The organism is Klebsiella sp. 2680 (genome assembly GCF_900198535.1).
GTDB classification, from domain to species: Bacteria; Pseudomonadota; Gammaproteobacteria; order Enterobacterales; family Enterobacteriaceae; genus Klebsiella; species Klebsiella indica.
In genome coordinates, this window is the sequence record NZ_FZNJ01000001.1 from 51,315 (window position 1) to 282,000 (window position 230,686).

The following is a 230,686-nucleotide window of genomic DNA, read 5'->3' on the forward strand; positions in this document are numbered from 1 at the left end:
ATGCAAACAGTTTGCGCCAATCATTAATGAATGGGATTCGCTGATATCTCTGCTGAAAAAGGAAATGAATTCCGGAACGGGTAAAGCGCCTGAGACGTATAAGCGAATGAAAGAATTGCTGGGCCATTCCAGCGGCGTTCGCATTGTTTTTGGTCAATAACCCGCCAAGTGAGGCGGTTTTTTATTGTCGGAGAAAAGAATGACCGAGAATTCATTAATGCCTATTTCAGCGGTATGCGCTGCCACAGGATACAAAAAGCCAACCATATATGAATGGATGCGAAAAGGTAAATTTCCGCGCCCTGTGAAGAACGGGCGCAGCGTCAGGTGGCCTTCAAGTGAGATTGATGCGTGGATTAAGGATAAAATCACTTCATGTCCACGTTCAGGCCAGCGATAAAATCCCCCCACCACTGCATCATCTCGCGCCTCTCCTTCATATACTCGGCATGGTTATAGGCGGCCGCGACTCTGTTCTTCTGCTGATGAGCCAGTTGCGCCTCTATAACTTCCGGCCTGAATCCTTCCTCGTGCAATATCGTAGATGCCGTGGCGCGGAAATCGTGCCCGGTTATCTCACCACTCGCAAACCCCTGATACTCTATAGCGCGGTTAATCGACGTTTTAGCAATGACCTGACCGGGTTTTGATGGGCTCGGGAAAAGGAACTGGTTTTGACCGGTAAGGTCTTTGAGTTCCTCAAGTAATGCGATAACATGCGAGCTGAGAGGAACGCGATGATCGCGTCTTTTCTTCATTATCTCCGCAGGGATGTTCCACTCGGATTTTTCAAAGTTGATATCTTCCCAGCGCGCAGTCCTGAGTTCCTGCTGACGAACGAATGTCATAATCAACATTTTGATTGCAATGACCATTACTGGGCTTCTGTAATGCCTGAGTGATGCAAAGAGTTGTTTTATCTCATCTGTCGTGACAAGCCGAGCGTGAGTCGTTGGCTTTTGTATCACCGCCCCCTTCAACGCCGATGCCGGGTCAACTTCCGCCCTTAGCGTAGCGACGGCATAGCAGAAGACTGATGAGCAAATCTGCCTTACCTTCCCCGCCGAATATGCATTACCTTCCTTCTCAAGCGTTCGCATTATCGAAAGAATATGCGCAGCCTTAACATCCTTGACAGGTATCTTCCCGATGTATGGCAGTATGTGCTTGTCGAGGTAACCACGATTAACCTCCATCGTTTTTTCAGCCCACGAAATGCACTTTCTTTCATACCAGTCATTGGCGACCGATGAAAACGTATTGGCAGCATCGCCAAAGACAATCATCTTCTCAGTGTCTTTTACAACAGTGGGATTTCTCCCCTGCTTAACCTGCTCTCTCGCCCACTCTCTTTCTCTCCTGGCATCTGCCAGAGATACCACAGGGTACTCACCAATGGTATAGCGACCGTCTTTTTTCGGGGTCAGCCAGAAACGATAGCGCCAGATTTTTGCACCAGACGGACGAACGTCAAGATAAAGACCCTGCCCGTCCTGTAGTTGATATGGCTTCTCTTGAGGTTTCGCGCTTCTGATTTTTGTGTCGGTAAGTGGCATGGTTACAGGACAATGGCTGATCGTTGTCCGGTAGGTTATCCGGTTTTTACATGACTCTCAACATAACTCAATATAACTCAGCATAACAATTATTGCTTTGATGCGGAGCTACCAAGACATAGCGCATAATTCGACATAACTCCACATAATTCAATGAAGATATGCTAATAAGAGACGCATATCACATCCTGTAAAGTTTCTGCCCCATTGAAAGGGAATTGAAAGGTTATTGTTTTAACAATCACGCAACCGTACTGCTACATGTCGGTTCACATAATCACAAAAATCTTCTTCCGTACCTGAAAATTCGGACATCCGCGTGAGGATAAACAATGAAAAAACAATTACTTAGCACCCTTACTGCAAGCATTTTACTGATGAGTACCGCTGTACTGGCGCAGGACGCACCGTCGCGCACCGAATGCATCGCCCCGGCCAAACCCGGCGGCGGATTCGACCTTACCTGTAAGCTGATTCAGGTGAGCATGATGGAAACCGGCGCAATCGATAAACCGATGCGCGTCACTTATATGCCGGGCGGCGTCGGCGCGGTGGCCTATAACGCGATTGTCGCCCAGCGTCCTGGCGAACCGGGAACGCTGGTCGCCTTCTCCGGTGGATCGCTGCTCAATTTGTCGCAGGGGAAATTTGGTCGTTACGGTGTGGATGATGTGCGCTGGCTGGCGAGTGTGGGGACCGACTACGGGATGATCGCCGTGCGCGCCGACTCCCCGTGGAAGTCGCTGAAGGATCTGCTGAGCGCCATGGAAAAAAAACCTGAGAGCGTGGTCATTGGCGCAGGCGCGTCAATCGGCAGCCAGGACTGGATGAAGGCGGCGCTACTGGCGCAGAAGGCCAATGTTGATCCGCACAAGATGCGCTACGTGGCGTTTGAAGGCGGCGGCGAACCGGTTACGGCGCTGATGGGCAACCATGTGCAGGTGGTTTCCGGCGACCTCAGTGAAATGGTGCCTTACCTGAGCGGCGATAAAATTCGCGTGCTGGCGGTATTTGCTGAACAACGCCTGCCGGGTCAGTTAGCCAACGTCCCGACCGCCAAAGAGCAAGGATACGACCTGGTCTGGCCGATCATTCGTGGCTTTTACGTGGGGCCGAAAGTCAGCGATGCCGACTACCAGTGGTGGGTGGAGACCTTCAAAAAACTCCAGCAGACCGACGAGTTTAAAAAGCAGCGCGATCTGCGCGGTCTGTTTGCATTCGATATGACCGGCAAACAGCTTGACGACTACGTCAAAAAACAGGTCACCGATTACCGCGAACAGGCGAAAGCCTTCGGCCTCGCGAAATAGCTCAGGAGGCACTCATGAGCGATCGTATTTTTGCCGGGATCTGGCTGTTGCTCTGCATTGCCGGGCTGTTTATCGCCTGGCAGATTCACAGTGAATACAGCTACGAACCGGTGGGCCCTCGCCCGTTTCCGCTGGGTATTCTCGGTCTGATGGCGTTCTGCGCGCTGGCGCTGTTATTGCGCCATCCCGATACCGTTAACTGGCCTCACCGCCATGTGTTGCAAAAGCTGCTGACGATGGTCATCGTCCTGCTGATGTATGCCTGGGGTTTTGAATGGCTGGGCTTTCCGATTGCCACCGCCATTCTCACCCTGGTCATCGGCATTCTGTTCGGCGCAACGATCCCGGCAGCGGGTATTTCCGGCGCGGTTCTCGGCACCCTGCTGTGGTATGCCTTCGACCGCCTGCTTGATGTCACCTTACCTCTCGGCGCCTGGCTGAGTTAACGGAGAAACGATGGATACCTGGATATATCTTTCTCAGGGTTTTGCGGTGGCCATGACGCCGGAGAATCTGATAATTGCCCTGATCGGCTGCTTCGTCGGCACCATTGTCGGCCTGCTGCCGGGGCTTGGGCCGATTAACGGCGTGGCGATTTTACTGCCGCTGGCTTTCGCCCTGCATCTGCCTGCGGAATCCGCGCTGATCCTGCTGGCGACGGTTTATATCGGCTGTGAATATGGTGGGCGTATTTCGTCGATTCTGCTCAACGTGCCCGGCGATGCGGCGGCGATCATGACCGCGCTCGACGGGTATCCGATGGCGCAACAGGGTCGAGGCGGTATCGCCCTCTCCATCTCAGCGGTCAGCTCGTTTTTTGGTTCGATCATTGCCATCGGCGGGATCATCCTGTTCGCACCGCTGCTGGCGCAATGGTCGCTGGCGTTTGGTCCGGCGGAATACTTTGCGCTAATGGTCTTTGCCATCGCCTGCCTCGGCAGCATGATGGCGCAAAACCCGCTGAAATCATTTCTGGCCGCGCTGATCGGTCTGGGTCTGGCGACCGTCGGCGTGGACGCCAACACCGGGGTTTATCGCTTTACCTTTGACAGCGTTCATCTCTCCGACGGTGTGCAGTTCATCGTGGTGGTGATCGGCTTGTTCTCGGTCTCAGAAATACTCTTAATGCTCGAACATACCAGCAGCGGCCAGAAGCTGGTACGCAAAACCGGGCGTATGTTGTTTAACGCCAGAGAAGGGGCGCAGTGCGTGGGCGCGACGTTACGCTCATCGGTGATCGGCTTCTTCGTCGGCGTGCTGCCGGGCGCAGGCGCCACCATCGCCAGCGCCATCACCTACATGACCGAGAAAAAGCTCAGCGGCAACAGCGACAGCTTCGGCAAGGGCGATATCCGTGGCGTGGCGGCACCGGAAGCCGCCAACAACGCCTCAGCCTGCGGCTCGTTTATCCCGATGCTGACCCTTGGCGTGCCAGGTTCCGGCACCACGGCGGTAATGATGGGCGCGCTGACGCTGTATAACATCACGCCAGGACCGGCGATGTTCACCGAACAACCGGATATCGTCTGGGGGCTGATCGCCGCGCTGCTGATCGCCAACGTGATGCTGCTGGTGATGAACATCCCGCTGATTGGCCTGTTCACCCGCATGCTGACCATCCCGCTGTGGTTCCTTGTCCCGGCGATTGCCGCCGTGTCCGCGGTCGGCGTGTACGCGGTACACAGCACCACGTTCGATCTGGTGCTGATGGTGGCGCTCGGCATACTGGGCTACATTCTGCGTAAAATGCATTTCCCCATGTCGCCGCTGATCCTCGGCTTTGTGCTGGGCGAGATGCTGGAGCAAAACCTGCGCCGGGCGCTCTCTATCAGCAACGGCAATATGGCGATTCTGTGGGAGAGCGGCGTGACGAAAGCGCTGCTGACGATGGCGATAGCGGTAATTGTCATCCCGCCGCTGCTGCGCCTTATTCGCAAACGCAACAATAAGCCACAGGTGGATATCGGTTAATGGATTGCCGGATGGCATTACGCCATCCGGCGGAAATAGCGGCACAATAACTTACTCTGCATAACACAAAACAATTGCCCGGCGGCGCATCCGCTTGCACGGGCCTACAGGTGATGTATAATCTGTTGATATTGTAGAAAATTAAGGCAAAATAAGGCGCGGCCGTCATCAGCCAGAAATCCTGCCCCATATCTAAACAGATTCGTCAGTATATTTTACTCCTGCTTGTGTACAGGGCCCGTTGCTCAATCAACTGCGCCGCGATGCTGACGGCAATTTCGGCCGGAGTTTCGCTTTTAATCTTAATCCCGATTGGCGCGGTAATCCGCGCGATATCATGCTCATTAAACCCGTCTGCTTTTATGGCGGCGGTGAGCGTCGCAATTTTTGTCCGGCTACCGGCAACGCCGATATAGTAAGCCGATGTTCTTAATGCGAACCGCAAAACTTCGTAATCACACTTGTGTCCGCGCGTAATGATAACGATACAATCCTGCGGCTGGATCGTAATCTCGTCAGCAAGGTTAACATAATCCAATGTATGCACCTCTTCGGCACAGGGGAAAAGCTCACGGGTGGAGTATTCCGCTCTGTCGTCGGTCACGGTGCAACGAAAATTCAACTGTTCGAGTAAAGGAATAAGCGCCTGAGCAATATGCCCGCCGCCAAAGACATAAATACGGCCCGAATTCATCAGCTTTTGTATATAGCACGTTCCTGCTGGCGTTTCTGTCTTGCCCGCCGGGTAGTCTTGCTCGCCCCTCCGTTCAGGAACGAATGCCGGGGAGAGGCCGAAAAGTCCCTCTTCGCGACTGTAAAACCCAAATTCAACACCGGTATAAGGAAGCATAAGCCATCCTGTTTTATGCTTTTCCGAATGGTCACAGGCGACCGTCAGGGTCGATTGATTCACCTCGGAGGGGTAAATATACGTGAAAAGCAGATCCACGTTGCCCCCGCAAACCATGCCGATCCGGGTCAGCTGATACTTTCTTAACCCTCCCTGCCCGGTAGCCAGAAGGCTTTGCGCCGACTGAACTGCGCTATACTCCAGCACACCGCCGCCAATAGTACCGCCCAGTCGGCCATCTTCGCCAACAACCATGCTGGCGCCTGCGTGGCGCGGGGCGCTGCCCATTTCCGCTACCACCGTGACAAGCTGGGTCGCTTGCCCCCTCTTGCAGCGTTCCAGCAAGAGTGCGAAAAGTGTTTTCATCGTCCGCTCCTTCAGCAAAGATACAATGCTCACTTAACTCTGTTAGTGATTGCCTTTTCGATAGCCAAAGCCTGTTGCCATCTGTCGTCATGGGCCAACACCGCGTCTTTCGTCAGACATTTCCCCATACTGGCGGTAAAGCGTTCCTGAAGAGTGACCTTTTTCGTGCCGTACATCCTTTTATCAGCGAGAAAAAGCACATGCGCTTCGCTAATGGGCTCGCTCAAAGTTATGTCGTGGTGCAGTTCAACAATACGGGCAACCTGCAAATACCCCCTCGCCCTCAGTATTGCTGCGGCTTTGTGCGGATGGCTTTTCCCTTCTCGCCGGGCCATATCATGAAGAAGCGCGGCGGCCCGTAACCGCCCGGGGGATAAAATTATCCCGTCACGCTGCAAACTCGTGCTAATCCTGAGCGCCTCTTCGCAGACGGCCAGGCTGTGCGCGCGCACGGGTTCCGGCGTTGCGCATAAACGCCAGAGTTCCCGAATCTCTTCATCTGACGGGATATCGTCAGGACTTTTACCTGTGGCCGTCACGGCAAATGCGCCGTTGGCATAGCGCAAAACCGTAATACTGCCGTAGGGCAGACGTATTAGCGCATCATGTCGGGGGTCGAGATGCATAAGCTTCCACAGCAGTGCGCGAATGGCGCCCTCGTGGGTTATCGCCACAATATCGGAGCCCTCTCTTTCCGCGATCTCCCTGAGCGTCGTTTCCATACGCGTCGCCCCGCTATCCAGGCTTTCGCCGCCGGGAGGCATCAGCGCCCAGTTCCGCCCCCGCCTGGCATACAGCTCAGGATATCTGGCGCGTATCGCCTCAAAACGCATCCCTTCCCACTCGCCGACGGCAATTTCATCGAGACCGGGCGATACGGATATTTTCCGTTTCCCTGTAGCAAGCCGCTCAGCCGTTTCGCGACTGCGCCTGAGACGGCTGCAATACAGCGCGTATTCCATCCCGGAGAAACACGGGATCAACGCCGAGGATTGCGTGAGGCCTTCAGGCGCCAGGGGAAAATCGCTCCCGTTTCCCAGACAATAACGCCTGTTATCCGGCGTTTGCGGACGGCCGTGACGGACGAGAAAAATGCCGGGCATAAAAATCGCCTCAATTCCTGACGATCAACACGCTACCGTGCAGATCGCAAAGTGGGACCAGACAAAGCCGACCGGCCTGGTTTTCAAAATCAGACATCGCCTGTTTCACCCCCGGAAAACGCGCGTTGTGGTAATCATGCAGCAGGATGCAGCCATTTGGGACAAGCCGGGGATAGAACCATTCAAGGCCGCTCAGCGTCGGCGCGTATAGGTCAGCGTCCAGACTCACAAAGGCGAAGCGTTCTTCAATACCGGTGGCCGTGCCCGGGAAGTGACCTTCCCGAATGATCACCCGCGCCTGATGGGGCATCCTCGCCATCACCGCCTCCACGCTGGTGGCACAGAACTCATCCCGGCGCACCGGCGGAAAACCGTGCGCCTTTTCTGTATCTATGTCTGATTCAGCAAACCCACGGAACGTATCAAACAGGTACAGCGATTTGTCCGGGAAAACCGCGTTCAGAAGACGGGCGAAATTGCCCTGGTAGACGCCAAGTTCGGCTACTGCGCCTTCGGTGTGAAGCTCATTGAGCCGCCCGGCAATCCTCCTGGTCATCGCGCCGCGTATATCGATCGCCGGTTGTAAAGTATCCAGCCGGAAGATTGGCCCGTGGTAGCCTACCGCTCTGGCCTGTTGTTCCAGTTCCAGCCCACGTTCTTTTGCCGCAACGCTGACAAAAACAACATCAGGCCGGAGCGCGAGCGCTGCAGCAACCGACAGTACAGGCGGATAATGCGCCGTTGACTGCCGCGTCGCCGCGTTGTCGCCAAAGGCCAGGAGTTGCAACGCCTGTTCATTAAGCAACAACGCAGCATTTCTGCCCATCTGCCCCGCGCCCAGCAATACCACGGTTTTCATAATCCCCTTCCCGTCTGGTTCATACCTGGCGCGCCCTGGGCATATAGCCGGGCGGCGCGATCACATACGATAGTGAAGTCGTCATCCGTATCCATATCCAGAAGGATCGCGCTGTCCCCGACAGCCACCGGCCTGCGCGGCAACGTCATCAGGGCGCCCCGCAGGCCATCCCGCCCCGCCATCGCACATATACCAGCAAAGTAAGCTGCCGGGATCACCGGCGGGTGTCCCTGCCTATTTTCAAACTCAGGAATGAGTACGTCCCCCGGATGATGCCGCGCGGCCGCAAGCAGAAGGCGCACCGTATCCCGCTGTACCAGGGGAATATCCACGGGATGTACGAAACATCCCGAACAGGCTGGCGCAAGCGCGATAAGATGCTGCAGGCCGATACGGACCGTGGAAAACATGCCCCGCCGCGCATCGGGATTTTGCACGTAATCCAGACCGAGACGTTGCGCTTCGGCAGCCAGCGCCGCCTGATTGACCTGCCCGCCAACCAGCAGAACGGGAGAAACGCCCGCCGCCGAATATATCCTGGCCAGGTTTTCGAGCGCGCTGCGGCTGCCATCCATAAAAGGAATGGGCAGCAGCGGTTTAAAGCCCTGACGCATGCGTGTAGAAAATCCTGCCGCCAGGATGAGCGAGGCATACTTTCCGGCGAACATGTCAACCTCCGCGTTTACACGTAGACCTACTCGCGCGCGTTCTGCAGCCGCAGTACCGCAGTTTTGATAAGACTCTTTATCTCATTGATTTTATATCTGTTTTTATCAAGCGGAATCGCGCCATTTACGGCCAGTTCCGCGACGGCTTTCGCAATCTGCGCATCAGGCTTTTTGTTCAGCAGATAGCGCTCCCCCGCGTGACAGCGTAACGGAACCGGCGCAACGCCCCCCATGACTAACCGGGCTTTGGTAATTTTGCCGTCCTGAACGGTAAAAAGGCTGGCCAGGCTGACAATGGCGAAGTCTATGGCGTCGCGCAGACGAAACTTGTCATAATGGCCGATACTTTCCTTCGGCAAAGGGATCTCGATACTTTCGACAAGCTCTCCGGGCGCAAGACAATCCGTTACTTTCAGCGTCGATCCGCAAAATGCATCTGCCGGGACAATGCGCTGCGTCGTGTGGATACGCGCGTCCAGGACCATTAATACCGGTGCCAAATCAGAAGGGTTGACCGCATAGCAGCCGCAATTCAGACAGCGCGCCGCTTCCGCGAGCGCCTGTTCCATCGGCAGGCTGAAGGCGTCCTCTTTTTTGATATTACGCGCAGCCACGGGCAACTCTGTGAGTCTGGCTTGCTGGTATTTTTTGATGCCTGAAGGCTCAAGAGAGAGGAACTGAATGCCTGTGGCCTCGTTCGCTTTATCGACATTTCCCTCATAGTTTTCCGGGCAGCCCAGATACCTGTTTATGCTGCGGCTCGCGCTATGCCCCGTTGCAACCGCATTGATGACCGTGGATGGCCCGGTAACGATGTCGCCTCCCGCGAATACGCCGCGACGGCTGGTCATCTGCGAACCAGCATCCACGCCTATCAGGCCTCTGCGCGTCAGTTGCATGTCATACTTCTCGTCAAGGAAAGAGAGGTCGCCCGCCTGTCCGACGGCCATCAGGATATTGTCGGCTGCAATGTCCTTTTTCTCGCTGTCATCATAGTGCGGGTTGAAAGCGCCTTTCGCATCGCGAACCGCAACACAGCGTTTGAGCCGCATGCCCGTGACGACGCCGTTATCAGCCAGGACTTTATCGAGCCCCCATTGCGGCATAATGATGATGCCTTCTTCTCTGGCACGGGCCACCTCGTCGCGGCCCGCAGGCATCTCTTCTTCGGATTCAAGACAGGCGAGAATTACCGTCTGCGCGCCCAGACGTCGGGCGGTGATCGCAACGTCCATCGCGACGTTGCCTCCCCCGGCCACGAGAACGCGGTTGCCGATCTTGCCTTCCATCCGGGTATTGATATCCACCAGAAAATCCAGCCCGTACATAGTCAGTTCTTCGCCGGGAATACCGAGGGTGGGACGTTTCCAGGTTCCCGGCGCGTAATAGACGCTGTCGTACTGTTTTTCCAGGTCGGCGGGAGTGACACCCTGGCCAATTGTGGTGTCGAGGACAAAAGAAATCCCCATATGTTGCAGCAGTTCAGTGAATGTTCTGACAAGTTGTTTGGGCAAGCGGTAATTGGGAATGGCATACATCAGCATTCCGCCCGCTTTCGGTCTGGCATCGTAAACCGTTACGCGATGCCCGGCTTTACGGAGGTAAAAAGCGGCGGCGAGGCCCGAAGGACCGGCCCCGACAATGGCAATTGCCTTACCGGTATCCCACTGCGGAGGGGCATAAAATTCACGGCCATTTTCCAGAATATAGTCGCCAACGCTGCGCTCCACCTCGCGTATCGCCACGCTGTCATCGGTATGCCCGCGGTTACAGCCAGACTGGCAAAAATGCGCGCAGACCCTGCTGGTCAGCATCGGCATGGGGTTAGCCTGCATAAGGATGCGCGCGGCGGCTTTTTTATTCCCTTTACGCAACTGCTCCATATAGGCAGGGATATCCGTGCTGGCGGGACAGTGCTGGCTACAGGGCGTGGCGTGGGTTTTCATGCCGCCAAAGATGGAATGATACCGGTTGTCTCCCTGGATAGCGTAGCAGGTGTCGCCCCCTTTTCTGGCGCATACCATCCGCCCGCCGCCCTCATGTGGGTAACGATAAAACCAACAGCGCACGTCCTGGCAGAGATTTCCCCCAATAGTGCCCCGGTTTCGAATGTTGGGAGACGCGACGGAATGGGCCGCTTCGGCGAGTATCGGGACCGCGTCAAGAATCGTCTTGTCTTCCGCGATATCGCTTAGTTTCGCTGTTGCGCCGATATACAGACTATTCCCGTTGATGTAGATGCCATCGGCCCCCGGGATCCACAACAGGCTGACCAGCGAATCCGGGTATTCCGGTAAAATGGCTGTTTTCATGCCGCCCAGGAGATCGGTTCCCCCGGCAAGAGGACGTGAGCCATGTTTTACGTAATCGGCAGCGTCGGCAAAACTTTCGGCGCGATAATAGTAAAAATTTTTCATGGTGACCTCTCCTATGCGACTTTACCAAGGGCCTGCAAAATAACGTCCGGGGTTGCGGGATACTGAGCAACCTGAATGCCGATGGCGTTGGAAATGGCTTGCATGGTCGCGCTGGCCGCCGAAGCGCCTGCGATTTCCCCTACCCCGACGGCCTTAAACTGGAAGGTATCGAATTGCGACTGCAATATTGATGTTTCGTATACCGGGAACTCATTGAACGGACGCCATTTGTATTCAAGCATGTTAAATGTCAGCGTCCGGTGAGTGACGGGATCGATAATGTGTTCTTCGTAAATGGCGGTATCAAGAGATGCGGCCCCGATACCTCCCTGGCACTGCATTTCCAGCATCGACGGGTCGATTGTCTGGCCGGAGTCCGTCCCGCCCACCATGCGAACGACATCCACTTTTCCGGTTTCTTTGTTTACCTCAACTTCGATAAGCACCATAAAAAAGTTGGGGGTGGAAAAGTTTTCCAGATGCTGGCCGTAGCCTGTCAGGGTCAGATCCGGCGGAATCAGTTTCTTCCAGCTAACAAACTGGTCAGGCCGCGCTTTACTGCTCACGCCAAAATCGCGTAATTCCATAGCGTCCATCGATATATCAAGATGGTGGACAGCCAATTCGCACAATTTCTTTTTCGCGTTTTCCGCGGCATTACTGACGGCATGGCCATATGTAATGGTGCCGCGGCTACCGCAAAGGCCGAAACCGGTCGGGTTGATTTTCGTGGACGGCGGCGTCAGCTCAACGCGCTCATAGGGGACGTTAAGTATTTCGGCCACCATTTTCGCTATATTGCTGCGCTGCCCCATGCCGGACTCGGTGATGTCCGTTTGCAGAATGACCCGAGCCTTATCGCCAACCATATCGGGCACGATGCGTACATAAGCTTCGGTGTTATCTTCGCCAACGTCGGCATTACCGATAATGCTGCATCCTACGCCCCGCACCCGAGTCCCGTCTTCGCTGGTCCAGGTCGGCACGCCCCATCCTTTCCACTTGTCTTTCCAGCCAAATTTCGCGGCGGCCGCTTCAATGGCCGGAACATAATTAATGGAATGGGCGATCCACAATCTGCCATCGCGCCAGATATAGGGGTCGCCGTCTGAAACGTAGTTTTTCTTATAGCACTCGACAGGATCAAAATTGCCCGCCTGCATGGCTCTGGCCATCAGGAGCGAGAGACAACTGTTCAGCTCCTGGCCGCCATATCCGCGCACAATACCAGCCGGCTGTTTATTGGTGACAATGCAATAGGTGTCCAGATCCCAGTTGGCGCATTTAGCCATCACTAACTGCGCCTCGCCAATGCCCACGCTGATCTGGCCTTGCGTCGTATTGCAAAAGGCGCCGGTATCGACAAACCACTGGGCTTTGACAGCCCGCACAACGCCCTCTTCGTCCATACCGATTTTCGCTTTAACCTGGCTGCCAAGACGGGTTTCGGAGCAGATCAACTGTTCTGCCTTAGTCTGGTAGAACTTGACCGGACGCCCCGTGTGCCGGGAAAGAAGGGCCGCCGAAATCACCGGCACCACCATACTTTGCTTGTTGCCATAGCTGCCGCCGACGTTGAAGCTGCGGACATGAAGATTACAGTCCGGGATGACGCTGACGCCGAATACCTCCAGAATGCGGCAACTTTGCGTGGTGGCCCAAATGCTGTAATCGTTGCCCCCATCCCAACTGACGATTGCGCCGGGCGGTTCCGGTGCAAGCGGCGCGGCCATTTTCGCAAACTCGACGGTGTCTTCAGCGCAAATCGCGCACTCGTCAAACCCTTTTTCCACATCCCCACGGATGAGATGCCAGAACGGCCCGTCCTTCTGGAAGGGAGGATAGCCGGGCGTCACAATGTTATTTTTAAACTCTTTGTATAACTGCGTAACCCCCTCTTTCACCGCATCAATGCCGTTGGTGATAACCGGGAGTTGCTCGTACTCAACCTCGATCAGGTCGATCGCTTCCATCGCTATTTCTGCGCTTTCCGCAGCAACCAGGGCCACCGTATCGCCGATATACTGCATTTCTTGCCCGAGAATAGGTTTTGACGGCGGGTATCCCAGCAGCCAGGTCGGATCGGCCTCTTTATATGTCAATACCGCCGCAACGCCTTTCAACGCTTTGGCCTTTTCCGTATTAATAGAAATAATGCGGGCGTGCGCATAGGGAGACTTCAGGGATTTTCCTGTCAGCATTCTCGGCAGGCTGAAATCGTCGAGGAAGGTCGTCTTCCCGGTGACGATGCCCTGCGCATCTTTACGAGGAACATTGACTTTGCCGATGTAGCGGTAATTTTCAGGCTTGTAATCGTCAGAATACATTTACTGTTCCTCGCTTTTTCTGGTGAAGGCGTCCATGGCCTCAAGCACGTGGTACTGGCTGATACAACGGCAGAAATTACCGCTAAGCGCGTCTTTCACCTGATCCGGCGTAGGAGCCGCTTCCTTATCCAACAACGCCCTGGCGGACATGATGATCCCCGGCGTACAGAAACCGCACTGGAAGGCGTAATGGTCGATAAATGCTTGTTGCACAGGGTCAAGAACCCCTGTCCGGGGGTCAGCCAGTCCCTCAATGGTGGTAATGTCTTTCCCGTCCGCTTCGACCGTCAGCAACATGCAGGACAGGACGGCCCGACCGTCCATGATGACGGTACAGCAGCCGCAGGAGCCTTCCCCACATGCCGCCTTTGTGCCCGTTAAGGCCAGTCGCGTGCGTAACGTTTCCGATAAGGTTTCTCCACAAGGGATCTGCCCGAGTTTATCTCCTACTGAAAAGTCATATTCCAGTCCATTAACATGTAAGGAAATCGATTCGGTTTTCATATAAATGCGTCCTTGATTGAATACAAGGGAATAAGGTAAGGCTGTGTATTGAATTCAATACACAAGATGCGCCTGGAGAATTATCCCTTTATATGACCACAATAAGACACGATATTCACTGGCTGAGCGTCTGCCCCATTAGGGCTATTTCACCTGTTATTTGTCCCTGGGCAGTGTTCACACTAATTCGAGCAGCAGGACAAACAGTTAGCCGATTTGAACAGCGCTGACTCCAAAGGCTGATCTCTGGTGAGGGTCATGGGTATCCCTCATCAATCCCCAGACGTTACTGAAATATGACGGGTATAAACGTGTAGTTAATATATACCCGTCATACTTCAAGTTGCATGTGCGTTGGCTTTCCTCGTTCACCCCAGTCACGTACTGGAGTACGCTCCCGGGGATTCACTGCGTCGCCGCCTTCCTGCAACTCGAATAATTTAGGGCATAATCCAATAAAAATGACAATTAAAAACAAGCGACAGGAATACTTATCTGTTGAGGCAGCAATTACCCAACATTTTTTAGATAATGCGCAACATATATTTATTTTTCTTACCCTTAGCCGTGACGCCGTCAGCCCTGAATAAATAACCATGAAAACGCAATCGGTCATTATCTGGATGAATGGAATTTAACACTACTCTGAATATGGATACAGAGGAAAAATGGAAAGTTACATTCAAAAAATGGAATGAAAGAGGCGAAAAACGCTTTGCACATTGATACTACACGGTTGTCCATGCATCAATGTACGGGTTGATCGTCCCTGTGTCGACGTGCTGGACCAATAAGCAGGCTGAATCAGTAAGGATGCATCAGCCTTGACGCCTGTCGTGTTCTGAGAGGGTCAAAGCATGCGGTTCATTTTTTTACAGTGCTCCACCAGAAAGTCGACAAACAGCCTGACGCGTTTCGGTAACTGGCTATTTACCATGACTACACTGAGATCCACACTGGGAAATACCCACCCCGCCAACACCGGAACAAGCGTCCCTGCGGCTAAATATCCGGCGACCATCGGCGGGTCCGCCCAGGTTACTCCGCTCCCCGCCAGCGCAATCTCCAGCGCCAGATTGGGGTTATTAACGGTGTGAGCCGGGTGGATGAGCGTACTTTCTTTTTTGTCACCGTTACTCATCACCCATACATTACCCTGCTGGGAAACGGCGATGCAGGGCAAACCGGCAAGATCCGCCGGGCGTTGCGGGGTGGGATAACGTTTCAGTAACGAAGGGGAACAATAAAGCGAAGGTTGCAGCGATGCCAGTGTATGCACTCTCAGCCCGGAATCAGGCAGGATGCCAGCCCTGATGTCCAAATCATAGGGTTCTAACAGCAAATCGACCCAGCGAGAAGAAAACGTAACATGCAAACATATATCGGGCCATCGCGCGGTGAAATTCCCCACCACGCCCTGAAGATAGCTGTGGTAGATATCCCCGGCGACAGCGAAACGCACGCACCCGGCAGCAACGTTAGCCTCGCGGGCGAGATTTTCACAGGCATCGTCGGCTTCGGCAACGATCGTCTCGCATCGCTTGAAAAAGATCTTCCCGCTTTCCGTCATCTCAACATTCCGTGAGTTCCGCACCAACAAGGGGATTCCCAGCCGTTTTTCCATAGAACTTATTCTGCTCGAAAGCGTGGAAACGGGCATACCGAGGGTATCTGCGGCTCTGGTGAAGCTTTTATGCCGGGCGACAGCAATAAATAATGGCATGTCCCGCAGTACTTTATTCACGATTATTCACTCCATTGGCCGAATGAACAGGATATTGCAGCTAAGCAACAAGCGCAGTCATCCCGGAATACCAGGATAATTGACGGTAGGAGGGAGAATACGGTCAATGCTGCTGCAATCAATATTAACCATACAGTTAGTAATGTCTATGCGGCGTGCTATATTTTGTCTGATCTTTGCTTTTTAACGTCAAAACGTCAGAGTTAATCCTTTAAAAACAAAATGATAAATAACATCATAAAAGGAAAATTTCGACTAAAAGTGACACGCCTTCTGTCACTGCTAACAGTAGCACCGATACCAACGCACACGTCCAGACGGCTCTGATAGCCTGTGATTTTCTCAGAATTTAAAATTTATTTGGGGAAGTGATTCCACCCTCTGGGCCGCCGTGCTGGCGGCCACTCCTTGATGCCCCCACCCCCATCGGTGATGCCGCACTCAGTCAGCGGCCAGCCGGGGGCTGAATGTCATGAAAAAACAGGCGATATCCATCAGCCCTCGCACTGCATCGGAGCAGTAAACAAAACAGCATAAAACGCCGATGGCTCGCTTAACTGACCGGCATTGGGTATCAAGTCCGGTTTCCTTTGACTCGACAAAACGCGCTACTCGCTGAGCCCGCGATTTTCCAGCATCGGGCCAATTTCAGGATCGTGCCCGCGCCACTGGCGGTAAAGTTCCGCTAAATCAGTGCTATTCCCGCGTGACAGAATTGCTTCACGGAAACGCTGGCCATTTTCACGGGTTAAACCGCCCTGTTCGACAAACCACTGATAGCCGTCATCCGCCAGCATCTGCGTCCACAGGTAAGCGTAATAGCCTGCCGCATAACCGCCGCCGAAGATATGGGAGAAATAGCTGCTGCGATAACGTGGCGGGACGGCAGGCAAATCCATCTTTTCCGCATGCAAGGATGCGGCTTCAAAAGTATCAACATCCAGAGGCAGCGTGTCTGCCTTCACGCTGTGCCAGTGCATATCCAGCAGCGCGGCTGCCAGCAGTTCACTCATGTCGTAGCCTTTATTAAACTTCGCCGCGCGGAACATGCCGTCGCGCAGCGCTTCAGGCATCGGCTCGCCAGTCTGGTGATGCCGCGCATAATGGGCAAACACCTGCGGCTCGCTGGCCCAGTGTTCATAAATCTGCGAAGGAAACTCGACAAAATCCCGCGGCGTATTCGTCCCTGACAAACTGGCGTACCGCTGGCTGGCAAACAGGCCGTGCAGCGTATGGCCAAATTCATGGAATAACGTGATAACCTCATCCCAGGAAAGCAATGCGCTGTGACCTGCTTTAGGTTTCTGGTAGTTGCAGACGTTGTAAATAACCGGCCGCTGCGCACGGAGCGTGGATTGCTCGACAAAAACGCCCATCCACGCCCCACCACTTTTGCTGTCACGCGAAAAATAGTCACCGTAGAACAGCGCAATTCCTTCCCCGTTAGCGTCAAAAATTTCCCAAACCCGTACGTCCGGGTGATAAACCGGAATATCAAAGCGCTCAACGAAGCGAATGCCGAAGAGCTGGGTTGCAGCCCAGAACACGCCATCGCGCAGGACACGGTCAAGAGCAAAATAGGGTTTTAGCTGCGCCTCGTCGATAGTAAATCTCGCCCGACGCACCTGCTCTGCATAATAGAGCCAGTCCCAGGCCGCCGCGCGGAAATCACCGCCTTCATCATCAATCACCTGCTGAATATCGGCCAGTTCCCTCTCTGCTCTGGCTCGCGCCGCCGGCGCGATTCGCCGCATAAAAGCAAAGGCCGCTGCCGGCGTGCCCGCCATCTGATCCGCCATCGACCAACTGGCAAAATCGTCAGCGCCCAGCAATTGCGCTTTACGTGCACGGAGCCCCGCCAGCCGCAGAACCAGTTCCCGCGTATCATTGGCATCGCCTTTCTGATTTCGCGTCCAGCCCGTTGCAAACAGATTTTCCCGCGTCTGCCTGTCCTGTAATGCGAGCAGCGCAGGCTGTTGCGTGGTATTGAGTAAAGAAAGAAACCAGCCCCCTAGCCCTTTTTCCTGTGCCGCTTCTGCCGCGGCGAGAATCTCATCTTCACGAAGTCCCGTAAGCTGGTGTGCATATTCGACCACCAGCCCGCCCGACTTCGCCGCCGCCAGCAAACGCTGCTGAAACTGGCTTTGCAGCCCGGCCGCTTCGGTATTCAGCCCCCTCAGCATCGTTTTTTGCGCGTCGTCCAGCGTCGCGCCCGCGAGAGTAAAACGCTGCCAGGTTACCTCCAGCAGACGGCGGGACTCGGCATCCAGAGAGAGCGTCTCTCGCCTTTCCCATACTGTTTTCACTCGCTGAAACAGCGCATCATTAAGCCAGATGTCATTGCTCAACTCAGCCAGTTCAGCGGAGAACTGTTCATCCAGCGCCTGAATTGTCGGGTTGGTGTTCGCACCTGCCATGGCGAAAAAGACATTCGTCACCCTCGCCAGCATCTGCCCGCTCTGCTCAAGCGCCACCAGCGTATTAGAAAAATCCGCCGCTGCCGGATTATTAACAATTGAGGTAATCTCTTCCCGCTGACGCCGCACACCTTCGTCAAAGGCCGGACGGTAATGGCTCACGTCGATCAGATCGAAAGGCGGGGCCTGATAAGGCAGCAGGCTGACGTTTAAAAAAGGATTGTTTTCCAACATCATCATCTCCTGGACACGATTATTCTGTAAGATTAGGCAACTCGTTGATTGACAGCAATGATTACGCCACGCCCCGCCGCAAATATCCCGTTTTAGCAGATGATTTCCATTACCCGTCGCCGGGATCGCGTGCTATGGTATGAAGACACAAAAAGCGTTGAGGAACAGTAAGATGATTATCCTGGTTACCGGTGCAACTGCAGGTTTTGGTGAAAGTATTACTCGCCGTTTTATCGCTAACGGCCACAAAGTGATTGCCACCGGGCGTCGCGAAGAACGCCTGAAAACGCTGAAGGATGAGTTGGGCGGTAACGTTTATACCGCGCAACTGGATGTGCGTAATCGTGCGGCTATCGAAGAGATGATCGCCGGGCTACCTACGGAATGGCAATCGATTGACATTCTTGTCAATAATGCCGGCCTGGCTCTGGGCCTCGAACCAGCGCACAAAGCCAGCGTGGAAGACTGGGAAGACATGATCGATACCAACAATAAAGGACTGGTCTATATGACGCGCGCCGTTCTGCCGGGTATGGTTGAGCGCAATCGCGGCCATATTATAAATATCGGCTCAACGGCCGGTAACTGGCCTTATGCTGGCGGTAATGTCTATGGTGCGACCAAAGCGTTTGTGCGCCAGTTCACTCTGAATCTGCGTACCGACCTTCATGGCACCGCCGTGCGCGTCACTGACATCGAACCGGGACTGGTCGGTGGAACCGAGTTTTCCAACGTACGCTTTAAGGGCGATGATACCAAAGCCAGTAAGGCCTATGAAAATACCCAGGCGCTGACGCCGGAAGATGTGACCGAAGCGGTCTGGTGGGTGGCCACGCTGCCAGAACACGTTAACATCAACACCCTGGAGATGATGCCGGTCAGCCAAAGCTTCGGCGGGCTGAGCGTATACCGTCAGGGTTAAGTCCTGTTACCCGGCCTCATGGCCGGGTCTGGGCTGGAAAGCAAAAAACGCGTAAAATAGCGCATATTTCTCATAAAAAAGTAATCATCAATGGCCGCAGAATCCCAACTGAATCCGACACAGCCTGTAAACCAGCAAATTTACCGTATCCTTCGTCGGGATATCGTCCATTGTCTGATTCCGCCAGGCACCCCATTATCTGAAAAGGAAGTCTCCGTGCGTTTTGACGTTTCTCGTCAACCGGTACGTGAAGCCTTTATTAAACTGGCGGAAAACGGCCTGATTCAAATTCGGCCACAGCGCGGCAGTTATGTGAATAAGATTTCCCTCGCCCAGGTACGTAACGGCTGCTTTGTCCGCCAGGCCATTGAATGTGCCGTCGCTCGCCGCGCCGCCGGAATGATAAATGATAAACAACTGTATCAACTGGAACAAAATCTTAATCAGCAACGTACTGCAGTCGAACGTCAACAGTTAAATGATTTTTTCCTCCTCGATGACGAATTTCACCAGAAGCTGTCCGTCATTGCTGAGTGTCAATTGGCCTGGGATACTGTTGAAAATATTAAAGCGACGATTGACCGGGTTCGTTATATGAGCCTCGATCATATTTCTTCCCCGGAAATGTTGCTGCGCCAGCATTATGATATTTTCCAGCCGCTGCAGGTCCACGATGCGGAGGCGGTGGAAAAAGCGATGAGTTTGCATTTGCAGGAAATCAGCGAATCGGTTTTACTTATTCGTCAGGAAAATAGCGACTGGTTCAGCGATGATTAAAAGCCAGGACTAAAAACAGCGGCAGATTTTATCTCTGCCGCCACAGGTTTATGGTACCGATATTATCTCACCACCAGCACCGGAATGCTGGCGTGACGCAAAACAGACTCAGCGTTAGAGCCCAACAGATGGGTAGAAATACCGGGTTTACGCGAGCCAATCACGATGACGTCAAAGTTTCCGGCGTTACTCATCGCTAAAATTTCATCACGTACGTTGCCAAACACCACCCGGGAGTGAATTCGCTCCGCAGGAATGGAAAACAGACGGACCAGCGTCTGCATTTTTTTCTCTGACTCTTCACGCATATAAACTTCAAACTTACGAATATCGGCCGCAAAGCCCCGCAGAATAGAACGACTGCTGTTCGGCAGAACGTTAAGCAAGGTTATCTCCCCGTCATCCGCTGAGGCCAAAAACTGTGCATGACGAACGGCTTTATCGCTTAAATCCATTTCAAAAACATCTACGGGTAACAATATTTTTTTGTACATTGCCCGTTCTCCTTTTCTGAACAAACTTAGTGAGTTAGCTCATCATGACATATCTATTTCAGTAAGAGAACGATTAATCAGCAAAATAAATATTTAATCCATTAAAATAAATATCAATTATTTATATTTAGTTATTGTTAGCTAAAGTTATGTATTTTCAACGATCTGGATCAATATTTACCATTAATAACAACAGACTTGACTGATACTGGCGGCAATACTGGCAAGAGAGCCTAAATGATAACAATGCCGCCGAAACCGGCGGCACCAGATCGACAGTTAGTTAGCCTGCGCCCAGGCCGCCACTGTCGCTTTTGCGCCATACTTTTGCAGTGACATATAGGCGCCGATGACCTCATCAACGAAGCGAGGCGACTGGCTCAGGCGTTGGCCAAAAATAGCGTCTATTGCCAGCAGGGCCTTTACCCGGTCTTCACCGTCTGTACTGTGTTGTACCGCATGCTGAATGACCGGTAAGAGTGGGTCAGAAATCTCAATCGCCTGTCCCTGGTCGTCAACGCCACTAACATAGCGCATCCAGCCAGCAACTCCCATCGCCAGCAGTCTAAAGTCACTGCCCCGCTCCAGATGCCAGCGAACCGAATCCAGCATACGCTGCGGTAGCTTCTGGCTGCCGTCCATCGCGATCTGCCAGGTACGGTGCTTCAGCGCGGGATTACTATAGCGGTCAATAAGTAATCCGGCATAACGCGCCAGATCAACGCCCTGCACTTTCAGGGTCGGTGCCTGTTCATCCAGCATCAGCGCATGGGCAGCCCGGCGATAGTTATCGTCAAGCATACAGTCATTGATGTGCTGATACCCGGCCAGATACCCCAGATAAGCGAGGAAGGAGTGGCTGCCGTTTAACATACGCAGTTTCATCTCTTCAAACGGCAGGACATCAGAAACCAGCTCAGCACCCGCTTTTTCCCATTCAGGACGACCCGCGACAAAATTATCTTCAATGACCCACTGACGGAACGGCTCGCAGGCGACGGCAGCCGGATCGCGAACACCGGTAAGCTGCTCAATTTTATCCAGCGTCTCTGCGGTCACCGCCGGGACGATACGGTCAACCATTGTCGATGGAAAGGTGACGTTATGCACAATCCACTCGGCCAGATCGGCGTCAATCGCCCGGGCGTAGGCGCAGACCACATTACGCATCACATGACCATTCTCGGGCATATTGTCGCAGGACATCACGCTGAACCCCGCCAGCCCTGCCGCTTTGCGTCGCGCCAGCGCTTCAACCACTACCCCCGGCGCCGATTTTGGCTGATGAGGATGTTGTAAGTCAGCGGCAATCAGCGGGTGATCCAGCTGTAGCTCTCCGCTGGCCGGCGAGTGACAGTAACCTTTTTCGGTGATGGTCAATGAGACAATAGCAACCTGTGGCTCACACATTTTCGCCAGCACGCTTTCCAGACCATCAACCTGGACGTGTATTGCCTGTTTAACGACGCCAACAACTCGGGCGGTCCAGGCATCCGCTGACATTTCAGCGACGGTGTAGAGTAAATCCTGCTGTTGCAGGTCGGCGATCTGCTGTTCGCCGCCAATCAGATTGACCTCTGTATAGCCCCAGTCGCTGTTGTGCTCAGTTGCGAGAATATCGGCATAGACGGCCTGATGGGCGCGATGAAATGCCCCAAAGCCCAGATGAACGATACGCGGAACCAGGCGGCTCCGGTCGTAAGACGGCAGCGTGGCGTTAGCTGTTAAAAGCATGTTTTCCATGGTGACTCTCATATTATGATTTCAGGATTTTTCATTCTCAGTGAGAAGGCCTTTGTGATGTAAAACCATCTCACGCAATTGGTATAACAACTTTGATTTTCATCAACTACCATACAAGAAGATGTGAATGATGATAGTTTCAGCACACAGGGATTCAGAGATAGAAAAACGCCGGGCTCAAAGCCCGGCTGAGACTAATTCTTACAACGCAGAGATAGGGACTTTAGCGACTATTTTTCTGACTTTACTACTGCTATTTTTGTGACATAAAGGTGAATGTATATCCCATGGGAAGAAGATAATAAAATCACCATCAGTCAGTTTTACGTCATTCAGCTTAAGCGTTGCGCGGTCATAGAAATAGTTATCGTCTTCTGGTTTTTCCACACAGGGCTTCGTATCGCCAAGACAACCGAATTCAATCCATTCGTCACCAGAAATAACAAACTGCACATCAATAAAGTTTTTATGAGTTTCAGGAGTACGGTTCTCAGGAAGATCGGTATCAACTGTAAACGTCTTAAAAATAACGCCGTTTATTTCATTCTGGCCATTCAAATGTACTGAAAAATCCAGTGCTTTAATTGCACTGAGCACCTCATAAATAACACAAGGTAGTTCGACCTGAGATTTATTTATCTGTTCAATATTACCTGTAATCATAATAATTACCGTTTCGCGAGTTGTTGTACTTCAGCCCAGACACCATCATCAGCCGGGATACCATTTGCGCTAAAATTAGCACGATTAGCCAGTTCCATTTCGCCAGGGTAGAACACATCTCGCTGACCTTCAGCTGGTGTAGAAGTCTTCACATATTCAGCGACGCTCGTTGCCATATTTTCACTGAACTCTTTACCGCCGAAGTGTTTAGGATCAAACACCATAAATACCTGGCTGGCCCCGGTACAACTACCTTCCTGGATTTTGTCGATCTCGTTAGTCGGAGCACCTGCGGTAAGGAAGGCAGCCATTGCATCCAGCAGAACTGCCATGCCAGAACCTTTCCAGTATCCAGTTGGCAGAATACGCATAGATTCTTCGATTGGCCCCGGTTCATCTGTCAGGTTGCCATCTTTATCAAATCCACCAGGGAACGGTAATTTCTCACCTTTAAGGCGAGTCACCTGTAACTTGCCATAAGCGTACTGGGACATTGCCATATCAAGAACAAGCGAGCCTTCTTTCATCGGCACTGCCATGACATAGGGGTTATTACCCAGGCGCGGATTTCTGGCACCCCATGCTGGCATACAGGATTCTGTATTTGTCCAGCAAATAGCAGCATAACCTTTCTCGGCTGCTTTCCACCCGTAGGTACCACCACGCATCCAATGGGTGGTATTGCGCATACCAACGATACCGATACCAAATTCGCTGGCAAGCTCCATCGCTCTGTCAATCGCAAACAGTGCGTTGGTAATACCAATACCTCTCTGACCATCGTAAACAGCCATACTGCCCAGGGCTTTTACCTGTTTAGGCTCGGCTTTTACATCAACCCAGCCTTTTTTAACGTAATCAACGAAACGAGCAACACGATTCAGACCATGAGAAAAAATACCATCACAACTCGCTTCAGTATGAATCTGAGCACAAACATCTGCTTGTTTTTCATTTAAACCAGCATTCAGAAATGCTTGCTTAACAGTTTGTTTCATCTCATCAAATTTTACTAATGACATAATATATCCTTTATATATTCAGTATTAACTTTCTGATGCTCTGGATAAAGCATTACCCTCACGAGAAACTTTGTTGTTCCCCCACAGGTATTCGTAGTCCCAGCCGGTCAATAATTCGGCCACTTCTTTTGCTTCTGGTGTTACATTTTTCTTACTACCACTATTTTTTAGTCGACTGATTTCAGCAACAAGTACAGAATGGTTTTTCTGAGTGAGTTTGAACTTCAATGAACAAAGGATTCCGAAGATGAGGAATGCAACAGACCCGATACCAAAGACCATTACAATACCATGAATTGTTTCAGGGCTTTGTGTAGCGCTCTTTGCGACAAACCCATACTCTTGTAGAATCACACCAACCAGAAATAGTGCCAGAGCCTGAACAGCCTTACGAACAAATGTCATTACACCAGCAAAAATACCTTCCCGCCGTTTTCCAGTAAGCATTTCATCAACATCAGGAATAAAACTATAAATATTCCAGCAAACATAATAGGTTCCAGAGCGACCCACTCCCATCAGTAATGCCGCGACATATACCAGCCACGAACTATATGGCAGAGAAAACAAATGAATGCATAAAAACAAGGCTACGCTTAACAACATAAAACCTTGAGCGATTTTATATGACTTACCGTTACCAAACTTAATACAAAGGGTAATAAACAACGCTACACACAAGAATTGAACGATAGTCATAAACGTTAACGCATTTGAAGCATTAACTGCGTTCTCACCAAGAACAAAAATAATGTAGTAGGCTAGAATAGCTCCGAGGACATCAAGTGCCACATAGGCGCCAAGGTACATACCGACATGCTGCCTGAATGTTCTTAAGTGGAATGTAGACACCAGCGAGCGAAACAACTGCTTCATATCCTCAGTGAAATTCTTTTTCGGAGAATCAGGGTCAAAAGCTATAGCTCGTTCCCATGTAAACAGGTACAAGCATATGATAACTACAGCGAACAATACGCCAAAGATAACCCCCATATACAGGAATGAGGATGGGTTGCTATCCCCTAGAAAGCCGATGATCCGCCCAGGAAGCCACGCAGCGAGAATCCCTGCACCGGTAGAAAAGAACATCCTAACCCCGGTCAACTTAGAGCGCTCTTTGAAATCATTAGTCATCTCTGCGGCTAATGTTTCATAAGGAACAATCACTAAAGTATAAGCAGCATAAAAAAGAATATATGTGGAAAGATAATAGAAGAACCCCATCCCGTCAATCCACATGATAATGTAGGTAAACATTACCAGTGGCCCGCCAAACAAAAAGAAAAAACCTCTTCGTCCAAATTTCTGGCCAACCTTTGTTCTGTAAAAATTATCAGTAACATAACCCATTAACGGGTCAAAGAATGCGTCAAGAAGACGAGCAATAGCAATAACCGCGCCAGCCTGAGCTGGGCTTAAACCGGCATAGGTTGTATAAAAGAACATTAACCATAAGCCAAGTACTGCAAAACTACCACCGCCAAAGAAATCACCACCACCATAAGCCAGCATATTTTTTAGCTTTATTGGCTTATCCATTTCACGATTAATCATTTTACATCCTCATGAATGTATTTTTTAGAGGTAAGATGTAACACTTTCGCCCTAACAACGGATACTACTCGTTGAATTTCAAAAGCACCTTGCAGCAATGCTTTTGATCCTTTTCAAAAAGCTCAATTGCATCTGCAACGTGCTGGTAATCAAACTTATGTGTAACTAATTTATTTGGGTCAATTAACCCTTTAGCAAGCCAATCAATAACAACCGGGAATTTATTCGCATTCAATCGTGTAGAAAAAATTGAAATCTCCTTACCAGTAATTCCTTGTTGAATGATTTGGCTGGGCGTAGAGGAGAACCCCATAATCACAATTCGAGCAGCCGGTGATGCCAGTTCAATCGCCTCCTGTAAAATAGTCGGATGGCATGCGGCATCTACAATCAAAGTAGGCTTTATTCTTTTCTCCATGAGAATCTCTTTCAGACTACGGTCAGTATTGTTGAGCACAATATCGGCGCCGCTGCGTTTAGCCATATCAAGACGCTCATCAATACGATCAGCAACAATCACCTGACTTACTTTATATACTCCTTTAAGCGCCTGAACGGTGGTTAGTCCCATCGGACCGGCACCATAGATCAACGCAATATCATCTTCACGTGGATTTAGCTGCCCGGTAGCGTTGGCCGCTATAGTAAACGGTTCTACCATTACAGCATGTTCATCATTTATAGCGTCCGGAATTTTCCATGCATTGTGCGCGGGAACGGCCACGTATTCGCTAAATCCGCCGTCCCGATGCACGCCAAGCACCACCAAAGAGGTACAAACATTCGGCTTTCCCACTGAGCACGGATAGCAATGCCCACAACTGATCACCGGATCAACAGAAACGCGCTCCCCCACACGTGACGGTTCTACCCCCTCACCCACAGCGTCAATCACGCCAAAAAACTCATGACCAATCACCCGCGGATATTTGGCAAACGGATTATGCCCACGAAATATATGGCTATCGGAACCACATATTCCTGCCAGTTTCACTTTTACCCGCACCTCCCCCGCAGCCGGTTGCGCAAGAGGACGCTCCTCAATCACCAACTCATTAGGCTGACGAATCACGATACTTTTCATTTCTTCTCCCCTTACCAGTTCCACAGCGTGCCATCTTCCAGGCGGGCGACCGGTAAATAAGCCGGTTCATAGGGATATTTCGCCGCCAGCTTTTCATCGAACTCAATACCCAGGCCCGGTTTTTCGCCCGGATGCATATAACCGTTATCAAACGTCCAGCTATGTGGGAAGACTTCCAGCATTTGTGCCGAATAGCCCATATACTCCTGAACGCCAAAATTCGGCACCGACAAGTCGAAATGCAGCGCGGCGGCCATGCAAATTGGTGACAGATCGGACGGACCATGTGAACCGGTACGCACCTGATAAAGCGACGCAAAATCGGCGATGCGGCGCATCCCCGTGATCCCGCCCGCGTGAGTGATGGTCGTACGAATGTAGTCAATCAGTTGCTCTTCAATCAGCTGCTTACAATCCCAGATGCTGTTAAACACTTCCCCTACCGCAATTGGCGTGATGGTGTGCTGACGAATTAAGCGGAAACATGCCTGATTCTCCGCCGGAGTGGGATCTTCCATCCAGAACAGACGGTAATCTTCGATGCTCTTACCAAAACGGGCCGCTTCAATCGGCGTCAGGCGGTGATGCATGTCATGAAGTAAGTGCTCGTTGAAGCCAAATTTTTCCCGCACGGCGGCAAACAACTGCGGCGTAAAATCAAGGTATTTTTCTGTTGACCATAGCTGTTCTTCCGGCCACTGGCCTTTGGTCGCAGGTTCGTAGGCCTGGCCTTTACCTTTCGCCATCCCGTAGGTGGTTTTCATACCCGGCACCCCGCACTGTACGCGAATGGCCTTGAACCCCATCTCTTTATGACGCGCATAATCATCAAGCACTTCATCAATCGAATGACCGGTGGTATGGCAGTAAACCATCACGCCTTCCCGCGATGCTCCCCCCAGCAATTGATACAACGGCATGCCCGCCGCTTTGGCCTTAATATCCCACAGCGCCATATCGATGGCGGAAATCGCCGACACCGTTACCGGCCCACGACGCCAGTAAGCGCCCTTGTAGAAAAACTGCCAGATATCTTCAATACGGTGCGCATCACGCCCCACCAGTTGCGGACAAAGGTGATCCCGTAAATACGATGCAACGGACAGCTCGCGGCCGTTCAGCGTGGCGTCACCTAAGCCGACGATGCCATCATCCGTGGTGATCTTAAGAGTGACAAAGTTACGTCCCGGACAGGTGACGAAAACTTCAGCGGCAACGATCTTCATTTCTTATTCCTTACTTCTGTGCGGTTAGTAGAGAAAATTAAATCATCAGACCTACTACCATACAAGTATAACGATCAAAAAACATGCTGCCGATCACGTTATCTCGTAAGGCAAAAAAAGAAGAAAAAAGAAAAAATCAAGCAGCCCGTTGAGGAAAAACATAACAATAAAAGCAACCGGGACAGTATCTTCTGCCCCTCGTCTTAACCGCGAAAACGCACTATGCGCGCCCCCAGCCCGCGACAATGATCAGCATCCCGCACAGCGCAATCAGCGCGCCAGCCCAGTCATAATGGCTGAGTTTTACGCCATCGACGAAACGCAACCACAGCAGCGCGGTGCAAACATAAACCCCGCCGTAAGCAGCATATACACGGCCGCTGGCTTCCGGGTGAAGCGTGAGAAGCCAGACAAACAGCGTCAGCGCCACGCCGGTCGGCAGCAGCAACCAGGGGGTCGCCCCGCGTTTTAACCATAACCAGGGGAGATAACAACCAATGATTTCACACAGCGCAGTAGCAAAGAAAAGCAGCGTCGTTTTTAACATTCAAAGATTCATGAGTTTAATAATCGTTAACACATTCTACGCAATAATAACCGCAGGTTACTCTGTTTTGTCGGATATGCTGCCGAAAAGAGATATAGTAAACTGAGTCGAAGGGGATCACTTAAAGGAAATCGTGATGAATATGACACTGAACAAACGCTGGTGCCTGACCGCCCTGCTGGCAATGAGCGCGATGGTCTTTACCGCATCGTCATTTGCCAAAACCGACACGCTGGTGATTGAGTCCGGCGATAGCGCCCAAAGCCGCCAGCAGGCCGCAATGGAAAAAGAACAGTGGAACGATACCCGTTCTTTACGCCAGAAGGTCAACAAACGCGTAGAGAAAGAGTGGGACAAAGCCGACGTGGCTTTTGATGCCCAGGACAATTGCCAGAAGAGCGCGAACGTTAACGCCTACTGGGAACCTAATACCCTGCGCTGCCTTGATCGTCGTACTGGCCGCGTTATCACGCCGTAATATCTGGCGCCTGCGGGCGCCATCATTCATCCCCGCACAAACGCACAGGAATTCCCATGACTGACGCTTATCACGTCAAACTCCGCCCGCTCGAACGCGAAGACCTGCGTTTCGTCCATCAGCTCGACAACAACGCCAGCGTCATGCGCTACTGGTTTGAAGAACCCTATGAAGCCTTTGTAGAGCTTTCTGACCTGTATGATAAACATATCCACGATCAAAGTGAGCGCCGCTTTGTTATTGAATGCGACGAACAGAAGGCTGGTCTGGTTGAACTGGTGGAAATTAACCATGTTCACCGCCGCGCTGAATTCCAGATAATTATCTCCCCGGATTATCAGGGAAAAGGCCTGGCCACCCGCGCGGCGAAACTGGCGATGGACTACGGTTTTATGGTGCTCAACCTCTATAAGCTGTACCTCATCGTGGATAAAGAGAATGAAAAAGCGATCCATATCTACCGCAAACTCGGTTTTATGGTGGAAGGCGAACTGATTCACGAATTCTTTATTAACGGTGAATACCGCAACACCATCCGCATGTGCCTGTTCCAGCACCAGTACCTGGCAGAGCATAAAACGCCGGGCCAGACGCTGCTGAAGCCAACGGCTCAGTAATACTCAATGCTATTTTTGATGGTATAACGGCGTGTTACCGACGGCTGTACGCTGTCATCGATGACCTGAAGCTCGCAGCTGACCGGGTTGTCATGGCTATCGTAATCACAGGTCTGATTCACGTGGCCCAACGTGCGATGGTTGAACATGCTTACTGCGGTATAGTCCAGTTTTTTCCGCGGATCGGCGGATGGGGTTGAGCTCACCGTCAAACGATCATCGTTAGCAACCGTCGTTTTACCTAACGGATAGCCTTCGCTATCGTAGCGGTATGTCGTGACGCTCGCCCCGGCACGGGCGGTGGCGACGAACCCGTTATCATCGGTTTCCCACAACACGCCCGCCGATGGCATCTCCGCCAGTTGGCATTTCCCCTGCAAACGCAGGCGCTTTTCATGACTTTGCGCATCAAGATAGTAGTTAGCGTCAAGGACTAAAACCGCGCCGGTGCGATTCTCCCGATCCTGAAACGCCAGCAGATCGAAACAGCCTTCACGGGACAGGCGCCCTTTCACCCACTTCACTTCTTCATCGTGTTGATTATACAGTTTCTGGCTAAACGCTTTCACTGGCCCGCGTAGCGGATCGAATTCAAACTCATTGGAAAAGCTGGCCATTTCCGGCGTAAACGCCTGCGGCGGCGCTTTTTCATCACAGCCGCTGAGTGCCCATATTGCCATTAGCAGAAAAAATCGTATTTTCACCTGCGATTCCTTTTTTGCATCATACAATCATATTAGCAAATACAATTGTTTACCTGACTTCTGCTATGCTTAAAATCTGGATAATATCAATCAGGAGTTTGTGATGAAACGTTCCCCCTGGCTATGCGCGGCACTGCTGCTGGGTTCGGCATCCGCTTTGGCTGCGCCGAACTCATGCGAACGGGTTAAAAACGAGATTCAGCAAAAAATCATCAATAACGGCGTTCCCGCCTCTGGCTTCAGCCTGACGATTGTGCCGAGCGATCAACCCGATCAGCCCGGGGCGCAAGTTGTTGGCCATTGCGCCAATGATACCTTTAAAATCATCTACACTCGCGACAGCGACGCGCAGTAACCCCGCCGTTTTGTTGTATACCCAAAATAATTTGAGTTGCGTGAAGGCGGCAAGTGAGAGAATCCCCAGGAGCTTACAGGAGTAAGTGACTGGGGTGTACGAACGTAGCCAACGCACAAGCAACTTGACGTATGACGGGTATAAAGGTCTTATCCCTCGGTTGACCGGGGATAAGATCTGCCTGACCCCTTTTAAGTATGATTTCTCACTCTACATGCTGAACAGCAGCAGTGTCGTTGCATGCGCATTATAACAAGATCATGGAGTGAGAAATGTCTAATCATGAAAATCACGGCGGGGTTAGCCGTCGAACGCTAATTAAATCATCGGCTCTTGGTTCCCTGGCCCTTGCGGCTGGCGGCCTGTCGTTGCCTTTCAGTTTGCGCAACGCCGCCGCTGCCGTACAGGACGCCACGCGCGGCGAGGAACGCATTGTCTGGGGCGCCTGTTCGGTCAACTGCGGTAGCCGCTGCGCCCTGCGTTCGCATGTGCGTGATGACGAAGTTATCTGGGTCGAAACGGATAACACCGGCACGGATATTTATGGCGATCATCAGGTGCGCGCCTGTCTGCGTGGCCGCTCTATTCGCCGACGCATCAACCACCCGGACCGTCTCAATTACCCAATGAAACGCATTGGCAAACGCGGCGAAGGCAAGTTTGCGCGTATCAGTTGGGATGAGGCGCTGGATACGATTGCCGACAATCTCAAAAGAATCGTTCAGGATTACGGTAACGAAGCGGTCTATATTAACTACACCTCCGGGATCGTTGGCGGCAATATAACCCGTTCCTCACCATCGGCCTCCACCGTAAGACGCCTGATGAACTGCTATGGCGGTTCGCTAAATCAGTATGGTACCTATAGCACCGCGCAAATTGCCTGCGCCATGCCCTACACTTACGGCAGCAACCTTGGCAACAGCACCTCCGATATTGAAAACAGCAAACTGGTGGTGATGTTTGGCAATAACCCGGCGGAAACCCGCATGAGCGGCGGTGGTATCACTTATTACTTAGAACAGGCGCGCGCGCGTTCAAACGCGCGAATGATTGTTATCGATCCCCGTTATACCGACACCGCCGCCGGGCGGGAGGATGAGTGGCTGCCAATCCGTCCCGGCACCGACGCCGCGCTGGTAGCGGGGCTCGCCTGGGTTCTGATTAATGAAAACCTGGTTGATCAGCCGTTCCTCGACCACTATTGCATCGGTTACGATGAAAAAACACTGCCGGCTGATGCCCCGGCGAACGGGCATTACAAGGCATATATCCTTGGCGACGGTGATGATGGCATTGCCAAAACCCCGCAATGGGCCTCACGCATCACCGGCATCCCTGCCGACCGCATTGTCAAACTGGCCCGGGAAATCGGCAGCGCTAAGCCTGCCTATATTTGCCAGGGATGGGGGCCTCAGCGCCAGGCTAACGGTGAGCTGACCGCCCGCGCCATCGCCATGTTACCCATACTCACCGGCAACGTTGGCATTAGCGGCGGCAACAGCGGCGCGCGCGAATCCACGTATACCATCACCATTGAACGGCTACCGGTGCTGGAAAATCCGGTGAAAACCGCTATCTCCTGCTTTAGCTGGACCGACGCCATCGCGCGCGGCCCGGAAATGACCGCCACCCGCGACGGCGTGCGCGGTAAGGATAAGCTGGATGTGCCGATTAAATTCCTCTGGAACTACGCCGGTAACACCATCACCAACCAGCACTCCGATATTAATAAGACTCACACGATCCTGCAGGATGAGAGCAAATGCGAGATGATCGTGGTTATCGAAAACTTTATGACCTCATCGGCAAAATACGCCGACATCCTGCTGCCGGACCTGATGACCGTGGAGCAAGAAGATATCATCCCTAACGATTATGCCGGTAACATGGGCTATCTTATTTTCAGTCAACCGGTCACCTCTGCCAAATTCGAACGCAAGCCAATCTACTGGATCCTCAGCGAAGTGGCGAAACGTCTTGGCGATGATATCTATCAGAAATTTACCGAAGGCCGCACCCAGGAGCAGTGGCTACGCTATCTGTATGCAAAAATGCTGGCCAGAGATCCCGCGCTGCCGGGCTATGACGAACTGAAAAAAATGGGGATTTACAAACGTAAAGATCCCAACGGTCATTTTGTTGCCTATCGTGATTTCCGCGAAGACCCCATTGCCAACCCGTTAAAAACCCCCTCGGGTAAAATCGAAATTTACGCCAGCCGCCTGGCGGACATTGCCGCGACATGGCAACTGGAAAAGGACGAGACCATCAGCCCGCTGCCGATCTACGCCGCCACCTTCGAAGGCTGGGATGACCCGTTGCGCGATAAGTTTCCGCTGCAACTGTTTGGCTTCCACTATAAAGCACGCACCCACTCCAGCTATGGCAACGTTGATGTGCTCCAGGCCGCCTGCCGCCAGGAAGTGTGGATTAACCCGCTGGATGCTGAAAAACGCGGGATCCAAAACGGCGATATGGTGCGCGTATTCAACACCCGCGGCGAGTTACGTATCCCGGCTAAAGTCACCCCGCGGATCATGCCCGGCGTGTCGGCAATGGGCCAGGGAGCCTGGCATGACGCCAATATGAACGGCGATCGCGTCGATTACGGCTCCTGTATCAATACGCTGACCACTCAGCGTCCTTCACCGCTGGCGAAAGGCAATCCGCAGCACACCAATCTGGTCGAAATCGAGAAGGTTTAAGGAGTAAACCATGAGCGTTCAATATGGATTTTTTATCGATTCCGCCCGCTGTACCGGTTGTAAAACCTGCGAGCTGGCCTGTAAGGATTATAAAAACTTAACCCCTGACGTCAGCTTTCGCCGCATCTATGAGTATGCCGGCGGCGACTGGCTGGAAGATAACGGCGTCTGGAATCAAAACGTCTTCGCCTATTACCTCTCCATCGCCTGTAACCACTGCGAAGACCCGGCCTGCACGAAAGTGTGTCCCAGCGGAGCAATGCATAAACGCGATGACGGTTTTGTGGTGGTGGATGAAGCGGTCTGTATCGGCTGCCGCTACTGCCATATGGCCTGTCCGTACGGCGCACCGCAGTACAATGCGACAAAAGGCCATATGACAAAATGCGACGGCTGCTACGACAGAGTCGCCGAAGGTAAAAAGCCGATTTGCGTCGAGTCCTGCCCGCTGCGGGCGCTCGACTTTGGCCCGATCGATGCGCTACGTGAAAAATACGGCCCGCTTTCCGCCGTCGCGCCGCTGCCATCTGCGCACTTCACCAGGCCGAGTATTGTCATCAGGCCAAACGTTAATGCGCGCCCTTGCGGCGATACCACCGGCTATCTGGCCAATCCAGAGGAGGTTTAAAATGGGAAATGGATGGCATGAATGGCCGCTGGTGCTCTTTACGGTACTGGGGCAAAGCGTTGCCGGCGTAATGATCGTGGCCGGGCCTGGCTGGCTATCGCTGAATAATAACACCGACGCCCGCCAGCGCCTGGTGCGCAGCATGTTTTTTATCTGGCTGTTGATGGGAGTGGGTTTTCTGGCGTCAGTCCTTCATCTCGGTTCACCGTTCCGGGCATTTAATTCCCTTAACCGCATCGGGTCATCGGCATTAAGTAATGAAATTGCCGCTGGGGCGCTCTTCTTCGCGGCAGGCGGAATCTGGTGGCTACTCAGCTTTCTCGGAAAAATGCCGCGGATGTTGGCAAAAACCTGGCTCCTGATCACCATGCTGCTCGGCTGCCTGTTCGTCCTTGCAATGACCCTGGTGTACCAAATCGATACCGTTCCCACCTGGTATAATGGCTATACCACCGCCGCATTCTTCCTGACGATGCTACTCTGCGGGCCGCTGTTTGCCGCCCTGCTGTTGCGCATGGCCAACGTGACGTTCAACGGTACAGTGTTCGCCTCCATCAGCACTTTCGCACTGCTGGCAAGCCTCGCGGTTGTCATTTTGCAAAGTAGCGAACTGGCGAGCATTCACAGTTCCGTGCAACAGGCCAGCAAGCTGTTGCCAGATTATGGCTGGCTGCAAACATTACGCTTCGTCCTGTTGACGCTGGGTCTTGGCTGCTGGATCTGCCCGCTGGCAAGGCGGAAAACGCCACAGATAGTCAGCTTACTGTCCGGCCTGATACTGGTATTACTCGGCGAGTTTATCGGCCGCGGCCTGTTTTATGGCCTGCATATGACGGTCGGCACAGCCATTGCCGGTTAAGCAACTGAGTCACCTGATAAGGAACAATAGAACCATGCAATCCGATGACCGTAACGCAATCTCTTTAAGCGCCCGTACGCTGGGCGCGTTGTTTACTTTTGCTCCGGATAGCGAGCAGGCGGCCCCCTTAGTGGCCGCCCTGCGCGATGGCAGTTGGCGAAGTCAGTGGCCCTGGTCGGTCCCGGACATTCTGGCGGCGCAGTTCGCTGTTGTCGACGAGGAACCGTTGCCCGAGGCCTGGCAACGGTTGTTTATCGGCCCGTGGGCTTTGCCCGCGCCGCCGTGGGGCTCGGTCTGGCTGGATAAAGAGAGCGTGTTGTTCGGCGACTCAACGCTGGAGTTGCGTGAGTGGATGCGGGCGAACGGCATCAGTCTGGCGGCGCAACGCACAGAACCTGAAGACCACTTCGGGACGCTGCTGCTGCTGGCCGCCTGGCTCTGCGAGTCCGGTCAGGATGAAACCTTCTCCCAGCTTCTTGCCTGGCACCTGCTTCCGTGGTCAGGCCGCTTTTTAAGCGTATTTGTCGCCGACGCGGGAAACGCTTTTTATCAGGCGCTGGGCATGTTGGCGCAAGAAACGCTGGCACACTGGCAGACGCAACTGTCCTGCGCGGTGGCTGAAAAACCCCTCTACCGTTAAACCGTGCATCATGCCTGTCAGGCAGGCATGATGTTTTTGTGACAATGTCACGTATTCACATTTATACACGTTTATCCATGCTTATAGCTTTTGCGTATATTCTTATTTCCCAGCACAATAAGCCTCTGTTTCCTGTTAATCGTATCCACTGATGCAACGTCTCCATAGCTATCCTGATCTTCAGGTGATGTTCCGTCGCTTATTGTTTGCCATGTTAGTCGGCGCCTTTGCCGCGCTGGCGGTCGCCCTGTTTCGCCATGCGATGGTCGGACTGGAAGACCTGTTTCTGGACAATGACAGCGGCAGCCTGGTCAATGCCGCAAAGGCGCTTCCCTGGTGGCGTCGGCTGTTAACTCCGGCGCTTGGCGGCCTGGGCGCAGGCATTCTGCTTTGGCTCTGGCAACGCCGGACGGTCGATCGGCCGCATGCGCCGACCGATTATATGGAAGCCCTTGAGACAGGTGACGGCGTGTTTGATACGCCAGCCAGCCTGGTGAAGTCGCTGGCCTCCCTGCTGGTGGTGACCACCGGCAGCGCCATTGGCCGCGAGGGGGCGATGATCCTGCTGGCGGCCCTGGCGGCCTCGCTGTTCGCGCGCCGTTTTACCCCCAAAGAAGAATGGAAACTGTGGGTCGCCTGTGGTGCCGCCGCCGGGATGGCCAGCGCTTATCACGCGCCGTTAGCTGGCAGCCTGTTTATCGCTGAGATCTTATTTGGCACGCTGATGCTGGCGTCGCTGGGCCCGGTGGTGATTGCCGCCGTGATCGCCCTGCTACTGACGAATCTGATGAACGGTAGCGCGGCGCCGTTGTATCAGGTTGAATTCCATCAAAACATGGGGGCGACACAATATGCACTGATGCTGGCTACCGGGTTGCTGGCCGGACTGTGCGGCCCTCTGTTCATCAGGCTGATGGGGTTTAGCCATCACTGTTTCGTCCGGCTACGCCTTTCACCGCCGTGGCAACTGGCGCTGGGCGGCATTATCGTCGGCCTGTTGTCGCTGGTCGCGCCCGCCGTCTGGGGCAACGGCTACAGTGTGGTGCAGCGCTATCTCCTGGCGCCACCGCTCTTCGGCGTGATGCTGATGGTATTCGTCTGCAAGCTATTTGCGGTGCTGGCCAGCAGCGGTTCCGGCGCGCCGGGCGGGATTTTTACGCCGACACTCTTTGTCGGCCTGGGCATTGGTATGTTGTTTGCCAGCCTGACAGGGATCTGGCTACAGGGCGGCGCCGAAATGGCGATCATGATGGGTTTAACCGGCATGGCGGCGTTCCTGGCGGCCACTACTCACGCGCCGATTATGTCAACGCTGATGATATGCGAAATGACCGGACAATACGTTTTACTGCCCGGTTTATTGATTGCCAGCGTACTGGCATCAGTGCTGTCGCGGACGCTATGCCGAGATTCTATCTATCGCCATCACCTCGCCGAGCATCGATAGATCAATATACCGGCCCAGTTCGCGCTGTTCGGCTCGTGGCAAATAAGGCAGTTCGCCGATCAGCGGCGCAGGCAGTTTCTTGCTCAGCACGTCGATAATTTCGGCATAATGCGCCAGACCGGGATTGATGCGGTTAGCGACCCAGCCAATCAGCGGCAAACCGTCATTGGCAATAGCCTGCGCAGTCAGTAAGGCATGATTAATACACCCTTCCTGAATCCCCACCACCATTAATACCGGCAGTTGCTCCTGTACTACCCATTCCGAGAGCGGACGCAGATCGTTCATCAGGCTGCGCCAGCCGCCGGTCCCTTCGACGACCACGTGCTCGACCTGACTGCTCAGACGCTGCAGCCCATCCGACAGCAGGCCGTAGTTGATCGGGAAACTATGCGCCACGCTGCTTTCATCTTCGCTTAATGCGATGGGATTGACAGCATCATACGGTAACGTCAACGACGACACACTCTGTAACACCAGCGCGTCTTTGTTGCGCAATCCGTCCGGCGTCTCTTTGCTACTCTTCGCCACAGGCTTGTACCCGGCGACGCTTTTGCCGCTGGCCGCCAGTGCCTGCAACAGCGCACGAGAAACCACTGTCTTCCCGACAGCGGTGTCAGTACCTGTTATGAAGAAACGCTTAAACATCACTAACCCCACAGTTATGTTGATGAAATATACAGGAGAGAAATAATCAACGGTGGAAAAAGTCTACGCGATGCCATATGAGGTCAGCTTGAGATAGCGCAATTTTTGGTGTGAATATGAAAAAATGTTAACCCTGTAACAGTCGTATCAATAACGATCCGTTATAGAGGGCGTCCTTGACCAGCGCCGCGCCAGCCATCGTACCCCGGTTAGAGAACTGGGTGCTTTCTACCGCGATATGGCGACTGTACGCCGGTAACGACTGCTGCCGAATACAATCAGATATCGCCGGAAACAGGATATCTGACGCCTGGTTAAAGGGGGAACCAATAAGGATTTTTTGCGGATTAAAGAGATTGACCATAATCGCCAGGATCCGTCCGACATGGTTCCCGACGCCGCTGATAATGTCCCGCGCCAGTAGATCCCCCTGCAATGCCGCCTGACATAGCCACTCCACGCTTAACGGCTGCTGATGCAGCATCGAACTCATCGATTTCGCCATTCTCACCCGGGCTAACTCCAGCACGCTCTCCACGCTGGCGATGGTTTCCAGACAGCCGTGGTTGCCGCAATAGCAGCGCTTACCGTAAGGATCGACCTGGGTATGACCGATTTCCACCAGGCTGCTGCTGCCTGCATGCAGCAGGCGACCGTCGGTGATCACGCCTGCGCCGACATTATGATCGATAACCACCTGAATCACATCCCGCGCCCCTCGCGATGCGCCAAACAGCGATTCCGCCATCGTCCAGGCGCTGATATCGTGCTGAATGTAGACCGACACCCCGGTATGATTAGCCAGTATTTCCCCAAGCGGCATATCCTTAACGTCATCATAAAAAGGCATCCGGTGGATGATGCCATTCTCGGTGTCAATAATTCCCGGCATGGTGATGGCGATAGCGGTTAAACGCTCCAGTTTTTTCTGATGGCGTATAAAAAACTGGTCAACATGATCAAGTAATCGCGTCGCAAAAGGTTGCACGTGTTGCAATGCCAGTTCCAGTTGTTCTTCCACCACCAGCGCACTGCTTAAATCCCGCAGCGCAAGGTGGATTTCACCGCGATTAATACGGATGGAAAGATAGTGCCAGGCCTCCGTTTCCACCATCAGCCCCACCGCAGGGCGCCCCCGGCTTCCCGGCTCCTGGATTTCCGTCTCCTGCACCAGGTGCGCTTCCAGCATTTCGCGCACGATTTTCGTGATACTGGCAGGCGCCAGTTGCGCAAAGCGCGAAAGATCGATACGCGAAACCGGGCCAAGCTGATCAATCAGGCGGTAAACAGCGCCCGCATTGGTCTGCTTAATTTGATCGATATGCCCTGGCTGACTGTCCGCTACCACCGTTGACTCCCTTTATTTTCGCGCTTCGAAATAAAATCTGGGCTATGGTGAAGCACTTCAACGTCACTCGTCAAATTTTTGCTTAGCCTTGTGATTTACTGCACATTTTTAAGCGATTTTTGTCTTAAAAAAATCATTCGGCGCTGGCAAGAAGCGATTCACGTAAGCGCTGAGCCGCCAGCCCCTGTTCGTGATGTTTCGACCAGACTAGCCACATTTCCGAGACCGCATCCTGTTCTTTAATCGGCAACCAGCGCATTTCCGGCAACTGAACTCGCTTAAACGAAGCAGGTAAAATGGACACCCCAAGCCCGGCGGCAACCAGTCCGATAATGGTCATCGCCTCCCCCACCTCCTGGGTAATAACCGGCGACAGGCCATAGCGGCGCATTAACCCCAGAATATCGTCGTACAGCCCGGTGCCTACATGGGGATCGAAAAACACGAACGGTTCCCGCGCCAGCTCCCGCAAACTCACGCCGGGCTGGCTGGCCAGCGGATGATCGCAAGGGACCATTGCCAGGAGCGGTTCACGCAAAATTCGTTCCCAGACCAGCGTATCCGGCAGTTGCGTATTACGCATCAGCCCGAGATCGAGCCCGCCTTCGTTAAGCGGCACAATTTGTTCGCGGGTATTGGTTTCCCGGGTCTGGATATGAACATCAGGGTAGCGGCGGCGGAAAGTCGACAGGGTGTCGGATACCGTCTTAATCAACGGCGCTGAAGAGGTAAAACCAATGCGCAATTCGCCGGTTTCGCCATGATGCAGACGGGCGGCCCGCGCGGCGGCATCATCTACCTGAGAGAGGATTTGTCGGCTGTCGGCCAGAAACTGTTTTCCGGCCTCCGTCAGGCTCACGCTACGGTTAGTGCGGGCAAAAAGACGTGCGCCAATTTGCTGTTCGAGAATTTGAATCTGCTGGCTAAGGGGCGGCTGGGAAATGTTTAACCGCGCGGCGGCATGGCCAAAATGCAGCTCTTCAGCCACCGCGATAAAGTAACGCAAATGACGCAGCTCGATATTCATATTTAAAACGTCTTATTTGAGATTATTAATATATTAGACAGAATATTTTGCTTTTCATACCCTTAAATACGTGCAGCGTCTGGCACTTAACACACTGTTTATCACCAAGGATTTTTCCGTGAGTCGTACAACTACCGTTGACACCGTCCCGGCAAGCGATGTCAGCGACATTATCGTTCCTCAGCCAAATCAGTTTATTAAACGCGGTACCCCCCAATTTATTCGTGTCACCCTCGCTCTCTTTTCCGCCGGACTGGCAACCTTTGCGCTGCTCTATTGCGTACAGCCGATCCTGCCGGTGCTCTCCCGCGAATTCGGTATCTCACCGGCCAGCAGCAGTATCTCGCTGTCGATTTCCACCGCCATGCTGGCGATTGGGCTGCTGTTTACCGGCCCGCTTTCCGACGCCATTGGCCGCAAGCAGGTGATGGTGACCGCGCTGGTGCTGGCCTCCTGCTGCTCCCTGCTGTCCACAATGATGTCCGGCTGGCATGGGATCCTGATAATGCGCGCGCTAATTGGCCTGTCGCTGAGCGGCGTCGCGGCGGTCGGTATGACCTATCTGAGTGAAGAGATTCACCCCAGCGTCGTCGCCTTCTCGATGGGGCTTTATATCAGCGGTAACTCTATTGGCGGTATGAGCGGGCGTCTGTTGACCGGGGTGTTTACCGATTTCTTTGGCTGGCGCATTGCGCTGGCGGTAATCAGCGGTTTCGCCCTGGCGGCGGCAATTATGTTCTGGCGTATCCTGCCGGAGTCGCGTCACTTCCGCCCGACCTCGCTGCGGCCTAAATCGTTGCTAATCAACTTTCGCCTGCACTGGCGCGATCGCGGATTGCCGTTGTTGTTCCTCGAAGGTTTTCTGTTAATGGGGTCGTTTGTCACCCTGTTTAACTATATCGGTTATCGACTGATGCTCTCGCCGTGGTCGCTGAGCCAGGCCGTTGTCGGCCTGTTATCAGTGGTCTATTTGACCGGCACCTGGAGTTCGCCAAAAGCCGGCGCCATGTCGGTCCGCTACGGTCGCGGCCCGGTGATGCTGTTCTTTATCGCGGTGATGCTCATCGGCCTGCTGCTCACGTTGTTCTCTTCACTCTGGCTGATTTTTATCGGTATGCTGCTGTTCTCGGCCGGTTTTTTCGCTGCTCACTCGGTAGCCAGTAGCTGGATTGGCCCGCGTGCGCGCCGCGCCCGCGGTCAGGCATCATCGCTCTATTTATTCAGCTACTATGTAGGTTCCAGCGTCGCGGGCACGCTGGGCGGCATCTTCTGGCATAACTACGGCTGGAATGGCGTGGGAGGGTTTATCACCCTGATGCTGATGGTGGCCCTGCTGACCGGCTGGTGTTTGCACAATCGTCTGAAATAGCATTTGTTCACGTGGCCTGAACTGGTCACGTGACTCACCTCTCGCCTCAGTGCTCTACGGCGTAAAAGCGCTGAGGGTAAACCATCAGCCACGCGCCTCCCACCTCGTTATGGGCTGCTGCCGCAGCACCGGCCCGTTATTGCTCATACTCTTCTCTGATTGTCCGCAAGATTTAGGCAGGAAGTTCTCGCATCCCTCGACCTGACGATGGTATCAGGATAGTGTAGAAGCCAACGAATCATTTACTTTTCATTAGCAACATCCCAGAGTGTAACTATGACAAAAAACGAAAACTATCATCTGCTTACTCACACCTTCCAGCGCCTTTCACGCTTTTCGCACCTCTCCGCCATTGCCGGCTGGGATATGTTCACGATGATGCCGCCTGGCGGCAGCGCGGCCCGCAGCGAAGCGTTAGCGGAACTCGGCGTTTTGCAGCATCAGATTCTGACAGATAAAAAAGTAGGGGAATGGCTGAACAACGCGCTTCAGGAAGATCTGAACGATGTCGAACAGGCCAATCTGCGCGAAATGACCCGCCAGTATGAGCAGGCGGCGCTGCTGCCGGAAAGTCTGGTTGAAGCCAGATCGCTGGCGGGAAGCCGCTGCGAGCACGCCTGGCGCAGCCAGCGCCCGGCCAATGACTGGTCAGGGTTTGCCGAAAACCTGCGTGAAGTGGTCAGGCTCAGCCGCGAAGAGGCGCAAATCCGGGCCGCAGCAAAAGGCTGTTCCCGCTATGATGCGCTGCTGGATATCTTTGAGCCAGATATGACCAGCGCGCGGCTTGACGTCCTGTTCGCCGATCTTAAATCCTGGCTTCCCTCGCTGCTGGCACAGGTTGTGGAGAAGCAGGCGCATACGCCGCTCATCGCGCCAGAGGGGCCGTTCCCGATTGCCGACCAGCGTGAACTGGGGCTGGAAACGATGCGCGTACTGGGGTTTGATTTTGACAGCGGGCGCCTGGATATCAGCGCCCATCCGTTCTGCGGCGGCGTGCCGCAGGATGTCCGCATCACCACCCGTTACAATGAAAATGACCTGCTCAGCGCCCTGTTTGGCGTGATTCATGAAACCGGCCACGCGCGCTATGAACAAAATCTGCCGCGTAACTGGCTCGGTCAGCCCATCGCCCATGCCCGTTCGACGGCAATCCACGAGTCGCAAAGCCTGTTTTTTGAAATGCAACTTGGCCGCAGCACCCCCTTCCTGCAGCGCCTGCTGCCTACGGTACGCCAGTACTTCGGCGATCAACCGGCCTTTAATCAGCAGAACTTCATTGCCTGGAATCAGCGCGTCAAACCAGGCTTTATCCGCGTCGATGCCGATGAAGTGAGCTACCCGGCACATATTATTCTGCGTTACGAAATCGAACGCCCATTGATTGATGGCGAAATCGAGGTCGATGATATTCCGGCTTTATGGGATGAAAAAATGCAGCACTGGCTCGGGCTGTCCACCAACGGCAACTACCGCGATGGTTGTATGCAGGATATCCACTGGACTGACGGCGGCTTTGGCTACTTCCCGTCTTATACCTTAGGGGCAATGTACGCCGCTCAACTGATGGCATCGGCCAAACGCGCCCTGCCGAAGTTAGAAAGCGACATCGCCAGCGGCAACCTTAGCGCCCTTTTCGACTGGCTGCGGCAGAATATCTGGCAGCACGGTAGCCGTTTCAGCACCTCACAGTTGATTCAACATGCTACCGGGGAAGACCTTAACAGCGACTTTTTCCGCCAGCACCTCATCGCGCGCTATCTTTAATTTCTCCGGCGTCGGGCTCAGCCTGACGCCGTGTCTCTCTTTGTCGCACGAGATTGTACATACCGTTACACGCCGATACCAAACACTCACGGAAACCCCGAAAAGACAAGCATATAGTTATTTCAACGGCCCCGCAGTGGGGTTGAAATGAAGAAACCTTTTCGAGGATATCAGAATGAATAAAGTATTAGCTCTGGTCGTTGCCGCTGCTATGGGTCTGTCATCTGCTGCTTTCGCTGCCGACGCGGCCACCACCACCACCACGGCTCCGGCTGCTGCAACTCACAGCACCACCGCTAAAGTGGTTCACCACAAGAAACACAAAAAAGCGGTTAAACCGGCAGCAGAGCAGAAAGCACAGGCTGCTAAAAAACACAAAAAAGTAAAAGCTAAACCTGCTGCAACCCAGAAAGCGCAGGCTGCTAAAAAACACAAAAAAATCACCAAGCATCACGCCGCTAAACCGGCGACACAACCGGCTGCTTAATCTCCACGGTTAGGTTGTTAGGTTGGTTGACATCAGATCGGCGCTGTCTCCTTCAGCGCCGTTTTTTCTGGAGAGCACCCATGCTGCAGCGCTATCGTTTTGAGCTCATCCTGATCCTGCTGATTATCTGCGCGCTGGTCGCCAGCCGTTTTTTTCTCGACTAAATACTGATACCTGCCAGAAGCAACCAGAAAATCCCCGGTCGCTGTTAAACGTTCGGGTTGCATCCGCAACGGTCACATGTCCTCAACGTCCCCTCCCTCGCGGATCAAAGCCTGATTACAGAACGTGAACGGCCTTAACCAGTAGATAACCGGTAGCGCCCCAGATCATCGCAGACGCCAGCGAAACATAGACTAATGCGCGAATACCTTGTTTAGACATCGATCCTCCCGTACAACGGATATAAGAAATTGCCGGTATCATCGCCGGGCTAACATCACTGTTTGCTCAACAAGGTCGTCGCAATCACACTGTTTACGGTGAGAAAATGTTTCGCTTTTAACGTCATTCATAAACACGTAAAGAAATGCTCTTTTCCGCTAAAGTTATCTCTTTTTTCGCAATGGTTACACTAACCGGCGCTCAGAGAACGCGCATATTGATATTGCGTTATTTCTCACGGACTCTCGTACGTTCGGATACACGATTTATATTGCTTCCACTTCCTTTTTCTGCGGAAATAGCGCTAACGGAAATCGACGTTAAACTATTGAAATCACGCCATTCGCCTGATTGTCACCGGCGACTTTTGCTGATTTTTCCTGCCGTTCGGCTTGATTGGAATTATTCTTAACTTTCATAAACTTAAATCTGCTGCTACTTTCAATATACAGAATTATCTCCCCTGAGAGTGATATGCGTAGAGACGTACTGTTATTACTGTGTTCAATTTGCCTGCTGCCTTCGTGGGTCCTGGCTGACGACGATGGCATGAGTGCAAAAGATATTAAAACGTTATTTTTCGGTCACGATAACCGTAAACCGGTAAGCACGCCGGCTGATGATCCCTGGGATGCCATTGGGCAACTGGAAACCGCCAGCGGCAATCTCTGCACCGCCACGCTTATCTCTCCTCATCTGGCCCTCACCGCCGGACACTGCCTGCTTACGCCACCCAACGGTAAACCGGATAAACCTGTCGCGTTGCGCTTTATCTCACACAAGGGGCGCTGGGTTTACGAAATTCACGGGATTGAAGGCCGCGTTACGCCATCACTGGCAAAGCGGCTTAAAGCCGATGGCGACGGCTGGATAGTGCCAACGACAGCGGCGCCCTGGGACTTCGGCCTTATCATGATCCGCTATGCGCCGTCCGGGATTACGCCGGTGCCGATTTTTAGCGGCACGAAAGCCGAGCTGACCGCCGCGCTGAAAACCGCAGAACGTAAAGTGACTCAGGCAGGCTATCCGGAAGATCATCTGGATAACCTTTACGCGCATGAGGATTGCGTGGTGACCGGCTGGGCACAGAGTTCGGTCCTCTCCCATCAATGCGATACCCTGCCGGGGGACAGTGGCTCGCCGCTGTTGCTAAAAACGGCTAACGGCTGGCAGGTCATTGCGGTACAGAGCTCAGCGCCTGGCGCAAAAGATCGATGGCGAGCCGATAACCGCGCCATCGCCGTTACCGGTTTTCGCGACAAACTGGAAGCGCTGGCCGCCCAATAAGTGGCCAGCCCTGCCGTTGATTTATCTGCAATAACAGAGTGAAATCGTGCTTCTGAGCCAAAGCCCGGTATTTCACCAGATTCAGGCAAGTTTAATTAAGACCATGCCCGCCACCAGCAGGATTAAACCGATCCAGCCTTTCCTGTTCAGACGCTGACCAAACAGTATCCACCCGGCGGCAATGGTTACTGCGATACCAAAACCGCCCCACAGCGCGTAGGCTACCGACAAATCAATCCCTTTGACCGCCTGCGAAAGTGCGCTAAAGGCGCCGAGGACTGCCGCCAGCGACATCATGCCGTACAATTTGCGGCGAAAGCCATCAGAAAACTTCAGAAACACGTTGGCAATAATTTCCAGTACAATAGCCAGCGCCAGCCAGGCGGCGTGAACCCACTCAAACTGTTGTGGCATGACGGCCCTCCTTACACGGACTCACGGCTTTCTGCGTCCCGGATTTAATCAATACAATTCCGGCAATCAGCGTGATCAAACCGGCGATTTTTATTGTTGACAGTGCCTCATCAAACAGCAGAACGCTGAAAATAGTGATCAGTAAAATACCTGTCCCTTCCCATAAGGCATAAGCCACGCCGAGGGCGATTTTTTTCACCGCGAAAGCCAGAAAAATATAAGAGAGCGTGATCATCACCAGCATTAAAATAAATCCCGAATGACCACCGCTGACACCCGCCCATTTCATCGACAAGGTGCCGGTAATTTCAGCAACGATGGCAAGCGCTAATAAAAGCCAATAAAACATGATCCCTTCTCCTGCTTGAGAATATAATTCGTTGCGGTTTACGGCGTCGTAAACCGGAAAAATATCGACGTTATTTTAGCCGTGCGCGAAGCGCCAGCTCAGGCAGAAAGAAGAAGACTAAAGCGCCGAGCGCCAGTGCTGTTCGCCAGAAAAACAGGCGTTAAAGAGGGAAACTACAGGGTGATGGGAAATATACATCCTGAACTGATTGTCCATAAAATTACAATTATCCGCGGGATTGCTTCTCGTCATTTGCGGATGGAAATTGTCCTCAGTCGTTATACACCCGGAGATTTGTACCATAATGTCACATTTAACTCAAAGTCTTTGCAGTTCTTTACTGCGGATATTTGATTTTGATTAGTTTTTCTCTTGTCGCCTGCCATTATGATGGCGCCCCATCGATTATTTATTACAGGCGGCTTTTTGAGGGAGCACAGGCGAATTAGGTAGCAAAAGCATTGAGACACTGACTTTAGTAACGTCTACAATGGCTCATATTAAACTCCATTTTTCTCGCGCAGGGAACGGTATGGCGAAACCCATCATCACGCTTAACGGCTTAAAAATAGTCATCATGCTCGGCATGCTGGTTATCATCCTCACCGGCATTCGCTTCGCGGCGGATATCATCGTGCCCTTCGTCCTGGCGCTCTTTCTGGCGGTGGTGATTAATCCCCTGGTCCAGTTGATGGTGCGCTGCCGGGTGCCGCGGGTGCTGGCTATTTCGCTGCTGGTGGGCGTGATTGTCCTGCTGGCGGTGGTGCTGCTGGCTTCGCTCGGCACGTCGCTAAATGAACTGGCGCGTACCCTGCCGCAATATCGCAATTATCTCTATGAACCGATGCAGACCGTTGCGCCGTGGTTACAGCGTTTCGGTTTTACTGTTTCTGTGGTTGAGCTTAATAAGTATATTGACCCGAATGCGGTCATGACGCTGGTTACCAGTCTGCTTACCCAGCTTTCCAATGCCATGTCCTCTATCTTTCTGCTGCTGCTGACGGTGGTGTTTATGCTGCTGGAAGTGCCACAGCTTCCCGCCAAGCTGCAACAGCTGATGTCGCGACCGGTGGAAGGTATGGGGGCGATTCAGCGCGCGCTGGATAGCGTCTCCCACTATCTGGTATTAAAAACGGCCATCAGCCTGGTCACCGGTCTGGTGGTCTGGGGAATGCTGGTGCTGCTGGACGTCCGTTTCGCCTTTATGTGGGGGCTGCTGGCTTTTGCGCTCAACTATATTCCCAATATTGGTTCCGTTCTCGCGGCGATCCCGCCAATTTTACAGGTACTGGTGTTTGGCGGCCTGTACGACGCGCTGGTGGTGCTGGCGGGCTACCTCGTCATTAACCTGGTGTTCGGCAACATCCTCGAACCGAGAATTATGGGACGCGGGCTGGGACTGTCGACGCTGGTGGTCTTCCTGTCATTGATCTTCTGGGGCTGGCTGTTAGGCCCTGTTGGTATGCTGCTCTCAGTACCGCTAACGATTATCGTCAAAATCGCCCTCGAACAGACGGTAGCCGGGCAAGGCATCGCCTACCTGCTAAGCGATTTGAGCAAAGATTAATTCGAAAACAAATGGTTAACACCTGGCGCATATTCCGCCGGATGACGGCTAATGCTGTCCGGCCTGCGTGAGCTACGCAAAAATTCCCTCTCCATTTTCTCTCTACGGGCCGCCCGGCCCGTAGAGCAACGCTTCTCCCTCATTATTGATCTCCCTCACATCTTTCGCCTGCTAATTATTACTCTCAGGCTAATAATTTGCTGCGAGCCTTAATTGATGCGTGCCGCGCCGGGACGCACACTAACTTCCACAGCAGGCAATCAAAACGATTTGTCGAATCAGGAGGTTAATAATGAATGCCGAACAAACGACGGGGCGAGTCTGGAACCGCCGCCGTACGGAAAAACAGCGGCGACTGACCGAGGCCGGGATCTCAGGCAAGGTGATCCCCGGCGATCGGCTGGTTGCCGTACTGGAACATCTGCTGGCCCCCGGGGATCGGGTGGTGCTGGAAGGCAACAACCAGAAACAAGCGGATTTCCTCTCCCGGATGCTGGCGGAAGTCAACCCGCAAAAAATCCATGACCTGCATATGATTATGCCAAGCGTCGGGCGCAGCGAGCACCTGGATCTCTTTGAAAAAGGTATCGCCCGTAAGCTCGATTTCTCCTTCTCCGGTACCCAGAGTCTGCGGATTTCACAACTGCTGGAAGATGGCTTACTGGAAATCGGCGCGATCCACACCTACATCGAACTCTACTCGCGTCTGTATGTCGACCTGTCGCCAAACGTGGCGCTGATCGCCGGTTATAAAGCCGATCGCAAAGGCAATCTTTACACCGGGCCGAGCACCGAAGATACCCCCGCGCTGGTTGAAGCCGCCGCTTTCCATGACGGTATCGTCATTGCGCAGGTTAATGAACTGGTGGATGACGAATGCGACCTGCCGCGGGTGGACATTCCCGGCTCGTGGATTGATTACGTCGTTGTCGCCGATAAACCGTTCTTTATCGAACCGTTGTTTACCCGCGACCCGCGCCTGATCAAGCAAGAACATATCCTGATGGCGATGATGGCGATTAAAGGTATCTATGCCGAACATCAGGTGCAGTCGCTGAACCACGGTATCGGCTTTAACACCGCCGCTATCGAACTGCTGCTGCCTACCTACGGCGAACAGCTCGGTCTGAAGGGTAAAATCTGTAAACACTGGACGCTGAATCCGCATCCCACCCTTATCCCGGCCATCGAAAGCGGTTGGGTAGAAAGCGTGCACTGCTTCGGCGGCGAACTGGGCATGGAAGAGTATATTCGCGCGCGGCCGGATATCTTCTTCACCGGCGCCGATGGCTCCATGCGCTCCAACCGCGCCTTCTGCCAGTTGGCGGGCCAGTACGCGGTAGATATGTTTATCGGTTCCACGCTGCAAATTGATGGCTACGCCAATTCATCAACCGTGACTCGCGGGCGCCTCTCCGGCTTCGGCGGCGCGCCGAATATGGGCCACGACCCGCACGGCCGCCGCCACGCCACGCCGGCATGGTTAAACATGATCACCGAACCGGACCCGATGCAGCGGGGTAAAAAGCTGGTCGTACAGATGGTGGAAACCTTCCAGGCGGGCGTCAAACCCACCTTCGTGGAAAAACTCGACGCCGTTGACGTCGCCAGAAGCGCCGGAATGCCGCTGGCGCCGGTAATGATTTACGGCGATGACGTCACCCACGTTCTGACCGAGGAAGGCATTGCCTATCTCTATCGCGCGGAAAGCCTTGAAGAGCGCCGGGCAATGGTTGCGGCCGTCGCGGGTATCACCGATATCGGCCTCGGGGTCGACGCCAGACGCGTGGCCGGGCTGCGCCGTAGCGGCAAAGTCGTCTATCCGGAAGATATCGCGATTCGTCGCAGTGACGCCACCCGCTCGCTACTCGCGGCCGGTAGCGTGGCCGACCTGGTGGAGTGGTCTGACGGCCTTTACAACCCACCGGCAAAATTCCGGAGCTGGTAATGAAAAAACTCTCTCCCCAATTCGCCGAATCGCGGACCCGCTGGCTGGCGCATACCGCCAGCGCCTGTCTGGTCGCCGAAGCCCGCCTGAGTCCGAAACCCGGTCTGGTCGATCGGCGCGGCAGCGGTGCCCATCAGGATCTGAATCTGGCGCTGATGGAACGCTCGGCCCGTAGTCTGAAACCAACGTTTCACGCCCTGGCCCAACAAAGCTGGCTGCGTCCGGCCGATGTCGCCCTGCGCGAGACGATTGGTCGCCTGGGGCGCGAAGGTGAAGCCCGAATGATGCAGGTAACGTCGGGGGTAAATACCCATCGGGGCGCGATCTGGGCGCTCGGTCTGCTGGTCAGCGCCACGGCCATGCTGGGGGGAGACGCTCATGCACAGAGGATTGCGGAAACCGCCGCCGCCCTCGCCCGTTTGCCGGACGTCTGCGCGCCAAAAACCTTCAGTAAGGGTCTGCGCGCCAGCCGCCGCTGGCAGGTACCCGGCGCGCGGGAAGAAGCACAGCGCGCGTTTCCGCACATCACCACCCTGGCGCTGCCGCAGTTATTGCGCAGCCGTGCTCAGGGGGCCAGTGAGCCGCAGGCCCGGCTTGACGCGCTGATGGCGATTATGACTTCGCTTAGCGATACCTGCGTGCTCTCCCGCGCCGGAATGGCGGGCCTTGAAGCCATGCGGTACGGCGCGGGCGAAGTGCTGGCCGCCGGAGGATGTGCGACGGCGTCGGGTCGGGCCGCGCTGGCGCGTCTTGATGCGCAGATGCTGGCGCAGAACGCCTCACCGGGTGGCGCGGCCGATCTCCTTGCCGCCACCCTGTTTCTCGATCGGGTTTCCGCCTAACGCATTCAGAGGATGTTATGGAACAGATTAAATTTTCACTTCCTGCCAACCGCGCCCTCAGCGGCAAAGCGCTGGCAGGCGTTGTAGGCTCTGGCGATATGGAAGTGCTCTATACCGCCGGAGAGAGCGATACGCTCGACGTCGAGATCACCACCTCCGTGGATAACAGCCAGGCCCGCTGGCACGCATTGTTCGAACGGCTGAACCTGATTAACGGCCTGCCCGGCGGACAACTGGTCATCCACGACTTTGGCGCCACCCCCGGCGTCGCACGGATCCGTATTGAACAGGTTTTTGAGGAGGTGACTTATGCGTAACGATTGCAGTTTCATTGAACTGCGCGCCCGCGAACGCGCCCGTACTCTGCTGGATGACGGCAGCTATCGCGAACTGCTGGACCCGTTCGAAGGCATTATGTCGCCATGGCTTGGCGCGCAGGGTATCGTCCCGCAGTCCGACGACGGCATGGTGGTGGCAAAAGGCACCATTAACGGCCGACCGGCGGTCGTTGTCGCCATCGAGGGAACCTTTCAGGGCGGGAGCATGGGCGAAGTTTCCGGCGCCAAAATGGCCGCCGCCCTTGAACTGGCGGCGGAAGATAACCGCAACGGCATTCCCACCCTGGCGGTACTGTGTCTGGAAACCGGCGGCGTGCGCCTGCAGGAAGCCAATCTGGGGCTTGCCGCCATCGCCGATATTCATGCCGCGATTGTCGACCTGCGTCGCTATACCCCGGTGGTCGGTATTGTCGCCGGCACCGTCGGCTGCTTCGGCGGCATGTCCATCGCCGCGGCGCTGTGCAGCTACCTGATCGTCACCCGCGAAGCCCGCCTCGGTCTCAACGGGCCACAGGTTATCGAACAGGAGGCCGGGATTGAAGAGTACGACTCCCGCGACCGGCCATTTATCTGGAGCATGACCGGCGGTGAAATTCGCTATGCCAGCGGCCTGGTGGATGCCCTGGTGGCTGACGGCGTCAATGCGGTGAAAACGGCCATGAACGAGGCAATTGCCAAAGGCGTACCGGCCCAACATCGCAGCGACAAATATGATGATTTCCTGAGCCGTCTGACCCGCTTCGATACCCGCCAGCAGGCAGACGCCGCACAGATCAAACAGCTATTCGCCCGGGAGGAAAAATAATGCGTCAGTTCACTAACCGTGCCGCGCTGTGGCTAAACCAGCTGGCGTCGGATACCCCGCTTATGGCCGGCCTGTGCCCATCGGTACAGGTTGCCGACGCCGATTTGAACGGCGAAACCGTGCGTTTTATCGCCGTGGTGCCGGATGCTGACAACCACTATCCGCGCGCCGCTAAAGGCGAAGTCGGCCTGCTTGAAGGCTGGACGCTGGCGAAAGTGGTCAATGAGACCATTGACGCTGACAGGGATAACGCGGTGAAACGCCCGATTATTGCAATTATTGATGTGCCAAGTCAGGCCTATGGTCGCCGCGAAGAAGCCTTCGGAATTCATCAGGCGCTGGCCGGTGCCGCAGGCGCGTATGCAAAGGCACGCCTTGCCGGGCATCCGGTGATTGGCCTGATCGTCGGCAAAGCCATGTCCGGCGCTTTTCTGGCCCACGGTTACCAGGCCAACCGTCTGATTGCCTTCAACGATCGCGGCGTACAGGTCCACGCGATGGGCAAAGCCTCGGCTGCGCGCATCACCCTGCGTACCGTTGACGCGCTGGAGAAACTGGCGGCGACCATCCCGCCAATGGCCTATGACGTCAGCAACTACGCGACGCTTGGCCTGCTCTCCGCACTGCTTGACATCAGTAACCCGGATGCCCCGGCCGCCAGCGATCTGACGCTGGTCACCGCCACCCTGCGCGACGCCATCGCTGACGCGCGTCAGGATGCCTCTCTGAAGTGCCGACTTGGCGCGGAGAACCGCCGGTGTTCCCGACAGGTACGCGATCGTATGCGCGCCAGCTGGTAGTCAGTTCATAAATAGAAAAACCTGCCGGAAGCGGTCGTCTGAGGCACTCGGTGAGTGCCTCAGAAAGAGGCTGCTTTTAGAAAATATAACAATCGCGCCAGTACCTTATTCTCTCTACAGGTGATTTATGACTTATGTGATTATTCATGCCCTCGCGCCGATTTTTGTCATCATGCTGCTGGGCTTCTGGGCCGGTAAGGCCAAAATGGTTGACAACAAAAACGTCTCGCTACTCAACATCTTCGTGATGGATTTCGCCCTACCCGCCGCACTGTTCAGCGCCACAGTGCAAACGCCGTGGCGCGGTATTGTCGCCCAATCGCCGCTGATCCTGGTGCTCACCGGGGCCATGTGGATCACCTACGCGGTTATCTATTTTCTTGCCACCCGCGTCTTTAAACGTACGCCGCAGGACGCTGCCGTACTGACCCTTACCGTAGCGTTGCCTAACTACGCTGCCCTTGGTCTGCCCATTCTGGGTAGCGTACTTGGCGAAGGCGCGTCAACATCGCTTTCGGTCGCCGTCTCCATCGCCTGCGGTTCGGTACTGATGACGCCCTTCTGCCTGCTGATCCTGGAACGCGAAAAAGCATGCGCCGCAGGAGAAAACAGCGGTTCGACGCTGGCAATGCTGCCGGTGCTGATGTGGCGTTCGGTGAAAAAACCGATTGTCTGGGGGCCGCTGTTGGGCGTGGTGCTTTCCGCCATTGGAATCAAAATGCCGGACCTCCTGCTGGCATCCATTAAACCACTGGGGCTGGCGGCCACCGCCGCAGCGCTGTTCCTGACCGGGGTGATTCTGTCAGCACGTAAACTGCAGCTCAACACGCTGATCGCCACATCCACCATCGTTAAACTGCTGGTGCAACCCTTTATCGCCTGGGGTCTGGTGATGATACTGGGTCTGCAGGGTTCTATTGCCATTACCGCCATTCTGATGATTGCCCTTGCGGCGGGGTTCTTCGGCGTGGTCTTCGGTAACCGTTTTGGCGTGCAGTCGCCGGATGCGGAAGCGGTGCTGCTGTTAAGCTCGGTTCTGTGTATCCTGTCACTGCCGCTGTTTATCACTTTAACGTCAGGGATCTAACGATGTCATTAACGCCGCGTCCTCACGATTTAGTCTGGTTGAATCATACCGCCGCGCTGGAAGCAATTGAGGAACTGTGGGTTGCACAGCACTGGCGTATCAGCCTGCCGGTGGTGGTGCGACGCGACGTTGACGCCAACGCCCGTATTCCTGTGGGGGTAAGGGGCATGAAACGCGATCAGCGTGCCGCCGGCTGGGTACAGGAAGAAAATATCATCCGCATTGTCAGTCCGGAAATGCTCGCCGAACGGCAACGGCTTCTGCGTTCACCATTTGTCTCCCAGCCGCCGGTACAGGCGGCTGTTACCCTGACTCGGCATCACTGGCCGTGGTGCTGGGGCATTACCGGCAGTACCGGCTATGCCCTGGCTACCGAAATCCCCGTTATACACGCGACCAGCGATCTTGATCTGCTGATCCGCGCGCCGCTCCCCGTCGCCCGCGCGGAACTGCTCACGTGGCAATCCTGCGTCGCGCAACTCCCCTGCCGGGTAGATACTCAGGTCGAAACGCCTGAAGGGGCTTTCGCGCTCAATGAATGGCTGCGCGAGGGGCGAGCGCTGCTGAAAACGTCCCGCGGCGCATATCTGACCACTGCGCCATGGGCCAGGGAGGATGTATGAAAATTCTCTTTACCTTTCCCGGTCAGGGAAGCCAGCGACCGGGTATGCTCGCCACGATCCCCGATCGCCAGAATATTCTCACCGTCACGCGGGCCGTGCTCGGCGAGGAAGTCGATCATCTGGATAGCGCCGCCGCATTAAAACACACCCGCGCGGTGCAGCTCTGCCTGCTGATTACGGGCGTCGCCTGGGCGCGAGAACTTCAGCGTGAAGGTGTGCACCCGGATATAGTCTGCGGCCTGTCGATAGGCGCTTTCCCTGCGGCGGTCATTGCCGACGCGCTGGATTTCGCCGATGCCCTGCGGCTGGTGGCGCTACGCGGCGATTTAATGGAGCAGGCCTGGCCGCACGGCTACGGGCTCACCGCTATTATGGGGCTGCCTGTCGATCGCATAGAAAAACTGATCGCTGCCAGCGAACTCTATATCGCCAATCTGAATGCCGAAACGCAGGTTGTGATTGCCGGACGCGACGAAGAGATGGCGCGAGTCGCCCAACTGGCGCTGAAAGCGGGCGCAACCAAAGCGCAGCGCCTGGCGGTCAGCGTCCCTTCACACTGCGCGCTACTGGATAAACCGGCGTCAGCGCTGGCGAAGGCCTTCGCTGACGTCTCGCTCCGACGACCGCGCTGCGCGTATTTAAGCGGCTCCACGGCGCGCGTTTTATGGGATCCGTTAAAGATTGCTGACGATCTGGCGCTAAATATGGCGCGAACCGTGCGCTGGCAGGACGCGATGGTTGCCGCTGATGAACGGGAGGCGCGTCTGGCGATCGAGATGCCGCCGGGCGGCGTGCTGACCGGCCTCACCCGCCAGGCAGGCTGGCAAGGAGAGTGTATTTCGCTGGAGCACAATGGCGTCAGCGTTGCGCGTCACCGGGTTACCCGGCTGAGTGACTGAGGCTGCGGGCATACATTCTCCCTTCAGCCGCCAGCGCCAGCAGATCGGCGTCACGCTCGCGATGATGTGAATAGACAATCGAGATCGACTGGCGCATCTGATAACACTCAGCCAGCTTTAACAACTGCACGTCATTTTCATAGACTTTTTTCATTCGCCCTGGCAGCAGCGCAAACCCCACGCCCGCCTGCACCAGGCTAATCATCGAAAAGATATCGTTAACCCGGGTGACGATTTCAGGTTCAAATCCGGCTACCTGAAACGCCTCCTGAAAACCCGCATAGGTTGCGAACCCTTCTGCCAGCGAAACAAATTTACGGTCGGCATAATCGCGCAATTCAGCAGGCCCGGCGGTATTCAGATGCTCCGTCGCCGGGGCTGCGAGGAAAATATCATCCTCAAACAGCGGGACCACATCAAAATCCGCCTGGCTGTACTCGCCTTCGTTGGTGGCAATCAGAATCGCATCCAGCGCGTCATCTTCCAGCATATCCAGCAGCATCTGATTCGACCCCATTGTGAGATCTAATTCCAGCGCAGGACGCCGTAGCTTCATGCCCATGATAATGCGCGGTACGGTTTCCAGAGTCAGTGAGTAAAGCGTGCCGATGCGCAGTCGCCCCTGCCCGATACCAGCGACTTTACGTGTCGCTTCCAGCCCGCGGTTCATCAGATTTATCACATCCTGGCAGTACTCCAGCAGCGTCCATGCCGCCGGGAGCGGCAGCAGATTGCGCCCTTTATGGCTAAACAGCGGGCAGCCAACGCCCTCTTCCAGGGTATGCAACGCCCGGTGAACGCTGACGCCGCTCAGTTGCATGGCCTCTGCGGTTCTGGCGATATTGCCCTTCGCCATAAACACCATAAATACCGACAGTTTGCGGAAAGTGATCTCCTGGTTAATATCGTCTTTCATTGCCCTGCGCTCCACGTTTCCGTCTTCAGTATCTTTTTTATGTGTGATTTCAATACAGTATAACCACAATGGACGATTAAAAAATTAGCCGGAACCGGGATATGCCTGCAGAGACATAACTTATTGCAATTTAGCGGTTTCGCCCGGCTGGCAGTCGCGAGGAGATAATCCCGGGTAAAAGGATTGCGGCAATGAGCAGGATTTATTCATTCACGACCGATGCCGGATAGCGCAAATTAATCCATAGCGAAGCGGGCAAAGAAAAACCCCGACTTGCGGGGTCTGAGGCTGGCGAACAACCGTTTGGCTATGACGCTCGCATTGCTGTCGGGCGGAGGCTGGCGCCTTGCCAGACCTGCAACACCCATCCCGTAGGCCCGGTAAGACGCCACCGGGCATTTCAACGAAACGGACTTACAGCGCCATATCGTGCTGCGGTGACGTTTCCGCCTGCGGCGCTGCCGGTTTGGCGGTCATAACCGGCGCGGTCGCGTTCATCTCAATCACCGGCGGTTTGGTTAACTGCAGCGCCGCCGCCGTATCATCCCAGACCTGCTGAGTGAGCGCGACATTGCCGTTCAGCGTCTGGCCGTAGCTCGGCACGATATCGCGAATGCGGCTTTGCCATTGCGGTGAATTAAACTGCTCCGGGAACATTTGCTTAAGCACATTCAGGGCGATCGGCGCGGCGGTGGAAGCCCCTGGTGATGCCCCCAGCAGTGCGGAGAGCGTTTTCTGCTGATCGACCACCACTTCGGTGCCCAGTTTCAGGACGCCACCCTTCTCCGCATCTTTTTTGATGATCTGTACACGCTGTCCGGCCTGAATCAACTTCCAGTCCTCTTTGCGCGCGTCCGGATAATACGCTTTCAGCGCCGCAAAACGGTCGTCGTCGCTCAGCATGACCTGGCTAATAAGATATTTCACCAGATCAAAGTTATCCAGACCAACCTGTGTCATCGGTAGCACGTTACTGGTGGTGGTTGTGCTCAGCAGGTCAAAGAACGAGCCATTTTTAAGGAACTTCGTTGAGAAGGTGGCAAATGGCCCAAACAGCACCACCCGCTTACCGTCAATGAAACGGGCATCAAGATGCGGTACCGACATCGGTGGCGCGCCAACCGAGGCCTGACCGTACACTTTCTGTCGGTGCTCGTTGGTCACTGCCGGGTTTTCAGTCATCAGGAAGGAGCCGCCAACCGGGAAACCGGCATAATTATCCGCTTCCGGGATGCCGGTTTTTTGCAGTAATTTCAGCGCCCCGCCGCCCGCGCCGATAAATACGTATTTTGCATCGATCGCCTGCTCTTCGCCGCTATTAACGTTTTTGACCGTCACATGCCAGGAATTATCCGCATTACGTTTAAAATCGGTGACTTCGGAAGAAGTTTGCAGCGTGAAGTTATTATTTTTTTCCAGACTACCGATTAACTGACGGGTTATTTCCCCATAGTTAACGTCGGTACCAACCGGCGTCCATGTCGCCGCCACGCTTTGCTGCGGATCGCGGCCTTCCATCACCAGCGGCGCCCACTGTTTTATTTGCGCGTGATCGGTGGAAAATTTCATTCCCTGGAATAGAGTGGTTTGTTGCAATGCGGCATAACGTTTTTGCAGATAATCCACATTATCGCCCCAGACAAAACTCATATGTGGGGTGGAGTTAATAAACGAGTGCGGATCGTGCAAAATGCCGCGTTTGACCTGCGCCGTCCAGAACTGGCGGGAGATCATAAACTGTTCGTTAATATTCAGCGCCTTGCTGATATCAATAGACCCATCCGGGCGTTGCGGCGTATAGTTCAGTTCCATATTGGCGGAGTGCCCGGTACCGGCATTATTCCAGCCGTTCGAGGACTCCAGCGCCACGCCATCGAGTTTTTCGACCATCACCTGTTTCCACTCCGGCTGTAATTCTTGCAGCCAGGTCCCCAGCGACGCGCTCATAATGCCGCCGCCAATCAACAGGAAATCGGTTTTATTTGAGGTATTGTCATTGGCGAAAGCGATCGGGCTAACCAGCATCGCTAATGCGGTCATCGATATAATCGTTTTTTTAATTGCAGGCATAATAAAAATATCACATAGCACAAGTGTAATAAGGATGTGCATATTAACGCAGTTTTACTTTATTTTAAAATGCCATTTACACATTCACTCGCAGTCATGATTATTATTCTGGTTTTTTAACTTAAAAAAGTAAAATAATGACAAAAATTACGGGACAGGGGAATTCGCGGGCGGCCAGACAATAACGGAATAAGAGCCTATCCCACCAGGCGTTATTGGCGCAGACAGATTGAACACGGCCAGCGCGGAAGAACCGGAGCGTACACCTAGTACGTGAGGATTCTGAGCACTGCCCAGGTTCAAAATGACAAGCAAAATAGCCCTAATGGGATAGGCTCTAAGCACAGACCAACCGTGTGGATATAATATCCCCCTGAAAAAGATTATTTTCATTCATTCGGCGTGTATCGCGAAAATACACGCCCGATGACTGAGTTTACGCGACCGGCTGCATCGCACGCAGCGCAATGCGCAAATGACCGTTATTCTCTGCCAGCAGTTCACGCGCCTGCCAGGCATCAAGCCCGCTGATGATCATCAATATCGCCGTCCGGCAGTGCTGATTGCAACTGGTCAGCGCCGCTTTCGCTTCGCTGCGCGAACAGGCCGTTGCCGCCATCACAATAGCAATCTGGCGCTCGGCCCAGCGCGGTGTACTGGCCTGGAGATCGACACGCAGGTTTTCGTAGACTCGCCCCTCGCGAATCGCCAGCCCGGTGGTCAGCATATTGAGGATCTGCCGCTGCGCGATTTGCGCTTTCGGATTACCAAAACCCGCTACCGCCTCTGGCCCGGTTTGCGGGGCAATAATGATATCCGCCAGTTGTGCGGCTTCACTGTCGGCTTCCTGCGTCACAACCGCAATGGGCGCGCCGAGCGACCAGGCGTGACGCATCGCTCCCCACACCCACGGAGTTTTGCCGCTTACCGTCAGCGCCAGCAGCATATCCTGGTTGCTGAACTGTATGGCCTGTAGCTCAAAGGCGCCAAGATCGTAATTATTCGCGGCGGTTTCCATCTCCTGGAGCGCGGCTGCCGCGCCTCCGGCGATCAGCGCAACCAGAGCATGTTTTCCCTCAGGCGCAAATTCATTTACCGTTTGCACGGCGGCACGCCCGGATGCGCCAGCCCCGACAATAACCAGTCGCCCTCCCCGGCTCAACGCCGCCGTGGCGTTATCAATCAGACGGGCAATCTCCGGCAAACAGGCCGCAACAGCGTCGACAATCTGCTTATTATCCTTATCCAGCATCGCCAGCATATCGAGTGTGGCAAGCGTATCAATATGGGTGGTTTCAGGGTGGCGTCGTTCCATCATTGAAGCGGTTGGCTTACTGCTCATAAAAACCTCCATTTAACACAGAAACAACTTACAGGGGCGAAAGTGAGAACCTGGGGCAAACCCTTTCATTAACCATGGTTATAAATGGAAGTGTAAAGCATTCCTGACATGCTTAATTCCACGGTAGTCACAGTTTTATCGCCGATGAAATTTTCCATCTGTCGATTGTCTGTTTTCCAGCCAGTGGCAATGGCATTGAGATAAGATGCAATAGCATCACAGATTGCTGACAAAGTGCGTTTTTCCGGAATTGCCCGGCGGCGCTTCGCTTGCGTGGGCCTACGAAAAACCCATAACATAATGATATTATTGGTTTTATATGCCAGGTAAGGCGATAGCCGCCACCCGGCAGAAATGTGAGCACAATATCTAAATCAGGTTTGTCATCAGCCTCAGATGCAATAGCATCATTAGCGCAGCGTCAGGCCGCCATCAACAAAGTACTGGCTTCCGCTGACATATGACGCGGCATCGGATAAAAGAAAAAGCGCCACTTCCGCGGCTTCAACCGCCGTCCCCTGACGGATAAGCGCCAGACGACTGACCACCGATGCTTCAAATTCGCGACGAACATCTTCACGCATAAAATGGCGAAAATCGGTATCAATCGGTCCCGGAACTAACGTGTTAACCCGAATATTTTTCGCGCCCAGCGCGGACGCCGCCCTCGCGGTCAATGATCTTTGCCCCGGCAAGCCCAATACCGCTTGTCGCGCCAGTGATAAGAATGTTTTTTGCAGTAAATCTTGCCATTCTCGTTACCCTGATGATCATTGGTGGTCAATTAATGAAATCCATCAAGATGGTAACCAGCGAAGGACTATTTGATAATATTACTATTATCAACAGAACTGTTTGGGAAAATAGATATAATGCGTGGAAGTGATTTTGCTGAATTACGCGCCTTTGCCATGGTGGTTGAGCAAGGCAGTTTCACCCGTGCTGCCGCGCATCTTGGTGTTACGACCTCCACATTAAGCGCAACCATTCGTCGGCTCGAAGCGCGTATCGGCGTGCGTTTACTGCACCGCACCACGCGCAGCGTCGCGCCCAGCGAGGCCGGGATACGTATGATGCAACAGCTGGGCCCCGCACTGACTGCGCTGGAAGACGCGGTTACCGAGGCACAAACGACTCACGCCCCCGCAGGGCGTTTGCGGCTCAATGTATCACGCGTCGCCGCTATTCATTATCTGGCCCCGATGCTGGGCGATTTTATGCAACGCTACCCTAGCATTACGCTGGATATCATTACCGATGATGCTCTGATTGATATCGTGTCGTCAGGGTTTGATGCGGGAATTCGTCTGGGCGAGAAGCTTCATCAGGATATGATTGCCGTCAGGCTAAGCGGCGATCTTGAGATGAAAGTCGTGGCATCACCGCACTATCTGGCGCAGGCGACGCCTCCCCGCAAACCACAGGATTTGTTGCAGCACCCCTGCCTGACTTATCGACGACCAAGCGACGGCAGCGTTTATCGATGGGAGTTTCAGCGCCATGACGAACGCTGCGAGATTGCGGTCAATGGGCCAATCATCGTGGATGAACCAGCCATGCTTACGCCATTAGCGCTCGCGGGCGTGGGCATCGCATATCAGTTCGCCCATCAGGTTGATCCCTGGCTGGAAACAGGTCAACTCGTTCAGTTACTCAAAACATGGACGCCTGCTTTCCCCGGCTTTTATCTCTACTACCCCAGTCGAAAACACATGGCGACACCACTGCGGGCATTTGTCGACTCTCTGCTGAGAACCTGAGATAAAAACGCAGCGGAGAGAATTATCCGCGGGTTGTCGAACTCAGGTTTCCTTGACGCCGCCTGGCCGGTAAAGAACGAGGACAACAGGTAAAACAGTTTTGTCATCCATCTTATTTCGTTTTTTTACACAGCTTTATGAAAGCCCCCCGTTCAGCGATAATACGCATCTATACGTTTTGCCATGGGGTTGGTATGAGTGAACTGGCACAGCAGACGGCACGCAAACGCTCAATGAGTATGAAGCTGAGTACCGCCGTCACCTTAATGATTGGCAGCGTGATCGGTTCAGTGCTGATCCTGGTCTATATCCTGTGGTTTATGCAGATTGGCGATGCCACCCGCGACGGTGTAAAAGATACGGCGCTTGCGGTGGCGCGGACGCTGGCTGACACGCCGGAAGTAAAGCGCGGCCTGACGCGGTCGCCGGACAGCGGCATCATTCAGCCACTGGCGCTGGCCGCCGCCAGACGCAATGGCCTGCTGTTTGCCGTGGTCACCAATATGGACGGCATCCGCTATTCGCATCCCGATAGCCAGATGATCGGTCACCCCTTTATCGGCGATGATATCCTGCCAACGCTGAAAGGCCGAGAAAACGTCGCCGTCAACCACGGTGTCCTTGCCCCGGCGTTGCGGGTATTCACGCCGGTCTTTGACGATAACCACCGGCAAATCGGCGTGGTGGCGATTGGTATTTCACTGAGCAAAGTAGACCAGCAAATCGCCGCCAGCCGTTGGGATGTGATTTTAACCGTGCTGTTCAGCGCGCTGGTTTGCGCGATGGGGACCTGGTGCCTGGTCCGCGGCCTGAAACGCGTTCTGCTGGGGCTTGAGCCGCAAGAGATCTCAACGCAGTTCCAGCAGCGCCAGGCGATGCTGCATTCGCTAAAAGAGGGCGTGGTGGCGGTGGATGCTGACGGCCAGGTGACGCTGATTAACCCTGCCGCACGGAATATTCTGTTTAGCGGCCCCGATAATGATATCTCTCAGACGCCTCTGCTGGCGGACCTGCAGGCAGTTCTGCAAACCGGACAGCCTATTTACGATCGGGAACTGGGATGTAACGGTTTTTTACTGCTCAGCAACACGGTTCCCGTCCGCAGCCAGAATGATGTGGTCGGTGCGATTAGCACCTTCCGTGATAAGACCGAAGTCAGCCAGCTACTGCAACGGCTGGACGGGATGGTAAACTATGTGGATGCGCTGCGTACCACTTCACATGAGTTTATGAATAAACTGCACGTGATTCTTGGCCTGCTGAATATGAAACGTTACGACAAGCTGGAAGAGTACGTACTGCAAACCGCCCATACTTATCAGGCGGATATTGGTGAAATCCAGCACCGTATTAAGTCACCGGTGGTCGCCGGTTTTTTAATTGGCAAAATTCAACGCGCGAAAGAGTGCGGGTTTACCCTGACCCTCGCCGACGAAAGTCTGGTACCAGACTGCCCGAATGAAAAACAGGTGACCGTGCTGGTCACCGTACTGGGTAATTTGATCGAGAATGCGCTGGATGCCATGAACGGCCAGGCCGAAGGTGAAATCAGCCTGCTGCTGCACTATCAGAATGGCTGGCTAAGCGGCGAGGTCAGCGATGATGGCCCCGGGATCCCGGAAGCGTTCATCGAAGATATCTTTAATAAAGGCTTCTCCACCAAGGGCGAGAATCGCGGCGTCGGGCTATTTCTTGCCAGTCAGCAGCTTCACGATCTGGGCGGATCGCTGGCTGTCGAATCCGAACCCGGCGTTTTTACTCAATTTTTTGTTCACCTTCCCTGGGACAGTAAAAGGAACAGTGCGTGATAAATGTATTAATTGTTGACGATGATGCCATGGTCGCCGAACTGAACCGCCTCTACGTGGCGCGAGTCAGTGGTTTTCGCTGTATCGCCACGGCATCTACGCTGAGTAAAGCCAGGGAGATGATTAACGACAAGACGCTGGAGATAGACCTGGTGCTGCTCGACGTCTATATGCAGCAGGATAGCGGTCTGGATCTGCTGCCCACGATCCGCGCTTCCGGGCGCGCCATCGATGTCATTATGATTACTTCCGCCGCGGACGCCGCAACGGTGCAGGCATCAATGCACTATGGTGTGGTCGACTATCTGATCAAACCTTTCCAGTTCCCGCGCTTTGAAGAAGCGCTGACCGCCTGGCGGGAAAAACGTAAACTGATGATTGGCCAGCCTTACTATGAGCAAGCGGATGTTGACCGACTGCTGCACGGCGGCGTCGCGGAAGCCACCGATGCGCGCAAACTACCAAAAGGCCTGACCGCTCAGACATTGCGCACCCTGTGCCAGTGGATCGATGCTCACCCGGACGTTGAATTTTCCACCGACGAACTGGCGGCGGCGGTGAACATCTCCCGCGTATCGTGCCGTAAATACCTGATTTGGCTGGCACAAATTAATATTCTGTATACCAACATTCACTATGGCGCCACCGGTCGCCCGGTGTACCGCTATCATCTGATCGCCGAGCAGTACGGCCTGCTTAAGCAGTACAGTCAATAAGCCGGTAGCCATCATCCAGCAACTGGAAGCGGAAACCGCGCTGTGAAGAGAGGATAACGTCGCGATTTTTAGTGACGAAAATCGCGTCGATATCCTCACGCTGACGCAGGGCCGCGCAGCCTTTCTCCACCCCAAGACCGTAAATCAGGGTAGTCCAGATATCGCCATCGAGAGAGTTTGTGGCAATAATCGTCACGCTTTCCAGTTCGTTATCCAGCGGATAGCCGCTACGCGGGTCGAGAATATGGTGCCAGCGTTGACCATCCTGCTCAAAATAGCGCTCATAAATCCCTGATGTCACCACCGACTGCCCCGTCACCGCAATACTGCCAATCAGCGCATCCGTTGTTGAGAAGGGTTTTTTCAGCCCTATCGACCATCTCCCAAGGGTATGCACGTTACCACCGAGGTTAATCAGCGCGTCACTCACCCGCTGCTGTTGCAAATAATCCCGCACCCGATCGGCGATATAGCCTTTGGCGATGGCCCCAAGATCGATCTCCATTCCCGCCTGTGCGAGATAAACGCTGCCGGCAGCATCATCAAGGATCACATCCTGCGGGCGCGTTAACGCCAGTCGGGCGGCGATATCCTGCGCCGCAGGCACACGATGGCCCTGAAAACCAATACGCCACAGTTTCACCAGCGGGCCTATCGCCAGATTGAACGCACTGTCCCGCACCATGCTGGCGGCTTTAGCGCATTTAATCAGCGTATAGACCGGCCGACTTACGGTGACGGGGTGACGCCCGGCAGCATGGTTAATATCCATCACCTGCGACCGGGCGCGGTTAACGGTAAGCAGATCTTCATAGCCTTTAATCAACTGAAAGACGCGTGACGCGAGGGCTTCATCATGAACATAGAGCTTAAGCAGAATGGGAGATCCCATCAGAACAGCGGAATAACTGTAGATGCGGTTGTCGGACATAATACACTCCCTGAGAGAGGTAATAAGCCGGGCCGCATATTTGCCTGCCCGGCCGGTGTCGCTTTACACATTACCCTCTGGCACATTTCGCCGCATGATGGCCCGCGAGAGTGCCGAAGATAATAATATCCGCCACCGCGTTACCGCCGATGCGGTTACCGCCGTGAATGCCGCCAACCACTTCGCCTGCCGCATACGCCCCTGGGATCGGCTGATGCTCATCGTTCAGCACCGCAGTTTCGCTGTTGATGGTCACGCCGCCCATGGTGTGGTGAACCCCCGGTGCGATGCGAATCGCGTGGTACGGGCCTTCATTAATCGGCGCCCGCAGTGCGGTAGTGCGACCAAAATCATCATCATGCTGTTTTTCAACAAAGCCATTGTAGCGTTCCAGGGTAGCAAGGAAAGCGTGATAATCCATCCCCAGTTTCTCTGCCAGTTCGCGGGGCGAGCTGGCGCTGGTAACAAAGCCTTTGGCGATATATTCATCGGCGGCTCTGTTTTTCGCCCTGACGTGCTCGTCGAACACGATGTACGCAAAGTTTTCCGGCAGCGCGATAATCGACGCTGAAACTTTATCGCGGGTCTCCATCTCGTTGAAGAAACGGTTGCCCTGCTGGTTCACCAGAATCGCCCCGCCGCCGCGAATTGATTCGGAAATCAGGTACGAGGTTTGCTGCTCCACCGTCGGGTGAATCTGGATTTCCCCCATATCCACCGTGCCCGCGCCGATGCGCTCTAACAGCGCAATCCCACCGCCAGTGGCGCCTTTGTGGTTGGTGGTCACAAAGCCCGCCAGATCCGGGCGGTATTTCACCACCATCGCGCTGTTGGCGCTGAAACCACCGGTGGCGACGACAATACTCTTCGTCTGAACCGACACCGTTTCCTGTTCATCGTTGATCAGGCGCACGCCGTTCACCGCACCGTCGGTCATCAGGATCTCTTCCACCGAAGTGTCCAGCAGAACATCAATACCGCGTTTAGTGATATTGCGCAGCAGGCCGCTGATCAGATAGCCGCCAACCGCCGATCCGTCGCGCGGACGGTGGGTACGGTCAATGCTCATGCCGCCAGTGGTGGTGATATCGTTAAGCATAATGCCGCGCCGTGCCAGCCATTCGATGGCTTCCGGCGCATTCTCCACAAAGCAGCGCAGCAGTTGCGGGTTGTTTTTGTTTTTACCGCCCTTCAGCGTTTCCTGGTAAAACAGTTCTTTGCTGTCTTTAATACCTTTCACGCGCTGGAAGCGGGTCTCCGCCGCGTTCATCCCGGCTGAGGCCTTAATGGTGTTGCCGCCGATGGTCGGCATTTTCTCGACGATCAGCACGCTGGCCCCTTCATCGTGCGCCTGAATAGCCGCCGCCAGCCCGGCCCCGCCGCTACCGACGACCACAACATCGTAGCTTTTCGGCGTTACCACGCCTTCGCCCTCTTCAGCGGCCAACGCTTTACTCGATTTCAGCATCGCTTTGGAGACGGCTTTTTTCACCGCTTCGCTCTGGCTGGTCGCGCCGGAAATGGCATCAACGTGCGGCGTATTGGCGGTCAGAATACGCTCGCGGATCTCTTCAAAACTGGTGGTGAACTCGACGGTCTGTCGCGGGCTGGCAGCCAGTTCGATATCGGCAATGCGATCGTTTTCCAGACTGACATTAATAACCAGTTCATTGACATCGTCCTGAACGGTTTCAACGAACACCCCTGGTTTGAATTTCGCGTCGCCCATGCTCATATCGCGGATCATCGCCTCTACCAGCGAAAAACGCCACAGCGGTTCCGGAATGGTCAGCGCTTCTCGCCGGGTACTGTCGATAAACAGCTCCAGCTCTTCGCCGGCGGCAATTCGCGCCGCCCAGTCAGGATAAGCGATACAGGCACGCCCTACCGCCATCAGATCGTAGCCGTGATCCAGCCCCTGTTCCGCATCGGCGGCGTTAACCACGCCGCCCACCCCCATCACCGGCACCTGAGCCAGCGTTTCCGAGCGCATGGCGCAATACTTTTCAATCAGCGGTGTCGGATCGCTGGTGTCAACAATCGACGGACGCAGAGTTGCGCCAACCGAAAAGTGCAGATAATCCACGCCGCGAGCAGCCAGCTTTTCCAGCAGATACATGGTGTCGTCGAAGCGAATGCCAGGGACTTCCATCTCTTCCGGCGAGAAGCGATAGCCGATGATAAAGGCGTCGTCAGCGTATTGACGGACCATTTTATGGGTAATATCCAGCACCGCCAGCGGGAATCTGGCGCGGTTGTCGCGGCTGCCGCCCCATTCATCGTCGCGCTGGTTGGAATTTGGCGAGTAGAACTGCTGGATCAGGTAGGTGTTCGCGCCATGAATTTCTACGCCGTCGAAACCGGCCTGGATCGCGCGGCGCACGCCTTCGCCGAACTTAGCGATCATGCCTTCCACTTCTTCAGCGCTCAGCGCGCGCGGCGTCGCTGCGCCCTCACGCGGCGCGGCAATCGCGCTGGGCGCCACGGGCTGGCGTCCGCCGATAAGCTGCGGGTCAACCATCCGGCCACCGTGATAAATCTGCAGAATCGCTTTTGATCCTTCCGCTTTAATGGCAGCGGCGATTTTTGCCAGACCGGCCACCTTTTCATCATTATCAATACCGATGGCGCCTGGAAATGCCAGACCGAAATCATCAACAAAGCAGCATTCAACAATAATGGCGCCGATGCTTCCGGCACGCGCACGATAGTACTCCACCAGTTCGCTGGTGACGGTACCATCAAAATAACCAGTACAGGTCGTCATCGGCGCCATTAACAGGCGGTTTTTAAGTTCAGTGCCGTTCGGTAAAGTAAAAGGATGCAGAATTCGTTGGTTACTGGTCATAATGACGCTCCAGATTTAAATATTAAAAATTCAAAATTGGGTGACGGAATCGTTTTTATTTTTATTTGGTAATCCCTTAAGTCATGCTCATAATATAGCGCCATTTTTAGTTACTAAAGCAATTACATTAGTTAAAAAACTATTTAATACCAGCAATAACACCAATACCTCGATTGTATTATTAATAAAAAATAATTCATTCACACGATTGCAAGGAATGATAACAAAACAGAAACTTTTGTTAATAGCGGCAGAAAACAAATAAGCAATAAAACACATAATTATCAATGTGTTATAATGAAGTTCAATTTTTATCTGTTTTATTATTTAACATCTAACTATATTTTATACAAAATAACCACATCATCATATAGGGTTATTATAAATAATAAAAAAGTAACCAATAATCCGTTTTTCTTGATCTCAATCAATTGCAATGTAGCATGAAGGCGCAATATATAAATAACCATGAATTTTAATTTATCGCTCAATTAAACAGCGCTAAATAGCTATCACCGTAATGACCAAAACCAACAATTAATAATTAAAGAAAGTTTTGCAACTAAAGAAATTGGTCGTTTTCCCGGTAACCAGAATCTATTTTTAACTACTTGCAGATACGCATTATGAAAGAGAAAAAGACAACCATACCGCCTGCCGGTGCAGCCACCAATGCTGCTTATAAACGTCTGCTGATGATGGCAATGCCCATTATCGTCGCCGTCCTCCTGCTGTTTATCCCGGTGCCTGATGGCCTGCCTCCTTATGCCTGGCACTATTTTGCAATTTTTGTCGGCGTTATCGTCGGCCTGATCTTCGAACCGCTGCCTGGCGCGGTTATTGGACTCACCGGGGTGGTGGTGATTGCCCTGTGCAGCCAGTGGCTGCTGTTCAGCCCGGAACAGGTGGCCGCGCCGAACTTCAAACTGGCCAGCGCCTCCTTTAAATGGGCGGTGAGCGGCTTCGGTAACTCCACCGTATGGCTTATTTTCGGCGCTTTTATGTTTGCCGCAGGCTACGATAAAACCCAGTTCGGTCGCCGCCTGGCGCTGATTCTGGTGAAATATCTTGGCCGCCGCAGCCTGACGCTGGGCTACGCCATCACTTTCGCCGACCTGCTGCTGGCGCCGTTTACACCGTCCAACACCGCGCGCAGCGGCGGCACCATCTACCCGATTATCGCTAACCTGCCGCCGCTGTACGGCTCTAAACCCAACGACCCGAGCGCGCGCCGCATTGGCTCTTACCTGATGTGGGTGGCGATCACCGCCGCCTGTATCACCAGTTCCATGTTCCTCTCCGCGCTGGCGCCGAACCTGCTGGCGCTGGCGCTGGTAAAAAGCATCGTCGGCATTAATATCTCCTGGGGCACCTGGTTTATCGCCTTCCTGCCGCTGGGTATTCTGCTGATCCTGGTCATGCCGCTGCTGGCCTACTGGTTCTATCCGCCGGAAGTGAAAATCAACGATGAAGTGCCGCTGTGGGCCGCCCGCGAGCTGGAAAAACTCGGTCGCCTGTCGCGTAATGAAATTCTGCTGCTGGTCTTTGTCTGCTGTGCGCTGATGATGTGGATCTTTGCCGCCCAGTGGATTGAACCGGCGCTGGCCGCTCTGCTGGTTATCGTGCTGATGCTGTGGACCGGCGTACTCTCCTGGAGCGATATCACCAGCAACAAAGCGGCATGGAACACCTTTGCCTGGTTCGCCACCCTTGTGGCGCTGGCCGACGGCCTCTCCTCCACCGGCTTTATCGCCTGGCTGGGTAAAGAAGGCGGCGCGTTGATGAACGGTATCTCCCCCGGCGTGGCGACTGTCGTACTGCTGCTGGCGTTCTATCTGCTGCACTACTTGTTTGCCAGCACCACCGCGCACACTACCGCCCTGCTGCCCGCGATGCTGACCATCGCCGCGACGATTCCGGGCATGAACATGCAGGTATTCGTTCTGCTGATGGTGACCTCGCTCGGCGTGATGGGGATTATCACGCCGTACGGTACCGGCCCCAGCCCAATCTACTATGGCAGCGGCTATCTGCCGACCAAAGACTACTGGCGTCTTGGCACTATCTTCGGCGCGATCTTCCTGGCCGCCCTGCTGCTGATTGGCTATCCGTGGATGTCCATGATGTTCTGATTCATAACCGCCGGGATCTAACTCCCGGCGGTTTTACTCTTAGGGAGCATAGCAATGTCAACTAAACCATTTGTATATCAGGATCCTTTTCCACTGAAAAAGGACGATACCGAGTATTATCTTCTCAGCAGTGATTACGTCTCCGTCGCCGAATTTGCAGGCCAGGAGATTCTGAAAGTTGAACCTCAGGCGCTAACGCTACTGGCACAACACGCTTTCCACGACGCCTCCTTTATGCTTCGTCCCGCTCATCAGCAGCAGGTTGCCGATATCCTTAACGACCCGCAAGCCAGCGAAAACGATAAATACGTGGCCCTGCAGTTCCTGCGCAACTCGGATATCGCCGCTAAAGGCGTGCTGCCGACCTGCCAGGATACCGGCACCGCGATTATTATGGGCAAGAAAGGCCAGCGCGTATGGACCGGCGGCGGCGATGAGGCCGCCCTGGCGCAGGGGGTTTATAACACCTATACCGAGGACAACCTGCGCTATTCGCAGAACGCGCCGCTGGATATGTATAAAGAGGTCAATACCGGCACCAACCTGCCGGCGCAAATTGACCTCTACAGCGTTGATGGCGACGAGTACAGGTTTCTGTGCATCGCCAAAGGCGGCGGCTCGGCCAACAAGACCTACCTCTATCAGGAAACGAAGGCGCTGATTACCCCGGCAAAGCTGAAAAACTACCTCGTAGAGAAGATGCGCACGCTGGGTACCGCCGCCTGCCCGCCGTACCATATCGCTTTTGTGATTGGCGGCACCTCGGCGGAAGCGACCCTGAAAACGGTCAAACTGGCGTCCACCCACTATTATGACGGGCTGCCGACGGAAGGCAACGAGCACGGCCAGGCATTCCGCGATGTGCAGCTGGAGCAGGAACTGTTGCTTGAGGCGCAGAATCTCGGCCTCGGCGCACAGTTCGGCGGCAAATATTTCGCGCACGATATTCGCGTCATCCGTCTGCCGCGCCACGGGGCCTCCTGCCCGGTGGGCATGGGGGTTTCCTGCTCGGCGGACCGCAATATTAAGGCGAAAATCAACCGTGAGGGGATCTGGATTGAGAAGCTGGAGAGCAATCCGGGCCAGTATATTCCCGAACATCTTCGCCAGCAGGGTGAAGGCGAAGTGGTGAGCATCAATCTCAATCAGCCAATGAGCAAGATTCTGGCCCAGCTTTCCGCCCATCCGGTGTCGACGCGTCTGTCGCTGAGCGGGACGATTATCGTGGCGCGGGATATCGCCCACGCGAAGCTGAAAGAGCTGATTGATAACGGTGAAGCGTTACCGCAGTACGTAAAAGACCATCCCATCTACTACGCGGGCCCGGCAAAAACGCCGGAGGGTTATGCTTCCGGCTCGCTCGGTCCGACCACCGCCGGGCGCATGGATTCCTATGTGGACCTGCTTCAGGCGCACGGTGCAAGCATGGTGATGCTGGCCAAAGGCAACCGCAGCCAGCAGGTGACTGACGCCTGCCATAAACACGGCGGTTTCTATCTCGGCAGCATCGGCGGCCCGGCAGCGGTGCTGGCGCAGCAGAGCATTAAGAGCCTGGCGTGCGTGGCGTACCCGGAACTGGGAATGGAAGCCATCTGGAAAATCGAAGTGGAAAATTTCCCGGCCTTTATTCTGGTAGACGATAAAGGTAACGACTTCTTCCAGCAGATCCAGAATAAGCAGTGCGCAGGTTGTTCACAACGTTAGCGTCAGGTTAGCCTGACGCTCAGGGCCGCCACATGGCGGCCTGCTTTATCCCCTATTCCCGCAAACTCGATTTCCGCGTTTTCAACCGCCCGGCAAGCGTTACGTGGGTGGCCGCATCCTCTTCGTTACACAAATACTCCACGGCAAGCCGCCCCAGTTCGCTGTAAGGTAACTGGATACTGGTTAATGGCGGTGTCAACTGTTCGGAAATTTTTTGATCGTCGTAACCCGCCACCAGAATATCGTCGGGAATTACTATGCCCTGCTTCGCCAGCGCCTGATAGCAGCCAATCGTCAGCCAGTCACTGGCGCAAAAAATAGCATCAGGTGGTGTTTCCAGCGCCAACAGCTTTAGCGTCGCCTGATAAGATTCACTGAACTGCCAGTTAGTTTCGCAAACCCATTCATTCAATACGGTAATTTCCGCCTGCTCCAGCGCCGCACGCCATCCTGCCAGACGCTGCTTTGTGGCATCCATCCATGCTTCACCGGTAATATGCGCCACGCGCCGTGCGCCCTGATGAATCAGGTGGCGTGTCATCTGGAAGGCGTTGGCGTAATCATCCGGCACAAAAGACGGCAGCAACGGCGAGTCGGGGTCCCGCTGGTTAAGCAGCACCAAAGGCAGTTCAGTACAATCGCGAAACTGAGACATATCGCTAACGGCGGTCACCGGCGAAGCCAGGATAATCCCCACACAGTTACGTTTCTCCAGTTGGCGGATTATGTTGAGCGCCAGCTCCGCATCATCACCATATTCATATACCGTCAACAGGATTTCATTGCGCCATGCCGCTTCGCGAGCCTGGCTAATGGCATCAATAAACGGATCATAGCTTTGCAATGATCCGATCAGCAGCGCGATCTCTTCTTGATTACGCGGAGAGTGGATCGCAGGCAAGCGGGCATACCCCAGCGCCGTCGCCACTTCGATCACCCTCTGGCGCGTCTCTTCGCTGAGTTTAATATTGCGTGACTGATTGAGCACCAACGATACCGTGGCCTGAGAAACGCCTGCGGTTCTGGCAATATCGTTCATCGTCACTTTCGTTTTACGCTTCATCATCCCTTCCCTTTGCCCATGGAATCAACATCATAACCGCAGTTTGCCTCAGTTGCGCTCTCGCTCACGTTTCTTCACCTTGATGCCGCCAGTATTGTGACCATTTTCGCATTTTTTCATTTCGCGATTTGCTCATTACTACACCAACTAATATTTATTAGCTAATTATTATCAACTACTGAGGCAACAATGAAAAAGCAGTGGACACAAGACGAAGCACAATCGTGGTATGCGCAGCAGGGATGGCTATGCGGCTTTAACTATCTTCCGTCAACGGCGGTGAACTGGACCGATATCTGGCAGGCAGACACTTTCGATACGCAGACCATCGACCGTGAGCTCGGATGGGCGGCAAACGTCGGCTATAACACCCTGCGCATCAATCTGCCGTTTATTGTCTGGCAGCATGATCGTGATGGATTGATTGCCCGTATCGACCAGTTTCTGGCTCTGGCCGATAAACACGGCTTTCGTACAATGCTGACGCTGATGGACGACTGTGGATTCTCCGGCGATGAACCCTATCTTGGGCCGCAAAAAGCGCCGGTCCCCGGGAAACACAACAGCCAGGCGGCCGCCAGCCCGGGACGAGAAATCGTCTGTAACCGTAACGCCTGGCCGGAAGTCGAACGCTATTTACGTGATATTGTGCGCCGGTTTCGCGACGACCGTCGCGTGCTGCTCTGGGATCTGTATAACGAACCGGGCAATCGCGGCATTTTTTCAACCGGCACCGTCGAAATACTGTACGACGAAAAACTGGAGCATTACGCCCTGCAGCTCATGCAGGAAGCATTTCGTTGGGTACGGGAAGAGGATCCGACGCAGCCGCTTACCGTCTGCGTATGGAAATTAGCTGAAGAAATGGAAAATGAAGTTTTCTATCAGCACCCGTTAGACCAGACGGCGCTGGCGCTCTCCGATGTGATCAGCTTCCACGCCTACACCAATACTGCCCGGATGGTCGCCATTATTCACCAGCTACAGCAACTCGGGCGGCCGCTATTCTGCACCGAATGGCTGGCACGTCATGTTGGCAGTCTGATAGAGGAACAGCTCCCCCTGATGTTCGCCGCCAAAGTTGCCCCCTACCAGTGGGGACTCGTACGCGGCAAAACCCAGACCTGGCTACCGTGGCCTGTGGTGATGAAAAACTCGGCGGATTACTGCCGTCTGTGGTTCCACGATGTATTTGACGAAAACGGCATTCCGTTTTCCAAAGCCGAAATGGCGCTGGTGCATAAACTGAGCCGGATCGGCCTGTCTTCAGATAAAGCATAAAAACAATATCTCTACAGATGCGCCGCCCTACAATGGTCGGCGCTTGAGGGAACACACCATGAAAATACCTTCTCGTGAATTATGGTCCTATTTTGGCTATGGTTTAGGCCAGTGTTTTAGTTTTGGCTTAGTCGGTTCATTTATTAACTATTTTTATACTGACGTGCTGGGGATCTCCGCCCTGGCGGCAAGCACCATCTTTTTGATCGCCCGCGCATGGGATGCGATCCACGACCCGCTCTTCGCCAGCATTATGGACACGCTCAACAGCCGCTTCGGTAAGTTTCGCCACTTCCTGCTGATCGCCCCGCTGCTGATAACCGGCGTTACCCTGCTGGCGTTTTACAAAATTGAAGCCGATCTCACCACAAAGATCCTCTATGCCGGCGTTACCTATATTTTATGGGGGACTCTGTACGCTATTTCCGACATTCCGTTCTGGTCGATGTCATCCGTGATGACTAACGACTCCGGCCAGCGTACGCGCGCAGTGACCGCGGCGATGCTTGGGGTGAACGCGGGCATCGCCTGCGCAAATATATTCTTCCCCAAACTGGCGGCCTTTTTCGCCCAGTACAGCAATGACAAAGGCTATTTTATGGCCGCACTGGTGATGATGATGGTGGGGTTGCCGCTGATGCTAAACGGATTTATGCAGATTAAGGAGCGCGTGCCGCCCAGCCCGGAAAAAGTCACAATGCGAGATACCTTCCGCAACCTGCGCCGCAATAAGCCACTGTTTATTATTCTGCTGTCGTTTTTCTTTTGCGTTTTTCACAATGTCGCCAACGGCATTTACATCTACTTCTTTATCTATAACCTGGGTGATGCCAGCCTGCAAATGGCGATCGGCATAATGGGAATTGTTGCCGCCGTGCTCTGCCTGATTGCCCCGCTTCTCACCCGACATATGCAGAAACGCCGCCTGTTTATGATCCTTTGCGCGCTGGATATCCTCGTTCGTTTGCTGATGTGGTTTATCGGTTACCAGCATGTGGCAATACTGTTCCTGCTACTTGGTCTGAGTACACTGTTTGTCATGATGAGCAACATCCTGACGTCATCAATGATTGCTGATACCATCGAATACGCCGAATACCACACTCATCGCCGCTGTGCGGCCATCACCTTCTCTGGCCAGACGTTTACCGGCAAAATGTCTGTCGCCGTCGGCGGCGGCCTGATTGGCATCTGGCTAACCATGATAGGCTACATTCCGCAAGCACAAAGCCAGAGCGACAGCGTACTCACCGGACTGTTCTTCGGAATCTGCCTTCTTCCGGCCATCGGGTCGTTAATTCGCCTGCTTTGTATGTCCCGTTTTACCTTCACTGAAGAGAAACATGCGGAGATCTGTCGGCTGCTGGCACTACGCCGACAAAATGCGGAGGTTAATGCTGAAGCGCCGAACGCTGACGCGCGTCCGGCCTCGGTAAACTAACGTGCGATCCCCGGTGGGGTGAAATAGACTACCGGGGATTTATCCTTCCCTCTCATCAAAAACCTGCTGCGCCAGGTGCATCGTGGCATTAGCGGCAGGCAGGCCGCAGTATAGCGCGGCGTGCATAATCAGCTCTTTTAGCTCATCGCGCGTGACGCCGTTATTAAACGCCGCGCGCAGGTGCATTTTCAGCTCAGCTTCGCGGTTCAGGGCAATCAGCATGGCGATGGTGATCATGCTACGGGTATGGTGATCCAGTCCCGGACGGGTCCAGGTTTCTCCCCAGGCGTAGCGGGTGATAAAATCCTGAAACTCTTCATTAAGCGGCGTCAGTTTTTGCAGAGTTTTATCGACATGGCTGTCGCCGAGAACCTTGCGCCGCACCGACATACCCTGCTGATAACGCTGTTTATCGTCCATCCCGCGCCCCCTGAATAAAAGACAACAGCGCGGCGCTGAACGCCTCCGGCGCTTCAATGTTGGATAAATGCGACGCCGCCAGTACCGTTATTTCAGCGACAGGGATCTGTTGTTGCAGGAAACGCGCATCGTCCACAGTAGTGACAGGGTCACTTTCACCGGCAATAATCAATACCGGTACAGGAATCTGCGCCACCTCGCCGCGCAGATCGGCAGCAGCCAGCGCTTCACAGCAGGCCGCGTAACCTTCAGCGTCGCTGCGGGTTAACTGGTGGCATAGGGCTTCCACCACGTCCGGAGCTTGCTGGCGAAACTGGCGGGTAAACCAGCGATCGGCTGCGCCTGCGGCTACCACATCCATGCCTTCCTGACGAACCGCCCGGGCACGCGACAGCCAGCCCGCCTGGTCACCGATCCGCGCCGCAGTATTAGCAACAGCCAGACCGTAAAAACGCTCTGGCGCAAAGCGCCCCAGCCACAGGCCGGTCAATCCGCCCATCGAAATCCCGCAGAACCAGGCTTTGTCGATATTAAGATGATCGAGCAGCGCAATCACATCTTCCCCAAGCTGCGCCAGCGTCACTTTGCCGTTTTTCCGCGTTTCACCATGACCATGGGTGTCGTAGCGCAGGACGCGGAAATGCCGGGTCAGGGCGTCGAGCTGCGGCTGCCACATCGCCCGGGTAGTACCCAACGAGTTAGACAGTACGATGACCGGCCCGTCTTCCGGCCCGTCAATCTGATAATCAACATTCATTACGTTGCTCCTTATAGCGCGCCACAACCTGGCGCACGAAGCGTTCAGCGCTGCCGGTTGCCGTTGCCGGATCCAGCAGTTGCGTTAAACGGCTGGGGGTAAGGTGCTCACTGACCAGCGGATCGTTTTCCAGCACGCTTAATAGTGAGTACGATTGATCCAGCGCCTGACGACACAGGGCTTCAATGCGGCGATGGGCTTCGGCTTTGCCAGTAAATTCCGCCAGCGCCAGCGTCACCGCTTCCGCCATAATCAGACCATGAGTGATATCCAGGTCGGCGCGCATTTTATGCGGATACACCTGCATATCGCGCACCAGCGCGTCGCTCTGCGCCAGTGCGCCGCCGACCAAAGTAATCAGTTCAGGCAGTGTTTCCCACTCCGCCTGCCAGCCGCCAAGCGCCCGTTCGTGCTGCTGAATCTGAGCGGCGTACAGTGTCGCCACCAGCCCCGGCGTGCGTTGGGCGGCGGTCAAAATCGCCGCGCAGGAGACAGGATTGCGTTTATGCGGCATCGTGGACGATCCGCCGCGCCCTTCGGCAATCGGTTCGGCCACTTCCGCGACTTCGGTTTGCATCAGCAGGGAGAAGTCATTGGCGAATTTACCGAGAGTGCCGCAAACGCCAGCGTACCACGCCCCCACTTCTAACAACCGATCGCGCTGGCTGTGCCACGGCGTATCGGGAAGCGGCAGGTTAAGTGCTTTCGCCAGCGCGACGGCAACCTGCGGCGCCTGCGTCTTGAGGGAATCCAGCGTTCCCGCGGCGCCGCCAAATTGCAGCACCAGCACCCGCGAGCGCATCTCACGCAAACGGACTTGCCAGCGTAGCAGCGCATCCAGGGTCCCAGCCAGCTTGAGGCCAAAAGTTACCGGCAGCGCATGCTGCATCCAGGTCCGTCCGGGCATCACCGTGCCCCGATAACGTTCGGCCTGGCTGGCTAAAGCATCGAGCAGGCGCTGTAATAACGCCTCCGTGTCTGCCAGCGCACCGCGCAGTTGCAGAATAAAACCGCTATCAATCACATCCTGGCTGGTGGCTCCCCAGTGGACATAACGCGCCGCCGCGTCATCCTGCGCCTTAACCCGCGCGGTAAGCTGTTTTACCAGCGGAATGGCAAGGTTGCCCGCACTGGCAGCAGCCTGCCCTAACGCCTCAAAGTCGATTTGCTGGTGCCGACACGCTTCGAGAATAGGGTTTAGCGCCGCCTGCGGCACCAGCCCGCACTCAGCCTGCGCGCGGGCAAGCGCGGCTTCAAAATCCAGCATTCCCTGTACCCGCTGCGCATCGCTGAACCAGGCGGTCAACGGACTGGTGCGCATCATCGGGGTCAACAAACTCATTCCGGCTCCTTAAACGCGTTCAATAATCAGCGCAATCCCCTGACCGACGCCGATACACATGGTGCACAGCGCATAGCGCCCGCCGGTACGACGTAGCTGATATGCCGCGGTCATCGCCAGACGGCCGCCTGAAGCCCCCAGCGGGTGACCGAGCGCAATTGCGCCACCATTAGGGTTCACCTGCGCCGCATCATCGGGCAGCCCCAGATCGCGCATCACCGCCAGCGCCTGAGCGGCAAAGGCTTCATTCAGTTCAATGACATCCATTTGACCAAGGGTCAGCCCGGTTTGCGCCAGTACCTTGCGAACCGCCGGTGCCGGGCCAAACCCCATAATACGCGGCGCCACCCCTGCCGTCGCGACGCCAACTACGCGCGCCAGCGGTTGTAAATCATTCGCCGCCAGCGCCTGTTCGCTGGCTAACAGCAGCGCACAGGCGCCGTCGTTTACCCCGGACGCATTACCCGCCGTCACCGTGCCGTCGGCGCGGACGACTCCACGTAGCTTCGCCAGCGCTTCCGCCGAAGTGCTGCGCGGATGCTCATCGCGGGTAAAAAGCAACGCGTCGCCCTTACGCTGCGGAACCGAAACGGCGATTAGCTCGTCGGCAAAACGCCCGGCCTCCTGCGCCGCCGCCGTACGCTGCTGGCTACGCAGCGCAAAGGCATCCTGGTCCGCGCGCGAAATAGCAAAATCGTCCGCCACGTTTTCCGCTGTTTCCGGCATGGAATCCACCCCATACAGCGCTTTCATCTGCGGGTTGATAAAGCGCCAGCCGATGGTGGTATCTTCCATCCGCATTGTACGGCTAAAAGCGCTTTCGGCTTTGCCCGTCACAAAGGGCGCACGCGACATGCTTTCGACGCCGCCGGCGATCATCAGTTGAGTTTCACCGCTTTTAATCGCCCGCGCAGCAATGCCGATCGCATCAAGACTGGAACCACACAGGCGGTTCACGGTACTGCCCGGCACGCTATCCGGCAGCCCTGCCAGCAGCAACGCCATGCGGGCGACATTACGGTTATCTTCCCCGGCCTGGTTAGCACAACCGTAAATCACATCATCAATACGTGTCGGATCGAGGCCTGGGTTGCGTTCCAGTAGCGCGTTGAGCGGCAGCGCAGCGAGATCGTCGGCGCGTACGGTCGCCAGAGTGCCGCCAAAACGGCCGAACGGCGTACGTACCGCATCACAGATAAACGCCTGATTCATCTTAGGTTCCTTATGCGATTTCCGCCAGTTGTTCAAAGGTCAGCGCCACCGGGGTGATACGCTGCAGTTCCTCAAAAGAGAGGCCGTTAAAGATTTCCCGCACCACCGGGCCATTTTCGCTGATATCGATCACCGCCAGATCGGTATAGATACGGCTTACGCAGCGAACGCCGGTCAACGGGTAAGTGCAGTGCTCCACCAGCTTACATTCGCCGTTGCGAGTGAGATGATCCATCATCACAAACACCTGACGGGCGCCGATGGCCAGATCCATCGCGCCGCCGACCGCGGGTATCGCATCGGGCGCGCCGGTGCTCCAGTTCGCCAGATCGCCGCTGGCGGAAACCTGGTAGGCCCCAAGAACGCAGATATCAAGATGACCGCCGCGCATCATGGCGAAGGAGTCGCCATGATGGAAATAGCAGCCGCCCTTGAGCAGAGTCACATACTCTTTCCCGGCGTTAATCAGATCCGGGTCCTCTTCCCCCGGCAACGGTTCCGGCCCCATCCCCAGCAGACCGTTTTCACTGTGCAGGAAGATCTCCTTATCGGCCGGGAGATAGTTGGCGATACGGGTCGGTAAACCGATCCCCAGATTGACGTAAGCGCCTTCAGGAATATCACGGGCCACACGCTGGGCCATCTCATCGCGAGTGAGTTTTTGCATTACGGGCTCCTCAGGCGCTTTTAGCGGCATTCAGGTTTTCCAGGGAATAGACGCGCTGGACAAAAATGCCCGGCGTGATGATGCTTTCCGGGTCGAGATCGCCCAGGGCCACCAGGTGCGAAACTTCAACAATGGTGGTTCTGGCGGCAGTGGCCATAATCGGGCCGAAGTTACGCGCCGCTTTGCGATAAACCAGGTTGCCCCAGCGGTCTGCCTGATAGGCTTTAATTAACGCGAAATCGGCTTTGATCGGATATTCGAGAACGTAATGACGGCCATCGATCTGGCGGGTTTCTTTGCCCTCAGCCAGCGGCGTCCCGTAACCGGTGGGGGTAAATATCCCGCCAAGCCCCGCGCCTGCCGCCTGAATACGCGCGGCGAGATTGCCCTGCGGGACCAGTTCCAGCGCCACTTTGCCGCGACGATACAGGTCGTCAAAAATCTGTGAGTCGACCTGACGCGGGAAAGAGCAGATCATTTTGCGCACCCGCCCGGCTTTCAGCAGCGCCGCAAGGCCGACTTCGCCATTACCCGCATTGTTGTTGATAATGGTTAAGTCGCGGGCTCCCTGTTCTATCAGGGCATCTATCAGGTATGTCGGCTGACCGGCAGGGCCAAAACCACCAATCATAATGGTCGCGCCATCGTGGATCCCGGCAATGGCATCACATAATGTCGACACGCTTTTATCAATCATCAGGTCGCTCCTGTATGTGCGGTAATCGCACTTTTATTCGTTGTTCGCACAAAATGTGACCCGCTTAACGATGCCGGTCAAGGGCGATAATCGAAATATGGTGCGATAATCGAACATCGTGTATCTTTAGCGAAAGAATGTGATCGGCGGCAAATACGGAGACGAAAATGGCGAAACATCCAGGCGATTTACTGACGGGCGATAGCGAACCGTTTAAGGGCGATCCGAACTTCATGGCGTCGCTGGCGCGCGGGCTGGAAGTGATCCAGGCGTTTACGCCGCAGCGTCCGCTGCTCTCCATTTCACAAATCAGTCAAAAGACCGGTATCCCGCGCGCGGCGGTGCGCCGCTGCCTGTACACGCTGAGCAAACTGGGGTTTGTCTATGCCGAAGATGGCAAAAACTTTCAGCTACGTCCGCGCATTCTGTCACTCGGCCACGCCTGGCTGGCATCAACCCCGCTGGCGCGTTCGGCACAGCCGGTGCTGAAACATTTAAGCGAAATGCTCAATGAATCCTGCTCCATTGCCACGCTTGATGGCGACGATATTCTGTATATTGCCCGCGCGTCGAGTTCACGAATAATGACCATCGATCTGGACATCGGCAGCCGTCTGCCCGCCTGGGCGACCTCTATGGGGCGCGTACTGCTGAGCCACCAGCCGGAGGAGAAGCTGAATGATATGCTGGGCCGGGTAACGATGATCCGCTATACCCCGCAAACCGTCGATTCGGTGGCAAAGCTGCGCGCGGAACTTAAGCGCATTCATCAGCAGGGCTATGCGCTTAACGATCAGGAACTGGAGATGGGACTGCGTTCGCTGGCGGTACCGCTGTTTAACCCGCAGGGGCAAATCCAGGCGGCGCTGAACGTCGGCGTGCATGCCGGGCAGGTATCAGCGCACGAGATGGTGGAGCGGGTCTTACCCGAATTACAGAAAGCCGCCCGGGAGTTAACCCTGCTGATGCGTTAGCGGCTATGTTTAGCGTGACGCTCCCAGTTTTCTTGCTTTGCCTCGGCCGATTTCCGCAGCGCCACATAACAGGCGCCGTTACCGCCGTGATGCGGCAATGCCGCGCAGAACGCCTGTACTTCCGGGAGTTCCACCAGCCAACGAGCGAGGTAACTGCGAATAATATTGGCATGGGCGTTGTCTTCGCGCCCTTTACCGTGAACGATCAGCAGATTGCGCAACCCTTCTTTTTGCGCCTGGACCACAAAAGCGAACAGCATTTGTCGACACTTTTCGACCGGCTGGCGCAGCAGATTAAGGCTTGCCTGCTGGCTGTACTTGCCGCGCCGGAGTTTCTCCAGCACTCCGCTTTGCAGACCTTCCCGTTTAAACTCCAGCGCGGTCGCCAGCGGCACAATGTCGAGATAACCGGTGGTCAGAAAATTATCGAGCTGCAGGGGATCAATTCGCTGCACAGTGCGACGATTGCGCACAGGAGACCAGTGAACGTCGTTATTACGTTTCAGAGGCTGAACGTCCTCCATGGCGCCAAGAAATAAGGATTTGTCGTCAAGGTTCATATGCGTTCCTCCTGCTCCAGCGACTACCGGGAGTTACTATAGCCGCGACGACGTTTGCTCACAATCCGTTTAGCGACAACGGTTGAGAAACAGACCCGTCGCGGCGCTCAGGGAAATAACTGACGGCTTTGACGTCGAAACTGGGTAATTAACGAGGCCGTTAACGGCGTTTGTCGTGTATCCCGTCGCTGGATGAGATAATAGGTCGCCTTTGGCAATACCTCGCGGATCGGGATCATGACCAGCTTATCCGCCATCATCGGATCGTTGCCTAACTCCAGCGGCAAAATACTGAGGAAATCGCTCTTCACCACCAGGCTAATACATGAAGAGAAGGTCTCGCAGACGATATCAACCTGTGGTATCTGTCCCGTCTGGTTAAACAGATCCTGCAGTTGCTTAAAGTAGCTGCCGCGCGGCGTCGGCATCGTCCAGTGGTGATCGAGCAGTTCAGCCAGTGAGGACGCCCCGATTGCGGGATGCCCACTGCGGGCAAATACCGCAAACGGTTTCTCAAACAGTTTTTCAAAGCTGAACTCATGATCGTAAGGGCCGGGATAATAGGTGTTGATAGTGAAATCAAGCTCACCCTGACGCAGTTCATTGATCATCGCCAGCAACTGCCCTTCCATGATCCGCACTTTCACCAGCGGATGGCGCTGATGAAAACGGCAAATCACCGATGGCATCAGCGAACGCGCGACGCTGGCGCCAAGGCCGATATTAATTTGCCCGGCCTGCTCCCCCTGCCGCTGCAACAGCTCTTCCTGCGCCACTCGCATCTCTTCAAGGATCAGACTCGCATGCTGGTAAAAACTTTCGCCATTTTCAGTCAGCGCCACCCCCTGGCGACGGCGCACAAATAACTGTGCGGAAAGCCCCTCTTCCAGCTCTTTAATCGCTTTGGTCAGCGCTGGCTGCGAGATCTCCAGCGCCCGACTGGCGGCACGAATACTTCCCACGCGGGCGACCGCCACGAAGGCGCGAATTTGATGAAATTTGATCTGAAATGCCATGCCTGAATGATAACCACTGTTTATCAGAGAAAAGAAAATGACATCTACTGTAATACATCATGCTGTGGCAGGTTAATGGAGAAATCGCCAGAAAGACGGCGGTGATAAATGAAAACTATCACTAATTGAGCGCCGTCACACTTTTTTATTATGACAGGAAAGGTTATGCCGCAACTTCATGAATTCATCAGCCAGTTGGCGCCGCAAATGACGCAATGGCGTCGTGATTTTCACCTGCACGCCGAATCCGGCTGGCTGGAGTTCCGTACCGCCAGCATGGTCGCCGAGAGAGTAGACCAATACGGTTATCAACTGGCGCTCGGTCGCGATGTCATTGATGCCGAAAGCCGTATGGGGCTTCCCGATGACACGACGCTAGCGCGGGCCTGGCAACGCGCTCGTGAACAGGGGGCGCCCGAGCCCTGGCTGACCGCGTTTGAAGGCGGATTCGCTGGCGTCGTCGCGACCCTCGATACCGGGCGTCCCGGTCCGACGCTGGCATTTCGCGTCGATATGGATGCGCTCGACCTGAACGAGCAACACGACGATAACCATCGTCCGCATCGTGATAATTTTGCCTCCTGCAACCCAGGTATGATGCACGCCTGCGGTCATGATGGCCATACCGCCATTGGATTAGGGCTGGCCTGCGTGCTGAAACACTACGCGGCGCAGCTCCACGGTGTGATCAAGCTGATTTTCCAGCCAGCAGAGGAAGGAACCCGCGGCGCGCGCGCTATGGTCGCCGCGGGCGTACTTGATGATGTGGACTACTTCACCGCCATTCATATTGGCACTGGCGTCCCCACCGGTACCGTGGTCTGCGGTGGGGATAACTTTATGGCCACCACAAAATTCGACGTGCAGTTTAGCGGCGTGGCGGCCCATGCAGGCGGTAAACCGGAAGAGGGTCGCAACGCCCTTCTTGCCGCCGCACAGGCCGCACTGGGTCTGCATGCCATTGCGCCCCACAGCGCAGGCGCTTCCAGAGTGAACGTCGGCGTCCTGCAGGCCGGTACCGGGCGTAACATCGTTCCGTCTTCCGCATTGCTGAAAGTTGAAACCCGCGGCGAAACAGAAGCCATTAATCAGTATGTATTTGCGCGCGCGCAAAGCGTTATCGCCGGTGCTGCGGCGATGTACGACGCACGCTACGAACTTCGGCTAATGGGCGCCGCGACCGCCAGTTCCCCCTCTCCGGCATGGGTTCGCTACCTGCGTGAACAGGCGTCTCAAGTGCCGGGCGTTGAACATGCCATCGATCGCATTGCCGCACCGGCAGGATCTGAAGACGCAACGCTGATGATGGCCCGGGTACAGGAATGCGGTGGACTTGCCTCCTACATGATTTTCGGCACCGAATTAAGCGCCGGTCACCACAATGAAAAATTTGATTTCGACGAAAGCGTCATGACGATAGCGGTCGAGACGCTGGCGCGGGTCGCGCTCAATTTTCCCTGGCAGAGAGGCGTGTGATGGAAAAAATCTATCCATTTGTCGATGAGGTAATTGAAGCGCGGCGCGCGGATTTTTGCGCGATCGCCGATGATATCTGGGATCATCCGGAAACCCGATTCCAGGAGTTCTGGTCTGCCGGGCGGCTCGCCACGGCGCTGGAAGCTGAAGGCTTCCAGTTGACCCGCAATGCCGGCGGCATCCCCAACGCTTTTATTGCCAGCATCGGTCAGGGGAGACCGGTGATCGCCCTGCTTGGGGAATATGACGCGCTGGCCGGGCTCAGTCAGCGTGCTCATCATGCTGAGCCGTTCTCCGTCACACCGGGAGAGAACGGCCACGGCTGCGGACATAACCTGCTGGGCACCGCCGCGTTCGCCGCCGCAGTCGCGGCAAAACACTGGCTTCTACAGCAGGGCGGCAGCGGTACCCTGCGTTTCTACGGTTGTCCAGGTGAAGAAGGCGGCTCCGGGAAAACCTTTATGGTGCGGGAAGGGCTATTTGACGACATTGATGCCGCCCTGACCTGGCACCCGGAAGCCTGGGCTGGCATGTTCAGCACCAGCACGCTCGCTAATATTCAAGCCGCGTGGCGCTTCACCGGTACGGCGGCACATGCGGCAAACTCACCCCATCTTGGCCGCAGCGCGCTGGATGCTGTAACCCTGATGACCACGGGGAGCAACTTTCTCAACGAACACATTATCGAAAAAGCGCGGGTGCATTACGCCATCACCGATACCGGCGGGGTATCGCCTAACGTTGTTCAGGCGCAGGCTGAAGTGCTGTATTTAATCCGGGCGCCGGAAATGGCCGATGTTCGGCAAATTTTCTCCCGTATTGAAAAGATCGCTCAGGGGGCCGCCCTGATGACTGAAACTCACGTCAGTTGTCGCATTGAAAAAGCCTGTTCCAGTTACCTGCCTAACCGTACGCTGGAAGCCGCAATGTATCAGGCGCTGAGCCATTACGGTACGCCGCAGTGGAGTGATGAAGAACGCGCCTTCGCCAGCAAAATCCGCGCCACGCTCAGCGCCAGCGATATCAATAACAGCCTGACAAATATTGCGCACACCGGCGGTGAAGAGGGTAAAGCCTTTGCCCGCCGTCACCGCCATACGCTGCTGATTGATGAAGTCGCGCCCTGGGCTGCAACGGATAACGTGCTTGCCGGTTCGACCGATGTCGGCGATGTCAGCTGGAAAGCGCCGGTGGCCCAGTGCTTTAGCCCCTGCTTCGCCATCGGTACGCCGTTGCATTCCTGGCAACTGGTTAGCCAGGGGAGAACCTCTGTCGCCCATAAAGGGATGCTGCTGGCCGGTAAAGTTCTGGGCGCAACGGCGATCCGTTTGTTCAGCGATAAGCCGTTACTGGAGAGCAGTCAGCAAGAGCTGGCTCAGGCACTGGTCGACACCCCCTACCAGTGCCCGATCCCACAAGACGTCATACCATCGGTTTTAAAATAACAACATAAAAAACAAGCAACAACCCGACTGGATTTTGTACGGCATGACGGCAGTCGCCAACAAAAATAACCGCCGACAGAACCTGGGTCCGCAACGCAACTAACACAACATCGATAACAGAGGAACGTCCATGAGTATGTCATCCATACCCTCGCCTGGCCCCAGCGGTAAGCTGTATGGCTGGGTTGAAAAAATAGGGAATAAAGTCCCGCATCCGTTTTTGCTTTTTATTTACCTGATTGTGGTGCTGATGACCGCCACCGCAATACTTTCTGCGCTGGATGTCGGCGTGCAGAATCCTGCCGATGGTTCGAGGGTGATGGTAAAGAATCTGCTCAGCGTTGAAGGTCTGCACTGGTTTTTGCCGAATGTGATTAAAAACTTCAGCGGCTTTGCACCGCTGGGCGCGATTCTGGCGCTGGTGCTCGGCGCCGGGTTTGCCGAACGCGTGGGTATGCTACCCTCGCTGATGGTGAAGATGTCATCCCATGTCAGCGCGCGCTACGCCAGCTATATGGTGCTGTTTATCGCCTTTTTCAGCCATATCTCGTCCGATGCGGCGCTGGTGATTATGCCGCCGCTTGGCGCGCTGATGTTTCTCGCCGTGGGCCGCCATCCGGTGGCGGGTCTGCTGGCGGCGATCGCAGGCGTCGGCTGCGGGTTTACCGCTAATTTACTGATCGTTACCACCGACGTCCTGCTCTCTGGCATCAGTACCGAAGCGGCAAAAACGCTCGATGCCTCGCTACACGTCAGCGTTATCGATAACTGGTATTTTATGGCGACCTCAGTCATTGTCCTGACGCTGGTCGGCGGACTGGTCACTGATAAGTTGATCGAGCCGCGTCTGGGAAAGTGGCATGGAAAAAGCGATGAAACGCTGCAGACGTTAACGGCAGAGCAACATTTCGGTTTGCGTGTCGCGGGCATTGCCGCACTGCTCTTTGTGGCGGTTATCGCGCTGATGGTAGTACCAGAAAACGGTATCCTGCGCGATCCTGTCACGCACACCGTAATGCCCTCGCCATTTATAAAAAGCATCGTACCGCTGATTATCTTTTTCTTCTTTGTCGTGTCATTAGCTTACGGTATCGCCACGGGCAAAATTCGCCGTCAGGCCGATCTGCCGCAGTTAATGATTGAACCGATGAAAGAGATGGCGGGGTTTATCGTCATGGTCTTTCCGCTGGCCCAGTTCGTCGCCATGTTCAACTGGAGTAACATGGGCAAATTCATCGCTGTCGGCTTAACGGACATACTGCAGAGCACCGGAATGAACGGAATACCGGCGTTTCTCGGTCTTGCATTGCTGTCGGCATTTTTATGTATGTTCATCGCCAGTGGTTCGGCAATCTGGTCAATTCTGGCGCCAATCTTCGTGCCGATGTTTATGCTGCTGGGCTTTCACCCGGCATTTGCGCAGATCCTGTTCCGCATTGCCGATTCGTCAGTGTTACCGCTCGCGCCAGTATCGCCTTTTATACCGTTGTTCCTCGGTTTTTTGCAGCGTTACCGACCTGATGCCAAACTGGGCACTTACTACTCGCTGGTATTACCCTATCCGCTGATTTTCTTAGCCGTCTGGCTGCTGCTTCTGGTGGGATGGTACCTGATGGGACTGCCTATCGGCCCCGGTATTTATCCACGATTACATTAACGTCATCATCGGTCAGGGACGGCCACCGAATATTTAACAAGGGACTGCGTTAACGGTTCAGTTACGTCACGTTTCGGCTTGTATTTATTATTCAATAACCTTTTAGCAGTATAGTTTGCCGACATAACGCCGTGATATTGTGGCCTATTGCCGAATAGAGTCTCAATGAAGGAATACCGATGCTGACGCTGTTGCAGGACAAAATCGACACCCCGCTGGGGCCACTGTGGGTGATTTGTGATGAGCAGTACCACTTACGCGCCGTGGAATGGGAAGAACATAGCGACCGCATGGCACAACTGCTGGATCTACACTATCGCAGTGAGGGATATCGACGTACTTCCGCCGTGAATCCTGGTGGGTTAAGCAGCAAACTCGCCGATTATTTCGCGGGGGATCTGCACGTCATCGACACACTCCCCACCGCCACGGCAGGTACGCCGTTTCAACGGGACGTCTGGAACACGCTGCGCACAATCCCCTGTGGTCAGGTGATGCACTACGGCCAGCTTGCTGAAGCCCTGGGGCGTCCCGGCGCGGCGCGTGCGGTTGGCGCAGCTAATGGCGCGAACCCTGTTAGTATTGTGGTGCCCTGCCATCGGGTGATCGGGCGTAATGGCACAATGACCGGATACGCCGGCGGCGTACAGCGAAAAGAGTGGTTATTGCGCCACGAGGGCTATTTGCTCCTTTGAGCATAAATGCTTTTTCTGGAATCTTTTGGTAATTTTACAATTAAAATTACTCAGATAACTCATTTTTAAACAAGCTGTTAGGATTAATCATTGATTTCCCCTCCTAATATTGCGTCTTTGAGACGTTCTGGACTTACCTGCTCATCAAAAAGATGTTAAAATTGACTAATATCAATTAAAGCCTGAGCAGACTTATGATCCCGGAAAAGCGAATTATACGACGCATTCAGTCTGGTGGTTGTGCAATCCATTGCCAGGATTGCAGTATTAGCCAGCTTTGCATCCCTTTCACTCTGAACGAGCATGAGCTTGATCAGCTTGATAACATCATTGAGCGAAAAAAGCCGATCCAGAAAGGACAGACCTTATTCAAAGCTGGTGATGAGCTGAAATCGCTGTATGCAATTCGTTCTGGCACCATTAAAAGCTACACCATCACCGAACAGGGCGATGAGCAAATCACCGGTTTCCATCTGGCAGGCGATCTGGTTGGCTTTGACGCCATCGGCACCGGTCATCATCCGAGCTTTGCCCAGGCGCTGGAAACCTCAATGGTCTGCGAAATTCCGTTCGAAACGCTGGACGATCTTTCTGGCAAAATGCCCAATTTGCGTCAGCAGATGATGCGTCTCATGAGCGGCGAAATTAAAGGCGATCAGGATATGATTCTGCTGCTTTCCAAAAAGAACGCAGAAGAGCGTCTGGCGGCCTTTATCTACAACCTGTCTCGTCGTTTCGCCCAGCGCGGCTTTTCCCCGCGTGAATTCCGCCTCACGATGACCCGCGGCGATATTGGCAACTATCTGGGTCTGACGGTTGAAACCATCAGTCGCCTGCTGGGGCGTTTCCAGAAAAGCGGCATGCTGGCGGTGAAAGGGAAATACATCACCATCGAAAATAGTGACCTGCTGGCGCAACTTGCTGGCCAGGCTCGTAACGTCGCCTGATAACCCTTCCGTTTCCCGGTCAGATCGCGAATTTTTTCTAATTTGTTGATCTGACCTGGTTCATCCTCTGTTTCATTCCATCCATATAGGTTATCTTTTAATAACAGACTGTGGTGACAGTTGTAAGGAGCCCCTGTATGGCGAAGTATCAAAACATGCTGGTAGTCATCGACCCCAATCAGGACGATCAGCCTGCATTGCGGCGTGCGGTGTATCTGCACCAACGGATTGGTGGACGCATCAAAGCCTTTTTGCCGATCTATGATTTTTCTTATGAAATGACCACCCTGCTGTCTCCGGACGAGCGTACAGCGATGCGCCAGGGCGTCATCGGGCAGCGTACTGCCTGGATCCGTGAACAGGCCAAATTTTATATTGAGTCCGGCGTCCCCATTGATATTAAGGTCGTGTGGCATAACCGTCCTTTCGAGGCCATTATTCAGGAAATCATCAGCGATAAGCATGATTTAGTCCTGAAGATGGCGCATCAGCACGACAAACTGGAAGCCGTGATATTCACGCCCACCGACTGGCATCTGCTGCGCAAATGCCCATGCCCGGTATGGATGGTCAAAGATCAGCCGTGGCCGGAAGGGGGTAAAGCGCTGGTCGCGGTCAACCTTGCCAGCGAAGAGAACTATCATGATGCGCTTAATGAAAAGCTGGTAAGAGAGACGATCGAACTGGCGGAACAGGTTAATCATACCGAAGTGCATTTGGTTAGCGCGTATCCGGTCACGCCAATCAACATCGCCATTGAACTCCCTGATTTTGACCCCAGCGTATATAACGATGCCATCCGTGGTCAGCATCTGCTGGCAATGAAGGCGTTACGGCAGAAATTCGGCATTGATGAAAACCGTACCCACGTTGAAAAAGGCTTACCTGAAGAGGTGATCCCCGATCTGTCGGAGCATTTGCAGGCAGGTATCGTTGTGTTGGGGACGATTGGTCGTACAGGACTGTCGGCGGCCTTCCTCGGCAATACCGCTGAACAGGTTATCGACCACCTGCGCTGCGACCTGCTGGCGCTGAAGCCGGATCAGTACCAGACGCCAGTGGAGCTGGATGACGAAGAAGATGATTAGCCCGGCGTTTACTTCGTGTCTTCCGCCGCGCGGTTAAGCCATTCACAATGACTTAACCGCGCCTTTTGGGCCTGAAGGGAGCGTTAATTGATAGTTTTGCGGCGTGAACCGCTTCACGTCGCTTCATCCGATCCAGCGCCTGTCCCAGGATGCGCGCCTGCACCCTCGTCGGCTTCCTGATATGCTCCCCCGCGGTAGGCCAGCAATAAATCTGCGGCGACAGGAGTCGTGAAAATTATATACAGCACCATTCAGGCCCAGTCGTTTTATATTTCTGGCAAAAATAAAGGGCCTTTCGGCCCCTGACATCACAACAAACATCGGTAACGTAAAACGTTAGTGGATACCTAACCGCCATGCGTGATCGATCTCTTCTCTAAGCTCCAGGGCTGAGAGCGCCATTAAATCAGCGAACTCAAGTTCCAGTACTTTCAGCTTTTTCAGATACTGCGCGGGGGTCAAAGCAGCAGGGTCACGACGCAGAAATTCGATGGCCAGTTGCGTGGGGGTTAACTCGGTATCCATAATATCCTCTGGTTGGATGAAAAACTAATTTATTATAACACGCCTGACTGGCTATTTTATGAGCAAATGATAACGACATCACACATATAAAAAAGCCGTCTCAGAAGAGACGGCTTAAGAAGCAAAGGTTTTAAACGTGTTGTCTTACAACGCTTTCAGAATCGCATCGACGCTGGCTTTGGCATCGCCAAACAACATCTGAGTATTCTCTTTAAAGAACAGCGGGTTCTGTACACCTGCATAGCCCGTATTCATCGAACGCTTAAACACAATCACATTCTGCGCTTTCCACACTTCGAGAACCGGCATGCCGGCGATCGGGCTGTGTGGATCGTCCTGGGCAGCCGGGTTGACCGTGTCGTTAGCGCCGATAACCAGCACGGTGTCGGTATCAGCGAAATCGTCGTTAATTTCGTCCATTTCCAGCACGATATCGTACGGAACTTTCGCTTCCGCCAGCAGTACGTTCATATGGCCTGGCAAACGCCCGGCAACCGGGTGAATACCGAAACGCACCTTGATCCCACGCGCGCGTAATTTCTCCGTGATATCGGCAACCGGATACTGCGCCTGGGCCACCGCCATACCATAGCCTGGCGTGATGATCACCGACTGGGAGTTTTTCAGCATCTCCGCAGTTTCTTCTGCGCTGATTTCACGATGCTCCCCTACTTCTTCATCAGACGATGAAGACGTACCGTCGCTGCCGAAACCACCGGCAATAACGCTAATGAACGAACGGTTCATCGCCTTACACATAATGTATGACAGAATTGCACCGGAAGAACCGACCAGCGCACCGGTAACGATCAGCAGGTCGTTGCTGAGCATAAAACCTGCCGCCGCCGCGGCCCAGCCAGAGTATGAGTTCAGCATTGAAACGACGACCGGCATATCCGCACCGCCGATTGAGGCCACCAGATGCCAGCCAAACGCCAGCGCGATAACGGTCATCACCAACAGGCAAATTGCCTGCATCGCCACACTGTCGGTACGCACAAACACCACCAGCAGCAGGAAGGAAACGACCAGCGCCGCCAGGTTCAGCTTATGACGGTTCGGCAGCATCAGCGGCTTAGAGGAGAGTTTGCCGCACAGCTTACCAAACGCCACAACGGAACCGGTAAAAGTGACCGCGCCGATGAAGATACCGAGGAACACTTCGGTCAGATGAATATTGACCAGAATCTGTTCCATACCCGTTTCATGCTGCAAGTAGCTGTTAAAGCCCACCAGCACCGCCGCCAGACCGACGAAGCTGTGCAGGATTGCCACCAGCTCCGGCATTTCGGTCATTTCAACCTTCTTCGCCAGACGAATACCAATAGCGCCGCCGATCACCATCGCCAACAGAATCCACGCGATGTTGCTGCTGTCCGGCCCCAAAATGGTCGCCACCAGCGCAATCGCCATCCCGGCGATCCCGAAGTAATTACCCTGCTGAGAGGTCTCGTGTTTGGAAAGCCCTGCAAGGCTAAAAATAAACAGAATCGCGGCAACAATGTATGCAGCTGTAACTAATCCACCAGACATTTGTTACCCCTTATCCTTTGCGGAACATTTTCAGCATGCGCTGAGTGACGGTGAAACCACCAAAAATATTAATGCTGGCGATCAGCACCGCGATAAAGCTCAGGGCGCTAACCCAGCCGCCATGACCTATCTGTAGTAATGCACCAACCACAATGATGCCGGAAATCGCATTAGTTACCGACATCAGCGGCGTGTGCAATGCATGAGAAACGTTCCACACCACGTAGTAACCGACCACACAGGCGAGCGCAAAAACGGTAAAGTGGCCGAGGAACTCTTTCGGCGCCACGCTGGCCAGCCAGCCAAACAGAATAATCGCCAGCGCCATCAGCGCATATTTACGCCACGGCGAACCGGGTTTTGCTTCTTCCACCGGCGCTTCCACTTTCTTCGCGGCCGCCTGCGGCTGAGCGGACACCTGAATCGGTGGTGCAGGCCAGGTGATTTCACCCTCGCGAATAACGGTAACGCCCCGAATAACGACATCATCAAAATCGATCACGATATTGCCGTCTTTCTCTTTGCACAGCAGTTTAAGCAGGTTAACCAGGTTGGTCCCGTACAATTGAGATGATTGAGTCGGTAAGCGCCCCGGCAGATCGGTATAACCGATAATCTTCACGCCATTGTCGGTGGTGACGACCTGACCCGCCACGGTGTATTCGCAGTTGCCGCCGTTTTGCGACGCCAGATCAACAACCACGCTACCGGACTTCATGGTGTCGACCATTTCTCGGGTAATCAGCTTCGGTGCCGGTTTACCCGGAATCAGCGCCGTGGTGACGATAATATCGACGTCTTTCGCCTGCGCGGCGAACAGCTCCATCTCCGCCTTGATAAAGGCTTCAGACATCACTTTGGCATAACCGTCACCGCTGCCGGCTTCCTCTTTAAAGTCCAGTTCAAGGAACTCGGCGCCCATACTCTGCACCTGCTCTTTGACTTCCGGACGGGTGTCAAAAGCACGAACGATCGCGCCGAGGCTATTCGCCGCGCCGATGGCCGCGAGACCCGCAACCCCGGCCCCGATAACCATCACCTTCGCAGGAGGGACTTTCCCTGCCGCGGTGATTTGCCCGGTAAAGAAGCGACCAAATTCATGCGCGGCTTCAACAATTGCGCGATAACCGGCGATGTTGGCCATCGAACTCAACGCATCCAGCGACTGAGCACGAGAAATACGCGGCACCGAGTCCATCGCCATCACGTTAATGTTACGCGCCGCCAGTTTTTCCATCAGCTGCGAGTTTTGCGCAGGCCAGATAAAACTGATGAGCGTCGTGCCGGGATTAAGCAGTTGGATTTCATCGTCTTCAGGCGCGTTAACTTTCAGAATGACGTCTGACTGCCACACATCATTGCCGTTAACGATTTCCGCGCCAGCCTGAACAAAGGCTTCGTCGTCGAAACTGGCCAGTTTACCGGCGCCGCTCTCAACGACGACGCTAAACCCGAGTTTCAGCAACTGCTCCACCGTCTTCGGCGTGGCGGCGGCCCGGGTCTCCAGGGCTAGTTTCTCTCTTGGTACACCAATACGCATAGTTTTCCCTTCCATCGGTTTTTGATGATGGTTTGCTTTTCTTACAACCAACTGTCGAAGGGGCAAAGGACATGCTCCCTCCGACATATGTCTGAAAAATGAAACAGTAACAAACTTTTTATAACCTACTGAAAATACCGATTGTGATCTACAGCGATAAAACAGAAATTTTGATTTTATTGGCAAAACGCACGACTAACCGTGTCAGACAGCAATATTTGCCTTATTTTTATTCCTGTACCTGATAATTCGCTTAGCTGAGGGGGTAATTCACCATTTATCGCCATCAAGATCATTGCATTAACATTACATTAACTTATTAAAGTCATATCGATTATCGATTTTGCTGCTCAAGCGGCTGTTTTTTCAACATATCGGGAAATGTTATATTTCGTCCTTGTACGTTTCGGGCGGCGACATAAAATTGACGCAGACAGTCACGCGCGATAAATGCAATAATCAAATGTTTTCAGTCAACAACAACACCAGTACATGGTTTGCGCAAGGCAAAGGATTATTTTTATGAAGCTTAAGAACTCACTCCTGGCGTCTGCCCTTCTGGCTACGACCGCGATATCTGCCCATGCGGCGATCGAGCTGACGCCGGAGCAAGCGGCTGCGCTGAAGCCCTATCAGCGCGTGGAAATCACAGGCCGCTTTAACTCCATCGGCAACGCGGTGCAGGCCGTTTCCCGTAAAGCAGACAAAGAAGGCGCTGCGTCCTTTTATGTTGTCGATACGTCTGATTTTGGCAGCGGCGGCAACTTGCGCGTAACGGCCGATTTTTATAAACAAAATGCCCCACAGGCCGACGCGCCGAAAAATCGTATCATCAATGGCGTAATGGAATTACCGAAAGTTCAGGCCGTTGAACTGGAGCCTTTCGATACCGTCACCGTTCAGGGCTTCTACCGCAGCCAGCCGGAAGTCAACGACGCCATCTCCAAAGCGGCTAAAGCCAAAGGCGCGGCCTCTTTCTTTATTGTGCGCCAGATTGATGCAAACGACGGCGGTAACCAGCGTATCACCGCCTATATTTATAAAGCTGATGCCAAAAAACGTGTCCTGCAAAGCCCGGATGCTATCCCCGCTGATTCCCAGGCCGGTCGCGCCGCGCTGGCCGAAGGTGGTGCAGCAGCGAAAAAAGTGGAAATCCCTGGAGTCGCCACGTCAGCATCCGTCGGCGCGGGTACTGGCGTCGGTCGCTTTTTTGAAACCCAGTCTTCCAAAGGTGGGCGTTACACTGTCACGCTTCCGGATGGCACTAAAATCGAAGAAGTGAACAAAATCACCGCCGCGCAGATGATTCCTTTCGACAGTATCAAGTTCACCGGCAACTACGGCAATATGACGGAAATCTCCTACCAGACGGCGAAACGCGCCGCTAAAAAAGGCGCGAAATATTATCACATTACCCGTCAGTGGCAGGAGCGCGGCGGCAACATCACCATCAGCGCCGATCTGTACAAATAAACCTTATTGGGTTGCATAAGGCGCCTTCACATAACCGAAAGCGCCTTATTTTTCGTTCACACCCCACGGTAGACACTTCTGCACGATGCCGGTAAATGCCACTGCTTCGCTTTTTTTCGCTTCCTCCATTGCATGCGTACAAAACACTTCGTAAAATCCCGCACCTCAGCGAAATCATCCATTTTTATGCGATTTTGCAAAATAAATATTCTTATCGCTGCCCTGGGCCAAAACGGTAAGTGAACCCGCCCAGATGGGCCAGACGCTGAGTCTGCAATTCAGCATTTCAGGAAGACAATGGAAAAGAAACTGGGCCTGAGTGCCCTGACCGCATTGGTACTTAGTTCAATGCTGGGTGCTGGTGTATTCAGTTTGCCGCAAAACATGGCCGCCGTAGCCAGTCCGTCGGCGTTGCTTATCGGCTGGAGCATCACCGGCCTGGGGATTCTGTTCCTCGCCTTTGCCATGCTGCTGCTTACGCGCATTCGTCCCGAACTCGACGGCGGCATTTTTACCTATGCCCGGGAAGGCTTTGGCGAACTGATTGGCTTCTGTTCCGCCTGGGGTTACTGGCTGTGTGCGGTTATCGCCAATGTCTCCTATCTGGTTATCGTTTTCTCCGCGCTAAGTTTCTTTACCGATACCCGGGAACTGCGCCTGTTTGGCGAAGGTAACACCTGGCAGTCAATCGTCGGCGCATCGGTGTTGCTGTGGATCGTGCACTTTCTGATTTTGCGCGGCGTACAAACTGCGGCAAGTATCAATCTGGCGGCGACCCTTGCCAAGCTACTACCTCTTGGCGCGTTTGTCGTATTAGCCGCTATCGCCTTTCGCACAGAGACATTCCGTCTGGATTTTAGCGGACTGGCGCTGGGCGTACCGGTGTGGGAACAGGTGAAAAATACCATGTTGATCACCCTGTGGGTTTTTATCGGCGTCGAAGGCGCGGTCGTCGTTTCCGCACGGGCCCGGAATAAACGGGACGTAGGCCGCGCGACGCTGCTGGCGGTGCTGTCGGCATTGACGGTCTATCTGCTGGTGACCCTGCTCTCGCTGGGCGTCATGCCTCGCAGTGAACTGGCGGAAATCCGCAACCCGTCGATGGCTGGATTGATGGTCAACATGATGGGACCCTGGGGGGAAATTGTTATCGCTGCCGGGTTGATTATCTCCGTCTGCGGCGCTTATCTGAGCTGGACGATTATGGCGGCGGAGGTCCCTTATCTGGCGGCGACGCATAAAGCTTTCCCGCGCCTCTTCGCCAGCCACAATAAAAATAACGCGCCATCAGCTTCACTCTGGCTGACCAACATCAGCGTGCAGGTTTGTTTGGTGTTGATCTGGCTAACCGGCGCCGATTATAACACGCTGCTTACCATCGCCTCCGAGATGATTCTGGTGCCTTATTTCCTTGTCGGCGCCTTTCTGCTGAAGATTGCCGAACGCCCGCTACATAAGGCGGTAGGCGTTGGGGCCGGTATTTATGGCGTATGGTTATTATATGCATCTGGCCCTGTGCATTTGCTTTTGTCGGTGATACTTTACGCTCCGGGTCTACTGGTTTTCCTGTACGCCCGTCGTACTCACCAGTACGAGCGTTCGCTAAAACGCCGTGATCTGGCACTCATTATTTTTTTACTGGTTGCCGCCCTACCAGCCACGTGGATGCTGGTGGGGTAAGCGGTTACCCTGCCGCTGAATTCGAAGGAGATATCCATGGCTGACATCCAGCCTCGCCCGATCCTGATTACCGGCGGAGGCCGTCGCATCGGCCTCGCTCTGGCTCGCCATTTTCTGGCTCAGCAACACCCTGTTATCATCAGCTACCGCACGTACTATCCAGCCATTGATGAGCTGCGCGATGCGGGAGCCGTTTGCCTGCACGGGGATTTCAGTGATGATGAAAGCATTCTGGCGTTTGCTGAAGAGGTGAAAGCGCATGCTCGCGGCGGTTTGCGAGCCATTATTCATAACGCCAGCGGCTGGATGGCGGAAAAACCCGGAACGCCATTAACCACCGTGCTCTCCAGCATGATGCAAATTCATGTCAACGCCCCCTATCTGCTTAATCACTCGCTGGAGAGCCTGTTGCGCGGTCACGGTCATGCCGCCAGCGATATAATCCACATTACCGACTACGTCGTGGAGCGCGGCAGCGACAAACATATTGCTTACGCGGCCAGTAAAGCGGCGCTGGATAATATGGGCCGCTCGTTTGCCCGCAAGCTGGCGCCGGAAATTAAAGTTAACGCCATTGCCCCATCGCTGATTTTATTTAATGAAGGCGATGATGCGGATTACCGTAAACAGGCGCTTGATAAATCGCTGATGAAGATTGCGCCAGGTGAAAAAGAGATCATCGACCTGATCGAATACCTGCTCGACAGTTGCTATGTTACTGGTCGTTCATTCGCCGTTGACGGTGGCCGCCACCTGCGTTAATAAAAGCGACTCCAGCCAATAATTAACAGCCACGCGCACAAACTCCAGCACCCGACTGCGCCTGCCAGAGCAAACGGCAGGCGCATAATCCCGGTAAAATACCACAGTGAAAACAAATAGATAAAATACGGTATTATCGACCACATACCGAATACGATTGTGGTACGCAGCGCTTCAATACCCCGCTCGCTGGCGACGATATAGTGCGCTATCAGCGCAAAGGTAGGAAATAATGGAATCAACCCGGCGATATAGTAATTTTTTGTTTTGGACAGTACGCCAATCAGGACAACGACCAGAACCCCGAGCAACGCTTTAATCAACAGCCCCATTCCTTTTCCTTCACCATTAACTAACAAGTATTCACAGCATAACGGAAGAACATTTGTTTATATACCCGTCATACTTCAAGTTGCATGTGCGTTGGCTTTCCTCGTTCACCCCAGTCACGTAATGGAGTACGCTCCCGGGGATTCACTGCGTCGCCGCCTTCCTGCAACTCGAATAATTTAGGGTATAAAAGAATAATGGCAGGCAAATTAAAGGCGGTGTATGTTAATTCCCGCATTCTGGTATCCACCGCAGTCGTTTCTGCATACAATCTGGCTGCGGTTTCCACAAAACCCTTTTTCTGTAGCTGGTGAAACTGTGAGCGACCTGAATCCATGTATGACATGCGGAGCCTGTTGTGCGTTTTTTCGTGTCTCTTTTTACTGGGCTGAGGGCTGTGACGCAGGCGGCACTGTTCCCGTTGAGCTTACTGAACAAATTTCGCCATACCACCGATGTATGGTCGGAACCAACCAGAAGCATCCCCGCTGCGTTGCGCTTGCCGGTACGCCGGGGCAATCAGCATGCTGCACGATTTACGAAGACCGCTCTTCCACATGCCGCGAGTTTGCCATGTCCGGCGAGGACGGAAAGGTCAATGAGGCCTGCAATCGCGCGCGGGCAAAATACGGTTTGCCGCCTCTACTCCCTTTGTCCGTGGCGCATACCGTAGCCGACAAACAATGATCCATTCTCTTTTTCAGGGCGGCGCATCATTTATATCTGTTGAGGATGTCATTGATTTGTCGGGCGTCATGTTTGCTTTCAGATACGGCCTTGCTTTTCATTCATCATCCGGAGGCTCGCTTCATGACGAACCCGATAAGTCGCATGAATGCACAGATGGTTTACAATGTTTATGGCGCGTGGCTGGCAGCAAACAGCCATTCACAGGTCAACGTCCTGTGCCCGTAACTGGGCCCACGTCTCCGGACGCGAGTGAAAGTGACCTGACACAATAAATTCAATTCGTTAATAAAAAGTGCAACGCATAAAATATGAATAAGATCGTTTTTGTTGAGGATGATCCGGAGGTGGGCGCGCTGATCGCCGCTTATCTGGGAAAGCATGATATGGACGTGGTTGTTGAACCACGAGGCGACCAGGCCGAAGAGGTTATCGCCCGCGAACAGCCGGATCTGGTGTTACTGGATATCATGCTGCCGGGTAAAGACGGCATGACGCTGTGCCGGGATTTGCGCGGCCAGTGGCTGGGCCCCATCGTACTGCTCACCTCCCTGGACAGCGATATGAACCATATTTTATCGCTCGAAATGGGCGCCAGCGATTATATTCTGAAAACCACGCCGCCGGCCGTGCTATTGGCCCGCCTGCGCCTGCATCTTCGTCAGCATATCGCCGCGCCGGGCGCCGGGGCGCCCTCTTCGCTTACCCCCCATAAATCCATTAGCTTTGGCTCCCTGACCATTGATCCGGTCAATCGACAGGTGACGCTAAGCGGCGACGGCGTGTCACTCTCTACAGCGGACTTCGATCTGTTGTGGGAACTGGCCACACACGCCGGGCAAATTATGGACCGGGACGCCCTGCTGAAGAATCTGCGCGGCGTCAGTTACGATGGCATGGACCGCAGCGTCGATGTTGCCATTTCGCGTTTACGCAAAAAACTTCTCGATAATGCAACTGAACCCTATCGTATTAAGACGGTACGCAATAAAGGCTACCTGTTTGCCCCGCACGCCTGGGATAACTAATTCACGGATCAGGTTGTGGAGAAACTGCCCGGGCTGTTTTAGTGCGTGGAGAATTTTCAACTCGCCTGATTAAAATTAATCATTTTATTTCAATACGTTATATTCAATTTAGCAACCGACGGGTACGGTCTTTTTCATGCCAATGATTGTACCCCGTCCCTGGAAATGCTTGCGAATTTCGCCCCATTTTGCGCAGCCGCTGGCGTCATGTTGACCCGTACGATTGAGGGTTATGTGTTTTAATTCCGGGTTTCATGTAATTTTCCACTCTGGAAAACCCACTGTGTTTCAGCCAAATACTCTGCTTCTTTTGGTTCATGTGTCACCAGAATTACCGTCACGTCGTACTGGCGTAACCCTCTGACTATTTCCCACAAGCGTGAACGAATACCCCAGTCCAGATTTGAAAAGGGCTCATCAAGAAGCAACAATCGCGGCCGGGATACCAGCGCTCTGGCTAACGCTGCTCGTTGTTGCTCGCCACCGGAAATCTGTCGGGGGTAACAGTCCGCCAGATGCGCAATCCCCATATCGTCAAGTACAGACATTTGTTTCTGCCTTGAACGCGGCAAACCGGCCGCGTACTGCGCCAGTGCCAGATTCCCCGCGACCGTCAGATACGGAAACAGATACAGTCGCTGATTGAGATAACGACAGGGACGCTGCCAGGGTGGGATCGTATTGATTGATTTTCCGTCAAGACATATTTCTCCTTGATAAGAGATTATCCCCGCAATAGCATTCAGTAGTGTCGTTTTGCCGCTGCCCGATGGCCCGGTAATGGCAGTACAGATCCCTTCCGAAACATGGAAATCCAGTTCATTAAACGCCTGCGTGGTTAAATGCTCAACGCGCAGCATGAACGTTTTCCTTATAAATATGCTGTACCCGATGCAGTACCAGCAGCAATATTCCCGCCAGAAAAATCAACACCAGCGCGCAGCCAATGGCGAGAGAAAAATCTCCGCTGGCGATATTCAGGTAAACCGCAATCGGCAGGGTTTCAGTCTTCAGGCGTGTCGCGCCAGCCAGCATTAACGTCGCGCCAAACTCGCCGAGTGCCCTGGCGAGTGCCAGAATGCTGCCCCCCAATAACGTGTGCCAGCACAGCGGGATTTCCACCAGGATCAGGGAGCGCAGCGGCGTCAGCCCCAGATTCCAGGCTGTCGTAATAAATGCCGGATCAATTGAAGAAAACGCAGCGCTGGCAGAACGTAAAATAATCGCGCTGGCAACATAAGTCTGAGCGATCACCACGCCAAATGGCGAAAACAACACATCGGCTAGACCTGGCGCCACCGTCGCCAGGGGGCCACGTTGACCGAGTAAAAGCAGCAAACCGATGCCGACGATCAAAGGGGGTGTTACCAGAGGAATATCAAGCAACATATTGACAATATCTTTACCTCGGAAGTTCATCCGTGCCACCGCCCATCCGGCAGGGATAGCAATCAACAGCGACAGTAGCAGGGAGAGCAGAGCCGTTCCCAGTGAGAGCATGACAGCGAAAAATAGTTCAGGCTCCTGCAGAACCTGGATAAGCGTGGTCAGATCCAGCTCAAACACCAGCGATAATAACGACCCTATCACCAGAATCAGCAGCAAACCAAGCGGCAGCAGCGTCAGTTTAGCCACGGTAATTATTCATTAATGGGCAGGTAGCCCATATCGGTGAAGACCTTAATACCCTGTGCTGACGTAAAATAGTCTGCCAGCTGGCGCGCGATTTCAGGATGTTTACTGGTCCGCAGAATCGCCAGCGTGGCAATTTCATCCGGCGTACCTGCTGGCGTCGGCAGAAGAACCAGCGTGTCTTTATTTTTCACGGCGTCAGTACGGCCGATAACCGCCGCATCCACATCGCCGTTGAGCAGATACATCACCAGTTGCTTAATTGTCGCCGTTCTGACCACCACTTTTTCCCGCAAGGCATTGCCATAGCCGGAAAGCGCTAACAACTTCTCGCCGCTTTTGCCCAGCGCAATCGCCTTCGGGTCACCCATTCCGAGTTTTAGATGACTTTTCGCCAGTTCAGCAAAGGTGGTAATACCGTCAGCTTTATCCTTCCGAATCGCCATGACCGGGGTATGGTGTACCAGTGGGAAAGACTCTTGCAGTTCACCTTCCGACTTAATTTTATCGACATAATCAGCGGAGCCAGGCAGAAATAAATCGCCCTGCCGGGTTAACTCAAAACGGGCAAGAATCTGCCCTGAGCCACCGTATTCTACCGTGACGTGTTGGCCTGTCTCTTTTTCGAAACGCGAGACAATTTTATCTACCGGCGTACGTAAACCCGCCCCGGCATAAAGATGGAGATCGGCGGCGGTGGAAATAAAGCTACAGCACAGCAGTATGCCGGAAAGTAGGTATTTTATTGGCTTCATGAATCCGTCCTCGTCAAAAAATTCATTTGTTCATCCCTGTGCTCACATATCGTTATATACGTGGTTACATAACCATATATAACCATATTCCTGCACCTTTCAATAGCTTTATACTGTTCCCAGTCAACTGGATGTTGTCAGTCGGGGCGAACCCTGCTTTCATGACCAGTCAACCAGGGCATAACAAGGCAGATATGGCTTTTCACACCTATTCGGCCTTGATAAATGCTCTCGACAGCGATCAGGTTTCGTTCCTGAATCAGTGCTTTGGCAGATATATCAATGCCGCCATAGCGCTCCTGAGGATAAAAATCAGGTAGTTAACATATTGATTTATTGGTGAGATTTAATGAAAAAGCTGTTTGTGCAGTTTTACCTGTTGCTGTTTGTCTGTTTCCTGGTAATGACCATGATGGTTGGCCTGGTGTACAAATTCACCGCCGAACGCGCAGGACGTCAGTCGCTGGACGATTTAATGAAGAGTTCGCTGTATCTGATGCGCAGCGAATTACGAGAGATCCCACCGCGCGACTGGAGCAAAACCCTTAAAGAGCTGGACCTGAATCTCTCTTTCGACCTGCATATCGAACCCATCAGCAAATTCAAGCTTTCGGAAAGCTCAATGCAACATTTGCGCGCCGGGGATATTGTCGCTCTGGATGACCAGTACACGTTTATCCAGCGCATCCCCCGCAGCCACTATGTGCTGTCCGTAGGCCCGGTCCCCTATCTCTATTTTCTGCATGAGATGCGTCTCCTTGATCTGGCGCTAATGGCCTTTATCGCTATCTCACTGGCCTTTCCGGTATTTATCTGGATGCGTCCTCACTGGCAGGATATGTTGCGTATTGAAACCGCCGCCCAACGCTTCGGCGAGGGACACCTTAGCGAGCGAATTCATTTCGACAGCATGTCCAGCTTTGAACGGCTTGGCGTGGCGTTTAATCAGATGGCCGATAACATCAATGCGCTTATCGCCAGCAAAAAACAGCTAATTGACGGCATTGCCCACGAACTGCGCACGCCGTTGGTCCGCCTGCGTTACCGTCTGGAGATGAGTGAGAACCTCACCGAGGCCGAATCGCAGGCGTTAAATCGCGATATCGGTCAACTGGAAGCGCTGATAGAAGAACTGTTGACCTATGCGCGCCTTGACCGTCCGCAAAATGAACTGAAATTAACCACGCCCAACTTTCCGGTGTGGATTCGTGTCCACATTGAAGATATTCAGACGGTTAATCCCCAGCGCGAGGTTACGCTACGCGAAGTCATTACCGGAAATTATGGCGCTCTGGATATGCGCCTGATGGAGCGCGTGCTGGACAATCTGGTGAATAACGCATTGCGCTACAGTAACCAGCATATACAGATCAGCCTGACGCTACAGGGATCGCGAGCAACACTGCGGGTAGAAGACGATGGTCCGGGAATTGCGCCTGATGAACGGGAACGGATTTTCGAGCCATTTGTACGCCTTGATCCCAGCCGTGATCGCGCCACCGGCGGCTGCGGGCTTGGCCTGGCTATCGTCCACAGTATCGCCCAGGCGATGTCAGGTGAGGTCCGCTGTGAGGAAAGCTCGCTTGGGGGCGCCCGCTTTTCCTTTAGCTGGCCGGTTTATCACCAACTGCCTGATCTTACCTCCTTACCTGATTAGCCCTTGCGCAGGTGCCTGGGTCTGCGTATAGTTTAAAATCATATAGTATGTTGTAACTAATGCGGGAAACTATGGCCAGCTACGATCTCGTTGAACGCCTAAATGACACCTTTCGCCAACTGGAGCATGAGCTACAGTCACTCCAGTTGACGCTGAGCAACTACCGTCTGCTGGCCGCTCGGGTATTTGAGCTGCCGCCGGTAAGCAAAGACGCCGAGCATCAACCGCTGAACAGCATCAATGTCGTTCAGCATACCGGTAAAACTGCACTGGAGATGGCCCTCAGGCACTACAGCCATTTGTTTATCCAACAGCAGTCGGAAAGCCGAAGCAGTAAAGCGGCGGTACGTTTGCCTGGGGCGATTTGCCTGCAAACCACTGTTACCGAGCAGAATGCATTGTTGCAAAAAATCGCGCATATCAACGCCCTCAAAACAACCTTTGAGAAGATTGTCACCGTTGATTCCGGCCTCCCCTCCACCGCGCGCTTTGAATGGGTCCACCGCCATTTGCCGGGGTTGATTACGCTAAGCGCCTATCGGACGCTGACGCCGCTGGTCGACCCGAATACCATCCGTTTCGGCTGGGCCAATAAACATATAATTAAAAATCTGACTCGCGATCAGGTGCTCATGCAACTGGAGAAAAGCCTCCAGTCGCCACGGGCGGTTCCCCCCTGGACGCGTGAGCAGTGGCAAAGCAAACTGGAGCGAGAGTATCAGGATATCGCTGCCCTGCCGCAGCGGGCAAAGCTAAAAATTAAACGGCCAGTGAAAGTACAGCCTATCGCCCGGGTCTGGTATAGCGGGGAACAAAAACAGATACAATACGCCTGCCCGGGGCCAATGGTTGCGCTGATATCCGGTACGAAAGGCGTTAACGTACCGGATTTGGGTGAATTGCTGAACTATGATGCCGATAATGTACAGTATCGACATAAACCCCAGGCGCAGACGCTAAGATTACTGATTCCGCGTCTGCATTTATGGCTGGCTGGCGAGTAACTATGCTGCGACATGGATTCCGGGCGTCGTCAGTGGCCAAACTTCGCGGCTAGGATCAGTTTGCGTCGCTTCATCATAGCTTGTATAGATATTCAGCATTGGCAACGCCTCTAGATAGAGAATAGCTTATGTATGTGCGCTTAACTGAAACAACGCTACCCAGTCACATATCGCGGTAATGCCACGATAAAAGCAAACATGGGAAAGAGTCATATCTTTTCCTTTAACAGGGTAAATCGGGAAGCTGGAAAAGAAAAACCAAGTAATAGCATTCACGCAGTGATTACCCAGATAAATCCCTAATAACATACTGTTGCTTAGCAACTGCTTAATATAGAAAACTTAGTAGAGAGATATGACTCACCTGTCGCATGAAAAGGGTTCTCTTACGATGCTCTATGTTTTTAACCTGAAAGATACTATTCCGCTGACAATTTCTATGTAGACATTATTGGTCACCATATTGGATTAACTATCGCACAAAATATCAGTAGATCTATTAAAAGAGATTTCTTCTATTAATTCATGACTTAGTTATAGTTTAAAAAAAGGCGGATTCAGATATTATCCGCCCTGATGCAAAGAGGTCCGATTGGATGTCGAAATATACGACATTCATGTAAGAGATTAGTCGGAAATGTAACAAATTCTTTGTTGACCAACACATAAAATGTCTGTCAACTGGAATAGGATTTGGACCATAAGCAATAAGAAACTGACTGAAAATTCGTGTACCTAACATTGATAAAAACTTACCGAAGTTTGTATATATCCCCCTGTTTTTATTATCTACTATTGGTCCTGTTATACATCATGCTAAATTCAAATGACCACGTTTTTGATGCACCAACGTTAGTAGCGCAACAATACCAACCAGAGACAACAGGCTTGCCAGAATAAACGCGGAATGATAACCACCACCATATTGAATCAACAACCCGGTAACAGCCGGAGACATAATCCCTGCCAGATTCGCCAGCAGATGAACAAAGCCACCCGTCGTACCAATACGGTCAGCCGGGACAATATCTTGTAGCAACGACCAACACGCCTGCGGTGTCATATAGGCAAAAATCGTCGCCAGTGTAATGCAGGAAACGGAGCCCATCAGACTCTGCGTATAGGCGGTTGCCAGTACGCTTCCCCCAGCAATCGCAAGACCGATAAAAATTACCAGTTTACGGGATAATAGAAAATTTCCTGTCTTCCGATACAGCACATCGCATACAGAACCGCCGCCCATAAAACCTACTGTTGCCCCCAGCCACGGCAAAACCCCGATAATACTCATACTTTTAATATCCAGATGTTGGAAGTCCGTCAGGTAACTCGGCAACCAGGAGAGAAAAAAGAATTGGATATAATTAAAACAAAAAAATGCGGCAGCCACCCCTATCACGGAAGGAGAAAGAATATAGTACCAAAACGTATGCTGTGATTGCGAATCTGTGGCGATCTCATTCTGTTCACTCGCAGGCCTTTCAGAACTGATATACAACGCCTCTAGCCGGCTGACGCTCGGATGTTGCTCTGGCTTATCGCGAAACAGCAATGACCACGCAACGACCCAGACAATACCTAGCAGCGCGATAGCGATGAACGCGATTCGCCAGCCAAAAGCGAGCCCAACGAGGCCAACTATCGGTGCGGCAATCGCCGCACCTAAGGGCTGACCAGCATTGGTGAAACCTACAGCGCGGCCAATCTCTTTTTTCGGAAACCAGTTGGCGATCGATTTGTTGGTAGTGGTCCCCATCGGGCCTTCTCCAATACCAAACAGCACTCTCACGACCAAAAGTTGCCAGAATCCGGTCACTAATGCAGTCGCGCCACAAAAGATTGACCAGATCATCGCCGCCCATGCATATACTTTACGTGGTCCAAACGTATCCGCACCCCAACCACCAATAAAGCAAAAGACACAGTAACCAACGAAGAAGCAGCTAAACAAAAAACCCAGTTGGGCATCATTAATATGCAAGTCGCTTTTCACCAGAGGAGCCATAACTGACAACGCTGCGCGATCCATATAATTCAGCATCCCGGCGCAAAAGAGCAAAAGCGCGATGATCAGACGATAGCGATTTTTAAACATTACCTTCTCCTTTCGCACATGAACAAATGGCGGTAGCAAGTAGATGTGTGGCAATCACGGATTCATCCGGCTCAAACCCTAAACCAGGTTTATCGGGCAACGTCATTTCCGGATGATAATTAAGGAAGTCATTCAATGGCTGTATCCACTTGATATATGGCACTTCAAGACGAATATCGTCCGGTAGCATTGCCACCAGATGCGCCGTCGCCAGCATGCCTGCACCATAATAAAAGCAGTGTGGAACCACTTTGACACCATGCGTCTGCGCAAGCTTAATCACGCGAAGCATGGCGGTAACCCCACCAACCTTACAAACACTAGGCTGAAGAATATCGACTGCACGAGATAGAATAAGATTCATAAAATCTCCGTCACCAGAGGCATTTTCTCCGGCAGAGAGCGGCACACCTGCCTCTCGAACTTTGGCTAGTCCACGGACATCTTCTGGAGGCCATACAGGCTCTTCAATCCATTGCAGATTCAAAGGTTTCATAAGCTGTGCATGAGCAAACGCCTCCTCCGGTGTCCAGAGGCAATTCACGTCCACCATCAGTTCACCTCTTTCACCGAGGACTTCGCGTGCTGCTGCGATGGCTTTCCGCTCTGTTTCATGCAATTTTATCTGGCGATAGCCAAGATCTAACACTTCCTGCACTTTGCAAGCGACAGCTTGCGGATCGTTATCATAGCTAACAAGGCTAGGATACAGTCTTATACGATTACGACTCGCACCAAGCATTTTCCATAATGGTAACTTCTGCTGTTTACCCAGCAGGTCCCATAAAGCGATATCTACCGCAGATAGTGCGTAACGGACAGGACCGGTACGGCCAAAGCCATGCAGAGCGACTTCCGCCTCGCGCATGATATTTTCTATATCTCCAGTCGTACTAAATTCCCGGCTAATAAAGAAGGGAGCGACAAGATTTTCCAGTGCTGAAAAGGTAACGGGATTACTGAGATGGCCAAATGCCTCCCCCCAACCATATAATCCGTTATCGACATAGATCTTTGTTAACAAAGTTTCCATCTTACTCAACAGAGGAGATGCTGCATTATAATCCTGTTGCGAATTTTCTTTTTTTTGCCTTCCCGATTCAAACGGAATGGCTATTCTTACAATCTCTATCTTTTCTATTTTCATTGTATTTGCATCAGGTGATTGAAATGGCAAACTTATTATTGCACATACCCCACACCTATGTTTCGTGCATAAACACATATATAGAACGGAAAGCTTTATTTTTTTTGTATCTGTGAACAATTGAATGTAAAGTAAATCACACTCTACATAAAACATGTTTATGACGAACTATCTACTTCTGCAAATGTGATCGACATCACAGTCAATAACTAATGGAAATATATAAAAGCAAAATGACATATTTGATTAAATAGTTATCTTCTATCTATTCACCATTGAATTGCCAGAATATTAGAGATGAAACTTAGAGATCAGGAGAAAAGTTAATATTGTTAGAAATACCCCGGTAATCAGTTGAATCTGATTTACTGATTGTAGGACTCCCCCCTCCGTTGAACAACACTACAAAAAAATCGTAAGTAACACGGTTGTTTTTCAATCAAACTAATGGACGTAATCCGTTGCACCATGTGCAGAAAGAGGGACGAAACCGGTACGGAAGGCGTTCCGTACCGGTTTCGGGAGAATGCCTGAACAGTATGCGGTACATACTATCCCGGCGTAAACAACAGCCGCAGACGCTAAAATTACTGACTCCGCGTCTGCACCTGTGGTGGGCTAGCGAGTTGCCATACTGCCGACCATCTGCTCCGGGCGAACCCAGTTGTCAAATTCCGCTTCTGTCAGATAGCCAAGCGCCAGCGCGGACGCCTTCAGTGTCAGCCCCTCTTTGTGCGCCTTTTTAGCGATTTCCGCCGCTTTATCATAGCCTATATGGGTATTCAGCGCGGTTACCAGCATCAGCGACTCATTAAGCAACTGGCTGATGCGCTCACGGTCAGGTTCAATCCCCACCGCGCAATGCGCGTTAAAGCTCTCCATCCCATCGGCCAGCAGCCGCACGGATTGCAGGAAGTTGTGGATCACCATCGGACGGTAGACGTTGAGTTCAAAGTTACCCGATGCGCCACCGATATTCACCGCCACATCATTACCCAGCACCTGACAGCACAGCATAGTCATGGCTTCACACTGGGTCGGATTGACTTTACCCGGCATAATCGATGAACCCGGTTCATTTTCCGGGATCGCGATTTCACCAATCCCGCAGCGGGGGCCGGATGCCAGCCAGCGAACATCGTTAGCGATTTTCATCAGCGAAGCGGCCAGTCCTTTTAGCGCACCATGCGCATGTACCAGCGCATCAACGGTCGCCAGCGCTTCAAATTTATTCGGCGCGGTGACAAACGGCTGACCGCTAAGGGTCGCCAGTTCGGCAGCGACACGCACGGCATATTGCGGATGAGTATTCAGCCCGGTTCCCACCGCCGTACCGCCCAGCGCCAGTTCCGCCAGATGTGGCAGACTATTCTCGATATGTTTCAGATTATGTTCAAGCATGGCAACCCAGCCGGAAATCTCCTGCCCGAGCGTCAGCGGCGTCGCGTCCTGCAGGTGGGTACGGCCGATTTTAACAATGTCGTTAAACGCGACGGATTTATCATCGAGGGTCTTTTTCAGCACAGTGAGCTGCGGTATAAGCTTTTCCCGTAGCGCAATCATCGCCGCCACGTGCATCGCGGTCGGGAAGACATCATTAGAGCTCTGGCTCTTATTGACATCATCGTTTGGGTGAACCTTACGCTCCATCCCTCGCACCCCGCCCAGCAGTTCACTGGCGCGATTGGCCAGCACCTCATTCATATTCATATTACTTTGGGTGCCTGAGCCGGTTTGCCAGATAGCCAACGGGAACTCATCCGGATGCTTGCCTGCCAGCACTTCATCCGCGGCCTGAATAATCGCTTCTGCTTTCTCCGCGGCAAGCAAACCGAGATCCTGATTCACTTTCGCCGCCGCGCGTTTGGTCAGCGCCAGCGCATGGATAAGCTCGACCGGCATCTTTTCCGTTGATATGCGGAAATGTTCCAGCGAGCGCTGGGTTTGCGCGCCCCATAGCTTATCGGCAGGCACATCGATTGCGCCCATTGAGTCTTTTTCACTGCGATACGTTGTCATTACTTTCTCCTTGGATTCAACGTGCGTAATAGCGACAAAGCTCACCTGCTTAAAGCGTTAAGTATTGGACAAATTTATACGTTGTTTTAGTGGTTCGTGCCGCTAAACGGCATAAAAAACCGCCCCGAAGGGCGGCTGATATCATTTCACGCAATGCGCACACTGCGAATTCTGGATCTGCTGAAAGAAGTCGTTGCCCTTGTCATCCACCAGAATAAAGGCCGGGAAGTCTTCCACCTCGATTTTCCAGATGGCTTCCATCCCCAGTTCCGGGTACGCCACGCACGCCAGGCTCTTAATACTTTGCTGCGCCAGCACCGCTGCCGGGCCGCCGATGCTGCCGAGATAGAAACCGCCGTGTTTATGGCAGGCGTCGGTCACCTGCTGGCTGCGGTTGCCTTTGGCCAGCATCACCATGCTTGCACCGTGCGCCTGAAGCAGGTCCACATAGGAATCCATGCGCCCGGCTGTGGTCGGACCGAGCGAGCCGGAAGCATAACCCTCCGGCGTTTTTGCCGGGCCCGCGTAGTAGATGGGATGGTCTTTTACGTACTGCGGTAGCGCTTCACCGTTATCAATCAGCTCTTTCAGCTTCGCGTGGGCGATATCCCGCGCCACGATAATCGTCCCGCTCAGCGACAGACGCGTCGACACCGGATGGGCGGAAAGCTGGGCCAGAATCTTGCTCATTGGCTGATTGAGATTGATGCTCACCACTTCGCCTTCACCCTGCTGGCGCAGATGTTCGGGAATATACTGGCCCGGATTGCTCTCCAGCTTCTCAATCCAGATCCCCTCACGGTTGATTTTCGCCTTAATATTGCGGTCCGCCGAGCAGGAAACCCCCATGCCCACCGGGCAGGAGGCCCCGTGGCGCGGCAGACGGATGACGCGAATATCGTGCGCGAAATATTTGCCGCCGAACTGCGCGCCGAGGCCGAGATTCTGCGCCTCAAGCAACAGTTCCTGCTCCAGCTGCACATCGCGGAATGCCTGGCCGTGCTCGTTGCCTTCCGTCGGCAGCCCGTCATAATAGTGGGTGGACGCCAGTTTGACCGTTTTCAGGGTCGCTTCCGCCGAGGTGCCGCCAATCACAAAAGCGATATGGTACGGCGGGCAGGCGGCGGTACCCAGCGTGCGCATCTTCTCTACGAGGTAGTTTTTCAGCTTTGCCGGGGTAATCAGCGCCTTCGTTTCCTGATAGAGGTAGGTCTTGTTGGCCGAGCCGCCGCCTTTGGCGATGCACAGAAACCTGTACTCGTCGCCATCAACGCTGTAGAGGTCAATTTGCGCCGGCAGGTTGGTGCCGGTATTGACCTCTTTATACATATCCAGCGGCGCGTTCTGCGAATAGCGCAGGTTGTCCTCGGTATAGGTGTTATAAACCCCCTGCGCCAGGGCGGCCTCATCGCCGCCGCCAGTCCATACGCGCTGGCCTTTCTTGCCCATAATAATCGCGGTGCCGGTATCCTGGCAGGTCGGCAGCACGCCTTTAGCGGCGATATCCGAGTTGCGCAGGAACTGCAGGGCCACGTATTTATCATTTTCGCTGGCTGCCGGGTCGTTAAGGATATCGGCAACCTGCTGCTGATGAGCGGGACGAAGCATAAAGGAGGCGTCGTGGAAAGCGTGTTGTGCCAGTAGCGTTAGCGCCTGAGGTTCAACTTTCAGAATCTCCTGGCCTGCAAATTCGGCGACGGAGACGTAATCACTGCTGAGAAGATAATACTCGGTATCGTCCTTTTTCAGTGGAAAAGGATCCTGATATACAAATGGTTTATTCGACATTGTGCTCTCACTTACTGCCTGGATGATTATAATTCGGGCAGACACTCCATTTGCCCGTAGAAAAGCGAGTCAGTTGATTTTACACAATTCTTTAACAAAAACTGAGACAAAGACGACTTTTTCTTCTCCCCGGTTGCTTATCGCCCGTTTGCTGGTTTAATAGAGAGAATAATTATCAAGTGGAACAGGGATTGAGAATGCAAAAACTCATCAACTCAGTGCAAAACTACGCCTGGGGAAGTCACACCGCCTTAACCGAACTGTATGGAATTGCCAATCCAGACAACCTGCCGATGGCCGAACTGTGGATGGGAGCGCATCCGAAAAGTAGCTCGCGGATTCTGGATACTACCGGTCACCAGCGTTCGTTGCGCGAAGTGATCGACAGCGACAAAGCGGCCCTGCTCGGCGCTAAAGTGGCTGAGCGCTTCGGTGAACTCCCTTTCCTGTTCAAAGTTCTTTGTGCTTCACAGCCGCTGTCGATTCAGGTTCATCCAAACAAACAAGCTTCAGAGGTGGGATTCGCGAAAGAGAATGCCGCCGGGATCCCGCTTGATGCCGCTGAGCGTAACTATAAAGATCCGAATCACAAGCCGGAACTGGTTTTCGCCCTGACGCCGTTCCTCGCGATGAACGCCTTCCGCGAATTTGCCGAGATCGTGAACCTGTTGCAGCCAGTGGCCGATGCTCATCCGGCTATTGCCCAGTTCCTCGCACAGCCGGACGAAGAGCATCTGCGTAAGCTGTTTGCCGGCCTGCTGAATATGAAAGGAGAACAGAAGACGCATGCGCTAAGCGTCCTGCAGGTCGCGCTGGATAACGAACAGGGCGAGCCGTGGCAGACTATTCGCCTGATTGCCGAATTCTATCCGGACGATAGCGGCCTGTTCTCTCCGTTGTTGCTCAATGTCGTCAGGCTTAATCCGGGTGAGGCGATGTTCCTGTTCGCGGAAACGCCGCACGCCTACCTTCAGGGCGTGGCGCTGGAAGTGATGGCCAATTCAGACAACGTCCTGCGCGCGGGGCTGACGCCAAAGTACATCGATATTCCTGAACTGGTGGCTAACGTCAAATTTGCAGCAAAACCGGCGAACGAGCTGCTGACTCAGCCGGTCTCCCACGGAGCGACGCTGGATTTCCCGATTCCGGTTGATGATTTTGCCTTCTCCCTGCACGATCTGTCAGCACAGGCGACCACTATCGCTCAGGATAGCGCGGCGATTCTGTTCTGCGTTGAGGGTGAAGCGGTTATCACTAAAGGCGAGCAGAGTCTGGCGCTGAAGCCGGGCGAATCGGCCTTCATCGCGTGTAACGAATCGCCAGTGCAGGTGAGCGGCTCCGGGCGTGTGGCGCGCGTGTTCAATAAGCTCCAGTAATATACTGAACTTTTTAGCCACAGTTGCCAGACTTTCCCATCATGACAACACAACCAGGTGGTACCCTCCGCCTGGTTTCATTTATGGATAAATACTATGAAAAAATCGCTGGTCGCAGCAGGAGTTATCATCGCGCTGGGCGTCGTCTGGACAGGCGGAGCCTGGTACACCGGGAAACAGCTGGAAAGCCATATTGCTGCTATGGTGCAGCAGGCTAATGCCCAGTTGCAAAATAGCTTACCGCAGGCAGGCGTGGAGCTGACTTACCAAAACTATCAGCGAGGCCTGTTCAGCAGCCATTTGCAACTGGTGGTTAAACCCATTTCCGGAAAAGAGACCGGCTGGCTCGCCGCCGGGCAATCGCTGCTTTTTGACGACGTTGTCGATCACGGCCCCTTCCCGCTGTCTTCACTCAGAAACGGCAATCTCGTCCCATCAATGGCTGCCGTCAAAACCACGTTAGTCAACAATGACACCAGCAAGGCGCTGTTCAATATTGCGAAAGGCGATACGCCATTCACCATTGATACGCGTATCGCATGGAATGGCGATAATCAGTCCGCAATTGTGCTCAAACCACTGGATTACACCAACGGTGAGGAAAAAGTCACCTTCAGCGGCGGCCAGTTCCAGTTGGATGCCGACCGCGAGGGCAAAACCATCAGTCTGACCGGCGAGGCGGACAGCGGGCAGATCAACGCAGTCAACGAATATAACCAGAAAGTCCAGTTCACCTTTAATAACCTGAAGGCTGATGGCAAGACCCAATTGACCAGTTTCAACGAGCGCATTGGCAAACAAACCCTCGCGCTGGAAAAGATGTCAATTGGCGTTGAAGGCAAAGAGCTGGCGCGGTTTGAAGGAATGAAAATCGATGGCAATTCTTCGCTGACCACCGATGGTAAAGGCATTAATAGTCAACTGGATTACACCGTGAACAGCCTGAAACTGCAAAATCAGGATATCGGTGGCGGCAGGTTAACCGTGAAACTGGACAATATTGATGGCCAGGCTTTCCATCAGTTCAGTCAAAAATACAATGCCGAAGCGCAGGCGCTGATGGCGGACCCGCAACTGGCGCAGAACCGCGATCTGTATAATCAGGCGCTGGTAAAAACGTTTTTAAATTTGCTGCCGATGATGCTCAAAGGCACTCCGTCACTGACCATTTCGCCGCTGAGCTGGCACAATGCGAAAGGCGAAACCACCTTAAACCTTTCGGTTCTGTTGAAAGATCCGTCGCTGATCACCGCGCCGCCGCAAACCCTGGCGGATGAAGTGGATCGTAGCGTTAAGTCCCTCGACGGCAAGCTGGTGATCCCGGTAGCGATGGCGACAGAGTTTATGACCCGAATTGCCGGGCTTGAAGGCTACCAGCCGGCAGACGCCGCCAAACTGGCAGATCAGCAGGTGAAAGGCCTGGCGGCTATGGGGCAGATGTTCCGTATTACCACCATGGAAGATAACGCCATTACCACCAGCCTGCAGTACGCTGATGGCCAGGTGACGCTCAACGGGCAGAAAATGCCGCTGGATGAGTTTGCCGGGATGTTTGGATTAGGGCTTCCGGTATCTGAGCCAGCAGCGCCGCAAGAAGCGGTTCCGCCAGCCGCTTCACAGCAGTAAGCAACGAATAGCCCCTTACGAGGGGCTATTTCCGGGTAACCAGTCGGGGGGACATTATCTGATTTCTGGCCGTTCCCTGCCCCTCTGTCATACGCCGTAAAATACAATCCGCCAGGCTTTTTCCCATTTCACGCGCCGGGGTTATCACCCAGGTCAGCGGCAGATCGTCCAGCGCGGCTTCGGGTAATTCGGCAAATGCCGCCAGCGCGACGCGCTGTTCAAAATAGCTTTCAACACCATCTTCGCCGCTCTGCCGCCCGGCGCGCATCAGGCCAAACCATGCACCGGTAGCAATCACGCTGTTGTAGCATAACACCGCGCTAATCGTTGGATTTTTCCGTAACAGAGCCGTCATCGCTTCTGCCGCCTGCTTCTGGCTCGCATCACACTCAATCACCCATTCGCTATGAAACGGCAGACCATATTTCAGCAAAGTCGCACAGTAGCCGCCTACCCGCTCGGCACGAGTTAAAGATGAACTTTGTCCTCCCAGCCATGCAATGCGCTGATGCCCACGGCGGATCAGATGTTCGGTGACGATTTGAGCCGCCTGCATGTTATCCGGACGGATCAGATCGACATCGTCGAGATAGCTGGCTCGGGAAGCAAATACCAGCGGCATGCCAGCCTCCGCCGCCCGATCGCGCAGTTCCGCGCCCTGGTCAATCGCCCCGGCAATCACAACGCCATCAACGCCTTGCGATACCAGGGTATCAAAACGCTGGAGCATTTTTTCACCACAATGCCCTCCCTGAGTCAGGAAAACCATTTTGCCCTGAGACTCAAGCGCATCGGTCAATCCGGCAGTCATTTCCGCATAGAACGGTTTCGACAGATCGCTGACAATCAGGCCGATAACGCCACTCTGCCCGCCGCGCAGAGATGCCGCCTGCCGGTTACGCACAAAGCCTAATTGCTCAATCGCATGATTGACACGCTCGCCGGTTGCCGACGAGATACGTCCTTTGCCGCTCAGCACCAGCGATACCGTACTGACCGATACCCCCGCCGCCTGCGCGACATCATTAATGGTGATTTTCTTCGCGATAGCCATAACTTCAGGCCGACTCCCTTTGGCTGTCGATAAAACGTTTTATCATCATGCTCTCTTTATAAACCTTATTATCGCTTGAATATGTGATTTTTATCGCACTAAAAAAGGTAAAACGTTTTATCTTGCCGTCACGTTACCTCCTACCAATAACATAAAGAACCGGGATTCGTGTTATGACGACGAAAACAGCAACCAAAATTACGATGTGGGAATTTTTCCAGCAGTTAGGGAAAACCTTTATGTTGCCCGTGGCGCTCCTCTCCTTTTGCGGGATCATGCTGGGGATCGGCAGCTCTTTAAGTAGCCATGATGTTCTTACTCTCCTGCCATGGCTGGATCTGCCGCTGCTACAGGCGGTGTTTGTGTGGATGAGTAAAATCGGCTCATTCGCCTTCAGCTTTCTGCCCGTGATGTTCTGTATCGCCATTCCATTGGGTCTGGCCCGTGAAAACAAAGGCGTTGCCGCTTTCGCTGGTTTTGTTGGTTATGCCGTCATGAACCTCGCGGTTAACTTCTGGCTGACAGCAAAGGGGATTCTGCCAACCACCGATGCTGCTGTTCTTAAAGCCCATAACATTCAGAATATTATTGGCATTCAATCCATCGACACCGGGATCCTCGGCGCGGTGATCGCCGGGATCATCGTCTGGATGCTGCATGAGCGTTTTCACACTATCCGTCTGCCGGACGCGCTCGCCTTTTTCGGCGGCACCCGTTTTGTGCCGATCATTACCACCGTGGTTCTCGGCTTAATCGGCCTCGTTATTCCTCTTGTATGGCCGGTATTCGCTATGGGCATAAATGCTCTCGGCCGCATTATCAATAGTGCGGGTGATTTTGGCCCGATGATTTTCGGCACCGGGGAACGGTTACTCCTCCCTTTCGGCCTGCACCACATCCTGGTGGCGCTGATTCGTTTTACCGAAGCGGGAGGAACGATGGACGTTTGCGGTCACAGCGTCAGCGGCGCATTGACTATTTTCCAGGCGCAGCTGAGCTGTCCGACCACCCACGGCTTCTCTGAAAGCGCAACCCGTTTCCTTTCACAAGGAAAAATGCCGGCATTCCTCGGCGGTCTGCCGGGTGCGGCGCTGGCGATGTATCACTGCGCTCGCCCGGAAAACCGCCATAAAATTAAGGGGCTGTTGATTTCCGGCGTCATCGCCTGCGTGGTTGGCGGCACCACTGAACCGCTGGAGTTTTTATTCCTGTTTGTCGCTCCGGTGCTGTACGTTATCCACGCCTTGCTGACCGGTCTTGGCTTCACCATGATGGCTGTCCTCGGGGTTACTATCGGCAACACCGACGGTAACATTATCGACTTTGTGGTCTTCGGCATTCTCCATGGCCTGTCCACCAGGTGGTACATGGTACCGGTTGTCGCGGCGATCTGGTTTGCGGTTTACTACGGCATCTTCCGTTTCGCCATCACCCGCTTTAACCTGAAAACGCCAGGGCGCGATGTTGAAACGCATAGTACATTTGAGAAGGCCGTCACCAGCGTCACCGGAAAATCAGGTTATAACGTTCCGGCAATTCTGGCGGCACTCGGCGGCGCGGAAAATATCGTTTCTCTCGATAATTGCATTACCCGTCTGCGCCTGTCAGTGAACGATATGAGCAAAGTCGATAGTGCTGCGCTGAAAGCGAATCGCGCTATCGGTGTTGTGCAGCTTAACCAGCACAACCTGCAGGTGGTTATTGGCCCGCAGGTACAGTCTGTGAAAGATGAAATGGCCGTCCTGATGAATACCGTCGAGGCATAAGCTCCGCCCCCTCTGTCATGAGGGGGTGATGATTAAGGAAATTCTGATGTTTGATTTTTCAACACCGGTTGATCGTCATGGAACCTGGTGTACGCAGTGGGATTATGTTGCCGATCGCTTTGGCGCGGCCGATCTGTTGCCGTTTACTATCTCAGATATGGATTTCACCACCGCGCCTTGCATTCTTGATGCCGTCAGCAAACGGCTGGCGCACGGCGTTTTTGGTTATAGCCGCTGGAAAAACGAGGAATTTCTCAATGCGGTGACACATTGGTTCGCCAGCCGTTTTCATAGCCCAATCGACCGCGAAGCCATTGTTTACGGGCCATCGGTTATCTATATGGTGGCGGAGATGATTCGCCAGTGGTCAGAGATCGGTGACGGTATCGTGGTACACACGCCGGCCTACGACGCCTTTTATAAAACCATCGAAAGCAACCAGCGGCGCCTTGTCCCGGTTCCGCTAACGCGCAATAACAATCAGTGGCACTGCGATATGGCGCAGATGGAACGGGTACTGGCTGAGCCGCGCAATACCGTACTGCTGCTGTGTAGCCCACACAACCCGACCGGCAAGGTGTGGACCGGCGAAGAGCTCGCAATCCTGTCACGGCTGTGTGAAAAGCACGGCGTGAAGGTGATTAGCGACGAGATCCATATGGATATGGTGTGGGACGGGCATCAGCACACGCCGTGGTGCGATGTCGCCCGCAGCCCGTGGGCGCTCTTCACTTCCGGCTCGAAAAGCTTCAATATATCGGCTTTTACTGGCGCATACGGGATGATTGACGATCCCGCCGTGCGTGAAAGCTATCTACATGCGCTTAAAAACCGCGATGGCCTCTCTTCTCCTTCCGTGCCGGCGCTGGTCGCGCATATTGCTGCCTATCGCGAAGGCGCGCCCTGGCTGGATGCCCTGCGTGGATACCTGCAAGAAAATATGCGCTATATCGCCCACCAGTTGAATCAGGCGTTTCCTGAACTGAACTGGCGCCCACCGCAGGCAACTTATCTGGCGTGGATTGATCTGCGGCCGCTGGCCATTGATGACCGCTCCCTGCAAAGAGCGTTAATTGAGGAGCAGAAGGTCGCCATCATGCCCGGCGACACCTACGGAGATGAGGGAAAGGGTTTTGTCCGCCTGAACGCCGGGTGCCCGCGCGCAAAGCTGGAAAAGGGTGTACAAGGGTTGATTGCCGCCCTGCGCGGGTTGCATTAACTGAGGAACGCGGAGACGGTTCAGCGCTTAACTCATCGCGCAAACGGTGATTGATATCAGGGTTTGTAAAGGCCACCAACAACAGTGAGTGGCCTTTGGTATGCGCTTTATTGTTCAATTTGATCCTGTCGAGTGTTTTTAGGCACTAAGCAGCGTATTATCGCATCTCTTCAACCCGCTACGGGTAATACCTTCTGAGTTCAGAGGCATTTTCATGAAATGGCAACAATTCAAACAAACATGGATGATTAAATTCTGGTCACCCGTTCCCGCTGTTATCGCTGCAGGCATTCTCTCCACCTACTACTTCGGCATTACCGGCACCTTCTGGGCCGTGACCGGTGAATTCACCCGCTGGGGCGGGCAATTACTGCAACTGGTCGGCGTGCATAGTGAAGAATGGGGCTACTATAAACTGATTCATCTTGACGGCACACCGCTCACCCGAATCGATGGCATGATGATTATCGGCATGTTTGGCGGCTGTTTCGCCGCCGCACTGTGGGCGAATAACGTTAAGCTACGTTTTCCCCGCAGCCGGATTCGTATTCTTCAGGCCGTTGCTGGCGGGATTATCGCCGGTTTCGGCGCCCGTCTGGCAATGGGCTGCAATCTGGCCGCCTTCTTCACCGGTATTCCGCAATTTTCTCTGCACGCCTGGTTTTTTGCTATCGCGACCGCCATCGGCACCTGGTTCGGCGCTCGCTTTACGCTCCTGCCCGTCTTTCGTATCCCGGTTAAGATGCAGAAAGTGTCGCAAGCGTCACCGCTGACGCAAAAACCTGACCAGGCTCGACGTCGTTTCCGCTACGGGATGGTGGTCTTTTTCGCCATGATCGCCTGGGGGCTGTTGACTGCGGCTAACCACCCCAAACTCGGTATGGCGCTGTTGTTTGGCGTAGGATTCGGGCTGCTTATCGAACGGGCGCAAATTTGTTTTACTTCCGCCTTCCGCGACATGTGGATCACCGGTCGCACCAATATGGCGAAAGCGATTATTTTCGGTATGGCCGCCAGCGCTATCGGTATCTTCAGCTACGTGCAACTGGGTATGGAACCGAAAATTATGTGGGCGGGGCCGAATGCGGTTATCGGCGGTCTGTTATTTGGTTTCGGCATTGTGCTGGCAGGCGGTTGCGAAACCGGCTGGATGTATCGTGCGGTAGAGGGCCAGGTGCATTACTGGTGGGTTGGTCTGGGCAACGTTATCGGATCAACTATCCTCGCATACTACTGGGACGGACTCTCTCCGGCGCTGGCCACGCACTGGGATAAAGTCAACCTTCTGGCGGCCTTTGGACCTTTCGGCGGCCTGCTGGTGACCTATCTTTTGTTACTGATCGCGCTGATACTGGTTATCGTCTGGGAAAAGCGTTTTTTCCGCCGGAAACCCTTTGCCACAACGGCCATTAAGGAGACAGCATGAAAACTTTCGTTCCTGATTATCGCCTTGATATGGTTGGCGAACCCTGCCCTTATCCGGCTATCGCCACCCTTGAAGCCTTGCCTTCATTAAAGAAAGGCGAGATTCTGGAAGTGGTCAGCGACTGTCCCCAGTCGATTAACAATATTCCGCTGGATGCGAAAAATCACGGCTATACGGTACTTGATATTCAACAGGACGGGCCAACCATCCGCTATTTGATTCAAAAATAGCGATAAAAAGCCGGTAGCGGGCTACCGGCTTCAGATTGCTAAAAAAGTGTCTTTTTCTGTAATTTCCCGGCAGCGCTTCGCTTGCCGGGCCGACAAAAAATCCTGTATTTAACCTTAACGCTACCAGCCTTTAACCGCATCGCCTTTGTACAGTGTTTCTGCAGCGGTTGCGACTTCATCGCTTTGATAGGCTTTAACCAGATTTTTCACTTTTTCGCTGTCTTTATTTTCGATCCGGCTGGCAAAAATATTCACATAAGGTGAATCTTTACTTTCAACAATCAGACCGTTACGCGACGGCGATAACCCCACCTGACTGGAAAAAGTGGTGTTAATAATCGCCAGCGTTATCTGCTTATCGTCCAGCGAACGAGTGAGCTGCGGCGCTTCGATCTCGATGATTTTTAGCTTTTTCGGGTTGCTAATGATATCCAGCGACGTTGGCAACAGCCCTACGCCATCCTTAAGCTTTATAAGCCCCTGTTTTTGCAAAAGAAGCAGTGAACGCCCGAGATTGGTGGGATCGTTCGGCACCGCGACCTGCGCACCATCCGGCAGTTGCGCGATCGCGCTGATTTTCTTCGAGTAGGCAGCTATCGGATAAACGAATGTCCTGCCGACCGGAACCAGCTTATAACCGCGCTCCTGAATCTGTTTGTCGAGATAGGGCTTGTGCTGGAAAGCGTTGACATCCAGATCGCCATTGTTGAGCGCCTCGTTGGGCTGAACGAAATCAGTAAAGGTCACCACCTCAACGTCGAGGTTGTACTTCTCTTTCGCCACCTTCTGCGCCACCGCCCATACATCCTGGTCAACGCCAGCCATGATGCCGACTTTGATATGATTAGGGTCCTGCTCTCCCGGTTTGCAGGCAGCCAACAGCAGCGTACTGGCTACAACCAGCGGTACCGCGAATTTCTTTAACGTGAAAATCATATTCCCAGAGTCCTTTTTAAAATAGCCCGCTACTCAGCGCGGGGAAAAATAGCACTGGAGACTATAGAAAATTTGACAGGCAAAATTAAATACGGATTGACTATGATTAATAGCGTTTTGCTATGAACAATTTCCTTGCCAGAATAATTTTCATCCTGGCTATCCGCGCCACCGCCGGCATACAGATAACGTGAAGTATGACGACGATATGACTCTGATGTACAATGGTGCGCACTTTAACTAAAAAGAGTGCGCCCATGATTGATTTAACTTTGCCATTAACCGACATCCATCGCCACCTTGATGGCAATATCCGGGCCCAAACCATCCTCGATCTTGGCCGTCAGTTTAACCTGCCTCTTCCGGCAACCACTCTCGACACACTGCGTCCACACGTACAGGTCACCAGCAATGAGCCTGACCTGGTCAGCTTTCTCTCTAAGCTTGACTGGGGGGTGAAAGTGCTGGCCTCTCTGGAAGCCTGCCGCCGCGTCGCTTATGAAAACCTCGAAGATGCCGCGCAAAACGGCCTGCATTATGTCGAACTCCGCTTCTCTCCACGCTATATGGCAATGACCCACCAGCTCCCGGTAGCGGGCGTTGTGGAAGCGGTGATCGCTGGCGTAAAAGAAGGCAGCCGCGACTTTAACGTCGAAGCGCGGCTGATCGGTATCCTGAGCCGCACCTTCGGTGAAGCGGCCTGTCAGGAAGAACTGGAAGCCCTGCTCGCCCATCGTGAAGGCATTACCGCCCTTGATCTGGCCGGGGATGAACTCGGCTTCCCTGGACATCGGTTTATCGACCACTTTAGCCGCGCGCGTGATGCAGGCTGGCGTATCACCGTACATGCGGGCGAAGCGGCTGGACCGGAAAGCATCTGGCAGGCAATTCGCGAACTCGGTGCGGAACGTATTGGTCACGGCGTAAAAGCGGTGCAGGATCCGGCGCTGATGGATTTTCTTGCCGCACAGAGAATCGGTATTGAGTCCTGCCTGACGTCAAATATTCAGACCAGCACCGTGACATCGCTGGCTCAGCATCCGCTGAAAACCTTCCTGGAACAGGGTGTACTGGCCTGTATTAACACCGATGATCCCGCCGTTCAGGGCGTCGATATTATCCACGAATATACCGTCGCTGCCCCGGCTGCCGGGCTGAGTCAGGAGCAGATTCGCCAGGCGCAGATCAATGGCCTGGAACTGGCGTTTTTAAGCCAGCAAGAAAAAAACGCGCTCATTGCGCACGTACGGCAAAGCGCATAGTCGCGCCATTCCCCGTTCCTGGACGGGGAATGCGCTTTTCAGGAGCGAGAGGCACGCCGTACCGTTAATTCAGGCACAGCGTCGCCCGGTGCCTTGCCGACTCCAGCCCAAGTTCTATCAACTCCATTATCTGGATAGCCTGACTCGCCGGGACCGGATTATCACCTACGCCATTAAGGGCGTCGCGAATGGCGGCATAATATGCGGGATAATTTCCCGGCTGCGTGAGCCACGACGCTTCGGTTCGCTCTTCACCGTCTACCCGAGTCAATACCCCATCGCGCATATCGTATCCCCAGTCCTCTTGCGGCAGGCGTTCACCGCTTTTCAGCCGCGCCTCCTGCGGGTCGAGGCCATATTTAACATAGCTTCCCCGTGAGCCATGAATAATATAACGAGCCGTTTCCGCCGCTGCCAGCAACGTGCCGTGCAGCACCACACGGCGCTGTGGATAAGCTAACACGGCATGAAAATAGTCGGTGGACTGGGAGCCCGGCCGCAATTGCGCCAGATCGACGCTCAAGCTGACCGGCAGGCCAAAGAGATTAATCGCCTGATCGAGGAGGTGCGGGCCAAGATCGTACCAGATACCGCTACCCGGCCCGCCTTGTTCGCGCCAGCGATTACGCACCTGCGGACGATAGCGATCAAAATGCGATTCAAAATAGCCGATTTCACCGAGTAAACCGTCATTAATCAGCGCCTTCACCGTGAGAAAATCGCTATCCCAGCGACGATTATGGAAGACGGACAGCAGCCGCCCTGTAGCTTTCGCAATAACCTCAAGCTCACGAGCTTGTGACAGTGTCACGGTAAAAGGCTTATCCACCACAACGTGCTTCCCCGCTTCCAGCGCGGCTCTGGCCAGCGGAAAATGGGTATCGTTTGGCGTAGGAATAACCAGTAGATCCAGCGTTGGGTCGTGAAAAAGTTGCGCTGGCTGCGACACCACCTTCACCATCGGCCAGTCAGCCAGAACCTTGCTTTCATCACTGCTGGAAATCGCTGCCAGCGTCATTCCCGGTGTACCGCTGATCAGTGGCGCATGAAAAGTTTTACTTGCATAACCGTAACCGATTAATCCCACCCGAATAGCATCACTCATTTCTCGGCCCCTTTATCGAAAGATAATTTTGTCACCATAACCTCCGCATCAGCCAGCTCCTGCCGACGGGTTAGACTAATTGCAATTGCTCACCTTTACGCCAGTTGTGCAACAATAATCCGCTAACACTTGCGTTGTTTCAGTCATTTAGTACCATTCTGGTCTGGTTCACTGCTGTTGTAGAGTTATGGAAAACGTTTTTAATCGTATTGTAGAACTTATTGGCTGGATTGTTTTGGGCGTTTCATCCTTGCTTTTAGTTATTGCTCACCATATTGATAACTACCAATCTCCGCCTGCCGTTGATGCTGCCCGGACAACGCCGTTAGCGAAATAAAGCCGTTCCGCTTCGCCGCCGGGCAATCGCTTCAGAAACGGACTGTCCGGCGGCGTGCTTAATGGTGACAACAGCGGTATACGCCGTTCAACAACCAAACCTGGCGCGCAAATGGAAAAAGCGTTTTTTGCGACCAAAACGTTATTGCCAGCCGAGGCGAACAGCGTTAATCTTCTCTTCCAGGCGCCACCCGGCGCCTGATTCAGTTCTGGAATATTCTTAAATTTCTTTTTACCAGGCCAGAAACATCATCTGTTCTTGTCATAGGTATTTACAACCGAAATAATTCCATACAGTCAGCCCGAAAAGGAACTGCTGGTTGAGAACAGGTTTACTAAGAATTGGTATATTCTACTTTTTATTCCCATTATAAAATGGATACGCAAATGACCGTTCAGGACTACTTATTAAAATTCCGTAAAATCAGTTCACTGGAAAGTCTGGAAAAACTTTTTGACCATCTCAACTATTCCCTTACCGACAGTGAAGAGATCGTCAACATGTATCGCGCCGCCGATCATCGTCGGGCGGAGCTGGTTTCCGGCGGTAAATTGTTCAACATAGGCGAAGTCCCTAAATCCGTCTGGCGCTACGTGCAATAAAAGACGGTAATCATTCATGCCCGTTGCTTATACTTTCCGTCCGGCGTTTTATTTACATTGACTAAATAATTTACCTTTGCGGACAAAAAATACGCAGGCGTTTTTTTAACAACGCGGTGCACCCCGAAAACGAGAAGGGCATCACCGGCCGAACGGCATGATAAATCAGCCGGAAGCGGATTAAACACGACTTGCGGCGGCCCGAAGGGCGAAACCCATGGATGGGGTGAATAACCGTAATCAAGAAACACCACACCCCGCAACCCGAAGTATGGCGGGAATCATTTGCATTGAATTCAGGAGTCACAATGTCCTCGCACTCTGCGGAACGTATTGGCGGATGGCTACTTGCGCCGCTGGCATGGCTACTGGTTGCCTTACTTAGCGCCTCATTATCATTGCTTATTTTTGCTCATGCGCTGATCTCTTCTCAGACTTATACATTACTGAGCGATATGAGTAGCGGACATCTTGCGCTGTGGATTGCATCGCTGATATTCGCCGCTGCCATGTGGTATTATACGCTGTGGCTGACCATTGCCTTCTTCAAACGGCGGAAAATTGTGCCAAAACACTATATCATCTGGTTACTGATAACCCTGTTGCTGGCGATAAAAGCTTTCGCTTTCTCTCCGGTGACGGATACTCTGGCGCTGCGCCAGCTACTGTTCCCCCTGCTTGCTGCGGCGCTGCTGGCGCCTTACTTCAGGCGCTCCCGGCGCGTTAAGCGAACCTTTGTGAATCCGTAATAACCACACAGTTAACCTATTGTCGCCGGTATTGATTTATTCGATAATAGCGGGCTATTTCTATTTCAGGTCGAATGATGGCTGATTATTTACTGCTCTTTATTGGCACTGTCCTTGTTAACAACTTCGTGCTGGTGAAGTTCCTTGGATTGTGCCCGTTTATGGGGGTTTCCAAAAAACTGGAAACCGCGATGGGGATGGGTCTCGCCACCACATTTGTGATGACCCTGGCCTCGATTTGCGCCTGGCTGATCGATACCTGGATCCTTATCCCGCTCGACCTGATCTACTTGCGCACGCTGGCTTTTATCCTCGTCATCGCCGTCGTGGTGCAGTTCACCGAGATGGTGGTACGCAAAACCAGCCCGGCACTGTATCGCCTGTTAGGCATTTTCTTGCCGCTAATCACCACCAACTGTGCGGTGCTTGGCGTTGCGCTGTTAAACATTAACCTTGGACATAATTTCCTGCAATCAGCGCTGTACGGCTTCGCTGCCGCGGTAGGCTTTTCATTGGTGATGGTGCTGTTCGCCGCCATTCGCGAACGTCTGGTGGTTGCGGATGTTCCGGCCCCCTTTCGCGGCAATGCGATTGCATTGATTACCGCCGGTTTAATGTCTCTGGCATTTATGGGCTTTAGTGGTTTGGTGAAGTTGTAATGAACGCTGTCTGGATAGCCGTGATCGCGCTTAGCCTGCTTGGTCTGGTTTTCGGCTTAATTCTGGGATACGCCTCACGCCGTTTCGCGGTGGAAGATGACCCGGTGGTTGAAAAAATCGATGCGTTGCTCCCGCAGAGCCAGTGTGGTCAGTGCGGTTACCCTGGCTGCCGCCCCTACGCGGAGGCTGTTGGTACCCAGGGAGAGAAAATTAACTGTTGCGCACCCGGTGGCGAAGCGGTGATGCTCAAAATCGCCGAACTGCTGAACGTTGACCCGCAACCCATTGATGGCGATGAACAAGAGTCAGCGCCTGCCCGAATGCTGGCAGTAATCGACGAAGCGAACTGCATCGGCTGCACGAAATGCATTCAGGCCTGTCCTGTCGACGCCATTGTCGGCGCGACCCGCGCCATGCATACGGTGATGAGCGACATCTGCACCGGGTGTAATCTTTGCGTGGCGCCTTGTCCGACGCAATGTATCGAATTGCGCCCGGTTGCCGCGACGACAGCAAGCTGGAAATGGGATCTTCAAACCATTCCGGTACGCAATATTCCTGTGGAACAACATGTTTAAGTTATTTTCCGCTTTTCGCAAAGACAACATATGGGATTTCAACGGCGGCATTCATCCGCCTGAAATGAAAACCCAGTCCAACGGTACGCCGCTGCGCCAGGTTCCTCTGCCGCAGCGTTTTGTCATTCCGTTGAAACAACATATTGGTGATGAAGGAGTTTTGTGCGTACAGCCTGGCGATCGTGTGCTGCGCGGCCAACCATTGACGCGCGGCTGGGGCAAAATGCTGCCCGTTCACGCCCCGACCTCCGGTACGGTGACGGCTATCGCGCCCCACTCGACCGCCCATCCTTCTGCGCTGGCGGAGATGAGCGTCATTATTGATGCCGACGGCGAAGATCGCTGGATTGAACGCGACGGCTGGAGTGATTACCAGAATAGATCCCGTGAAGAGCTGATTGAGCGCATTCATCAGTTCGGCGTCGCCGGTCTGGGCGGCGCCGGTTTCCCGACCGGATCGAAGCTGCGCGGTGGCGGCGATAAAATTGAGACATTAATTATCAACGCCGCCGAGTGCGAGCCCTATATCACCGCCGATGATCGCCTGATGCAGGACTGTGCGGCGCAGATTGTTGAAGGTATCCGCATCCTTGCCCATATCCTGCAACCGCGTCAGGTGCTGATCGGTATTGAGGATAATAAACCGCAGGCGATTTCAATGCTGCGGGCGGTACTGGCCAACACGCATGGTATTTCACTGCGCGTGATCCCGACAAAATACCCCTCCGGCGGCGCGAAACAACTGACGCAAATTCTGACCGGGAAACAGGTACCTCACGGTGGCCGCTCCTCCGATATCGGCGTGTTAATGCAAAACGTCGGCACGGCCTATGCGGTAAAACGCGCGGTGGTGGACGGTGAACCGCTGACAGAACGCGTTGTAACGCTCACTGGTGAAGCGGTTGCGCGTCCGGGTAACGTCTGGGCGCGTCTCGGTACCCCGGTCAGCCATCTGCTAAAAGACGCCGGTTTCTGTCCCGGCACTGAACAAATGGTCATTATGGGCGGCCCGTTAATGGGCTTTACCCTGCCCTGGCTCGATGTGCCGGTGGTAAAAATCACCAACTGCCTGCTCGCGCCATCGGCCAGCGAAATGGGTGAAGCGGCGGAGGAAAAAGGCTGCATCCGTTGCAGCGCTTGCGCTGACGCCTGCCCGGCCGATCTCCTGCCGCAGCAATTATACTGGTTCAGTAAAGGCCAGCAGCACGACAAAGCCATCAGCCACAATCTGCAAGACTGCATTGAGTGCGGCGCCTGCGCCTGGGTATGCCCGAGTAATATCCCGCTGGTACAGTATTTCCGTCAGGAGAAAGCCGAGATCAGCGCCATTGCGCAAGAAGAGAAGCGCGCAGCGGAAGCAAAAGCGCGCTTCGAAGCGCGACAGGCGCGTCTGGAGCGAGATAAAGCAGCGCGTCTGGCGCGTCATAAGCAAGCAGCCGTACAACCGGCAGCCAAAGATCAGGATGCCATCAATGCCGCCCTCGCCCGCGTGCGCGACAAGCAGCGTGATGCTGCGCAGCCGATAGTGGTGCAGCCAGGTGCAAAACCGGATAACAGTGAAGCTATCGCCGCGCGTGAAGCCCGTAAGGCCGAGGCTCGCGCCCGCAAGGCGGCGCAGCTGACGGCTGCGGCTGAACCCGCCGCAACCGAACTGCCCGCTGCCGACGTTGACCCGCGTAAAGCCGCCATCGAAGCCGCCATTGCCCGGGCGAAGACGCGTAAAGTAGCGCAGCAGACCGAGGCGGCTGAGCCTGCTGCAACCGAACCGCCCGCTGCTGACGTTGACCCGCGTAAAGCAGCGCAGCAGGCCGAGGCGGCTGAGCCTGCCGCAGCTGAACCACCCGCTGCTGACGTTGACCCGCGTAAAGCCGCCGTCGAAGCCGCCATTGCCCGCGCTAAAGCGCGTAAAGCAGCGCAGCAGGCCGAGGCGGCTGAGCCCACCGCAGCTGAACCACCCGCTGCTGACGTTGACCCGCGTAAAGCCGCCGTCGAAGCCGCCATTGCCCGCGCTAAAGCGCGTAAAGCAGCGCAGCAGGCCGAGCTAACTGAGCCCGCCGCAACCGAACCGCCCGCTGCCGACGTTGATCCGCGCAAAGCCGCCGTCGAGGCCGCCATTGCCCGGGCGAAGGCGCGTAAAGCAGAGCAACAAAATGCAGTTCCCACGTCGGCAGCCAATGACGACGCCCGTAAAGCGGCAGTCGCTGAAGCAATCGCCCGCGTTCAGGCCCGGAAAGCATCCCGGCAGGCAGTTAACGAGGATTAAATGGTTTTCAGAATCGCAAGTTCCCCTTATACCCACAATCAGCGCCAGACTTCCCGCATTATGCTGCTGGTGCTGCTCGCCACCGTACCTGGTATTGTGGTTCAGACCTGGTTTTTCGGCTGGGGCACGGTATTACAAATTATCCTCGCCGCTTTAACGGCCTGGGGCGCCGAAGCCGCCATCCTCAGGCTGCGTAAACAAAATATTCCCGCGATCCTTGCTGACAATTCAGCGCTGCTGACCGGTCTGCTGCTGGCGATCAGTATCCCACCCTTTACCCCATGGTGGATGATTATCTTAGGTACAGCCTTCGCAGTGATTATTGCCAAACAACTGTACGGCGGTTTGGGTCATAACCCATTTAACCCGGCGATGATTGGCTATGTAGTGCTGCTGATCTCCTTCCCCGTACAGATGACATCCTGGCTCCCGCCGCACGAGATCGCCGCGACTATTCCGGGCTTCCGTGACGCACTGCATATTATTTTTACCGGGAGCACCACCACGGGCGGCGATATCAATAGCCTGCGGATCGGCATTGACGGCATCAGCCAGGCGACGCCGCTGGATACCTTTAAAACGTCGCTGCATGCGGGTCATCAGGTAAAAGAGATCCTGCAATATCCTATTTATGGCGGTGCACTGGCTGGCCTCGGCTGGCAATGGGTCAATGTGGCCTGGCTGGCGGGCGGCGTGTTCCTGCTTTGGCAGAAGGCCATCCGCTGGCATATTCCGCTGAGCTTCCTGCTAAGCCTTACCGTTTGCGCCACATTGGGATGGTTATTTTCACCGGATAGCCTCGCCTCGCCGCAGATTCATCTGTTGTCCGGCGCGACCATGCTGGGCGCATTCTTTATCCTGACCGACCCGGTGACAGCCTCCACCACCAATCGGGGACGTCTGATTTTTGGCGCCCTGGCAGGGCTTTTGGTATGGTTGATTCGCAGCTTTGGCGGTTATCCTGACGGTGTGGCCTTTGCCGTGCTGCTGGCGAATATTACCGTTCCGTTGATCGATCACTACACGCGCCCGCGCGTGTACGGCCACCGCTGAGGACCCGAACATGTTAAAAAGCATGCGTAAACACGGTATCACGCTGGCGCTCTTTGCCGCAGGGTCTACCGGGCTGACGGCGGCGATCAATGAACTGACCAAAAGTACAATTGAAGGCCAGGCCAGCCTGCAGCAAAAAGCCCTGTTCGACCAGGTGATGCCTGCGAATCTTTACAACAACGATTTGCTGAAAAACTGCTACCTGGTTAGCGCGCCGGCACTGGGTAAAGGCCAGCATAAAATATGGATTGCGCAAAACGATGGGCGGCCAGTAGGGGCAGTGATGGAAGCCACCGCGCCGGACGGCTATTCTGGCGCTATTCAGCTCCTGGTCGCCGCTGATTTTAACGGTACGGTGCTGGGAACTCGCGTCACAGAGCATCACGAAACGCCGGGGCTGGGTGATAAAATCGAACTCAGAATTTCTGACTGGATCACCCTGTTTGCCGGTAAAGTGATCCACGGGCCCAGCGACAGTCACTGGGCGGTAAAAAAAGATGGCGGCGATTTTGACCAGTTTACCGGGGCCACGATTACTCCCCGCGCGGTGGTCAACGCCGTTAAGCGCGCCGGGCTCTATGCCCAAACGCTGCCGACGCAGATTTCCGCATTCACGTCCTGTGGAGACTAGACCATGAGTGAAGTAAAAGACGTTATTGTTCAGGGGTTGTGGAAAAACAACTCCGCACTGGTCCAGTTGCTGGGGATGTGCCCTCTGCTGGCCGTCACCTCTACCGCCACCAACGCCCTTGGGCTTGGGCTGGCGACCACCCTGGTACTGACGCTGACGAACCTGACCATCTCCAGCCTGCGCCGCTGGACGCCTGCGGAAATCCGTATTCCGATTTACGTGATGATCATCGCGTCGGTGGTGAGCGTGGTGCAGATGTTGATTAATGCTTACGCCTTTGGCCTTTACCAGTCGCTGGGGATCTTTATCCCGCTTATCGTCACCAACTGCATTGTGGTCGGGCGCGCGGAGGCCTTCGCCGCGAAAAACAACCCGGCGCTGTCAGCGCTGGATGGATTTTCAATCGGAATGGGGGCAACCTGCGCCATGTTTGTCCTCGGTTCAATGCGCGAAATTCTTGGGAACGGCACCCTGTTTGACGGCGCCGATAGCCTGCTCGGCAGTTGGGCCAAAGCGCTGCGGATCGAAGTATTTCATACCGACACGCCGTTCCTGCTGGCGATGCTGCCGCCGGGCGCATTTATTGGCCTCGGCATGATGCTGGCGGTAAAATATCTCATTGATGAACGTAGCAAACAGCGCAAAGCAAACGCGGTACAAACCGGTATCGCCGCACCTACTGATGTGACGGGAAAAGCATAGGATGAATAAAAGTAAACGCCTTGAGATCCTCATCCGACTCAGGGATAACAACCCGCACCCCACTACCGAACTGAATTTTAACTCGCCGTTTGAGTTACTCATCGCCGTACTGCTCTCAGCACAGGCGACCGATGTCAGCGTCAATAAAGCGACGGCAAAACTTTATCCACGCGCCAACACCCCTGCGGCGATGCTGGAGCTGGGCGTTGAGGGTGTAAAATCGTATATCAAGACCATCGGTCTTTTTAACAGCAAAGCGGAAAATGTCATTAAAACCTGCCGGATCCTGCTTGAACAGCATAATGGTGAAGTACCGGAGGATCGGGCGGCGCTTGAGGCGCTACCTGGCGTCGGGCGAAAAACCGCCAATGTGGTGCTGAATACCGCTTTCGGCTGGCCGACGATTGCCGTCGATACGCACATTTTCCGCGTTTGTAATCGGACACAATTTGCGCCGGGCAAGAACGTTGAGCAGGTCGAAGAAAAGCTGTTAAAAGTCGTTCCTGCCGAATTCAAGGTAGATTGCCACCATTGGTTAATTCTGCATGGTCGTTACACCTGCGTTGCCCGCAAACCGCGCTGCGGCTCCTGCCTGATCGAAGACCTTTGTGAGTTCAAAGAGAAGGTTTATCCCTGAAAGCAGACAGAGCCATCACCCGCCGTTTGGCAATGGCTCTGTTTAGCGACGCATTTTTATGCTGCTTTCGCAATAAAGCCGTTTTAAACCGGCGATTATTCTCTTATATAACCAATTATCAGATTATTGGTTTTTTTAAGAGATAAAATTTCTATGCATTTGTCCCCCTCTTCATTCTGCACAAGTATTGTTGATATCTTGTTACTGAACTCAGAGGCAGCATGACCGATTACAGTTCCTACAGGCCACAATCCGAAATAATAAACCATTAATTTTTTCTATTTCGACTCATATCTCTGGATAAACACCTTATCAGCAGAATATATACCCACTGCATAGGAAAAATTCCATCCAATAAGATAAAAACGCTATCATTAGCACATGGTCGAAATTTAACTCTGCATAACATTTAAATCAGCCGAGTATTATAACGCCAAGGAGATATGTAACAGATCATTACAAAACACTTGCCTGAACCACCAGGATAGTGAACATTACCTGCCGTTTTTCCTCCAGAATAACTATAAAGGCGATGCGCTTCGCAGACGTCGCCCTGAACACCCCCTTAAGACGGGACGTAAAAAAAGAGGTATTTGTGTCTACTGCAAACAATAAACCAACAGAAAGCGTGAGTTTGAACGCTTTCAAACAGCCACGCTCGTTCTATCTCATCTTCTCTATTGAGTTATGGGAGCGTTTTGGTTTCTATGGCCTACAAGGAATTATGGCCGTCTACCTGGTTAAGCAACTGGGTATGTCAGAAGCGGACTCGATCACCCTGTTCTCCTCCTTTAGCGCGCTGGTCTACGGCCTCGTCGCCATCGGCGGCTGGCTGGGCGACAAGGTACTGGGTACCAAACGCGTTATTATGCTCGGCGCCATCGTTCTGGCTATCGGCTATGCTCTGGTCTCCTGGTCGGGTCACAATACTTCCATTGTGTATGTCGGCATGGCGACTATCGCCGTCGGCAACGGCTTGTTTAAAGCCAACCCGTCATCACTGCTCTCCACCTGCTATGATAAGAACGACCCCCGTCTGGACGGCGCATTTACGATGTACTATATGTCCGTCAATATTGGTTCCTTCTTCTCTATGCTGGCAACGCCCTGGCTGGCCGCAAAATTTGGCTGGAGCGTGGCGTTCGCGCTGAGCTTTGTTGGACTGATGATTACCATCGTAAACTTTGCTTTTTGTCAGCGCTGGGTTAAGCAGTACGGTTCCAAACCTGATTTTGAACCGCTGCATGTGGGTAAACTGCTGGCCACTATCGCTGGCGTCGTGGTTCTGATTACCGTGGCGACCTGGCTGCTGCACAACCAGGGAATCGCGCGTATGGCGCTGGGCGTCATTGCGCTGGGCATCATCTTTATCTTTGCTAAAGAAGCCTTTGCGATGCAGGGTGCGGCCCGTCGTAAAATGATCGTCGCGTTTATTCTGATGCTGCAGGCGATCATCTTCTTCGTGCTCTACAGCCAGATGCCAACGTCTCTCAACTTCTTTGCGATTCGTAACGTTGAGCACTCCCTGCTGGGTATCGCTTTCGAACCCGAGCAGTACCAGGCGCTGAACCCATTCTGGATCATTATCGGCAGCCCAATTCTGGCCGCCATTTATAATAAAATGGGCGACACCTTACCGATGCCAATGAAGTTTGCTATTGGCATGGTCCTCTGTTCCGGCGCGTTTCTCGTGCTGCCGCTGGGCGCTAAATTCGCCAGCGACGCAGGCATTGTGAATGTCAGCTGGCTGGTTACCAGCTATGGCCTGCAAAGCATTGGTGAGCTGATGATTTCCGGGCTGGGCCTGGCAATGGTCGCCCAGTTGGTGCCGCAGCGTCTGATGGGCTTCATTATGGGGAGCTGGTTCCTGACCACCGCGGGCGCGAACATCATCGGTGGCTATGTTGCAAACATGATGGCAGTGCCGGAAAACGTCACAGACCCGCTGATGTCTCTCGACGTGTATAGCCGTGTGTTCCTGAACATCGGCGCCACAACCGGCGTTATCGCGCTTCTGATGCTGCTGACGGCACCGAAGCTCAACCGGATGACCCAGGACGAGGACAAAGCGGCAAGCGTCAGCGATACCGCTACGGCGTAAGCTATCCAGGGGCACATCAATTTAACCCGTTAACCCGCTTGTGTTTGTGAGGCATCTTCGTCACTCAGGCCAGCGGGTTTTTCACACATTTTTCTCTGCAACGTGAGCCGCATTTCCGCTTACCTGGCGACGGATAGCGTACTTTTGTTTTGCCCCATCTTACTTCTCGTGCCGTTGACCATAAAACCTCCCCATCTATGCAAGGCGTGAACGACGCGCGACCACCCCGTATCACTCGCGCGCGGTTAGCAGTTTTTTTTTATTACAGGGAGGACTAACATACACAGAACTGCAGCCACGAGGAATTACCGATGAAACTGTTCTACAAACCCGGCGCTTGCTCTCTTGCTTCGCATATCGCCCTACGCGAAAGTGGTCTGGATTTCACTTTGCAAGGTGTCAACGTCATGACAAAACGCCTCGAAAACGGGGGAGATTATCTGCAGATCAACCCGAAAGGTCAGGTACCGGCGCTCCTGCTTGACGATGATGTGCTGCTGACAGAGGGCGTCGCCATTATGCAATATATTGCTGACCGGGTAGCCGATCGTCAACTGCTGGCACCGGTGGGAAGCATCGCCCGCTACCAGACGCTGGAATGGTTAAACTACGTGGCGACAGAGCTGCATAAAGGCTTTACGCCCCTGTTTCACCCGGATACTCCGGAGGATTACAAACCCGTCGCGCGCGCGCAGCTGGATAAAAAAATACGCTATGTCGATGAGTGTCTGCAGGACAAAGAGTGGATTAACGGACACCGTTTTACCATCGCCGATGGCTATCTGTTCACCGTACTGCGCTGGGCGTATGCCGTGAAGCTGGATATGTCTGGCTACGGCAATATTGCGGCGTGGATGCAGCGCGTTGCCGCGCGCCCTGCTGTTGCCGCGGCCATGGAAGCGGAAGGTCTGAAGTAAGAAGAATACTTGCCCGACGCGGGTCGGGCAATTTCCCGATGCTTATAGCTGCGTAGCGCTAAAATCATGTTCGGGACAGGCGATACGATCCTGCGCCGCCACAACCTGCAGCTCATACTCTTGCATATTTTTCGTCGCCAGCATAATTTCATATACTGCTGCGGTAACGTGCTCCAGCGCATCGCGCAAGTTTGCGCCCTGCAACAGTTTTACCAGCAGCAATCCGCTGGTCACGTCGCCAACGCCTACCGGCTGACGCATACCAAAATCCACCAGCGGACGGCTAATGTGCCAGGACTCCTGAGCCGTCACCAGCAACATCTCGAAGCGATCCATACTCAGGCCAGCACGGGAAAGATGTTTTACCAGCACCACTTCCGGCCCCTGGGCAATTAACTCGCGCGCGGCTGCAACCGCGTCACGCACGTTAGCCACCGGGTGTCCACAGAGGATCTCCAGTTCAACTAAATTTGGTGCAATGATATCACTTGCCGGTAGCGCATAGCGCACGTGAAACTCCGCCACACCGGGCGCCACAATGCATCCCTTTTCCGGGTGCCCCATTACCGGGTCGCAAAAATATTTCGCCGCCGGATTTGCAGCCTTGACCTGACGCACGATCCCGAGAATATGTTCGCCCTGTTCAGCCGATCCAAGATATCCGCTTAACACCGCATCGCAGCGCTGTAGCTGATTAATATCGGCGATCCCCTGCACAATTTCCGTTAAATGCGCTGGCGGCATCACGCATCCCGTCCATTTGCCGTATTGGGTATGGTTAGAGAATTGTACGGTATTAAGCGGCCACACATTGGCGCCGAGACGGCGCATCGGAAATTCAGCGGCGCTGTTGCCCGCATGGCCAAAAACGACGTGAGACTGGATGGCGAGAATATTCTTCATTTTGATTACCTGAGAGCAAAAATAAGGGGCGTGGTTTCCCACACCCCTGCCTTTACGCAACTACTTCCAGCAAACCAGACAGTAATTTTTCTTACCGCGACGGAGTAAGGTATAGCGGCCAAACAGGCGATCGCTATCGGCAAAGACATATTCCGGATCGGACTGTTTTTCACCGTTGATGGTCACCGCATTAGAGGCGATGGTTTTACGCGCCTGACCACGAGACGGTTGCAGTTCGGAATCCACCAGCGCCTGCATCAGATCCGCGCCTTTGTCCATCTCGATCATCGGCACGCCATCTTGCGCCAGTTGTTCGAAATCGGCTTCGCTGAGATCGCTCAGATTACCGTTGAACAGGCTTTCAGTGATACGTTTCGCCGCAACCAGACCTTCTTCACCATGCACCAGGCGCGTGACCTGCTCTGCCAGCACATACTGGGCGCGCGGCGCTTTACCGCTGTTCTTATCTTCTTCTTCCAGCGCATTGATCTCGGCAATGTCCATGAAGGTGAAGAATTTCAGGAAGCGGTACACGTCAGCATCTGCGGTGTTGATCCAGAACTGGTAGAACTTGTACGGACTGGTCTTTTTCGGGTCCAGCCATACCGCGCCGCCTTCGGTTTTACCGAACTTGGTGCCATCCGCTTTGGTGATCAGCGGAACGGTCAGACCAAACACCTGGTTCTGATGCAGACGACGGGTCAGATCGATACCGGAGGTGATGTTGCCCCACTGGTCAGAGCCGCCGATTTGCAGCGTAACGCCGTGCAGTTTATTCAGGCAGGCAAAGTCATAACCCTGCAACAGGTTATAGGAGAACTCGGTAAAGGAGATGCCCTGATCGTCACGGTTCAGACGCTGCTTCACCGCTTCTTTGTTGATCATCTGATTGACGGAGAAGTGCTTGCCGATGTCGCGCAGGAAGGTCAGCACATTCATGCCACCAAACCAATCGTAGTTATTCGCCGCAATGGCGGAATTATCACCACAGTCAAAATCGAGGAACGGTGCAACCTGCTTGCGGATTTTATCCACCCACGCCTGCACCGTCTCTTCGGTATTCAGTTTACGCTCAGCGGCTTTAAAACTCGGATCGCCAATCAGACCAGTCGCGCCGCCCACCAGCGCAACGGGCTTATGGCCCGCCAGTTGAAAGCGTTTCAGGCATAACAATGGAACAAGATGCCCCAAGTGCAAGCTATCGGCGGTAGGGTCGAAGCCGCAATAGAGCGCGATCGGGCCTTGCGCCAGTCGCTCTGCTAACGCTTCTTCGTCCGTCACCTGGGCTATCAGCCCCCGTTCCTGCAATTGTTTAATCAAGTTACTGCTTGCCATCAAATTCTCCATGTATAAAACGACTGCACCTTGGCCGGTACACGACTTTTCGCCAGACGCGAAAAAATATCTACATAAAATTATTCAGGTTGCATTGCGCGGCGGGCATGTAAGACACCGGGACCTGGATCAGGAAAGTCCCCGGTGGACAAGCGCAGCTGACGAAGATGCAGCATGAAAAATGAAGCGTATAGAATAAAGCGCCGGGCCACATAGCACCAGCGCTTAACACAACATTTTTGTGCCCTTTATGGCGCCAGACGGTCGATCTGCCAGCCGCTGTTTTGCTGCTGGTACAAAAAACGATCGTGCAGTCGATGTGCGCCGCCCTGCCAGAACTCCATTTGTTCAATGCTGACGCGGAATCCGCCCCAGAAGCTCGGCAGGGGGACCTCACCCTGTTGGAATTTTTGCTTCAGCTCAAGGAACTTACTCTCGAGGATACCGCGCGCCGAAATGCGGCTGGACTGCTGCGACACCCAGGCGCCAATCTGGCTGTCACGCGGACGACTGTGGAAATACTTGACCACTTCCAGCGTCGACAAACGTTCCGCTTTGCCGACAACCATCACCTGCCGCTCCAGCATATGCCAGGGGAAAAGCAGACTGACACGGGGATTTTTTTCAATCTGATGCGCTTTGCGACTTCCCATATTGGTATAAAACACCAGCCCTTTTTCGTCATAGTGTTTTAACAAAACGGTACGCTGGTAAGGCTGCAGATTTTCATCAACGGTCGCCACCACCATCGCCGTCGGGTCAGCGAGTTTAGCATCGCAAGCCTGGCGCAGCCAACGCTCAAATAGCGCCAGCGGTTCGGCAGGAAGGTCGCGGCGACGCAGGCCGCCACGGGTATATTCACGGCGCAGATGCGCAATTTGCTGCAATTCGTCGTAATCAGGCATGGCAAATGAGAAAGTAGTCAACGGGTGGCGCCATTGTGCGCTCCCCAGGCTGAAATCTCAACGTCTGGCGGTCTGCAACCGGCAGTTTTCCAGCACAATGCGATCGCGTTTATAGACGGTGGCGCTGTCGCCTTTCGACCAGAAGACATAAATTCCATCGGTATAGCGCGCGCCCGAGGCGGATAACCCCTGCTGCAAATTTAACAACTGGTTATCGTAAATAAAGCTGACCTGCTGGCGGACATTATTGAGGTGAACGGTTAACGGTTTCTGGTCGCACTGATACGCCAGGGTATCCGTATTCATCCGCTCCACAAACTGGTTGTAGTAGCTACAACCCGCGAGCATAAAAGGTACAGCAAGGATAAGTATTTTTTTCATCAATTTTCCTTCAACTTTCCCGGCCCGGGAGAACATCATGCTCTCTCACAACGCCATCCAGTTTACGGACAAACCCGCGCGGATAATTTCAGTTAACTCTTATTCTGCGCTGGATTGGCCGGGAAAATGGCACCCAATATTGACGCTTGCGACGCACCGGTAACCGACGGGAGATTCCCGGGTAACCCGGCGAGCGTCCGCCAGGCCAGCCATGCAAAAGCCAGTGCTTCCATATCGTCACCGCGAATGCCTGCTTCATCGGTGGTCGACACTTCGGTTCCCGGCAGCAGCGCCGCCAGACGCGCCATCAGCAGAGGATTGCGCGCACCGCCGCCGCATACCAGCAAACGCTCGCAGCCACCGCTTAGCAATACCTGTTCACTGATACTTACCGCCGTCAGTTCAGCCAGTGTCGTCTGTACGTCCTGGGCGCGAAGCGCCGGATAACGTGTCAGATGCTGCGCGAGCCAGCCATAGTTGAAGTATTCCCGGCCGGTGCTCTTTGGCGCGGGGAGCGCAAACCACGGATCGCTTAACATATCCTGCAGCAATGGCAGAATAACTTTCCCTTCGCTGGCCCACTGGGCATCTTGATCGTAGGGCTTACCGCACTGACGCCAGATCCACGCATCCATCAACATATTGCCGGGGCCGGTATCGTAGCCGCGTACCGGCTGCCCCGGCACCAATAAAGAGAGATTGGCGATACCGCCAATATTGAGAATCATGCGGCGCTCCACCGGATGCGCCAGCAGCGCATGGTGGAATGCCGGAACCAGGGGCGCTCCCTGCCCGCCCAGCGCCATATCGCGGCGGCGAAAATCGCCAACCACCGTTACGCCGGTGCGCGCGGCGATCTGATTATTATCGCCAATCTGCATGGTATTCGGCGCATCGCCTGTCGGCTCATGCCAGACCGTCTGCCCGTGGCACCCAATCGCGACGATTTCCGCTGCCTGCAACTTCTCCTGCCGCATCAGAGCCAGAACCGCATCGGCGAACAGTCGCCCCAGTCGCGTATCAAGTTGCCCGAGCTGTGATAGCGTCAGCGACTGTCCCTGGCAAATAGCCAGAATCTCATCTTTGATGGCGATCGGGATGGGGTACGTCAGGCTGGCCTGCTGGGCGACCAGATTTTCATTAATTGCCGCGAGAACAACATCAATACCATCAAGGCTGGTGCCGGACATGACGCCGATAAAACGACCCGATTTCATACGCGTTCCTTCATTCCATGATTGTCGTAGAACTCACACTCCACCATAAAGCGGGGGCCAATACTATGCCGCGATAATATTTTTTAACAATGATGTACCGCGATAATTCTTCGCGTAAAGATATGATGTTTAGTTCATGTTGAGACAACTCTGATTATTATTTTTTGTATAGTCACTGCATCTGCTATGCCAGCAGACGCTTAAATGCCATATAATTGGCTACAAGGAAGTTCAACAGAACGCTTCTTGGTGAACAGGAGATTCATAAATGATTTTACGTGTTTTGGCTGTCTCGATGATTGGTTTTACGCTTGCAGGCTGCGTCAGTAGCAGCGGCCTTTCTGGTGATGTTTACTCCGCATCTGAAGCTAAACAGGTCCAAAGCGTGACCTACGGCACCATCGTGCATACCCGCGCAGTCCAGATTCAGGGCGGCGATGAGAACAACGCGATTGGCGCTATCGGCGGCGCGGTACTGGGCGGCTTCCTGGGTAATACCATTGGCGGCGGCGCAGGTCGCTCACTGGCAACGGCGGCAGGCGCCGTCGCGGGGGGCGTCGCTGGCCAGGGCGTTCAGAGCGCCATGAACAAAACCCAGGGCGTTGAGCTGGAAATCCGCAAAGATGATGGTAATACCATCATGGTGGTACAGAAACAAGGCGACACCCGCTTCTCCGTCGGCCAGCGCGTAGCAATTGCCGGCAGCGGCAGCCAGGTCACCGTATCCCCACGTTAAAACATGCTGGTGCGGCCCTCTTCGGGCCGCGTAACGTTGCCAGTGGCTTAATGGCTTCGCTGTGGATTTCCCCTCAGGCAACCGCCAGACGCTTCGACACACCACCCTCTGCGGTGAAATCCGGCCTTGAGCGCACGCCAGGCCACATGAGCTTAATCTTTTGCCTGAAGATCAAGGATATTTTGTTCGAGCTTACGAATTAAATTCAGCAATGTTTCCACTTCTTGCGTCGAGACGCCTGCCAGAATTTCATGGCGCGTTTTCCCGATGACCTCTTCCATTTTATCGATCAGCGGTTCCGCTTTATCTGTAAGCCTGATGCGCTTCGCACGGCGATCGTTTGCGCATGTCTGGCGAGAAATAAGCCCTTTCTCCTCCAGCTGATCGAGCGTGCGAACCAGTGACGGTTGTTCGATACCAATGGCTTTCGCCAGCTGAATCTGCGACTGCTCAGGCGGGAGCTGATGAATGTTATGCAGCGTGACCCAGTGCGTCTGCGTTAACTCCAGAGGTTTCAGGCGATGGTCGATTAGCGCGCGCCAGACGCGGACTAAACGAGCCAGATCAGAACCAAGTGGCGATTCCAATTTCATCTCCTTATAATTAGCTTGCTAAGTTATTATGCTGATTTTAGAATAGTGTGCAGCATTTAAATTACCAAAACAAATGAATTACCAGATTCATTAAAATCAAAATAATGATTTATCATGTAAATAGTCGCATCGCATTAACATTCATCCTGCAACGGCAAAGGATTTTTGCTTGTGAAACTGAGTCTTAACACTGACGGATTGTCGCTCCAGGACCTGGTGTTCGGCGCTTCGGTCTACTTCCCTCCTTTCTTTAAGGCAGTGCTGTTGGGCTTTTTTATCTGGTTGATCATCCATCGCCAGCTTCGCGACTGGATGTACGCCGGTGAGATCTGGCACCCGCTGCTCATGGATCTGTCGTTCTTTGCGCTCTCAGTCTGTCTGGCGCTGGTTTTACTGACCATCTGGTAATGTTCATTGCATGAAAACACTAAAATATCTCTCCACGCTGCTGATCACCGCGCTTGCCATTATTGCCGCATGGCTGGTCTGGAACTACTACACTCAATCGCCATGGACAAGGGACGGCAAGGTACGCGCCGAACAAGTCAACATTACGCCCCAGGTTTCCGGCAGCATCATGCAACTGAATGTGCACGACAACCAGTTGGTTAACGCTGGCGACGTATTGTTCAGAATTGATGACGCTCCCTATAAAATTGCCATTCTCAACGCCCAGGCACAGCTGGCTAAGGCCCAGGCGGACGTCGCCACGGCCCAGGCCGAACAGAAAAATGCCGCCAGCGTTGCCGGGCGCAGGCGTCATCTTGCGCAGAACGCCATCTCAGCGGAAGATCTGGAAAACGCCAATACCGCACTGAATACCGCGAACACGAATCTTGAAGCGGCGAAAGCGGCGGAGGATGTGGCCCGCGCCACGCTCAAACACGCCCAATGGCAGTTGGCGCAGACCGAGATCACTGCACCGGTTGATGGCTGGGTAACCAATCTCTCGACCCGTGTCGGTGATTACGCTACCACCGGCACCCCGGTTTTCGCGCTCATCGATAGCCACTCCTTCTACGTAATAGGTTATTTTGAAGAAACGAAATTGCGTAATATTCATTCCGGCGATCGGGCGCAAATTATTCTCTACAGCAATCAGAAAAAGTTACAGGGTCACGTAGAGAGTATCGGTCGCGCGATTGTCGACCAAAGCGTAGAGAGCAGCGATGCGCTGGTGGCGGATATTAAGCCGAATATTCCATGGGTTCGTCTTGCCCAGCGCGTACCGGTTCGTATTGCGTTTGACTCTCTCCCGCCCGATACCACACTGGTCTCAGGCACCACCTGTACCGTGGCAATTGGCGCGCCATAATGAAACTGCAGGCGCTGACATGGCGCTCGCTGCCGTGGGTTAAAGCCAGTCGTGCGCAGTGGCGCTATGCCCTGCGTAACGGCATCGCGATGTGTCTGGCGCTGAGTATCGCCTACTGGCTGGATCTTGATGAGCCCTACTGGGCGATGACCTCTGCTGCCGTCGTCAGCTTTCCCACCGTCGGTGGCGTGATCAGTAAAAGTTTTGGCCGTATTGCCGGTAGCCTGCTCGGCGCCGGAGCGGCGCTGCTGCTGGCCGGGCATACGCTCAACGATCCCTGGCTGTTTCTCTTTAGCATCTCAGCGTGGATAGCCCTCTGCACCTGGGCCTGCGCAATGTTCACCAATAACGTCGCCTACGCCTTCCAGCTTGCCGGCTACACCTGTGCGATTATCGCCTTCCCGGTGATTAATATCACTGACGCAAACGAACTTTGGACCATCGCCCAGTCTCGCGTCTGCGAAGTTATCGTCGGTATTCTCTGCGGCGGACTGATGATGATGATATTACCCAGCACCTCCGATGGCACAGCCCTGCTGAGCGCGCTAAAGAACATGCATGCCCGTCTGCTGGAACACGCCAGCCTGCTATGGGTCCCGGAAACCACCGAGGCGATCCGCGCCGCGCACGAAAGCGTCATTGGGCAAATAATGACCATGAATCTGCTGCGTATTCAGGCATTCTGGAGCCACTATCGTTTTCGTCGGCAAAACCCGCTGCTGAATTACTTGCTGCACCGGCAGTTGCGCATGACCAGCGTTATTTCAAGCCTGAGACGCATGCTGCTCAACTGGCCCACGGCACCCGCAGGCACACGCCAGATCCTGGAAACCCTGTTAAGCGAACTGGCCAATTCACATACCGACAGCTATAGCATTTCCCGTCTTATCACGCCTCTGGCTCCGCCTGCCGACGCAGACTACCGGCATATTGCCTTCTGGAAGCGCCTGCGCTATTTCTGCCGCCTCTATCTGGAAAGCAGCCGCTGGCTTACGCGTATCGAAAACGCAACCGCCATCACCGAATTTAATGTCCCTTCCGCACCTGCGCTGACCCGCCACACCGACCAGGCCGAAGCCCTGTGGAATGGCGTACGTGCTTTTTGCGCGCTTGTCATGGTCGGCGCGTGGGGGATCGCCACCCAATGGCAATCCTGCGCCGCGGCGTTAACCCTCGCGGCTATCTGCTGCGTGCTCTATTCGCTGTCACCCTCTCCGTTCAAATCATTAACGCTGTTAATGCGCACCCTGATCCTGCTGTCATTGTTCAGCTTTATCGTTAAATTCGGGCTGATGGTGCAGATAACCGATTTATGGCAGTTTCTGCTGTTCCTCTTTCCATTGCTGACGACCATGCAGTTACTTAAACAGCAGATGCCGACGCTGGCTGGCCTATGGGGACAGCTTATTGTTTTTATGGGATCTTTTATTTCGGTGACCAATCCACCGGTTTATGATTATTCGACATTTCTCAACGACAATCTCGGGAAAATTATTGGCGTCGGCCTTGCGTGGCTGGCGTTCGCGGTTATCAGCCCCGGTTCCGATGCCCGTAAAAGTCGCCGCCACATCAGAACGTTACGGCGTCACTTTGTTGACCAGCTTAGCCACTATCCGCAGCATAGTGAACATGAGTTTGAATCGCTGGTTTACCATCACATCAGTCAGTTAAGTCATAGTCAGGATGCGCTGGCGCGCCGCTGGCTGCTGCGCTGGGGCGTGGTATTACTTAACTGCTCCCATGTCGTCTGGCAATTGCGCGAATGGGAAACCCGCTCCGACCCACTCTCGCAAGTGCGCGATTTGTGTATTAGCCTGCTGCGGGATGTGATGAGCGAGCGAGGCGTGCAGCAGCGGCCCCTCGCCGCAACGCTTGAAGAACTACAGAAAATCTGCGATGCCCTTAACCACCACCACCAGCCAGCGGCAAAAGCGCTGGCGGCGATTATCTGGAGACTGTGGTGCGCACTCTCGCAGCTTGAACAGGCGCCGGTGGCCGGGACGATTAGCGAAAGAACACGCTAATGTGCCCGAACCCGGAATGCTCAACGCACAATGCGCCGAAGCAACGCCTGCTTCAGATGATTACGGCACGTCGTAACCCAGCGCCGCCTTACGGATGCGGAACCACTGCTGGCGGGACATCTTCAGTCTCTCCGCGACAATGGCGGCACTCACGCGCTCAATTTTTCCTGACCCAATAATCGGCAGCGGCAGCGAAGGCAAACGCAGGATCCAGGCGTAAATGACCTGCTCGATACTTTCCGCATTAAGCTCCCCGGCAACCCTGACCAGCTCATCACGCAGCGGCTGGAAGCTTTCGTCGCTAAACACTCGCCCACCACCAAGACATGACCAGGCCATTGGCCGGATACGCAACTGCTGGAGCTGATCCAGCGTACCATCAAGCAGCAATGATTGATGCACCGGAGAAATTTCCACCTGGTTAGTTGCCAGCGTAAACGGCAGTCGCGACTGCAACAGGCTAAATTGGGCGGGTGTGAAGTTGGATACGCCGAAATGACGCACCTTCCCGCTATGATGTAAACTGAGAAAAGCTTCTGCCACTTCATCGGCATCCATCAGCGGGTCAGGCCGATGAATAAGCAGCAGGTCGAGACGATCGGTTGCCAGATTGCGTAACGATTGCTCTGCGCTGAGCACAATATGATTGCGGTCGGTAATATAGTGACCGATGGTATTTTCCGCCCGCGCCCTGGTGGCAATCCCGCATTTGGTGACAATTTCCATCCGTTCACGCAGGTGCGGGGCCCGCTTCAACGCTTCGCCAAACGCCGCCTCACAGCGATAGTCACCATAAATATCGGCGTGATCGATGGTTGTGATCCCCAGATCCAGGTGTTGCTCAACAAAGCTCACCAGCGCTTCGGTGGACATATTCCAGTCCATCAAACGCCAGTAGCCCATCACAAAACGAGAGAATTCCGGCCCCTGCGGGGCCATAGCAATACGCTGAACCATAACCGCTTCCTCAACAAAAAAGTCTCCTGAGTATACGCAATTTTATGCTTAAAACAGTGAGGGTTGCTGAGGTTCTTCCGCACTATCCTGTTTCGCTGCACGCAGTTTGCGCAGCAGCCGCTGGCGGCATAAACGCAGAACCTCCTGCTTCTGCGCATCGCTCATCTTCAGCCAGTTAAAACGCTCATCCCGACTACGCAGACACCCCCGACAGTAGCCGCGTTCATCAGACTGACAAATCCCCCGGCACGGGCTTTGTATCGGGAAGAATTCCAGTTGTTCAGGCACCATACCTCTCCTGTCAGCGCGTACTTATTTTATTGAAGACGTTTCAGCCGTCGTTCGCAAATTTTGTTTATCATCACTCGCGTCAGACGACATTTTATTTATCACTTGTAATAGACCAATCGGTCTATTACAGTGGGCGCTATGAATAGATACAGCGAATGTAATACCCGAGAACATATCCTGGCCACGGGCGAGCAACTCTGCATGCACCGTGGTTTTACCGGTATGGGTCTGAGCGAACTACTGAAAACAGCGGAAGTGCCGAAAGGCTCTTTCTACCACTATTTTCGCTCCAAAGAGGCCTTTGGCGTCGCGCTGCTAGACCACCATTACGCCGGGTATCTTCAGCGCCTGGTGGCACTTTTTAACCACGGCGAAGGTAACTATCGCGACCGCCTGCTGGCCTACTATCAGCAGACGCTGACGGAATTTTGCCTGACGGGGGTAATCAGTGGGTGTCTGACGGTAAAACTGTCGGCTGAGGTGTGTGATTTATCGGAGGATATGCGCACCGCGATGGATAAAGGCGCCAGCCAGATTATCGCCCTGCTGAGCGACGCGCTGGAGAAAGGCCGCCAGGAAGGGAGCCTGGCGTTTAATGGTGATGCATTGATGCTCTCTCGGGTGCTTTACTCCCTGTGGTTGGGAGCCAACCTGCAGGCCAAGATTACGCGCTGCGCAACGCCGCTGGAAAGCGCGCTTGCCCACGTCAAAAATATTATTTCGTCGCCAGGCATGTAACAGGCGTTTTTATTTAATCAATTTCAAGACGACCGGTCTACTCAGGAGTTATTATGTCAGAATCAACGTTGTTTACCCCGTTGCAAGTGGGTGCGGTAACCGTAGCCAATCGCGTATTTATGGCTCCGCTGACACGTCTGCGGAGCATTGAACCCGGCGATATTCCAACCCCGCTGATGGGCGAGTACTATCGCCAGCGCGCCAGTTCCGGCCTGATTATTTCCGAAGCCACCCAGATTTCAGCGCAGGCCAAAGGCTACGCGGGGGCGCCAGGTCTGCATAGCCCGGAACAAATTGCCGCCTGGAAAAAAATTACCGCTGGCGTGCACGCCGAAAACGGGCATATGGCCGTTCAACTGTGGCATACCGGACGCATTTCACATAACAGTCTGCAACCTGGCGGCGCAGCCCCGGTTGCGCCATCCGCCATTAGCGCCGGTACCCGGACCTCACTGCGCGATGAAAACGGTCACGCTGTTCGCGTTGATACCTCAATGCCGCGCGCGCTCGAAACCGAAGAGATCCCGGGGATTGTCGATGATTTTCGCCAGGCGGTGGGAAACGCCCGCGATGCCGGTTTCGATCTTGTCGAACTGCACTCCGCCCACGGCTACCTGCTGCACCAGTTTTTGTCCCCTTCTTCTAACCATCGTACCGACCAGTATGGCGGCAGCGTTGAAAATCGCGCTCGCCTGGTGCTGGACGTGGTTGATGCGGCCTGCAAAGAGTGGAACGCCGATCGTATCGGTATTCGCGTCTCGCCAGTCGGCAGCTTCCAGAATGTCGATAACGGCCCGAATGAAGAAGCCGACGCGCTGTATCTGATTGAAGAGCTGGCTAAACGCAACATTGCTTATTTGCACATGTCTGAACCGGACTGGGCTGGCGGTCAACCGTACAGCAATGAATTCCGCCAGAAAGTGCGCGACCGTTTCCCTGGCGTGATTATTGGCGCGGGCGCGTATACGCTTGAGAAGGCCAATAACCTTATCAGTAAAGGATTGATTGATGCGGTAGCCTTTGGTCGCGACTATATTGCCAACCCGGATCTGGTCGCTCGCCTGCAGAACAAGGCCGCACTGAATCCGCAACGCCCGGAAAGCTTCTACGGCGGCGGCGCGGAAGGCTATACCGATTACCCGACGCTGTAATCGCTTAATTGATAGCGGCGGGCTATCGCCGCTATACTCAACGTTCTGATGTATCAAAACTCATTGCATAGGGGACATTATGCGCCTACTTCACACCATGCTGCGCGTTGGCGATCTACAACGTTCAATTGATTTTTACACCAATGTACTGGGCATGAAACTGCTGCGCACCAGTGAAAACACGGAGTATAAATACTCGCTGGCATTCGTGGGTTACGGCGAAGAAAGCGATACCGCTGTTATTGAGCTGACCTATAACTGGGGTGTTGATAAGTACGACCTCGGTAGCGCCTATGGTCATATCGCGCTGAGCGTCGAAAACGCAGCGGAAGCCTGCGAGCGTATTCGTCAGAATGGCGGTAATGTGACGCGTGAGGCGGGCCCGGTTAAAGGTGGCACCACGGTCATCGCTTTCGTCGAAGATCCGGACGGTTACAAAATCGAGCTGATTGAAGAGAAAGATGCCGGCAAAGGCCTCGGCAACTGATCTGCTTCGGGCACCCAGGGTGCCCGCTGTTTTCTCCCCTTCCTGCTGCAAGGCGCGACAAAATTTGCCATAATGCGCGCTACTTTTTTTCCGCTAAGAGAATCTGATGTCCGAGAACGCTCAACTTAATGGTCTGTGCGACCGCTTTCGCGGTTTTTATCCCGTGGTAATTGATGTTGAAACCGCCGGATTTAATGCCAAAACCGACGCCCTGCTGGAGATCGCCGCTATTACGTTGAAGATGGATGAGCAAGGCTGGCTGAAGCCGGACGAAACGTTGCATTTTCATGTTGAACCTTTCGCGGGCGCGAATCTGCAGCCCGAAGCCCTGGCGTTTAATGGGATAAATCCAAACGACCCAGAACGCGGTGCGGTGAGCGAATATGATGCGCTGCACGCCATTTTCAAGATGGTACGTAAGGGGATGAAAGAGAGCGAGTGCAGTCGCGCCATTATGGTGGCGCATAATGCCACGTTCGATCACAGTTTTACGATGGCGGCGGCAGAACGCGCGGCCCTGAAACGTAACCCATTCCACCCGTTTGTCACCTTCGATACCGCCGCGCTAAGCGGGCTGGCGCTCGGTCAGACGGTCTTGTCAAAGGCCTGCATTGCCGCGGGAATGACTTTTGATAGCGCCCAGGCGCACTCGGCGCTGTATGATACTGAGCAAACCGCGCAGTTATTTTGCGAAATCGTTAACCGCTGGAAGCGTCTTGGCGGCTGGCCACTGGCCAAAACTGAAGAATAAGCGATAAAAAAGCGACTACATCAGCAGTCGCTTTTTTATTATTGGCAGCCGAATTACTCTGCTTTCGGCTCGTCGGTCTTGTACTTCGCGGCCGTTTCTTTGATCAACTGCTGCAGTTCGCCGCGCTGATACATTTCAATCACGATGTCACAACCGCCGACCAGCTCTCCATCAACCCACAACTGCGGGAAGGTCGGCCAGTTAGCATATTTCGGCAGCTCTGCGCGAATATCCGGGTTCTGCAGGATATCAACATAGGCAAAACGTTCGCCACAGGCAGAGAGCGCTTGTACAGCCTGGGCGGAAAAACCACAGCTCGGTAGTTTCGGCGACCCTTTCATGTACAGCAGGATTGGGTTTTCAGCGATTTGACGCTGGATTTTTTCTACAGTCGTACTCATTGTCGTGCTTCCTTAAACTTCTCTACGGCAGTAATCTGTCATTGTAGCGCTCTGAACGCAGGACCGATAATAACATTTTTTTCACTTGTCATATCTTATCTTCTGTCGACAAAAGTTGCCTTAAAAATATTATTTTATTGCCATCGGCGGCAACGCATTGCGTACTTTTCACCCGGCGAAACGGCTGCCGGACGTATTTTTTTGCAAATGTTAACCAAACGAGACTTTAGATACAAAAGAGTATTAACTTTCCGGGATTTTATGTTTTAGAATCGATGCGTTTTGTCTTTCATCGTCAGGCATCTGTATGTGTCTGTAATTTAACCAGAGGATTGCTCAGTGGCGCGTCTTAATAAAACCGCGATTTCGCTCTGTGCATTACTTTTCACATCGTTTTCTCTTACCCCCCTGGCGCATGCTTCCGGGCATACGCACACTTCTGCTTCACTAAAATCACATCAGGCCAAAGGCACTACCCCGGAGCGTAAGAAAAAAGCCGTAAGTTCCAGAAGCAAGAGCAGCGCCAGAACCTCCAGCAAGAAAACCTCGACCACCAGACGGATAACACACCCCACTTCCGGTACGCCATCAACCCAAACCGCGCTTCATCGCCAGGTCGCCAGCGCCACGAAAAAATGTGTGCTCCGCAAAGGCTATAAAAAATTGTGCGCAGGCCCGGCAAAATCGGAGGCTGAAAACAGGGTTGTCCGGGCCAGCGTCCAGAAAAAGTGCATCGTGCGTAAGGGGTATAAAACCCGCTGCCGCCCCATCGCCGACGAACGGAAGATCACCCTTTCCGAAGCGCACAAAATTCGGGTACAAAAAGCACAGAACACCGCCATGTCAAAACTGATGAATCAGATTGGCAAGCCCTATCGCTGGGGCGGTACCTCGCCGCGCACCGGGTTTGACTGCAGCGGTCTGGTGTATTACGCCTATAAAGATCTGGTAAAAATCCACATTCCGCGCACTGCCAATGAGATGTATCACCTGCGCGATGCCCGTCCGGTCGATCGCGACGAGCTGCAAAGCGGAGATTTAGTCTTCTTTCGTACTCGTGGGCGCGGTACCGCCGATCACGTCGGCGTCTATGTGGGCAACGGCAAGTTCATTCAGTCCCCGCGCACCGGTCGCGATATTCAGATAACCTCATTAAGTGAAGATTACTGGTTACGTCACTATGTTGGCGCCCGACGCGTTATGACGCCAAAAACGATTCGCTGATTCTGCCCCGTCGTGACGACGACGGAGTAACGTTCTCTTTTGTCACATCTTTTAATTTGCTACTATTACCTTGCGAAATACATGGTTATTACGCGTCCAATGCCCTGAATAATTTGCGTTGCATAACGAAGCGGGGAGCCGTTTTGTACAACGCCCGCGCGGTCCTTCATAGGGCACGCCTGGAACGGACAAACTGCACGGGATGCAGCCGAAGTATGACGGGTATAACGATAAAAAGGAGAGTAGCAATGTCGTTTGAATTACCTGCATTACCATATGCAAAAGACGCCCTGGCGCCGCACATTTCCGCAGAAACCCTGGAATACCATTATGGCAAACACCACCAGGCCTATGTCACCAACCTCAACAACCTGATCAAGGGGACTGCGTTTGAAGGCAAAACCTTAGAAGAGATCGTGCGTTCTTCCGACGGCGGCGTCTTTAATAACGCAGCCCAGGTCTGGAACCACACCTTCTACTGGAACTGCCTGGCACCCAATGCGGGCGGCGAACCGGAAGGCGCACTGGCGGCAGCTATCGCTAAATCCTTCGGCAGTTTTGCGGATTTCAAAGCCAAATTCACCGACGCAGCCGCTAAAAACTTCGGCGCAGGCTGGACCTGGCTGGTGAAAAACGCCGACGGCAGCCTCGCTATTGTCTCCACCAGCAACGCGGGCACGCCGCTGACTGGCGATGCCACGCCGCTGCTGACCGTGGATGTCTGGGAACATGCTTACTATATCGACTACCGTAACGCTCGCCCGAACTATCTGGAACACTTCTGGGCGCTGGTAAACTGGAAGTTTGTTGCCGCTAATCTGGCCGCCTAAAAGCAAACCGCAGAAAGATTGCCCTTTCTGCGGTTATTTTTTCAGTTCATGCAATATTAGTGGTTGGCGAAGGCTTCTTCCTGTTGCGTCCCGCCGCTGAACAGCACCAGCAAGAACGCGAGGCCAGCAATAATCGCGCCCATCACCGGGACAAACGCGTACCCCAGACCAGCGGAAATCACCGCGCCGCCGACAGCCGCGCCCAGCGCATTCCCAAGATTGAAGGCACCGATATTCACTGATGAGGAGAGCCCTGGCGCCTCGTGAGCCAGCCGCATTACGCGCATCTGTAAAGGCGGCACCACCGCAAAGGTCGCCATGCCCCAGACAACCATACTGATAGCCGCGCCAGTCTGCGATTTGGCCAGCAGCGGAATGGCCAGCATAATCGCCATCAGCAACAACAAAAAGCCTTTTAACGTTCCGGTGACAGAACGATCCGCAAATTTCCCGCCAAGGTAGTTACCCAATGAGAAGCCCACGCCAATCAGCACCAGCATGGCTGTAATAAACAGCGGAGACGCATTGTTGATCGTCCGCAGCACGGGCGAAATATAGGTATAGAGCGTGAACATCGCGCCAGCCCCCAGTACGGTCGTGAGCAAGGCCGATAGTACCTGCGGGCGCATCAGCACCGACAGTTCCTGCTTCACGTTCGGACGCTCCCCACTACTGCCTTTCGCCAGGGAAAACCACAGGCCTGTCATCGCCACGATACCCAGACCCGCCATAGCCAGAAACGACATACGCCAGCCGATGGTCTCACCCAGCCAGGTTGCTGCGGGAACACCGCCGATATTGGCAATCGTCAGCCCCATAAACATTGTCGCCACAGCGCTGGCCTGTTTATGTTTTGGCACCACGCTCGCCGCCACCACCGAGCCTAAGCCAAAGAACGCGCCATGATTAAGACTGGTGATAATACGCGACAGCAGCAGCATGGTGTAATCCGGCGCAATTGCCGAGAGCACATTGCCTAAAGTAAAAATAGCCATCAGAAAAACCAGCGCATTTCTGCGCGCCCGATGAGAGAGCAATAACGTCATCAGCGGCGCACCGATCATGACGCCGATGGCATAGGCGCTAATCAACATTCCCGCCACCGGAATTGAAACATCCACGCCTTTGGCAATAACCGGTAACATGCCCATTGGGGAGAACTCGGTCGTACCGATACCGAAAGCCCCGATCGCCAGAGCAAGCAAGGGGAAATTAATTTTCATGCAAAACACTCCATCAGGCCGCCTTCTACAACGGCATTGCGTCAGAAGCTAAAAGCATGACATCAATCACAGAAAAGCAGAAGTAAACGAAATGGCAAAAGATTTTTGCAAAACGGATAATAATCGTCAGATAAAAAAGGGAGCGCGATGTCTCCCTGACGTGAAATTAGTGCAATACTGCGGTTAATCCTGCAGCAACAATCAAGCCCAGGACAATAATCGTTGTTGTCAGCGAATACCTTAAATTTGTATCCATCAATTTTCCCCCTGATTATCCCCACATAAAAAGTGAGTACGATCATTTTTGCACAGAATAGCGTAAAAATCTTCCGAGATTTAGCATGATGCACATTTTTACTCTTCCCCTTTGCCCCAAGATCGGACAAAATTCCACGCTAATTTGAAAGCGTATCGGCCATTGACCCCTTCCTGTCGTTCTGTGTCGTTTTCCCGACGTGATGCAATGATGATTTTTAGCATCAGGGTGTGTGCAGGCAAACGTTTACGTAGCGATACACAGACGATCAGGTCAAGGTCTGGAGTGAGGAATAATGGCAACTATTAAAGATGTAGCGAAGCGCGCAAACGTTTCCACTACAACTGTTTCACACGTAATTAACAAAACGCGTTTCGTTGCGGAAGAGACGCGCAATGCAGTATGGGCGGCGATTAAAGAACTGCACTACTCTCCCAGCGCTGTCGCCCGTAGCCTGAAGGTGAATCACACCAAGTCTATTGGTCTGCTGGCTACCAGCAGCGAAGCGGCCTATTTTGCGGAAATTATTGAATCAGTTGAGAAAAGCTGCTTCCAGAAAGGCTACACCCTGATCCTCGGCAACGCCTGGAACGATCCTGAGAAACAGCGCGCCTATTTGTCAATGATGGCGCAAAAACGCGTAGATGGTCTGCTGGTGATGTGTTCTGAATATCCGGAATCGGTGTTGAGTATGCTGGAAGAGTACCGCCATATTCCCATGGTGGTAATGGACTGGGGGGAAGCAAAAGCCGATTTCACCGACGCGGTGATCGATAACGCCTTTGAAGGCGGCTACCTTGCCGGACGCTATCTGATTGAGCGCGGCCATCACGATATTGGGGTCATCCCCGGCCCGCTGGAGCGCAACACTGGCGCCGGTCGGCTGGCGGGCTTTATGAAAGCCATGGAAGAGGCGCGAATTACTGTTCCTGAAAACTGGATTGTACAGGGTGATTTTGAGCCGGAATCCGGCTATCGCGCAATGCAACAAATTCTCAGCCAGCATCACCGCCCGACGGCAATTTTCTGCGGCGGGGATATTATGGCAATGGGTGCAATCTGCGCAGCGGACGAAATGGGCCTGCGCGTACCGCAGGATATTTCGCTGATCGGTTATGATAATGTGCGCAACGCTCGCTACTTCAGCCCGGCGCTGACCACCATCCATCAGCCAAAAGACTCGCTGGGCGAGGCTGCATTCAACATGCTACTGGACCGTATCGTCAATAAACGTGAAGTCTCCCGGTCGATTGAAGTGCATCCGCGCCTTGTCGAGCGCCGTTCGGTGGCCGATGGCCCGTTTATCGATTACCGTCGTTAACACCATGTGCGGCGTCGGTTATTCCGGCGCCCGCAACCATTCACGGTTCAGCGTTTCGCTGTCGCCAAGATAATCCAGCAGCCACAGCAGCGCAGGAGATGCATCGCTTTGTTGCCAGGTCAGGCAACAGGCGGCGTCCGGGAATGGATTTTCCAGCGCCAGCGCAGCCCATTTACCGCTATCCAGCCACGGACGCGCCAGATGTTCTGGCACCATGCCGACACACAGTCCGGCGGAAAGGCAGGTTGCGGAAGCATCCCAGTCCGGCACCACTACCCTCTTCTGATTATCCAGCAGCCAGGTCGTGCGCTTCGGCAACGAACGTGACGTATCCTCTCTGACCAGCGATGGCCAGTTGCGTAATACATCGTCGCTCAGTGGGCCCGCCATTTTTGCCAGCGGATGGTGGCTGGCGACAACGCAACTCCAGCTCAGCATCCCCATATCACGGAAGGCATAGCGCCCCCCGACCGGAATCGAACGCGTCGCCCCGATCGCTAATTCCGCACGGCCATCGGCCAGCGCGTCCCAGACGCCGTTGAAAACCTCCTGAGCAACAATCAGCTCAACATCGTCAAAATGGCGATAAAAATCAACGATCATTTGCCGCATACGCGTGGGTTTGACGATGTTATCGACTGCGATGGACAACTGCCCGCGCCAGCCGTTGGCTATCTGCTGGCACTGCTGACGGGTGATCTGCATTTTTTTGATAACAGAGCGCCCTTCCTGCAAAAACCAGACTCCGGCGGGCGTTAATTCCACATCCCGATGACGACGTTCAAACAGCGGAACCGCCAGCCACTCTTCCAGTTGACGAACGGTATAGCTGACAGCAGAAGGCACACGATGCAACTCCTGCGCTGCGGCGCTAAAGCTGCCATTGCGGGCAACAGCATCAACAACTTCAAGCGAGTATTCCGACCACATTTTTTGCCTGCAAAATTTTTGAAATGAACGAACAAATATTAGCGTTTCACAAGCCGGAATGCACTCCCTACACTCTGCCGCATCATCGCCGTATCACTGAAATGAGAGTTTTATGCAACAACCTGGGAAAGGATTTTTAGTCTGGCTGGCGGGGCTTAGCGTGCTCGGTTTCCTCGCCACTGATATGTATTTGCCGGCGTTTGCCGCCATTCAACAGGATTTGAATACCTCCGCGTCCGCGGTCAGCGCCAGCCTGAGCTTATTCCTTGCCGGCTTTGCTATTGGACAACTGTTCTGGGGGCCCGTCTCTGACCGCTACGGTCGTAAGCCGGTGCTGTTCTGCGGCCTACTGATTTTCGCCCTCGGCTGTCTGGGCATGCTCTGGGTTCAGGACACCCGGCTGATGCTGGCGCTGCGTTTTGTCCAGGCCATTGGCGTTTGCGCCGCCGCAGTCACCTGGCAGGCGCTGGTCACCGATTACTATCCGGCGCATCGCACGAACCGTATTTTTGCCACCATTATGCCGCTGGTCGGACTCTCTCCCGCGCTGGCGCCGCTGCTCGGTAGCTGGCTGTTGGTACATTTCGACTGGCAGGCTATTTTTGCTGTCCTGGCCGCTGTGGCTCTGGTGCTGATCCTGCCGACCATTCGTCTGAGATCTGTTAATAAGCCATCCGTCAATACACAGCAAAAGCTCACTTTCTTTACCCTGCTTCGCTCACGTGAATATAGCGGTAATGTGCTGATTTACGCCGCCTGCTCCGCAAGCTTTTTTGCCTGGCTGACCGGCTCACCTTTTATTCTCCATGATATGGGCTATGGCCCAACGGCGGTCGGTCTGAGCTACATTCCGCAAACTATCGCTTTTCTGGTGGGCGGTTACGGCTGCCGCGCGGCCCTGCAAAAGTGGTCAGGCGGGCAAATCCTGCCCTGGCTGCTGGCTATCTTCACTATCAGCGTTGCCGCCATCTGGATGACCGGCCTGCAGGATAATGTCACGCTGGTCGGATTGATGATCCCGTTCTGCGCCATGGCGGCGGTAAATGCGGGAATTTATCCCATCGTTGTCGCTCAGGCCCTGAAGCCCTTTCCACAGGCCACCGGCCGCGCCGCCGCGTTGCAAAATACCTTACAGCTCGGTCTCTGTTTCGTTACCAGTCTGCTTGTCTCGGCACTCATTGCGCATCCACTGCAAACCACCACCCGCGTGATGCTGGTCTCCATTGTGCTTGCCGGCATCGGTTATCGTCTGCAACACAACGCTGCGCGGCGGGTAACTGACACGTCGCATGCCTAAAATAGACGCCTGACTGGCCCCCGGATTTAGTCATTAGCTGGCTAAGATATTTTTATTGAAAGCCCGTTTTTAGCGGCCTATACTGAATCCGGTATCACATAAATAGAATATTCAACAAATCTTAACGGGAGCAGGATGCATCCCGTTTCACCATGGATGGCCTTTCGGCAAGGGTTATCTCCCTTCCTCTGTTCTACGTCGGATAGCAGTCTCGCGGTTAATCCGTGGGATTTCTCACAAAACCAAAAAAACGTCTACGCTGTTTTAAGGTTCTGATCACTTGGGCGTGATGGAGAAGCTATGAGTTCATCGTGTATAGAAGAAGTAAGTGTACCAAATGATGACTGGTACCGGATTGCAGCTGAATTGTTAGGCCGTGCCAATATTGAGATCAACGGCCCCGCCCCCTCCGATCTGCAGATTAAAAATCCGCATTTTTTTAAACGCGTCCTGCAGGAAGGGTCACTGGGATTAGGCGAGAGTTATATGGACGGCTGGTGGGATTGTGAGCGACTGGATATATTTTTCTATAAGGTCCTGCGGGCCGGTCTGGAGAATCAACTCCCGCACCATCTTAAAGATACGCTACGTATTGCTGGCGCTCGTTTGTTCAATCTGCAAAGCAAAAAAAGATCATGGATTGTCGGTAGAGAACACTACGATTTAGGCAACGATCTCTTTAGCCGCATGCTCGATCCTTATATGCAATATTCCTGCGGTTACTGGAAAGATGCGCAGAATCTGGACGCCGCTCAGCAGGCAAAATTAGATCTTATTTGCCGAAAATTACAGCTTGAACCCGGAATGCGGGTACTGGATATCGGCTGCGGCTGGGGCGGGCTGGCGTACTACATGGCGAAAAACTACCAGGTCAGCGTTGTTGGCGTCACGATCTCCGCGGAACAGCAGAAGATGGCTCAACAGCGTTGCGCAGGGCTGGACGTGACGATTTTACTCCAGGACTATCGGGATCTGCACGATAGTTTCGACCGTATCGTTTCGGTCGGGATGTTCGAGCATGTCGGGCCTAAAAACTACAATACCTATTTTGAAGTGGTCGATCATAACTTAAAACCTGATGGTCGCTTCCTGCTGCATACGATCGGTTCGAAAAAAACCGGCCACAGCGTTGATCCGTGGATCAATAAATATATCTTTCCTAACGGGTGTCTGCCGTCGGTACGTCATATTGCCGAAGCCAGTGAAACGCATTTCGTGATGGAAGACTGGCATAATTTCGGCGCCGATTATGACACTACCCTGATGGCCTGGTATGAGCGTTTCCTTAATAGCTGGCCGGAAATTGCCGATAACTATTCGGATAGATTCAAACGCATGTTCAGTTATTATCTAAATGCCTGTGCCGGCGCTTTCCGCGCGCGCGATATTCAGCTCTGGCAGGTCGTTTTTTCTCGCGGCGCAGAGCACGGTCTTCGCGTTGCTCGTTAATTTCTGCTCCACCTGCGCCCCTGGCGCAGGTGTTTTCTCTTTTATTCACCGCGACGGCAATAACCAATACATTTATCAATCCAGCGCAAAACGCTCTCCTGACGACATATCGCCCCTTCAAGCACAATAAAATCACCAAATCTGTCACTTTCAAGAGGTGGAACCTGCGCGTACTGTTCCATTGTTTTTTGCAGAACATTTAACCTTTCGAGGTGCTGTATGCGCTGATTTTCCAACAGATGAATACGCGTACTGACATCAAGATAGTGGGAAAAATACATACGAACCCGAAAAACATCTTTTGCCGTTTTTTCTATTGGCTCATCTTTATGTAGCCATTTCAGCAGTTCATCCCTTCCGGTATCGGTAATGCTGTATTTCTTTTTTTCCAGAATATCGCCGCTGATTTCGATGTCGTAAGTGACCAGTCCATCGTGATACATGCGCTTTAGCTCACCATAAATCTGGCTATGTTTCGCATGCCAGAACTTTGCCAGTTCATGGTTAAACGCCTTGCTGATGTCATAGCCGGTCATTGCCGTACGGTTAAGTAAGCCCAGAATGGCATAAGTTAAAACTCTCATTTCGCCTCACCTGTGATCTCTGTGCGCAGTATAGCACGCGTCACTCTCCGCATTACGCCTTCTTGCCACGTCAACAGCCATGTCAAATAAAACATGTAATCATTGACATGATTTATAACGTGGTTTAGCGTCTGATCAGAACGATTACCACGCAAGAATTGTTAATAAAACATTGATTTTGTTGCTTAATAGAAAATTTCATCGAGGATAAAAACATGGATTACTCAAAAAAAAGATGGCGGATCCTGATAGCAAGTTGCTTTATCAATCTATGCGTAGGCTCGATGTACGCCTGGAGCGTTTTTGCCACGCCGATGGCTGACTACCTCTCACAACTTCACAACGCCAATATCACCTCTGCCGATCTGGCTATCGTTTTTGTCATCTGCAACTCTGTTGGTCCCATAACGATGATCAGCGGGGGCAAAATAAACGATACATTTGGCCCCCGTATGGTGATTTTCACTGGCGGACTCATGTTTGGCGGCGGGATGATCCTCTGCGGTTTTGCCTCGCAAATCAGTCATCTGATCTGGGCATATGGAATATTAACCGGTCTGGGATTAGGAATGGTCTACGGGGCGACCATTAGCACCTCTATCAAATTTTTCCCCGATAAACGCGGTTTTGTCGGCGGTGTCACCACTGCCCTGTTTGGCATCAGTTCGGTGATCATTCCGCCGATTGCCGGGATAATTACCGCCGAGGCCGGTATTCTGTCTGCCTTTAAAATCATCGGACTGGGTTTCGCGGTTATTATCTGCGCCTGCGCTTTCGTCATCGATAAATGCCCGCATGGCTTTAGTCCGGACGGCTGGCAACCGCCGCAACACGCGCGAAACATCATGCCTTCAGGGAATAAAACCTGGCGGCAAATGATGTCCAGCTTCAATTTTTATCTTATGCTCATCATGCTGACCTGCGGCGCCGTCGCCGGACTCATGTGCATTTCTCTGGCCTCTCCGCTGGCAAAAATCATGGTCGGGATGTCCACGGCCGCCGCAACGCTGGCCGTTTCCGTTCTCGCTCTTTTCAACGTCCTGGGACGGGTCATGGCGGGCATGATTTCCGACAAAATCGGCCGCATTAATACCCTGATGCTCGCCTGTATCCTCTCTATTCCAGGCCTCAGTGCTCTCTACTACACGGGCATCGGCGACGATGCGCTGTTTTACACGGGAATTTCCATTATCGGTATCTGTTTTGGTGCCTTTATGGGTGTTTTTCCTGGCTTCACCGCCGACCAATTCGGCGCACAGCACAACAGCGTGAACTTCGGCATTATGTTCTGCGGTTTCGCTATCGCCGGTTACGTCGGACCAACCATTATGTCCTCAACGTTTGCCGCCACTCACAGTTACCACAGCGCCTTTCCCGTCGGCATCGCATTTAGCGTCACCGCGCTGGTGCTCGCCTTAATTTTTCGCCTGATAAATAAAAATATTCTGCTTAAATAACGCCGGAGAACAACCCCATGACAAAAGCGCGCGCCGCGAGACAATCGATCAACTGCGCGACTGCGCGCCGTGGGTGGCGCTGGTGGGTGATTACGTGAAGATCCCGACAATTACAACCGCAATTTATCAGGGCCATCACGCGGCAATGGATATCTGACGGTTAGTATGTCAATCGGCAGCCCGATCACGCCTGTCGGGCTGCGTACCGGGTTACTCTGTCGCCGTTTTCTGCGCCGCCTCTTTCGCCGCCAGCACGCGCTCGACGGTATCAATCACCGCCTGCGTCTGCGGATCGATTTCAATATTCACCCGATCGCCCAGCTTTTTCGCGCCAAGCGTGGTGCGCTGGAGCGTTTCCGGAATTAAATGCACACAAAAGCGCGTCGGGGTCACTTCGCCGACGGTCAGACTGATCCCGTCCACGCCAATATATCCTTTATAAAGGATATATTTCATTAACGCCGGGTCCTGAACCTTAAACCAGATTTGACGGTTATTTTCCGAGGTCAGAATTTTCACCACTTCGGCGGTGGTCATGATATGACCGGACATCAGATGACCGCCAATTTCGTCGCTGAATTTAGCCGCACGCTCAACGTTCACGCTATCGCCTGCACGGACTGCGCCCAGGTTGGTGACTCGCAGTGTCTCTTTCATCAGGTCAAAACTCACCCGTGCGCCGTCGATATGCGTGACGGTCAAACAACACCCATTGTGCGCCACCGACGCCCCCGTTTCGAGCCCTGAAAGCATATGCTCAGGTAATTCCACTACGTGGGTGCGAAAATTGGGTTTCTCGTCAATGGACAGCACTTTCGCGGTCCCCTGCACAATACCGGTAAACATGTTTTGCTCCTGTATAAACTCATGACGGTATCATTACCGTTTTAGGCTATATGGAACAATAACAGGTGGTAAAACAGGTTGCCAGCGAACAACGTCTACTGGGATTTTTTCACTGGATAAATAGCCAATCCTCGCTACAATGGTCTGGAAAATCCCCCTGTTTTTCTTCTTGCTGCTATGTAGAGCGGCTTTTTTAGTCCAAAAATAACAACAATATAAAGGTGTTCACGTGCAGAAGTACTTTATTGAAGCGCGTCAGTTGTTAGCGCTGGCAATACCCGTTATCCTCGCTCAGGTTGCCCAGACCGCTATGGGATTCGTCGATACCGTAATGGCGGGCGGTTACAGCGCCACCGATATGGCAGCCGTGGCTATCGGTACCTCCATTTGGTTACCGGTGATCCTTTTCGGCCATGGTCTGCTGCTGGCGATGACCCCGATCATTGCTCAGCTTAATGGTTCAGGTCGTCGCGACCGTATCGCCCATCAGGTGCGTCAGGGTTTCTGGCTGGCTGGCTTCGTCTCAATGCTGGTGATGGTTATCCTGTGGAACGCAGGTTACATCATCAGTTCCATGCATGATATTGACCCGGCGATGGCGGAGAAAGCCGTTGGCTACCTGCGCACCCTGTTATGGGGAGCGCCCGGCTATCTCTTCTTTCAGGTCGCGCGTAACCAGTGTGAAGGTCTGGCGAAGACCAAGCCGGGCATGGTTATGGGGTTTATCGGCCTGCTGGTCAACATTCCCGTGAACTACATCTTTATCTACGGTCATTTCGGTATGCCAGAGCTGGGTGGTATTGGTTGCGGCGTGGCGACGGCTGCCGTTTACTGGGTGATGTTTTTCAGTATGATCTTCTGGGTGCGCCGCGCGCGCTCAATGCGGGATATTCGCAGCCACGAAGGTTTCGGCAAACCGGACGTAGCTGTTCTTAAGCGCCTGGTACAACTGGGCCTGCCGATTGCGCTGGCGCTGTTTTTCGAAGTGACCCTGTTTGCCGTGGTGGCGCTGCTGGTCTCTCCGCTGGGGATCATCAATGTCGCCGGACATCAGATTGCCCTTAACTTCAGTTCGCTAATGTTCGTGTTACCGCTCTCCCTGGGCGCGGCGGTGACGATTCGCGTCGGTTTCCGTCTTGGGCAGGGCTCAACGCTGGAAGCACAAACTTCGGCCAGAACCGGCCTGGGCGTTGGCGTGTGTATGGCCGTTATCACCGCCATTTTCACTATTCTGATGCGCAAGCAAATTGCGCTGCTGTATAACGACAACCCTGAGGTCGTTATGCTGGCTTCCCAGTTAATGTTGTTAGCGGCGATCTACCAGATTTCCGACTCCATTCAGGTGATTGGCAGCGGGATCCTGCGTGGTTATAAAGATACCCGCTCCATCTTCTTTATCACCTTTATCGCCTATTGGGTGCTCGGGCTGCCGAGCGGCTATCTGCTGGCGCTGACCGACGTCGTTGTCCCGCGCCTGGGGCCCGCGGGTTTCTGGTGGGGATTTATTATTGGTTTAACCTCCGCTGCCATCATGATGATGCTGCGTATGCGTTTCCTGCAGCGTCAGCCTTCCAGCATCATTCTACAGCGTGCTGCGCGTTAAGCCTGTTCGGCGCGATATTGGATGAAAAAACGGCGCGGATAGCGCGCCGTTATCCGAACCTGATGAACAAATATTCTTTTGCATCAGTAAAATATAAGCAACATGGATAAAACTTCTGCGATCGCGTCAAATCTGGAAGAAAAGTGACGTTTGCCTCTTGCCACAACCCCGCCCTGCCGTTAATATGCGTCCCCGTTGTTACCACAACATTGCGTTCATAGCTCAGTTGGTTAGAGCACCACCTTGACATGGTGGGGGTCGTTGGTTCGAGTCCAATTGAACGCACCATAATGCGTTTATAGCTCAGTTGGTTAGAGCACCACCTTGACATGGTGGGGGTCGTTGGTTCGAGTCCAATTAAACGCACCATATTGCGTCCGTAGCTCAGTTGGTTAGAGCACCACCTTGACATGGTGGGGGTCGGTGGTTCGAGTCCACTCGGACGCACCATTCAGTTGATAATTGAGTGCTGCGCTTTTATCCTCTCGTCAGTAACACCCATAAATCATCCCTGTGCCAATGATATTTTAAATCGGGTTTACGCTTTATCCCGGCTGAAAATTTCGATATTTGTTAGCAACTGAGCATTCTCAGTCTAAAGAAGCATCCTGCCAATTTCCCATTCCCCGCTCATGGTCTATACCCTAACTAATTCGTGTTGCAGGACATAACGCTTAACCGTGTTTGCGTCGGCCTCACATGAGCAGACAGGAGGCGGAGAGAGGCCCTGCCAGACCGCCTGCAACCTGAATATGATGGTTATATATCTTATGCATCTTCCCATATGCAGGAGCGATCATGATAAGTAAAAAAATTCTGATGCTGGTCGGCGACTACGCCGAAGATTATGAAACGATGGTGCCTTTTCAGGCGCTGCAGATGATTGGCCATCAGGTCGACGCGGTATGCCCCGATAAGGTCAAAGGGGACTACGTCACGACGGCGATCCATGATTTTGATGGCGCTCAGACATACAGCGAGAAACCGGGTCACCGCTTTACCCTTAACGCCGACTTTGCCGAAGTGAAAGAACAGGACTACGATGCCCTACTGATTCCCGGCGGGCGGGCGCCGGAATATTTGCGATTAAATAACGACGTAATAACACTGGTACAGGCATTTAACGCCGCGGGCAAACCAATTGCCGCCGTTTGTCACGGCCCACAACTGCTGGCCGCCGCCAGCATTCTGCAAGGCCGAACCTGCAGCGCCTACCCCGCCTGCGCGCCGGAAGTACGGCTCGCGGGTGGACATTATGCCGATATTGGCATCGATCAGGCGCACGTCGATGGCAACCTGGTCACCGCACCTGCCTGGCCCGCTCATCCACAATGGCTGGCGAAATTTGCTGAAGTGTTACAGCGGTAACCTGTCAAATATTCGCGACGTTCGTAATGGTAAAAAAGAGAAATGAACCGATGCGCTAAAGCCTGAATTTAGCCTTAGCGCATCAATAAGCATAAGATCACAGCGTCATCATCATCTCATGCCAGGCCATGCCGCCATGATCGGACGCTGACGGTTTAATATAGCGATAGCCAAAGTGCGCATAGAGATCCACATGACGATCTTTACACATAAGATGGATGGTTTGCTTATTCATGACCTTCATCCGCGAGATAAACTCACGCATCATCAGCGAGGCGTAGCCCTGCCCCTGGAAATCAGGATCTACCACGACCGACATAATCACCACATTTGGCGCCGCCGGGTCGTGCCCGATAAGCTCTTTGAACTCTTCGTCGGACATCACCACGTCCCACGCACAGCCCGCGTTAATAAATCCAATCACTTCTCCGCCAAGTTCCATACACATAAACCCTTGCGGATACAGATTGATACGGGTGGCGATTTTTTCTCTCGTCGCCGCTTCGTCACCTTCATACGCGGTGATTTCAATCTGATAGCAGCGATCAACGTCGGATGGCGTGGCCTGGCGAAATACGGGGGTAGACATAATTTATCCTCTTCAGCGTCCCTGATGTGCCGACATAGTACACCATTCAGGCCGTTCATCACGCACCGCTACAAGGGTATGAGAATAAATTCGCCTCGGTACAACGCCCGCATCGCCAGTTGGCCCTCTTCGCCATTTTGCACCACAATTATTCTGCCAGGTTTACCTCACCGGGACAGACTATCTCGTGGCGCTTTTCAACTCACGGAAGGCCACCGATAACAAATGTAATAACAGCGACGGGTCAGTCAATATGAAGAAAATTGCTATCATCGGCGCAGGTCCAACCGGTATTTATACGTTGTACGCATTACTTAAACATAACGAACCGTTCGAGGTGTCGATTTATGAGCAGGCAGATGAAGCAGGCGTAGGCATGCCCTACAGTGACGAAGATAATTCCCCCATGATGCTGGCAAACATCGCCAGTATTGAAATACCGCCCATTCAGTGCACTTATCTTGACTGGCTAAAAACCCAAAGCAAAGCTAATCTTTCGCGCTACGGCGTAGATTACGATACGCTTCATGACCGCCAGTTTCTGCCGCGCATTCTGCTTGGCGAATATTTTCGCGATCGGTTTCTTGCACTGGTTGCGCAAGCCAAAGAACAAGGCTTTCGGATACAGGTCAATGAATCCTGCCTTGTTACCGACCTGCAGGCCAGCGAAGCAGGTGTCAGGCTCTGGCGACAAAATGAACCGACCGCCGAATCCTTTGATCTCGCAGTCATCGCCACTGGTCACGTCTGGCCCGCGGAAGAAGAATCAACCCGCAGTTGGTTTCCCAGTCCGTGGTCAGGCCTGATGGAAGCGAAGATCCCGCCTTGCCGGGTGGGCATCATGGGAACCTCACTGAGCGGGATTGATGCGGCAATGGCCGTTGCGGTTCAGCATGGCAGCTTTAGCGAGCCGGATGATGACACGCTGATTTTCAGGCTGAACGATGGCTGTGAGTCCCTTAAAATTGTGCTCATGTCCCGCTCCGGCATTTTGCCGGAGGCCGACTTTTACTGCCCAATCCCCTGGGAGCCGCTGCAGATCGTTACCCAACACGCGCTCGACCAGGAAATCGCCGTCGGGGCCGATGGCTTGCTCGACCGGGTATTTAATCTGATTGCTCAGGAAATCGCGCTCGCCGATCCGCACTGGAGCGAAGAGATCGCCCTTTGCGACCTTGATGCGGACACCTTTAGCGAAACCTGGTTTTATCAACGTCAGCAGAAGAATCCTTTTCACTGGGCGCAGGCTAACCTCAAGGAAGTCGAGCGAAACAAACGCGAGAGATACACCGTTCCCTGGCGTTACGTCATCCTGCGGTTGCATGAAGCCGTCCAGACAATAGTTCCCCACCTCAATGACAGGGATCGGACACGTTTTAGCGCAGGTCTTGCCCGCGTGTTTATCGACTGCTACGCCGCCATTCCCCCGGAATCTATCCGCCGCTTACTGGCGCTACGCGAAGCGGGTGTGATCAGCATTCTCTCGTTGGGACAGGATTATGAAATAGCCATCCAGCCGGAAAAAACGTTGATCTCCAGCCGGGATAAGCACTATATCTATGATGTGTTTGTCGATGCCCGTGGGCAAAAACCGCTGAAAAACAAAGATATTCCGTTTCCTCATTTACGAGCGCAGTTGCTGGCGACGGGTGATGAGATCCCGGAAGTCGGCGATGATTATACGTTGCTGGATCCTCCGGCGATTCGCGGGCGTATTGCATTCGGCGCCATCCCGTGGTTGATGCATGACCAACCCTTTGTCCAGGGGATCACCGCCTGCGCGGAGATCGGCGCGGCAATGGCAAAGGCGATATCTCACCAGGCCCGACGTGCCCGCAGACGTTTACCGTTATTGGATCTTTAACGCCACGTCGCGTCTTATCCATGTTTCCGCGGGTTATGCGCCTCGCTATCCTCTCTTTTACGCGGTATTTCCCCCTGCTCGCGGGGATCCTTTTTCGCCGGATGCCGCCCGCGTTTATCGGGATCGGCTGGATTCTGTACGGACATTTTTTTCTCCTGTCTCAGCGGTTATTTCTGTATTCTGTCCACTCGCACCATCGGCGGCGTCATTTTCTTATCCAGACTGCCATTAATGCTGATCATCTGATCGGGCCTGACTTCCCGACCGGCGAAAACCGCGGCGGGAATAGTGACCGCAATGGTGTCGGTTTTATCGCGAAAGCGATAGCGGTCATCACCATACTGCTCAATAAGATTACCGCGTAAAGAGATGGTTGCCCCGTCATGCATGCTCAGGGCCTGCCGCACGGTCATAATCCGGCTATCTTCGGTTCCACGATAGCCGTCATCAAGCTTATGGGGAGGGGGTGGAACGGTGTCATTTTTAAATCCCCCCTCTGCTTCGGCATAAACGCCAGGAACCATCAGCCAGCAGAAAATAATAAGCAGTAACTTTTTCATCAGCCCCTCCGACATTTTACTCATGTCTTATTCAGTCTGGTCGCTAATGCTTATTTTCACAACCTGAAGAATTTATCCGGCAACCGAAAAAAATATTTTTTATTCCTCTCTCGCCCTGCTTAAATATATCCACTGGCATACGTAAAATTGGCCTGACGATGAAAAGCGCGCTTCGTTAGAATAATCTTAAAATCATCTCTGACGCTACATCGTCACATTTAGAAAAGCTTCCCGACAATCAGTAAATTACCATTAATTAACCCGCAAACTGGCTGAAATAATAAAAAATTCGTCCAGTTATCGCTCGTTAAAAACTTTCTGGCTGGCTGAAGACCGGGGCTTAGCGTCTATCCTTACAGATGCGTGGCAGTCCGGGCCGTCCGCAAACGCCCGACAAAATGGCAAGTGGAAGACGTCCAGCCTGGACAGGCTATTCATCTTTTAGCATGAGGAGGTCTGTATGCACGACAGCACTAAAAATACCGCCAGCTATCCCTGCCCGCCTTTTGTCGATCAGCCCCAATTCCCGCCGGGTCTGGCACATAAGATGCAACCGGAACCCGATCATGGTGAACAAAGCTATGTCGGTTCTGGTCGGCTGGCGGGAAAACGCGCGCTGATTACCGGCGCGGACTCCGGAATTGGACGTGCGGTTGCCATCGCCTTCGCGCGTGAAGGTGCCGATGTGGCGATAAACTATCTACCGGAAGAGGAATCGGATGCTAAAGCCGTGATGACGTTGATTCAGGAGGAAGGACGCCAGGCCGTGGCGATACCGGGAGATATTCGTAGCGAATCTTTTTGTCAACAGCTGGTGGAACAGGCCGTCAGCGAACTCGGCGGCCTGGATATTCTGGTCAATAACGCCGGACGCCAGCAATATTGTCAATCGCTGGAAGCGCTTTCGACCGAGGACTTTGACGCCACCTTCAAAACAAACGTATACGCGGCATTCTGGATAACCAAAGCCGCCCTGCCTCATCTTCAACAACATAGCGCAATTATTAATACATCATCGGTACAGGCCTTTAAGCCGAGCCCCATTCTGCTGGATTATGCGCAAACGAAGGCTTGCCTGGTGGCGTTTACCAAATCGCTGGCCAAACAACTGGGACCCAGAGGCATTCGGGTTAACGCCGTGGCGCCAGGCCCTTACTGGACGGTGCTCCAGTCCAGCGGTGGACAACCGGCGGAGAAAGTGCGCCAGTTTGGTGCCGATACGCCACTGGGCCGCCCCGGTCAACCGGTTGAGATTGCCCCGCTGTACGTTACCCTCGCGTCCGACGCCTGCTCCTTCACTTCCGGTCAGGTCTGGTGCTCCGATGGCGGCGACGGCGTATTATAAGCCACAAGCGGCGGAACAGCCGCTTATCGACACATGCTGACGGGCTTGTCGTGCGAATGCGCCTGTGTATCGCCCCACAGAATAATGCGCGTTTTCAGCGTCAGAAGGCACATATGACCGATAAGAATGTCACGATCGGGAAGTAAAACTGACAGGGCGTCCGTGCCCTGTCGATGACGGGTTTACTCGAAATAGACGTCCGGGTTTTCAGACAGCGAAACAAAATTTTTGCTGTTCTTATCCAGCGCACGAATATCCCCGCTTTCGATATCATAGAACCAGCCGTGCAGGCGGAGGGTATTATCACGCAGGCCAACAGCAACCGACGGGTGGGTTTTGATATTATTCAACTGCGCGATAACATTTTCCTGTACCATTCCATTCACTTTATCGGTCTCATTATCCCAGGTTTTTTTCTCAACAACAGCTTTCGCCGCGTCGGCATAGTGCAACCAATGGGACACGGCAGGCATCGTATCCAGGCACTGGCAGGTGGCGATAGCTTTCATTGCACCGCAGTTAGAGTGGCCGCAAATTACAATATCGGTAACGCCAAGGGCAACAACGGCATACTCAATTGTCGCGGAAACCCCACCGGGTTCGGGCCCAAAAGAGGGAACGATATTACCGGCGTTACGAATCACAAAAAGCTGCCCCGGCTCCTGCTGGGTCACCAGTTCCGGCACCAGGCGGCTATCTGAACAGGAAATAAACAATGCTTTCGGATTCTGGCTGTTTGCCAGGCTACGGAAGAGCTCTTTACGCTGCGGAAAGATCTCTTTCTGAAAGTTGAGGAAGCCCTCAATAATATGTTGCATAGCAATATCTCTTCTCTCTGTTTTAATCGCAATATGACAAAGATCACATTAAGTTAGTGTAACACTGACGCCTGGAATAGGAATTGTTATTCGAAAATGCGCGTAAGCCTCGCGACGGAAAACATCGCGATGGCGGCTATCGCGCGCTGTTGGCAACCCGATTGACATCGTCGCATCAGGTGCTGGCAAACCGTAAACAGGAGACAACCATGACCCATTACCGCGTAATCGATAAACAAAACTGGCCGCGCAAAGATCATTTTGATTTTTATCGCCGCTTTGCCAACCCGGCATTTAATCTCTGCGTGCCGATAGCTGCCCAGCGGCTGTACGACTGCGCGAAAGACCGGAATGTCTCTTTTTTTCAGTTGGCGCTCTACGCGCTGATGCGCGCGGTAAACGGCGTCCCACAACTTAAACAACGCCGTTCAGGCGACGACATTATCGAATATGATGAACTGGCAGTGATGACGCCGGTGATGACCGGGCAAGAAGGATTCCGCCAGGTATGGTGCGATAACGCCGATGATTTTGCCACCTTTAGCCGCGTCGCGACCCCGAAGATTGAAGCCGCAAAACACACGTCGCCAGCCCCCCTTATCGTCACCGGTGAAAACTATTTCTGCGCCAGTTGCCTGCCGTGGCTGCATTTCAGTGCCATCACTCACGCTGAGTATTACGTGGGCGCAGCGGTTCCCGCGCTCACCTGGGGCAAGCTGAAAAATGGCATTATCCCGGTCGCGGGCAAATTCAACCATGCTTTTGTCGATGGTCTGCACGCCAGCCGCTTTTTCTCCCGCGTTGAAGAGTATTTTGCTGAACCTGACAGGCTCTGGTCCCCCATCGGTGATGCATGATCGCTTTCTGCACGATTCCGTAAGGATGCATCTCCCTGCCATTTTGCCTATACTTGACGGCAGTCAAAACTGAACTGAAGTGGATAATGTATGGAAATTGATCTCGACAACCTGACTTTTAGCGGACTAGAGGAAGCGCAAGAGCGTAACGCGGAACGCCTTGAAGAGGCGGACAAAAAGGCGCAGGCGCTCGTTGCCGATGATGATTGCGGCGACGCATGTAAGATCTAATTACTATAAACCGGCAAGATTGCCGGTTTTTCTCTCCTCTCTCATCCCGCTCTTCCTCGACAAAATTAAAAATTCCAAAAATAACCATAAAAGAGAAAGTGTTTCTCTCAAATAGCCTCTTTACAAACTAAAGATGCAACTTTTTTCTCTGTCAACCGGGGTAACATTCTTACTATCGTTTATGCCGCTCGGTGTTGCATCGTACCGACATATGCAGGCCGCGGCGTATATCAACCTCGAGAAATAACGCAATCACTCGCGGATTTTTTCCGCACCGCTCCAGAGGCCCTGTCATGTCACACCGGGAAAACCGTGTTGAATGGAATACGTTTATTGATGCTCTGAAACAGGAAGTTAAACCCGCCCTGGGTTGTACCGAACCTGTATCGGTTGCGCTTGCCTGCGCCGTAGCGGCGCAACAGTTATCAGGCGCAATTGTGCGAATCGAAGCGGCGGTCTCGCCAAATTTAATGAAAAATGGGATGGGCGTGACGATCCCGGGCACAGGAATGACCGGATTACCCGTTGCCGCTGCCTTAGGGGCTATCGCCGGCGATCCGCAGGCAAAACTCGAAGTGCTGAAAAAAGCCACCTCACGGGAGATTGACGCCGCCAGAGCGCTGCTAGACGTCGGCGCCGTGCGCATCGTGTTGCAGGAACCTTGCGATGAAATACTCTATGTCCGCGCTAAAGTCTACGCCGGAGATGAACACGCCACGGTGACCATCTCTGGCGACCACACCAACGTGGTGGCGATTGAGAAAATGGGGCATTCCCTGTTTATCAAAGCTGAAAGCAATACCTGCGACGACCCCCTTAACCCGCTGGAGCGGCTCGCCCGTTATTCACTACGCGATATCTATGATTTCGTTAATGACGTTCTTGCGGAAGAACTCCGCTTTATTCTCGACGCAGGTTTGATGAACAACGCCCTTTCAAAAAAAGGTCTGGCTAAAGACTGGGGGTTGCACATCGGCACCACACTGAAGCGTCAGGTGGACAAGGGACTGGTTTCCAATGATATGTTTACCGAGATCCTCTACCGGACCAGCGCCGCATCGGATGCCCGAATGGGCGGCGCAACGCTGCCGGCAATGACCAATTCAGGTTCAGGCAACCAGGGAATAACGGCAACCATGCCGGTAGTGGTCGCCGCGGAGCGGCTTAATGCCAGCCAGCAGCAACTCGCCCGAGCGCTGGCGCTCTCACATCTGGTCGCTATCTATATCCACTGTAAACTCCCGCGGTTGTCAGCCCTGTGTGCGGCCACCACCGCCGCAATGGGCGCAGCGTCTGGGATTCTCTGGCTGATGAACGGCAGCTATGAAAATATCGCCATGGCGGTGAATAATATGATTGGCGATGTCAGCGGCATGATTTGCGACGGCGCTTCCGGCAGTTGCGCAATGAAAGTGTCCACCAGTATCGCTTCCGCCTGGAAAGCGATTCTGCTGGCGCTGGATAATTCGGTGGTTTCCTGCAATGACGGGATTGTCGAGCGCGATGTCGAGAATTCCATTCGAAATCTCTGTGCGATCGCAGCTCAGGCGATGCAGCATACCGATCGACAAATTATCAAAATTATGGCGCATAAGCGCTATTAACCGGGCTAAACGTTAACCGCCGCCCGAAGGCGGCGGGGAGTTCACTTGCAGCCGTGCGGATAATTGCAGCTGTAGCTTCTCCACGTTAGGCCGCTGCTGATCAACAACGCGCGAAACGGCCTCCCCGATGACCGCAACCTCCGGCAGACAATACGCCTGGCCCTCCGCCTGTCCGGCGCGGGTTCCCCCACTTCCGGAAGGCATTGTTATTCTCTTCCTGTGAAAACGGCGGCTAAAAGCCGCCGTAGCATTGTATTTGTATTACATTAGCCACACCAGGCGACGGCTTCAATCTCCACCTTCACCTCTTTCGGCAAGCGAGCGACTTCAACGCAGGAACGGGCCGGGAATGAAGCATGATGCTGAGTGAAAAACTCCGCATAGGCGTGATTAATCACCGCAAATTCGTTCAGGTCTTTTACGAAAATAGTCGTCTTACAAATATTGTCGACCGTCAGTCCTCCGGCTTCAATAATAGCCCGAATATTTTCCAGACTCTGCCGGGTTTGACCTTCGGCGCACGCAGGAATATCTCCCGTTTGCGGATTAATCGGCAACTGGCCGGAGGTAAAAATAAAATTACCGGTTCGCGCGCCCTGAATATAAGGCCCAATCGCCTGCGGGGCATGTTCTGTCGCAATAACCTTAGTCATCGTCAATCCTTAAATACTCTTTGGGTTAGAGAGTAAAGCCAACAATTAAATAGACAACCAGCGCCAGTCCGCCGGTCACCAGCGCATAAGGCATCTGGGTGCGAATATGTTCAATATGGTCACAGTTAGTCGCCATGGAGGCGACGATAGCGTCGCTGGAGATAGGTGACGTCATATCGCCAAAAATTGAACCGGAAATAGCCGCGCCAATCATAAAGTGCGGATCAATACCCAACGACACCCCCAGTTGCACGCCGATCGGGATCATAATGGCAAATGTTCCCCAGGAGGTTCCCGTTGCCAGTGACATGACCGCTGAAATCAGGAAGATAAAACCAATCGAGAACCCGGATGGGATCACTCCGGAGGTAATCGACGCAATATATTGCCCGGTATTCAGCTCCGCTGAAATATGCCCCATCAGGAAAGCAAGAATCATGATTGAGCTAATTTTGACCATACTGGCATAGCCGATGTACAGCTCTTTGAAAAAGTTCTCAACGTTGAGAATACCGCGCACTCTGAACCAGATAAAAGAGACTACGGTACCGAACATAACGCCGGAATAAACCGACATCGAACCGCTGCCTTTGGAAAACTGCCCATCGCCGGTGATATAGAGAACAACGGGTACCATTAATACCGTGGATAAAATCGGAATAAAAAAGTTCAACAATGAATTGCATGCCGGGTGGTCGATGACCGTATCAGCGTCTTCTTCACCCTGCTCCTGCTCAATTTCCGTCAACGCCGTTTCAAACTTCACTTCAGCCTTTTTCATCGGTCCCCAGCTACAGCCCGAAAGAATGTAAAAAAGCACCGAAGCGAGAGAAAACCAGGCCATCGTGTTCCACACCATTGAACCGGCCAGCACTTCAAACGGTTCGCCGGTCAGGTAGCCCTGAGCAATCTGTACGCCGATAACCCCCATCATCGCCGCGCCCCAGCCGTTGATCATCACCGATGAACAGACAGAAACGCAGGAAGTCTGAATAATATAGGACATCTTTTCCGGCGAAACCTTGTAGCGCCGGGCCAGGTTTTTCGTGGAGGCCCCGGCGATAAGCTGATTTATCGAGCTCTCGATAAAGATTAACGATGTCACCACCATCGCCAGCAGTTGTACCGACTTTTTATTGGTGACAAAGTCATTTTTCTCCGAGAGGAACTGCACCAGTTTACGCACGCCGCCAGTGACCACAATCAGCCGCATAATGCCGCCAATCATCACCATAAAAATAATGGTTCGCGCATTGCCGGCGGACGCGAATGTCTCAATAATCCCGTTCAGCGTCCCGCCGACGCCATTAATAATACTGTGATTAATCACCGCATAGCCGACAAAAATACCGGTCAATAGCGAAAGGATCACCTGCCGGGTAAAGATCGCCAGAATAATAGTGACCAGCGGGGTAATTATCGTCCAGATGCCATAATCATGCATGATGGTTATCCTGTGTGATGTCCATGGCGGCAAAGGCAATATCCAGGTCCTGGATCAAATCATCAATATGTTCAATGCCAACAGAAAAACGCAGCGTGGTGTCATATACCCCTATCGCTTCCCGTTCTTCTTTCGACATTGCCCCGTGGGACATTGACGCGGAATGGTTAATCATGCTCTCCACCCCACCTAATGATTCTGCCAGCACAAAATAGTGCAGTCCGCCGATAAAGCGCTTCAGACTTTGCATATCGCCCTTCAGCGTCGCGGTCACCACCGCGCCGCCTGAACGCATTTGTTTCTTACACAGTTGATGCTGGGGATGCGACGGCAGGCCAGGGTAATAGACGCTGGCAATCGCCGGATGGTGCGCCAGATATTCCGCAATACGCTGTGCATTACTGCACTGCCGCGCCATGCGCAGATCCAATGTTTTCATGCCGCGCAGAGCAAGATAGGCATCAAAAGGCGATGCAATGGAGCCAATTGTGGTTTTGATAAAATCCAGACGCCCTGCCAGGGCTTCATTATTGGTTATCACCGCCCCGCCGATTAAATCAGAATGCCCGCCGACATATTTACTGGTGGAGAGCATAACGATATCCGCCCCCATTTCGAGTGGTTTATGGTTCCAGGCGCTGGCGAAAGTATTATCGACACAGGTCATAATGTCGCGTTCTTTAGCAATACGACAAACCCTGGCAATATCGACCAGTTCCAGTAACGGATTGGTCGGTGTTTCAATCCAGATTAAGGCGGTATTATTCTGAATACTATTAATCAGGCTGCTTTCATCATTAAGATCGATATAGGAAATAGTGACACCGGTGGTTACTGTCTTTAGTTTCTCAAATAACCGCCACGTTCCACCATACACGCCTTTCATGGCAATAATATGCGCATCCTTGGGTAATAACTCGATAACAAGATTAGTGGCGGCCATTCCTGAGGCGGTGGCAGTAGCATAAATGCCGCTTTCCAGCTCAGCAAGCGCTGATTCATATGCTTTACGCGTCGGATTAGACACACGGGAATAACAGAAATCCCCACCCTCGTTAAGATTTTGTTGTATAAAAGAACTGGCTGTGACAATCGGAGTAAATATCGCGTTATTCACCGGATCGGATTGCGTTCCGGCATGAACGGCCAGGGTTGCAATATCTTTAGCTCTGGTTTTCATAAGGTACACTCAAACTATTATTAGTCATAAAATATGGTGGCTGATACTGTTATTGTTCGTGCGCGTGGTGAATAAAACAGCAGCCAATATTTCGTTTACGGGTCACAGAATAAATGACCGTGCTATCATCAACAGATATACAAAATCCTTCAGGGCACATTGCAACAATAAGCAATGAAATTCCCTGCGGCAGAGAGAACTGTGCAGCTAAAATTTCCGCACACAGCCAACAAAGAAGCTGTTTGAAGGATAATGGATAGTGTGGTTTACGCCCTTCAACCACAATTAAAATGTATAGTAGACGAGGAAGAAAATCTTACCTATTTTCCCTCTAATCAGGGAATAATGGAGAAAAAACTTCTCTTTACGAGAACCGCTAACGATTATAACCAATTGATTAATAAACTATAATTTTTTGACGGTGACAGTAATCACAAAAAAAATAGAAAAAACCACTCTTTCCAGATGATATGAATATCTGCGGATTTTTTTCTGCGGATAACATCAGGCCGCTGCGCGATAGATATTGTCAAAACGGATAAGGGTAAATCGACGAGGGTCTGATAAAGCCTGCAGTGGGTTATAAAAATTTCAGGCCTGATGATGACATTCCCCTGGCCTATCACAGGACGGGACCGTGCTAAGACTAAGGTTCAACAGGCAACGCGACGAACGGCGTTAATGACGCTGACGCCCGAGAGTGATAACCCGGTCGTGGTGAGGCCCGGAAACGTCAGATCAATATTGCTAAACGAGAGCAGCATAAAAACCCGCAGGTGCGGCGGCCCCCCCATCGGCGATAATGCTCTGACGCGCCCGCCTCTGTCGCGAAAGGGCGCTATCTCTGCGCCAGCTGGCGAAATACGGTCTGTAGCTCCTCAGGCTTACGCCAGCCCTGGTGCAAATCCAGCACTACTCCGTGGCTGTCAATCAACACCGATGTCGGGGTGCCGATGACCTGATAACGCTCCTGAGTCATTTTAAGCTGATCCCGCAGCACCGGATAACTGATACCGTGCTGAGCCAGTAGCGGCGCAATATCCACCGACTCCGGGTCGGTATTCACGCCCACCACCACCAGCTTATCCGGCCAGCGCTGGCTGAGGGCCTGCAGGGTATCCATTTCCGCCAGGCAACCGCCGCAGCCTGATGACCAGAAATTAAGGTACACGGCTTTCCCCTCCCAGCGCTTGAGGCTGGCCGGTTTACCCTGCAGATCGAACGCCGCCAGCGCAGGGGCGGCTTCGCCGCGCGCCAGCTTTTCCTCTTTGCAGCCGCTGAGCAGCACCAGTAACAGAACAAACACCACCTTAGGCATGCGCATGATGGTTGACCTCCTCCCCCAAATACTTGCCGTGCTGCAAACGCACGATACGATCGGCGAATTTCCCCAGCGCCGGGTTATGGGTCACCATCACAATGGTACGCCCCTGACGGTGCAAATCGGTCAGCAGATCCAGCACCCGCTGTTCGTTCTCTTCATCAAGATTACCGGTCGGCTCATCAGCAAAAATAACCGGCGGTTCATTGACCAGCGCGCGTGCAATACAGACGCGCTGCTGCTCACCGCCCGAAAGCTGGCTCGGTAAATGGGTGATGCGATGCTCAAGACCAACCTGGGCAAGTACCGCCCTGGCGGCGGATTCGTCCACCACGCTATGGTAATGTTGCGCCAGCATGATGTTTTCCAGCGCCGTTAAAAATGGGATCAAATGGAACTGCTGAAACACGAGCCCGATTTTTTGCGCGCGAAAGCGACGCCGTCCCTCTTCATCCAGCGCCGCCGCATCAGTACCGTCGAGGATCACCTGCCCTTCGCTGGCGGTATCCAGACAGGTAAGAATATTCATTAGCGTCGTTTTCCCGGAGCCGGACGCCCCCATAATGGCGACAAACTCGCCGCGCGCGATACGCAGGTTGATATCCTCCAGCGCGGTCACTTCGCCGAATCGCTTATATAAATGACGCGTTTCAATCGCCATCTGACGCAAAGACGTGACGGTCATGGCGTTTACTCTCCTTTCAGCACTTTCGCAGGCTCGACGCTCACCGCGCGCCGCACCGGAACAATGGCCGCCAGCAGGGCGACCAGTAAAGACAGAATCAGGGTAATAGGCAGCACCGGCAGACGCAGCGAGATACTGGCATTAAACACCGTTAATCCCAGCAGTTGCGCCAGCAAATAGCCCAGCATCCAGCCGCAAACCACCGCAGCAAGCGTGATGATGCTGGTTTCCAGCAGCATCTGACGGGTAATGTCGCCGTTGCTGGCGCCCAGCGCTTTTTGCAGCGCAAACTCTCTGGCGCGCTCACCGACAATCGCCATCAGCGTGGTGTTAACGCACAATGACGAGAGCGCAAGGATGACTATCGACACCAGCCCCATCAGCCCTTTAATTTTCTCCAGCACCTGCCCTTCGGATGCCGACACTTTCCGTACCGGGCGAATCTCAAGATCGGGATACTGCCGCTGTAGCTGGCTGGCGTAGCTCTCCACCTGACCAAGATCGTTGCTGACGCTGAGCAGACCGTGGCTGATAAGACCCGGCTTTTGCAGCCATGACTGGGCCACATCGAGGCTGACAATCAGCATATTGTCGGTCGCGTCACCCGACTCCACGATGCCCTTAATCAACAGCTTCTTGCGCCGGGCGTGGTCAACCAGCGTCACGCTATCGCCAATATTCAGATCCAGCCGCTGCGCCAGCTTCACGCCAATCATCGCATTACGATCGTCAAAGCTGACGCCAATCCAGTTGCCGTTGACCTGCCAGTAAGGCACCAGCTTTTGCAGCGACTCAAACCACACGCCGACCAGCACCACTTTTTCGAGTTCAGTGCGCGCGGTCCCGTATAGCCACGGACTGGCGCCGTGAATCAGGCCAGTCGGCGCGCCGTCGAGAATCGCCTGCAGCTCCGGCTGCGGCATACTGGTGCCGTGGCCCGGCCCGATATAGAAATTGGCGCCGAAGGTCCGCAGTTCCTCACTCATTTTACTATTAATGTCGAACCACACGGCAGAGAGCGCCGTCACGATGGTCGCGCCAACCGCCAGCGCGGCAAACACGACGCTGACCCGCTGCATACGCAGCCGCAACGCCCGCCACACCAATAGCCATAGCATGTCACGCTTAACGGCCATACAGCACCTCCACCGGATAAAGACGGGCAATGCGACGGGCCGGGAACCAGGTGCCGATTAACGAAATCAGCACCGCAATGACCAGCACGCAAGGCACCACCACCCAGGCAAAATTAAGCGGTGTGGCAAACAGCATCATGCCGATCGCCTTTGCCAGCCCCCACCCTGCAAGGCAGCCCAGCGCCCCGCCGACGAGGCCCCCCAGCGCCGCTTCAAGATAGAACAACAGCAGAATCTGCCACTGTCGCGCCCCCAGCGCTTTCATCAGGCCAATCTCTTTGGCCCGTTCCATGATTGTGCTGGTCATCAGCGAGGCGATGCCCATCGCGGCGGCTGCCAGCGCGGCTAAGGTCACCACGCCCATCAGGAGCTGAATCTTATCAATAACCACCCCTTCCGAGGCGGCGACCTGCCAGACCGGGCGGACCTCCGCGCCGGAAATCGCCTCTTCAAGCTGATGGGCGATAGATGAGACATACGCGGTGCAGTACCACAGATCGTACTCTTCAGCATTCAGCGCTTCGAGATCCTCACGCGCCCGACGCGAAAGCTCATTTTCCGGCACCGTCAGCGCCGATACGCGGATCGCCTGCACTTTTCCCGGTAGCCCCAGCAGCCGCTGCACCACGCTCAGCGGCATCACCAGTTGGTTATCTTCGTCGCTGCCGCTGGACAAAATACCGCTCACCTGCACATTCACCACGCTATTCGCCGCCTTTAACGTCAGGCGATCGCCCGGCTTCCAGCCATAGTTTCGCGCCAGAGCATGGCCGACCAGGGTTTGCGGCGTATCACCAACCGGCTCCTTCGGCCATTCGCCAGTCACCTGCCAGAATGGACTTACCGTGCGCTGCCCGGTCTCGTACCCTTCTTCGTCCGGAATCACTACCGGCTGGCTAAAAAACGTCCCCAGCACGCGGATATCATGCCCCTCCACGTTCGCCTCGCCCCCGAGCATCGGGGCAAAGCCAACAATATTGTTGCGCCAGAAAATATCTTTGATATTCGGCAATTCGGATTCATCCAGAAAATCATCGCTGGCCAGCGGGTTGCTTTGCTCACTGAACAGCGCGGGCAGCGCCGCCTGCCCGGCCGGTTCAATCAGGATATTAGCGCCGTAGGATTTCAGCTCGCGAGACATTTTGTCACCGATGTCGATAGACACCGCCAGCAGCGCCGAAATCAGGCTGGTCGCCAGAAACACCGTCAATATCGCCAGCGCTTTGCGCCGCAGATTGCGTCCCCAGGACTGGTAGATCATTCGCCACAGCATTGCTATTCCTCCTTCACCGCACCGGGAATAAACTGCTCCGGCGCATTACGGAAACGCTCATAATTCGCTTCAGAAGAGAAGAACCAGGTTTTACCGCCATAGCTGTATTTAAAGTCAGCGCGGGTGTTCGTCAGGACAGAGCCGTCCACCGGATCGGTCACTTTGATCGTCAGAACGGTGGAGAAATAGTTTCCCCCCACGGCCAGCGCCGCACCGGGTATCGTCAGCGTTTTATCATCATTGTGCCAGCCGTCAATCGGCACCGGGTTGCAGCCGCCGGGTTTGCCAATCGAGGGAATAAAAATATGCACACCGCAGGCGACGCAAATCACCTGATTACCTTCCATCACATATCCCTGATCGCCACACAACAGGCAAGCGTCGAAAACCACGCCAAAGCGCAGCTTATCGGGGTAACGGTTGATAATGAAAAAGCGAATCGCTTTACCATCATCCGCCACCCAGACAAAACGATGCAGTTTGCCATCGCGAACCTGTTCAACCGGAATGTGCACCTGGCCGTCGGCCGCCAGCGTCACGGGCTGGGCTTCGGATAAACGCGGCGGCTGTGACGCGACCAGATCCCACCAGAGCTGACCACCGACAATCGCCAGCGCGCAGCAAAGCGTTGTGAGCCACAGTCGGGTCGCCCCGCGGCGTTCAGCCTGAGCCAGGCGTCGGGCAATCGGTTCGTCCGTCGCGCTCACCGCCCGAAAATAACCGCATAACGCAGGGAGCCAGCACAGACACATCAGTAGCAGTATCGCGGCGGTGACCCAGTTGTACAGCGCCGCATTATTGGTCACTTTCGCAACAAAACTCAGCAACGGTTTCAGCAGCGGGATGACCTGCAGCTTCATCATCAGCAGCAGCAGGTTACCGCTGAGGGGTAACCAGAGCAGGACAATCATCAGCAGGGTCAGCGGCCAGTAGCACCAGCGCATTCTGCGCAGAAGCATGGCGCAAAGCGTGGCCGCGAGGCACAATAGCGCGAAGGCCAGCACCAGCGCGGTCATATTCAATAGCAGATCGGTATTCAGAACATGTGTGGAGGTCAGCCCGCCAAGGTTCGGGTCCAGCCCCCAATGACGCGCCGCGCCGAAGGTCAGGAGCCATTGCCACAAATAACGCACCCTTCGCGAAGACCACCAGAAGCTCAGTAAAAAGAGCAATGAAACGAGAATTTCCGCGCCAACCAGAATCAGCTCCAGAGACTGGCTCGGGTGAAGAAACAGCCCGGTGAGCAAGCCGCCCGCCAGTGCGGAGAGCAGCGTCCAGACCAGAGTTCGCAGTGCGGGAGGCTCGCCGCGTCCCCATAGAACAGCGGAAAGCAGCGCAATGCAGAAAAAGACCTGTAGCGTCGTGACGAAAAAATAGCTCATGACTTCAACTCAGTACGGCGGATGAATAACACACCGCGGGATGACCCCCCGGCCACCCCGCGTAACAACACAAGCATCTGGCGGCGATGGATCTGTCACACCAGGCGTCTCTGCTGCGGGTTGTTTAGATGTGAACCGACGGAGGCGCCGCCTGCACATTATGCGTGTGGCCCGGGCGCGCCTCCGCCCAAAAGGGCAAAGAGAATAGCCTGACGAAACCGACGATCAGTTCAGGCCAACATATTTAAACTCATAGCTCACATCAAACGGCTTCCACCAGCGGCCCACGCCGGTTTCACTATCGGTATGGCGGTGCATCCCGGCTTTTGACGGCGGATCAATATGGTAGGTAACTTTATAGTTACCTACGCCCATCATCTTGATATTCGCGCCGTAGTGCGGGCCGTCGCTCGCTACCATTGGCATAAAGGTACCTTCTTGTTTCTCACCGGTATCGCTGTTGACCAGAGTGTAGGAAATTGTCAGATAGGGAATCCATTCACCCGCGCCAAAACCATTTTTACCGCCTTCCACCGCGTGAATATCGGCTTCCAGATGGATATCCGATTTCGCCGCCGGCAGTCCCATACCGCGTGGTTCCATATCGATCGGCTGCAGGTAAACCGCAGCGATCTCCATCTCATTCATGGTGACCGGCTCACCGGCCGGATATTCTTTAAAAGCCAGCGCCGCTGGGGCGGTAAAAATACTGGCTACGGTCGCGCTGATAATCAGGGTATTCTTAATGGTCATCTGACTCATCCTCTCGTCTTACAATGATTAGAAATTTGTTTTTATAGTCTCACCCGGTGCCTGTCGGCGGCGCATGATCCAGAATGCAACCAGCGCCGCGAGCAGCAACACCACTTGCGGTAAAAGCGTTTCCACATAGGGGTAAATCCCCAGCCAGCTGATTTCCGGCATGCCATTAATCAGCGTTGGCTGGAACAGTTTGCCTTCCACCAGTTCCAGGACCCCTTTTCCGGCGAAAACGAACGCCATCAGATACATGAAACTGCCGGTAAACATAAAGAAGGGCTTAAGCGGTAAGCGAACCACCGAATAACGCATGATGAGCCAGGCGATCAGCAGCACCACGCAGCCAATAATAAACCCGCCGCCAATGGCGAGATGTCCCGAAAGCCCCTGGGCATCGCCAATCAGGGCGTAATAGAACAGCACCGTCTCCGCGCCTTCGCGGTAAACCGCCAGGAAGCTGGTCAGCCACAGCCCTACCAACGAACCACGCGACAGCGAATGGGAGAGTTTTCCCTCAAGCCAGGCCTTCCAGTGGCGGGCCTCCACTTTCGACAGCAGCCAGTAACTCATAAAGAACAACATCACCACGGCAATCAGCATGGTGATCCCTTCCAATAGCTCGCGGCTGGCCCCGGAGTTGGTAAACATCAACTGGAAGATAAATGCCGTCGCCACGCTTGCCACCAGCGCCACGATGACCGACTGACGAATCAGCGGCAGTTTGTCGTGGTGATCGTTTTTAACCAGATAAGCCACAATGGCCGCCACAATCAGCAGCGCTTCCAGCCCCTCTCGCACAATGATCATCAGGCTGTAGATCAACAGACTCCACTGGGTCTCTTCACCTTCGCCCAGCATAGTCACTGCTTTTTGCAGATCCTGCTCAAGAGCAGCGGCTTCCGCTGCCAGCTTCTCCTGCGGCTGACCGGCCTTCATCAGACTGACCATGCGAGTAAAATGGGCCTCAAGGGCGGTTTTAAAGGCCGCATCCCGGGAGCCGATTTTGTTCTCCATCCCGGTAGCTTCGAAGCGGTCAAAATAGGTGTCCTGGATATCCAGGATCGCGTCCTGTCCTTCCCCGCTTTGATAGCGCTTAAGCGCGGCATTGATGCTTTGATTGATCCCCGCCGCGACGTTGGCCCAATCCGCACGATCGGTCGTTGCGTCAGTTGATACGGCGTTATCCGCCGCGGAAGGCGCGTTCACCGGCTGATCGTCGCGGGTCGTCGGTAATCCCGGAAGAATATCTTCCAGATCCTGTAATAACGTTGTGACCTGATAGGCGACATCATTCATGCGATCCGGCTGGGCAGTGAGCGTAATCAATGCGGAAAACTGCTGGTTAATGGCGGCGGCCTCTTTCGCCGAACGATTTTGCCGCACCGACGTCTCCATTTCGGAATTTTTAAATCCCTGATAGTGCGCCTGCTGCACACGTTGGCTCGCCTGCGCATAATTTCCCGCCTGATACGCCGTTACCGCCTGGGCCAGCAGATCGTCAATGGTGCGAAAGCTGTTTTGCCAGTGCAGCGCAATATCATCGCGCGACAGTGCGGTATGCTGCTCTTCCGCCACCAGCCGATGCCCGCCATCCAGTATGGGTTCCACCTCACGCAGCGCCTGCTTCAACCCGTCAATGCGCGCCTGCACTTCGCTCAGCGGTTTACCCTCACCGATCATGCGGCGGATTTCGCCGAAGGTGCTTTCCATCTCATAGCTTTTGCGCGCCGAGATATTGATACGGATTGGCCCTTCGAGGTTTTCAAACACTTCAAAGTACGCGCCCTGCACCTCGCGGCGCGCCTCAGTATTTTTTTGTTGCTGATAGAGTTCTGCTGTTTTATCAAGGCGTTGCTCAATATCCTCGATATAAGGCGCATAGTGAGTCTGCGCCATTGCGCGCGCGCTGCCAAAAAGCAAAAGACTAAACAGCATGAGCAGCAGGAAAGAACGAGGGGCGGTCATGACACATTCCATCAGTTTTAATGATAACGATTATCGTTGTCATTTTTACTCGTGATGTACATGACCTGGATCATGAAAGTGTCAAACTGTGACAGTTTGTGTAAAATGTTGCAAAGAAACAGATATTAATAACCCTCAGTTATTAGCCAAATCTCTACGGACAATTACCCCATGACGGCCGATAAAAAAACCGATGTCGGAATGACATCGGTTTTTCGAGGATATTTGACAAATTTCTTTGTTTAACGGGTTAATATATCTGGATGTTGTTGTAACTGCTGCAGGAATTTACCATACCCCTGCTCGCCCACCCAGTAATTAATACTCTTCTCGACACCGGTTGAGGTTAACGTCGCCCCGCTAATTCCATCAACCGTATAATCATCATGTTTGCCGGGGTTATTCTGAACAACCTTCAGCGTCGGTTTGCCGTTATTATCGCGTATTTTCTTCCCTGACCACTGGCTGCGCCATTGCGGATCTTCCACGCGGGCCCCCAACAGCGGGGTTTCATTTTGCTGATAATACAGCAGGTCTTTTACCGTGCGACCATCCGTGGCAAGGGCGATTAGCGCATACATCATCGACTTCGCGCCTTTGCCGTAAATGGGGAGGATAACCTGCTGAATTTCATCGTTATTATCACGAACAAGATAAACCTCGCCCAGCGAACAGCGCTGACGAATTTGTGCCGGATCGCGCGCTGCGGCCAGTTCGACGCAGCGTTTCTGCTCACGGCTGTCCGCTCCCGGCGCTAAGAGCTCACCACTGTCAAGATTAACCTGGCGCACCACAATACGTTTTTGATAAAGCGATTTCAGCGCCTGCGGATCGCGTTGTCCGTTACGGGTTAAACCGGCGACCTGAAGAACAGCAGCGTCTGTTGCTGCATTATCCGGCACGGCGAAATTGTCTTTGGATAATAAAAACCAGGCAACAACAATCGCAAAAATTAAAACACAAACAATCATCAAAATTAAAACAATAAGTTTACCTTTACGCATGCGCTTATCAACTCTGTCGGTTGGCATAGGTAATATAGAGTGCCGCTATTTCTACCTCACTGTCCAGTCCCTTGGGCAAGCAGTATTTCCCGGCAAGATATTGACCACTGAGTAAGGCCATTCCAGTACGTCTTTTCACGAAAGTAATCCAGGTTTTATACTTATAAAATAGTATTCAGCAACAGCACTTCGCTGAAACCATCAACAACATGTAAAAAAATTGTTTCACCTCTGGATCTTACTAAGATTAATCTTATAATGAGAGGATAAAAACACGCACCTGTAACCGTCACCCCTGGGAAAAGAGACTACGATGTCCAGACCTACGGCGCTGTACGTTCCACATGTTTTATCCACGGAGGATATCGCTCCGGATGCGCGCTATCAGCTACTCTCACAAGATATTCGCTGCTACGGGCTTCATGTCGTTAACAACCGACGGCCGGAAGACATTGTCGCTAATCATAAAACAATCTCCGGCGTTAATGGCGATTATTGTAGTGCAATGGGCTCCAGAAACGAGACAATATTCGACCCACATCAGACTACGGCATCCTCGATTTATATTTCACTGATCGTTCATGGTAATCAGATCATTCACAGTCATAACAATTCAGCCACCACGCAGCTAAATCAGGGAACCTTAATTGTTCATCAACGCAACGATTATTACCATTATCAGTGCAATGACGTTAAGCAACTCTATGTTATTCCACGCAGTGATATGACCAATGACGTCTTTAATGGCAAATTACGCAGTCCGATCGTATCACTCGAAAACCACCACCTGGCCAACTTTCTGAAATCACATATGCTATTATTGGACCGGCAATCCGCCATGCTTTCGAGTAAAGAGACAGCCACCATCGTTGACGGATTACATAACATAGCGTTAATTATGCTTGCCGATGTAGCAAAAGAAAAAGGCTTATTCACGCCCGGTAAACTAAGTCACCTTTTTAATGGCGCAAAGTCGTTTATTATTCAGAATTATCATCAACATAACTTGTCGCCGGACGTTCTGACGCAACACCTTCGCTGTTCACGCGCCAGCCTCGACAGAGCTTTTAATGAACAGAAAACATCCGTCATGACGCTGATTAAAGAAATACGTCTGGAGGCGGCACGCGAGATGTTGGAGAATAATCGACATCTCCGCATCGAACAGATTTCATGGATTTGCGGTTTTGTCAGCCATCCATTATTTAGCAAGCAATTTCGCGAAAAATATCTTGTCTCACCAAAAACATGGCGCGACAACTATAATAAGGCCAGCTAATACTCCGTGTAATAAGGTTATCTTATCGCTGGCGAAAAGGACGAAAACGTTTAGCCCTGCGTTCTTTAATATAGCTCAACAAGCTATAGACTGAAATGCCCAACAGGGAAATCGCGATGGTCAACAACAGGATTGCACTCGTATTCATTATTGTATTCTCTTATATATCCCTGTAACACTGCATGGGTGATTGATTATGAGGCTTTAATCATAAGGATTCTTCGCACTGCGACCAGACTTACGGGCCTCAACGCTGTTCTCTCTCCCTCACCCCGCCTCTTTTCTGCGGCGTTCAAACCTTGATCTTCTCCGGCATGGCGCGCAGCATGGAAACGCATACACAATAAAATAATCATCCCGCACTCAATAACAGGAGGACATCAGTGCAAACAGGATATCGCTTTCAGGCCACCGAACTGCGGCAGTTTGTTGAAACCCTTTTCACGCATATGGGGAGCGCGCCAACCGAAGCATCGCTGATCGCCGACCATCTGATCGCCGCCAACCTTGCCGGACACGATTCTCACGGCGTAGGGATGATCCCGAGTTACGTTCGCTCCCACGCCCAGGGCTATTTACAGTTCAACCGCCATGTCAGCGTGATGAAAGACGCGGGCGCCGTCGTGACTCTCGATGGCAACCGGGGATTCGGGCAGGTGGTGGCGCACGAAGCCATGCAGATCGGCATTGAGAAAGCAAAACAGCACGGTATGGCCGCCGTCGCGCTGCGCAATGCCCACCATATTGGCCGCATCGGTTACTGGGCGGAACAGTGCGCGGCGGCCGGGATGATCTCCATTCACTTCGTTAACGTCATCGGCAACATTATGGTCGCCCCATTTCGGGGGAAAGACAGCCGTTTTGGCACCAACCCGTTGTGCGTGGTTTTTCCGCGTGAGGGACATCCGCCGCTGCTGCTCGATTACGCCACAAGCGCCATCGCCTTTGGTAAAACCCGCGTCGCCTGGCATAAAGGCGTCCCGGTACCGGCTGGTTCGTTAATCGATGCCCAGGGCGTCCCCACCACCGACCCGGCAGTAATGCAGACCTCACCGCTGGGCGCGTTGCTGACCTTTGCCGAACATAAAGGTTACGCGCTGGCGACATTATGTGAAGTTATCGGCGGCGCGGTTTCCGGTGGGAAAACCTCCCATAAGGAGACGCTGCAGACCAGCGTTGACGCGATTTTCAACTGTATGACCACCGTCATTCTCAGCCCGGCAGCGTTCGATGCCCCGGATATGCAACGCGAGACCGAAGCGTTTATTGACTGGTGTAAACAGTCGCCGCATGATGCAGACGCGCCAATTCTGGCGCCCGGCGAGTGGGAGGAAGCTAACCGCCAGCAACGCCTTGCACAGGGTATTCCTCTGGATGCCGGGAGCTGGCAGGCGATTTGCGCCGCCGCCCGACAGGTGGGTTTACCGGACGAAACGCTCTCAGCGCTACAGACGCTGGCCTGAACCGCCATCATGACGCCCCAGCGGGCGTCATGGCATCGTCATTAGTGTCGACATCATTGCCACTCCGGTCTGTAAGCATCAATATTTCATTTAAAATCAATCAATTAATTTTGGCATGCTCTGTGCATTACGCTCTCGTCATCTGCCCGTGCGTTGGTGAATGACGCCATGACAATGGCTGGCCGGATCGGCCTGTCCGTTGTTGTTTATTCTCTGTTAACAGGTCTGTTACTGATGAAAAAAATCACGAGCGTTTGTCCTTATTGCGGAGCCGGTTGCAAGCTTAAGCTGGTTGTCGATAACAATAAAATTATCCGTGCCGAAGCCGCTGATGGCTTAACCAACCAAAATCAGCTGTGCCTCAAAGGTTACTACGGCTGGGATTTTCTCAACGATACCCAGCTGCTGACGCCACGCCTGAAGCAACCGATGATTCGCTATCAGAAAGGCGGTAAATTCACCCCGGTCAGTTGGGATGAAGCTATCCGCTATACGGCGAAAAAATTGCGCGAAATAAAAGAGAAATATGGCCCGCGCGCCATCATGACGACCGGTTCTTCCCGTGGCACCGGCAATGAAACCAACTATGTGATGCAAAAATTCGCCCGTGCGGTACTCAATACCAATAACGTCGACTGCTGCGCCCGCGTTTGTCACGGCCCCTCGGTCGCCGGGCTGCAACTGGCGCTCGGCAACGGCGCGATGAGCAACTCGATTAGCGAGATCGAAAACTCAAAATGTTTGCTGGTATTTGGCTATAACTGCGCCGACTCCCACCCTATCGTCGCCCGGCGGGTGATTAAAGCGCGCGAAAACGGCGCGAAAATCATCGTCTGCGATCCGCGCCGTATCGAAACCGCCCGCATCGCCGATCGTCATCTTCAGCTCAATAACGGCAGCAATATGGCGCTGGTTAACGCCTTCGCCCACGTCCTGCTGGAAGAGGATCTCTACAATCACGATTATGTTGCGCGTTTTACCGAAGGGCTGGATGCCTATCGTGACATGGTCAAAGACTATTCTCCCGAAGCTGTCGAAGGCATCGTGGGCGTGTCGGCAAGTGTCATCCGCGAGGCCATGCGCATGTATGCCGCCGCGCCTTCCGCCACCATTATGTGGGGAATGGGAGTGACCCAGTTTGGTCAGGCGGTGGATGTAGTCAGAGGACTGGCGAGCCTCGCGCTATTAACCGGCAATCTTGGACGCCCCAACGTCGGCGTCGGCCCGGTGCGCGGACAAAATAACGTGCAGGGGGCCTGCGATATGGGGGTTCTGCCGAATATGTTCCCCGGTTATCAATACGTGACCGATGCCAGCGTTCGCGCTAAATTCGCCAAAGCCTGGGGAATTGATCCGGCGATCATGGACGATAAGGTCGGGACCCGCATCACCGAAGTGCCGCATAAAGCGCTGACCGGCGATATCAAAGCTTACTACATCATGGGCGAAGACCCGCTGCAGACTGAAGCCGATCTGGGGCTGGTACGTAAAGGTATCGAGGCGCTCGATTTTGTGGTGGTGCAGGATATCTTTATGACCAAAACCGCAGAAATCGCCGATGTGCTGCTGCCCGCCACCTCGTGGGGCGAGCACGGCGGCGTCTTTACCTGCGCCGATCGCGGTTTCCAGCGCTTCGAACAGGCGATTAAAGCAAGCGGCAACGTTAAACGCGACTGGGAAATCATCAGCCTGTTGGCGCAGGAAATGGGCTACCCGATGCATTACGCCAATAATCAGCAGATCTGGGACGAAATGCGCGAACTTTGCCCGCTATTTTACGGCGCCACTTATGAAAAAATGGGCGAGATGAACCATGTGCAGTGGCCGTGCCCGACGCTCGATCATCCCGGCACACCCTGGCTGTATAAAGATAACCGCTTTGATACGCCAACCGGCAAGGGCCAGCTGTTTGCCGCGCCGTGGCGTGCCCCCGCCGAAACGCCGGATGAAGCGTATCCGCTGGTTCTCTGTACCGTGCGTGAAGTCGGCCACTATTCATGCCGTTCAATGACCGGTAACTGCGCCGCCCTGCAAGCGCTTGCCGATGAACCCGGCCGGCTACAAATCAACAGCGCCGACGCGCAGCGTCTGGGGATTGCCGACCAACAGCTGGTGTGGGTCAGTTCCCGACGCGGCAAGGTGATGACCCGCGCCGATATCAGCGATCGAATTAACACAGGTGCCGTGTATATGACCTATCAGTGGTGGGTGGGCGCCTGTAACGAGCTGACTCAGGATAACCTCGACCCGATCTCGAAGACGCCGGAAACCAAATATTGTGCGGTGAAGGTGGAAGCCATTGCCGATCAGCGCTGGGCCGAGCAGTACGCCAGCACAAGCTACAGCAAAATGAAAGCCCGGCTGAAAGCCGCAGTTAACGTGTAATACGACAGAGGGAGAAGGAAGCTTCTCCCTCTGTATCCTGGGTCTTCGCAAGGCGACCGCTGGTGGCTTGCCCGTCCGGCAAGCCTGCCGCATTCGCGACCTTGTATTCCGGACAGGCACGCAGTACCGCATCTTACGCCAGTAACGTCTCCACCAGCGCCGTCCACAGCGCCACGCCATGTGGGATCAGATCGTCATTAAAATCATACCCGGCATTGTGCAGCGGCTTCGAAGGCGTTTCACCGTCAGTGCCAATCCAGAAATAGGCTCCCGGACAGGCCTCCAGCATGCAGGCAAAATCTTCTGACGCCATTGATGGATTACCGTTCCAGCTTACCGCTGATTCGCCCAGCAGAGTGGTTGCCGCTTCGCGCACCTTCTGCGCTTCCACAGCGTGGTTGGTGGTCACCGGATAACCGGGATACCATAAAATTTGCCCTTCAACGTCTGAGACCTGAGGCTGAGCGGCAACATAGCTTTCGATCAGCCCCCTGACCCGCTCGCGCACCTGGTTGTTCAGGCAGCGAAAGGTTCCGCGGAGCACCACTTTGTCCGGCAGCACGTTAATCGCCTCGCCACCGGCAATCTGCGTAATGCTCACCACCGTCGCCTCCTGGGGCGACAGGCGGCGCGAAGGGATCGTTTGCAGCGCCATAATCAACTGCGCGGCGGCCACGATGGGGTCCGCGCCGCGCTCGGGCATCGCCGCATGACAGCTTTTACCTGTCAGGGTAATTTCGAATGCATCAAGCGATGCCATCATCGCACCACTGTTAATCACCACCTGCCCCAGCGGAATGCCCGGCCAGTTATGCAGGGCGTAAATGGCGTCCATCGGGAAGCGCTCGAAAAGCCCCTCTTCAACCATTTTACGCGCGCCGCCAAGATTCTCTTCGGCGGGCTGAAACACAAAGTGGACGATGCCGCGAAAACGTCGGGTCTGCGCCAGATGCGCCGCTGCCGCCAGCAGCATCGCGCTATGACCATCGTGACCACAGGCGTGCATCACCCCAGGATTGCGCGATTTATAGCTCACGTCTCCCAACTCGGTTATCGGCAGAGCGTCCATATCTGCCCGCAGGCCAATCACCGGTCCGGGGCCGTTTTCCAGCGTCGCAACCACGCCCGTACCCGCCAGCCCGCTATGCACCTGAAGACCAAATGAGACGAGCAGTTCGGCCACCCGGCGTGAGGTTTCCTGTTCCTGATACCCCAGCTCAGGACAAGCATGAAAATCACGTCGCCAGCGAATAGCCTCGGCGATCAATGAAGGGGATACTGCCATGTCTTACTCCTCTTCCGCACAGCATCAGCGCTGAACGCGTCTTTTCATCAATAAGTTAGGGCTACAGGTACCCCGCCAGCCTGTTGGTTATATCCTTTCGCCAGCGCCCTGACAACTTCCGCTCAATTCAACGACGATCCGTTTTCATATGGTATTGCGCCAGTTCACCCTTTTTACAGTCAGATCCCCGGTGACATACGGCTCATGATTAATTATTATGCAGCCATATGGTAATTTTACCGAATAATTCACTCTTCACTTCTCCGTTATCGGAAATAAAATGTTTAACCCAGAGCAGAATCGTCTGGCCCCCACGCTGGCGATGATCATGGCGGCGTCATTAGTGGGATTTATCACTGGCTATACGGTGCCTTTAATCAGTCTTGCGCTGGCGCAGCAGCAGATTGATGCCTTCTACGTCGGTCTGCTGGCCGCGCTGCCGCCAGCGGGAATGATGCTCTCCTCCTTCCTCTCGCCGGCCTTGTGCCGGCGTTTTGAGATGGGAACGCTGCTTTCCGTCAGCCTGGTGGCGCTGGCGCTGGCGACAATCGCCTCCTGCCTCGCTTTATCTCTCGCTCATCTCCTGCTGCCGCGACTGGTTACCGGCCTGGCTTCGGGGGTCATTATCGTACTTGGCGAAAGCTGGATCACTGGCGGCGCGGCGGGCAAAAACCGGGCGATGCTTACCGGCATTTATGCCTCCGCGTTTACCGGCTGCCAGCTGGCGGGGCCGCTGTTGATTTCCGCCGGAGAGGCATATCGGCTCTGGACGCTGTTGTTGGTCGGCATCGTGACCTTCGCCTGCCTGCTGATGCTCCGCCATTTACCTTCCGGCAGCCGAGAGCGGCTCGCCGAACGCCCCGGCTGGCGCAGCCTTGGCGCCTTTTTACCCGTGCTGGCCTCCGGCGTATTCTGCTTTGCCTTTTTCGACGCCAGCATTCTGGCGCTGCTGCCGCTCTACGGTATGGATAAAGGGTTAAATGATGTGATGGCGGTACTGCTGGTGACGGTGGTATTAACCGGCGATGCCGTGTTTCAGGCGCCACTGGGCTGGATTGCCGACCGCTTTGGCATTCGCCGCGTGCATCTCAGTTGCGCGGTGGTCTTCTGCCTCGCTCTGCTGGCCTTGCCTTTCCTGCTGTCGTCGCATATCCCGTTGATTAGCGGCTGTTTGATTCTCGGCGCCGCGGCGGGGGCGCTCTATACCCTTTCGCTGGTTCGCGCCGGGAAAACCTTCTCCGGGCAGAAGCTAATTATGATCAACGCGCTATTAGGCTTCTTCTGGTCGGCGGGCAGCGTGGCGGGTCCGGTAGTCAGCGGACTCCTGATCAGCGTCGTCGGTTATGATGGGCTGGTGATGGCGCTGCTGGCCAGCGGCGTGCTGTTCCTGTTGATCCAGTGCCTTGGCACAAACGAAAAAACGCTGTTAGCGGACGCGAATGAACGTGAAGAAAAAATTAATGATATTAGCGAGGCGGCGCAATAGATTTTAACTATCGGGCCGCCCCCGGCGGCGCACCTACGCCGGGACGGAGACCGTTACAGCACTTTACTCAGAAAAGCGGCGGTGCGCGGGTTAGTTGGCGCGCTAAAGATCTGCACCGGTTTACCCTCTTCCTGAATAATGCCCTGGTCGATAAAAATAACCCGGTCGGCCACTTCGCGGGCAAACCCCATTTCGTGAGTCACGATCACCATCGTCATCCCTTCGCTGGCGAGATTTTTCATCACTTCCAGTACATCGCCCACCAGCTCAGGATCCAGCGCCGAGGTGGGCTCATCAAACAGCATAATCGAAGGCTGCATCGCCAGCGCCCGCGCAATCGCCACCCGCTGCTGCTGACCGCCGGAAAGACTGGAAGGCCAGGCGTCGCGCTTATCGCTCAGCCCCACCTTAGCCAGTAGTTCCTCAGCCAGATGTACCGCTTCCGTTCGCACCATGCCGCGCAGGCTTATCGGGGCCATAATCAGGTTTTCCAGCACCGTTTTATGCGGGAAAAGGTTGAAGCGCTGAAAAACCATGCCGACGCTTTCACGCATCTTATTGAGATCGGTAGCGCGATCGTGAACGGCAAAACCATTAACCTCAACCTCACCTTCACTGACGGTTTCCAGCGCGTTCATACAGCGCAGAAAGGTGCTTTTCCCCGAACCTGACGGACCGATAATGCAGACCACTTCCTGTGGTTTGATATCGCAGCTGATGCCGCGCAGAACATGGCTGTCGCCGAAGCGCTTATGCAGATTTTTAATATGAATCACTTTTGCCAAACCTCTTTTCCAGACGGTTAACCAGCTGCGCCAGCAGGAAAGTAATCACCCAGTAAACCAGAGAGATCGTCAGATACGGTTCCCAATAGGTGGCGTAAGCGCCGGAAACGGTACGCGCGGCGTAGGCCAGATCGGCGAGACCAATTGCCGAGGCCAGCGAAGAATCTTTCACAATGGCGATAGCATTGTTGCCCAGCGGCGGCAGAATGCGGCGAAACGCCTGGGGCAGAATCACCTGACGCATGGTCTTCCACCACGGCATCCCCAGGGCGCGAGAGGCTTCCATTTGTCCTTTATCGATCGACTGAATACCGGCGCGGAAAATTTCCGACACATAAGCGCCGGCATTCAGCGTAATCGCCACGACACAGGAAAGAAACGCGCCATAGTCAGAACGCAGTTCACGGGCCAAATCGGCGCTCATTATCCCGCTGGTAACCAGCAGCCCATCGCGCGGGTTGATAAACAGCGGCACCAGCGCGAAGTGGACCACCATAATTTGCACAAACAGCGGCGTGCCGCGAAATGCGCTAACGTAGAAACGTACCGGAAACTGCACCAGGTAACGCAGAACGTATTTCCACACGCCGTGTTCGGCTTTCGCCATACGCCCCAGCCCGAGAGTCAGCCCCCACAGGGTGCCGAGGATCACGCAGATAATGGTACATTTAATGGTCATCAAGGCGCCGTCGATAAACAACGGACCGTACTCCTCAATGATCTCCCAACGGAATCCCGTCATAATTCTTCCCTAAAAAATACGGCTATCGCCAGAGTCGATAGCCGTGATGAAAACAAACTGCGGATTATTGCGCTGGCAGCGTCGGAACGTTGTCGTCGAACCAGGTTTTATAGATTTTGGCATAGGTGCCGTCAGCGATGATTTTCTGTAATCCGGCGTTGATTTTCGCCCGCAGTTCGCTGTTGCCTTTCGCCACCGCGATACCGAAATACTGACGCTCAAATTTCGCGTCCGGCACCAGTTTGAACTGCTTTTCTGGATGCTGCTTGATGTAATATTTCACTACGCCAACATCGCCTACCGCCGCGCTTACGCCATCCTCAAACAGCTCCTGCAACATCAGCGGAGTGTTATCAAAGCGCTTGATAGCGGTGCTGTTTTTTCCCAGCACCTCAGAAACCACGATATCACCGGTGCTGGAGTTCACCACGCCAACTTTCTCGTTTTTCAACGCCGCCAGCGAGGTGACTTTCGAATCCGCCGGAACAACGATGGACTGCTCTGCCGGGAAATAAGGGGCCGAGAAATCAACCATCTGCTTACGCTTATCGGTAATGGTGATCCCGGAAATGATAATATCGCGATCGCCGGTGCTCAGGGTGGCGAAAATTCCTTCCCACGGCGTATTAACCAGTTTGATATCAAAATCTTCCGCTTTGGCGATCGCTTTAATGATATCAATGTCAAAACCTTCCAGCTGTTTCTGGCTATTTTCAAACTCAAACGGGCGATAGGTGCCGCCCGCGCCAACCACATACGTTTGCTGAGCCGCCTGAACGCTGCCCATCAGCGCCGCCATCAGACAACCTGCTTTCAGCCAGTGCTTAATCATAGAAACTCCTTTTTATGCATTTATGTTGCATAAAAATACACAGGCTTAGTATGGCATGCAACCAAAAACCTTTCTGATAGTGGATTATCTGTCGTTTAGCTCCGTTTACCGCCGGATTTACCAATCGCGCGATGCAATTCATTGATCCGCTTCATCGATTTCACCGTCTTTTGCGGCGCGGTAGAAGCGACCGATAGCACAATCATCTCCAGGCACACCAGAACCGTGCCGTGTAACGGCACTCGTCCGTTATCGCCGCCGCGCGGCACGTCGATGACCACCTGCGCCTCCTGACTAAAGCGAGAATCGACCGCCTGCGTTAACAAGATTGTCGGGATCCCGAGCCGCCGGGCTTCACGTAGCGTTGTCATCCCCTCACGGTGCGGGGATTTTTGCCCCATCATAATCAGCACATCGCCACGCTGCAGGCTAATCAACTGCTCGGCAAGACTGAACCCGGTGCGGTTCATCACATACGCAGGCAAACCAATGCGGCTCAACAGCCGCGCGGTATATTCCGCCAGGATACCCGATGCGCCGATACCGAAAATTCCCACCTGACGGGCGTCGGTCAGCAGCGCCACCGCCTGCGCCATCGCCGCACGGTTATCAGGTCGGGAGAGCACCTCGCAAGCCCGCTGATGCCCTTCAAGCACGAAATTAATACTTGAATTGATATCGCTGGACAGTTCGCTCACCGTCGAGAGCATTTTTTCCGCCGAGGTCGGCGACGGACCGAACCAGCGCTCCATGGTCTGTTTCAGTTCGCGCAGTCCGGCGAAACCCAGCGCCTGGATCGCGCGCACGACCGTGGCATCCGAGGTATGGGTCGCGGTGGCGATCTCCATCGCCGTGCGCTCCAGCACCACTTTGCGGTTATCATTGATATAGCTGGCTACCGCCAGCAGGCGTGGCGAAAGCTGATGCGCACGGGCGCGAAAACGCTCGCCGAACAGGTCGACCCGCCCTCTCTCTCTTCTCTCCGCGGTTTTCATTTCTCCCCCTCGGGCATTGGCCGACCGGCAATATGCGACTGCACCTCGGCAACCATCAGCGTCAGTGCGGCAAACGAGTTAGAAATCACATCCTCACGCGGCAGCAAAATATAGCGCCCGCTCCGGCAGGCGCGCATAAAGTCACACCAGCCAGGCATAACGCCTTCCATCGCCTGCAGTTCATCCTGCGGTTTACCGCCGGTATCGGAACGCCAGGTGGCGAACACGAAATCGGCATCCAGCTCCGGCAACTGCTCGGCGCTAACGTCAATCCGCTGACCATCGGGTATCTTGTCGATCAGCGGCGGGAAACGGAACCCGGCATCGCGCAGTACGCGCCCCAGCGCATGATAGGAATGGTGTACGGTCACCTTGCCGTTGTTAGCCTGAATCACCGAGACGACGATCTTCTGCGTATCGACCGTCGCCTTCAGTTGCTTAATCTGCGCCTGATAGCGGCGCTCAAGGATCGCCAGCCTGGCCTGGGTGCCGGTCAGCTGCGCCAGCTTGCGATAAATACGCGGCGCACTGCCCTGCAAATGATCGATACTTACCGTTGGCGCAATCTTCTCCAGTTGTTCTATCGGGACATGACGACTGGGTTCAGTGATAATCAAATCTGGTTTCGCAGCGGCTACTGCTTCAAGGTCGATGTCCGCCGTGCCGATAAACTGAATCGCGCTGTTATCGAAATCAACCCCAGTCAACTGCGCGCTGGCGCGTAAAAAGTGGCTGCCGTCCGGGCGGGTGCGCCCGTGGCTGGCCACCGGCGGAACCCCAAGCTCAATAAGCGGAATGGTAATATCCAGATCGTGCATCGATACAATACGCTGCGGATGCAGCGGAACCGTCACCGTGCGACCTGAATCGTCGGTGAAAGTTTGCGTATCGGCGGCCGCGGCGACGCCCGCCAACAGCAGCAGCAGAGAAACGAACCAACGCATAGCAATCCTTTTTGATTTACAGGGCGTCACGGCGACGCCAGAGCAGCACAATAAAAAATGGGCAACCAACCAGAGCAATCACGATTCCCGCCGGGATCTGTAGCGGCGCGAAAGCCAGTCGGCCGATGGTATCGGTGACCAGTACCAGCAGCGCGCCAACTAACGCGCTGCCGCTGAGCAGCGCCACCTGGCCGCCACGCAGCAAAAAGCGCGCCATATGCGGTGCCATCAGACCAACAAAACCGAGACTGCCGACGCAGGAGACGCTCGCCGAAGTCAGCAGCACCGGCGCAAAAAAGCGCAGCAGCGTCAGTTGCTGTAAACGAACGCCAAGACCGATTGCGGTACGGTCGCCCAGCAGCGCCACATCGGCGGCCCTCGCGGTAAGAAACAGAATCAGCGCCCCCGGCAACGCCCAGCAGAAGGCCACGGCCAACAGCGGCCAGGTCGCCGCGTGCAGACTCCCCGCCAGCCAGATCATCGCCGTCTGCACGTCGCGCACGTCGGCGGTGGTCATAAAAATGCCAACCGCTGAAGCCAGCGTCCACGACACGCCGATCCCGATAAGAATAAAACGCGGACGCGAGCAATCTCGCGCCAATAGCAACACCAGCAGCGCCACCAGCACGCCGCCGAGCATCCCCGCCAGCGGCCGCCAGACTAATCCCACCGCCGGAAAGAACAGCACCAGCGCCAGCACCACAATGCTGGCTCCCTCTTTCACGCCGATCAGGCCGGGGTCCGCCAGACCGTTGCGGGTAATACTCTGCATCGCCGCACCCGCCAGACCAAGCATCGCCCCGCTCAGCAGCGCCATAAACAGCCTTGGCAGGCGGATATCAAACAGAATAAAGCGCTGCTGTTCGGCCACGTTTTCTGGCGACATCAGCGCGCGAAGTAAGGTTCCTGATGGCATCGGAAAGCTGCCACGGGTCAGGCCGAACAGCGCCAGTAACAGGATGGCGAACAGCAATCCAGCGGCGGTTTTTAACGCCGCCGGGCGAAGTAAAATATGCCGGTAGCCGATAGCAAGGGGACGAAATCCGGCGCGACGGACGGCGCGTTTCATTTAAAAAACCTCGCGGCGATAAAAATAAACACCGGCGCGCCCACCAGCGCGGTCATCGCGCCGGTCGCCAGCTCCTGGGGCGCCACCAGCGTGCGGGCGGCGATATCCGCCAGCAACAGCAGCAGCGCGCCAACCGGGGCGGCCAGCGGTAGCGCCAGGCGAATATCTTCGCTAACCAGCCGACGCACCACATGCGGCACCACCAGCCCGACAAAGCCAATCGGTCCGGCCACCGCCACCGCCGAGCCGCAGAGTAAAGCAATCGCCGCCAGTCCCAGCAGTCGGGTCTGCATAATCCTGACCCCCAGCCCCAGAGCGACTTTATCGCCCAGCGCCAGCACGTTCAGACGCGGCGCTATCACCAGGGCGATGATCAGCCCGCTCAGGGCCGGGATCAGCGCTGAACGCAGCGTGCGCCAGTTCAGACCGGCCAGGTCGCCCGCCAGCCAGGTACGTATCGCCAGCAGCGTTTGCTCATCGAGGATCAGAATCGCCGCCGTCACCGCCGAGGCAAACGCCGACAGCGCCACCCCGCAGAGGGTAATACGTAATGGCGTCACCCCGCCGCGCCCGGAGGAAGAGAGCAGCATCACGCCACCAAACAGCAGCGCCGCGCCGCAGACGGCGGTCAGGGGGCGTGCCAGTGCGACGCCGCCGAAGCTTATCCCCAGCGCAGAGGTCGCCACCACCGCCAGCGAGGCCCCGGCGTTAAGGCCGAGAATATGCGGCTCACCCAGCGGATTGCGGATCACGGTCTGCAGCAGCAGCCCCGCCACGCCAAGCGCCGCGCCGGTGAGCAGCGCCGCCGCCAGCCGGACCAGGCGTAAATCAACAATAATGCGGTGATCGAAATTGCGCGGGTCGTAGTGCAACAGCGCCTGAAGCACCGTGTGCGGCGCAATCCAGCGCGCACCAAGACCAAGATGCACCAGCGAACCGCCGAGCAGCAGTAAGCTCAGCAGTACCAGCGTCAGCCGCGGCCGGGATTGTCGGCGCGGCAGGAGCCGCACGGAGGCGCTCGTCATGCCCCCTCCCCGCGTGCGCGAAAGGGCATAAAAAAGGGTTTACCGGTCAGCGGGTTGAGGGACATCTGCACGTCAACGTCAAAGACGGTTTTAATCAGCTCCGGCGTACAGAGCTCACCTTCACCGATCACGCCAGCGATATGCCCTTTTTTGAGAAATACCAGCATGTCAGCGTAGTTCACCGCAAAGTTCAGATCGTGGAGCACGGTCACCACGGTGCGGCCATGATCGCGGGTTAAGGTTTGCAGCAGTTCGAGAATGTCCACCTGATAGCGCAGATCGAGCCAGGTGGTCGGCTCATCAAGCAGAATAGTCGCCGTTTGCTGCGCCAGGGCCATTGCAATCCAGCAGCGCTGACGCTGGCCGCCGGAAAGACTATCCACCGCCAGATGGGCGAATTCGGCGGTGCCGGTGAGCCGGAGCGCCTCTTCGACTGCCTGTTCATCGACATCGGACCACTGACGCATCAGCCCCTGCCAGGGATAACGCCCGCGCGAGACCAGTTCAAAGACCGTCAGCCCTTCGGGCGTCAGCGGCGATTGCGGTAAAATACCTAAACGACGGGAAACTTCCCGGGTCGGCATCTGATGAATTTCCTCACCGTCCAGGCGCACACAGCCGCCCAGCGGCCTGAGCATCCTGGCGATGGTCGACAGCAGCGTTGATTTACCCGAGCCGTTGGCGCCGGCCAGTACCGTCATTTTCCCGTGGGGGATCGTCAATTGAATATTATCGACAATTCGCGTCTGGCCATATCCGGCCGACAGGGAATCCAGGACAATCCCCTGCTCTGCAGGCAACACCCGCTGTGGCATAACTTACTCCCGCGCCGCAACGGCGTGGCGACAGGCCCGCGCGTTCCGCACTCAAACAAAAATAACTCTCATTCTCTTTTGATCATGCGGCGGATGAATGTAGTAGTCAATACCCCATTAGCATCCCGGCTACAGCGAAACATCATTCAAAAACACATAACATCACTATGATTTAATTATCATTAAAAACAATAAAATAAATAACATTCGCCTTTAATATTTTCCGGTAACTCATTGATTATTTCTTTTGCTGTTTTTTTATCTTACATAACATTTACTACTACATTCCTTCGTGATTGAATGATTCTCAATTACATATCTGGCCGCAAACTGGCGTAAAAACAGATAGACCTATATTTCAGGGCAATGATTTTATTGGCTTTACCTCCCCGCAAAGGCGAGGTTCGTTCACGAGAAACAGAAAATGACTCCATTAAATGTCCCTTTTTCGACATTAAAAGGGCGTGCGCTTTTTTCACTGATTTTTTTAACCTCTCCGGGGATCCTGGCTGCGGAAAATAGCGCCGATAAAGAGAAAAAAACCGCCGATGAAACCATTACGGTGGTGGCCGACAACACGCAACAGAACGCCACCAACGGTTATCAACCGGTCAACACCTCAACCGCTACCCTGACCACGATGCCGATGCTGGACATTCCCCAGGTGGTCAATACCGTGAGCGACAAGGTGCTACAGGATCAGCACGCCACCAACCTCGACGAGGCGCTGTATAACGTCGCCAACGTTGTACAGACCAATACCCTCGGCGGGACTCAGGATGCATTTACCCGCCGCGGCTTTGGCGCTAACCGCGACGGTTCGATTATGACCAACGGGCTGCGCACCGTGCTACCGCGCAGCTTTACCGCCGCGACCGAACGCGTCGAAGTCCTTAAAGGCCCGGCGTCAACGCTGTACGGTATTCTCGATCCCGGCGGACTGATTAACGTGGTCACCAAACGCCCGGCGCGTACCTTTGGCGGCTCGATTTCCGCCACCTCCACCAGCTTTGGCGGCGGCACCGGTCAGTTTGATGTCACCGGCCCTGTCGAAGGCACGCGCCTCGCGTATCGCCTGATTGGCGAATACCAGAACGAAGACTACTGGCGCAGTTTCGGCAAGCAGAAGAGCAGCTTTATCAACCCTTCCCTGACCTGGTTCGGCGATCGGGCGACGGTTAACGTGTCGTATTCCCACCGTAACTACAGCACGCCGTTCGATCGCGGTACCATCTTCGATCTGAACACCGGCCATGCGGTTAACGTCGATCGCAAAACGCGTTTTGATGAACCGTTTAACATTACCGAGGGTTACTCCGACCTCGCGCAGCTGAATGCGGAATACCGTCTCGATGACGCCTGGACCGCGCGATTTGACTACAGCTACAGCCAGGATCACTACAACGATAACCAGGCCCGCGTGATGGCCTACGATTCCGCGACCGGTGACCTGACCCGTCGCGTCGACGCTACCCACGGCTCAACCCAGAAAATGCACGCCACGCGGGCGGATTTACAGGGTAACGTGGTCATTGGCGGCTTCTACAACGAGATCCTTACCGGCGTGGCTTACGAGAATTACGATCTGCTGCGGACCGATATGATCCGCTGTAAGAAAGTGCAGGGATTCAATATCTATAACCCGGTTTATGGCACGGTCGGCAAATGCTCCAGCGTCTCGGCCTCCGATAGCGATCAGCGTATTCGGCAGGAGAGCTATGCGGGTTATGTTCAGGACGCGCTATATCTCACCGATAACTGGATTGCCGTTGCCGGGGTGCGCTATCAGTATTACACCCAGTACGCGGGTAAAGGCCGTCCGTTTAACGCCAATACCGACAGCAGCGACCAGAAATGGACGCCGAAAGTCGGCCTCGTCTATAAGCTGACGCCCTCTGTCTCGCTGTTCGGTAACGTGGCGCAGTCGTTTATGCCGCAATCCTCCATCGCCAGCTATATCGGCAACCTGCCGCCGGAAGAGTCCACCGCTTACGAACTGGGCGCTAAGTTCGAGCTGTTCAACGGGGTAACCGCCAATATCGCGCTGTTTGATATTGATAAGCGTAATGTTCTCTATACCGAATCGGTGGGTGATGAAACCATTGCCAAAACCGCCGGGAAAGTGCGCTCGCGCGGCGTCGAAGTGGATGTTGCCGGCTCATTGACCGATAACCTGAGCGTGATTGCCAGCTACGGTTATACCGACGCGAAAGTGACCGATGACCCTGATTACAAAGGCAAACCGCTGCCAAACGTGCCGAAGCACACCGGCTCGCTGTTCCTGAGCTACGACATTCATAACGTTTATGACAGTAACACCTTGACCATCGGCGGCGGCGGTCACGCGGTGAGCAAACGTTCCGGCACCAACGGCGCGGACTATTATCTGCAGGGCTATGCGGTAGCGGATGTATTCGCGGCCTATAAGATGAAGCTGCAATATCCGGTCACTCTACAGGTTAACGTGAAGAACCTGTTCGATAAGACCTATTACACCTCATCGATCGGCTCCAATAATCTCAGTAACCAGATTGGCGACCCACGTGAAGTACAGTTCACGGTGAAGATGGATTTTTAAGCGCTCCGTTCGCAGTTGCGCCAGTTGCTGAAGACGATCCCCTCCGCCGAACGTGACGTTGTCACCTGTGGCAGCAGTCTGCTGACAGGATACGCGCAGCCCGAAGTGACGGCATTAACCGGTAAACCAGTGCAACTTCAAATTCTTTCTCCCCGGTGGCGCTACGCTTACCGGGGCTACGGGTTCACTGCCTTCTGCGGGACGGTAGTCAGCAACGTTACCCCGTCCTGCCAAAAAAACCTCAGGCCACCGCCGAACGCTTCTGGCGTTTCATCAGCCAGAACACCGCCACGCCGGCCAGCAAAATACCGGGGGCGGAGGCGGCCATCACCCCAACAGTGCCGGTCCCCAATGCCAGCATTTTCCCGGCCAGCAGCGGGCCGCTCATCGCGCCAAGGCGGCCAATCGCCACCGCGCTACCCACCCCGGTGACGCGGATTTCGCTACGATAAAACAGCGGAGCCAGGGCATAGAGCACGCTCTGCCCGCCGGTGGCGAACAGTCCGGCGACGAACCCTGAAAATAGCATCGCCCCCAGCGATGTGGCGGTTCCCAGAGCCAGCAGCGACGCCAGCATACCGCAGTAAATCAGCAGCGACATCCATAGCGGACTGAGCTTATCCATCAGCGTGCCCAGCAGCAAAGTGCCGCAGGCGGCGCCAAGCTGCAGAACAAACATCACTCCCGCCGCGTCGCCGGAGCTGAATCCCTGACCGACTAACAGCATCGGCAGCCAGTTAATCAGCATATACACCACCAGCAAAGTGAAGAAATAGCACAACCACAATAGCAAGGTAGCGGTGGCATTATCCGGTGCGAACAACGTGCGCAGCGGCACGCTTGTCGTGCGATGCTGAAAAATCGGCGATTCCGGCAGCCAGCGAATCAATAATGGCACCAGCAACAGCGGAACGATACCGCCAACCCAGAATACCGTCTGCCAGGCGTTCGCGAGACCGAAAAAACCCAGCGCCGCCGCCAGCGCCGCGCCAATGGGAACGCCGCAGTACATCAGGCTGACCGCTCTGCCGCGAAAGCGGGGACCGGCGGCTTCCGAGGTTAACGCAATCAGATTCGGTAACGCCGCCCCCAGCCCGATGCCGGTAAACACGCGTGCCAACAGCAGCACCGGGAAACTCCACGCCAGCGCAGTGGCAATCGAGAACAGGCCAAACAGGAAAACCGAACCCAGCAGAATCCGCTTGCGGCCATGGCGGTCCGCCAGAATACCGCCAATCAGCGCGCCGGGCAGCAGGCCTAGGATCCCGGCGCTGAAAACCCAGCCCATCTGCATTTTATCCAGCGCGAACGCCCGCGCCATACCCACGGCGGCAATACCCGCCGCCTGCAGATCCAGCCCTTCCATCAGGGCCACCATAAAACAGAGCCCGACGGTTAACATCAGGCGTGAAGCGCGTGCAGTATTGGTCGTCATCATAGTGTACCCAGGAGATATCCTGATAATCGGAACAGGTGAATGGCGGCTGATACCTTGCCAGCCGCGCGTTTCTTTTATTTTTTATGCTGGTTAAGCAGATCCAGCGCGACATCGACGATCATATCTTCCTGTCCCCCCACCATCCGCCGCTTGCCCAGCTCGACAAGAATATCGACCGCGCTCAACCCGTAACGGGCCGCCGCCACTTCGCTATGGCGCAGGAAACTGGAGTACACTCCGGCGTAGCCCAGCGCCAACGTTTCCCGGTCAACGCGCACCGGGCGGTCCTGTAGCGGGCGCACCTGTTCGTCGGCAGCGTCCATTAACGCGTAGAGATCGGTACCGTGGTTCCAGCCAAGCTTATCGGCCGCAGCGATAAATACCTCCAGCGGCGCGTTACCCGCGCCAGCGCCCATTCCTGCCAGGCTGGCGTCGATCCGGTCGCAGCCCTCTTCCACCGCGACTATTGAGTTGGCGACCCCAAGACTCAGGTTATGGTGCGCGTGCATCCCGGTAGCGGTTTCCGGCTTCAGTACCGTCTTCAGGGCGCGGAAACGGTCGCGAACATCGTTCATATTCATCGCGCCGCCGGAATCGACCACATAGATACAGGTCGCGCCGTACGATTCCATCTTCAGCGCCTGCTGCGCCAGCTGTTCCGCCGGGATCATATGGCTCATCATCAAAAAACCAACGGTGTCCATTCCCAGTTCCCGGGCAAAGGCAATATGCTGCGCGGAAACATCCGCTTCAGTACAGTGAGTCGCGACCCGCACCACCCGCGCCCCGGCCTGATATGCATTTTTAAGATCGTGCAACGTTCCGATGCCCGGCAGCAATAACGTGGCGATTTTCGCCTGACTGACCGACTCTGCCGCCGCTTCAATCCACTCAATATCGCTGTGTGCGCCAAAGCCGTAATTGAAGCTCGATCCCTGCAAACCGTCACCGTGGGCGACTTCTATTGAATCCACGCCTGCGCTGTCCAGCGCCCGGGCAATCTGGCGGATATGATCGAGAGAGTATTGGTGGCGTATGGCGTGCATGCCATCGCGTAGGGTCACGTCTGAGATATAGAGTTTTTTACCGTTCATGCCGCGTCTCCCGCCGTGTCGTTCATCGCCTGGGCCATTTTTTCCGCCGTTGCCAGCGCCGCCGAGGTCATAATATCGAGGTTACCGGCGTAGGCTGGCAGGTAGTGCGCCGCCCCTTCAACTTCCAGGTAAACCGCGGTTTTCAGGCCGGAGAAGCGGCCAACGCCCGGCAGATTCACCGGCTTATCTTCGCGGATCACCTCAAACTGTACCTGCTGCTTCAGGCGGTATCCCGGCACATAAGCCTGCACTGCCGCCGCCATCTCCGCGATCGAAGCGGCAATTTCCTGCTGCGACGCCGCTTCGCTGAGTACATAAACGGTATCGCGCATCATTAGCGGCGGCTCCGCCGGGTTCAGCACGATAATCGCTTTGCCTTTCGCCGCCCCGCCGACTTTCTCAATAGCCTGTGAGGTGGTTTCGGTAAATTCATCAATATTGGCCCGCGTTCCCGGCCCTGCGGATTTACTGGCAATCGAAGCGATAATTTCCGCGTAGTGCACTTTCGCCACCCTGGATACCGCCGCCACCATCGGGATAGTCGCCTGACCGCCGCAGGTCACCATATTAACGTTGCCCTCGGCAAGATTGGCCGCAAGGTTGACCACCGGTACACAGTACGGGCCAATAGCCGCCGGCGTCAGGTCGATAACGCGGATCCCCGGTTTGGCTTCCCGCAGCGCGGCGTCGTTTTTCACATGCGCCCCGGCGCTGGTGGCGTCAAAAACAAAGTCGATATCGGCGAATTCCGCCATCTGCAGCAGGCCGCTAACCCCCTGGTAGGTAGTGGCAATCCCCATGCGCCGGGCGCGGGCCAGGCCGTCGGATTCAGGATCGATGCCGACCATCACCGCCATCTCCAGATGTCGCCCGTGACGCAGAATTTTGATCATTAAATCGGTGCCGATATTGCCGGAACCAATAATCGCGACTTTACGTTTACTCATCACTGCCTTCCTCTTCGGCGACAAAAGTGGCCGCGACTGAACCTAAACCGTCGATATCAGCCGCGAAACGATCGCCGGCGTTAATCGCCACCATTGGGCCTAACGCCCCGGTCAGCACAATATCCCCGGCCCGTAGCGGCTCGCCGAGGCTGGCCATTTTGCGCGCCAGCCACACCGCCGCATTTAGCGGATGACCGAGACATTCGCTGCCGCACCCGCTGGAAACCTCCTCCTGATTACGGGTCATACGCATGACGCAGTTTTTTAAATCCAACCCGTCCGGGCGTCGCGCCGGGCTACCAAGCACGTAGACGCCGCAGGAGGCGTTATCGGACACGGTATCGACAAAACCAATCGACCAGTCACGAATGCGGCTGCCAACCACCTCCAGCGCAGGTAGCACCCAGTCAATAGCGGCATAGAGTTCATCAAAGGTGGTATCGGTGTGTGGCAGGTCATGCCTGAGCACGAGGGCAATTTCTGCCTCAATTTTCGGCTGCAGCACCCGGGAAAACGGGATGTCGGCGTTATCGCCGTAGCACATATCGGCATACAGGGTGCCAAAGTCCGGCTGGTCAACGCCCAGCTGTCGCTGCACTTTAGGATGGGTCAACCCCACCTTACGCCCCACCACCCGGCGACCATTCGCGACGTGATGCCGCACGTTAATTTTCTGGATGGCGTAAGCCGCCTCGGCATTATCGACGCCAGGAATATCGCGCAGCGGTTCCATCGCCTGGCCCGTGGTTTCCGCCTCACGCAACCGTTGCGCCAGTTGTTCAAGAGATAACGAAGTCATGATGGTTCCTCAGGTTCGCGCCAGAAAATCGAGCACCAGTTGATTGAAACTGTCCGCATGCTCCCACTGTGCCCAGTGGCCGCAGTCGCGGTAGATATGCAGTTCTGAGCCATTGATCCCGGCCAGCAGACGTAGCCCGGCGTCCATCGGCACAAAGCGGTCATTACGCCCCCAGACAATTAAGGTTTGTGCGCTAATTTCGCCGAGCCGCGGACTAAAATCCGGGAACTGTTTCGGATTGGCTTCCAGGCTCTTGACGAAATTATCCAGATGTTCCCGGCGGGACAGCATATTGTTGAGTCGGGCTTCGAACAGCGCGTCGGTCAGATCGCGGGGATCGAAGACAAAGATATTCATCATCTTTTTCAGGTTTTCGATAGTCGGCTCACGGTACAGGCCATTCAGCAGCTTGATGCCTTCCGTTGGCATCGGGGTAAACAGACTCATCCCGCCGGTTCCGCCGCCCATCAGCACCAGCTTGCCGACGCGTTCCGGCCAGCTCAGGGTAAAGGCCACCGCGCTGTGGCCGCCCATGGAGTTGCCCAGCAGATGCACTTTGCTGATCTCCAGTTGGTCAATAACGCTTTTCAACACCCGGGCGTTCAGGTCAGAACGGGAGCCGCTGTTGACGATGGAATCGCTTTTCCCCCAGCCAGGGCAATCCAGCAAAATCACCCGGTAGCCCGCCTCGACCAGCGGATCGATATTGCGGCTGAAGTTGGCCCAGCCGGTGGCGCCGGGGCCGGAACCGTGCAGCAGGACCACGGTTTCATCCCCCTGGCCGCAGTCGTTAAAATGGATACATAATGTTTCTCCGCCCTCTTCGACGTTGAGGAAACGGCTGGTGGCGGCTTCAGTTTGTGGTTGGTAGCTCATCATCTTCTCCCTTTAATTCAGTTCAGCGTGGTGGCGCTCAGCGAGCCAAATCCGGCGATCCACTCGGGGACAGGTCGGTAATAACGGCTCTCGCAGCGCCAGTTGCCAAAAGCGGATAGCGCGGCAAAGGCGGCCACCCAGGTTTTAATTTCGTGCGTCGATTTCCCTGCCATTGCCGACAGTTCTTCATTACTGATGGCGTCCAGCTCCGCCAGCCGCCCCTGCGCCAGCAGGCTCATAAAGCGGTTGTCCCAGATGGGGTTGAGCGGATAGAGCGAGTTCTGGTCCTTAGTAAACTGTTTCGCTGCGCTAATGACCCGCTGCTGGCGACGTTCCCGTTCATCCGGCGGCAACTGCTTGCCGCTGCCCAACAACCGGTCGCGCATATGGGCGTCGGCCTTCGCCAGCTCCGGCACCGGCGGCTGATGCGACAATCCGCCGGAGCCAAGGATTAATACCCGTTTATTCAGGGTGGTAAGGAAGCGGCCAATGGCTTCGCCCAGCATGCGGGTGCGCTGAAATCCCGGCAGCGGCGTGGCGACGCCGTTGATAAACACCGGCAGAACCGGCCGCTTATCCAGCCCGCCAAGCAGGAACTCCAGCGGTTGCGCAAAGCCGTGATCCACCTGCATGCAGTAAGAAACCGCCAGATCGATCCCGTCTTTCATCACCGCATGGGCGCAGGCCTCTGCCAGCGACGTCGGCACCGGCAGAACGCCGCTGGCGCTGCTGAAATCGCCGATGGAGGTTGCGCCGATCCCCAGGCAGAACGGCGGCATCACATCGTAGAAAAAGCCGTTGTAGTGATCGGGGGCAAACAGCACCACCAGTTCCGGGTCAAAGGCGGCAATTTGCGCCCGCGCTTCGGCAATGACACCGTTGACCTCGTCCAGCACCGCCTGTTCCGGGTCTACGTAGCCCACCAGCGGGGTATGAGAAAGACAATGAAGCCAGACATTCATATCAAGCCACCTGTTCAATGGTTGTTGCGGGTTGTGCGGGCGCCAGCTGCATTTTGTTCGCCAGCGCGTCGAGGTTGTTGCCCAGGGTTTGCGGTATCGCCACCGTCGCGACAAAGCGATCCGGTCGCACAACGGCGATGGCGGTACCATGCTGTGCAAACCAGCTTTTCAGACGGTTTTGTGCGTCGCCGAGGCGGATGACGCCGGGAACGTTGTCCTGCTGGCGGTGAATTTGTATGTCTGGCACCACCTGGATAAAACAGGTCCCAGCGGCGCGCCAACGGGAAATCTGCTCATCGTTTAACCCCCACAGCGGGTTGCAGCCCCAGGCGATAATGGCGAACCTGGCGCCAATCACTTCATCCAGCAGCGTCACCTGGCCGCCCTCAAGCGTCACTTTCGGCTGGATAAACATTTTGCCGACCGGTGAAGTCTTACTTTCGCCTTCGGCCAGCAGCGCGCCGTCGCGATACTGCGGCATCGGCTTGAATCGCATTTCGAGGAAGTAGCGTTTAACCGGCGGCAGGTAGTTGAGCAGCCACGAGATACCGTCGCGCACTGCGCCATGCCAGCGTTTCGTCGGCGCCAGGACATTACCGGCGGTAACCGACAGGTCAATCATCGCTTTGGCGTGATCCCGTCGCTCCTGCTGGTAGCTGTCCAGCAGCGAGTCCCCGGCTTTCCCGTTCACCACCAGCGCCAGTTTCCACGCCAGGTTGAACGCATCGCGCATGCCGCTGTTATAACCTTGCCCCTGCCAGACCGGCATGATGTGCGCGGCATCGCCCGCCAGCAGTACGCGGTCTACGCGAAAGCGTTCGGCGATGCGCGCGTTATGGGTATAAACACGCTGACGAATCAGCTCGACGCGATCCGGGTCCGGCAGCACCTTACTCAACAGCTGGCGCATATTGTCCGGTTCGCTAAGCTGGGCTTCGGTTTCGCCGGGCATCACCATAAATTCAAACCGCCTCACCCCGTGCGGCAGCGCGGCGGACACATACGGACGCACCGGATCGCAGCACAGATAAACATGCGGCGTCGCGAGCGGGTCGTTGGCGATATCGATCACGATCCACTGATTGGGCGCGGTTTTACCTTCAAAGGGAATATTCAGTGTGCGACGAATAAAACTTGCCCCGCCATCGCAGGCTACCAGCCAGTCGGCACGTACTGTTTCTCGCTCGCCATTGAGACCTTTTATATTCAGGGTGACGTTGTCACCATTCTGGGTAAAGGCTTCGACTTCACGGGAGAACAGGCAGCGTACATGCGGAAAACGCTTCAGGCCGTCGTACATCACCGCATCAACCTGCGGCTGAATAAAGGCATTCCGGCGCGACCAGCCAAACTCATCGGTCATCGGCTGAATATCGGCAAAGCAGCGCCCTTTCGGGGTAAGAAAGCGCATCGCGTGCCACGGTGTGGTGTGCGGCAGCACATTGTCCACCAGCCCCACCGCCTGCATCGCGCGCAGCGCCTCATCGTCAATACCGATGGCGCGGGGATAATCGATCAGCGATGCCAGCTTCTCAATCAACAGTACGCTGACCCCCATCTGCCCCAGGTAGTTGGCAATCATCAGGCCAACCGGACCCGCGCCGGCAATGGCAACCTGAGCAATATGCTGTACGGCAGGCTGGATATCAGGATTCGATGTTGTCATGTTCAGAACCTCACGCTTCGGACAAATTGCCGTCATTCGGACAATATCCGCCCGGCATTTTGTTAATTAAATGTGAATATATTTTTTATTGTGAGGTCAGTATAGGTTCGATGATTTGCGCTACAATCAAAACATCATCAGATGTGCACCAGGTGCACATAGTTGTTTAAATTGATTTTTGTTGAGGTAGCATGATCGAAAACTCATCGACGGATTACAAAACAGTGCGCGGATTAAGCCGCGGATTATTGTTATTAAATTTGTTAAATAAATTCGATGGAGGCGCGACGGTGAGCACGCTGGCCGAGTTTAGCGGTCTGCATCGCACCACCGTCAGACGACTACTGGAAACGCTACAGGAGGAGGGATATGTTCGCCGCAGCCGTTCCGATGACAGCTTTCGGTTAACGATCAAAGTTCGCCAGTTAAGCGAAGGATTTCGTGACGAACATTGGATTTCTGCCCTCGCCACCCCACTGCTTGGCGAGCTGTTGCGGGAAGTTTTGTGGCCCACCGACATCACCACCCTTGATGTCGATGCGATGGTGGTGCGCGAAACAACGCACCGGTTTAGTCGGCTCTCCTTTCACCGGGCGATGGTTGGCCGCCGTTTGCCTTTGCTGCTGACCGCGTCCGGATTAACCTGGCTGGCCTTCGCCCCACAGCATGAGCGAAACCCACTCATCGACATGCTGGCCGCACGCCCGGAAGCGGAGTATCAATTGGCCCGCGAACCGGAAAAGCTGGCGGCGATTCTTGAACGCACCCGGCAAAATGGTTATGGCGAAAACTTCCGCGGCTGGCAACAGGAAGAAAAAATCGCTGCCATTGCCGTGCCAATCCGCAGCCAGCAGCGGGTTATCGGCTGCCTGAATCTGGTGTATATGGCTAAAGCAATGACCATTGAGCAGGCTGCGCAAAAATACCTTGTCGCGTTGCAAAAAGTAGCCAGCCAGCTCGAAGAACGGATGGCTGACGAAGAAGTGTTTTACGAATAACCCGCATTTTGAAAGGGAAAAGCGCCGATAACCATTGCGCCTGACTTCGCTATATATTCTAATGCATAACGTTAATTCATTCGCTATCGAGTCACGCCATGTTCAAACACCCGCGCTTTTTGCTCACGCTGACGCTATTAAGCGCCAGTCTGTTCGTCAATTCGGCCTTTGCCGACCGAACCATTACCGACCAGATAGGCCGCCAGGTCACCCTTCCCGACCATGTCACCCGCGTCGTGGTACTCCAGCATCAGACCTTAAACCTGCTGGTACAGCTTAACGCCGCAGAGGATATCGTCGGCGTCCTGAGCAGCTGGAAAAAACAGCTCGGCCCGCAGTTTGCCCGCTTTATGCCGAACATTGAGAAACTGCCGACGCCGGGCGATCTGACCCAGGTCAACATCGAAAGCCTGCTGGCGCTGCGCCCGCAGGTGGTGTTCGTCGCTAACTATGCCCCGCAGGCGATGATCCAGCAGATTCAGAATGCCGGGATCCCGGTGGTGGCGATTTCGCTGCGCCAGGATGCCGCAGGCGAAAAAAACAAAATGAACCCGACGATGGTCAACGAAGAGCAGGCATACAATGAAGGCCTGAAAGAAGGTATCCGCCTGATCGGTACCGTCGTCGATCGTCAAAAACAGGCTGAAGATCTGATCAATTACACCTTCAGCGCGCGCGCAAAAGCCAACGCGCCGGTGGCCGATATCCCGGAAAACCAGCGGGTGCGCGTGTATATGGCTAACCCGGATCTCAACACCTATGGTTCCGGCAAATATACCGGGCTGATGATGAAGCACGCCGGAGCGTTAAATGTCGCCGCCGCCAGCGTAAAAGGCGCGCGTCAGGTCTCGCTGGAGCAAGTGCTGCAATGGAATCCGCAGGTCATTTTCGTCCAGGACCGTTACCCGAACGTAGTGAAACAGATACAAAACGATCCCCAGTGGCAGCGCATTGACGCGGTGAAAAATCACCGCGTGTGGCTGATGCCGGAATATGCCAAAGCCTGGGGCTACCCAATGCCGGAAGCGCTGGCGATCGGCGAACTGTGGATGGCGAAAAAACTCTACCCCTCACGCTATAACAACGTTGATGTCAATGCACAAGCGCAGGATTACTATCAGCGTTTCTATCGCGTGAAGTGGACACCGGATGCTCAGTAAGCGTCATCCAGCCCTGCTGCAATATACCCTCGCGCTGGCGACGCTGTTGATTGCCGTCGCCTCGATCGGTTTTGGCCAGTATCCCCTGAGCCTGACGGAAGTTCTGCGTCAGTTAGGGCATGCTTCCGCCACTGGCGATGTGACCGGGCAGATTGTCTGGTCGATCCGGTTGCCGAGAATCGTAATGGCGCTGCTGGCCGGCGGCGCGCTGGGGCTGTGCGGGGCCACGTTGCAGGGTGTATTCCAGAACCCGCTGGTGGACCCGCATATTATCGGCGTGACCTCCGGCTCCGCGTTTGGCGGCACGCTGGCGATTCTGCTGGGGCTCAATATCCCGCTGATGATGACGTCGACCTTTTTCTTCGGTCTTGCCGCGCTAATCCTGGTTTACCTGATTGCCGCACTGCAGGGACGGGAAAACACGCTGGCGCTGATTCTCTCGGGCATTATTCTCAGCGGTTTTTTTGCCGCGCTGGTAAGCCTGATGCAGTATCTCGCCGATACAGAAGAAACGCTGCCGAATATTGTCTTCTGGCTGCTCGGCAGTTTCGCCACGGCAAACTGGCACAAAGTGTTTATCATGGCGATTCCGCTAACCTGCGCAGCAGCGGTGCTCATTAAACTACGCTGGCGGATTAACCTGCTGGCGCTGGAAGACAAGGACGCACGCGGACTGGGGGTTTCCGTCACCGCCCTGCGTCGCGGCGTACTGGTGTGCTGCGCGGTTCTGGTCGCCGCTCAGGTCGCGGTGAGCGGCAGTATTGCGTGGGTCGGGCTGGTGATCCCACACCTGGCCCGGCTTCTGGCAGGCGCCGATCATCGGCGTCTTCTGCCAACCGCTTTCTGGCTCGGCGGCAGTTTTATGATTATTGTCGATGACCTTGCTCGTACGCTGACGCAGGCGGAAATTCCCATTGGTATTATTACCGCTCTGCTTGGCGCGCCGCTGTTTACCTGGTTGCTGGTACACTCCCGGCGCAGAGGCGCGCACGGATGACCACTTCTCTGCGTTTAACCGAATTACGCTACGGCCATCGTCAGCCATTATTTGCGCCGCTGAGCCTGCAATGCCGCGCCGGCGAGACCTGGGCGGTACTCGGCGCTAACGGGCGCGGTAAAAGCACCCTGCTTGATACCCTGACCGGGGTACTGACGCCGCTCGGCGGTCAGTTTGCCAGCCAGGGCGGTATCGCAATGGTGCCGCAGTCATTTCGTCCGGCTTTCAGCTGGCAGGTACGCGATGTGGTGCTGATGGGACGGGCACGCCACGTTAATCTGTTTGCGCAGCCTTCAGCGGAAGATGAGCGCCGGGTACAGGAGGCGCTGGCGCAACTGGGGATCGCGCCGCTGGCCAGCAAAGTATTTCGCTCCCTTTCCGGTGGACAGCAGCAGCTGGTGATGATCGCCCGGGCGCTGGTGGGCGCCAGCCAGAATGTGTTACTGGATGAACCTTGCTCAGCGCTGGATCTCGCCAACCAGCAGGTGGTATTGCAGTTGATTAGCGACCTTGCCCATCGCCACAAACGCACCGTGCTCTTTACCACTCACGATCCGACCCATGCTCTGCAGGTGGCAAGCCACACTCTGCTCCTGCTGCCGAACCTTCAGTGGCTGGCGGGAAAATCAACAGACGTGCTGACGGAAGAGAATCTTCAGCATGCCTATGGTTTGCCGGTACATAAAATCAATCATCCCGGCTCGGCGGTACCGCTGCTGGCTCCTCTGTTTACGATTCGTCGTTGATGCCCAAAAACCCCGCGTTTTTCAGATAGCGCTGGCCCTCGGTACTGAGGATAAAACGGCACAGCTGCCGGGCACCGGCGCAGGGGTCAATTTGCGTCAGGTGATAGTCGCAGCAAATATTCCACGGCGCAGGGATGACCAGCATGCGCAGGTCGTCATACGCCGTCATCTGCATGGCATAATGCGCATAGCCGATAAACAGATCGGTTACGTTTTCATGAAGCAGCCATGCCCCGGCGATTTCTCCCGCAGGCACCCGCAAAGAGTCTCGTCCGCCAACCAGTTGCTGCGCGCGGGCCATCATGGCGGCGCCAGTGCCGGGACAACGCGCATCAATACGAGAAAAAAGCTGCCAGGTGTAATCGCCGGATGGATCGCAGCCGGGCGTGGAGGTGGCAAGACGCAATCCGGGATCGCTGAGCAGCGCCAGCCAGTCCCGCGCTTCAGTGTCCGCGCCACGGCGGGCGGTCAGCATCAGTTGGTTACGGGCGAACAACTGGCACTCTCCGGCCAGCCCGGCCTGGCGCAGCGCCTGCGGATGCTGGCGATTAGCCGAAGCAAATACAGAGCATGGCTCCCCGGCCTCGATACGCTCACGCAGCAGGCCTGCCGGGCCAAATTGCGCTTCGACCGTTATCCCACACTGTTGTTGAAAACGCGCCAGCAGCGGAAGGAACGCGCTTTTCAGGCTCCCCGCCGCTAACAGCCTTAAAGAGGTTGTCATAAGCACCCATCGCTATATTCCAGAAAATATAGCGATATATTAACCGGGTTCAGGTTGTTTCAGCAGCCAATTTCCACAAACGGAGGAAATCATCACGGCTTCTCCGACAAACGCATCGCCGACAGGCGCACCGCCGCGTTTACCGCGCCATATGCCGCATAACCTTTGCGTCGCTCGATTAACTCGAAGAAAAAACGACCGGATGAGAATGGACGAGTGTAGAGGTGCAGGAACTCACCGCCGCTATCGTCGCGATCGTAGAGAATGTGCAGACGTTTTAGCTGGTTAATGCAGTCTTTGTCGCCAAAACGAGCCAGCAGATCCTCGTAATAGTTCGCCGGGATCGGTAGCGCGTTCACGGAGACCTGCGGCACGTGTTCAAGCGTGTCGGGTAAATCGTGGCAGGCAAAAGCCGCATGCTGTAAACCGGCTCCCTGATAGCAGGCCACCGAGCGGGCGATCTGAGTCGCGCGGCTTTGTGAAATATTTAACGCCAGGCGAATATCCCCCTGTGGGCTGCGCACTGCCAGGCTGCGCACCAGCCCGTAGGGATCCGGCAGCGTCTGTTCATGCTCAAGGGTGAAACCGAATACGGTACGGAAAAAGATAATCCAGTTATCGCGGCTGTCCGCTTCCATGCCAAGCGCCAGGTGGTCAATGCCACAATAATCCTCACGCAGGGTGAGATCCGTTCGCAGATGAAAATCGCGAGCGTAAATATCCTCGCCCGTTTCAATCAGGTAAATCAGACTGCCGTCCGGGGCGCAAATCGCCGGGATTGAGCTTTCATTTGGCCCGGCATCCCCCTGCCAGGTGGCGTAACCGTAGGCGCGGGCGCGCGCCACGATCGTGCTGCTGTGGCTGACGCGCAGCGCCATGGCGCAGAGTGAGACCCCGTGCCGCTGGTAAAAATGGTCGGCCCAACTGTGAGGCTGGGCGTTGACCACCACCCGAGCCCCGCCATTGCGCCAGAGGGAGACGCATTTAGAACGATGCGTCCCCTCCTCGGCAAATCCCAGTTGCGCCAGCCTTTGTCCCAGTTCGTTAGCTTCCGCGGAACCGGCGGTAAATTCAATAAACGCCAGCCCGGCATAAACGGGGAGTTCAGCCAGGCTAAACAGCGGCGCGTCACTCTGCGGTAACCGCTGGCGGGTCTGCTCTTCCAGCCACAACAGCGAGCGATAGCCGTCTTTCGCCGTCGCGCCGTTGGGCGATCCGCGAAAGCTGTCGTTGAAAATCTCCAGCGACCACGGGCCGCGATAGCCGCAGCGGGTCAGCTCGCAGGCAAAATCCACCAGCGGCAGTTGTCCCTGCCCTGGAAAACAGCGGAAATGCCGACTCCATTCCAGGATATCCATTTTCATCCGCGGCGCATCGGCCATCTGCACAAAAGTGATTTTCTCCACCGGGACTTCCGTCAGCCGCTGAAGCGTGTCGCCCCGCGCCAGAACATGGAAACTGTCGAGGACAATTCCCAGCGCCGGACTGTTGACGCTTTTAACCCGCTCCCAGGCCTGATGCCAGCGGTTGACGTGCGTGCCCCAGGCCAGCGCCTCGTAGCCGATGGCGATGCCCTCGCGCTCTGCCAGTTCAGCCAGAGCGCGTAAATCCGCCACCTGCAGTTCAACATCCGCAGAACAATCCGGCTGGACATTACTGCACAGCAACATCGTGTCACAGCCCAGCTCATGCATCAGCGCGAATTTGCGCCTGGCCCGTTCCATATTCGCCGCAAACTGGTCGCGGCTGGCGCCTTCAAAATCACGAAAGGGTTGAAAAAGCGTGATTTTTAGCCCTAAATCAGCCACCTGATGACGGATATCTGCCGGCGTGCCGGTATAATAGAGCAGATCGTTTTCAAAGATTTCAACGCCCTGATAGCCTGCCGCAGCAATCGCGTGCAGCTTTTCAGGTAACGTACCGGAGATCGAGACGGTCGCGATGGAGCGCAGCATACGTATCCTCGTGTCATTATCAGCGCTAAGATCTGAATAAGATCTGAATATGTATCATTTGGTTCAATTGCGCCATGATGGGTTGCGACATTGCGACCACTATGCCTATTTTTTCAGCTTAAGAACTCAGAAAAGGAGCCGTTATGCCCCCCGTTGCTCATGATGATGCACTCTCCCTGAAAGAGAAGATCTTCGCGGCCGCCATTACCGTATTCGCCGGGCATGGCGTGTCGGGCGCGAGACTGGAACAGATCGCCACCGAGGCGCAAACCACCAAGCGTATGGTGGTCTATTACTTCAAAACTAAAGAACAGCTTTATCTGGCGGTATTACAACATGTCTACGCGCGGATCCGCGAAACGGAGCAGCAGCTTGGTCTGGAAAATGTGCCGCCGGTCGAAGCGCTGGTACAACTGGTGAAGTGGAGCGTGCGCTTTCACGCCACGCACGCCGATTTTATTCGCGTGATTTGTATGGAAAACATGCAGCGCGGCAAGTGGCTGAAAAAATCCGGTCAACTGAAACCATTAAACCGCACCGCCCTGTCGATTCTCGAAGATATTCTGCAGCGCGGCCAGCAGCAGGGAATATTTCAGGCGGGGCTGGAAGCGCGCGATGTTCACCGGTTGATCAGCAGCGTGAGTTTTTACCAGGTATCAAATTTTTATACCTTCAGCAGCCTGTTTATGGACGATCCGTTACCAGAAATTGACGACGAAGCGATGATTGAACACCACAGCGATATTGCGGTAAAAGCGGTGATTCGTTTCGTCATTTCCTGATCTGCGGCACAACGCAGGCGCGGTCAGTTCCCCGAAAGGGCGTCGACCACTTTTTCCATCGCTTCCCGGGTCAGCGCGGAGCGCTGGACTTTCAGGTTTGCGAGGGCCGTTCGCACCACGCCCGCAATGACAATATGTTTCGGTTCCTGACCCAGATCGCGCATTTCCAGCACCACTTTGCCGACTACGCGACACATTTCCTGGTACAGTTCATCGTCTTTGGCTTTATTTCCCATGCAAGTTAACCCACAAATTTTCATTACCAATCAATTCATTATTGATATATTTCCCGACAAAATCAAACCAGCGTGGTATTTGTGGGTCAGAGAGCGATTTTTTCAGTGAAACTTGTAAATAAACCTCGTTTTCCACACCATTTATGTTATCAGTCGCTGAAAAAATGTGTTGCGAATATTCATTAAATTAGTTTGCATATTGTTAAGTATATGACTATAGAAATGAAACATGGTTTTCATTTTCTTTTTGCTTTGGGCAACGTATAATGCCGACAAATACTTATTGAATGGTTTCAGCGCATTGGATTGCATAACTCAACGCATAACAAATCGCCTCTTTTCATGGGCTGAACCGCCAGCACACATTCTTCTGCACGCTCTTATGTTGTCGCCTATCCTTAGAGCGTGGCATCGCAACTTTCGTAAACCCGGTTTAACTCTGTGGCAGTTCGCCCGCGGAGTGAGATTCCTCCATCCTTATCCTTCACAACTTAAAGATTGAACTGTCATGAAAAAGACCAAAATTGTTTGTACCATCGGTCCGAAAACTGAATCTGAAGAGATGCTGACCAAAATGCTGGACGCAGGCATGAACGTTATGCGTCTCAACTTCTCCCACGGTGACTACGCTGAACACGGGCAACGCATCCAGAATCTGCGCAATGTGATGAGCAACACCGGCAAAAAAGCCGCTATCCTGTTGGATACCAAAGGGCCAGAGATTCGTACGATTAAGCTGGAAGGCGGCAACGACGTCTCCCTGAAAGCCGGCCAGACATTCACCTTCACCACCGATAAATCCGTTGTGGGTAATAACGAAATCGTTGCGGTGACCTATGAAGGCTTCACCAGCGACCTGAGCGTCGGCAACACCGTACTGGTGGACGATGGTCTGATCGGGATGGAAGTCACCGCGATCGAAGGTAACAAAGTGGTTTGTAAGGTGCTGAATAACGGCGATCTTGGCGAAAACAAAGGGGTCAACCTGCCGGGCGTGTCTATCGCGCTGCCAGCGCTGGCGGAAAAAGACAAACAGGACCTGATCTTCGGTTGTGAACAAGGCGTTGACTTCGTCGCGGCCTCCTTTATCCGCAAACGTTCTGACGTGGTTGAAATCCGTGAGCACCTGAAAGCCCATGGCGGTGAAAGGATTCAGATCATCTCTAAGATTGAAAACCAGGAAGGCCTGAATAACTTCGACGAAATCCTTGAGGCTTCTGACGGCATTATGGTCGCGCGTGGTGACCTGGGCGTTGAAATCCCGGTTGAAGAAGTTATTTTTGCCCAGAAGATGATGATCGAAAAATGTATTCGCGCGCGTAAAGTGGTTATCACCGCGACGCAGATGCTGGATTCCATGATCAAAAACCCGCGTCCGACCCGCGCGGAAGCAGGCGACGTTGCGAACGCTATCCTCGACGGCACCGATGCTGTAATGCTGTCCGGTGAATCCGCAAAAGGTAAATATCCGCTGGAAGCCGTCACCATCATGGCGACCATCTGTGAACGTACCGACCGCGTCATGACCAGCCGTCTGGAGTACAACAACGACAACCGCAAGCTGCGTATCACCGAAGCGGTTTGCCGCGGCGCCGTCGAAACGGCGGAAAAACTGGAAGCGCCGCTGATTGTCGTGGCAACCCAGGGGGGCAAATCCGCCCGCGCCGTACGTAAATACTTCCCGGATGCCACCATCCTGGCCCTGACCACCAACGAAACCACCGCCCGTCAACTGGTACTGAGTAAAGGCGTTGTCGCTCAGTTGGTTAAAGAGATCTCTTCCACTGACGCGTTCTATATTCAGGGCAAAGAACTGGCGCTGCAAAGTGGCCTGGCGCGTAAAGGCGATGTGGTGGTTATGGTCTCCGGCGCATTAGTTCCGAGTGGCACCACCAATACCGCATCCGTGCACGTGCTGTAATAATTTACAGGTTAATTAACCTTACCTTTAAAAGCGCCTCTTAGGGGCGCTTTTTTTATTCCAGTACTAGACACTGCTAATAAAAATGCAAATCGAATTTTACTATTTAATGCGAGATTATCTAAGATGAATCCGATGGAAGCATGCTGTTTTCACTCGCCTTTTTCACCTCTCGCGAAAATTTCGATGCTTCTTTGAGCGAACGATCAAAAATAAGTGTGTTCCAGTAAAAAAATATTCTCATCACAAAAAAGTTTGTGTAATACTTGTAACGCTACATGGAGATTAACTCAATCTAGAGGGTATTAATAATGAATCGTACTAAACTGGTACTGGGCGCAGTAATCCTGGGTTCTACTCTGCTGGCTGGTTGCTCCAGCAACGCTAAAATCGATCAGCTGTCTTCTGACGTTCAGACTCTGAACGCTAAAGTTGACCAGCTGAGCAACGACGTGAACGCAATGCGTTCCGACGTTCAGGCTGCTAAAGACGACGCAGCTCGCGCTAACCAGCGTCTGGACAACCAGGCTACTAAATACCGTAAGTAATAGTACCTGTGTAACAGAAATGGCGCACAATGTGCGCCATTTTTTATTTCTGTATCACCCGCTTACTGGGTTCTTTTCGCCCCATCATCCGGCCTGTTTTGCACAGACAGCATCGATGTCGCGTTGCCCTCGCTCGATACCACCACCGGATAACCTGCCCGTCTGTTCAGCGCGCGTTTCAGCCGCGCCTCATCGACAGATTTATCGTCAGCAAACTGATGAAACGACGCAGAGAGCGTATAGGCCATCGTCTGGGTGTTCTTTCCCTCATCCGGCGTCAGCGGCCTGTGAACTTCAACATAGCGCTTACCATCCGGCTCTACGGCGAATTTCACCGGCTGGTTAATCACCCGCACCGGCGTCCCGCTCCTCACCTGACTGAACAGAGACTGAATATCCGCCGCATTCATACGCATGCAGCCGGAACTGACGCGCAAGCCGACGCTGTCCGGCGCATTAGTGCCATGAATGAGATATTCGCCGTTGCCGTACGCCAGACGCAATGCAAAACGCCCTAACGGGTTATTTGGCCCGGCAGGGACTACCGGCGGCAAGGTAATGCCCTTCTCAAGAGAGCGCGCGCGAATACCCGCCGTCGGCGTCCAGGTCGGGTTAGGGATTTTCTGCCCGATGCGGGTCGTCATCTCCGGTGTTTCCAGCCCCTGCTGACCAATGCCCAGCGGATACACCTGCACCTGATTCATGCCCGGTGGAAAGTAGTAAAGACGCAGTTCAGCGAGGTTGACGACGATCCCCTCACGCGGCACGTCGGGCAGCAGCATTTGCGAGGGAATCAGTACCCTGGTGCCGGGCTCAGGATACACCGGCGCAATGGTATTATTCGCTTCGAGGATCAGCATCGCCGCCGTATCAAAACGACGGGCGATCGCCTGCAGATTACGGTCTCCCTCCTGTACCGTCCAGGTCTGGTTCTCACCGATTAGACGGCTGTTAGCGGGAGGAAGCGGATAATCAACGGCCCAGGCCGCGTGTGACGCACTGAAGGCGCTCAGAAGAGCCGTAGTGATGAGAAACGCGCGTTTCATACTCAGATTCCTTCTTTGCTGATAAAACGCAAACCTGTTATACACGCCGACAGCCCCTCTCCCGACGCGCATAACAGAATGATATCTACTGTTTTATTCTAGCTAAGATTTTCCGCTTTCGCGCGAATTGCGCGGATCATGGCTTCCAGCCCTTGCGATCGCGAGGGGGTAAGATGCTGTGTCAGGGCCATTTTTTCAAACCACGGGCGCACATCAAACGCGGTGATATCTTTAGCCGTCATCCGGTCATAAAGGATAAACACCACCGCAATAAGCCCCTTGACGATCGCCGCGTCGCTGTCGCCGCGAAGCACAATGGCGCCGCTCTCATCCTGCGTCATCACGATCCACACCTGGCTCTGGCAGCCCTGGATGATGTTCTGTGCGATATGTTCCTCCGGGCCAAGCGGCGCCAGACGCTGGCCCAGTTCAATAATATAGAGATACTTCTCTTCCCAGTTCGCGCAACGGCTAAAGTTGCGCAGCAGTTTATCTCTGTCCGGTAACGCCGCCATGGTTGCTTCCTTTAGCTTAATAATTTGTGGATCCGCTGTAGCCCCGTCACCAGCCGATCCACCTCTTCCATTGTATTGTACATCGCCAGCGATGCCCGACACATAGCCGGTACCCCGTAGAATGCCATCAACGGCATGGCGCAATGGTGGCCGGTGCGGACGGCAATACCATAATTATCCAGGAAGCTGCCGACATCGTAGGCATGATGCTTGCCAAGATTAAAGGCTATCACCCCCAGGCGCTGTTGCGGACCGTAGAGGATCAGGTCCGGCACGTTCGCCAGCGCCTGCAGGGCATAGCGCATCATCGTTTGTTCATATTCCGCAATATGGGTAAGCCCCAGCGCGCTGACGTAATCCAGCGCCGCCCCAAAAGCGATAATACCGCCGGTATTGGGCGTCCCCGCCTCAAAACGCCACGGCGCTTTAGCCCATGTGGTGCCCTCCGTCAGACTGACGGTCGCGATCATCGAACCGCCTCCCTCCCACGGCGGCATATCCTGTAATATCGCCTGTTTAACGTAGAGCACGCCAATCCCGGTCGGGCCATACAGTTTGTGTGCGGAAAACGCGTAGAAATCACACGCCAGAGCCTGGACATCCACCGGGTGATGCATCACCGCCTGCGCACCATCCACCAGCACTTTAGCCCCATGCTGATGGGCTAACGTAATCAAGGCGGCGATCGGGTTTTCAGTACCCAGCACGTTGGAAACCTGGGTGATGGCCAGCAGGCGGGTCCGCTCGTCAAACAGCCCGGGGATCGCATCCAGCTGCAAGGTGCCGTCCTGATTGAGCGGTATCACCCGCAGTTCAGCGCCGACTCTGGCGCACAGCATCTGCCACGGGACGATATTGGCGTGGTGCTCCATGGCGCTGACGATGATATTGTCGCCCGCGCCAACGTTGGCGTTACCCCAGCTGTTCGCCACCAGGTTAATCCCTTCTGTGGTGCCACGAACGAACACCAGTTCTTCCGCCGATCGCGCATTAAGGAAGGTCGCCGCCTGCTGGCGCACCTTTTCCATCCGCGCCGTGGCTTCCGCGCTAAGGGTATGAATACCGCGATGTACCGCCGCATAGCCGTGGCGATAAAATTCCGCCTCGGCGTTGATTACCGCTTCCGGTTTCTGCGCGCTGGCGGCGCTATCAAGGTAGGCCAGAGTCTGGCCGTTAACCTCGCGATTCAGTACCGGAAAATCCGCGCGCACCCGTTCCACAGAAAATGTCATGCTTTACCTCCTGGCAAACGCTGGCCGATACGCGCCAGTATCTGTTGCCTGAGCGCCTCATCGCCGATCGCTTCCGTTAGCTCGGCGGCAAAGGCGTAGAGAATCATCTGCTGCGCCGCCTGCTGCGTAATGCCGCGTGAACGCAGGTAAAACAGCTGTTCGTCATCTATGCGTCCAATGGTCGCGCCATGGCTGCACTTAACATCATCGGCATAAATCTCCAGCTGCGGTTTCGTATCCACTTCCGACAAGCGTCCGAGCAGCAGATTGTTATTGGTCATCTGACCATCGGTTTTAATCGCATGCTGCGCGACATTAATCAGCCCATTGAACACCGCCCGTCCTTTGTCATTGACGATGGTTTTGTGCAACTGACGGCTGTTGCAGTACCCCACTTTGTGATCGAGCCAGGTACGGCTATCGCAGACTTCGTTATTCACCGGCATCGCCAGCGAGTTAATACGCAGGTTGCTGTTTTCACCATTCAGTTGCGCGCTGGTGTTGTGACGCAGCACCGCGCCGCCAAGCAGGAAACTGCTGCTGAAAGCGGAGGCGTCGCGCCCCAGCGCCAGATCGTTATGGGCAAAGTGGTAGCTCTGCGCATTCTCAAACGCCAGCTTGATATGCTGGAGGTGGGCGTTATCCGCCACCGTCATGGTCAGCCGTGCGCCGGTAAAGTGCCGTTGCTCATTAAGGCTCAAATAGTGTTCGATAATGGTCGCTTCTGCGCCGCTCTCCAGTTCCAGATGGTGGCGGTAGTGAACGGTATTCATCTCATCGCCCGCCAGACCGCGCGTGAGATGCATGATAAGCAGTGGTTTTTCCGGGCGCTGATTGCGTTTGACGCGGATGCGGGTAACCGTCTGCGCCAGGCTTTCGGTCAGATGGAGAAAGACCTCCGGCTGGAGGGCATCCGGCAGCGACTGACGCTGGTTGTCAATCTTAACTTCGTAGCCGCTTGCCGCCAGATCGTCACTCAGACTTTCACTGAACTGACCGTCGACAAACACCAGACGCCAGGCATCAATAGCCAGCGCCAGCGCGTCGCGCTGGTTTATCGTCAGCGCCTGCGGCGGGGCGGTCACAAAGGTCTGGTTAAACAAGGCGTCCAGCGGCGTATATTTCCAGTTTTCCTGCTTACGCGTTGGCAGGCCCAGCCGTAACAATTGTTGCAGGTGCTGATGCGCTTGCGGACTGCGCCGTTCGCTCTGAGCTTCAAACAGATGATGCCACTGTTGCAGCGCGTTACTGCTGTTCGGTAAGCCAGCCATAACCCTGCTCCTCCAGTTGTTTGACCAGAGTAAAATCGCCGGATTTCACAATCCGCCCCTGGTACAGCACGTGGACATAATCCGGCTTGATATAGTCAAGAATGCGCTGATAGTGGGTGACGATAATAAACGCGCGCTTGCCATCGCGCAGGGAGTTAACGCCCTCAGAGACAATCTTCAGCGCGTCGATATCCAGCCCGGAGTCTGACTCATCCAGAATACACAGTTCAGGCTCAAGCACCGCCATCTGCAGGATATCGTTACGTTTTTTCTCGCCGCCGGAGAAGCCAACGTTGACCGAGCGGGTCAGCAGATCCTCCGGCATTTTCAACAGTTTAATTTTCTCTTCCATCAGGTCCTGGAAGTCAAAACGGTCAAGCTGCTCCTGCCCGCGGTAGCTGCGCACGGCGTTGAGCGCGGTTTGCAGGAAAAACTGATTGCTGACGCCGGGAATTTCCACCGGATACTGGAAAGCCATAAAGATACCTTCGCCCGCACGATCTTCAGGGGCCAGTTCCAGCAGATCCTTACCATTAAACGCAATGCTACCGCCGGTGACTTCATAGTCTTCACGTCCGGCGAGCGTCGCGGACAGCGTACTTTTCCCGGAACCGTTCGGCCCCATAATGGCATGCACTTCGCCGGGGCGAACCTCCAGGTTGAGTCCACGCAGGATCGCTTTCTCTTCGACGGCAACCTGCAGGTTTTTAATACTTAACATGTCTATTCCTTAATTCGAATGTCTGATTCATCTGGCGTAATCGTTGCAGCCAGTTTGGGTGCGGACAGCGCGGAGAAACCGGAACGTACACAAAGTACTTGAGGATTTCGAGCACTGCCCAGGCCCAAAATGGCAAGTTAAGATAGCCAGATGGACCAGACTTTTAACCGACGCTGTGTTCAAGACTAATCGCCAGCAATTTTTGCGCTTCCACGGCAAATTCCAGCGGCAGTTCGGAGAAAACGTCCTTACAGAATCCGTTGACGATCATTGAAATCGCATCATCTTCACTGATCCCTCGCTGCAGGCAGTAAAACAGCTGGTCTTCGCCGATGCGCGACGTGGTGGCTTCATGCTCCAGTTGCGCGCTGTTATTGCGACATTCCACGTACGGGAAGGTATGTGCCCCACAGTCCGGGCCAATCAACATGGAGTCGCATTGGGTGAAGTTACGGGCGTTGGTTGCCGTCGGCATGATTTTCACCAGCCCGCGATAGCTGTTCTGGCTGTGACCGGCCGAAATTCCCTTCGAGATAATCGTCGACCGGGTGTTTTTGCCGATATGGATCATCTTGGTGCCGGTATCCGCCTGCTGGTGGCCGCTGGTCAGCGCCACCGAGAAGAATTCGCCGATTGAATTATCGCCACGCAGAATACAGCTCGGATATTTCCAGGTGATCGCCGAGCCGGTTTCCGACTGAGTCCAGGACATTTTGCTGTTTTCGCCTTCACACAGGGCACGCTTGGTGACGAAGTTAAGGATGCCGCCGGTATTGTTGTCGCCGGGGAACCAGTTCTGCACCGTGGAGTATTTCACCTCGGCGTCTTTATGAATAATGACTTCGACCACCGCCGCGTGTAGCTGGTAGCTGTCGCGTACCGGTGCCGAGCAGCCCTCGATGTAGCTGACGTAGCTGCCTTCATCGGCGACCAGGATCGTGCGCTCGAACTGACCCGTCTTTTCGGCGTTGATACGAAAGTAGGTCGACAACTCCATCGGACAGCGCACGCCTTTTGGCACATAGATGAAGGTGCCATCGGACGCTACGGCCGCGTTAAGGGCGGCAAAGAAGTTATCGTTGCCGGGCACCACGGTGCCAAGATATTTTTTTACCAGCTCGGGATGATCGTGGATTGCTTCGCCGAATGAGCAGAAAATAATCCCCTGCTCCGCCAGTTTTTGGCGATAGGTGGTCGCCACAGAGACCGAGTCAAAAATGGCGTCAACGGCCACTTCCCGTCCCTCACGTACCGGCACACCGAGCTGGTTAAATGCCGCCTCCACTTCACTGGTCAGGAACGCGCTGGCGCCGGTTTGCTGCACGGCGCCCGGTTCAGAGGCGCAGGTGTCGTCGCAGTTGCCACAGGAAGGCGCTGAGTAATAGCTGTAATCCTGATAGTTCAGCGTGTCATAGTGCGCTTTTAACCAGTGCGGCTCTTCCATCGCCTGCCAGGCCTTAAACGCATTAAGACGAAACGCCAGCATCCATTCCGGTTCATTGCGGCGTGCAGAAATCGCCCGAACCACCTCTTCATTTATGCCTTTCGCCAGCTCGTCGGTCTGTAGCTGCGTGAAAAAGCCTTCTTTATAGTTGAGTGGCCCGCCGCCCCAGGTTTTGACATCGTCAGTTGCTTCAGTATTACGAGACATAGTTACTCCGCCTGAACGCCAAAACTCTCACCGCAGCCGCATTCGTGCTGCGCTTTCGGGTTATGATATTTAAAGATGTGATTTAAGCCCTCGCGGACATAATCAATTTCGGTGCCATCGATAAACGGCATCGCCTGCAGCGGCGCCCAGAGCTTCGCGCCGTCTCGCTCAAACAACAGGTCATCTTTCGCCGGTTCGGCGATTAATTCGAGAACATAGCCAAAACCGGCGCAGCCGCTGGTTTTAACGCTCAGACGCAACCCTCGCATATCTGGCTGTTTGCGGATCAGATCGCAAATATGGGCCGCCGCCGACGATGTCATCGTCAGGCCGCGCCAGCTAAAATCATCGGGGTTAAACGTTCCTGCATGTGAATCCATCGCTCTACCTCATAGGTTGACGCCCTCAGGGCATCTCATTATGGTAGTGATAATGATTATCACTTCAACCCATTCAAAGAAGGGGTATTCCCCCCACAGGTCTCATTTTTGTCCTTTTTATAAGCATAGACCCTGTTCTTCGCCTTTTCAGTCCACATGCTTTTATTTTAATTTACTGAAAAATAAATAGTTATTTACCAGGTAACGGAGAGATATCAGGCAATGACAAAGATGCATCGAAAATACCGATTTATAAAATAGGCAGCAGAAAAGACGGGTTTTCATCCACTTATCGGGTATTCAATAGACACTGGCGGGAAATCAAAGACATTCCAGACGCTTTTAATGGTCAAGGTGAGTAAGGTAGCAACAGCCCATGGGTTGGCTGTAATCGTGATGCGTTATCTCCGGGGCTGGTCAATGCCAGCTAGTATCTTACCCCTGCACGCTGCTCCGGCGCGTTTTGCTGCATGAGTTATGTCATCAAAAAGCGATTTCCCCATCGGTACGACGGGGAAGACGTTGTTCTCATCACGCGACTGATGAGATACAGGTGATATTGATGAACCGCTCCGCCGCTCGCAGCGCCTGCGCATTAACGCTCCCCCGGAAACGGTATTCCTCGTTCAGCGCGCTTTATACTGCTCTCGTCCCCACTGCAGTGCTGTATTAAGCAAGGTTTCCAGCACGCGCTGCATCTGCCCGGCTTTCTCAGTTATATAGGCAAAGCTCTCTTCATCCATATAGCAGCATTGCGCCATTTCCAGTTGCACCGCATGAATATGGTTATCAGGATCGCCGTAATGGCGGGTGATATACCCTCCTTTAAAGCGGCCATTGAGAACCCTGCTGTAGTGCGGGAAACGGTCACAGCTTGCCAGCAGTGCGTCGCTGAGCGGCAGAGCGCAGCTGAGTCCATCAGCGGTGCCGAAGTTCAGATCCGGCAGACGTCCCTCAAACAGACGCGGTACGACCGATTTGATCGAATGCGCGTCCCAGAGTAGCGCATAGCCGAATTTCTCCCGCAGCCGCGCCAGTTCATCCGCGAGCGCCTGATGATAGGGCCGCCAGACATTCTCCAGAATCGCGGCCTTCGTCGCTTCATCCGGCTCATCGCCAGGATGAAAAAGCGCTTCGCCGTCAAAAAAGATGTCCGTAAACAGGCCCGTTGTCGCCGTACTGTAAAGCGGTTTGTCATCCGCCGGGCGATTAAGATCCACAACATAGCGGGAATAGCGCGCGCACAGGGTGCTGGCCCCCATGTCAGCGATGGTCTGATAGAGCAAGGGAATATGCCAGTCAGTATCTTCCAGACGCTGCGCTCGGGGGGTGAGGCCGCGCGAGACTTCGGGAGTTAATAACGTTCCCGCATGGGGCATACTGACCAGTAACGGCAGATTTCCCTGCCGTAAATCAAACGCCTTAATCACGATATACCTCCTTACCTTGATAAATGACTTGTTTTGTCAGCGTGCCCCCCAGCCAGTAACTCAGTTCCGACGGATGGGCGATATCCCATACCACAAAACTGGCCTCTTTTCCGGCTTCCAGAGATCCGCACTTCCGCTCCAGCCCCAGCGCCTTCGCGCCATTTATCGTGACGCCGGCCAGCGCCTCTTCCGGCGTCATACGGAACAGCGTACAGGCCATATTCATCATCAGACGCAGAGACAATACTGGCGAGGTTCCAGGATTTAAATCACTGGCAAGGGCCACGGGAACCTGATACTGGCGCAGTAATGCTACCGGCGGTAGCTGCTTTTCTCGCAGGAAGTAATAGGCGCCAGGCAACAGCACAGCAACCGTACCCTGACGGGCCATCACCGCAATATCTTCCTCACATAAATACTCCAGATGATCCGCCGACAGCGCCTGGTAACGCGCAGCCAGCGCCGCGCCATGCTGCAGTGATAGCTGTTCGGCATGGAGCTTCACCGGCAGGCCCAACTGACGGGAGGCCTGAAATACCCGCTCCACCTGGGATGGCGAAAATGCCAGGTGTTCGCAGAATGCGTCCACCGCATCCACCAGCCCTTCCTGATGCAGCTCCGGCAGCAGTTGCTCGCAGATATAGTCAATCCAGGCATCCGCACGCCCCTGATATTCTACGGGCACCGCATGGGCCGCCAGGCAGGTGCTGCGCAGGGTTAGCGGCAGAGCATCGCCTAACTGGCGAATAACCCGCAGCATTTTGCGTTCGTTAGCCAGATCCAGACCATAGCCTGATTTGATCTCAAGGGTCGTTACGCCATCCTGACACAGCGCTTTAAGACGCGGCAGTGCGCTGTCAAACAGTTGCTTTTCACTGGCTTGCCGTGTGGCATTCACCGTACTGGCGATCCCCCCGCCAGCGGCGGCGATCTCCGCATAGCTTGCGCCGGTGAGGCGCATTTCGAATTCCCGCGCCCGATTACCGCCGAAGACCGCATGACTGTGACAATCGACCATGCCCGGCGTCACCACCCGCCCCTGTAAATCAATCCGCTGCGCGACGGGAACATCAGGCCGATCTTCCCGATTGCCAACCCAGAAAATCTCCGCGTCATGCGTCAGCATCGCGCCATCGTCAAGCAACTGATAATGACCGCCAGCCATGGTGGCAATACGGCAATGGTGCCAAAGAGTATACATAACGTTCTCCTTAACGGCTGATGGCGGTGTCGGCCGCCGCCGGGGCGGACTGAACTTTGCGCAGGATGTAGTAGAGCGTCGCGGGCAGCGCCAGCCCGACTATCCACGAGATATCAATACCGCCAAGCATTTTCACAAACGGGCCGGAATAGAACCCGCTATCAATAAATGGTGTCTGTACAACCACGCCAAAAAGATAAACCCCAATTCCCGTCGCGTTCCACGCCTGGTACTTCCCGTTCGCATCATTCAGCGCCTCCAGATCTATTGTCTGGTGGTTAAAGAAATAGTAATCAACCAGGTTAACCGCGCTCCACGGCGTAAAGAAGGTCAGCAGGAATAACAGGAAAGATTTAAACGCCGGCAGGAAAGCGTGCTGCCCCACAATCGCGACACCGGTCGCCAGGGCGATAATGACTGCCAGCACCAGCAGACGCGCCCGCTGGCTCACATGCGATCGCTGCTTCCCGCAGCTGTAAACCGTCGCCAGACACATCAGGCTACCGTAGGCATTCAGGGTATTAATGGTCAATTTGCCAAACGCGATACTCAGATACAGCAGCGTGGCAATCACGCCGACACCCCCCAGGCCAACAATATAGTCCACTTCATGGCCGACCAGCTTTCCCTGAGAGAGCGCGGCAGCCAGCACCCCGACGGTCATGGCGATTTGCGCGCCAATCACTGACCCACTTCCGACAGCGCAAAATACTTTTCCGGGCGAAGTGCTTCGCGGCAGATAGCGAGAATAATCGGCGACATAGGGACCAAAAGTGATCTGCCAGGAGGCAGCAAGACCCGTGGCGGTCAAAAACGTGCTCCAGCTAAAAGGTCGGATACTCAGCAGGTCGCCAATTGCCGAAGAGGTGCTGATTTTACACAGCAAATAGATAAACGCGATAATTCCCACCAGACTCGCCAGCTTACCTAACAGGTGGATCAAGCGATAGCCGATATAAGCGATAACCAGCGTAGCGGCGGCAAAAAGCAGAATACCGCCGGTTTCCGACGTATGGAACACCGCCGAGATCGCCTGACCGGACAGCACGGCGCCGGTGGCGATAAAACCCAGGTACATCAGGCAAACCAGCAGAATTGGCAGACAGGCGCCGTAGACCCCAAACTGCACCCGGCTGCTGATCATCTGCGGTATCCCCAGTTGCGGCCCCTGCGCGGCATGTAATGCCATTACAATCCCGCCGGCAACCTGACCCAGCAGCAGACCCGCCAGCGACCAGAAAACATCCCCGCCGAATACGATGGTTAATGCACCGGTGACCATTGCGGTGATTTGCAGGTTAGCCCCCAGCCACAGGGTGAACTGGCTGAAAATACTGCCGTGGCGTTCACTATCGGGGATGGGTTCAATAGAACGTGTTTCGATGTATGTTGTGTTGTTATTATTCATGGCTGCGCTCCGGTCAGCGCGAAGACGGTGGCATAGCCCGCCGCCTTCGCCGGGGAAATTAATCCGTAATCATTGGCAGGTTGAGCCCTTGTTCTCGGGCACATTCAATCGCGATGTCGTAACCCGCATCCGCGTGGCGCATTACGCCAGTGGCCGGATCATTGCTGAGAACCCGAACGATACGTTCTGCCGCTTCATCGCTGCCGTCACAGACGATGACCACGCCGGAGTGCTGAGAGAACCCCATCCCCACGCCGCCGCCGTGGTGCAGCGAAACCCAGGTCGCGCCGCTGGCGGTGTTCAACAGCGCGTTAAGCAGAGGCCAGTCTGATACGGCGTCAGAACCATCTTTCATCGCTTCAGTTTCGCGGTTAGGGCTGGCAACGGAGCCAGAGTCAAGGTGATCGCGCCCGATAACGATCGGTGC

At 54.2% G+C, this 230,686-nt stretch carries 215 protein-coding genes, 3 tRNA genes and 6 pseudogenes (2 of these 224 only partly in view); 106 read left to right on the forward strand and 118 right to left on the reverse strand.

All coding sequences use genetic code 11. The features are described from left to right. A protein-coding gene (locus FN037_RS00395) for a hypothetical protein (protein ID WP_142501318.1) crosses the window boundary here: on the forward strand, window positions 1–160 show its 3' end. The gene continues 215 nt to the left of window position 1, outside the view; the window shows 160 of its 375 coding nt (coding positions 216–375); the start codon falls outside the window, past its left edge; the stop codon is at window positions 158–160. A 117-nt stretch (window positions 161–277) separates the two neighbouring features. After that, window positions 278–400 carry a helix-turn-helix transcriptional regulator gene (locus FN037_RS00400; protein WP_409513729.1) on the forward strand — a complete coding sequence of 41 codons (123 nt, stop codon included), beginning with the start codon at window positions 278–280 and terminating at the stop codon, window positions 398–400. On the opposite strand, the gene FN037_RS00405 is transcribed toward FN037_RS00400, so the two are convergent. Beyond that, entirely contained in the window at window positions 369–1,556 is a 1,188-nt protein-coding gene (locus FN037_RS00405; protein WP_142501320.1) for a phage integrase central domain-containing protein, read from the reverse strand. The two genes, FN037_RS00400 and FN037_RS00405, sit on opposite strands and share 32 nt — an antisense overlap. 332 nt (window positions 1,557–1,888) lie before the next feature. Here FN037_RS00405 and FN037_RS00410 point away from each other — a divergent pair, with 332 nt between their 5' ends. From FN037_RS00410 to FN037_RS00420, 3 genes are read left to right on the forward strand one after another with little or no spacing between them, the layout of a single operon-like run. Further along, window positions 1,889–2,866 (forward strand): Bug family tripartite tricarboxylate transporter substrate binding protein, encoded by a 978-nt coding sequence (locus FN037_RS00410; protein WP_142501321.1) that lies wholly within the window; start codon window positions 1,889–1,891, stop codon window positions 2,864–2,866. Between the two features lie 14 nt (window positions 2,867–2,880). Continuing rightward, on the forward strand, window positions 2,881–3,312 hold the full coding sequence (locus tag FN037_RS00415) for a tripartite tricarboxylate transporter TctB family protein (RefSeq protein WP_142501322.1): 432 nt from the start codon (window positions 2,881–2,883) through the stop codon (window positions 3,310–3,312). A gap of 10 nt (window positions 3,313–3,322) precedes the next feature. Continuing rightward, a complete protein-coding gene (locus tag FN037_RS00420) occupies window positions 3,323–4,837 on the forward strand; it encodes a tripartite tricarboxylate transporter permease (protein ID WP_138362187.1) in 1,515 nt (504 codons plus the stop codon). A gap of 205 nt (window positions 4,838–5,042) precedes the next feature. On the opposite strand, the gene xdhC is transcribed toward FN037_RS00420, so the two are convergent. The 8 genes from xdhC to FN037_RS00460 all read right to left on the reverse strand — a co-directional run bounded on the left by xdhC (window position 5,043) and on the right by FN037_RS00460 (window position 15,393). Continuing rightward, a complete protein-coding gene (xdhC, locus tag FN037_RS00425; RefSeq protein ID WP_260607816.1) occupies window positions 5,043–6,053 on the reverse strand; it encodes a xanthine dehydrogenase accessory protein XdhC in 1,011 nt (336 codons plus the stop codon). Window positions 6,054–6,082: 29 nt separating this feature from the next. Continuing rightward, window positions 6,083–7,156 carry a histidine phosphatase family protein gene (locus tag FN037_RS00430; protein ID WP_142501324.1) on the reverse strand — a complete coding sequence of 358 codons (1,074 nt, stop codon included), beginning with the start codon at window positions 7,154–7,156 and terminating at the stop codon, window positions 6,083–6,085. A gap of 10 nt (window positions 7,157–7,166) precedes the next feature. After that, a complete protein-coding gene (locus FN037_RS00435; protein WP_142501325.1) occupies window positions 7,167–8,015 on the reverse strand; it encodes a TylF/MycF/NovP-related O-methyltransferase in 849 nt (282 codons plus the stop codon). After that, window positions 8,012–8,683: an NTP transferase domain-containing protein gene (locus FN037_RS00440; RefSeq protein ID WP_142501326.1), complete on the reverse strand. Its 672-nt coding sequence runs from the start codon at window positions 8,681–8,683 to the stop codon at window positions 8,012–8,014. The genes FN037_RS00435 and FN037_RS00440 overlap by 4 nt, the downstream gene beginning before the upstream one ends. A 26-nt stretch (window positions 8,684–8,709) precedes the next feature. Next, complete coding sequence (locus tag FN037_RS00445; protein ID WP_142501327.1) at window positions 8,710–11,100, reverse strand: FAD-dependent oxidoreductase; 2,391 nt, start codon at window positions 11,098–11,100, stop codon at window positions 8,710–8,712. A gap of 11 nt (window positions 11,101–11,111) precedes the next feature. Further along, window positions 11,112–13,427, reverse strand: coding sequence for a xanthine dehydrogenase family protein molybdopterin-binding subunit (locus tag FN037_RS00450; RefSeq protein WP_142501328.1), 2,316 nt, complete (start codon window positions 13,425–13,427; stop codon window positions 11,112–11,114). Continuing rightward, window positions 13,428–13,931, reverse strand: coding sequence for a (2Fe-2S)-binding protein (locus FN037_RS00455; RefSeq protein WP_142501329.1), 504 nt, complete (start codon window positions 13,929–13,931; stop codon window positions 13,428–13,430). It lies immediately after the preceding gene. An 850-nt stretch (window positions 13,932–14,781) separates the two neighbouring features. Further along, window positions 14,782–15,393: a substrate binding domain-containing protein gene (locus FN037_RS00460; protein WP_260607817.1), complete on the reverse strand. Its 612-nt coding sequence runs from the start codon at window positions 15,391–15,393 to the stop codon at window positions 14,782–14,784. Between FN037_RS00460 and FN037_RS24465 the strand changes: the two genes are divergently transcribed. Next, a complete protein-coding gene (locus FN037_RS24465; protein WP_260607821.1) occupies window positions 15,301–15,516 on the forward strand; it encodes a hypothetical protein in 216 nt (71 codons plus the stop codon). The two genes, FN037_RS00460 and FN037_RS24465, sit on opposite strands and share 93 nt — an antisense overlap. A 27-nt stretch (window positions 15,517–15,543) precedes the next feature. On the opposite strand, the pseudogene FN037_RS24730 reads toward FN037_RS24465, so the two are convergent. Further along, window positions 15,544–15,654: pseudogene (locus FN037_RS24730) on the reverse strand (LysR family transcriptional regulator); the annotation flags it as partial. 629 nt (window positions 15,655–16,283) lie between these two features. Then, on the reverse strand, window positions 16,284–18,326 hold the full coding sequence (dcp, locus tag FN037_RS00465) for a peptidyl-dipeptidase Dcp (RefSeq protein ID WP_142501853.1): 2,043 nt from the start codon (window positions 18,324–18,326) through the stop codon (window positions 16,284–16,286). Window positions 18,327–18,498: 172 nt separating this feature from the next. On the opposite strand from dcp, the gene ydfG reads away from it, so the two are divergent. Next, window positions 18,499–19,248, forward strand: a complete 750-nt coding sequence (gene ydfG / locus FN037_RS00470) for a bifunctional NADP-dependent 3-hydroxy acid dehydrogenase/3-hydroxypropionate dehydrogenase YdfG (protein WP_138362178.1) — start codon at window positions 18,499–18,501, stop codon at window positions 19,246–19,248. Between the two features lie 90 nt (window positions 19,249–19,338). Further along, entirely contained in the window at window positions 19,339–20,025 is a 687-nt protein-coding gene (locus tag FN037_RS00475; protein ID WP_138362177.1) for a GntR family transcriptional regulator, read from the forward strand. Between the two features lie 62 nt (window positions 20,026–20,087). Here FN037_RS00475 and FN037_RS00480 read toward each other — a convergent pair whose 3' ends face one another. From FN037_RS00480 to FN037_RS00515, 8 genes are all read right to left on the reverse strand, one after another. Then, a complete protein-coding gene (locus tag FN037_RS00480) occupies window positions 20,088–20,519 on the reverse strand; it encodes a universal stress protein (protein ID WP_142501331.1) in 432 nt (143 codons plus the stop codon). 279 nt (window positions 20,520–20,798) lie between these two features. Then, window positions 20,799–22,262: a mannitol dehydrogenase family protein gene (locus FN037_RS00485; protein WP_142501332.1), complete on the reverse strand. Its 1,464-nt coding sequence runs from the start codon at window positions 22,260–22,262 to the stop codon at window positions 20,799–20,801. Between the two features lie 201 nt (window positions 22,263–22,463). Beyond that, window positions 22,464–22,925 (reverse strand): YhcH/YjgK/YiaL family protein, encoded by a 462-nt coding sequence (locus FN037_RS00490; RefSeq protein WP_138362174.1) that lies wholly within the window; start codon window positions 22,923–22,925, stop codon window positions 22,464–22,466. Between the two features lie 5 nt (window positions 22,926–22,930). Continuing rightward, the gene (gene yiaK, locus FN037_RS00495; RefSeq protein ID WP_138362173.1) at window positions 22,931–23,947 is read right to left on the reverse strand and encodes a 3-dehydro-L-gulonate 2-dehydrogenase; all 1,017 of its coding nucleotides are present in this window, start codon (window positions 23,945–23,947) and stop codon (window positions 22,931–22,933) included. Between the two features lie 24 nt (window positions 23,948–23,971). After that, on the reverse strand, window positions 23,972–25,501 hold the full coding sequence (locus FN037_RS00500) for an MFS transporter (protein ID WP_138362172.1): 1,530 nt from the start codon (window positions 25,499–25,501) through the stop codon (window positions 23,972–23,974). Window positions 25,502–25,565: 64 nt separating this feature from the next. After that, the gene (locus FN037_RS00505; RefSeq protein ID WP_138362171.1) at window positions 25,566–26,585 is read right to left on the reverse strand and encodes a Zn-dependent oxidoreductase; all 1,020 of its coding nucleotides are present in this window, start codon (window positions 26,583–26,585) and stop codon (window positions 25,566–25,568) included. Between the two features lie 11 nt (window positions 26,586–26,596). Beyond that, a complete protein-coding gene (gene manD / locus FN037_RS00510; protein ID WP_142501333.1) occupies window positions 26,597–27,811 on the reverse strand; it encodes a D-mannonate dehydratase ManD in 1,215 nt (404 codons plus the stop codon). Between the two features lie 220 nt (window positions 27,812–28,031). After that, on the reverse strand, window positions 28,032–28,358 hold the full coding sequence (locus FN037_RS00515) for a YnfA family protein (RefSeq protein WP_142501334.1): 327 nt from the start codon (window positions 28,356–28,358) through the stop codon (window positions 28,032–28,034). 136 nt (window positions 28,359–28,494) lie between these two features. On the opposite strand from FN037_RS00515, the gene FN037_RS00520 reads away from it, so the two are divergent. After that, window positions 28,495–28,836 (forward strand): DUF1283 family protein, encoded by a 342-nt coding sequence (locus FN037_RS00520; RefSeq protein WP_138362168.1) that lies wholly within the window; start codon window positions 28,495–28,497, stop codon window positions 28,834–28,836. A gap of 56 nt (window positions 28,837–28,892) precedes the next feature. Continuing rightward, a complete protein-coding gene (speG, locus tag FN037_RS00525; RefSeq protein WP_138362167.1) occupies window positions 28,893–29,453 on the forward strand; it encodes a spermidine N1-acetyltransferase in 561 nt (186 codons plus the stop codon). Here speG and FN037_RS00530 read toward each other — a convergent pair. Further along, the gene (locus FN037_RS00530) at window positions 29,447–30,133 is read right to left on the reverse strand and encodes a YnfC family lipoprotein (protein ID WP_409513730.1); all 687 of its coding nucleotides are present in this window, start codon (window positions 30,131–30,133) and stop codon (window positions 29,447–29,449) included. The two genes, speG and FN037_RS00530, sit on opposite strands and share 7 nt — an antisense overlap. 127 nt (window positions 30,134–30,260) lie before the next feature. On the opposite strand from FN037_RS00530, the gene FN037_RS00535 reads away from it, so the two are divergent. From FN037_RS00535 to clcB, 6 genes are all read left to right on the forward strand, one after another. Further along, on the forward strand, window positions 30,261–30,512 hold the full coding sequence (locus tag FN037_RS00535) for a DUF1161 domain-containing protein (RefSeq protein WP_138362165.1): 252 nt from the start codon (window positions 30,261–30,263) through the stop codon (window positions 30,510–30,512). A 272-nt stretch (window positions 30,513–30,784) separates the two neighbouring features. Beyond that, window positions 30,785–33,220 carry a selenate/tellurate reductase subunit YnfE gene (gene ynfE / locus FN037_RS00540; protein WP_142501336.1) on the forward strand — a complete coding sequence of 812 codons (2,436 nt, stop codon included), beginning with the start codon at window positions 30,785–30,787 and terminating at the stop codon, window positions 33,218–33,220. A 10-nt stretch (window positions 33,221–33,230) separates the two neighbouring features. Beyond that, window positions 33,231–33,848 carry a DMSO/selenate family reductase complex B subunit gene (locus FN037_RS00545; RefSeq protein WP_138362163.1) on the forward strand — a complete coding sequence of 206 codons (618 nt, stop codon included), beginning with the start codon at window positions 33,231–33,233 and terminating at the stop codon, window positions 33,846–33,848. A gap of 1 nt (window position 33,849) precedes the next feature. Next, the gene (locus tag FN037_RS00550) at window positions 33,850–34,707 is read left to right on the forward strand and encodes a DmsC/YnfH family molybdoenzyme membrane anchor subunit (RefSeq protein ID WP_142501337.1); all 858 of its coding nucleotides are present in this window, start codon (window positions 33,850–33,852) and stop codon (window positions 34,705–34,707) included. A gap of 34 nt (window positions 34,708–34,741) precedes the next feature. Beyond that, window positions 34,742–35,347, forward strand: a complete 606-nt coding sequence (gene dmsD, locus FN037_RS00555; protein ID WP_142501338.1) for a Tat proofreading chaperone DmsD — start codon at window positions 34,742–34,744, stop codon at window positions 35,345–35,347. A 151-nt stretch (window positions 35,348–35,498) separates the two neighbouring features. Beyond that, window positions 35,499–36,794, forward strand: coding sequence for a voltage-gated ClC-type chloride channel ClcB (gene clcB / locus FN037_RS00560; RefSeq protein WP_142501339.1), 1,296 nt, complete (start codon window positions 35,499–35,501; stop codon window positions 36,792–36,794). Here clcB and bioD read toward each other — a convergent pair. The 3 genes from bioD to FN037_RS00575 form a co-directional block, all read right to left on the reverse strand. Then, complete coding sequence (bioD, locus tag FN037_RS00565) at window positions 36,747–37,442, reverse strand: dethiobiotin synthase (RefSeq protein ID WP_138362159.1); 696 nt, start codon at window positions 37,440–37,442, stop codon at window positions 36,747–36,749. The genes clcB and bioD overlap by 48 nt on opposite strands. Window positions 37,443–37,569: 127 nt before the next feature. After that, window positions 37,570–38,790 (reverse strand): sugar metabolism global transcriptional regulator Mlc, encoded by a 1,221-nt coding sequence (gene mlc / locus FN037_RS00570; RefSeq protein WP_138362158.1) that lies wholly within the window; start codon window positions 38,788–38,790, stop codon window positions 37,570–37,572. A 133-nt stretch (window positions 38,791–38,923) separates the two neighbouring features. Further along, on the reverse strand, window positions 38,924–39,817 hold the full coding sequence (locus tag FN037_RS00575; RefSeq protein WP_138362157.1) for a LysR family transcriptional regulator: 894 nt from the start codon (window positions 39,815–39,817) through the stop codon (window positions 38,924–38,926). Between the two features lie 118 nt (window positions 39,818–39,935). On the opposite strand from FN037_RS00575, the gene FN037_RS00580 reads away from it, so the two are divergent. From FN037_RS00580 to FN037_RS00595, 4 genes and pseudogenes are all read left to right on the forward strand, one after another. Continuing rightward, window positions 39,936–41,186 carry an MFS transporter gene (locus FN037_RS00580; protein ID WP_138362156.1) on the forward strand — a complete coding sequence of 417 codons (1,251 nt, stop codon included), beginning with the start codon at window positions 39,936–39,938 and terminating at the stop codon, window positions 41,184–41,186. Window positions 41,187–41,462: 276 nt separating this feature from the next. Further along, complete coding sequence (locus FN037_RS00585; protein WP_138362155.1) at window positions 41,463–42,950, forward strand: carboxypeptidase M32; 1,488 nt, start codon at window positions 41,463–41,465, stop codon at window positions 42,948–42,950. Window positions 42,951–43,125: 175 nt separating this feature from the next. Next, a pseudogene (asr, locus tag FN037_RS00590) lies at window positions 43,126–43,431 on the forward strand (acid resistance repetitive basic protein Asr); the annotation flags it as partial. 864 nt (window positions 43,432–44,295) lie between these two features. Then, window positions 44,296–45,108, forward strand: coding sequence for a trypsin-like serine peptidase (locus FN037_RS00595; RefSeq protein WP_142501341.1), 813 nt, complete (start codon window positions 44,296–44,298; stop codon window positions 45,106–45,108). Between the two features lie 81 nt (window positions 45,109–45,189). Here the strand turns inward: FN037_RS00595 and mdtI are convergent, their stop codons facing one another. From mdtI to FN037_RS24470, 3 genes are all read right to left on the reverse strand, one after another. Further along, window positions 45,190–45,522 carry a multidrug/spermidine efflux SMR transporter subunit MdtI gene (mdtI, locus tag FN037_RS00600; protein ID WP_142501342.1) on the reverse strand — a complete coding sequence of 111 codons (333 nt, stop codon included), beginning with the start codon at window positions 45,520–45,522 and terminating at the stop codon, window positions 45,190–45,192. Beyond that, the gene (gene mdtJ, locus FN037_RS00605; protein WP_142501343.1) at window positions 45,506–45,871 is read right to left on the reverse strand and encodes a multidrug/spermidine efflux SMR transporter subunit MdtJ; all 366 of its coding nucleotides are present in this window, start codon (window positions 45,869–45,871) and stop codon (window positions 45,506–45,508) included. Before mdtJ ends, mdtI begins: the two co-directional genes overlap by 17 nt. Before the next feature lie 117 nt (window positions 45,872–45,988). Further along, window positions 45,989–46,174, reverse strand: coding sequence for a hypothetical protein (locus FN037_RS24470; RefSeq protein ID WP_241675643.1), 186 nt, complete (start codon window positions 46,172–46,174; stop codon window positions 45,989–45,991). A gap of 229 nt (window positions 46,175–46,403) precedes the next feature. Between FN037_RS24470 and FN037_RS00615 the strand changes: the two genes are divergently transcribed. From FN037_RS00615 to mdcH, 9 genes are all read left to right on the forward strand, one after another. Further along, complete coding sequence (locus tag FN037_RS00615; protein WP_138362151.1) at window positions 46,404–47,438, forward strand: AI-2E family transporter; 1,035 nt, start codon at window positions 46,404–46,406, stop codon at window positions 47,436–47,438. 292 nt (window positions 47,439–47,730) lie between these two features. Beyond that, window positions 47,731–49,386, forward strand: a complete 1,656-nt coding sequence (gene mdcA, locus FN037_RS00620; protein WP_138362150.1) for a malonate decarboxylase subunit alpha — start codon at window positions 47,731–47,733, stop codon at window positions 49,384–49,386. Beyond that, on the forward strand, window positions 49,386–50,228 hold the full coding sequence (locus FN037_RS00625; protein WP_138362149.1) for a triphosphoribosyl-dephospho-CoA synthase: 843 nt from the start codon (window positions 49,386–49,388) through the stop codon (window positions 50,226–50,228). The genes mdcA and FN037_RS00625 overlap by 1 nt, the downstream gene beginning before the upstream one ends. Window positions 50,229–50,245: 17 nt before the next feature. Next, window positions 50,246–50,545: a malonate decarboxylase acyl carrier protein gene (mdcC, locus tag FN037_RS00630; protein ID WP_142501344.1), complete on the forward strand. Its 300-nt coding sequence runs from the start codon at window positions 50,246–50,248 to the stop codon at window positions 50,543–50,545. Then, window positions 50,538–51,371, forward strand: a complete 834-nt coding sequence (locus tag FN037_RS00635) for a biotin-independent malonate decarboxylase subunit beta (protein ID WP_142501345.1) — start codon at window positions 50,538–50,540, stop codon at window positions 51,369–51,371. Before mdcC ends, FN037_RS00635 begins: the two co-directional genes overlap by 8 nt. Further along, window positions 51,371–52,171: a biotin-independent malonate decarboxylase subunit gamma gene (mdcE, locus tag FN037_RS00640; RefSeq protein ID WP_142501346.1), complete on the forward strand. Its 801-nt coding sequence runs from the start codon at window positions 51,371–51,373 to the stop codon at window positions 52,169–52,171. Before FN037_RS00635 ends, mdcE begins: the two co-directional genes overlap by 1 nt. Window positions 52,172–52,298: 127 nt before the next feature. Further along, window positions 52,299–53,258, forward strand: coding sequence for an AEC family transporter (locus FN037_RS00645; protein ID WP_138362145.1), 960 nt, complete (start codon window positions 52,299–52,301; stop codon window positions 53,256–53,258). Between the two features lie 2 nt (window positions 53,259–53,260). Next, complete coding sequence (locus FN037_RS00650) at window positions 53,261–53,881, forward strand: malonate decarboxylase holo-ACP synthase (protein ID WP_138362144.1); 621 nt, start codon at window positions 53,261–53,263, stop codon at window positions 53,879–53,881. Then, complete coding sequence (gene mdcH, locus FN037_RS00655; RefSeq protein WP_142501347.1) at window positions 53,878–54,780, forward strand: malonate decarboxylase subunit epsilon; 903 nt, start codon at window positions 53,878–53,880, stop codon at window positions 54,778–54,780. Before FN037_RS00650 ends, mdcH begins: the two co-directional genes overlap by 4 nt. Here mdcH and FN037_RS00660 read toward each other — a convergent pair. The 4 genes and pseudogenes from FN037_RS00660 to FN037_RS00675 form a co-directional block, all read right to left on the reverse strand. After that, window positions 54,761–55,696 carry a LysR family transcriptional regulator gene (locus tag FN037_RS00660; protein ID WP_138362142.1) on the reverse strand — a complete coding sequence of 312 codons (936 nt, stop codon included), beginning with the start codon at window positions 55,694–55,696 and terminating at the stop codon, window positions 54,761–54,763. The two genes, mdcH and FN037_RS00660, sit on opposite strands and share 20 nt — an antisense overlap. 414 nt (window positions 55,697–56,110) lie before the next feature. Continuing rightward, window positions 56,111–57,721 carry a malate dehydrogenase (quinone) gene (gene mqo, locus FN037_RS00665; protein ID WP_409513731.1) on the reverse strand — a complete coding sequence of 537 codons (1,611 nt, stop codon included), beginning with the start codon at window positions 57,719–57,721 and terminating at the stop codon, window positions 56,111–56,113. Between the two features lie 481 nt (window positions 57,722–58,202). Next, a complete protein-coding gene (locus FN037_RS00670) occupies window positions 58,203–59,108 on the reverse strand; it encodes an N-acetylmuramic acid 6-phosphate etherase (RefSeq protein WP_142501349.1) in 906 nt (301 codons plus the stop codon). A 410-nt stretch (window positions 59,109–59,518) separates the two neighbouring features. Next, window positions 59,519–59,770, reverse strand: a pseudogene (locus FN037_RS00675) (SDR family oxidoreductase); the annotation flags it as partial. A 210-nt stretch (window positions 59,771–59,980) separates the two neighbouring features. Here FN037_RS00675 and FN037_RS00680 point away from each other — a divergent pair. The 3 genes from FN037_RS00680 to dcuR all read left to right on the forward strand — a co-directional run bounded on the left by FN037_RS00680 (window position 59,981) and on the right by dcuR (window position 63,392). Beyond that, entirely contained in the window at window positions 59,981–60,868 is an 888-nt protein-coding gene (locus FN037_RS00680; protein ID WP_142501350.1) for a LysR family transcriptional regulator, read from the forward strand. Between the two features lie 194 nt (window positions 60,869–61,062). Next, window positions 61,063–62,676, forward strand: a complete 1,614-nt coding sequence (locus FN037_RS00685; protein WP_138362138.1) for a sensor histidine kinase — start codon at window positions 61,063–61,065, stop codon at window positions 62,674–62,676. Beyond that, window positions 62,673–63,392: a two-component system response regulator DcuR gene (dcuR, locus tag FN037_RS00690; protein ID WP_138362137.1), complete on the forward strand. Its 720-nt coding sequence runs from the start codon at window positions 62,673–62,675 to the stop codon at window positions 63,390–63,392. Before FN037_RS00685 ends, dcuR begins: the two co-directional genes overlap by 4 nt. On the opposite strand, the gene FN037_RS00695 is transcribed toward dcuR, so the two are convergent. Next, entirely contained in the window at window positions 63,373–64,323 is a 951-nt protein-coding gene (locus FN037_RS00695; protein ID WP_138362136.1) for an FAD:protein FMN transferase, read from the reverse strand. The genes dcuR and FN037_RS00695 overlap by 20 nt on opposite strands. Window positions 64,324–64,393: 70 nt before the next feature. After that, window positions 64,394–67,171: a flavocytochrome c gene (locus tag FN037_RS00700; RefSeq protein ID WP_138362135.1), complete on the reverse strand. Its 2,778-nt coding sequence runs from the start codon at window positions 67,169–67,171 to the stop codon at window positions 64,394–64,396. Window positions 67,172–67,797: 626 nt separating this feature from the next. On the opposite strand from FN037_RS00700, the gene FN037_RS00705 reads away from it, so the two are divergent. After that, complete coding sequence (locus FN037_RS00705) at window positions 67,798–69,303, forward strand: anion permease (protein ID WP_142501351.1); 1,506 nt, start codon at window positions 67,798–67,800, stop codon at window positions 69,301–69,303. A 54-nt stretch (window positions 69,304–69,357) separates the two neighbouring features. Further along, entirely contained in the window at window positions 69,358–71,007 is a 1,650-nt protein-coding gene (gene fumA / locus FN037_RS00710) for a class I fumarate hydratase FumA (protein WP_142501352.1), read from the forward strand. Between the two features lie 52 nt (window positions 71,008–71,059). On the opposite strand, the gene FN037_RS00715 is transcribed toward fumA (FN037_RS00710), so the two are convergent. Continuing rightward, window positions 71,060–72,070, reverse strand: coding sequence for a LacI family DNA-binding transcriptional regulator (locus FN037_RS00715; RefSeq protein WP_138359027.1), 1,011 nt, complete (start codon window positions 72,068–72,070; stop codon window positions 71,060–71,062). A gap of 189 nt (window positions 72,071–72,259) precedes the next feature. Between FN037_RS00715 and FN037_RS00720 the strand changes: the two genes are divergently transcribed. Both FN037_RS00720 and FN037_RS00725 read left to right on the forward strand, forming a co-directional pair. Continuing rightward, entirely contained in the window at window positions 72,260–73,351 is a 1,092-nt protein-coding gene (locus tag FN037_RS00720) for a cellulase family glycosylhydrolase (protein WP_138358941.1), read from the forward strand. A 58-nt stretch (window positions 73,352–73,409) separates the two neighbouring features. Beyond that, window positions 73,410–74,792, forward strand: a complete 1,383-nt coding sequence (locus tag FN037_RS00725) for an MFS transporter (RefSeq protein ID WP_142501353.1) — start codon at window positions 73,410–73,412, stop codon at window positions 74,790–74,792. A gap of 39 nt (window positions 74,793–74,831) precedes the next feature. On the opposite strand, the gene pcaC is transcribed toward FN037_RS00725, so the two are convergent. The 6 genes from pcaC to FN037_RS00755 are packed head-to-tail and all read right to left on the reverse strand — an operon-like array spanning window position 74,832 to window position 79,887. Continuing rightward, complete coding sequence (gene pcaC / locus FN037_RS00730) at window positions 74,832–75,212, reverse strand: 4-carboxymuconolactone decarboxylase (protein WP_138358945.1); 381 nt, start codon at window positions 75,210–75,212, stop codon at window positions 74,832–74,834. Beyond that, window positions 75,202–75,969: a 3-oxoadipate enol-lactonase gene (gene pcaD, locus FN037_RS00735; protein WP_142501354.1), complete on the reverse strand. Its 768-nt coding sequence runs from the start codon at window positions 75,967–75,969 to the stop codon at window positions 75,202–75,204. The genes pcaC and pcaD overlap by 11 nt, the downstream gene beginning before the upstream one ends. Further along, window positions 75,959–77,311: a 3-carboxy-cis,cis-muconate cycloisomerase gene (locus FN037_RS00740; RefSeq protein ID WP_138358949.1), complete on the reverse strand. Its 1,353-nt coding sequence runs from the start codon at window positions 77,309–77,311 to the stop codon at window positions 75,959–75,961. Before FN037_RS00740 ends, pcaD begins: the two co-directional genes overlap by 11 nt. 9 nt (window positions 77,312–77,320) lie before the next feature. Beyond that, window positions 77,321–78,523: a 3-oxoadipyl-CoA thiolase gene (gene pcaF, locus FN037_RS00745; RefSeq protein ID WP_138358951.1), complete on the reverse strand. Its 1,203-nt coding sequence runs from the start codon at window positions 78,521–78,523 to the stop codon at window positions 77,321–77,323. Between the two features lie 10 nt (window positions 78,524–78,533). Further along, on the reverse strand, window positions 78,534–79,190 hold the full coding sequence (locus FN037_RS00750; RefSeq protein ID WP_138358953.1) for a 3-oxoacid CoA-transferase subunit B: 657 nt from the start codon (window positions 79,188–79,190) through the stop codon (window positions 78,534–78,536). 10 nt (window positions 79,191–79,200) lie between these two features. Then, window positions 79,201–79,887 carry a 3-oxoacid CoA-transferase subunit A gene (locus FN037_RS00755; RefSeq protein WP_138358955.1) on the reverse strand — a complete coding sequence of 229 codons (687 nt, stop codon included), beginning with the start codon at window positions 79,885–79,887 and terminating at the stop codon, window positions 79,201–79,203. 167 nt (window positions 79,888–80,054) lie between these two features. Between FN037_RS00755 and FN037_RS00760 the strand changes: the two genes are divergently transcribed. Beyond that, window positions 80,055–80,861 carry an IclR family transcriptional regulator C-terminal domain-containing protein gene (locus FN037_RS00760; RefSeq protein ID WP_138358957.1) on the forward strand — a complete coding sequence of 269 codons (807 nt, stop codon included), beginning with the start codon at window positions 80,055–80,057 and terminating at the stop codon, window positions 80,859–80,861. Here FN037_RS00760 and smrA read toward each other — a convergent pair. Together smrA and FN037_RS00770 are read right to left on the reverse strand one after the other, a co-directional pair. Beyond that, on the reverse strand, window positions 80,858–81,421 hold the full coding sequence (gene smrA, locus FN037_RS00765) for a DNA endonuclease SmrA (RefSeq protein ID WP_138358959.1): 564 nt from the start codon (window positions 81,419–81,421) through the stop codon (window positions 80,858–80,860). The two genes, FN037_RS00760 and smrA, sit on opposite strands and share 4 nt — an antisense overlap. Before the next feature lie 107 nt (window positions 81,422–81,528). Further along, window positions 81,529–82,437 carry a LysR family transcriptional regulator gene (locus tag FN037_RS00770; RefSeq protein WP_142501355.1) on the reverse strand — a complete coding sequence of 303 codons (909 nt, stop codon included), beginning with the start codon at window positions 82,435–82,437 and terminating at the stop codon, window positions 81,529–81,531. Between the two features lie 165 nt (window positions 82,438–82,602). Between FN037_RS00770 and FN037_RS00775 the strand changes: the two genes are divergently transcribed. From FN037_RS00775 to uspE, 6 genes are all read left to right on the forward strand, one after another. Beyond that, the gene (locus FN037_RS00775; protein ID WP_142501356.1) at window positions 82,603–83,913 is read left to right on the forward strand and encodes a M20 family metallo-hydrolase; all 1,311 of its coding nucleotides are present in this window, start codon (window positions 82,603–82,605) and stop codon (window positions 83,911–83,913) included. Then, on the forward strand, window positions 83,913–85,358 hold the full coding sequence (locus tag FN037_RS00780) for a M20 family metallopeptidase (protein ID WP_138358965.1): 1,446 nt from the start codon (window positions 83,913–83,915) through the stop codon (window positions 85,356–85,358). The genes FN037_RS00775 and FN037_RS00780 overlap by 1 nt, the downstream gene beginning before the upstream one ends. Before the next feature lie 130 nt (window positions 85,359–85,488). Then, window positions 85,489–87,015: a p-aminobenzoyl-glutamate transporter gene (gene abgT / locus FN037_RS00785; RefSeq protein ID WP_138358967.1), complete on the forward strand. Its 1,527-nt coding sequence runs from the start codon at window positions 85,489–85,491 to the stop codon at window positions 87,013–87,015. Window positions 87,016–87,194: 179 nt separating this feature from the next. Continuing rightward, on the forward strand, window positions 87,195–87,710 hold the full coding sequence (ogt, locus tag FN037_RS00790; protein WP_142501357.1) for a methylated-DNA--[protein]-cysteine S-methyltransferase: 516 nt from the start codon (window positions 87,195–87,197) through the stop codon (window positions 87,708–87,710). Window positions 87,711–87,904: 194 nt separating this feature from the next. Beyond that, the gene (gene fnr, locus FN037_RS00795) at window positions 87,905–88,657 is read left to right on the forward strand and encodes a fumarate/nitrate reduction transcriptional regulator Fnr (protein ID WP_004102577.1); all 753 of its coding nucleotides are present in this window, start codon (window positions 87,905–87,907) and stop codon (window positions 88,655–88,657) included. A gap of 137 nt (window positions 88,658–88,794) precedes the next feature. Continuing rightward, window positions 88,795–89,745, forward strand: a complete 951-nt coding sequence (gene uspE / locus FN037_RS00800; RefSeq protein ID WP_138358971.1) for a universal stress protein UspE — start codon at window positions 88,795–88,797, stop codon at window positions 89,743–89,745. A 336-nt stretch (window positions 89,746–90,081) separates the two neighbouring features. On the opposite strand, the gene FN037_RS00805 is transcribed toward uspE, so the two are convergent. From FN037_RS00805 to pntA, 3 genes are all read right to left on the reverse strand, one after another. Continuing rightward, complete coding sequence (locus FN037_RS00805; RefSeq protein WP_138358973.1) at window positions 90,082–90,270, reverse strand: YdiH family protein; 189 nt, start codon at window positions 90,268–90,270, stop codon at window positions 90,082–90,084. 144 nt (window positions 90,271–90,414) lie between these two features. Beyond that, window positions 90,415–91,803 (reverse strand): Re/Si-specific NAD(P)(+) transhydrogenase subunit beta, encoded by a 1,389-nt coding sequence (gene pntB, locus FN037_RS00810; protein WP_138358975.1) that lies wholly within the window; start codon window positions 91,801–91,803, stop codon window positions 90,415–90,417. Between the two features lie 10 nt (window positions 91,804–91,813). Continuing rightward, window positions 91,814–93,343 (reverse strand): Re/Si-specific NAD(P)(+) transhydrogenase subunit alpha, encoded by a 1,530-nt coding sequence (gene pntA, locus FN037_RS00815; protein WP_138358977.1) that lies wholly within the window; start codon window positions 93,341–93,343, stop codon window positions 91,814–91,816. A 522-nt stretch (window positions 93,344–93,865) separates the two neighbouring features. Here pntA and ydgH point away from each other — a divergent pair. The 3 genes from ydgH to folM all read left to right on the forward strand — a co-directional run bounded on the left by ydgH (window position 93,866) and on the right by folM (window position 97,258). After that, on the forward strand, window positions 93,866–94,816 hold the full coding sequence (gene ydgH, locus FN037_RS00825; RefSeq protein WP_138358981.1) for a DUF1471 family protein YdgH: 951 nt from the start codon (window positions 93,866–93,868) through the stop codon (window positions 94,814–94,816). 297 nt (window positions 94,817–95,113) lie between these two features. Continuing rightward, window positions 95,114–96,496, forward strand: coding sequence for an amino acid permease (locus tag FN037_RS00830; RefSeq protein ID WP_142501358.1), 1,383 nt, complete (start codon window positions 95,114–95,116; stop codon window positions 96,494–96,496). Between the two features lie 36 nt (window positions 96,497–96,532). Then, complete coding sequence (gene folM, locus FN037_RS00835; RefSeq protein WP_142501359.1) at window positions 96,533–97,258, forward strand: dihydromonapterin reductase; 726 nt, start codon at window positions 96,533–96,535, stop codon at window positions 97,256–97,258. Here folM and FN037_RS00840 read toward each other — a convergent pair. Together FN037_RS00840 and FN037_RS24315 are read right to left on the reverse strand one after the other, a co-directional pair. Then, on the reverse strand, window positions 97,255–97,590 hold the full coding sequence (locus tag FN037_RS00840) for a GlpM family protein (RefSeq protein WP_142501360.1): 336 nt from the start codon (window positions 97,588–97,590) through the stop codon (window positions 97,255–97,257). The two genes, folM and FN037_RS00840, sit on opposite strands and share 4 nt — an antisense overlap. 68 nt (window positions 97,591–97,658) lie before the next feature. Beyond that, entirely contained in the window at window positions 97,659–97,934 is a 276-nt protein-coding gene (locus FN037_RS24315; protein ID WP_185929232.1) for a hypothetical protein, read from the reverse strand. Here FN037_RS24315 and FN037_RS00845 point away from each other — a divergent pair. Further along, window positions 97,907–98,275 (forward strand): YkgJ family cysteine cluster protein, encoded by a 369-nt coding sequence (locus FN037_RS00845; RefSeq protein ID WP_142501854.1) that lies wholly within the window; start codon window positions 97,907–97,909, stop codon window positions 98,273–98,275. The genes FN037_RS24315 and FN037_RS00845 overlap by 28 nt on opposite strands. A 311-nt stretch (window positions 98,276–98,586) precedes the next feature. After that, window positions 98,587–99,303: a two-component system response regulator RstA gene (gene rstA / locus FN037_RS00850; RefSeq protein ID WP_138358989.1), complete on the forward strand. Its 717-nt coding sequence runs from the start codon at window positions 98,587–98,589 to the stop codon at window positions 99,301–99,303. A gap of 239 nt (window positions 99,304–99,542) precedes the next feature. On the opposite strand, the gene FN037_RS00855 is transcribed toward rstA, so the two are convergent. From FN037_RS00855 to modA, 3 genes are read right to left on the reverse strand one after another with little or no spacing between them, the layout of a single operon-like run. Beyond that, window positions 99,543–100,163, reverse strand: coding sequence for an ABC transporter ATP-binding protein (locus FN037_RS00855; protein ID WP_142501361.1), 621 nt, complete (start codon window positions 100,161–100,163; stop codon window positions 99,543–99,545). Continuing rightward, complete coding sequence (locus FN037_RS00860; RefSeq protein WP_138358993.1) at window positions 100,150–100,938, reverse strand: ABC transporter permease; 789 nt, start codon at window positions 100,936–100,938, stop codon at window positions 100,150–100,152. The genes FN037_RS00855 and FN037_RS00860 overlap by 14 nt, the downstream gene beginning before the upstream one ends. A gap of 5 nt (window positions 100,939–100,943) precedes the next feature. Further along, the gene (modA, locus tag FN037_RS00865; protein WP_138358995.1) at window positions 100,944–101,690 is read right to left on the reverse strand and encodes a molybdate ABC transporter substrate-binding protein; all 747 of its coding nucleotides are present in this window, start codon (window positions 101,688–101,690) and stop codon (window positions 100,944–100,946) included. A 349-nt stretch (window positions 101,691–102,039) separates the two neighbouring features. On the opposite strand from modA, the gene rstB reads away from it, so the two are divergent. Together rstB and tus are read left to right on the forward strand one after the other, a co-directional pair. Continuing rightward, complete coding sequence (gene rstB / locus FN037_RS00870; RefSeq protein ID WP_142501362.1) at window positions 102,040–103,347, forward strand: two-component system sensor histidine kinase RstB; 1,308 nt, start codon at window positions 102,040–102,042, stop codon at window positions 103,345–103,347. Window positions 103,348–103,418: 71 nt separating this feature from the next. After that, entirely contained in the window at window positions 103,419–104,351 is a 933-nt protein-coding gene (gene tus / locus FN037_RS00875; RefSeq protein WP_142501363.1) for a DNA replication terminus site-binding protein, read from the forward strand. A gap of 811 nt (window positions 104,352–105,162) precedes the next feature. On the opposite strand, the gene FN037_RS00880 is transcribed toward tus, so the two are convergent. The 4 genes from FN037_RS00880 to fumA (FN037_RS00895) all read right to left on the reverse strand — a co-directional run bounded on the left by FN037_RS00880 (window position 105,163) and on the right by fumA (FN037_RS00895) (window position 111,400). Continuing rightward, the gene (locus FN037_RS00880) at window positions 105,163–106,446 is read right to left on the reverse strand and encodes an MFS transporter (protein WP_142501364.1); all 1,284 of its coding nucleotides are present in this window, start codon (window positions 106,444–106,446) and stop codon (window positions 105,163–105,165) included. Next, complete coding sequence (locus FN037_RS00885; protein WP_142501365.1) at window positions 106,439–107,593, reverse strand: mandelate racemase/muconate lactonizing enzyme family protein; 1,155 nt, start codon at window positions 107,591–107,593, stop codon at window positions 106,439–106,441. The genes FN037_RS00880 and FN037_RS00885 overlap by 8 nt, the downstream gene beginning before the upstream one ends. A 618-nt stretch (window positions 107,594–108,211) precedes the next feature. After that, complete coding sequence (gene fumC, locus FN037_RS00890; RefSeq protein WP_138359003.1) at window positions 108,212–109,612, reverse strand: class II fumarate hydratase; 1,401 nt, start codon at window positions 109,610–109,612, stop codon at window positions 108,212–108,214. Between the two features lie 141 nt (window positions 109,613–109,753). After that, window positions 109,754–111,400, reverse strand: a complete 1,647-nt coding sequence (fumA, locus tag FN037_RS00895) for a class I fumarate hydratase FumA (protein ID WP_142501366.1) — start codon at window positions 111,398–111,400, stop codon at window positions 109,754–109,756. A gap of 197 nt (window positions 111,401–111,597) precedes the next feature. On the opposite strand from fumA (FN037_RS00895), the gene manA reads away from it, so the two are divergent. Next, window positions 111,598–112,776 (forward strand): mannose-6-phosphate isomerase, encoded by a 1,179-nt coding sequence (manA, locus tag FN037_RS00900; RefSeq protein ID WP_142501367.1) that lies wholly within the window; start codon window positions 111,598–111,600, stop codon window positions 112,774–112,776. A 96-nt stretch (window positions 112,777–112,872) separates the two neighbouring features. Then, complete coding sequence (locus tag FN037_RS00905) at window positions 112,873–114,402, forward strand: YdgA family protein (protein WP_142501368.1); 1,530 nt, start codon at window positions 112,873–112,875, stop codon at window positions 114,400–114,402. 25 nt (window positions 114,403–114,427) lie between these two features. Here FN037_RS00905 and FN037_RS00910 read toward each other — a convergent pair whose 3' ends face one another. Continuing rightward, window positions 114,428–115,456, reverse strand: coding sequence for a Mal regulon transcriptional regulator MalI (locus FN037_RS00910; RefSeq protein WP_138358933.1), 1,029 nt, complete (start codon window positions 115,454–115,456; stop codon window positions 114,428–114,430). Between the two features lie 173 nt (window positions 115,457–115,629). Between FN037_RS00910 and malX the strand changes: the two genes are divergently transcribed. The 4 genes from malX (at window position 115,630) to yedF (ending at window position 120,097) form a co-directional block, all read left to right on the forward strand. Continuing rightward, on the forward strand, window positions 115,630–117,222 hold the full coding sequence (gene malX, locus FN037_RS00915; protein ID WP_138358931.1) for a maltose/glucose-specific PTS transporter subunit IIBC: 1,593 nt from the start codon (window positions 115,630–115,632) through the stop codon (window positions 117,220–117,222). A 46-nt stretch (window positions 117,223–117,268) separates the two neighbouring features. Continuing rightward, entirely contained in the window at window positions 117,269–118,441 is a 1,173-nt protein-coding gene (locus tag FN037_RS00920; RefSeq protein WP_142501855.1) for a MalY/PatB family protein, read from the forward strand. A gap of 214 nt (window positions 118,442–118,655) precedes the next feature. Further along, window positions 118,656–119,867: a selenium metabolism membrane protein YedE/FdhT gene (yedE, locus tag FN037_RS00925; protein WP_138358929.1), complete on the forward strand. Its 1,212-nt coding sequence runs from the start codon at window positions 118,656–118,658 to the stop codon at window positions 119,865–119,867. Then, window positions 119,864–120,097 carry a sulfurtransferase-like selenium metabolism protein YedF gene (gene yedF, locus FN037_RS00930; protein ID WP_138358927.1) on the forward strand — a complete coding sequence of 78 codons (234 nt, stop codon included), beginning with the start codon at window positions 119,864–119,866 and terminating at the stop codon, window positions 120,095–120,097. Before yedE ends, yedF begins: the two co-directional genes overlap by 4 nt. Before the next feature lie 120 nt (window positions 120,098–120,217). On the opposite strand, the gene metQ is transcribed toward yedF, so the two are convergent. After that, the gene (metQ, locus tag FN037_RS00935) at window positions 120,218–121,033 is read right to left on the reverse strand and encodes a methionine ABC transporter substrate-binding lipoprotein MetQ (protein WP_138358925.1); all 816 of its coding nucleotides are present in this window, start codon (window positions 121,031–121,033) and stop codon (window positions 120,218–120,220) included. Between the two features lie 257 nt (window positions 121,034–121,290). On the opposite strand from metQ, the gene add reads away from it, so the two are divergent. Beyond that, window positions 121,291–122,295 (forward strand): adenosine deaminase, encoded by a 1,005-nt coding sequence (add, locus tag FN037_RS00940; protein ID WP_142501369.1) that lies wholly within the window; start codon window positions 121,291–121,293, stop codon window positions 122,293–122,295. Between the two features lie 64 nt (window positions 122,296–122,359). Here add and FN037_RS00945 read toward each other — a convergent pair whose 3' ends face one another. Then, complete coding sequence (locus FN037_RS00945; RefSeq protein WP_138358921.1) at window positions 122,360–123,400, reverse strand: oxidoreductase; 1,041 nt, start codon at window positions 123,398–123,400, stop codon at window positions 122,360–122,362. A gap of 187 nt (window positions 123,401–123,587) precedes the next feature. On the opposite strand from FN037_RS00945, the gene blr reads away from it, so the two are divergent. The 12 genes from blr to gstA all read left to right on the forward strand — a co-directional run bounded on the left by blr (window position 123,588) and on the right by gstA (window position 134,629). Next, window positions 123,588–123,737: a division septum protein Blr gene (blr, locus tag FN037_RS00950; RefSeq protein ID WP_138358919.1), complete on the forward strand. Its 150-nt coding sequence runs from the start codon at window positions 123,588–123,590 to the stop codon at window positions 123,735–123,737. Between the two features lie 386 nt (window positions 123,738–124,123). After that, entirely contained in the window at window positions 124,124–124,339 is a 216-nt protein-coding gene (gene ydgT / locus FN037_RS00955) for a transcription modulator YdgT (RefSeq protein WP_138358917.1), read from the forward strand. A gap of 308 nt (window positions 124,340–124,647) precedes the next feature. Continuing rightward, entirely contained in the window at window positions 124,648–125,088 is a 441-nt protein-coding gene (locus FN037_RS00960) for a DUF2569 domain-containing protein (protein ID WP_142501370.1), read from the forward strand. A 77-nt stretch (window positions 125,089–125,165) separates the two neighbouring features. Then, entirely contained in the window at window positions 125,166–125,747 is a 582-nt protein-coding gene (gene rsxA, locus FN037_RS00965; protein ID WP_138358913.1) for an electron transport complex subunit RsxA, read from the forward strand. After that, window positions 125,747–126,325 (forward strand): electron transport complex subunit RsxB, encoded by a 579-nt coding sequence (rsxB, locus tag FN037_RS00970; protein ID WP_142501371.1) that lies wholly within the window; start codon window positions 125,747–125,749, stop codon window positions 126,323–126,325. Before rsxA ends, rsxB begins: the two co-directional genes overlap by 1 nt. Continuing rightward, complete coding sequence (gene rsxC / locus FN037_RS00975; RefSeq protein WP_142501372.1) at window positions 126,318–128,588, forward strand: electron transport complex subunit RsxC; 2,271 nt, start codon at window positions 126,318–126,320, stop codon at window positions 128,586–128,588. The genes rsxB and rsxC overlap by 8 nt, the downstream gene beginning before the upstream one ends. Next, a complete protein-coding gene (gene rsxD / locus FN037_RS00980) occupies window positions 128,589–129,641 on the forward strand; it encodes an electron transport complex subunit RsxD (RefSeq protein ID WP_142501373.1) in 1,053 nt (350 codons plus the stop codon). 10 nt (window positions 129,642–129,651) lie between these two features. Further along, entirely contained in the window at window positions 129,652–130,272 is a 621-nt protein-coding gene (rsxG, locus tag FN037_RS00985; RefSeq protein ID WP_138358905.1) for an electron transport complex subunit RsxG, read from the forward strand. A gap of 3 nt (window positions 130,273–130,275) precedes the next feature. After that, window positions 130,276–130,974 carry an electron transport complex subunit E gene (locus FN037_RS00990; RefSeq protein WP_138358903.1) on the forward strand — a complete coding sequence of 233 codons (699 nt, stop codon included), beginning with the start codon at window positions 130,276–130,278 and terminating at the stop codon, window positions 130,972–130,974. A gap of 1 nt (window position 130,975) precedes the next feature. Next, on the forward strand, window positions 130,976–131,611 hold the full coding sequence (nth, locus tag FN037_RS00995) for an endonuclease III (protein WP_138358901.1): 636 nt from the start codon (window positions 130,976–130,978) through the stop codon (window positions 131,609–131,611). Window positions 131,612–132,206: 595 nt separating this feature from the next. Next, window positions 132,207–133,712: a dipeptide/tripeptide permease DtpA gene (gene dtpA / locus FN037_RS01000; protein ID WP_142501374.1), complete on the forward strand. Its 1,506-nt coding sequence runs from the start codon at window positions 132,207–132,209 to the stop codon at window positions 133,710–133,712. Between the two features lie 311 nt (window positions 133,713–134,023). Beyond that, window positions 134,024–134,629: a glutathione transferase GstA gene (gene gstA, locus FN037_RS01005; RefSeq protein ID WP_142501375.1), complete on the forward strand. Its 606-nt coding sequence runs from the start codon at window positions 134,024–134,026 to the stop codon at window positions 134,627–134,629. A gap of 42 nt (window positions 134,630–134,671) precedes the next feature. On the opposite strand, the gene pdxY is transcribed toward gstA, so the two are convergent. The 5 genes from pdxY to anmK all read right to left on the reverse strand — a co-directional run bounded on the left by pdxY (window position 134,672) and on the right by anmK (window position 139,370). Beyond that, window positions 134,672–135,532: a pyridoxal kinase PdxY gene (gene pdxY, locus FN037_RS01010; protein ID WP_142501376.1), complete on the reverse strand. Its 861-nt coding sequence runs from the start codon at window positions 135,530–135,532 to the stop codon at window positions 134,672–134,674. 60 nt (window positions 135,533–135,592) lie between these two features. After that, window positions 135,593–136,867, reverse strand: a complete 1,275-nt coding sequence (gene tyrS, locus FN037_RS01015) for a tyrosine--tRNA ligase (protein WP_142501377.1) — start codon at window positions 136,865–136,867, stop codon at window positions 135,593–135,595. 248 nt (window positions 136,868–137,115) lie between these two features. Further along, window positions 137,116–137,772, reverse strand: a complete 657-nt coding sequence (pdxH, locus tag FN037_RS01020) for a pyridoxamine 5'-phosphate oxidase (RefSeq protein ID WP_142501856.1) — start codon at window positions 137,770–137,772, stop codon at window positions 137,116–137,118. A gap of 57 nt (window positions 137,773–137,829) precedes the next feature. Continuing rightward, complete coding sequence (gene mliC, locus FN037_RS01025) at window positions 137,830–138,153, reverse strand: C-type lysozyme inhibitor (RefSeq protein ID WP_142501378.1); 324 nt, start codon at window positions 138,151–138,153, stop codon at window positions 137,830–137,832. Between the two features lie 92 nt (window positions 138,154–138,245). Beyond that, window positions 138,246–139,370, reverse strand: coding sequence for an anhydro-N-acetylmuramic acid kinase (gene anmK, locus FN037_RS01030; protein ID WP_138358889.1), 1,125 nt, complete (start codon window positions 139,368–139,370; stop codon window positions 138,246–138,248). A 268-nt stretch (window positions 139,371–139,638) separates the two neighbouring features. Between anmK and slyB the strand changes: the two genes are divergently transcribed. Further along, window positions 139,639–140,106 (forward strand): outer membrane lipoprotein SlyB, encoded by a 468-nt coding sequence (gene slyB, locus FN037_RS01035; protein WP_138358887.1) that lies wholly within the window; start codon window positions 139,639–139,641, stop codon window positions 140,104–140,106. A 152-nt stretch (window positions 140,107–140,258) separates the two neighbouring features. Here slyB and slyA read toward each other — a convergent pair whose 3' ends face one another. Then, the gene (slyA, locus tag FN037_RS01040) at window positions 140,259–140,699 is read right to left on the reverse strand and encodes a transcriptional regulator SlyA (protein WP_142501379.1); all 441 of its coding nucleotides are present in this window, start codon (window positions 140,697–140,699) and stop codon (window positions 140,259–140,261) included. Between the two features lie 171 nt (window positions 140,700–140,870). Between slyA and FN037_RS01045 the strand changes: the two genes are divergently transcribed. Genes FN037_RS01045 through FN037_RS01055 form a run of 3 tightly spaced genes read left to right on the forward strand, consistent with a single transcriptional unit; the run spans window position 140,871 to window position 144,038 of the window. Then, on the forward strand, window positions 140,871–141,107 hold the full coding sequence (locus FN037_RS01045) for a DUF1656 domain-containing protein (protein ID WP_138358883.1): 237 nt from the start codon (window positions 140,871–140,873) through the stop codon (window positions 141,105–141,107). A gap of 10 nt (window positions 141,108–141,117) precedes the next feature. Continuing rightward, window positions 141,118–142,014: an HlyD family secretion protein gene (locus FN037_RS01050; protein ID WP_142501380.1), complete on the forward strand. Its 897-nt coding sequence runs from the start codon at window positions 141,118–141,120 to the stop codon at window positions 142,012–142,014. Next, window positions 142,014–144,038: an FUSC family protein gene (locus FN037_RS01055; RefSeq protein ID WP_142501381.1), complete on the forward strand. Its 2,025-nt coding sequence runs from the start codon at window positions 142,014–142,016 to the stop codon at window positions 144,036–144,038. The genes FN037_RS01050 and FN037_RS01055 overlap by 1 nt, the downstream gene beginning before the upstream one ends. Before the next feature lie 60 nt (window positions 144,039–144,098). Here FN037_RS01055 and FN037_RS01060 read toward each other — a convergent pair whose 3' ends face one another. Next, the gene (locus FN037_RS01060) at window positions 144,099–144,995 is read right to left on the reverse strand and encodes an aldo/keto reductase family oxidoreductase (RefSeq protein WP_142501382.1); all 897 of its coding nucleotides are present in this window, start codon (window positions 144,993–144,995) and stop codon (window positions 144,099–144,101) included. Between the two features lie 48 nt (window positions 144,996–145,043). Further along, a complete protein-coding gene (locus tag FN037_RS01065) occupies window positions 145,044–145,286 on the reverse strand; it encodes a DUF1289 domain-containing protein (RefSeq protein WP_171034808.1) in 243 nt (80 codons plus the stop codon). A gap of 138 nt (window positions 145,287–145,424) precedes the next feature. On the opposite strand from FN037_RS01065, the gene FN037_RS01070 reads away from it, so the two are divergent. The 4 genes from FN037_RS01070 (at window position 145,425) to rnt (ending at window position 148,413) form a co-directional block, all read left to right on the forward strand. Next, window positions 145,425–146,024 (forward strand): TetR/AcrR family transcriptional regulator, encoded by a 600-nt coding sequence (locus FN037_RS01070; protein ID WP_138358875.1) that lies wholly within the window; start codon window positions 145,425–145,427, stop codon window positions 146,022–146,024. A 53-nt stretch (window positions 146,025–146,077) separates the two neighbouring features. Next, on the forward strand, window positions 146,078–147,175 hold the full coding sequence (locus FN037_RS01075) for an alkene reductase (protein WP_142501383.1): 1,098 nt from the start codon (window positions 146,078–146,080) through the stop codon (window positions 147,173–147,175). A gap of 79 nt (window positions 147,176–147,254) precedes the next feature. Next, window positions 147,255–147,662, forward strand: coding sequence for a lactoylglutathione lyase (gene gloA / locus FN037_RS01080; protein WP_138358871.1), 408 nt, complete (start codon window positions 147,255–147,257; stop codon window positions 147,660–147,662). Between the two features lie 106 nt (window positions 147,663–147,768). After that, window positions 147,769–148,413, forward strand: a complete 645-nt coding sequence (gene rnt, locus FN037_RS01085) for a ribonuclease T (protein WP_138358869.1) — start codon at window positions 147,769–147,771, stop codon at window positions 148,411–148,413. A gap of 53 nt (window positions 148,414–148,466) precedes the next feature. On the opposite strand, the gene grxD is transcribed toward rnt, so the two are convergent. Beyond that, window positions 148,467–148,814 carry a monothiol glutaredoxin 4 gene (grxD, locus tag FN037_RS01090; protein ID WP_004862717.1) on the reverse strand — a complete coding sequence of 116 codons (348 nt, stop codon included), beginning with the start codon at window positions 148,812–148,814 and terminating at the stop codon, window positions 148,467–148,469. 339 nt (window positions 148,815–149,153) lie between these two features. On the opposite strand from grxD, the gene FN037_RS01095 reads away from it, so the two are divergent. Next, entirely contained in the window at window positions 149,154–150,038 is an 885-nt protein-coding gene (locus FN037_RS01095) for a C40 family peptidase (RefSeq protein ID WP_142501384.1), read from the forward strand. A gap of 248 nt (window positions 150,039–150,286) precedes the next feature. After that, a complete protein-coding gene (sodB, locus tag FN037_RS01100; RefSeq protein WP_142501385.1) occupies window positions 150,287–150,868 on the forward strand; it encodes a superoxide dismutase [Fe] in 582 nt (193 codons plus the stop codon). Between the two features lie 56 nt (window positions 150,869–150,924). On the opposite strand, the gene FN037_RS01105 is transcribed toward sodB, so the two are convergent. Continuing rightward, entirely contained in the window at window positions 150,925–152,091 is a 1,167-nt protein-coding gene (locus tag FN037_RS01105; protein ID WP_138358863.1) for an MFS transporter, read from the reverse strand. A gap of 166 nt (window positions 152,092–152,257) precedes the next feature. Further along, on the reverse strand, window positions 152,258–152,347 hold the full coding sequence (locus FN037_RS01110) for a YnhF family membrane protein (RefSeq protein WP_138358861.1): 90 nt from the start codon (window positions 152,345–152,347) through the stop codon (window positions 152,258–152,260). Between the two features lie 295 nt (window positions 152,348–152,642). Between FN037_RS01110 and purR the strand changes: the two genes are divergently transcribed. Continuing rightward, a complete protein-coding gene (purR, locus tag FN037_RS01115; protein ID WP_138358859.1) occupies window positions 152,643–153,668 on the forward strand; it encodes an HTH-type transcriptional repressor PurR in 1,026 nt (341 codons plus the stop codon). Between the two features lie 18 nt (window positions 153,669–153,686). Here the strand turns inward: purR and punR are convergent, their stop codons facing one another. Further along, window positions 153,687–154,598, reverse strand: a complete 912-nt coding sequence (gene punR / locus FN037_RS01120; RefSeq protein ID WP_142501386.1) for a DNA-binding transcriptional activator PunR — start codon at window positions 154,596–154,598, stop codon at window positions 153,687–153,689. Window positions 154,599–154,710: 112 nt separating this feature from the next. On the opposite strand from punR, the gene punC reads away from it, so the two are divergent. Together punC and cfa are read left to right on the forward strand one after the other, a co-directional pair. Continuing rightward, window positions 154,711–155,895, forward strand: a complete 1,185-nt coding sequence (gene punC / locus FN037_RS01125; RefSeq protein ID WP_138358855.1) for a purine nucleoside transporter PunC — start codon at window positions 154,711–154,713, stop codon at window positions 155,893–155,895. Window positions 155,896–156,195: 300 nt separating this feature from the next. Further along, window positions 156,196–157,344, forward strand: coding sequence for a cyclopropane fatty acyl phospholipid synthase (gene cfa, locus FN037_RS01130; protein ID WP_138358853.1), 1,149 nt, complete (start codon window positions 156,196–156,198; stop codon window positions 157,342–157,344). Window positions 157,345–157,385: 41 nt separating this feature from the next. On the opposite strand, the gene FN037_RS01135 is transcribed toward cfa, so the two are convergent. Beyond that, window positions 157,386–157,928, reverse strand: a complete 543-nt coding sequence (locus FN037_RS01135; protein WP_138358851.1) for a PadR family transcriptional regulator — start codon at window positions 157,926–157,928, stop codon at window positions 157,386–157,388. Window positions 157,929–158,143: 215 nt separating this feature from the next. Between FN037_RS01135 and FN037_RS01140 the strand changes: the two genes are divergently transcribed. After that, window positions 158,144–159,385: an OFA family MFS transporter gene (locus FN037_RS01140; RefSeq protein ID WP_138358849.1), complete on the forward strand. Its 1,242-nt coding sequence runs from the start codon at window positions 158,144–158,146 to the stop codon at window positions 159,383–159,385. A gap of 210 nt (window positions 159,386–159,595) precedes the next feature. Here the strand turns inward: FN037_RS01140 and FN037_RS01145 are convergent, their stop codons facing one another. Beyond that, a complete protein-coding gene (locus FN037_RS01145) occupies window positions 159,596–160,231 on the reverse strand; it encodes a riboflavin synthase subunit alpha (protein WP_138358847.1) in 636 nt (211 codons plus the stop codon). 229 nt (window positions 160,232–160,460) lie between these two features. Here FN037_RS01145 and mdtK point away from each other — a divergent pair, with 229 nt between their 5' ends. The 5 genes from mdtK (at window position 160,461) to FN037_RS01170 (ending at window position 163,202) form a co-directional block, all read left to right on the forward strand. Next, window positions 160,461–161,834: an MdtK family multidrug efflux MATE transporter gene (gene mdtK / locus FN037_RS01150; protein ID WP_138358845.1), complete on the forward strand. Its 1,374-nt coding sequence runs from the start codon at window positions 160,461–160,463 to the stop codon at window positions 161,832–161,834. Window positions 161,835–162,045: 211 nt separating this feature from the next. Next, window positions 162,046–162,122: transfer RNA gene (locus FN037_RS01155), tRNA-Val, on the forward strand. 4 nt (window positions 162,123–162,126) lie between these two features. Continuing rightward, window positions 162,127–162,203, forward strand: a tRNA-Val gene (locus FN037_RS01160). A 4-nt stretch (window positions 162,204–162,207) separates the two neighbouring features. Next, window positions 162,208–162,284 (forward strand) — tRNA-Val (locus FN037_RS01165). A 348-nt stretch (window positions 162,285–162,632) separates the two neighbouring features. Next, a complete protein-coding gene (locus tag FN037_RS01170; protein WP_185929212.1) occupies window positions 162,633–163,202 on the forward strand; it encodes a DJ-1/PfpI family protein in 570 nt (189 codons plus the stop codon). 97 nt (window positions 163,203–163,299) lie between these two features. On the opposite strand, the gene FN037_RS01175 is transcribed toward FN037_RS01170, so the two are convergent. Further along, window positions 163,300–163,791 carry a GNAT family N-acetyltransferase gene (locus tag FN037_RS01175; RefSeq protein WP_142501387.1) on the reverse strand — a complete coding sequence of 164 codons (492 nt, stop codon included), beginning with the start codon at window positions 163,789–163,791 and terminating at the stop codon, window positions 163,300–163,302. Between the two features lie 253 nt (window positions 163,792–164,044). Between FN037_RS01175 and FN037_RS01180 the strand changes: the two genes are divergently transcribed. Continuing rightward, window positions 164,045–165,655 (forward strand): FAD-NAD(P)-binding protein, encoded by a 1,611-nt coding sequence (locus FN037_RS01180; RefSeq protein ID WP_138358841.1) that lies wholly within the window; start codon window positions 164,045–164,047, stop codon window positions 165,653–165,655. A 14-nt stretch (window positions 165,656–165,669) separates the two neighbouring features. Here FN037_RS01180 and FN037_RS24475 read toward each other — a convergent pair whose 3' ends face one another. Together FN037_RS24475 and FN037_RS01185 are read right to left on the reverse strand one after the other, a co-directional pair. Next, window positions 165,670–165,801: a hypothetical protein gene (locus FN037_RS24475; RefSeq protein ID WP_241675605.1), complete on the reverse strand. Its 132-nt coding sequence runs from the start codon at window positions 165,799–165,801 to the stop codon at window positions 165,670–165,672. A 21-nt stretch (window positions 165,802–165,822) separates the two neighbouring features. Then, window positions 165,823–166,215: a YdeI family stress tolerance OB fold protein gene (locus FN037_RS01185; protein ID WP_142501388.1), complete on the reverse strand. Its 393-nt coding sequence runs from the start codon at window positions 166,213–166,215 to the stop codon at window positions 165,823–165,825. 460 nt (window positions 166,216–166,675) lie between these two features. Here FN037_RS01185 and FN037_RS01190 point away from each other — a divergent pair, with 460 nt between their 5' ends. After that, window positions 166,676–167,560, forward strand: coding sequence for an SDR family oxidoreductase (locus tag FN037_RS01190; RefSeq protein ID WP_142501389.1), 885 nt, complete (start codon window positions 166,676–166,678; stop codon window positions 167,558–167,560). Window positions 167,561–167,742: 182 nt separating this feature from the next. Here the strand turns inward: FN037_RS01190 and FN037_RS01195 are convergent, their stop codons facing one another. Further along, window positions 167,743–168,378 carry a carbonic anhydrase gene (locus tag FN037_RS01195; RefSeq protein ID WP_138358835.1) on the reverse strand — a complete coding sequence of 212 codons (636 nt, stop codon included), beginning with the start codon at window positions 168,376–168,378 and terminating at the stop codon, window positions 167,743–167,745. Between the two features lie 209 nt (window positions 168,379–168,587). Here FN037_RS01195 and FN037_RS01200 point away from each other — a divergent pair, with 209 nt between their 5' ends. The 3 genes from FN037_RS01200 (at window position 168,588) to FN037_RS01210 (ending at window position 171,070) form a co-directional block, all read left to right on the forward strand. Next, entirely contained in the window at window positions 168,588–169,235 is a 648-nt protein-coding gene (locus FN037_RS01200; RefSeq protein ID WP_142501858.1) for a CatA-like O-acetyltransferase, family 1, read from the forward strand. A 90-nt stretch (window positions 169,236–169,325) separates the two neighbouring features. Further along, complete coding sequence (locus FN037_RS01205) at window positions 169,326–169,466, forward strand: hypothetical protein (protein WP_138358833.1); 141 nt, start codon at window positions 169,326–169,328, stop codon at window positions 169,464–169,466. A gap of 293 nt (window positions 169,467–169,759) precedes the next feature. Next, complete coding sequence (locus FN037_RS01210; protein ID WP_142501390.1) at window positions 169,760–171,070, forward strand: serine dehydratase subunit alpha family protein; 1,311 nt, start codon at window positions 169,760–169,762, stop codon at window positions 171,068–171,070. Window positions 171,071–171,082: 12 nt separating this feature from the next. On the opposite strand, the gene FN037_RS01215 is transcribed toward FN037_RS01210, so the two are convergent. The 13 genes from FN037_RS01215 to FN037_RS24480 all read right to left on the reverse strand — a co-directional run bounded on the left by FN037_RS01215 (window position 171,083) and on the right by FN037_RS24480 (window position 184,011). Further along, window positions 171,083–171,274, reverse strand: coding sequence for a hypothetical protein (locus tag FN037_RS01215; protein WP_138358829.1), 192 nt, complete (start codon window positions 171,272–171,274; stop codon window positions 171,083–171,085). A gap of 62 nt (window positions 171,275–171,336) precedes the next feature. Further along, window positions 171,337–171,723 carry a RidA family protein gene (locus FN037_RS01220; protein ID WP_138358827.1) on the reverse strand — a complete coding sequence of 129 codons (387 nt, stop codon included), beginning with the start codon at window positions 171,721–171,723 and terminating at the stop codon, window positions 171,337–171,339. 25 nt (window positions 171,724–171,748) lie between these two features. Continuing rightward, complete coding sequence (locus FN037_RS01225) at window positions 171,749–173,167, reverse strand: Na+/H+ antiporter NhaC family protein (RefSeq protein ID WP_138358825.1); 1,419 nt, start codon at window positions 173,165–173,167, stop codon at window positions 171,749–171,751. Beyond that, a complete protein-coding gene (locus FN037_RS01230; protein ID WP_142501391.1) occupies window positions 173,160–174,347 on the reverse strand; it encodes a trans-sulfuration enzyme family protein in 1,188 nt (395 codons plus the stop codon). The genes FN037_RS01225 and FN037_RS01230 overlap by 8 nt, the downstream gene beginning before the upstream one ends. 838 nt (window positions 174,348–175,185) lie before the next feature. After that, window positions 175,186–175,671 (reverse strand): TlpA disulfide reductase family protein, encoded by a 486-nt coding sequence (locus tag FN037_RS01235; RefSeq protein WP_138358821.1) that lies wholly within the window; start codon window positions 175,669–175,671, stop codon window positions 175,186–175,188. Beyond that, on the reverse strand, window positions 175,658–176,353 hold the full coding sequence (locus tag FN037_RS01240) for an ABC transporter ATP-binding protein (RefSeq protein WP_142501392.1): 696 nt from the start codon (window positions 176,351–176,353) through the stop codon (window positions 175,658–175,660). Before FN037_RS01240 ends, FN037_RS01235 begins: the two co-directional genes overlap by 14 nt. 5 nt (window positions 176,354–176,358) lie before the next feature. Then, window positions 176,359–177,489 carry an FtsX-like permease family protein gene (locus FN037_RS01245; RefSeq protein ID WP_138358817.1) on the reverse strand — a complete coding sequence of 377 codons (1,131 nt, stop codon included), beginning with the start codon at window positions 177,487–177,489 and terminating at the stop codon, window positions 176,359–176,361. Beyond that, the gene (locus FN037_RS01250) at window positions 177,479–178,762 is read right to left on the reverse strand and encodes an ABC transporter permease (RefSeq protein WP_142501393.1); all 1,284 of its coding nucleotides are present in this window, start codon (window positions 178,760–178,762) and stop codon (window positions 177,479–177,481) included. The genes FN037_RS01245 and FN037_RS01250 overlap by 11 nt, the downstream gene beginning before the upstream one ends. Before the next feature lie 2 nt (window positions 178,763–178,764). Beyond that, window positions 178,765–180,144, reverse strand: coding sequence for a Fe-S-containing protein (locus FN037_RS01255; RefSeq protein ID WP_142501394.1), 1,380 nt, complete (start codon window positions 180,142–180,144; stop codon window positions 178,765–178,767). Window positions 180,145–180,369: 225 nt separating this feature from the next. Then, window positions 180,370–180,897 (reverse strand): iron transporter, encoded by a 528-nt coding sequence (locus FN037_RS01260; protein WP_138358811.1) that lies wholly within the window; start codon window positions 180,895–180,897, stop codon window positions 180,370–180,372. Window positions 180,898–180,924: 27 nt separating this feature from the next. Then, window positions 180,925–182,868, reverse strand: a complete 1,944-nt coding sequence (locus FN037_RS01265) for an FTR1 family protein (protein WP_142501395.1) — start codon at window positions 182,866–182,868, stop codon at window positions 180,925–180,927. A 242-nt stretch (window positions 182,869–183,110) separates the two neighbouring features. After that, a complete protein-coding gene (gene nqrC, locus FN037_RS01270) occupies window positions 183,111–183,872 on the reverse strand; it encodes an NADH:ubiquinone reductase (Na(+)-transporting) subunit C (RefSeq protein WP_142501396.1) in 762 nt (253 codons plus the stop codon). A gap of 7 nt (window positions 183,873–183,879) precedes the next feature. Further along, on the reverse strand, window positions 183,880–184,011 hold the full coding sequence (locus FN037_RS24480) for a hypothetical protein (protein ID WP_260607786.1): 132 nt from the start codon (window positions 184,009–184,011) through the stop codon (window positions 183,880–183,882). Window positions 184,012–184,185: 174 nt separating this feature from the next. Between FN037_RS24480 and FN037_RS01275 the strand changes: the two genes are divergently transcribed. Next, complete coding sequence (locus FN037_RS01275; RefSeq protein ID WP_142501397.1) at window positions 184,186–185,151, forward strand: helix-turn-helix domain-containing protein; 966 nt, start codon at window positions 184,186–184,188, stop codon at window positions 185,149–185,151. Between the two features lie 22 nt (window positions 185,152–185,173). On the opposite strand, the gene FN037_RS01280 is transcribed toward FN037_RS01275, so the two are convergent. Then, entirely contained in the window at window positions 185,174–185,299 is a 126-nt protein-coding gene (locus tag FN037_RS01280; RefSeq protein ID WP_138358803.1) for a small membrane protein, read from the reverse strand. A 235-nt stretch (window positions 185,300–185,534) separates the two neighbouring features. Here FN037_RS01280 and FN037_RS01285 point away from each other — a divergent pair, with 235 nt between their 5' ends. Beyond that, complete coding sequence (locus FN037_RS01285; RefSeq protein WP_142501398.1) at window positions 185,535–186,614, forward strand: malate/lactate/ureidoglycolate dehydrogenase; 1,080 nt, start codon at window positions 185,535–185,537, stop codon at window positions 186,612–186,614. A gap of 234 nt (window positions 186,615–186,848) precedes the next feature. Continuing rightward, window positions 186,849–188,999, forward strand: coding sequence for a formate dehydrogenase subunit alpha (gene fdhF / locus FN037_RS01290; RefSeq protein ID WP_138358799.1), 2,151 nt, complete (start codon window positions 186,849–186,851; stop codon window positions 188,997–188,999). A gap of 133 nt (window positions 189,000–189,132) precedes the next feature. On the opposite strand, the gene FN037_RS01295 is transcribed toward fdhF, so the two are convergent. Beyond that, window positions 189,133–190,284 carry a M20 aminoacylase family protein gene (locus FN037_RS01295; RefSeq protein WP_138358797.1) on the reverse strand — a complete coding sequence of 384 codons (1,152 nt, stop codon included), beginning with the start codon at window positions 190,282–190,284 and terminating at the stop codon, window positions 189,133–189,135. Between the two features lie 280 nt (window positions 190,285–190,564). Between FN037_RS01295 and FN037_RS01300 the strand changes: the two genes are divergently transcribed. Beyond that, a complete protein-coding gene (locus FN037_RS01300) occupies window positions 190,565–191,770 on the forward strand; it encodes an MFS transporter (RefSeq protein ID WP_138358795.1) in 1,206 nt (401 codons plus the stop codon). 53 nt (window positions 191,771–191,823) lie between these two features. On the opposite strand, the gene FN037_RS01305 is transcribed toward FN037_RS01300, so the two are convergent. The 8 genes and pseudogenes from FN037_RS01305 to FN037_RS01340 all read right to left on the reverse strand — a co-directional run bounded on the left by FN037_RS01305 (window position 191,824) and on the right by FN037_RS01340 (window position 198,977). After that, the gene (locus tag FN037_RS01305) at window positions 191,824–192,546 is read right to left on the reverse strand and encodes an amino acid ABC transporter ATP-binding protein (protein ID WP_142501859.1); all 723 of its coding nucleotides are present in this window, start codon (window positions 192,544–192,546) and stop codon (window positions 191,824–191,826) included. Further along, a complete protein-coding gene (locus tag FN037_RS01310) occupies window positions 192,533–193,297 on the reverse strand; it encodes an amino acid ABC transporter permease (protein ID WP_138358793.1) in 765 nt (254 codons plus the stop codon). Before FN037_RS01310 ends, FN037_RS01305 begins: the two co-directional genes overlap by 14 nt. A 64-nt stretch (window positions 193,298–193,361) precedes the next feature. Continuing rightward, window positions 193,362–194,129: a basic amino acid ABC transporter substrate-binding protein gene (locus FN037_RS01315; protein WP_138358791.1), complete on the reverse strand. Its 768-nt coding sequence runs from the start codon at window positions 194,127–194,129 to the stop codon at window positions 193,362–193,364. Between the two features lie 95 nt (window positions 194,130–194,224). Continuing rightward, window positions 194,225–195,155, reverse strand: a pseudogene (locus FN037_RS01320) (MurR/RpiR family transcriptional regulator). Further along, window positions 195,121–196,094, reverse strand: a pseudogene (locus tag FN037_RS01325) (iron-siderophore ABC transporter substrate-binding protein); the annotation flags it as partial. The pseudogenes FN037_RS01325 and FN037_RS01320, both read right to left, overlap by 35 nt. Further along, window positions 196,085–197,137 (reverse strand): FecCD family ABC transporter permease, encoded by a 1,053-nt coding sequence (locus FN037_RS01330; protein ID WP_142501401.1) that lies wholly within the window; start codon window positions 197,135–197,137, stop codon window positions 196,085–196,087. The pseudogene FN037_RS01325 and the gene FN037_RS01330, both read right to left, overlap by 10 nt. Further along, the gene (locus FN037_RS01335; protein ID WP_142501402.1) at window positions 197,134–198,162 is read right to left on the reverse strand and encodes a FecCD family ABC transporter permease; all 1,029 of its coding nucleotides are present in this window, start codon (window positions 198,160–198,162) and stop codon (window positions 197,134–197,136) included. The genes FN037_RS01330 and FN037_RS01335 overlap by 4 nt, the downstream gene beginning before the upstream one ends. Continuing rightward, on the reverse strand, window positions 198,159–198,977 hold the full coding sequence (locus FN037_RS01340; RefSeq protein WP_142501403.1) for an ABC transporter ATP-binding protein: 819 nt from the start codon (window positions 198,975–198,977) through the stop codon (window positions 198,159–198,161). Before FN037_RS01340 ends, FN037_RS01335 begins: the two co-directional genes overlap by 4 nt. 505 nt (window positions 198,978–199,482) lie before the next feature. On the opposite strand from FN037_RS01340, the gene FN037_RS01345 reads away from it, so the two are divergent. Both FN037_RS01345 and FN037_RS24485 read left to right on the forward strand, forming a co-directional pair. Next, a complete protein-coding gene (locus FN037_RS01345; protein ID WP_142501860.1) occupies window positions 199,483–201,555 on the forward strand; it encodes a TonB-dependent siderophore receptor in 2,073 nt (690 codons plus the stop codon). A gap of 6 nt (window positions 201,556–201,561) precedes the next feature. Continuing rightward, window positions 201,562–201,693: pseudogene (locus tag FN037_RS24485) on the forward strand (hypothetical protein); the annotation flags it as partial. Between the two features lie 103 nt (window positions 201,694–201,796). Here the strand turns inward: FN037_RS24485 and mhpT are convergent. The 7 genes from mhpT to FN037_RS01380 all read right to left on the reverse strand — a co-directional run bounded on the left by mhpT (window position 201,797) and on the right by FN037_RS01380 (window position 209,337). Then, window positions 201,797–202,993 (reverse strand): 3-(3-hydroxy-phenyl)propionate transporter MhpT, encoded by a 1,197-nt coding sequence (gene mhpT, locus FN037_RS01350; protein ID WP_142501404.1) that lies wholly within the window; start codon window positions 202,991–202,993, stop codon window positions 201,797–201,799. A gap of 74 nt (window positions 202,994–203,067) precedes the next feature. After that, complete coding sequence (mhpE, locus tag FN037_RS01355) at window positions 203,068–204,087, reverse strand: 4-hydroxy-2-oxovalerate aldolase (protein ID WP_138358761.1); 1,020 nt, start codon at window positions 204,085–204,087, stop codon at window positions 203,068–203,070. Continuing rightward, on the reverse strand, window positions 204,084–205,034 hold the full coding sequence (gene mhpF / locus FN037_RS01360; protein WP_142501405.1) for an acetaldehyde dehydrogenase: 951 nt from the start codon (window positions 205,032–205,034) through the stop codon (window positions 204,084–204,086). The genes mhpE and mhpF overlap by 4 nt, the downstream gene beginning before the upstream one ends. Further along, window positions 205,027–205,833 (reverse strand): 2-keto-4-pentenoate hydratase, encoded by an 807-nt coding sequence (gene mhpD, locus FN037_RS01365; RefSeq protein WP_138358757.1) that lies wholly within the window; start codon window positions 205,831–205,833, stop codon window positions 205,027–205,029. The genes mhpF and mhpD overlap by 8 nt, the downstream gene beginning before the upstream one ends. A gap of 9 nt (window positions 205,834–205,842) precedes the next feature. After that, window positions 205,843–206,709 carry a 2-hydroxy-6-oxonona-2,4-dienedioate hydrolase gene (mhpC, locus tag FN037_RS01370; protein WP_138359009.1) on the reverse strand — a complete coding sequence of 289 codons (867 nt, stop codon included), beginning with the start codon at window positions 206,707–206,709 and terminating at the stop codon, window positions 205,843–205,845. A gap of 17 nt (window positions 206,710–206,726) precedes the next feature. Further along, window positions 206,727–207,671 carry a 2,3-dihydroxyphenylpropionate/2,3-dihydroxicinnamic acid 1,2-dioxygenase gene (gene mhpB, locus FN037_RS01375; RefSeq protein ID WP_138358755.1) on the reverse strand — a complete coding sequence of 315 codons (945 nt, stop codon included), beginning with the start codon at window positions 207,669–207,671 and terminating at the stop codon, window positions 206,727–206,729. Window position 207,672: 1 nt separating this feature from the next. After that, window positions 207,673–209,337, reverse strand: a complete 1,665-nt coding sequence (locus FN037_RS01380; protein WP_138358753.1) for a bifunctional 3-(3-hydroxy-phenyl)propionate/3-hydroxycinnamic acid hydroxylase — start codon at window positions 209,335–209,337, stop codon at window positions 207,673–207,675. A 191-nt stretch (window positions 209,338–209,528) separates the two neighbouring features. Here FN037_RS01380 and FN037_RS01385 point away from each other — a divergent pair, with 191 nt between their 5' ends. The 4 genes from FN037_RS01385 (at window position 209,529) to FN037_RS01400 (ending at window position 213,238) form a co-directional block, all read left to right on the forward strand. Next, window positions 209,529–210,335, forward strand: a complete 807-nt coding sequence (locus FN037_RS01385) for a DNA-binding transcriptional regulator (RefSeq protein WP_142501406.1) — start codon at window positions 209,529–209,531, stop codon at window positions 210,333–210,335. Between the two features lie 98 nt (window positions 210,336–210,433). Beyond that, window positions 210,434–211,495, forward strand: a complete 1,062-nt coding sequence (locus FN037_RS01390; RefSeq protein WP_138358749.1) for an ABC transporter substrate-binding protein — start codon at window positions 210,434–210,436, stop codon at window positions 211,493–211,495. Beyond that, a complete protein-coding gene (locus FN037_RS01395) occupies window positions 211,485–212,492 on the forward strand; it encodes an iron ABC transporter permease (RefSeq protein ID WP_142501407.1) in 1,008 nt (335 codons plus the stop codon). The genes FN037_RS01390 and FN037_RS01395 overlap by 11 nt, the downstream gene beginning before the upstream one ends. Further along, window positions 212,489–213,238, forward strand: a complete 750-nt coding sequence (locus tag FN037_RS01400; protein WP_142501408.1) for an ABC transporter ATP-binding protein — start codon at window positions 212,489–212,491, stop codon at window positions 213,236–213,238. The genes FN037_RS01395 and FN037_RS01400 overlap by 4 nt, the downstream gene beginning before the upstream one ends. Here the strand turns inward: FN037_RS01400 and FN037_RS01405 are convergent. Together FN037_RS01405 and FN037_RS01410 are read right to left on the reverse strand one after the other, a co-directional pair. Then, window positions 213,222–213,962, reverse strand: a complete 741-nt coding sequence (locus FN037_RS01405; RefSeq protein ID WP_138358743.1) for a substrate-binding domain-containing protein — start codon at window positions 213,960–213,962, stop codon at window positions 213,222–213,224. The two genes, FN037_RS01400 and FN037_RS01405, sit on opposite strands and share 17 nt — an antisense overlap. A 92-nt stretch (window positions 213,963–214,054) precedes the next feature. Further along, window positions 214,055–215,917, reverse strand: a complete 1,863-nt coding sequence (locus tag FN037_RS01410) for a bifunctional sugar phosphate isomerase/epimerase/4-hydroxyphenylpyruvate dioxygenase family protein (RefSeq protein WP_142501409.1) — start codon at window positions 215,915–215,917, stop codon at window positions 214,055–214,057. 143 nt (window positions 215,918–216,060) lie between these two features. On the opposite strand from FN037_RS01410, the gene FN037_RS01415 reads away from it, so the two are divergent. Next, window positions 216,061–216,699, forward strand: coding sequence for a TetR/AcrR family transcriptional regulator (locus tag FN037_RS01415; protein ID WP_138358739.1), 639 nt, complete (start codon window positions 216,061–216,063; stop codon window positions 216,697–216,699). A 23-nt stretch (window positions 216,700–216,722) separates the two neighbouring features. Here the strand turns inward: FN037_RS01415 and fumD are convergent, their stop codons facing one another. Next, window positions 216,723–216,935 carry a fumarate hydratase FumD gene (gene fumD / locus FN037_RS01420; RefSeq protein ID WP_138358737.1) on the reverse strand — a complete coding sequence of 71 codons (213 nt, stop codon included), beginning with the start codon at window positions 216,933–216,935 and terminating at the stop codon, window positions 216,723–216,725. Window positions 216,936–217,443: 508 nt separating this feature from the next. On the opposite strand from fumD, the gene pykF reads away from it, so the two are divergent. Both pykF and lpp read left to right on the forward strand, forming a co-directional pair. Then, complete coding sequence (pykF, locus tag FN037_RS01425) at window positions 217,444–218,856, forward strand: pyruvate kinase PykF (RefSeq protein WP_138358735.1); 1,413 nt, start codon at window positions 217,444–217,446, stop codon at window positions 218,854–218,856. Window positions 218,857–219,167: 311 nt separating this feature from the next. Next, the gene (gene lpp, locus FN037_RS01430) at window positions 219,168–219,404 is read left to right on the forward strand and encodes a murein lipoprotein Lpp (protein ID WP_001082307.1); all 237 of its coding nucleotides are present in this window, start codon (window positions 219,168–219,170) and stop codon (window positions 219,402–219,404) included. Window positions 219,405–219,466: 62 nt separating this feature from the next. Here the strand turns inward: lpp and FN037_RS01435 are convergent, their stop codons facing one another. The 11 genes from FN037_RS01435 to hutU form a co-directional block, all read right to left on the reverse strand. Then, window positions 219,467–220,450 (reverse strand): L,D-transpeptidase family protein, encoded by a 984-nt coding sequence (locus FN037_RS01435; RefSeq protein WP_138358733.1) that lies wholly within the window; start codon window positions 220,448–220,450, stop codon window positions 219,467–219,469. 98 nt (window positions 220,451–220,548) lie between these two features. After that, entirely contained in the window at window positions 220,549–220,965 is a 417-nt protein-coding gene (gene sufE, locus FN037_RS01440) for a cysteine desulfuration protein SufE (protein WP_138358731.1), read from the reverse strand. Between the two features lie 11 nt (window positions 220,966–220,976). Beyond that, window positions 220,977–222,197 (reverse strand): cysteine desulfurase SufS, encoded by a 1,221-nt coding sequence (gene sufS / locus FN037_RS01445; protein WP_142501410.1) that lies wholly within the window; start codon window positions 222,195–222,197, stop codon window positions 220,977–220,979. Further along, window positions 222,194–223,468: a Fe-S cluster assembly protein SufD gene (gene sufD / locus FN037_RS01450; protein ID WP_142501411.1), complete on the reverse strand. Its 1,275-nt coding sequence runs from the start codon at window positions 223,466–223,468 to the stop codon at window positions 222,194–222,196. The genes sufS and sufD overlap by 4 nt, the downstream gene beginning before the upstream one ends. After that, the gene (gene sufC / locus FN037_RS01455) at window positions 223,443–224,189 is read right to left on the reverse strand and encodes a Fe-S cluster assembly ATPase SufC (RefSeq protein WP_138358725.1); all 747 of its coding nucleotides are present in this window, start codon (window positions 224,187–224,189) and stop codon (window positions 223,443–223,445) included. The genes sufD and sufC overlap by 26 nt, the downstream gene beginning before the upstream one ends. Before the next feature lie 163 nt (window positions 224,190–224,352). Further along, a complete protein-coding gene (gene sufB, locus FN037_RS01460; protein ID WP_138358723.1) occupies window positions 224,353–225,840 on the reverse strand; it encodes a Fe-S cluster assembly protein SufB in 1,488 nt (495 codons plus the stop codon). A 2-nt stretch (window positions 225,841–225,842) separates the two neighbouring features. Then, window positions 225,843–226,220 (reverse strand): Fe-S cluster assembly scaffold SufA, encoded by a 378-nt coding sequence (gene sufA / locus FN037_RS01465; RefSeq protein WP_138358721.1) that lies wholly within the window; start codon window positions 226,218–226,220, stop codon window positions 225,843–225,845. 626 nt (window positions 226,221–226,846) lie between these two features. Next, complete coding sequence (gene hutG / locus FN037_RS01470; protein ID WP_142501412.1) at window positions 226,847–227,650, reverse strand: N-formylglutamate deformylase; 804 nt, start codon at window positions 227,648–227,650, stop codon at window positions 226,847–226,849. Next, the gene (gene hutI / locus FN037_RS01475; protein ID WP_138358717.1) at window positions 227,643–228,851 is read right to left on the reverse strand and encodes an imidazolonepropionase; all 1,209 of its coding nucleotides are present in this window, start codon (window positions 228,849–228,851) and stop codon (window positions 227,643–227,645) included. The genes hutG and hutI overlap by 8 nt, the downstream gene beginning before the upstream one ends. 10 nt (window positions 228,852–228,861) lie before the next feature. Beyond that, on the reverse strand, window positions 228,862–230,259 hold the full coding sequence (locus tag FN037_RS01480; RefSeq protein ID WP_142501413.1) for a purine-cytosine permease family protein: 1,398 nt from the start codon (window positions 230,257–230,259) through the stop codon (window positions 228,862–228,864). Window positions 230,260–230,317: 58 nt separating this feature from the next. Beyond that, window positions 230,318–230,686, reverse strand: the 3' portion of a protein-coding gene (hutU, locus tag FN037_RS24490; RefSeq protein WP_138358713.1) for a urocanate hydratase. 1,308 nt of this gene lie beyond the right edge of the window; the window shows 369 of its 1,677 coding nt (coding positions 1,309–1,677); the start codon falls outside the window, past its right edge; its stop codon occupies window positions 230,318–230,320.

What these genes read in the sequence shown, in the direction of transcription:
- FN037_RS00400 (WP_409513729.1), top strand. Translation starts at nt 278, where the DNA reads ATGCGAAAAGGTAAATTTCCGCGCCCTGTGAAGAACGGGCGCAGCGTC.
- FN037_RS00405 (WP_142501320.1), bottom strand. Translation starts at nt 1,556, where the DNA reads ATGCCACTTACCGACACAAAAATCAGAAGCGCGAAACCTCAAGAGAAG.
- FN037_RS00410 (WP_142501321.1), top strand. Translation starts at nt 1,889, where the DNA reads ATGAAAAAACAATTACTTAGCACCCTTACTGCAAGCATTTTACTGATG.
- FN037_RS00415 (WP_142501322.1), top strand. Translation starts at nt 2,881, where the DNA reads ATGAGCGATCGTATTTTTGCCGGGATCTGGCTGTTGCTCTGCATTGCC.
- FN037_RS00420 (WP_138362187.1), top strand. Translation starts at nt 3,323, where the DNA reads ATGGATACCTGGATATATCTTTCTCAGGGTTTTGCGGTGGCCATGACG.
- xdhC (WP_260607816.1), bottom strand. Translation starts at nt 6,053, where the DNA reads ATGAAAACACTTTTCGCACTCTTGCTGGAACGCTGCAAGAGGGGGCAA.
- FN037_RS00430 (WP_142501324.1), bottom strand. Translation starts at nt 7,156, where the DNA reads ATGCCCGGCATTTTTCTCGTCCGTCACGGCCGTCCGCAAACGCCGGAT.
- FN037_RS00435 (WP_142501325.1), bottom strand. Translation starts at nt 8,015, where the DNA reads ATGAAAACCGTGGTATTGCTGGGCGCGGGGCAGATGGGCAGAAATGCT.
- FN037_RS00440 (WP_142501326.1), bottom strand. Translation starts at nt 8,683, where the DNA reads ATGTTCGCCGGAAAGTATGCCTCGCTCATCCTGGCGGCAGGATTTTCT.
- FN037_RS00445 (WP_142501327.1), bottom strand. Translation starts at nt 11,100, where the DNA reads ATGAAAAATTTTTACTATTATCGCGCCGAAAGTTTTGCCGACGCTGCC.
- FN037_RS00450 (WP_142501328.1), bottom strand. Translation starts at nt 13,427, where the DNA reads ATGTATTCTGACGATTACAAGCCTGAAAATTACCGCTACATCGGCAAA.
- FN037_RS00455 (WP_142501329.1), bottom strand. Translation starts at nt 13,931, where the DNA reads ATGAAAACCGAATCGATTTCCTTACATGTTAATGGACTGGAATATGAC.
- FN037_RS24465 (WP_260607821.1), top strand. Translation starts at nt 15,301, where the DNA reads ATGCAAACATATATCGGGCCATCGCGCGGTGAAATTCCCCACCACGCC.
- dcp (WP_142501853.1), bottom strand. Translation starts at nt 18,326, where the DNA reads ATGTTGGAAAACAATCCTTTTTTAAACGTCAGCCTGCTGCCTTATCAG.
- ydfG (WP_138362178.1), top strand. Translation starts at nt 18,499, where the DNA reads ATGATTATCCTGGTTACCGGTGCAACTGCAGGTTTTGGTGAAAGTATT.
- FN037_RS00475 (WP_138362177.1), top strand. Translation starts at nt 19,339, where the DNA reads ATGGCCGCAGAATCCCAACTGAATCCGACACAGCCTGTAAACCAGCAA.
- FN037_RS00480 (WP_142501331.1), bottom strand. Translation starts at nt 20,519, where the DNA reads ATGTACAAAAAAATATTGTTACCCGTAGATGTTTTTGAAATGGATTTA.
- FN037_RS00485 (WP_142501332.1), bottom strand. Translation starts at nt 22,262, where the DNA reads ATGGAAAACATGCTTTTAACAGCTAACGCCACGCTGCCGTCTTACGAC.
- FN037_RS00490 (WP_138362174.1), bottom strand. Translation starts at nt 22,925, where the DNA reads ATGATTACAGGTAATATTGAACAGATAAATAAATCTCAGGTCGAACTA.
- yiaK (WP_138362173.1), bottom strand. Translation starts at nt 23,947, where the DNA reads ATGTCATTAGTAAAATTTGATGAGATGAAACAAACTGTTAAGCAAGCA.
- FN037_RS00500 (WP_138362172.1), bottom strand. Translation starts at nt 25,501, where the DNA reads ATGATTAATCGTGAAATGGATAAGCCAATAAAGCTAAAAAATATGCTG.
- FN037_RS00505 (WP_138362171.1), bottom strand. Translation starts at nt 26,585, where the DNA reads ATGAAAAGTATCGTGATTCGTCAGCCTAATGAGTTGGTGATTGAGGAG.
- manD (WP_142501333.1), bottom strand. Translation starts at nt 27,811, where the DNA reads ATGAAGATCGTTGCCGCTGAAGTTTTCGTCACCTGTCCGGGACGTAAC.
- FN037_RS00515 (WP_142501334.1), bottom strand. Translation starts at nt 28,358, where the DNA reads ATGTTAAAAACGACGCTGCTTTTCTTTGCTACTGCGCTGTGTGAAATC.
- FN037_RS00520 (WP_138362168.1), top strand. Translation starts at nt 28,495, where the DNA reads ATGAATATGACACTGAACAAACGCTGGTGCCTGACCGCCCTGCTGGCA.
- speG (WP_138362167.1), top strand. Translation starts at nt 28,893, where the DNA reads ATGACTGACGCTTATCACGTCAAACTCCGCCCGCTCGAACGCGAAGAC.
- FN037_RS00530 (WP_409513730.1), bottom strand. Translation starts at nt 30,133, where the DNA reads ATGGCAATATGGGCACTCAGCGGCTGTGATGAAAAAGCGCCGCCGCAG.
- FN037_RS00535 (WP_138362165.1), top strand. Translation starts at nt 30,261, where the DNA reads ATGAAACGTTCCCCCTGGCTATGCGCGGCACTGCTGCTGGGTTCGGCA.
- ynfE (WP_142501336.1), top strand. Translation starts at nt 30,785, where the DNA reads ATGTCTAATCATGAAAATCACGGCGGGGTTAGCCGTCGAACGCTAATT.
- FN037_RS00545 (WP_138362163.1), top strand. Translation starts at nt 33,231, where the DNA reads ATGAGCGTTCAATATGGATTTTTTATCGATTCCGCCCGCTGTACCGGT.
- FN037_RS00550 (WP_142501337.1), top strand. Translation starts at nt 33,850, where the DNA reads ATGGGAAATGGATGGCATGAATGGCCGCTGGTGCTCTTTACGGTACTG.
- dmsD (WP_142501338.1), top strand. Translation starts at nt 34,742, where the DNA reads ATGCAATCCGATGACCGTAACGCAATCTCTTTAAGCGCCCGTACGCTG.
- clcB (WP_142501339.1), top strand. Translation starts at nt 35,499, where the DNA reads ATGCAACGTCTCCATAGCTATCCTGATCTTCAGGTGATGTTCCGTCGC.
- bioD (WP_138362159.1), bottom strand. Translation starts at nt 37,442, where the DNA reads ATGTTTAAGCGTTTCTTCATAACAGGTACTGACACCGCTGTCGGGAAG.
- FN037_RS00575 (WP_138362157.1), bottom strand. Translation starts at nt 39,817, where the DNA reads ATGAATATCGAGCTGCGTCATTTGCGTTACTTTATCGCGGTGGCTGAA.
- FN037_RS00585 (WP_138362155.1), top strand. Translation starts at nt 41,463, where the DNA reads ATGACAAAAAACGAAAACTATCATCTGCTTACTCACACCTTCCAGCGC.
- FN037_RS00595 (WP_142501341.1), top strand. Translation starts at nt 44,296, where the DNA reads ATGCGTAGAGACGTACTGTTATTACTGTGTTCAATTTGCCTGCTGCCT.
- mdtI (WP_142501342.1), bottom strand. Translation starts at nt 45,522, where the DNA reads ATGCCACAACAGTTTGAGTGGGTTCACGCCGCCTGGCTGGCGCTGGCT.
- mdtJ (WP_142501343.1), bottom strand. Translation starts at nt 45,871, where the DNA reads ATGTTTTATTGGCTTTTATTAGCGCTTGCCATCGTTGCTGAAATTACC.
- FN037_RS24470 (WP_241675643.1), bottom strand. Translation starts at nt 46,174, where the DNA reads ATGGTACAAATCTCCGGGTGTATAACGACTGAGGACAATTTCCATCCG.
- FN037_RS00615 (WP_138362151.1), top strand. Translation starts at nt 46,404, where the DNA reads ATGGCGAAACCCATCATCACGCTTAACGGCTTAAAAATAGTCATCATG.
- mdcA (WP_138362150.1), top strand. Translation starts at nt 47,731, where the DNA reads ATGAATGCCGAACAAACGACGGGGCGAGTCTGGAACCGCCGCCGTACG.
- FN037_RS00625 (WP_138362149.1), top strand. Translation starts at nt 49,386, where the DNA reads ATGAAAAAACTCTCTCCCCAATTCGCCGAATCGCGGACCCGCTGGCTG.
- mdcC (WP_142501344.1), top strand. Translation starts at nt 50,246, where the DNA reads ATGGAACAGATTAAATTTTCACTTCCTGCCAACCGCGCCCTCAGCGGC.
- FN037_RS00635 (WP_142501345.1), top strand. Translation starts at nt 50,538, where the DNA reads ATGCGTAACGATTGCAGTTTCATTGAACTGCGCGCCCGCGAACGCGCC.
- mdcE (WP_142501346.1), top strand. Translation starts at nt 51,371, where the DNA reads ATGCGTCAGTTCACTAACCGTGCCGCGCTGTGGCTAAACCAGCTGGCG.
- FN037_RS00645 (WP_138362145.1), top strand. Translation starts at nt 52,299, where the DNA reads ATGACTTATGTGATTATTCATGCCCTCGCGCCGATTTTTGTCATCATG.
- FN037_RS00650 (WP_138362144.1), top strand. Translation starts at nt 53,261, where the DNA reads ATGTCATTAACGCCGCGTCCTCACGATTTAGTCTGGTTGAATCATACC.
- mdcH (WP_142501347.1), top strand. Translation starts at nt 53,878, where the DNA reads ATGAAAATTCTCTTTACCTTTCCCGGTCAGGGAAGCCAGCGACCGGGT.
- FN037_RS00660 (WP_138362142.1), bottom strand. Translation starts at nt 55,696, where the DNA reads ATGAAAGACGATATTAACCAGGAGATCACTTTCCGCAAACTGTCGGTA.
- mqo (WP_409513731.1), bottom strand. Translation starts at nt 57,721, where the DNA reads ATGCTGGTTAGCCCGATCGCTTTCGCCAATGACAATACCTCAAATAAA.
- FN037_RS00670 (WP_142501349.1), bottom strand. Translation starts at nt 59,108, where the DNA reads ATGAGCAGTAAGCCAACCGCTTCAATGATGGAACGACGCCACCCTGAA.
- FN037_RS00680 (WP_142501350.1), top strand. Translation starts at nt 59,981, where the DNA reads ATGCGTGGAAGTGATTTTGCTGAATTACGCGCCTTTGCCATGGTGGTT.
- FN037_RS00685 (WP_138362138.1), top strand. Translation starts at nt 61,063, where the DNA reads ATGAGTGAACTGGCACAGCAGACGGCACGCAAACGCTCAATGAGTATG.
- FN037_RS00695 (WP_138362136.1), bottom strand. Translation starts at nt 64,323, where the DNA reads ATGTCCGACAACCGCATCTACAGTTATTCCGCTGTTCTGATGGGATCT.
- FN037_RS00700 (WP_138362135.1), bottom strand. Translation starts at nt 67,171, where the DNA reads ATGACCAGTAACCAACGAATTCTGCATCCTTTTACTTTACCGAACGGC.
- FN037_RS00705 (WP_142501351.1), top strand. Translation starts at nt 67,798, where the DNA reads ATGAAAGAGAAAAAGACAACCATACCGCCTGCCGGTGCAGCCACCAAT.
- fumA (WP_142501352.1), top strand. Translation starts at nt 69,358, where the DNA reads ATGTCAACTAAACCATTTGTATATCAGGATCCTTTTCCACTGAAAAAG.
- FN037_RS00715 (WP_138359027.1), bottom strand. Translation starts at nt 72,070, where the DNA reads ATGAAGCGTAAAACGAAAGTGACGATGAACGATATTGCCAGAACCGCA.
- FN037_RS00720 (WP_138358941.1), top strand. Translation starts at nt 72,260, where the DNA reads ATGAAAAAGCAGTGGACACAAGACGAAGCACAATCGTGGTATGCGCAG.
- FN037_RS00725 (WP_142501353.1), top strand. Translation starts at nt 73,410, where the DNA reads ATGAAAATACCTTCTCGTGAATTATGGTCCTATTTTGGCTATGGTTTA.
- pcaC (WP_138358945.1), bottom strand. Translation starts at nt 75,212, where the DNA reads ATGGACGATAAACAGCGTTATCAGCAGGGTATGTCGGTGCGGCGCAAG.
- pcaD (WP_142501354.1), bottom strand. Translation starts at nt 75,969, where the DNA reads ATGAATGTTGATTATCAGATTGACGGGCCGGAAGACGGGCCGGTCATC.
- FN037_RS00740 (WP_138358949.1), bottom strand. Translation starts at nt 77,311, where the DNA reads ATGAGTTTGTTGACCCCGATGATGCGCACCAGTCCGTTGACCGCCTGG.
- pcaF (WP_138358951.1), bottom strand. Translation starts at nt 78,523, where the DNA reads ATGAATCAGGCGTTTATCTGTGATGCGGTACGTACGCCGTTCGGCCGT.
- FN037_RS00750 (WP_138358953.1), bottom strand. Translation starts at nt 79,190, where the DNA reads ATGCAAAAACTCACTCGCGATGAGATGGCCCAGCGTGTGGCCCGTGAT.
- FN037_RS00755 (WP_138358955.1), bottom strand. Translation starts at nt 79,887, where the DNA reads ATGATTGATAAAAGCGTGTCGACATTATGTGATGCCATTGCCGGGATC.
- FN037_RS00760 (WP_138358957.1), top strand. Translation starts at nt 80,055, where the DNA reads ATGGCGAAACATCCAGGCGATTTACTGACGGGCGATAGCGAACCGTTT.
- smrA (WP_138358959.1), bottom strand. Translation starts at nt 81,421, where the DNA reads ATGAACCTTGACGACAAATCCTTATTTCTTGGCGCCATGGAGGACGTT.
- FN037_RS00770 (WP_142501355.1), bottom strand. Translation starts at nt 82,437, where the DNA reads ATGGCATTTCAGATCAAATTTCATCAAATTCGCGCCTTCGTGGCGGTC.
- FN037_RS00775 (WP_142501356.1), top strand. Translation starts at nt 82,603, where the DNA reads ATGCCGCAACTTCATGAATTCATCAGCCAGTTGGCGCCGCAAATGACG.
- FN037_RS00780 (WP_138358965.1), top strand. Translation starts at nt 83,913, where the DNA reads ATGGAAAAAATCTATCCATTTGTCGATGAGGTAATTGAAGCGCGGCGC.
- abgT (WP_138358967.1), top strand. Translation starts at nt 85,489, where the DNA reads ATGAGTATGTCATCCATACCCTCGCCTGGCCCCAGCGGTAAGCTGTAT.
- ogt (WP_142501357.1), top strand. Translation starts at nt 87,195, where the DNA reads ATGCTGACGCTGTTGCAGGACAAAATCGACACCCCGCTGGGGCCACTG.
- fnr (WP_004102577.1), top strand. Translation starts at nt 87,905, where the DNA reads ATGATCCCGGAAAAGCGAATTATACGACGCATTCAGTCTGGTGGTTGT.
- uspE (WP_138358971.1), top strand. Translation starts at nt 88,795, where the DNA reads ATGGCGAAGTATCAAAACATGCTGGTAGTCATCGACCCCAATCAGGAC.
- FN037_RS00805 (WP_138358973.1), bottom strand. Translation starts at nt 90,270, where the DNA reads ATGGATACCGAGTTAACCCCCACGCAACTGGCCATCGAATTTCTGCGT.
- pntB (WP_138358975.1), bottom strand. Translation starts at nt 91,803, where the DNA reads ATGTCTGGTGGATTAGTTACAGCTGCATACATTGTTGCCGCGATTCTG.
- pntA (WP_138358977.1), bottom strand. Translation starts at nt 93,343, where the DNA reads ATGCGTATTGGTGTACCAAGAGAGAAACTAGCCCTGGAGACCCGGGCC.
- ydgH (WP_138358981.1), top strand. Translation starts at nt 93,866, where the DNA reads ATGAAGCTTAAGAACTCACTCCTGGCGTCTGCCCTTCTGGCTACGACC.
- FN037_RS00830 (WP_142501358.1), top strand. Translation starts at nt 95,114, where the DNA reads ATGGAAAAGAAACTGGGCCTGAGTGCCCTGACCGCATTGGTACTTAGT.
- folM (WP_142501359.1), top strand. Translation starts at nt 96,533, where the DNA reads ATGGCTGACATCCAGCCTCGCCCGATCCTGATTACCGGCGGAGGCCGT.
- FN037_RS00840 (WP_142501360.1), bottom strand. Translation starts at nt 97,590, where the DNA reads ATGGGGCTGTTGATTAAAGCGTTGCTCGGGGTTCTGGTCGTTGTCCTG.
- FN037_RS24315 (WP_185929232.1), bottom strand. Translation starts at nt 97,934, where the DNA reads ATGTCATACATGGATTCAGGTCGCTCACAGTTTCACCAGCTACAGAAA.
- rstA (WP_138358989.1), top strand. Translation starts at nt 98,587, where the DNA reads ATGAATAAGATCGTTTTTGTTGAGGATGATCCGGAGGTGGGCGCGCTG.
- FN037_RS00855 (WP_142501361.1), bottom strand. Translation starts at nt 100,163, where the DNA reads ATGCTGCGCGTTGAGCATTTAACCACGCAGGCGTTTAATGAACTGGAT.
- modA (WP_138358995.1), bottom strand. Translation starts at nt 101,690, where the DNA reads ATGAAGCCAATAAAATACCTACTTTCCGGCATACTGCTGTGCTGTAGC.
- rstB (WP_142501362.1), top strand. Translation starts at nt 102,040, where the DNA reads ATGAAAAAGCTGTTTGTGCAGTTTTACCTGTTGCTGTTTGTCTGTTTC.
- tus (WP_142501363.1), top strand. Translation starts at nt 103,419, where the DNA reads ATGGCCAGCTACGATCTCGTTGAACGCCTAAATGACACCTTTCGCCAA.
- FN037_RS00880 (WP_142501364.1), bottom strand. Translation starts at nt 106,446, where the DNA reads ATGTTTAAAAATCGCTATCGTCTGATCATCGCGCTTTTGCTCTTTTGC.
- FN037_RS00885 (WP_142501365.1), bottom strand. Translation starts at nt 107,593, where the DNA reads ATGAAAATAGAAAAGATAGAGATTGTAAGAATAGCCATTCCGTTTGAA.
- fumC (WP_138359003.1), bottom strand. Translation starts at nt 109,612, where the DNA reads ATGACAACGTATCGCAGTGAAAAAGACTCAATGGGCGCAATCGATGTG.
- fumA (WP_142501366.1), bottom strand. Translation starts at nt 111,400, where the DNA reads ATGTCGAATAAACCATTTGTATATCAGGATCCTTTTCCACTGAAAAAG.
- manA (WP_142501367.1), top strand. Translation starts at nt 111,598, where the DNA reads ATGCAAAAACTCATCAACTCAGTGCAAAACTACGCCTGGGGAAGTCAC.
- FN037_RS00905 (WP_142501368.1), top strand. Translation starts at nt 112,873, where the DNA reads ATGAAAAAATCGCTGGTCGCAGCAGGAGTTATCATCGCGCTGGGCGTC.
- FN037_RS00910 (WP_138358933.1), bottom strand. Translation starts at nt 115,456, where the DNA reads ATGGCTATCGCGAAGAAAATCACCATTAATGATGTCGCGCAGGCGGCG.
- malX (WP_138358931.1), top strand. Translation starts at nt 115,630, where the DNA reads ATGACGACGAAAACAGCAACCAAAATTACGATGTGGGAATTTTTCCAG.
- FN037_RS00920 (WP_142501855.1), top strand. Translation starts at nt 117,269, where the DNA reads ATGTTTGATTTTTCAACACCGGTTGATCGTCATGGAACCTGGTGTACG.
- yedE (WP_138358929.1), top strand. Translation starts at nt 118,656, where the DNA reads ATGAAATGGCAACAATTCAAACAAACATGGATGATTAAATTCTGGTCA.
- yedF (WP_138358927.1), top strand. Translation starts at nt 119,864, where the DNA reads ATGAAAACTTTCGTTCCTGATTATCGCCTTGATATGGTTGGCGAACCC.
- metQ (WP_138358925.1), bottom strand. Translation starts at nt 121,033, where the DNA reads ATGATTTTCACGTTAAAGAAATTCGCGGTACCGCTGGTTGTAGCCAGT.
- add (WP_142501369.1), top strand. Translation starts at nt 121,291, where the DNA reads ATGATTGATTTAACTTTGCCATTAACCGACATCCATCGCCACCTTGAT.
- FN037_RS00945 (WP_138358921.1), bottom strand. Translation starts at nt 123,400, where the DNA reads ATGAGTGATGCTATTCGGGTGGGATTAATCGGTTACGGTTATGCAAGT.
- blr (WP_138358919.1), top strand. Translation starts at nt 123,588, where the DNA reads ATGGAAAACGTTTTTAATCGTATTGTAGAACTTATTGGCTGGATTGTT.
- ydgT (WP_138358917.1), top strand. Translation starts at nt 124,124, where the DNA reads ATGACCGTTCAGGACTACTTATTAAAATTCCGTAAAATCAGTTCACTG.
- FN037_RS00960 (WP_142501370.1), top strand. Translation starts at nt 124,648, where the DNA reads ATGTCCTCGCACTCTGCGGAACGTATTGGCGGATGGCTACTTGCGCCG.
- rsxA (WP_138358913.1), top strand. Translation starts at nt 125,166, where the DNA reads ATGGCTGATTATTTACTGCTCTTTATTGGCACTGTCCTTGTTAACAAC.
- rsxB (WP_142501371.1), top strand. Translation starts at nt 125,747, where the DNA reads ATGAACGCTGTCTGGATAGCCGTGATCGCGCTTAGCCTGCTTGGTCTG.
- rsxC (WP_142501372.1), top strand. Translation starts at nt 126,318, where the DNA reads ATGTTTAAGTTATTTTCCGCTTTTCGCAAAGACAACATATGGGATTTC.
- rsxD (WP_142501373.1), top strand. Translation starts at nt 128,589, where the DNA reads ATGGTTTTCAGAATCGCAAGTTCCCCTTATACCCACAATCAGCGCCAG.
- rsxG (WP_138358905.1), top strand. Translation starts at nt 129,652, where the DNA reads ATGTTAAAAAGCATGCGTAAACACGGTATCACGCTGGCGCTCTTTGCC.
- FN037_RS00990 (WP_138358903.1), top strand. Translation starts at nt 130,276, where the DNA reads ATGAGTGAAGTAAAAGACGTTATTGTTCAGGGGTTGTGGAAAAACAAC.
- nth (WP_138358901.1), top strand. Translation starts at nt 130,976, where the DNA reads ATGAATAAAAGTAAACGCCTTGAGATCCTCATCCGACTCAGGGATAAC.
- gstA (WP_142501375.1), top strand. Translation starts at nt 134,024, where the DNA reads ATGAAACTGTTCTACAAACCCGGCGCTTGCTCTCTTGCTTCGCATATC.
- pdxY (WP_142501376.1), bottom strand. Translation starts at nt 135,532, where the DNA reads ATGAAGAATATTCTCGCCATCCAGTCTCACGTCGTTTTTGGCCATGCG.
- tyrS (WP_142501377.1), bottom strand. Translation starts at nt 136,867, where the DNA reads ATGGCAAGCAGTAACTTGATTAAACAATTGCAGGAACGGGGGCTGATA.
- pdxH (WP_142501856.1), bottom strand. Translation starts at nt 137,772, where the DNA reads ATGCCTGATTACGACGAATTGCAGCAAATTGCGCATCTGCGCCGTGAA.
- mliC (WP_142501378.1), bottom strand. Translation starts at nt 138,153, where the DNA reads ATGAAAAAAATACTTATCCTTGCTGTACCTTTTATGCTCGCGGGTTGT.
- anmK (WP_138358889.1), bottom strand. Translation starts at nt 139,370, where the DNA reads ATGAAATCGGGTCGTTTTATCGGCGTCATGTCCGGCACCAGCCTTGAT.
- slyB (WP_138358887.1), top strand. Translation starts at nt 139,639, where the DNA reads ATGATTTTACGTGTTTTGGCTGTCTCGATGATTGGTTTTACGCTTGCA.
- slyA (WP_142501379.1), bottom strand. Translation starts at nt 140,699, where the DNA reads ATGAAATTGGAATCGCCACTTGGTTCTGATCTGGCTCGTTTAGTCCGC.
- FN037_RS01050 (WP_142501380.1), top strand. Translation starts at nt 141,118, where the DNA reads ATGAAAACACTAAAATATCTCTCCACGCTGCTGATCACCGCGCTTGCC.
- FN037_RS01055 (WP_142501381.1), top strand. Translation starts at nt 142,014, where the DNA reads ATGAAACTGCAGGCGCTGACATGGCGCTCGCTGCCGTGGGTTAAAGCC.
- FN037_RS01060 (WP_142501382.1), bottom strand. Translation starts at nt 144,995, where the DNA reads ATGGTTCAGCGTATTGCTATGGCCCCGCAGGGGCCGGAATTCTCTCGT.
- FN037_RS01065 (WP_171034808.1), bottom strand. Translation starts at nt 145,286, where the DNA reads ATGGTGCCTGAACAACTGGAATTCTTCCCGATACAAAGCCCGTGCCGG.
- FN037_RS01070 (WP_138358875.1), top strand. Translation starts at nt 145,425, where the DNA reads ATGAATAGATACAGCGAATGTAATACCCGAGAACATATCCTGGCCACG.
- FN037_RS01075 (WP_142501383.1), top strand. Translation starts at nt 146,078, where the DNA reads ATGTCAGAATCAACGTTGTTTACCCCGTTGCAAGTGGGTGCGGTAACC.
- gloA (WP_138358871.1), top strand. Translation starts at nt 147,255, where the DNA reads ATGCGCCTACTTCACACCATGCTGCGCGTTGGCGATCTACAACGTTCA.
- rnt (WP_138358869.1), top strand. Translation starts at nt 147,769, where the DNA reads ATGTCCGAGAACGCTCAACTTAATGGTCTGTGCGACCGCTTTCGCGGT.
- grxD (WP_004862717.1), bottom strand. Translation starts at nt 148,814, where the DNA reads ATGAGTACGACTGTAGAAAAAATCCAGCGTCAAATCGCTGAAAACCCA.
- sodB (WP_142501385.1), top strand. Translation starts at nt 150,287, where the DNA reads ATGTCGTTTGAATTACCTGCATTACCATATGCAAAAGACGCCCTGGCG.
- FN037_RS01105 (WP_138358863.1), bottom strand. Translation starts at nt 152,091, where the DNA reads ATGAAAATTAATTTCCCCTTGCTTGCTCTGGCGATCGGGGCTTTCGGT.
- FN037_RS01110 (WP_138358861.1), bottom strand. Translation starts at nt 152,347, where the DNA reads ATGGATACAAATTTAAGGTATTCGCTGACAACAACGATTATTGTCCTG.
- purR (WP_138358859.1), top strand. Translation starts at nt 152,643, where the DNA reads ATGGCAACTATTAAAGATGTAGCGAAGCGCGCAAACGTTTCCACTACA.
- punR (WP_142501386.1), bottom strand. Translation starts at nt 154,598, where the DNA reads ATGTGGTCGGAATACTCGCTTGAAGTTGTTGATGCTGTTGCCCGCAAT.
- punC (WP_138358855.1), top strand. Translation starts at nt 154,711, where the DNA reads ATGCAACAACCTGGGAAAGGATTTTTAGTCTGGCTGGCGGGGCTTAGC.
- cfa (WP_138358853.1), top strand. Translation starts at nt 156,196, where the DNA reads ATGAGTTCATCGTGTATAGAAGAAGTAAGTGTACCAAATGATGACTGG.
- FN037_RS01135 (WP_138358851.1), bottom strand. Translation starts at nt 157,928, where the DNA reads ATGAGAGTTTTAACTTATGCCATTCTGGGCTTACTTAACCGTACGGCA.
- FN037_RS01140 (WP_138358849.1), top strand. Translation starts at nt 158,144, where the DNA reads ATGGATTACTCAAAAAAAAGATGGCGGATCCTGATAGCAAGTTGCTTT.
- FN037_RS01145 (WP_138358847.1), bottom strand. Translation starts at nt 160,231, where the DNA reads ATGTTTACCGGTATTGTGCAGGGGACCGCGAAAGTGCTGTCCATTGAC.
- FN037_RS01170 (WP_185929212.1), top strand. Translation starts at nt 162,633, where the DNA reads ATGATAAGTAAAAAAATTCTGATGCTGGTCGGCGACTACGCCGAAGAT.
- FN037_RS01175 (WP_142501387.1), bottom strand. Translation starts at nt 163,791, where the DNA reads ATGTCTACCCCCGTATTTCGCCAGGCCACGCCATCCGACGTTGATCGC.
- FN037_RS01180 (WP_138358841.1), top strand. Translation starts at nt 164,045, where the DNA reads ATGAAGAAAATTGCTATCATCGGCGCAGGTCCAACCGGTATTTATACG.
- FN037_RS24475 (WP_241675605.1), bottom strand. Translation starts at nt 165,801, where the DNA reads ATGTCCGTACAGAATCCAGCCGATCCCGATAAACGCGGGCGGCATCCG.
- FN037_RS01185 (WP_142501388.1), bottom strand. Translation starts at nt 166,215, where the DNA reads ATGAAAAAGTTACTGCTTATTATTTTCTGCTGGCTGATGGTTCCTGGC.
- FN037_RS01190 (WP_142501389.1), top strand. Translation starts at nt 166,676, where the DNA reads ATGCACGACAGCACTAAAAATACCGCCAGCTATCCCTGCCCGCCTTTT.
- FN037_RS01195 (WP_138358835.1), bottom strand. Translation starts at nt 168,378, where the DNA reads ATGCAACATATTATTGAGGGCTTCCTCAACTTTCAGAAAGAGATCTTT.
- FN037_RS01200 (WP_142501858.1), top strand. Translation starts at nt 168,588, where the DNA reads ATGACCCATTACCGCGTAATCGATAAACAAAACTGGCCGCGCAAAGAT.
- FN037_RS01205 (WP_138358833.1), top strand. Translation starts at nt 169,326, where the DNA reads ATGGAAATTGATCTCGACAACCTGACTTTTAGCGGACTAGAGGAAGCG.
- FN037_RS01210 (WP_142501390.1), top strand. Translation starts at nt 169,760, where the DNA reads ATGTCACACCGGGAAAACCGTGTTGAATGGAATACGTTTATTGATGCT.
- FN037_RS01215 (WP_138358829.1), bottom strand. Translation starts at nt 171,274, where the DNA reads ATGCCTTCCGGAAGTGGGGGAACCCGCGCCGGACAGGCGGAGGGCCAG.
- FN037_RS01220 (WP_138358827.1), bottom strand. Translation starts at nt 171,723, where the DNA reads ATGACTAAGGTTATTGCGACAGAACATGCCCCGCAGGCGATTGGGCCT.
- FN037_RS01225 (WP_138358825.1), bottom strand. Translation starts at nt 173,167, where the DNA reads ATGCATGATTATGGCATCTGGACGATAATTACCCCGCTGGTCACTATT.
- FN037_RS01230 (WP_142501391.1), bottom strand. Translation starts at nt 174,347, where the DNA reads ATGAAAACCAGAGCTAAAGATATTGCAACCCTGGCCGTTCATGCCGGA.
- FN037_RS01235 (WP_138358821.1), bottom strand. Translation starts at nt 175,671, where the DNA reads ATGCGCATGCCTAAGGTGGTGTTTGTTCTGTTACTGGTGCTGCTCAGC.
- FN037_RS01240 (WP_142501392.1), bottom strand. Translation starts at nt 176,353, where the DNA reads ATGACCGTCACGTCTTTGCGTCAGATGGCGATTGAAACGCGTCATTTA.
- FN037_RS01245 (WP_138358817.1), bottom strand. Translation starts at nt 177,489, where the DNA reads ATGGCCGTTAAGCGTGACATGCTATGGCTATTGGTGTGGCGGGCGTTG.
- FN037_RS01250 (WP_142501393.1), bottom strand. Translation starts at nt 178,762, where the DNA reads ATGCTGTGGCGAATGATCTACCAGTCCTGGGGACGCAATCTGCGGCGC.
- FN037_RS01255 (WP_142501394.1), bottom strand. Translation starts at nt 180,144, where the DNA reads ATGAGCTATTTTTTCGTCACGACGCTACAGGTCTTTTTCTGCATTGCG.
- FN037_RS01260 (WP_138358811.1), bottom strand. Translation starts at nt 180,897, where the DNA reads ATGACCATTAAGAATACCCTGATTATCAGCGCGACCGTAGCCAGTATT.
- FN037_RS01265 (WP_142501395.1), bottom strand. Translation starts at nt 182,868, where the DNA reads ATGACCGCCCCTCGTTCTTTCCTGCTGCTCATGCTGTTTAGTCTTTTG.
- nqrC (WP_142501396.1), bottom strand. Translation starts at nt 183,872, where the DNA reads ATGCGTAAAGGTAAACTTATTGTTTTAATTTTGATGATTGTTTGTGTT.
- FN037_RS01275 (WP_142501397.1), top strand. Translation starts at nt 184,186, where the DNA reads ATGTCCAGACCTACGGCGCTGTACGTTCCACATGTTTTATCCACGGAG.
- FN037_RS01280 (WP_138358803.1), bottom strand. Translation starts at nt 185,299, where the DNA reads ATGAATACGAGTGCAATCCTGTTGTTGACCATCGCGATTTCCCTGTTG.
- fdhF (WP_138358799.1), top strand. Translation starts at nt 186,849, where the DNA reads ATGAAAAAAATCACGAGCGTTTGTCCTTATTGCGGAGCCGGTTGCAAG.
- FN037_RS01295 (WP_138358797.1), bottom strand. Translation starts at nt 190,284, where the DNA reads ATGGCAGTATCCCCTTCATTGATCGCCGAGGCTATTCGCTGGCGACGT.
- FN037_RS01300 (WP_138358795.1), top strand. Translation starts at nt 190,565, where the DNA reads ATGTTTAACCCAGAGCAGAATCGTCTGGCCCCCACGCTGGCGATGATC.
- FN037_RS01310 (WP_138358793.1), bottom strand. Translation starts at nt 193,297, where the DNA reads ATGACGGGATTCCGTTGGGAGATCATTGAGGAGTACGGTCCGTTGTTT.
- FN037_RS01315 (WP_138358791.1), bottom strand. Translation starts at nt 194,129, where the DNA reads ATGATTAAGCACTGGCTGAAAGCAGGTTGTCTGATGGCGGCGCTGATG.
- FN037_RS01330 (WP_142501401.1), bottom strand. Translation starts at nt 197,137, where the DNA reads ATGAAACGCGCCGTCCGTCGCGCCGGATTTCGTCCCCTTGCTATCGGC.
- FN037_RS01335 (WP_142501402.1), bottom strand. Translation starts at nt 198,162, where the DNA reads ATGACGAGCGCCTCCGTGCGGCTCCTGCCGCGCCGACAATCCCGGCCG.
- FN037_RS01340 (WP_142501403.1), bottom strand. Translation starts at nt 198,977, where the DNA reads ATGCCACAGCGGGTGTTGCCTGCAGAGCAGGGGATTGTCCTGGATTCC.
- mhpT (WP_142501404.1), bottom strand. Translation starts at nt 202,993, where the DNA reads ATGATGACGACCAATACTGCACGCGCTTCACGCCTGATGTTAACCGTC.
- mhpE (WP_138358761.1), bottom strand. Translation starts at nt 204,087, where the DNA reads ATGAACGGTAAAAAACTCTATATCTCAGACGTGACCCTACGCGATGGC.
- mhpF (WP_142501405.1), bottom strand. Translation starts at nt 205,034, where the DNA reads ATGAGTAAACGTAAAGTCGCGATTATTGGTTCCGGCAATATCGGCACC.
- mhpD (WP_138358757.1), bottom strand. Translation starts at nt 205,833, where the DNA reads ATGACTTCGTTATCTCTTGAACAACTGGCGCAACGGTTGCGTGAGGCG.
- mhpC (WP_138359009.1), bottom strand. Translation starts at nt 206,709, where the DNA reads ATGAGCTACCAACCACAAACTGAAGCCGCCACCAGCCGTTTCCTCAAC.
- mhpB (WP_138358755.1), bottom strand. Translation starts at nt 207,671, where the DNA reads ATGAATGTCTGGCTTCATTGTCTTTCTCATACCCCGCTGGTGGGCTAC.
- FN037_RS01380 (WP_138358753.1), bottom strand. Translation starts at nt 209,337, where the DNA reads ATGACAACATCGAATCCTGATATCCAGCCTGCCGTACAGCATATTGCT.
- FN037_RS01385 (WP_142501406.1), top strand. Translation starts at nt 209,529, where the DNA reads ATGATCGAAAACTCATCGACGGATTACAAAACAGTGCGCGGATTAAGC.
- FN037_RS01390 (WP_138358749.1), top strand. Translation starts at nt 210,434, where the DNA reads ATGTTCAAACACCCGCGCTTTTTGCTCACGCTGACGCTATTAAGCGCC.
- FN037_RS01395 (WP_142501407.1), top strand. Translation starts at nt 211,485, where the DNA reads ATGCTCAGTAAGCGTCATCCAGCCCTGCTGCAATATACCCTCGCGCTG.
- FN037_RS01400 (WP_142501408.1), top strand. Translation starts at nt 212,489, where the DNA reads ATGACCACTTCTCTGCGTTTAACCGAATTACGCTACGGCCATCGTCAG.
- FN037_RS01405 (WP_138358743.1), bottom strand. Translation starts at nt 213,962, where the DNA reads ATGACAACCTCTTTAAGGCTGTTAGCGGCGGGGAGCCTGAAAAGCGCG.
- FN037_RS01410 (WP_142501409.1), bottom strand. Translation starts at nt 215,917, where the DNA reads ATGCTGCGCTCCATCGCGACCGTCTCGATCTCCGGTACGTTACCTGAA.
- FN037_RS01415 (WP_138358739.1), top strand. Translation starts at nt 216,061, where the DNA reads ATGCCCCCCGTTGCTCATGATGATGCACTCTCCCTGAAAGAGAAGATC.
- fumD (WP_138358737.1), bottom strand. Translation starts at nt 216,935, where the DNA reads ATGGGAAATAAAGCCAAAGACGATGAACTGTACCAGGAAATGTGTCGC.
- pykF (WP_138358735.1), top strand. Translation starts at nt 217,444, where the DNA reads ATGAAAAAGACCAAAATTGTTTGTACCATCGGTCCGAAAACTGAATCT.
- lpp (WP_001082307.1), top strand. Translation starts at nt 219,168, where the DNA reads ATGAATCGTACTAAACTGGTACTGGGCGCAGTAATCCTGGGTTCTACT.
- FN037_RS01435 (WP_138358733.1), bottom strand. Translation starts at nt 220,450, where the DNA reads ATGAAACGCGCGTTTCTCATCACTACGGCTCTTCTGAGCGCCTTCAGT.
- sufE (WP_138358731.1), bottom strand. Translation starts at nt 220,965, where the DNA reads ATGGCGGCGTTACCGGACAGAGATAAACTGCTGCGCAACTTTAGCCGT.
- sufS (WP_142501410.1), bottom strand. Translation starts at nt 222,197, where the DNA reads ATGACATTTTCTGTGGAACGGGTGCGCGCGGATTTTCCGGTACTGAAT.
- sufD (WP_142501411.1), bottom strand. Translation starts at nt 223,468, where the DNA reads ATGGCTGGCTTACCGAACAGCAGTAACGCGCTGCAACAGTGGCATCAT.
- sufC (WP_138358725.1), bottom strand. Translation starts at nt 224,189, where the DNA reads ATGTTAAGTATTAAAAACCTGCAGGTTGCCGTCGAAGAGAAAGCGATC.
- sufB (WP_138358723.1), bottom strand. Translation starts at nt 225,840, where the DNA reads ATGTCTCGTAATACTGAAGCAACTGACGATGTCAAAACCTGGGGCGGC.
- sufA (WP_138358721.1), bottom strand. Translation starts at nt 226,220, where the DNA reads ATGGATTCACATGCAGGAACGTTTAACCCCGATGATTTTAGCTGGCGC.
- hutI (WP_138358717.1), bottom strand. Translation starts at nt 228,851, where the DNA reads ATGTATACTCTTTGGCACCATTGCCGTATTGCCACCATGGCTGGCGGT.
- FN037_RS01480 (WP_142501413.1), bottom strand. Translation starts at nt 230,259, where the DNA reads ATGAATAATAACAACACAACATACATCGAAACACGTTCTATTGAACCC.